Source organism: Streptomyces stoeckheimensis (assembly GCF_045822005.1).
In the GTDB taxonomy this organism is placed as follows: Bacteria; Actinomycetota; Actinomycetes; order Streptomycetales; family Streptomycetaceae; genus Streptomyces; species Streptomyces stoeckheimensis.
On the sequence record NZ_CP169550.1, the window covers coordinates 733834 to 964519 of the forward strand.

The following is a 230686-nucleotide window of genomic DNA, read 5'->3' on the forward strand; positions in this document are numbered from 1 at the left end:
TGGGGCCGATGCTGGTCCCGGACGAACCGGACCTCGCCACCCAGGCCGTCGACGTACGGGACCTCGCCGGCTGGCTGCTCGACTGCGCGGCGAACGGAACCACCGGCACCTACGACGCGGTCGGCCCGGTGGTTCCGTTCGCGCAGTGGATCGAACTGTCCCGCGCAGCCGGGGGACACACCGGTCCGATGGTCCCCGCCGGCTCCGAATGGCTGCTCGCCCAGGGCGTGGCCGAGTACATGGGCCCCGATTCGCTGCCGATGTGGGTCGTGGAGAAGGGCTGGGAGGGCTGGGCGGCGCGGAGCGGGGCGGCGGCGCGCGCGGCGGGCCTGCGCCACCGCCCCCGGGCCGAGCTGCTGGCCGACACCCTGCGCTGGGAGCGCGCACGGGGCCTGGACCGGACCAGGCGTGCGGGCCTCGGCCCCGGACGCGAACGCGAACTGCTCGACGCGCTCGCGGCCGAGGCCGAGGCCGGCTGAGACCGGGAGCCCGGCGCCCGGCGCCCGTTCGGGCTACCGCGCGCGTTGCGCCTGGTAGCCCGCGGAGGCGATCGCCGCGATGACGGCGGCCGGGTCGACGGGCCGGTCCGTATCGACGACGGTGCGGCCCGTGCGCAGGCTCGTCGCGCTGGCGACCACTCCCGCCAGCTCCTCCACCTCGTCGTCGATCAGCAGTCCGCAGCTGTTGCAGTGCATGCCGGTCACGGTGAACTCCATGCGCTCCTTCACGAGGTGCCCTCCCGGCTCTCGAAGGTGATCCGGCCGCCGTACATGCCCATGCCGCAGCTGTACTCGAGCGTCCCCGGCTGCCGGGCGCCCAGGTCGATGCCGGTGGTCCCGGTCGTGGGGAGGACCTTCTGGATGCCGAGGTCGGGGATGACGAAGGCGCGGACGCAGCCGCCCGTCCCCTGCGTGGCGACGACCAGGGTGGTGGGGACACCGGCCGTCGCCGTGACGGCGGCCGGGGCGTAGGCGTTCGTACGGGCCCGGATGGTCACGGTCTGCGTGCCGTCCGGGTCGAGCACCACCGTGTCGGCCGCCACCTCGACGGCGACCGCCGCGGGGGCTCCGGTGGGCCACCAGCCGCCGAGCCGCAGCCCGCTGCCGAGGGTCCACACCGCGACGAGCAGCACGACGACGGCGGTCGCCAGGGTCAGCCGCCCCTGCCACAGCCGGGCGGCGGAGCGCAGGAAGAAGCCGAGGGCGGCGAAGAGCGGGCCGGTCCCGAGGACGAAGCCGGCCATGACGGCCGCGCCCGCGAGCGGGGCGCTGGAGGTGACGGCGAGGAGCTCGACGCTCAGGGTCACCCCGCAGGGGATCAGCACGGTCAGGAAGCCGAGTGCGGCCGGGGTGGTGACGGCCGTGGACCGGGCAGACCTGCGGACCCGCCGGCCCCAGGAGACGGGCGTGCGCGGCACGAAGCGGCGTACCCCGCGCACTCCGAACATGTCGAGTGCGAGGACCATCAGCACGCCCGCGCACAGCATCAGCACGGCGCGGGTGCGCGGACCGGGCTGGACCGCGGCTCCGATCAGGCCGAGGGCGGCGCCGAGGAGGGTGTGGGAGAGGAGCTTGGCGCCGAGGAAGGCGCCGACGGGGGCGAAGAGGCCGCTGCGCTCCCACCTCTCCCGGGACCACTCGGTGGACCGGCGGCCGACGGCCCCGGCGAGCAGGCCTCCCTGGACGGCGGCGCAGGACGCGCCGCCGGCGAACAGACCGGTGGAGAGACACCGGTGACGAACAACGCGGTGGATGAAGCCATGGGGAACGGACTCCCTGTACGTACGTCGCAGTGGATCAGGACACGGCGAAGCACCCCGGCCGTCCGGCGCGCGGACGGGTACGGGTGCGGGGCCGGTCAGGTCCGGCTGACGCAGAGGGAGTCGAGGCCTGCGGCCATGCCCTTGGGCGTGACCGCGCCAAGGACCGGCGGATCCGTGCGCGTGTCCGGTCCCGCGCCCATGGCCATCCCGGCCATCGCCGGAGCCCCTGCCGTCGCAGGCGGCCCGGGCATCCCGGCCGGTGCCGGCATCGCCGGCATCGCGAATGCGGGATGCGTGAACAGCCCGCCGCAGGCGAGGAGCAGCACCGCCACGATGCCCGCGACGGCGGCGCGAGCGCGGTGGGGGGCGCGGAGGGGCTGCATGGGCGCGATGCTACGACAGCCGCCCGGCGCGCTCAGCGGCCGGGGCGGTGCCGTGGCGTCGGCCCGGACCCGTCGCCCCGGCCGCTCCACCGTTACCGTGTGGCCATGGAGACCCGCACCACCGCACGAACGAAGCCCGCAGGCGGCCATGGCCACCGCTCCTGAGGGCCCGGCCGTGGACGCGCCCCGCCGCGGCGCCTGGCTCCGTGCCGGCATCAGCCGGGACGGCGGCCCGCTCCGGGAAACCGAGCACGTCGTGTGGCTCCAGACCGGCAGCCTGTACGCGGACAGCCGCGGGTTCGCCGGAGCCACCTCGTACGACGGCCGGCAGATCACCTTCCACCACCACGTCGGCACCCCCGGCCACGACGTCGGAGTCCTGCGCCCCGACGGCGAGTCCCTGATCGAGACGGGCACCAACCTCGACGGCAGCACCTTCCTGGAGGTGTGGTCCCCGCTGCCCCACGCCCAGGGCCCCACCGGCTGCTGGCTCGCCGCGGGCAGCCAGACCGTGCGGGTGGGCAGCCACGTGGTGCACGTGGACGCCGCCGGGCACGGCGCGCACCACGTCCTGCCGCACGGCGATGCCGCGCCGACGCCGCCGGATCAGACGGGCTGACCCGCCCCGGTCTCCGCGGCCCCGGCGGTACGGGCCTGCCCGCGGCCGAGCAGTTCCGCCAGGCCGCGCCGGGTGGCGGCCATGACCACCCGGTCCTCGGGCCGCAGGACGTAGCCGGGGCGCAGGTCCCACACCAGGGCGGGCCGCCTGGCCGTGTCGTAGCCCGGTTCCGTGGCGAGGCCCGGGCGGCGGTCCGCCGGGGCGGCGGTGTCCAGGGCGACGACCCGCCAGGCGCCGGGCCGGAACGATTCCGCGATGGTGCGGCCCTCCAACTGGGGATGGCCGGCCACCTCCAGCACCGCGAACACCAGCACCCTGCGCTCCACCGGGATCGCGCCGAGCACCTGGCGGCCCATCATCGCCCCGGCGAACGCGGGCGCGGCCAGGTGGGAGACGCTGCGGCTCCGGGTCAGGGCCGCCGGGTGGGCCTCGCGCAGGGTCCGGTAGACGGCGGTGGCGAACTCGTTGTCGTACAGCCGCATCACCACCCGTACGTCGGGTTTCACCGAGCGGGCGTAGAGCGCGGCCTCCAGGTTGGTGGTGTCCGAGCTGGTCACCGCCAGCAGCGCGGCGGCGCGGTGGATCCGGGCGGCCTCCAGGACCCCTTCGTCGGTGACGTCGCCGAGCACGACGGGCACGTGCAGGCGGCGCGCGAGGGCGATCCCGCGGGCCCCGGGATCGGACTCCACGCACACCACGGGGATCCCCAGCTCCCGCAGCCGCGCGAGCACCCGGGCGCCGACCTTGCCGAGGCCGAGCAGCACGACGTGACCGGAGAGCCCGCGCGGCGGCCTGCGCAGGGCCGTGGCGGTACGGAAGGCGCCCAGCGCTTCGAGCGCGGCCGCGACCAGGACGGGCAGCAGGAGCAGCCCGACGAACCCGGCCAGGATCTGCAGGAGTTGCCGCTCGGTGGGCTGGTCCAGCGCGGGGTCGTTGATCGCGAAGACGTCGAGCAGGGTCAGGTAGACGGCGTGCAGCGGGGCGTCGCCCGTGACCAGCGAGGAGGCCACGGCCAGGGCGCCCACGGCGGCCGTGATCCCGGCCAGCGACCAGCGGAGCCTGCGGGAGAACAGCGAACCCACGGGCAGGGAGACCTGGTTGATCCGTCGCCCTTCCGGTGCGGCCGTGGCGTGGGAGACCGCTTCCAGTGCGACGATCCCGCGCCCGGTCGCGGCCGCCACGGACCGGGCGTCCGGGAGGAGTTGCGGGCCGCGGTCCCCGCCGAGCTCCGATCCGTCGGCGCCGGCCGGGTCCACGGCGGTGGCGGAGAGCAGGGCCAGCGTGCACAGGCCCGGGTCGGCCACCTCGCCGGGGCCGGGAGGCGTGCGCTCCACCGCGCGCAGGAGCAGCCCGTCGGCCTGGATCACCTTGCTGGTGCCGGCGACGGCGGAGGCGACGAGTGCGGGGGCGGCCGTATCGGCGTCGGAGAGCACGGTCGTGGCGGAGTCGAGCCCCCGCCGGTCGAGCCCGGGTTCCGCGACGAGCGCCGCCTGGTCGAGCAACTCCTCGAGGTGCTGGCCGAGTTTGCGGTTGTAGAGGCGGATGACGAGCCGCAGCCTGGGGTTCAGCCGCCGGGCCATCAGGGCGGCCCGTACGTTCGTCTCGTCGTCCTCGTACACGAGCGCCAGCGCCGCCGCCCCGGCCACCCCGGCGGCGGAGAGGGCCTCTTCGTCGGGGGCGGGAGCCTCCAGCACCCGCAGTTCGGGTACGGGCGCCTCCCCCGAGTCGGCCCGGTCCGCTGCGGCCGTACGGATCCGCGCGGCCGGAAACCGCCCCAGCAGCGCGCGCCCGGCCCCGGCCCCGACCCGGGCGCGGGTCCGGCCCTGTCCGACGCCCGCCCCGGGGCGCACCTCTCGGGCGGCCGGCACGACCAGCGTCACCCGTTCCTCGTACACGTCGCGGAGCTCCGCGGCCAGCCGGTGGGCGAGCCCGTCGTCCCCGCACACAACCATCAGGTCGGCGGATTCGGGCTGTTGGGGATGCGTGGAAGGAGAGGACACCTCCCCAGCATGCCGTGCGTCAGTGGATGACGGTGAAGCTGCGCCAGGGCAGGGCTTCGGGGGCCGTGACGTTCGAGAGGGTCGTGGCCACGTAGGTGCCGTCGCCCCGGTCGAGCTTGCGGCAGTCTTCCGTCTGGTACAGGACGACGTCCACGAGGGTGTTGTTCTCCACGTGGGTCGCCCCCTTCGGCAGGGCGATCTTGTGGCAGCCCTTGACCGAGGTGTTGCTGTAGCTCACCTCGACCGGCGAGTCGTGCCCGCGGAACTCGAGCATTCCGACGGTGCTCCGGCCCAGGCCCGAGCAGGCGGTGGCCGTCAGCAGCAGCGCTGCCGTTCCCGCGATGATGCTGATACGCCTGCTGTGGGACATGGCGCGGTCCTCGTCTGTGCGGTGGTGGCGGTCCTACGCACAGACTGCCCCGGCACGGCGCGCGCGGCCCCCGCTGCTCCGCCGTCCGGGTGAACGCGGCCCCGCGGCCCCGGCGCGTGCCGGGGCCGCGGACGCCGGGATCAGACGAGGTCGAACCGGTCCAGGTTCATCACCTTGTCCCAGGCGGCGACGAAGTCCTTGACGAACTTCTCCTTCGCGTCGTCGCTCGCGTAGACCTCCGCGAGGGCCCGCAGCTCGGAGTTCGAGCCGAAGACGAGGTCGGCCCGGCTGCCGGTCCACCGGACCTTGCCCGAGTCGTCGCGGCCCTCGAAGGCGTGGGCGTCCTCGGAGGTCGCCTTCCACGTCGTGCCCAGGTCGAGCAGGTTGACGAAGAAGTCGTTGGTCAGGGTGCCCGGGCGGTCGGTGAGGACACCGGCCGTCGACTGCTGGTGGTTCGCCCCGAGCACGCGCAGGCCGCCGACGAGGACGGTCATCTCGGGGGCGCTGAGGGTGAGCAGGTTGGCCTTGTCGAGCAGCAGGTACTCGGCCGGGAGCCGGTTGCCCTTGCCCACGTAGTTGCGGAACCCGTCGGAGGAGGGCTCCAGCGCGGAGAAGGACTCGATGTCCGTCTGCTCCTCCGTGGCGTCCACGCGGCCCGGCGTGAACGGAACCTCGACCCGGACACCGCCGTCCGCGGCGGCCTTCTCCACGGCCGCGGAGCCCGCGAGCACGACGAGGTCGGCCAGCGAGACCTGCTTGCCCCCGGAGTTGAAGGAGCTCTGGATGCCCTCGAGCGTGCGGAGCACCTGCGCGAGGTCGTCCGGGTTGTTGACCTCCCAGTTGCGCTGCGGCTCCAGGCGGATGCGGCCGCCGTTGGCGCCGCCGCGCTTGTCGCTGCCGCGGAAGGACGAGGCGGCTGCCCAGGCGGCCGAGACCAGCTGGGAGACGGTGAGGCCCGAGCCGAGGATCTGCTCCTTGAGGGAGGCGATGTCCGCGGCGCCTACCGGCTCGCCGGAACGCGCCGGGAGCGGGTCCTGCCACAGCAGGGCCTCGGACGGGACCTCGGGGCCGAGGTAGCGGACGACCGGGCCCATGTCACGGTGCGTCAGCTTGTACCAGGCGCGGGCGAAGGCGTCCGCGAACTGGTCCGGGTTCTCGTAGAAGCGCCGGGAGATCGGCTCGTAGACCGGGTCGAAGCGCAGCGACAGGTCGGTGGTGAGCATGGTCGGGAGGTGCTTCTTCGACGCGTCGTACGCGTCGGGGATGATCGCCTCGGCGTTCTTCGCCACCCACTGGTTCGCGCCGGCCGGGCTCTGGGTGAGCTCGTACTCGTACTCGAAGAGGTTCCTGAAGAACTCGTTGCCCCACCGGGTCGGGGTGCTGGTCCAGGTGACCTCGAGACCGCTGGTGATCGCGTCGGCGCCCTTCCCGCTGCGGTAGGTGCTGGCCCAGCCGAAGCCCTGGGCCTCGAGCGGGGCGGCCTCGGGATCGTCGCCGACGTTCTCCGCCGGGCCCGCGCCGTGGGTCTTGCCGAAGGTGTGGCCGCCCGCGATGAGGGCGACGGTCTCCTCGTCGTTCATCGCCATCCGGTGGAAGGTCTCGCGGATGTCGCGGGCGGCGGCGATCGGGTCCGGGTTGCCGTTGGGGCCCTCGGGGTTGACGTAGATGAGGCCCATCTGGACCGCGCCGAGGGGGTTCTCCAGCTCGCGGTCGCCGGTGTAGCGCTCGTCGTCGAGCCAGGTGGTCTCGGGACCCCAGTACACGTCCTCGTCGGCCTCCCAGACGTCCGGGCGGCCGCCGCCGAAGCCGAAGGTCTCGAAGCCCATCGACTCCAGGGCGACATTGCCCGTGAGGATCATGAGGTCGGCCCAGGAGAGGCTCTGGCCGTACTTCTTCTTGACCGGCCACAGCAGGCGGCGGGCCTTGTCGAGGTTGCCGTTGTCCGGCCAGCTGTTGAGGGGGGCGAACCGCTGCTGGCCGGCTCCGGCGCCGCCGCGGCCGTCGCTGATGCGGTAGGTGCCCGCGCTGTGCCAGGCCATGCGGATCATGAGCGGGCCGTAGTGGCCGAAGTCGGCGGGCCACCACTCCTGCGAGCTGGTCAGCACCTCCGCGATGTCCCGCTTGACCGCCGGGAGGTCGAGCGCGTTGAACGCGGCGGCGTAGTCGAATTCCTCGCCGAGGGGGTTGGCCACGGCGGGGTTCTTGGCGAGGATCTTCAGGTTGAGCCGATCCGGCCACCACTGGCGGTTTCCGCCGCCCTGGGTCGGGTGCGCGGCCCGCTCGTGCGCGACCGGGCAGCCACCGCCGCCCTCCGCCTTCGCGTCGGTGACGATTGCATCATGGTTCTCAGACATGGGAATCCTTCCGGACCGGACCGGGGGTCGCGGTGATCAGGAACTGCATGCGATGGAACATTTTTGGGGCGGGGACCCGGCAGCGGGTCCCGGTTTCACGGTCGTCCTGACGCCGGGGCGGTCACCGTCGCGGACGGTGTACCGTCCGGTCTCGCGCTGCTCCGGACCGTTCCTGTCCCTTGGCTATCAACACGACCGATCCTACGATGGACTCAATCCAAGTCAAGAACGACACCAAGCCCGCATCGAGTCGGATCCCGGACCGTAGGCGGTGCGTTTCCGGGGCATCCCGCCGACCCGCCCCGCCGAACGCGCCCCCTCCGAATGTGAAAGTGGTGAGCCGGTATGAGTGACCTGCTGGAGCGGCTGCGCGAGCGCGGCTGGCGGATGACCTCCCAGCGGCGCGTGGTCGCGGAGGTGCTCGACGGTGACCACGTGCACCTCACGGCCGACGAGGTGCACGCCCGCGCGGTGGCGCGGTTGCCCGAGATCTCCCGCGCCACCGTCTACAACGCCCTGGGCGAGCTGGTCTCCCTCGGCGAGGTCATGGAGGTCACCACCGACGGCCGGGCCAAACGGTACGACCCCAACGCGCACCATCCGCACCAGCACCTGGTGTGCTCCGGCTGCGGCCTGATCCGCGACGTGCACCCCACCGGGGACCCGCTGGCCGGCCTCCCGGCCGACGAGCGCTTCGGTTTCACGGTGTCCGGGGTCGAGGTCACCTACCGGGGGCTCTGCGCTTCCTGCGCATGAGGGACGGGCCGGGCCCGCCGCGCGCAGCGGCGGGCCCGGCCCGAATACGCCCGTACGGGTTTCCGCGCACGGTGTACGAGGTGGACGCGCCGACCTGCCCGGACTCCGGCCCCGCCAGACGCCGGCCCCGCCGGACGCCGGCCCGCCGGAGGTCAGCCCAGCCGGACGTCGGAGTCGGGCTGGGCGACCTTGAACAGCGCGCGGGCGATCACCGCGGCGTCCTCGTCGGTGAGGTGTGCGGAAAAGTGCTTCTGGATGCTGCGCATGTAGACCGGGGCGGTCGCCCGATGGGCCTCGGCCCCCGCCGGGGTGATGACGGCCCAGGAGGCCCGCTTGTCGTGGGGGTCGGGCAGCTTGTCCACGAGGCCGGCGCGCACCATCTCGTCGATCAGGCGGCTGACCCGGGTACGGCTGAGGACCACCCGGTTGGCCACTTCCTGCATGCGTAGCCCGTGCTTCCCGGCCGCCTTGAGTTCGAGCAGTACGTCGTACCACGTCAAAGGGATCCGGCCGTCGCGCTGCACATCGTTCTCGATGGCGCGCACGGCGGTGTTGTGCGCGAGGAGCATCGCCCGCCACGCCTCAAGTCGATCATCCTGTCCGGTCACACCGTGATCCTACTCCTATTGCGTGCGCCCGCACATACTTGTTAAGGTGCGTGCGTACGCACTTATTGCTCCTTGATTTTCGGAGGCTGGCTACATGGCGGTTCAGAACCTCTCCCGCGACGAGGTCAAGCAGAAGCTCGACAGTGGCAAGGCCGCGGTCGTCGAGGCCCTGCCCGAGCAGTACTACAAGGAGGCGCACCTGCCGGGCGCGCTCCTCCTCCCCGTCGACGACGTCGACGCGCTGGCCCCCGGCCTGCTGCCCGACAAGGACGCCGAGGTCATCGTCTACTGCACCGGTACGACCTGCTCCAACTCGGGGATCGCGGCCGAGCGGCTCGCGGAGCTCGGCTACTCGAAGGTCTTCACGTACAAGGACGGCAAGGAGGACTGGATCGGGGGCGGCCTCCCGACCGAGTCCGGCGTCTGAGCGCAGCGTCCACACACGAGCAGGAGGAACGGACGATGACCAGTAGCGCGACATCCCCGACCCGCACCGTCGACGGGGTCGAACTCCCCGCCGTGGGCGACTGGAAGGTCGACCCGGGGCACGCCGAGGTCGGCTTCCTCGGCCGGCACTTCATGCTCACGAAGGTGCGCGGCCGGTTCACCGGCGTCGACGCCACCGTCTACATCGGCGAGCGGCCCGAGGACAGCAAGGTCACCGCGGTGATCGACATGGCCAGCGTCAACAGCGGGGACACCGCCCGGGACGACCACCTGAGGTCCGCCGAGTTCTTCGACGTGGCCGAGCACCCCCAGGCGACGTTCACCTCGACGTCGGTCAGCTGGAACGGTACGAGCGGCACGCTCGCCGGCGATCTCACGATCAAGGGCTTCACCCGGCGCGTCGAGCTCGACGTCGACTACCTGGGCCACGCCAAGGACCCGTGGGGCAACGACCGTACGGTCTTCTCGGCGCGCGGCAAGATCAACCGTGAGGACTGGGGTCTGACCTGGAACATGGCCCTGGAAACCGGCGGGTTCCTGGTCTCCAAGGAGATCGAGCTCTCGCTGGAGATCGAGGCGGTACGGGAGGTCTGACGCCCTGCGCGTCGCCCTGCCGGTCCCGGTACGGCCTCGGCCGTGCCGGGACCACCCCTGCCCGCGTCCGGACCGCGTCGCCGACGGCGCGTCGGTCAGGCCTCCAGGACCCGCCGCACCATCTCGCCCAGCGCTCCGCGGATCCTGCCTGAGGTGAATTCACTGTTGCGCAGGGCCTGTTGGAGGTCCGCATCGACCATGGCGAGCAGCAGGTGCGAGGTGCCCTGGGCGTCCAGCTCCGGCCTCGCCTCGGCCAGCAGGATGGCCAGGTGGCGCTGCCACAGGCAGTAGGAGCCGATCTGGTACCGAACGCCGGGCGCGGTGGTCTCGGAAAGCCGGACCAGCTCCAGGTTCGCGTCGAGCAGGTCCAGATACGTATCGAAGAAGGCGGTGATCCGCGTGCTCGCGTCGGCTCCGGGCCCCAGGGGCGGCGGTCCGAACAGCATCCTGCTCTGGAGCTCGCTCTCCTGGGCGTCGAGCAGGGCCACGGCGAGCCCCGACTTGCTTCCGAACCGGCGGAACAGCGTTCCCTTGCCGACGCCCGCGCGTGACGCGATGGCATCGAGGGACACGTTCTCGACCCCGTGCTCCCCGAAGAGCTCGGCGGCGACCACCAGGATGCGGTCGCGATTGCGCGCCGCGTCCGCCCGTTCGCGGACCGGCTTTCGGATGAGTTCGGTCACTTCAGGCGATCCGCTGGTCATGCTGTGTCTTCGTCCGTGACGTCGTAGGTACGTCGGTTGTCGCGAGTGTACCCATCTCGGACATCACGCGCGTCTGGTGGGCCACGACCACACCTAACCCCCAACTGCCGCTCATCGCCGTTTGTTTGCTTGCCGCTGTGAACACGATGTGTCAGGGTCGTTGCCGAAACGGACCGCAGTCCGGTTACCGGGGACCACCATGACACAGCTCAAGGGCCGCCGCACTGCATTCCCTTCAGGAGCCTGCCGCCAACGGGAGAGTTCAGTCCGCCCGATCGGCAGCTGATCCCACCCACCGCGAACACGGCGCGACCCGAGCGCGCACCACTCCCCTGGCACGCCCGCCCTCGACCGGAGGAAGCATGACCACGCACATCAGCCCGGACAGCCCGGACAACCAGCTCCTGGACCTGACCCAGCACGAGATCCAGGCGCTGCGCACCAGGTTCAACCTCGCCGACGCCCACACCCACCAGCAGCAGTCGGACAGCCAGCGCGAGATCGTCGCCCGGCTGCCCGAGCTCTGGTACGAGGCGGAGCGCGGGCTGCAGGCGACGGCCGAGGAGCGCTTCATCGAGGCCTTCTTCACCCTGCACCGCCAGGACACCGCCCTGGCCAAGAAGAAGACCCTGCTCTCCTACGCCGCCTCGATCTCGACGATGGTCGCCGGCATGTACCTCAAGCAGCAGCGCAAGTCGGTCACGCTGGTCGAGCCCTGTTTCGACAACCTCTACGACGTCCTGAACAACATGGGCGTACCGATGTACCCGATCGAGGAGTCGGCCCTCCACGATCCGGACCGGATCTACTCCGAGCTCAAGCGCCTGGTCCGCACCGACGCCCTGTTCCTCGTCGACCCGAACAACCCCACCGGCTTCACCCTGCTCCAGCACGGCCGCAAGGGCTTCGAAGAGGTGGTCCGCTTCTGCAAGGACCACAACAAGCTGCTGGTCATCGACTTCTGCTTCGCCTCGTTCACGCTCTACGACGAGAAGCTCGCCCGCTTCGACATCTACGAGCTCCTCGAAAGCTCCGGCATCTCGTACCTGGCCATCGAGGACACGGGCAAGACCTGGCCCGTCCAGGACGCCAAGGCGGCCATGATCACGGCCAGCGACGACATTCGCGAGGACGTCTACAACCTGCACACCAGCGTGCTGCTCAACGTCTCGCCCTTCGTGCTCAACATGCTGACCCAGTACGTCCAGGACTCCACCCGCGACCAGCTCTCCTCCGTCCGCGAGGTCCTCACGCAGAACCGCGAGGCGATACGCAAGGCGATCGACGGCACGATCCTGGAGTACCAGGAGCCCGTCGCCGGAGTGAGCGTCGCCTGGGCGCGCATCAACCACCCGGACCTGACCGCGACCGAACTGCAGCGCCTCCTGGCCGAGGCCGAGGTGTACGTCCTGCCCGGCCGGTTCTTCTACTGGAGCCAGCCCGACCGCGGCGAGGCCTTCGTCCGCTTCGCCCTCGCGCGCGACCCGCAGGTGTTCTCCGACGCCATGGCCCGGATGCGCGAGGTGCTCGACCGCCATGCCGTCTGACACGCACGTCCGTGACGAGTACGCCGACGCCGCGCTCTTCCTCGGCATGAACAGCGAGGACGAGGACGTGCGGCGTGCCTGCAAGGCCTTCTTCGTGGACCGGCTCGACGGCAGCATCGTCATGAGCCTGGAACAGGTGGGCCGCTGCGACGACATCATCTGGGGCTTCTCCCGCGAACTCCAGGACGCCTACTACCCGTTCATGGACAACCTGCACACCGTCATGGACATCCGGCGGCTCGGCTACGAGGAGGCCGACGTCCTGCGCGCCACCGACGCGGAGCTGCCCCGGTCCCTTCCGGTGCACGAGCGGCTGCTCCTGGGCATGGTCCGGGGCCGCGAGGGGCTGCTGCACACGGCCAGCCCGCGCCTCGCGGCCACGACCGGGTTCGCGCTGCGCGCCGTGGCCGGCGCCGACGGGCCGGAAGCCCTCTTCCCCGAGCCGCTGGAAAGCCTCTACCAGCAGTCCCTGGCCCTGCGCGTGCCGGCCGAAGCCCTGTGACGGAGGACCGATGATCACCGGAACGACCACCGCGCTCGTCACCCCGGTCGACGCGGCGGGAGAGATCGACGAGAAGAGCATGGCCCGCCTGGTCGCGTCCGTACGGCCTTACGCGGACGCCCTGTTGCCCGCGCTGAGCACCGGCGAGGGGGGCTCCCTGTCGGACCGGCAGTGGCGGGAGACGCTGACCGCCGCCGTCCGGTACGCCGACGGCTTACCGGTCCTCGCCGGGATCCTGCGGCCCACCACGGCCGCGGCCCTCGCCCTCGCCCGCAGCGCGGGCGGACTCGGCGCCGCCGCGGTCGTGGTCACCACCCCGTACGGGGCGGACGTGACGCAGGAGGAGATGTACCGCCACTTCGAGGCCGTGGCCGGAGCCGGGCTGCCCGTGATCGTCTACCACGAGTCGGCCGTCTCCGGGAACCGACTCGAACTCGGCACCCTGCTGCGCGTCTGCGCGCTGCCGGGCGTGGCCGGGGTCAAGGACTCCGCCGGGGACCCCGAGTTCACCCGGGCACTGCTCGCCGCCGGCCCGGGCGTGCCCGTGGTCCAGGGGCTCGAACACCTCCTGTTGGATTCCGGACCCGTCGACGGCTGGGTCGTCGCACTGGGCAACGTCGAACCGGAGCTCTGCCGCGCCCTGTTGACCGACCGCGGCGAGGAGCGGACGGCGCAACTGCACGCCGCCTACGCCCGGTACGGCCTGGACCGGGACGACTGGTACCGCTCGCTGAAGACCGAACTGCTGCGGCGCGCCGTGATCGAGACCGACCGGGAGGTCCCGTGCTCAACGTGACACCGAAGCCCACCGACAGCTCCCACAAGCGGCTGTTCCTCCTCAACCGCTCCCTCCACAACTCCACCGACCTCGCCCTGATCGAGGATCTGGAGGCGGCCTGGATCGAGCCCCTGGTCGAGGACCTCGCCGACCGCACGCCGCCGCTCGTCGGCCGCGCGGAGTGGAAGGAGCGCCTCGACGCACTGCTGGCCCTCGAACGCGAGGGCAGCGCGGCCGGAAGCTTCCTCGCCGAGAAGGCCACCCGGGAGCAGTTCGCCCACGTCGTCCGGGAGTTCGCCCTCGACGGACTGACGGAGGCGCAGAACTTCTTCCCGGCGATACCCCGGCTCCCCCTCCGCGCGCAGATGGCCGTGATGCGGGTGCTCATCGACGAGTTCGGCTGCGGCAACCTCCAGCAGACCCACTCCAAGCTCTACCTCGACCTGCTCGCCGAACTGGGGCTCCCCCAGGAGCTGGAGAGCTTCCTCGACACCACCTCCGACGAGACGTACGCCTTCCTCAACGTCTTCTACTGGCTCACCCAGCGCGCCGCGGACGTCGAGTACTTCCTCGGCGCCCTGGCCTACCTGGAGGCGAGCATCCCCGACGCCTTCACCGTGCAGGCCCGCGCCTGCGCCCGGCTCGGGATCGTGCAGGGCCGGTACTACACCGAGCACCTGCACATCGACACCTTCCACATGCGGGAGATGCAGACCGCGATCAAGGAGTACGAGGCGGCGCGCGGGCTCGACGCGACGAAGCTCTGGGTCGGGGCGCAGCTGCTGTCCGGGCTGATCGGGGGCGCCTTCGACGCCGCCGTCGCACGTGCGCGGGAGCTGGCATGAGCGACGCCGTACTGGAAGAGCTGCCGGGCGACCGGGTGCGGGTCCGCGTCGCGGGCCGGGAGTTCGTGATCGACTCCGCCTGTACGCACCGGCTCGGCCGGCTCGTGCACGGACAGGTCAATCCGCGCACCCTGCGCATCACCTGCCCGCTGCACGGCACCGGCTTCGACCTCGCCACCGGATGCCCGGTGTCCGGCGCGGCGGCGGAGCCGCTGACGGTGCACCATGCGGGCGTGCTCGGGCAGCTGTACGCGCCGCAGGACGTCTGGCTGCCGGCCTCCGAGCGGCTCCTCGAATGGGACGACGGCTTCCACGACCTCATGCTGGGCGACCGGCTGCGCATGGCCGCGTACAAGGCGGCCGTCACCGAGGCCGTGCGGCCCGGCGCCACCGTCCTCGACCTGGGCACCGGTACCGGCATCCTGGCCCAGTGGGCGCTGGAGGCGGGAGCGGCCCGGGTCTACGGCATCGACCTCAACGAGAAGATCCTGCAGACCGCGACGCGGCGGCTCACCGAGGCTGGGTTCGGGGAACGTTTCCATCCGCTGCGCGGGTTCTCCTTCGACATCGAGCTGCCCGAGCGGGTGGACCTGATCATCTCCGAGATCATGGGCAACCTCGCCGACAACGAGAACTGCGTCGCGATCCTCGACGACGCCCGCAGCCGTTTCCTGCGGCCGGGCGGCGCGATGCTCCCGGTGGCCGTGGAGAGCTATCTCGTACCGGTCACCGCGGAGGCGGCGCACGGCGCGGTGCGCGACGGCTCGCCGCAGGACGCCGGGAGCCGGGCGGAGTTCGCGGAGCTGCTGAAGGGGCGCGGGGCCCGGGACGCCTTCGACCTCTACTACGACGCGATCATCCCGGTCGGCGGCCAGCTCTCGGCACCGCGGCTCGTACGCCGGTACGCCTTCGAGGGGACGCACGGCGCGCAGGAGACCTCGTACGAGGTTCCGCTCGTGTACACGGTCCAGCGCGCGGGGCTGTTCACCGGCTTCAAGGGCTACTTCGTGGCCACCCTCTCGGACACCGTGGCCCTGGACATCTCCGGCGACGAGGTCGCGGCGGACGATCCGCAGGCCCGTACGACCTCGGACAGCTGGAAGCACGCCTACCTGCCGGTCCGGGACGCCGTGCCGGTGCGGCCGGGCGACCGGATCGCGCTCACCTTCTCCAGGCGGCACCCGGCGGACACCGGATCCGGACCCTTCGGACAGGTCTACGGCTGGGAGGGCTCGGTCGTCTCCGGGGACGTCACCGTGGCCCGCTTCTCGCACAGCACCCGGCCCGAACAGGAAGGCTGAACCCTGTGACCACGACGACCGCGACGGCCACCACCGGAACGACGAGCAGCGGGGTCGCGGACCCGCGGCTGCCCGCGACCCCCGACACGATCAGCGTCTACACCGATCTGAACTGCTCCTTCGCCCACGTGGCCGTCCACCGGCTGCACGAGACCCGGCGCAAGCTGGGTCTGGAGGGCCGGATCTGGTTCGACTTCCGGGCCTTCCCCCTGGAGCTGTTCAACCGGGAGGTCAACGCCCGGCCCGGCGTCGACTCCGAGATCTCGGTGCTCGGCGCGCTCGAACCGGAGGCGGGCTGGCGGCTGTGGCAGGGGCCCGACTGGACCTACCCGGTCACCACCCTGCCGGCGCTCGAAGCGGTGCACGCGGCCAAGTCCCAGTCGCTGGAGGCCAGTGAGCGGCTCGACCGCGCGCTGCGCCACGCCTTCTGGGCGGAGGGCCGCTGCATCTCGATGCGCCACGTCATCCTGGAGGTGGCCGCCGCGACGGGCGCCGTCGAGGTGGACGAGCTCGCGAACGCCCTGGACACGGGCTCGGCGCGGGCCGCCGTGACGGCCCAGTACGAGTCGGCGCGCGAGGGACGGGTCAACTGCAGCCCCCACGTGTTCCTCCACGACGGCACCGACATGGCCAACCCCGGCATCGAGGCGCACTGGGTGAACGGCGACTTCGGCCAGGGCTTCCCGGTGATCGACCGGGACAGCCCCGAGGTCTACGAGGAACTCCTCACGCACGCCGCCCGGCTGCTCTGAGCCTCGCCCCGTGTCCGGGCCCGTCCGTACGACGGGCCCGGACGCGGGCGTTCGTCAGATGCGGTCAGATGCGGTCGGCCGCGATCAGGACGTACTGGAAGGAGCCGTCCTTGTAGGACTCGATGAACGCCTCCTCGATGCCGGTGACCAGCGAGGACGTGGCCCGCAGCTCCCAGTAGGGCAGGGTCGCGGGAGTCAGGTCGATGACGGCCTGCGGTACGAGGCGGTTGTCCGCCATGGCCTTCAGGTACTCCCGGCGGGAGTGGATGTTGCACTCGAAGTGCGCGTTGATCTGGGAGACCCACTTCGAGGGCTGGCCGTACCGCGGGTTCCAGCAGCCGGTGATGGTCACGTACCGGCCGCCGACCTTCAGGACGCGGGAGTGCTCGGCGAAGAGGTCGTCCAGGTCGACGTACATGCTCGACTCGTTGTTCCAGGAGGCCGTGGCCCGCCCGGTCTCGAAGGGCGTGCCGAGCATGTTGCAGACGCGGGCCCGGACGTGGTCGTCGATGCCGAGCTCGCGGGCGCGCTGGTTGGCGAAGTCGGCCTGCTTGGCGGACAGCGTGACGCCCTCGACCTTGCATCCGAAGCGCTGGTGGGCCATGACCATCGAGCCGCCGCGGCCGCAGCCGGCGTCCACGAGCGTGTCCTCGCGGCCGACGGGGCCGAGGTGGTCCAGGAGGAGTTCGGCCTGCGCCGACTCCAGCCGGTGCAGCTCGGCGACCAGCTTCTTCTCGTAGGCGCTGTCGTCGGTGTCGCCGAGGGCGGAGTGGTCGACGTCTCCGATGCCGTAGTGGTGGTGGTAGAGGCCGTCCACGTCGCCGAGGCGCAGGTTCACCGGCCTGGCCTCGTTGTTCCAGTAGCGGGCGATGTCCCCCTGGTAGGGAGTGGCCGGCCCGGGAATGATCACCGGGGCCGGGGTGGTGCCGTTGGAGCCGGTGGTGCCGGTGGTGAGATCAGTGCTGGTCACTAATAGATCCGTCCTTACCAGAAGTCGGGCAGGCTGTAGCGATAGGTATTGGTCTGGTGCCAGTAGTGGTTGCCGTCGACCCAGACGGCGACTCCCCGCAGGAAGCGCAGCACGCTCGGGACGGGGCAGGCCGCGGCCAGGGCGGCGGCCTCCGCTTCGAAGGCGTGCATGAGGTCGTTGTGGACCTCGACCGCCTTCAGGTAGCCCTCCTTGTCGGAGGTCCCCTCCCGGTCTGCGATCACCACGGGAAGGTTCATGTGCCGTACGGGGGCGGCGAGTTCCTTGGTGTAGGAGTACAGGTCGTTGACGATCGTGGTGGCGTTGCCGGCGAGCGCGATGACCCGTTGCATGGCTGTCTGGGCGTGCAGATCGGCCGGGAGCTCGTACCCGCCGACGGTGTCGGTGATGGTGGGGCAGGGACGGAAGTTGTTGAACTGCCGCATGGCCAGGTACTCCCACACCTCAGGGACGTACTCCGTCTGGCTCCAGGCCGCCTCGGCGAGGTACCCCAGGTGCAGCCGGGCCATGTCGTGCCGGTAGCGGTCCGTCTGCGAGGGGCTGGCCTGCCGGACGAAGTACTCCATGGCGGAGCTGTAGGCGCGCCGGGGCGCGTCCGACCGGAGCGACTCCGCCCACTGCGGTTCGTACTCCTTCGTCGTGTGGAGGGGGTCGATGGCGGTGTGCGCCAGCAGCAGGCGGCCGCCGAGGCCGATGGGCGAGCCGCCGTGGTCCTCGCAGTAGCAGTCGTCGACCGCGTTCTCGGCGACCATCAGCCGGGTGGCGACCATCAGGTGCTCGATGGTGGGAGCGTCCGGGTGGCAGGCCACCATGTAGCGCCCGACGTGGAAGCCGTCGAACTGGTTCTCCCAGGCGTCGGGGAACAGGTCGACCTCGTCCACCGCCCAGGCCTTGATCCGCCGACTGACCTCCTCCACCCGCACCGGGTCGGGCTCCGGCACGGGGTGGTGATAGAGGCCCGGGATCGGGTTTCCGGCCGCGGGAGCCCCGGGCTCCGCAGCCGCCACGGGTACGGGGGGCCCTTCCCCCCGGCGGGCCGGGTGCAGGCCCTCCGTGCCCAGGCCGCTGGGTCCGCCCAGGAGCCGTAGCAGGGCGGGGCTGGGGGCGGGCGGAGCAGGCGGAGCGGGCGGAGCCGCTGATGCCGACCGGGCGGACGGGCCCGGCAGGCCGGCCGGGCCGGGCAGTGCGCGCCCGCTCGGCACGGCGGGGCGGACGGGCACGGCGGGCCCCTGTACCGCGGGACCGGCCGGTACTGAGGGCCGGCCGGGTACGGCGGGCCCGCTGGGCAGGCCGCCGGTCGCACGGGCCTGGGCGCTGCCGAGGACGTGGGCCCCGAACTGGGCAGCGGCGCCGGGCAGGCTCGACTGCAGAGGGGAAGGCCCGGGCTCGGGCATCCGTGACTCCTTGGTGAGGTGAGTGGTCTGTCCCGGATCCCGGGCGCGCTCGGCCGGCCCGGGAGGGTCCGGGCTGTCGACGTACGGGGCCTCCGGCCGGTCAGTCGCTCCGGCGGGCGATCTGGACGTTCTCCAGGACGCCGAGGGCGTCGGGCACCAGGATCGCGGCGGAGTAGTAGGTGGTGACCAGGTAGGAGATGATCGACTTCTCGTCGATGCCCATGAAGCGGACCGACAGGCCCGGCTCGTACTCCTCCGGCAGGCCGGTCTGGCGCAGTCCGATGACGCCCTGATTGTCCTCGCCGGTGCGCATGGCGAGGATCGAGCTGGTGTTCTCCTTGGTGATGGGGATCTTGTTGCACGGCAGGATCGGGACCCCGCGCCAGGCCGGGACCTGCTGGCCGCCCACGTCGACGTGGTCCGGGTAGAGCCCGCGGGCGTTCATCTCGCGGCCGATCGCAGCGATCGTGCGGGGGTGGGCGAGGAAGAGCTTGGTGCCGCGGCGGCGGCAGAGCAGCTCGTCCATGTCGTCCGGGGTGGGCGGGCCGGAGTGGGTCTGGATCCGCTGCTTGAAGGCGGCGTTGTGGAGCAGGCCGAACTCCCGGTTGTTCACCAGCTCGTGTTCCTGGCGTTCGCGCAACGCCTCGATGGTGAGGCGGAGTTGCTCTTCGGTCTGGTTCATCGGGCCGTTGTAGAGGTCGGCGACCCTCGTGTGGACCCGCAGGACGGTCTGGGCGATGGAGAGTTCGTACTCGCGCGGCTTCGATTCGTAGTCCACGAAGGTGCCGGGCAGTTCGGCCTCGCCGGTGTGGCCGGCCGACATCGCGATCTCGGCCTCGCCGTGCTTGTTCTGCCGCTGCAGGGGCAGCGAGCTGAACCGCTGGATGTGCTCCTGGAGGTGCGGCGCCGAGTTCAGGATGCCTGCGAAGTCGGCGCGGGAGAGCGTGAGGAGGGTGCCGGGGGTTTCGGCGGTGGCGGTGTAGTCCCACCGGGCGTCGGCGTCCAGCAGGGCGTTCTCGCCGAACCGGTCGCCGTCGGCGAGCACCGCGACGGAGATCTCGTCGCCGTACTTGCCCGCGGCTGTCTGGCTGATCCGGCCGTGGGCGATCAAGTGGATCTGCTCGGCGGGAGCGCCCCGCTCGACCAGCACCTCACCGGCACGGAAATCGCGCTGGACGCAGCGGCCGGCGATCGCCGCCAGCACCTCTTCGTCGTCGAAGCCGCGCAGCAGGGCCAGTTCGCCGAGTTCGCGCGGGATCACCTGGACGCGGGCACCGTCCTGGACGAACTCGATGCTCCCGTCGCCGACGGTGTAGCTCAGCCGGCGGTTCACCCGGTAGGCGCCGCCCTTGGTCTCCACCCACGGCAGCATCCTCAGCAGCCAGCGGGAGGTGATCTCCTGCATCTGCGGGGCGGACTTGGTCGTGGTGGCAAGGTTGCGGGCGGCCGACGTGCCCAGGCTGGACTGCTTGGGCGGATCCAGCTGTGCTTCCGGGCTGGTGTCAACAGTCATCGGTCGAGCTCTCCTTCATCAGCGGGGAAAGGAAGGCGAACGTCTGGGCGTCCGTCCAGATCCCGGGGAACCGTAACGGCGGAGATCCCCGGCCGACCGTGAAAAAACGTTGGCGTTGCTTCGTTCTGGTGATCCTGTCCCGCCCGGGGTTTGATCGACGGATCAACGATTTCCAGCCGGGCCCCGTACGGCCCCGGTGCGCGCGCCGCACCGTTGCGCCGGAGGTCTCGGCGGCGCGAACGTGCCGGTCTGGCACTGTGAAGGAAGCCCCCGCCCGGCGATCGTGGTGTTCGCCGGGCGGGGGCTCCGTAGTGAAGGTGCCTGCCGAGCCCGTCGGGCCGGCCGAGGCGGTCAGACGTACATGTCCTTCTCGTCGTACGAGGGCCCGTAGTAGCGCTCCAGCGCCTCCAGGGACTCGTGCGTGCGCTCCAGGCTCTTGGAGATCCTCGCCCGGGAAGGGGCGGCTTCCGGGTTCCAGGTCTCCGGCTTCCACAGGGCGGAGCGCACGAAGGACCTGGAGCAGTGGAAGTAGACCTGCTCGACCTCGACGAGGAGGGCGAGGGCGGGCCGGTGCCCCTTGACGGTCAGGTCGTCGAAGAAGGGCGCGTCGCGAAGCAGCCGGGCCCGGCCGTTGATGCGCAGGGAGTCCCCGCGGCCCGGGATCAGGAAGAGCAGACCGACGTGGGGGTTGGTGAGGACGTTGCGGAAGCCGTCCGCACGGCGGTTTCCGGGACGGTCCGGGATCACGAGGGTGGTGTCGTCCAGGACCTTCGCGAAGCCGGGCGGGTCGCCCTTGGGCGAGACGTCGCAGGTGCCGTCTGCGGCGGAGGTGGAGATCAGGCAGAGCGGGGAGCGTGCGAGCCACTGCACGTGGTGCTCGTGGAGGGTCCGGCGCTCCTTGCCCAGGGCCACCGCGTTCGGCTCGCCGAGGAGCTCGCGCAGCTCCGCCTCGGTGGTGATCTCCTCGAATGCCCCTGTGTCCACGGTCACTTCCCGCCCCCGCATGCTCGTCCGTGGCCGCCTGTCGCCGCCCTGCCCGCGACTATGCCACTGGTTGTGCGTACGAAGGAGCACCCCGCGCGAGCGGCCGCCTTCATGGAAACGTCCCAAATGGTGCTTGACCGATCAACCTTCGGCACGTAACTTCGACCGCACCAACTCGAGAGCCACTGGAAGGGAGGCGAAGCCGGATGTCCACCATCTCCGTATCGCTTCGCCTCGCACACCAGACCGCCTGGGCTCCGGGTCGCGTAGCACACGGCTGCTGAACAGCCACCCTTCCGGCGTGCCCGATCGCGGCCCCGGAACTTTTCCCTCACTCTGTCACCACTTACGGCGCCTCCTTGCGTGCCGATTCGCCGCGCTCCGGGACATCGAGCTGCGGCCACCGAACGAGAAAGCTCCTGCCATGGCGACTAGGACAGTCCGATCGACCGCGCCCCGAAACGAGAACGCACCGTGGTAGCGGCGCGGATCACGGTCAACGGGAAAGAAACACCGATCGCCCCGGCCGCAGCCCACACCACGGTGCTGGACTTCCTGCGCGACCGCGGCCTCACCGGCACCAAGGAGGGCTGCGCCGAAGGCGAATGCGGCGCCTGTTCGGTGCTCGTGGCCCGGCCGGGCGTGCACAAGCCCACCGACTGGGTGGCGGTCAACGCCTGCCTGGTTCCGGCCCTGGCGCTCGACGGTCAGGAGGTCATCACCTCCGAAGGCCTCGCCACCGTCGACGAAGCCGGCGCAGCCACCGCGCTGCACCCCGTACAGGAGGAGATGGCCGTCCGCGGCGGCTCCCAATGCGGTTACTGCACACCGGGGTTCATCTGCAGCATGGCCTCCGAGTACTACCGGCCCGACCGCTGCGCACACGAGGACCCGGCCGCCGGACAGGCCGCCGAACCGGCCGCGGATTCCGCCGAAGGCACCGACTCCGAGCACGGCCCGAACGGTTTCGATCTGCACGCGCTGAGCGGAAACCTGTGCCGCTGCACCGGATACCGCCCCATCCGCGATGCCGCGTTCGCCGTCGGCTCGCCCACCGAGGACGACGTATTGGCGCAGCGTCGCGAGCAGTCGCCGCCCGAGGCCGCCGCCACCGAATACACCCGGGACGACAGCGCGTTCATCCGGCCCGGCACCCTCGCGGAGACGCTGCGGCTGCTGAGCGAGCGGCCCGAGGCGGTGGTCGTCGCCGGCAGTACCGACTGGGGTGTGGAGGTGAACATCCGCTCCCGTCGTGCGAGTTGTGTCGTCGCGGTCGACCGGCTGCCCGAACTGCGGGAGCTGCGCGTCGAGTCCGATCACATCGAGATCGGAGCGGCTCAGACGCTCACCGAGATCGAACGCCGTCTCGACGGCAGCGTCCCGCTCCTGGCCGAGCTGTTCCCGCAGTTCGCGTCCCGGCTCATCCGCAACAGTGCGACCCTCGGCGGCAACCTGGGTACCGGCTCCCCCATCGGTGACAGCCCGCCGGTGCTGCTCGCCCTGGAGGCCTCGCTGCTGCTGGCGGGCGCCGACGGCGAGCGCGAGGTCCCCCTGGCCGACTACTTCACCGGCTACCGGCAGAGCGTGCGCCGTCCCGGCGAGCTGATCCGCGCGGTCCGCGTCCCGCTGCCGCTGTCGCCCGTCACGGCCTTCCACAAGATCGCCAAGCGACGCTTCGACGACATCTCCAGCGTGGCGGTCGCCTTCGCGCTCGACATCCAGGACGGGACCGTCCGCAAGGCGCGCATCGGCCTGGGCGGCGTGGCCGCCACCCCGATCCGCGCCCTCTCCACCGAGGCGGCCCTGGAGGGCAGGTCGTGGACGGCCGAGACCGTCGAGGCCGCGGCCCGGGTCCTGCGGGCCGAGGGCACCCCGATGGACGACCACCGCGCCAGCGCCCTCTACCGCTCCGCGATGCTCGGCCAGAGCCTGAACAAGCTGTACGCGCAAACCACCGAGGCGGTGTCGTCATGAGTCAGTTGTCCGAGCGTCCCGAAAAGCCCGTCGTCGGTCTGTCGATGCCGCACGAGAGTGCGAACCTGCACGTCACCGGTGCGGCGCTCTACACCGACGACCTGGTCCACCGCACCAAGGACGTCCTGCACGCCTACCCGGTCCAGGTCATGAAGGCCCACGGCAGGATCACGGCGCTGCGCACCGAGCCTGCGCTCGCCGTGCCCGGGGTGGTCCGCGTACTGACGGGGGCCGACGTGCCCGGCGTCAACGACGCGGGGATGAAGCACGACGAGCCGCTGTTCCCCGACACGGTCATGTTCCACGGCCACGCGGTGGCCTGGGTCCTGGGCGAGACCGTGGAAGCGGCCCGGCTCGGTGCGGCGGCCGTCGAGGTGGAGCTCGACGAACAGCCCTCCGTGATCACCTTGCGGGAGGCGATCGAGACCGAGAGCTTCCACGGCGCCCGGCCCATGATGGTGACCGGTGACGTCGACGCCGGCTTCGAGGACTCCGCGCACGTGTTCACCGGGGAGTTCCAGTTCTCCGACCAGGAGCACTTCTATCTCGAAACGCACGCGGCGCTCGCCCTCCTGGACGAGAACGGGCAGATGTTCGTCCAGAGCAGCACCCAGCACCCCTCGGAGACGCAGGAGATCGTCGCCCACGTACTCGGCCTGCACAGCCACGAGGTGACCGTGCAGTGCCTGCGGATGGGCGGCGGCTTCGGCGGCAAGGAGATGCAGCCGCACGGGTTCGCGGCCGTCGCCGCGCTCGGCGCCAAGCTCACCGGCCGGCCGGTCCGGGTACGGCTCAACCGGACCCAGGACCTGACCATGTCCGGCAAGCGCCACGGGTTCCACGCCACGTGGAAGATCGGCTTCGACGCCGAGGGCCGCATCCAGGCCCTGGACGCCACCCTGACCGCCGACGGCGGCTGGAGCCTGGACCTGTCCGAGCCCGTGGTGGCCCGCGCGCTGTGCCACATCGACAACACCTACTGGATCCCCAACGCGCGCATCGCCGGCCGCATCGCCAAGACCAACAAGGTCTCCAACACGGCCTTCCGCGGCTTCGGCGGACCCCAGGGCATGCTGGTGATCGAGGACATCATGGGCCGGTGCGCGCCCCTGCTCGGCCTGGATCCGATGGAGCTGCGCGAGCGCAACTTCTACCGGCAGGGCCAGTCGACGCCGTACGGGCAGCCCGTCCCCCACCCCGAGCGGATCTCCGCGATCTGGCAGCAGGTCCGGGAGGACGCCGCCCTCGCCGAGCGGGGGCGCGAGATCGCGGCCTTCAACGCCGCGCACCCGCACACCAAGCGGGCGCTCGCGATGACCGGGATCAAGTTCGGCATCTCCTTCAACCTCACCGCCTTCAACCAGGCCGGTGCGCTGGTGCTGGTCTACAAGGACGGCTCCGTCCTGATCAACCACGGCGGCACCGAGATGGGGCAGGGCCTGCACACCAAGATGCTGCAGGTGGCCGCGACCACGCTGGGCATCCCGCTGCACAAGGTGCGCCTCGCCCCGACGCGCACCGACAAGGTGCCCAACACCTCGGCGACCGCCGCGAGTGCGGGGGCGGACCTCAACGGCGCGGCGGTGAAGAACGCCTGCGAACAGATCCGTGAGCGGCTGCTCCAGGTGGCCGGCACGCAGCTGGGTACGAACGCCTCGGACGTGCGCATCGTCGAGGGCGTCGCGCGCGCCCTGGGCGTCGACAAGGAGCTGGCCTGGGACGACCTGGTGCGCACCGCGTACTTCCAGCGGGTCCAGCTCTCCGCGGCCGGTTTCTACCGGACCGAGGGGCTGCACTGGGACGCGAAGGCGTTCCACGGCTCGCCGTTCAAGTACTTCTCCTACGGGGCCGCCGCGACCGAGGTGGAAGTGGACGGCTTCACCGGCGCGTACCGGATCCGGCGGGTGGACATCGTCCACGATGTCGGCGACAGCCTCTCCCCGATGATCGACATCGGCCAGGTCGAGGGCGGTTTCGTCCAGGGCGCGGGCTGGCTGACACTGGAGGACATGCGCTGGGACTCCGGGGACGGCCCGAACCGCGGCCGCCTGCTGACCCAGGCCGCGAGCACCTACAAGCTGCCGAGCTTCTCGGAGATGCCCGAGGAGTTCAACGTCAGGCTGATGGAGAACGCCACCGAGGAGGGCGCCGTCTACGGGTCCAAGGCGGTCGGTGAGCCCCCGCTGATGCTGGCCTTCTCGGTGCGCGAGGCCTTGCGCCAGGCGGCCGCGGAGTTCGGGCCCGCCGGGATCAGCGTGGAGCTGGCCTCGCCGGCCACGCCGGAGGCGGTGTACTGGGCGATCGAGGGAGCCCGCCGGGGTGGTGCGCTGCGCGACGGGCGGGCGTCCGAAGGCAGCGGGGTCCTCGCCGGTGCCCATGCCGGTACCGACACCGATGCCGATGCAAGCGCTTTGAGCAATGTCTGACATGAGCTGGGTCGCCGCGGTCGCGCGGTTGCGGGCACGCCGGGAAGCCGGCGTGCTCGTGACCGTGGCGACCGTGCGCGGCCACGCGCCGCGCCGCGCCGGTGCCAAACTCGTCGTGGGACGGACCGAGACCTGGGGGTCGATCGGCGGGGGCAACATCGAGGCCGTCGCCATCGACCGGGCGCGCGAGCTGTGCGGCGCGGCCGATCCGGAGCCGGAGCTGATGGAGTTCGCGCTGAACGACAAGGTCACCAGCCGGCACGGCGTGCAGTGCTGCGGCGGAGCCGTCAGCGTGCTCCTCGAACCGCTGCCGGTGGTCCAGGCGGTGGCCGTCTTCGGCGTCGGGCACGTCGGGCTTGAACTGGCGCGCATCCTGGCCCGCCAGGACCTCGACCTGCACCTCGTCGACAGCCGCCCCGACATGCTGACGGACGAGCGGCTCGGTGTGCTCTCGGACGCGGTGGCGCAGGTCCACGTGCACCACACCCCGCTGCTGCCGGAGACGGTGCTCGGGGAGCTGCCGACCGGCACCCACGTCCTGATCATGACGCACGATCACGCCGAGGACGCCGCGCTGTGCGACGCCGCCCTGCGCACCCCCGGTCTCGGCTCGATCGGTCTGATCGGCTCGTCCGCGAAGTGGGCGCGGTTCCGGCAGCGCCTGGCCACCGAGGGCGGTCACGACGCCGGCACCATCGACCGGATCACGACCCCGATCGGATTGACCGAGATCACGGGCAAGGAGCCCGCCACGATCGCGGTGAGCGTCGCGGCGGACCTGCTCCGCACCTTCGAACAGGACCGCCAGTGGGCGGTTCCGGTCCCGGATACGGATCCGGTCCCGGTCCCGGTTACGGATCCGGTCCCGAACACCGTCGCCGAAGTGGCGTACCCCACGGCCGCCGGCAGCGCGTGAATCCTCAGCGGTCCACGCGCCGCCGGGCGGCCGGGCGGCCTTGTGCGCTCAGTTCGCTGCGGCCCGCGCCGGTCGCCTGAGCAGGTAGCCGGCCGCGCCCAGGACGAGCACCGCCATGCAGGCGATGAACACCAGTCCCGCGCCCTCCAGCCCGAGGGGGCCCTCCAGTACGCCCACTCCGATCACGGGCAGCGAGATGCCCGTGTACGCCACCAGGAACAGGGTGGAGATCACGGCTGCGCGCTGGTCCGCGGGAGACGCTCCGGCCACGGCGGACAGTGCCCCGCGGAAGGCGAGCCCCTGACCGACTCCGCTGACGAGGGCGCTCAGCACCACCAGCGCCAGAAGGTCCCACCACAGTGCGCCGGCGAGCAGCGCCAGCCCGGCGAGGAGCACGCCGCACCCCAGCGGCAGCGAGCGCTCCACCCCGATGCGGCCGACGGCCAGCTGCCCGGCGGTGGAGGCGAAGAAGGCCAGTGCGACCACCAGCCCGCTCACGGCCCGGTTGTGCACGCCCAGGGACTCCGCGAGGAACGCCGGGCTGACGGAGGTGAACACCCCGAAGAGGGCGAAGCCCACGAACGCGGCGATCGCGGCCGGCCCGAACACCGCCCGCACCTGCGGGGGCAGGGCGGGCTTCTGCGGTCGTACGGTGCTCAGCGGCCGCCGCTCGCGCACCGTCTCCGGGAGTCGCAGCAGGACCACGGCCGCGGCCGCCACGAGCGCGAGGTGCACCACGAAGGGCAGGTACAGCGGCCAGGAGGCGTACTGCGCCAGGATTCCGGCGAGCAGCGGACCGCAGCCCAGTCCGCCCATGTTGGCGGCCGTCGCGACGAACGTGGCCCGCGAGGCGCCGCCGGGCGGTGCCAGCTCCATCACGTACGCCGTGGCGGCCCCGGTGAAGAGGCCGGCGGACAGACCGGACAGCAGCCGTCCCGCGTACAGCCAGGGCATCCCGTCGGCGCACAGGAAGCACACGGCGCTCGCCGCGGCGAAGCCCAGCCCCGCCAGCAGCACCGGCCGACGGCCCACGGAGTCCGAGGCATTGCCCGCGAGCAGCAGTACGCCGATCACCCCGAAGGCGTACACGGCGTACACCACGGTCACCATCAGCGCGGAGAAGCCGAACTTCTCCTGGTAGAGCCCGTAGAGGGGGGTGGGCAGCGTGGTGCCGGCCATGCAGACGACGAACACCGCGCCGCTCAGCAGGCACCGGCGCCACCCTTGTCGATCAAGGTCCATGGGGCCGACCGTATCCCGTGGGGAGCTCGGGGCTCGCGTCAGTACACCAGTTTGTAGGTCACGTCCTTGGGGACGGGGTCCGGTGCGGTGTCGGTGTAGAGGAGCCGGATCGTGGTGAACCGCCGGAGGTCGGGGTGCTCCGGCCAGGCCTGCGGATGGCTCAGGGTCACGGTGACCGGGTAGGCGCGGAAGCGGCCGGCCGCGCAGTACGGGCGGCAGTCGTTCACCATGTCGGTGCCGGTGGCCGTGGCGCTGCCCGGCCCCCAGCTGTGCCAGCGGAGACCGACGAGCCGGTTGTTCCCGTCGCCGCAGGCGAGGATGTACTCCGCGGGGCGCGTCTGCGCCTGCGAGAAGCAGTCGACGAGCACGACCGGATCCTGTGGGTCCGGTGTGCGGGCCGACGACGCGGCGGCGCCGATGTGTGCGGAGGAGGAGGCGGCGGAGGCCGGGAGCACGGCGGCCGTCAGCGCCGCCACCGTGCACAGCAAGCTCGCCGTCCGCACTCTGCGCCGGGATGCGCGTGCGGGGCGGCCACCTGCGGAAACGTTCACGGAAGACCTTCCTTGCGACTCTGCGCAGCCGGCACCACCGGCGTCTTCCCAGCTTCCCCCATGGGAGTGAGGCCCGCACCCGCGGGAACCGCGCGGGTGCGGGCGGGTCACGGGTGCGGGCGCCGGGTCACTTGCGCAGCAGGGCGCAGACGAAGTCTTCCTGGACCTCCCGTACCTGTTCGAGCAGGTCGGGGTTGCTGGTCAGGGATGTCTGCGCGGTGATCGTGAAGGTCAGCGAGCGGCGGCCGTCCGCCGTGGCCGCGGCGAGCTGCGTGTAGCCGGCCGTGTTCCCGGTGTGGCCGTACACCGTTCCGCAGCGCGTGGTGTAACGGAAGATCGCCAGGCCCGCCTCGGAGCGGCCGGGGCCGGGGGGCTGGGACAGGGCGCCGGGGATGAACCTGAACTGCTGGCGCCGGGTGCGTTCGGAGACGAGGGCGCCGCCCGCGTAGCCCCGGATGAAGGCGGTCAGGTCCTTCGGCGTCGACACGATGCCGCCGGACGCCCAGGCCCCGGAGGCACCCACGGCCTCGCTGACGTCGATGGGCCCCTCCTGCGGATCGACCTGGTAGCCGTGGAGGAAGGGGGTGGGCAGCCGGTATCCCTGGGGCAGGCTCGTGGCCCGCAGGCCCAGGGGCTCGTAGACGAACTCGCGCAGCAGCGTCTCGTACCGGCGTCCGGTGGCGGCCTCGGCCATGAGGGCGACGGCGATGTTGTCGGAGTTGGAGTACTCGTAGCGGCTGCCCGGGGGGAAGGCGAGGTCCTCGTCGGCGACGAAATCCAGCAGGCGGCGGGAGTCGAAGCGGTGACGGGGGTCCTCGGAGATGATGTCGCGGAACCCCTCGGAGGCCGAGTAGTCCGGCAATCCACTGGTGTGGTTCAGTAGTTGGCGGAGCGTCACTTCATGCCACGCCTCCGGCTGCCCGGGCAGCACCTTCCCGATCGTGTCGTCGAGGTGCAGCCGGCCGCGGTCGACGAGCCCGAGTGCCACCGCTCCGCTGAAGGCCTTGGCCACGCTGGCGATCCGCATGTGGTCCGTCGCCCGCGGCGGCCGGCCGCTCTCCACGTCGGCCACGCCGGCCCGGTAGACCTCCGTGCGCACGCCGTCGCGCAGGACGGCAATGACCCCGGGGGGCCCGTCGGGCCGCTCCACCAGCTCCCGCAGTTCCTGGTGGAGGGCGGCCCCGGGGGGCGGGTTCCGGTCCGCTCCGGCCTGTGCGGGCTGTACGGAGACGGCGAGCAGGGCGCCGCACGCGGCGGTGGCGGCGGCCAGGCGCAGCGACGGACGGATGCGACCGGAGTGGCCGTGCGGGCGTCGGGACACGGAGGTACCTCCCGGGGAAGACGGACGCGGTGGCCCACGATGGCAGGGCCCGCTCCGGCTCCGGCGGCGACGCGGCCGCACGCCCGCGCTCCGTGGCCCATCCGGCCCTGACGGGCTCGCACGGCGCCGGGCGCGGCTACCAGACGGGGATGGGCGCGGGCGCCTCGGCGCCGAGGTCCGGTACGTCGCGGAGTTCGACGGTGGCCCCGGGCCGGTGGAGCTCGAGGATCACCAGGGTGTTCCCGCCCGCGCGCCAGAGGGGACCCGGTGCGTACAGGGTCTTCTGCGGGCCGCGCTCCCAGAACCTGCCCAGGGCGAAGCCGTTCAGCCAGACCATGCCCTTGGTCCACCCGGGGAGGGCGATGAACGCGTCGGCCGGGGCGTCCAGTTCGACGGTGACCCGGTGGAAGGACGGGCCGTCCGGGAGCGCACCGGGGCCGAACTCGAGTCCCGACAGGTCGTCGAGGGGCAGCGGCCTGATCTCCCAGCCGAACTGGTACTGGTTGTCCAGCCTGACCCCGTCGCGGATGCCCTTGCGATCTGCCAGCAGGGGGCCGTAGTTGATGCGCCCCTGGTTCTCCACGAGGATGTCGAGTTCCGCTCCCCCGTCGGGTACGGCGACGGTCAGCGCCGCGAGTGGCTCGTCCCGTTCCAGCAGCCCGATCTCCCGTCCGTCCAGGAAGACCTGGGCGCGGTCGGCCAGCCCGTCGATGCGCAGCGCCGCCTCGGGCAGGGGTCCCCGCAGCCGGGTCCGGTAGTGGATCAGGCCCAGGGACTGGCCCGCTTCCTCCATGGTCAGCGGCTCGACGTGGTGCACGGGCTTGGAGAGTGCGTCCAGGGAGTCGGCCAGCGAGGCGTGTTCGTCCACGGAGAGCGAGCGGGGAACCACGCGCGGGGGCAGAGCGGGCGGTTCGTGGGTGACGGGGCCGGCGTGACGGCCGATGACCTCGCGGAAGAGGTGGAACTTCCGGGTGAGTTCGCCGGCCTCGCCGACGGGGGCGTCGTAGTCGTAGCTCGTCACGTCGGGCTGGTAGGTGGTGCCGTCGTGGTTGGCGCCGTTCCACCAGCCGAAGTTGGTGCCGCCGTGTCCCATGTAGATGTTCACCGAGGCGCCCGCGGCGAGCAGGCTGTCCAGGGTGGCGGCGGCGTCCTGCGGGTCGCGCGTGTGGTGCGGCTCGCCCCAGTGGTCGAACCAGCCGTGCCAGTACTCCACACAGACCAGCGGGCCTTCCGGCTGGTACGTGCGCAGGGTCGCGAGCGAGCTCTCGGGGCGCGAGCCGAAGGTTCCGGTGGTCAGGACGCCGGGGATGCGGCCGCCGAGCTGGAACCCGTGGTCGGCCCCGTCGGTGGTGAACAGCAGGCAGTCCAGGCCCCGTCGGACCAGGCCGTCGCGGAGGTGTTCCAGGTAGCCGGTGTCGTTGCCGAAGCTGCCGTACTCGTTCTCGACGCCCACCGCCACCACCGGCCCGCCCCGGCTGCCGAGCAGGGGGACCAGTACGGGGGCCAGGACGTCGAACCACGCGTCGACCGCGGCCAGGTAGGCGGGGTCGCGGCGGCGGATCCGGATCGTGCGGTCGGCCAGCAGCCAGCCGGGCAGTCCGCCGAAGTCCCATTCGGCGCAGATGTAGGGGCCGGGCCGGACGATGACGTCGAGTCCCAGGTCGCCGGCGGTCCGGACGAAGGCCGCCACGTCGTTCGGCCCGTCGAAGGTGAACGTGCCGGGTCTGGGCTCGTGGACGTTCCAGGCCACGTAGGTCTCGACGGTGTTCACGCCCATCGCGCGCAGGCGCAGCAGGCGGTCGGCCCAGAGGTCGGGATGCACCCGGAAGTAGTGGATGGCCGCGGAAACGATCCGGTGCGGGCGGCCGTTCCGCAGGAAGCCGGTCTCGTCCGTGGTCAGCGTCGTGATCGGCGTCGCGACGGGCGATTGGGGTGGCTGCACGTGTGCGCTCTCTTTCGGTGCTCCGGGTGCTGCTCGACTCGTCGACCGACAGGGCTCCGGCAGGAGGAAACCCCGCATAGAAAGCGCTTTCTACGGCCGCAGATCACGCTAGGCCGAACCAGCCCGGGGGGTCAAGGGAGATCGCACATGCAGGAGCCCCGGGAGCGGTGGGGCTCACTCATCGAGGAAGAAGGCGGTCTTGCGGACCGTGAGGGAGCGGGTCATCGTGCGCAGGTCGTCGTCGGAGACCGTGGGGCCGCCACCGGTGAGGACCACGATGACGCCCTGGCGTCGCGCGATGTACCGGACGGAGTCGTACGTGCGCGAGCGCCAGGTGTCGGGGGCCACCTGTTCGCAGGGGCCCGGGTCGCCCTGCGTGCTCGCCGACTTCACCTCGCACGCGCCCGGGGGCGCGAAGCCGGGCAGCTGCGGTCCGACGGTCACCCGGATGCCGCGCGCCTCGCGGTCGGCGGCGCTCGTGGGAACCGAGGACGGCAGGATCAGGTAGCCGAAGGTGCCGCCGTACGTGTCGGCCTCCGCGAAGTACACGCGGTAGCCGTCCAGGTCGGGGGCCAGCAACGGGACTCGGGAGGCGGCAAGTCGCTGCTCCCGGTACTCCGACATCTGCCGATCGCCGAGCACGCCCGTCAACGGCCACAGCAGGACGAGGACCCCCGCGAGCACCCCCCAGCGCCTGAGGGAGCCGACGCCGGGAAGCGCGACGGCGGCCGCGGCCGCGTACGCCGCGGCCAGCAGGAGCGGAGCGGTGAACAGGAACCACGGGCCCGAGGCGCCCGCCCGCGCCGACAGGACGGCTGCGAGTACCCCCAGCACCCCGCCCACTCCGGCCACCCGCCAGGCAGGACGGACGCCGACCACCCGCAACACCGCCCACCCGAGCAGGGTCACGACGACGGGTACGGCCGCCATCACCGTGAGGAAGAACCCCACGCACCCCCAGCCCTCGCTCTGGCAGAAGTCATCGATCTCCCAGGGCAGTAGGGCCACCAGGATGCACAGGCCACCCAGCAACGCGCCCACGCCGGCGGGCCGGATCAACGGCCGGAGAGCTTCGCTGCCACTGGTACGGCCCACCCCGCCGCCCTGTTCCTGCACCGTCACGTCCATGGCCGCCGCCCCCTCGGTGAACGTCCATCCGGGTCACCCATCGTGGTGGCGCTGCCCTGCTCACACCATGAGTACGGATACTCATTCGCCGCCTACGGCTGGGCTCCCAGCGGTCTCCAGGCCGCCTATCATCGCCGTTGCCGCGACGGGCAGTTCGGCGGTCCCGCCTCCCAGGACCCGGCCCGGCGTGACGGTGAGCAGGGCCCCGGGCATTCGGATCCGGGAAGGAGGCGACCCCGTTCTCGCGCACGCACTTCGCATACGCGAGCGTGCTCGTCTTGTCGCCGGCGGCCGGCTTCGAGGCTCCCGGAGCAGCGGAGTCGCCGTCGTCACCGCCCGCTCCGCCGCACCCGCCCGCGAACAGCAAGACGGCCGTCACCCCGGCCGCGGAGGCCACCAGTGACCGGGGCCGCCGCCTCGGTCGACGCGGGCTCGTGCTGTGCGGGCGACCGTGGCCAGAGGCGCCGTGCATGTCGATCTCCGTCCCTCGTGGAGGTTCCTGTCGGCTTCGCCGGCGACGGGCGCGGACGAAGCCGGGACTCTTGGTCCCACGCCAGGGATCAGGGGGTTTCGGGGAGGTATCGCCAACGCCGGGCCCGCGGCCCGGTCGGCGGACCGAGGGCGTCCGCTCCTCCGCCGGGACATGCCTTCCGTGGCAGTCGCAACGCTCCGCACGACGACCGACCTCTGCGCAGCGGCCGATCCGCCGCCAGGCTCTTGGAGGTTGATGAACTGTCAGGGATGAGCACACCTGCGGACTTTGGGTGGACGTCGGTGGAGCTCGGCCCGTACATGGTGGTTGATTCCGGGCCATGGACGGCTCTTGACGGTACATGGGCGTTGTGCGAATCTCTCGACAGGTCTGGACCAATTGTCTTCGTCGGGTGGGGGCCCGAGCTGCGAGACACCTCCGGCGATCCTCGGATCTCCGGCGGTCCCGACCACTCACGGCCATCGGCCGGCCCCCGGGGGAGGGCCGGACGTCACCACGGTGGCCGGTGCCGTCACCGAACCCGTTCGCCGCAGCCTGCCGTTGACCTCTGAAGCCCTGACGTGCGGTACTCCGCGCCCCATGCCGCGTCCGTACGTCGATGTGCGCTGCCCTTCCACCCTGCTCCGACGTCCTAAGTGAGCCGCGATGTCCGAAATACTTCCCCCGCCCGACACCAGACCGGCCTCGCCGGCCCAGCAGGGCGTCTGGCTGACCGATCGGCTGGGACTGGCCCGCGAGGCGTTCCACATGCCGGTGCGGATCTCCTTCGACCGGATCGACGCGGAGGCGCTGGCCCGCGCGGTGACCGCCGTGACCAGGCGCCACCCGGCACTTGGCGCCCGGCTGGTGGAGCGAGACGGCCGGGTCTGGCAGGAAGCCGCGGTGCAGCGGCCCGAGCTGGTGCAGCTCGCAGCGCCCGCGGACGAGGCCGACTTGGAGAAGCGGCTGGAGGAGGACGCCGCTCGCCCGTTCTCCCTGGAGACCGGCCCGCTCAGCCGCTTCACCCTGCACCGGCGCGCCGACGGCAGCGCCGAGTTGCTGGTCACCGCCCACCACGCGGTCTTCGACGGCAACTCCAAGGACGTCCTGACCCGGGACCTCGCGGCCGCGTACGGCTCGGCGCTCCTGCCCGCGCCCACCGCGCGGACCACACCGACCGCACCGACCACACCGGGAGTCTCGACGGCGGATCCGGGCGCCGTACGGAGGGCTGCCGAGTGGTACGGGCCGCGTTGGGCCGCCGCCACCGACCCGGTACTGCCCGGCACACCGCGCACACCGACCGCGGCCGGGGCTGGCGAGGCGGTCGAGTGGCGCCTCGACGGCGCCGAGGCCCGGGAGTTGGCCACTGCGGCCGCCCTCGCCGGCACCACCGTCTTCGAGTTCCTGCTCGCGGCCCTGCACGGGCTGCTGCGCCGCTACGGCGGCGAAGCGGTGCCGGTGTCCGTCCCGCTCTCCACCCGGACAAACGAACTCGCAGATGAAATAGGGTTGTTCGTCAACGAACTGCCCGTCCACGCGCCCGCGGCCGGTGCATCGGACACCTTCGCCGCCTTCGCCTCCGCCGTGCGGGCCGAGCTGCGGGCCGGCTACCCGTACCGCGGTGTGCCCTTCGGCAGTGCCGTCGCCGGACTGGGCCCCCGCGTCGGGCTGGCCCCGGTCTCGCTCGGCTACCGCCGGCGCGGCCCGGACCCGGACTTCGCGGGCACCGGCGCCCGGATCGCCTGGGCGGTGCACAACCGCACCGCCCGCAACACCCTCCACCTCCAGGTCGTCGAAGCCCCCGCCGGCCACGGCCCCTCGAGCGGCGGCATCGACTTCAGCCTCCAGTACGACCCGGCCGTGCTCGCCCCGGACACCGCCCGCCGGATCGCCGGCCACTACGGCACCCTGCTCGCCGGGGCGGTCGCCGCGCCCGAGGCCCGACTGCTGGACCTGCCGCTGCTGGACGCCGCCGAGCTCCGCGCCGTCACCATCGCGCCGAACGCCACCGACCGGCCCTATCCGGCCGACCGGACCGTGCTCGACCTGGTCCGCGCCCAGGCCGCCGCCACTCCCGAGGCGATCGCGGTCAGCACGGCCGGCCGCCATCTCGATTTCCGCGAACTGGTCCTCCGTACAGAGCAGTTGGCCGCAGTACTGCGCGCTGCCGGTGTCCGGCACGGCGACCTGGTCGCCCTCCACCTGGACCGCACCGCGGACCTGCCCGCCGCGCTGCTCGCCGTCCTCGCCACCGGCGCGGCGTACCTGCCGCTGGACCCCGGGTATCCGGCCGAGCGCCTCGCCCTCGTGCTGCGCGACTCCGGCGCCGTTCTGGTGCTCGCCGACCGCGAGCCTTCGCCCGAGGTCGCCGCAGCCGCCCCCGCGGTCCTACGGATCCCCGCGCCGTCGGCGCAAGACCCGGCCGAGGCCACCACGGCCACCGCCTCCGTCACGGACGCCGACGCCGGCTCCAACACCGACCCCGGTCCGGACGACGTGGCGTACGTCCTCTACACCTCCGGCTCCACGGGCCGTCCCAAGGGTGTTTCCGTCGGCCACCGGGCGCTGGTCAACCTGCTCACCTCCTTCGCCGACCGGCTCGGCTCCGGCCCGCAGCACGGCTGGCTCGGCTTGACCTCGCTTTCGTTCGACATCTCCGCGCTGGAGCTCTACCTGCCGCTCATCACCGGCGGCCGTCTGGTCCTGGCCCCGGACGGCCTCGCCGTCGACGGCCCCGGCCTGCTCGCGCTGATCGCCGCCGAGGGCGTCACCCACGTCCAGGCCACCCCCTCCGGATGGCGGGTGATGCTCACGGCCGGGAGCGGCGCCGACGCGCTCACCGCCGTCACGGGCCTGGCCGGCGGCGAGGCACTGCCGCTGCCGCTCGCCCGCGAACTGCGCGCGCGCACCGCCCGGCTGTTCAACGTGTACGGGCCCACCGAGACCACCATCTGGTCCACCTGCGCCGAACTCCCCGCCGAGCCGGAGCAGGTCAGGATCGGCCGCCCGATCTCCAACACCCGGACCTACGTGGTCGACGAGCAGCTGAACCCCACCCCGCTCGGCATCCCCGGCGAGCTGCTGATCGGCGGGGACGGCGTCGCCCACGGCTACCTCGGCCGACCCGAACTCACCGCCGAGCGCTTCGTGCAGAGCCCGTTCGGCCCGCCCGGCGCCCGGCTCTACCGCACCGGGGACCGCGCCGTGTGGACGCCCGACGGCGAACTCGATTTCCTCGGCCGGATCGACGACCAGGTCAAGATCCGCGGCCACCGCATCGAACTCGGCGAGATCGAGTCCGCCCTGCTGGAGCACCCCGCCCTCGCCCAGGCCGCCGTTGCCGTCCACACCGAGGAGGACGGGGAGCCCTTCCTCGCCGGCTACCTGGTCCCGGCCGCCGGCGCCCCGTCGCCCGCCCCCGCCGACCTGCGCGACCACCTGATGCGCACGCTGCCGGCCGCGATGGCACCGCAGCGCTGGCTCACCGTGGAGCGCCTGCCGCTCACCCCGAACGGCAAGTTGGACCGGCGGGCCCTGCCGGTACCGCCCCGCGAGACTCCGACGCCACGGGCCGACGCCGCGGGCGACGCCGCAGACACCGCCGACACCGCCGACACCGCCGGCGCAGGTGACGAAGGCGACGCGACGACCGGAACGGTCCGCCGGATCTGGGCCGAGGTGCTGAACCTGCCCGATGTCGGCCCCGAGGACGACCTGTTCGACCTCGGCGGGCATTCGCTGACGGTGATCCAGATCGCCGCCCGGATCCGTGACGCGCTCGGCGTGGAGCTGGACTTCGACGTCTTCTTCGACGTCCCGACCCCGGCCGGCATCGCCGCCGCCGTTCGCGCACGCCAGTAGCCCGTCCCTTTCGGACCGTGCCGGGCCGCCCCGCCCGGTACGCCCGGTACGCCGGGCAGGGGCTGCTCGGCCCTGCCCGGCCCCCTCTCGACACCGCCCGGCCGTGCCCGGCCCGACCTCACCGCGCCCCCGCCACGTCCTTCCGTACCTCCGCGCCCCAGTCCTTCCGTACCTCCGTGCCCCCGTCCGTCCGTACCTCCGCACGCTCCGATTCACCCGCCGCACGCCCGAACAGGATCTCGATGACGGATACTCAGGACCTGCCCACCGACTGGTCCGCAGCCAAGCGCGCCCTTCTCAGCCAGCGGCTGCGCGGCGCCTCGGCCCCCGCCCGGGTGGTGAACCCCCGCCCGGCGGACACCGCACCGCCGCTGTCCAGCGGCCAGGAACGCCTCTGGTTCATGGACCAGCTCGCTCCCGGCTCCACGGCCTACACGCTGGCACCGGCCCGCCGGCTCCGGGGCCCGTTCGACCGCGCCGCCCTCGACGCCGCGCTGACCGACCTCGTGGCCCGGCACGAGAGCCTGCGGATGACCTTCCGCACCACCGAGGCCGGTACCGCAGAGGTCCGGGTAGCCGAGCCCGCGCCGTTCGCCGCCCAGCACCTGGACGCGAGTGCGGACCCCGACCCGCAGGCGCGCGCCGCCGCCGAGCTCGGCGCACTGATCGCCGTCCCCTTCGACCTCCAGGCCGGCCCGCTGCTGCGCGCCCTGGTGGTCCGGATCTCCGAGGACGACCACGTCCTCGCCCTCGTGATGCACCACATCATCTGCGACGGGTGGTCGATCGACCTCCTCAACCGCGAGCTCGACCTCCGCTACGCCCACCACGCCCACGGCGCTCCGGGCGAACTGCCGCCGCTGTCAGTCCAGTTCGGGGACTACGCGGCCTGGCAGCGGGATCGTCTCGAGAACGGGCCGCTCGCCGCCTCGCGCGAACACTGGCGCACGGAACTCGACGGCGTCCCGGCCCTGGAGCTGCCCTCCGACCGCCCCCGCCCGCCGGTGTTCACCTTCGAAGGAGCCGCGACCGAGTTCCGCTGGAGCGCCGAACTCTCCCGCAGGGTCGGCGAGGTGGCGCAGGCCTACGGCGCCTCCACGTACATGGTGCTGATGGCCGCGTTCCAGGCCTTGCTGAGCCGGCACACCGGCCAGCGGGACTTCGCCGTCGGCTCCGCCGTCGCCGGCCGCCTCCACAGTGAACTCGAAGGCGTCGTGGGCGCGTTCGTCAACATGCTGCCGATCCGCGCCCGGCTCGGCGGCGACCTCGACTTCGGCCGGCTGATCAGCCGGGTCCGCGAGACCACGCTCGACGCGTACGCGCACCAGGAGGTGCCGTTCGAGCAGATGGTCAACGATCTCGCGGTGGAACGCGACGTCAGCCGCGCCGCCGTCTTCCAGACCACCTTCGCCTTCCAGAACTACGGCGACCACGCCGCCGCCCCCAGCGCGGGCCTGGACTCCGAGGGTTTCGGCTACGAAGCCACCACCACCCACGCCGACCTCGCCCTCTACATGCGCGAGGAGCCGGACGGCGGCCTCTACGGTCTGCTCACCTACCGCACCGACCTCTTCGACGCCGCCACCGTCGAGCGGCTCGCCGAACGGTTCGAGCTGCTGACCGCGGCCGGGTGCGCCGACCCCGCGCTGCCGGTCGACCGGCTCCCGCTGCTGAGCGCGGCCGAGCGGACGGCCGTACTGCGGACCTGGGCCGCCGGTCCCGCGCTGCCGGACGGCGGTCCCACCACGCTCACCCGGGCGCTGGCCGAGGCCGCGGCCCGGACGCCCGAAGCACCGGCCCTGGTCCTCGAGGACCGCACCCTGACCTACGGCGACCTCGACCGGCGCGCCCGTGCGATGGCCCGGCGCCTACGGGCGCTGGGCGTGGGTGCCGACGACCGGGTGGCCGTCTGCCTGGAGCAGTCCGCCGGGCTCGCGGTCGCCCTGGTCGCCGTGCTCAAGGCCGGCGGCGGCTACCTGCCGCTCGACCCCGAACAGCCGCCCGCCCGGCTCGCCCACCTGGTCGCCGACGCCGGAGCCAAGGTCCTGATCACCGACACCGTGCTGCGACCGCGGTTCGGCGACCACCCGGCGATCGACCTGCTGACCGGCGAAGGCAACGACGACGAACACGACCACGACGCCGCGGCCGAAGGGGACGGGGCGCCGCTGGAGGAGGTCTCCGGCGCCGACCACCTCGCGTACGTGATCTACACCTCGGGCTCCACCGGCACGCCCAAGGGCGTCGCGGTGCAGCACCGCCAGATCCTCAACTACCTTGCGGGCGCGGGCGAACGGCTGCGGATCGAGCCCGGGGCCTCCTTCGGGCTGCTCCAGTCGCTCTCCTTCGACTTCAGCATGACCATGCTCTACCTGGCGCTCACGAGTGGCGGCCGGGTCCATCTGCTGCCGCGCCGGATCGCGGGCGTGGAACTGGCCGCGGAGATCGAGCGGGCCGGCATCGACTACCTGAAGATGACGCCGTCCCACCTGGCCGCGCTGACCGCCGACGCGCCGCTGGAGCGGCTGCTGCCGCGCCGTGCGCTGGTCCTCGGCGGCGAGGCCAGCAGCTGGTCCTGGGCGGCGGGCATCGCCGCACTGGGCCGGTGCGCGGTGTTCAACCACTACGGGCCGACCGAGGCGACCGTGGGGATCACCGTCCACGAAGTCACCGCCGACGGCCTGAACGCACCGGGGAGTACCCCGATCGGCAGCCCGCTGGCCGGCGGGCGCTGCTACGTGCTGGACGAGGCCCGCAACCCCGTTCCGCCGGGCGTCACCGGTGAGTTGTACCTGGGCGGGGACCGGCTGGCCCGGGGCTACCTCGGGCGCCCGGACCTGACCGCCGAGCGGTTCCTGCCCGATCCGTACGCCGCCCCGACCGGCGTGGACCCGTACGCCGGCCCGGGGACCGGCGGCCCGCGGATGTACCGCACCGGCGACCTGGCGCGCTGGCGCACCGACGGGACCCTGGAGTACCTCGGCCGCAGCGACGACCAGATCAAGGTCCGCGGCTACCGGGTCGAGCCCGGCGAGATCGAGGCCGCGCTGACGGCCCTGCCCGGCATCACCCAGGCGGTGGTCCTGGCCCGCGGCGAGGGCGTCAAGCAGAACCTCGTCGCCTACCTGGAACGCCCCGCCGGCGGCGAACCGCCGTCCGCCGCCGAGCTGCGCGCCGCCTTGGGCGAGCTCCTGCCGGACTACATGGTTCCGGCCCGCTACGTGGTGCTGGAGCGGCTGCCCCTGCTCGCCCACGGCAAGGTCGACCGGAAGGCGCTGCCCGCGCCCGCGGACGGCCCGGCCACCGGTGCCCACGTCGACCCCGAGGCCGGGACCGAGCAGGTGATAGCCGCCATGTGGGCGGACCTGCTGGACCTCCCCCGAGTCGGCGCACTGGACGACTTCTTCGAGCTCGGGGGCCACTCGCTGCTCGCCACCCAGGTGGTCGCGCGGATGCGCCGGGCCTTCCCCGACCTGGCCACCCCGGTCGGCGTGATGGACCTCTTCAAGCACCCGACGGTCCGTCGGCTCGCCGAACTGGTGGCGACTCCCGAGGGCGACCGCGGCCCGCGCCGGCTGCTGCACCTGCTCACCCCCGAGCGCCGGAAGACGGCCGCCAGTGTGGTCTGCGCCCCCTACGGCGGCGGCAGCGCGCTGATCTACAAGCCGCTCGCCGACGCCATGCCGGCGGACTGGGCCCTGCACTCCATCGCCGTCCCCGGGCACGAGCTGGGCGAGGAGGCGATGGACGTCGACGAGGTCGCCCGGCTCTGCGCCGAGGAGATCGTCGCCAACGTCGCCGGACCTCTGGTGCTCTACGGGCACTGCGGGGTCGGCGTCCGGCTGACCGTGGAGATCGCCCGCCGGGTGGAGGCGGCCGGCCGGGAGATCGACGCCGTGCACCTCGGAGGCATCTTCCCGTTCGCCCGCCCGAAGGGCCGCGGCGCCGCGCTCGCCGAGCGCTTCGCCGAGCTGGCCGCCCGGCTGCGCAGCGACCAGGGCATGATCAACGCCCTGGCCGCGGCGGGCCTGGACGTGGACGAGGTCGACGAGGAGCAGCTGCGGCTGATCGTGCACAACCGCCGGGTCGGTACCAAGGGCGCCGAGCGCTACTTCGGCGACCTGTACGAGAGCGAGGGCGGCACCATCGCGGCGCCGGTCATCGCCGTCTGCGGGGACCGGGATCCCGCGACCGAGTTCTACGAGGAGCGGTTCCGCGAGTGGCACCGGATCGCCGGGACCACCGCCGTGGTGGTCCTGGACGAGGCCGGTCACTTCTACCTCAAGTACCGCGCCGAGGAGTTGGCCGGCATCCTGACCGGGGTGCACCGCTCGATCGCCGCCGGCGAGGAGGCGCGCCACGAACGCACCGCCGACGCCACCTGGTGGCTGGCCGGCCTGTCCCGCGACGTCGCCGGGGCGGAGCCGGACACCGTGCGGGAACGCGTACGGGAGCCCGAGGGCACCCCCGGCCGGGACCCCGAGCGGAACCCCGCGCCGGGATCCGGGCAGCCGAAGGAACCGAAGGAGCCTGAGCGGTCAGGGACGCCGGGGAGGTCCCGGAAGGGCCGCGGGCAGCGACCCGTCCGCCCGACCATGGGCCGCTTCCTGGCCATCGCCACCGGCCAGCAGCTCTCGATGATCGGCTCGGCGCTCACCGAGTTCGCCCTGCCGATCTGGATCTACCTGCAGACCGGCTCGCTGTTCCAACTCGGCCTGCTCGCCGCCTTCGGCCTGGTGCCCGGCATCGTCGTCGCCCCGCTGGCCGGCGCCATCGTCGACCGCGGAGACCGCCGCCGGGTGATGCTGGGCGGCGACATCGCGGCCGGTCTGACCCAGGGGGCCCTGCTGGCGCTGTACCTCAGCGGCTCGCTGGAGATCTGGCACTGCTACGTGATGATCTCCGTGCTGTCCGCCGCGCTCGCCTTCCAGCGCGTCGCCTGGGGATCGGCCGTGCCGCAGCTGGTGCCCAAGCGCTTCCTCGGCCGTGCCAACGGTGTGGTCCAGATGGCCCTCGGCCTCGCCCAGTTCCTCGTACCGCTGATCGCGGTCGGCATCCTGCACGTGATCGGCCTCGGCGGCATCCTGGTCTTCGACGTCGTCAGCTATCTGATCGCCACCGGCGTCACCCTGGCGGTGCGCTTCCCCGACGTGATGGCCGCCACCCGCCGCGAGAGCGTCGGCGCCGAGATCCGGGCGGGCTTCCAACGCGCCCTCGGGAGCCGCCATTTCAGGGCCATGCTGTTCTGGTTCGCGGCGCTGAACATCTTCCTGTCCCCGCTCTTCCTGCTCATCACCCCGCTGGTGCTCTCCTTCTCCTCGACCGCCGCTGCCGGCTGGGTCTCCACCGCGGCCGGTCTGGGCGCCGTACTCGGCGGCCTCACCCTGCTGGTCTGGGGAGGGCCGCGCCGGATGCGCCTGCGCGGCGTCCTGTTCGCCACCCTCGGCCTCGCCGCCGCCTGTGTCGTCACCGGCCTGCGGCCCTCGGTGACCGTGGTCGCCGTCGGCGCGTTCGGCATGACCTACGGACTGGCGCTGCTCAACGGCATCTACGCGACGGTCATCCAGACCAAGGTGCCGATGCGCTTCCACGGCCGGGTGATCGCGGTGAACACCCTGGTCGCCTGGTCCACCCTGCCGATCGGCTTCGCCCTGGTCGCCCCGGCCGGCCCCGAACTGCTCCAGCCCCTGATGGACGAGGGCGGCGCGCTGGCCTCCAGCGTCGGCGCCCTGATCGGCACCGGCGACGGGCGCGGCATCGGCCTGCTCTACCTGGTGTTCGGCCTCGCCATGGCCGCACTGGTCCTCATCAGCCTCTGCATTCCCGTCCTGGCGCGCTTCGACCGGGACGTCCCGGATGCCGAGTCCGACGACCTGATCGGCCTCGAGACCCTGCAGGCCCGCGCGAAAGGCGAGTTGAACAGATGACCTCCCCGACCCCGATCTCCCGCCATCCGCTGACCGACGAGCAGCGGCGCCTCTGGTTCCTCCAGCAACTGAACCCGCAGGACGCCGGGTTCAACATGTACCTGAACCGGCGCTGGAGCGGACCCGTCGACCCGCGGGCGCTGGGCGCTGCGCTCACCCGGCTCACGGCGCGGCACCAGGTGCTGCGCACCCGGTTCGCCCTGGACGGTGAACAGCCCGTCCAGCTCGTGGAACCCGTACGGGACGTCGCCCTCACCCTGGTCCCGATCCCGGAGGCGGCGGAGGAGGCCTTCACCGCGGCCTGCGCCCCCTTCGTCAACGCCCCCTTCGACCTGGGCGAACGGCCGCCGCTGCGGGCCGTCCTGGTCAGCGCCGGCGAGCACGAGCACGCCCTGGGCGTGGTGGTCCACCACATCGTCTCCGACGGCTGGTCGTTCACCGTGCTGTGGCGCGAACTCCTCGCGCTGTACCGCGAGGAGATCGGCGAGGGTCCGGCCGATCTGCCCGAACTCGGGCTCCAGTACCGGGACTTCGCGCTCGCCGAACGGACCAGGCTGGACGGCGGCGCGGCCGAGGAGGCGGTCCGGCACTGGAGCGGACGCCTGGCCGGTGTCAGCGCCCTGCGGATGCCGCTGGACCGCCCCAGGCCCGCCGAGCCCACCCACCGGGCCGGCTTCGCCGACCTCGCCCTCGGCCCCGGCCTCGTCGCCGGAATCGACGCCCTGGCCCGCGAGCAGCGCTGCACCCCGTTCATGGTGCTGCTCGCCGCCTACCAGTGCGTGCTGGCCCGCTGGAGCGGCACCTACGACTTCGCCGTCGGCACCCCGCTGGCCGGCCGCAACGAGACCGCCCACGAGGCCCTGCTCGGCTACTTCTCCCGCACCGGGGTGATCCGCGCGGACCTCACCGGCGATCCCGATTTCCGCACCGTGCTGCGCCGGGTGCGCTCCGCCACGATGGCGGCGCTGAGCCATCAGGACATCCCGGTCGAGCGGGTCGCCGCCGAACTGGGTCTGCCCGTGCTGCCCGGCGTAGGACCGCTCTACCAGGCTGTGTTCGTCCACCAGAGCCAGTACGAATTGGCCGGCGCCGACGAGCGGGCCCCGCTGCCCGCGGGCGTCCGGACGGAGAGCATGGACTCCGGTTTCGACCGGGCCAAGACCGATCTGCTGTTGGACAGTTGGCGCACCCCGGGCGGCGGGATGACGCTCTCCTTCTGCTTCGACCGGGAACTCTTCGAGCGCAGCACGGTCGAGGCCCTGGCGCGCCGGGTCCGCGACCTGCTCGCCCGAGCCGTCGAGGACGTCGAGGTCCCGCTGCACGGCGACTGGCTGCTGACCGGAGAGGAGCGTGCCGCGCTCCTCTCGCTCGGCGCCGGACCTGCCCTCACCGAGGACGCCCGCCCGATCCTGCGCGGCTTCGCCGACCAGGTCGCCGCCCGCCCCGACGCACCTGCTCTCGAGTGCGCGGGCAACACCCTCAGCTACGCCGAACTCGACCGGGCATCCGGTGAGTTGGCGGGCCGTCTGGGCGCGGTGGCCGGCCGCACCGTGGGCGTCCTGATCGAGCCCTCCTTCGCACTGGTCATCGCCCTGACGGCGATCTGGAAGGCCGGCGCCGGTTACCTCCCGCTCGACCCCGCGCACCCGGCCGAGCGCCGCCGGCTGATGCTCGCCGAGGCGGACGCCGCCCTGCTGATCACCGGGGGCGAGCGCCCGGACCTGGGGGTTCCGGTGCTGGTGGTCGCGGTACCGGGGGCTCCGATCCCCGGGGGTCCGATGCCGGGGGTTCCCGTGCCGGAGGTTCCCGTGCCGGGGATTGCCGTGCCGGGGATTCCCGTGCCGCCCGTCGGCGGTCCGGACACCCGAGCCGCGCTGCCCGGGACCGCCCCGGGCGGCCTCGCGTACGTCCTCTACACCTCGGGCTCCACCGGCGTCCCCAAGGGCGTCGCCGTCGAGCACTCCGCGCTGGCCGAGCGCGTCCGGTGGATGGCCGGGCCGGAGGGCTACCGGCTCCGGCCGGGCGACCGGATCGTCCAGTTCGCCTCCATCGGCTTCGACACCCACGCCGAGGAGATCTGGCCCGCCCTCACCGCGGGCGCCTGTGTCGTCCTGCTGCCCGGCGGCGGCCGGATGCTGCCCGACCTGCTGCGCAGCGAGGCAGGGCGGTCCGTCACCGTACTCGACCTGCCCACCGCGTACTGGGAGGAGCTGGTCTCGCTCGGAGACCAGGCCCCGTGGCCGCCGGCACTGCGCCTGGTCGTCCTCGGCGGCTCCGAGGCGCGCGCCGCGACCCTCGCCCGGTGGCGGGAGCGGCACGGTGACACCGTCCGGCTGGTCAACACCTACGGCCCGACCGAGGCCACCGTCATCGTCACCGCGGGCGACCTCGGCGGCGGGCCCGTCGGCCACCCCGCCGGCGGGCCCGCCACCGAGCAGCGCCCGCCGCTCGGCCGTCCGCTGCCGGGGGTGCGGCTCTACCTCCTGGACGAGCGCGGCAGCCTGCTGCCCGCCGGTTCCGAGGGCGAGCTCCACATCGGCGGCAACGGCCTCGCGCGCGGCTACCCGGCCCGGCCCGAGCTGACGGCGGAGGCCTTCCTCCCGGATCCGTTCGCCGGGGCCCCGGACGGCCGGATGTACCGCACCGGCGACCGCGCCCGGTGGCGCGCCGACGGGCAGCTGGAGTTCCTCGGCCGCGCCGACGGCCAGGTGAAGATCCGCGGATACCGGATCGAGCCCGCCGAGATCGAGGCCGCCCTCACCGCCCACCCGGCCGTCGCCCGAGCGGCCGTACTGGTCCGCGACGGCCGCCGGCTGATCGCCTACGCCGTCCTGCAGCCGGCCGCGACACAGCCGTCCGCAGCCTCACCGGCGTCCGCAGCCGTAGCCGCGCGACCGTCCGCGGCCGCCCCGCAGGCGGCCGAACTGCGCGAGCACCTGGCGCTGCGCCTGCCGGCCTTCATGGTGCCGGACGCCGTGGTGCTGCTCGACACGCTCCCGCTCAACGCCAACGGCAAGCTCGACACCGCGGCCCTGCCCGATCCGGACCCGGCGGGCGCCGCCGCCGGGTACTTGGCGCCCCGTACCGATGCCGAGGCCCTGGTGGTCGGCCTCTGGCAGGAGGTGCTCGGCATGGCGAGGATCGGCGTACTGGACGACTTCCTCGCCCTCGGCGGGGACTCGCTCCTGGTCACCCGGGTCGCCGCCCGCATCCGGGCCGGCGTCGGCCTCGACGTGTCGATCCGCGACGTCTTCGAGAGCCCGACCCCGGCGGCCCTGGCAGCGCGGATCGAGGCGCTCCTGATCGCCGAGATCGATGCCCTCAGCGAGGAGGAGGCCGCCGACCGGCTGGACTGACCCCGCCCCGCGCACCCGACCGCCTTCCCACCACCCGCCTCCCCCATCCACCACCGAATCCCACCGGAGACCGCCATCGCCACCACCGCGCAGCCCGCCGCCACGACCGTCCCGGAGCTCCTCGACGCTCGCGCCACCGAACACCCGGACCACGTCGCGCTGCAGGTCGTCGGCGGCGGGGAGATCAGCTACCGCCGCTGGCGCGAGGAAGCTCTGCGCGCTGCCGTCGGGCTGGCCGCCGCCGGGGTCGAACCGCACGACCGGGTGCTGTTGCGGTTCTCCAACGCGCGCTGGGAGCGGTACGCCGTCGGCTTCCTCGCCGTCCAGTACGCGGGCGGGGTGCCCGTACCGGTCCGCGAGGACCTGTCCGAGGCCGATGGCGCCGTCCTGGCCGCGCTGGCCGGGGCCGACACGGTCCTCCGGGACGGGAACGACGGGGACGACGGGGACGACGCGGAGGACTGCGAGAACGGGGAGGGTGAACCGCCCGCCCTCCCCGGACTGGTGGAACTCCCTCTGGACGCCCTGCTGGCCGCCCACCCCGAGCCGCCGGCGGGCCCGCCGTACCGGGTCGGCCCGGCCGACCCGGCGCAGGTGATCGGCACCTCCGGCACCACCGGCGCGCCCAAGGGCGTGCTCGCCGCGCACGCCAACCTGACGGCCGGCCTGGCCACCCACCCCCGCCGCCGCGCCTACGCGCACTCGCGGCACGCCCTGCACGCCTTCCCGATCGGGACCAACGCGGGCCAGGTGATGCTGCTGGGCGCGCTGACCGGCGCGCCCACCACGCTCAGCCTGCCGCGCTTCGACGCGGACCGGTTCGGCATCGCGGTCGAGAAGTTCGGGATCGGCACCGCCTTCCTGGTGCCCTCGATGGCGATCGAACTGGTCAACGCGGGCACCGCCGGGCGGTACGACCTGAGCAGTCTGCGCCTGGTCAACTCCTCCGCCGCCGCACTGCCCGTACCGGTGGCGGCCGCGCTGGCCGCGGCGCTGCCGGGGGCGACTCTGGTCAACACCTACACCTCCGCCGAGGCCTCGCCCGCGCAGATCTCCACCGTGGTCGACACCCGCCGCCCCGGCTCGCTGGGCCGCCCGGCCGACCCCGGTGACCTGCGGATCCTCGACGCGGAGGGGCTGCCGCTGCCCGCCGGGCAGGTCGGCGAGGTGTGGCTGCGCCAGCCCGGACCGCCCCGCGGCTACCTGGGCGCCGCCGGTGAGAGCGACCGGGTGTTCCGGGACGGCTGGGTGCGGATGGGCGATGTCGGGCGCCTCGACCCGGACGGTTACCTGTACTTGGTCGACCGGGAGAGCGACGTCATCAAGAGCGGTGCACTGAAGGTCTCCACGCTGCGGATCGAGGAGGCGCTGTACGAGCATCCCGCGGTCGCCGACGCCGCCGCGCTCGGCCTGCCGCACCCCGTGATGGGCGCCGTCCCGGTGGCGGTCGTCGTGGCCGGGCCCGGCGGCCTGGACCTGGACGATCTCCGGCTGTTCCTGAGCGGCCGGTTGAGCCGCCCCGAACTGCCGGTCCGGATCCTCCTCGCCGACGACCTGCCCAGGAACCCGAGCGGCAAGGTGGTCAAACACCTGCTCCGCCCCCTGTTCGACGCGCCCGCGGAGTCCGCCGGTCCCGCGGTCGCTCCGTCCTCCCCGACGGAGCTGCGGCTGGCCGGACTCTGGCGGCGTCTGCTCGGCCGCCCGGTCACCGACGTGGCCGCCGAGTTCTTCGCGCTCGGCGGCGACTCGTTCCGGGCGGTCCAGCTCGCCACCGGCATCAGCAGCGAGTTCGGGGTCCGGGCGGGCACCGCCGTGGTCTTCGAGCGGCCCTCGCTGCGGTCCCAGGCCGCCTGGGTGGACCACCCCGACCGTCGGCAGAGCGCTGCCGACGCGGCTTCTGCCGGGACGGACACCGTGACGCCCTACCTGGCCGCACTCCGTGCGCAGCCGCACGCCATCGCGCTCACCTCGCAGCAGGAGAACTTCTTCCGCTGGATGGCCGAGGCGCCCGGGCGGGACGCCGGAGCGGTGACGGCGCTGTTCCGGGTGGCCGACCGGCTGGAACCGGAGACCCTCGGCCTGGCGCTCACGGAGGTGGTCCGGCGCCATCCGGCGCTGCGGACCCGGTTCGAGGCGGCGGGCGAGGGAGCGGGCGACGGGGTCGTACGGGCGGTGCTGGACGAGGAGCCCCGGGTGCGGATCACGCTGACCCGCGCCCCGGGGGCCACGGACGCCGAGGTGGACGCCCTGCTGCTGGCCGAGCGCGACCGTCTCACCGACCTGGGCCGCGACCCGATGGCGCGCCTCCTGGTGGTCAGCCGGTCGGAGACCGATCACGTGGTGCTGGTCGCGGTGCACCACATGGTCTCCGACGGCTGGTCGGTCGGCGTGCTGCTGGCCGACCTCGGGGTGTTCTACTCGGCGCTGCGGCGCGGCCGTTCGGCTCCGCCGGCCCGATCGGGCCCGGGGTACCGGGAGTTGGTGGACTGGGCGAACGCGCACTGGCCGGCCTCCCGGGCCCACTTCCAGGCCGCCCTGGCCGGGGCGCCGTCGGCCGTCGAACAGTTCGCCGGCCGCCGGGCGGTGGAAGAAGTACTGACCCAGGCCCACGAGTTCGAAGTGTCGGCGCCGTTGGCCGAAGCCCTGCGGGCCCGGGCGGCCGAACTGGGTGCCACGCCCTTCCTGGCCGTCACGGCGGCCTGGGCCGGACTGCTGGCGAGCCGCAGCGGCCGCCCCGACCTGGTGGTGATGACCCCGGTGCCCGGACGCCCGCGCCCGGACGCCGAGCGGACCGTGGGCTGCTTCGTCCAGTCGCTGCTGCTGCGGGTGGACGCGAGCGGCGGACCCGGCTTCGCCGAGCTGGTGGACCGGTTGCGGACGGTCTACAGCGAGGCACTGGACCACCAGCTGTACCCGTTCGCGGAGTTCAGCCCGTCCGTGCCGTTCGCGGCCTGGCTCCGCTACGAGGCGTGGGCCGCGCCCGCACAGCTGCCCGGCCTGGCCTGCGGGCCCTGGGAACTGCCGCGCGGGAGCACAGTGCCCTGGCCCCTGCCGGGCGGCGACCGGGGCGTCCCCGAGCTGACCGTGCTCGAACAGCCGGACGGCAGCCTGCGCTGCTGGCTGCAGTACAACGCGCGGGCCTTCGACCTCCCCGTGATCACCGAACTGGCCGCGGAGTTCACGGCGGCACTGACCACAGCCTGCGGGTGACTCGGCGGGGCTCCGGGAGCCGAGCTCCGGCCGCCCGGAGCCCCCGTCAGTGATCCGTATGGACTCGGCCGGTCACCGTCAAGGTCCCGTCAGGGGGTGACCACCGGTGCCGGAACGCGGGGATAGCTTCGATGTCGCGCCCCGGACCGCCTCCCCGCACCCGGGGCCTCCACTGCCGCTCGTGGTTCCCCCTTGGAGGGCCCCATGTGTTTGTTCCAGTACGAGGACGACCCTGAGCCTGAAGAACGTGTCCCGGCCGGGCCCCTGTACGTACCGGCCCGGCCGGGATCCGCGCAGGTGGTGGTGCGCCTGTTCCGCACCCCGCTGGGCGCCCGTACCGCCGTCGGCTTCACCACCGCGGAGCGGCTCGTGGCCACCCTGGGCGCCGGGCAGCCCTGGATCCGGCTCTCCGAGACCGCGCTCCGCGCGCTGGCCGAACCGCTCGGAGCCTCCCTGCTGACCGTCGACCCCACCCTCACCGCTCCCCCGGTCACTCCGACGGCGGCCACCGGCCCCGTCACGGCGCGGGACACCGCTCCCGTTCCGCAGACCCCCGACACCACTGCCCGGACCGCCTGAAGGGGATCGCACCATGACCATCTCCGCCCTCCCGGAGATCCTGACCGGCACCGACGACCTGTCCCCGTGGCCCGCCTCCACCACCCTGCTCCCGCACGGCGGCCTGGCCGTCGGCGGGGTGTCGCTGACCGAGATCGCCGAGCGGTTCGACACCCCGGCCTACGTCCTGGACGAAGGCGAGGTGCGCGGACGCTGCCGTACCTACCGGGAGGCCTTCCCCGACGCCGAAGTCCTGTACGCGGCCAAGGCGTTCCTCTCCCGCGCCATGGTGCGCTGGATGCAGGAGGAGGGCCTGGGCCTGGACGTCTGCTCCGCCGGGGAGCTGGAACTCGCCGTCACCGCGGGATTCCCGCCCGAACGCATCGTGCTGCACGGCAATGCCAAGTCGCCCCGGGACATCGCGACCGCGCTACGGCTCGGGGTGGGGCGGATCGTCATCGACAGTCCGTCCGAGATCGCCCGGATCGCGGCCGCCGTCGGCCCCCACGGCCACCAGAAGGTCATGGTGCGGGTCGTCCCGGGCGTCTCGGCCGGCGGCCACGACAAGATCCGCACCGATACGGACGACCAGAAGTTCGGCCTGTCCCTCGCCGACGGGGGTGCGCGGCACGCCATCGCGAAGATCCTGTCCCAGCCGCAGCTCGAACTCACCGGCCTGCACTGCCACATCGGCTCCCAGATCACCGAGGTGAAGCCCTACCTGACGGCCCTGCGCCGCATGGTGGGGCTCATGGCCCACATCCGCGATGCGCACGGGACCGCCCTGCCCGAGCTGGACATGGGCGGCGGCCACGGCATCGCCTACCGGCCCGGCGAACCCGCCCTCGACCTCACCCTGCTCGCCCGGCAGCTCCGTACCGAACTGATCGAGAGCTGCGCCGCCGCCGGGCTGACCGTGCCCCGGCTCGTCATCGAACCCGGCCGGGCCATCGCCGGGCCTGCGGGAGTCGCCCTGTACCGGGTGCTCACCGTCAAGCACACCGGCGAGCGGGTCTTCGTCGCCGTCGACGGCGGCATGAGCGACAACCCCCGGCCCGCCCTGTACGGGGCGCGGTACGCGCCCCGGCTCCTGGGACGCCACTCCACGGCCGAATGCCGTACGGCCACGGTAGTCGGCCGCCACTGCGAGGCGGGCGACATCCTCGCCGCCGACGTCGACCTGCCGGGCGACATCCACCCCGGCGACCTGCTCGCCGTCCCGGTGGCGGGCGCGTACCAGCTCTCCATGGCCTCCGGGTACAACATGGTCGGCCGCCCCCCGGTCATCGCGGTCCACGAAGGCGCGGCCCGGGTCCTCGTCCGGCGCGAGACGCTGGACGACTTCCGCAACCGTGACGTCGGAGAGTAGCCCCGCGTCAGAAGAGTGCCCGGACGGTTTCGGAAGCCGTTTCGCGCAGCCAGGTGTGGGCCCGGTCGTCGTCGTAGCGCTGGTGCCACAGCAGGTACAGGGGAACGTCGGGCAACTGGAGCGGCAGCGGCAGTGTGACCAGGCCGAGTTGGTCCCTGGCTGCGCGGGTGACCGCGTCGGGGAGGCTGACGACCAGGTCGGTGTCGAGGGCGAGTTGAAGGGCGAAGGCGGTGGTGGGTCCGGCGGCGACGACGCGTCGTTCGAGGCCGCGTGCGGTCAGGGCGTCGTCGATCGGGTCGCGCAGGCTTCCGCGCCGCGAGACGGTGAGGTGTTCGGCGGCCGTGTAGCGCTCGAGGCTCAGCGGGCCTTCGGCGAGCGGGTGGCCCGGACGGACGGCCACGACCAGCCGGTCCTTGCCGACGAGGCGGTGGCGGATGTCGGGGAGCGTCGGACGGCTGGAGCTCGATTCGAGGTCGACCTCGCCGCGGCGCAGCTCGGGGGTGTCCGTGCCGGGTTCGGCGGGCAGGCGCAGCCGGACACCGGGGGCTTGGCGGTGGACGGCGGTGATCAGGGCGGTGCCGCACGCGGCGGCCAGGGCGTCGTGCCAGCGCACGGTGAAGACCCGCTCCAGAGCTGCCAGGTCGAGTTCCTGTTGTGCGGAGAGAAGGCGGTGGGCCTGCTGGACGAGGGTGTGGACCTCGGCGCGGATGGCCAGCGCGCGGGTGGTGGGGACCATGCTGCGGCCGGTGCGGACCAGGATCTGGTCGCCGGTGGCCTTGCGGATGCGGCCCAGGGAGCGGCTCATGGCCGGTGCGGTGACGTGGAGGCGGGCTGCGGCGCCGGCGACGCTGCCCTCTTCCAGCAGGGCGTCCAGCGCGGTGAGCAGGTTCAGATCCAGTTGCATGAGAGTAACTCTACGAGTGAAAAGCATGCACTTGTCGTTAATCGACAGGGGCTCTAACTTCGAAGTGCGGGCAGGGAACGAGCCGCCCGCATCCACCGAAACCAGGGAGCCCGCCATGAGCACAGCCATGCCTTTCGCCGCCGACACGACGCTCCTGCCCGAGGTGACCGCCGCGGTGAAGGCCGCCGGCCGCACGCTGCGCGACCGCTCCACCTCGCACGCCCGAGGAGTGAGCCTCGACGAGATCGTCGAGGAGATCCACGCCAACGACGACGCGGTCCTGGACGTGCTGCGGGAGCCGCTGCTGCGGGCCCGGCCGGGATCGCGGTGGGCCGAGGACGAGCTGGCCGGCGGCGCGCTTCCGCCCGGGGAGTGGTGGGTCGTCGACCCCGCCGAGGGCAACATCAACCACGTTCACGGCATGGACGACTGGTCCGTCACCGCCACCCTGGTCCGCGACAACCGGCCGGTACTCACCGTCGTCCACCTGCCGCTGACCGACGACACCTACACCGCCGTCGCCGGCGGCGGGGCCCGGCTGGGCGGCCGACCGCTGCGGGTGTCCGCCAAGACCGACCTGGGCGCCGCACTCATCGGCACCGGCCAGGCCAAGCCCGGCGAGGACGAGCGCACCTTCCGGCGGATCGGCGACTCCGTCACCGCCATGCTCGTCAACGGCCTGGTCGTACGCGTGTCCGTTCCCGCCACGATGCAGCTCATCCACGTCGCCGCCGGACGCATGGACGCGTTCTGGCAGTTCTCCGACGTCCGCTCCGGCCTGGTCGCCGGCGCACTGCTGGTCTCCGAGGCCGGAGGGACCGTCACCGATCTGGCGGGCAATCCCTGGAACGCGGGCAGCCGCGACTTCCTGGCCGCCGCCCCCGGCATCCACGCCGCCGCCCTGAAGGTCCTGTCGCCGCTCGCCTGACCGGACGCCTCCGTTGTTCCCGCCCGACATCGCAAGGAGCATCACCTCATGACCAGCATCGGCATCCTGGGCGCCGGCCGCGTCGGCGCCAACCTCGCCGGCAAGCTCTCCGAGGCCGGACACCATGTCGTCCTCGGCCTTCGGAGCCCGACGGAGCGGCCCGCAGCCGTTGCCGAAGGCACGGGTCCCCGCGTCTCCTTCGCCGACCAGCGCACCACCGCCCGCACGGCGGACATCGTGATCAACGCGACGCCGGGCGACAGCTCCCTCGATCTCCTGACCGGCCTGCGAACCGAACTCGCCGGCAAGATCCTCATCGACGTCTCCAACGCCACCCTCGACGCCGGTGACGGCCTGCCGGGAGACCTCTGCTATCCCGGCAGCAGCCTCGCCGAGCACCTCCAGTCCGCCCTCCCCGACACCCGTGTGGTCAAGACCCTCAACACCATGCTGTTCATGGTCATGACCGCTCCCGAAACCCTGGCAACCCCACCGATCGCCTACGTCTCGGGCAACGACGAGAACGCGAAGAAGACCGTCACCGGCCTGCTCGGCGACCTGGGCTGGCAGCCCGAATGGATCGAGGACCTCGGCGACGTCACCACGGCCCGCGCCACCGAAGCCATGATCCTGGTCGTGCCCCACATCCTGCGCCGGCACGGCTTCGGGCCCTTCGCCGTCTCCCTCGCCCGCTGACCCCCATCACCGCGGTGTGAGTACGGTCAGCTCATGCAGAAAGTGGAGTGGGGGCAGCGGGGACATGTCCTTCTCATAGCGGGTGGTGGCGCCGTGCGCCGGCGCGCTGTCCAGGTGGCTCCGAGTGCCAACCTGGCTGCGCTCGGGGTCGTTCCGGTGTCGCTGCTCCTGAACAGTGATGTCTCCTGCGATACGACGTACCTGGACGGGGCTCGGGATCCGAACCTGGTGGTGACGCGGTTGCGGACGGCTGCGGCTACGCGCGGTCCGCTGCTGGTCTACCTGTCGGGCCGCCTCACCGTCGACCGCCGCGGCCGTCAACTGCACGTGGCTCTGGCCGGTACGACGGCCGGGTCGGTTCGGTATACGGCGCTCCCCTGGGAGTGGCTGGGCAGGGAACTGCGGGACCGTCCGGCCGGGCTGACGACGGTGTTGCTGGACCTGGTCGCGGACAAGGCGGCGTGGCCGCTGCTGAAGGAGTACGGCAGCCTGCCCTCGCCGCCTTCCGCCGAGGTGTACGGGGTCGTCTCGCCGCCGGATTTCGCCGGCAGCGGGACGGCGGTGAGCAGGTACACCAGGTGCTGGATCGCTCAGCTCGCCGCGGGACCGGGCCGTCCGGCCAATCTTCAGGTGCACGCTCTGGCCGTTGGTGCGGCGGCGCTGCCGCCGGGCACGCTCGTCGTGCCGACCGCTCGTGAGCTCGCCGCCCCCGCTTCCCGGAGGCCGGCTGCCGCACTGGGATTCCCCCTCTCCGTTCAGCCTCGTACGCCGGCTGCTCCGCCTGCCGGGGCGCCCGTCACGGACCGCCAGGAGGTGGCCTCTCGGCAGCCGACCGCCGCCGACGAGGTGGTGGTGCGGGATCCGCGGCCGCAGATCCATGCCCTGGCCCTCGCGGGCCGGCACGCGGAGGCCGCGGGTTTCGCCGAGGCCTGGGAGCAGTACGTGGTGCAGCGATCGGGGTACGGGTCACCCGGAGCCATCAGTTGGCTGGAGATCCGCGCCGATCTCGCGCGGATGGCAGGTTCCTTCGAGCTCGCGACGCGGCTGTGGACCAAGGCGGGCCGGATCCGGCTGGGCAGCCAGTCTCCCGACGCACCGGAGGTCCACGCGGCCGCGGCCGGCGCCCTGCACTGCTGGACCCGGCTCAGAGAGCCTGCGGCGGCCCTCGACACGGCTACGGAGCTCATCCGCCTCCTGCGTGACCTGCCGTCCCTCAACCCCCGGAACGTCAAGCTGGCCGAGCAGCGACTGGAGTTCTTGCACGGCCCTCCGAGCAGACGCGGATGACCCCTCCCGAAGCGGCGAGGTGCCGGTGAGGCGTCCGAGCCCGCTCGGGCGTCTTTCCGGTACCCGGGTCCCGGGTACCGGAGACGCCCCCGCTACGCAATCGATACGAAACGAACCGTTGCGTGATCAGTGTGTGGCTTGGAACTGACAGCTGTCAACACGAGACGTAGCGTTGCGCTCGGATAGAGTCGGTCCGTGAGTCCCGCAACCCGCAGCGAAGAGTCCCGGCAGGCCATCATCGAGGCCGCTCTCGGCCTCTGCGTGGAGAGGGGATTCGCCTCGACCACGATCGAGGGCATCGCCGCCCGGGCGGGGGTCGGCAAGACGACCATCTACCGGTGGTGGCCCTCCAAGGCCGCCATCCTCATCGAGGGCGTGGAGAACGCCCGGGACGCCGCCGCCGGCTTTCCCGATACCGGTGACATCCGTGCGGACCTGGCCGCTCAGACCTCGAGCGTCATGCGCCTGTTCAACACGGAGTTCGGCGAGATCTGGCGAGGACTGATCGGGGCCGCCCAATCCGATGAGGCTGCCGCGGAGGGGGTCACCCGCATCCTGCGGGTCTCCATCGACGCGTGCGTAGAGCGTCTCGCCACGGCGCGCGACGCCGGGCAGATCCGCACCGACCTCGACCTCGAGATGGCCGTCGAACTGCTCTACGGGCCGATCTACCACACCTGGCTCCTGCGCACCCGCCCCCTGCCGGAGGCGTACATGGAATCGGTTCTCGCCACGCTACTGCCCGCGCTGGTGCCTGCACCCGACCCGCATTGACCCGCGCAGGCACGTTTCTTCGTGTCGCAGGCTGGGGAAGGCTCGGGAGTCGCGCCGCGCTCGCCGCCCGGGGGATCAACAGGGGTGGGCGGGGGCGGTCGGCGCCGTATCAGTCCGAGAAGACAGGGGAGATCTTCTTGATGCCCGTAGTGGTTTCCGCGATGTTATCCGTGATGGTGGCGCCCTCCGCGCTCTCCGCGCCCTCCGGCGCCGCCGTCTCGATGTACGAACTGCCGCTCCTGGCAGGTCATTCCAGCAGCTCGGCCCAGGCGATGAACGACGCCGGCGACGTCGTGGGGCTCTCGCTGGACGAGAACGAGGAAGGTTACCTCGTACGGTGGGGCGCCGACGGCTCCCTCACCCGCCTGCAGGCCGTCTCCGGAGGTTCGGGCGGCCAGGCGGTCAAGATCGTCGAGGACGGCACCGTGGCCGGCTTCACCGCCACGCCGGACGGCGTGCGCCATGCCGCCCGATGGGAGGCGTCGGGCGCCCTCACCCGGCTCGAGGAGCCGGCGGGCTACGTCGACGGCGAGGCCCAGGACATCAACGACTCCCACGTCGCCGTGGGGCGCCTGTCGACGGCCGCTCGCACGCGCCCGGTGCGCTGGGGCCCGGACGGCCGGGCGACCGTACTGCGCCTGCCCCCGAAGGCGGAGGGAGGTGTCGCCACCGGGATCAACAAGCGGGGGGAGATCGCCGGTTACGCGTTCGTGCCGGGCGAGAAGACCCGCGCCGTGCGCTGGGACACCGCGGGCCGCGTCCACGATCTCGGCTCGCTCGGGGGTTCGTACAGCGAGCCGACCGCGATCAACGACCGCGGCACGGTGATCGGCCGGGCGACCGACGGGTCCGGGGAATGGAAGGCCGTCCGAGCCGCGCGCGGGAAGAAGTTCGAGGCCCTGCCCTCGCAGGGGATCGGGGCGCGGTCCGTGAGCGTCAACAACGCGGATGTCATCGTCGGGAACGTCAAGGACCACGCGGTGCGGTGGGACGGGAACGTCACCACCGCGCTCGCGGTGCTGCCCGGCACCGGCCGGGTCTTCGTGAACGGGATCAACGACGCGGGGACGGGCGTCGGCACCTCCGACGAGCGTGCCGTGACCTGGGACCCGCTGGGGAGGGTCACGGCCCTTCCCCTGCCCGCCGGCATCGACACGACCCAGCCGCTCGCGATCAACGCGAACGGGAGCGTCGCGGGCGACGTGGGCAGTTCGCGGAGCTGGCCGGTCCGCTGGCGCGCCGTCGTCTGGAAGTAGCCGACGCGGCGCCAGCCCTCCCGCACCCGCCCTCCAGGACCCGCCCTCCGGCGCCCACCCGCCCGGTCGGTCGGGACCGCCCGTGCGGCGGTCCCGGCCCGGCTCCGGCGGGCCGTTCTTGACGATCACGTGACCGTATCCGATCTTCCTGACGCATGCGGGACCGATCGGGTTCTCCTTGCCCGAGGCGACGTGGACACCCCACCGACAACACGGCGATCATCACGGACCCGGCGGCCCCCCGGCTGCGGACCCGTCTGACCCGCTTCGACCACGAGGTGCGCGGCATCATCCGAGCCCACGGTGCGAAGCCGGGCTCCTCGACCTTGCTGGACGGAGTCTTCTGGTCCGACGAGCTGAAGCAGACCACCTACGAGCGCTCGCGCGCGTTCGAGGTCAACCGGGTCGACCCGGCGGGGCTGCGCCACATCGCCGACGTCATCCGCAAGCAGTACCACCAGGAGTCGGTGCTGACGTTCCGCTGCCTGCCGCGGGACGCGCCGGACACCGACGCCGTGGAGATCCAGGCCCCGGGCGTGAGTCCGACCCGCCTCCACGACGCCCTCCTCGCCGACCTCCCCCTCGCCAAGAAGCTCACGGCGGAACTGGGCGTCGACTGGGACACCGCGGAAGTCCGCTACGGGGACGAGGAGTTCGTGGGCTGACGATCCACACCCCCCTTCCCCCTTCCTTTCATTCATTGCAAATTCATGAATCGAACCAAAGATTCGAAGGTATCTGGACGAGTTCGATCTACGATCCAGCTATCCCTTCGTTTGGCTCTTCCTCTGCACATGGATCACACAATGATTTCTGTACTGCCGCGTCGACGTACCCTGCTCGCCGCCTCAACCGCCGCCGCCGTCGCCCTCCTCCTCTCCGGATGCGGCGCCGGAGGCTCGGACGAGCACCGCATCCGGGTCGGCGTCTCCGGAGACTCCCCGGAGTGGGACGTCCTCGCCAAGGAGGCCAAGAAGGAGGGCCTCACCGTGGAGACGGTGGTGTTCGACGACTACTCGCTGCCCAACAAGGCCCTCAGCGCGGGCGACATCGAGCTCAACGCCTTCCAGCACCTGGTCTTCCTCGCCCAGTCGAACACCGAGAACAAGACCGACATCGCCCCCATCGCCGCGACCACGGTGGTCCCCCTCGGCCTCTACTCCAGCAAGCACAAGCAGCTCGCGGACCTACCCGACCGGGCCGAGATAGCCCTGCCCAACGACCCCGCCAACCAGGGGCGCGGCCTGCGCGTGCTGGAACAGGCGAAGATCATCGAACTGCGGAAGGACGCGGGGCTGTTCGCCACCCCCGACGACATCACCGCCAACCCCAAACACGTCAAGCTCACTCCGGTCAACGCCCAGCAGACCCCCCGGACCCTCAAGGACACGGACGCCGCGATCATCAACGACGGCGTGGCCGAACTCGCCGGCATCAAGGCCGACACGGCGCTCTTCAAGGACGATCCGGCCGGGCCGCAGTCCGTGCCCTACCTGAACGTCATCGCCGCCCGCGCGGACCGGAAGGACGACCCGGACTACCAGAAGATCGTCAAGCTCTACGCCTCGCAGGCCGTACAGGACGAGGTCCGCCGCACCAGCAACGGCACCGCCCACCACATCGAGCTGCCCGCCGCCGAGCTGCAGGCCGAGGTGGCCCGCATCCAGAAGCAGCTGAAGCGATGACCGCCGCCGTGGAACTGCGCGACGTCGCGAAGGAGTTCCCGGGCGGAGCGCGCGCCGTGGACGGAGTCAGCTTCACCGTCGGAGCGGGCACCGTCTCGACGACCTCGGCCGGTATGCCGCGGGCCCCGTCCTTGCCGTACTGGGTCAGGTACTTGGTCAGGGTCGGCTCGCCCAGGGGCGCGACGTCGACCTGCTTCGACTGGAGTGCGGTGAGGAACTGGGTGCTCGGCAGCGCCACGAGCTGGACGTCGGAATGGGCGATCCCGGCCTTCTTCAGGGCCCGCAGGACGACCACGCCCTGGGCTTGCCCCTGGGAGAAGGCGATCTTCTTGCCCTTGAAGTCCGCTGCGGCCGTGATGGACGAGCCGGGCGCGGTGGCGAACGTGTAGGTGGGCTTGGGGCGTTCCTGCACGGCGACGATCCGGGCCTTCACGCCGATGGCCTCGGCCTGGATCGGCGGAATTCCCGCATTGCTCGCGATGTCGATCGAGCGCGCCCGGAATCCCTGGATGATGTCGGGGCCCGCATTGAGATTGACCCACGAGGAGACCTTGAAGGGAAGGTTCTTGTCGAGTCCGGACGTGGCCAGTTGGATCTGCGAGGTCCGCACGGCCACGGCCAGGGACGTTCCGGCGGGCGGCGGTCCGGTGGGCAGCTCGCCCACTGGTTCGGAATGGGCGGTGTTCGTGGCCTGGGGGGCACATCCGGCGGCAGCCAGAAATGCACTGCCGGCGAGCGTGAGGAATCCTCTGCGCCCCAATCGGGGAGGGGAAGTACGGGAGGGCATGGACGTTCCTGTTCTCATGACGGGGATGCGACGGTCGCCGGGGGGGTTCACCTTGAAGCGGGCCGGGTCGACCGGGCCCACCGCCGGATGCGAGGACAAGGAAATGCTCAAGATTTCCCCAGGATGAATGGTGCCGCGCGCTTCGTTTCCGTGGTGCGGCGTCCGCCGGAAACGGCGGTGCGGAAAAGGGCAGCAGGAACCGGGTCACGGCGAAAACGGGCGCGGCAGGGCATGGACCGGCGAGGAACCGGCCGCCGTCGGGATTGCCGCGGAAGGCGTACGCAAGAAGAGAACGAAGAGGAAGAAAGGCGCAGCGCGTCAGGACGGCAAGGGAAGCGCCGTCGGCTCTCGTGTCAACAACAACAGGAGCGGTGCGCGTACCGTCGGTTCCTCTGCGGGCTGTTCATGAATCCAGTCTCCCTTTCGGGGAACGACCCGGTCAACAATGCAACTTTCTGAATTGAGTCGGTTTCCGGAAGCCGCGATCGGCGAGCGGCGATCGGTCAGGAGACGGCGCCGGGTCAGGAGACGGCGGCCAGTGCCGGCCACGGACCGAGCGGGTCGTCGTGCAGGGCGCCCAGGGCGACGGCCGCACCCGCCGTGGCGAGCACCGAACCGGTGAAGCTGCTCGGTACGACGGACCGGGCGGCGTCGTCGCAGACCAGGGACCGTGCCTCCACCTCCGCCCGCAACTCCTCCATGCACGCGGGCAGTCGGCCCGTACCCGGTTCGACCACGACGAGCACCTCGGGGTCGAACATGTCCAGCAGGACCGCGGCCGCCCGGCCCGTGAGCCTGGCCCGCTGACGGAACAGCTCCACCGCCACGGGATCCCCCTCGACGGCGAGGTCGAGCAGTTCGGCGAACCTCGTGACGGGCAGGCCCCGTTCGACGGCCCGGCGCACCATGGCCGGCTCCGAGACCTCGGACTGGAGGCAGCCGGCCGTGCCGCAGGTGCAGCACGCTCCCGCGGAGGCGGTGCCCACCGGCAGGTGCGCCACGTTGCCCGCGCCGAAGCGCGGTCCCTGGTGCACGGCGCCCGCGGTGACGAACGCCGCGTCCACGACGTTGCCGACGAACAGTACGACGGCGCTGCGCCGGGTACCCACGTCGCCGAAGAGCTGCTCGGCGCGCGCGAGGGCCCGCGAGTGGCTGTCGAGGTACACGGGCACGCCGGTCGCCCCGGCGAGTTCGTCCCGTACGGGAACGCCCCGCAAGCCCAGTTGGGGGTGGTGCACCACGGTTCCGGCTTCGGGATCGACCCAGTGCCCGGTGGCGACGCCGAGGGCCAGCGCCGTCCGCCCGGACCCGTGCGCGGCCAGCAGCCGGGGCAGTCCGGCCGCCACCCGGGCGAGCACCCGCCCGGGTTCGCTGCCCTCGTGGGGCCGGCGCTCCTGCGCGACGATCCGCCCGGTCAGGTCCATCAGGGAGAGCGTCACGTGGGGCACCGCGATGTGCGCCCCGGCGACGAGGAAGCGGCTGGTGTCGATCTCCACCGGGATGAACGGGCGGCCCAGCCCCCGAGGGCCCGCCGTCTCGGGGCCCTCCCTGACCAGCCCCCTGTCCAGCAGCGCCCCGCAGTGCCCGCTGACCGACGCGGGCGAGAGTCCGGTGAGCCGGGCGATGGTGCTGCGGGCGACGGGACCGTGGTCGAGGACGGCGCCCAGCACCGCTCCGGTACCGGACACCCTCCGCAGCGGGTTCGCACCGGCCGGCGGGATGTCGGAACGGCGCAGTGGAGCGAGGCGGTCGGCTGAGGTCTTCGATCTGTCCACGGGGGCCTTCCAGGTCCTGTGCGGTGGCACGCGAAGCCCGGACTTCCGGACCGGCTCGTGACGGGCGGCCGGCTCCGGGCAGGGGCGTGCGCGGGAAGCTCCGCGGAGGGAGCACTGTTCACCAGAACGCGGGGACGCTACGGGAGTTCAGGCTCCGGACCCGCCGTTGGGCGGGACGAAGACGAGGGATCCGCGCGGTCGCCGTACGGTCAGGACCACTGACACGCGGCGGAGCAGACACGCTTCAGGTCGACGTGACCTCGTGTCGTCAGAAGCGCGGATCGGTACATGGCGCGCAACATAGCCGGGGCGGCGCGAGCCGGTCAATCGGCTGCCCGCACCGTGGACGACCCCCCGCCGCGCCCCGTCCGCAACCGCGGGGGCGGGAAACCACGGCGAACACCGGGTGACGAGCCGCCCCGCCGCCCGGCTGCCGGGGCGTCACCCCGGGGCGGCCGACACGACATCGGCACGAGATGTACATGTTCCGCTCGTCGCACGAGGGGCCCCGGGCGCCGCGCTCAGTTGCGGCAGACGCGTTCCACCAGGTCCTGCCAGGCCTCGGCCGTGCGGGCCCTCGCCCGGGTTCCACGGGATCCCGGTCCTCGCGCACCAGGAGTCGGCAGCCGCTTCGCCACGAAGCCGCGTAACCCCGCCCGTCACACGTGTATCAACACCGGCGTTTCGGCCAGCGCCCTCCCGGGCGAGACCCGCACGCCTCAAGGGTGGATGCACCCTGCACGAGCAGCCTTCCGCGCTCCTGTACGGGATCCGCTTCGTCTCAAACACGCGTGTTCGATCCGGTGCCCCCGGTCGTTGACCCCGGCACCATCACGTGAACACAACACACCGCGCAGCAAATCCAGTTGACCTCATCCGGCAGCACAGGCACGTTCTTCGGCAGCCGGGCTCCCCCATCGAGAGGCATCCCCATGACGCCCGCTCGTTCCGAACTCCTCGACCTTGTCCGACAGAAAGCGGGGTGGACCGTATGACCGACCGGCAACAGGCCGACGGAGAGTCGTCCGCGGTGGACGAAGAGTCCCCCGCGGTGTCGGAGTCGGAGCGACTGCTGTTCGGCGGGGAGCTCGCGTACGACGTCGGTTGGGAACGGCACGAAGGCGCCTGGCTGAAGCTCGGCCTCGTGACCATGGCCAAGGCCTTGCCCCGCATGATCAGCACCGGACTGAAGCTCGCGCACCTCGCCGACGCACGCGCCCTGCGCGTGGTGCTCGGCGCCGAGGTCGGGCGGGGCGTCGCCCAGGCGGTCGGGCTGGTCGCGGTCAACGGCGTACTGGGCCACGTGCTGGCCGACGGCACGACCAACCAGCGCCTGGCCCAGGCCGTCCCCTCGCTCGTCCTGGTCGCGGTCACGGCGTTGCTGGCCTCGCTGCTGCGCTCCGCGTCGACGGCGGCCACCGGCGAGCTCGAACCCAAGGTCCAGCGGGTCGCCACGGAGCGGTACCTGGGACTGGTGCACCGGGTGGAGCTCGCGGCGATCGAGGACGACGAGTTCCACCGGCTGCTGGACGCGGCCCGCTACGGGGCCGACTCCGCCCGCCGGATGATCCGGTACTGCACCAACACGTTGAACTCCGGGATCTCCCTGATCGCGGCCGCCGGTGTGCTCACGGTGCTCCACGTCGCGCTCCTGCCCCTGCTGGTCCTGATGACCTTGCCGAGCGCGTGGAGTTCGCTGACGATCTCCAAGCAGCGCTACATCAGCTTCCACACCTTCGTGCAGCACGCGCGGGCCGGGCACCTGCTCGGGCAGTTGCTGACCCAGCGGGAGGCCGCCGCCGAGGTCCGGGTCCACGAGGTCGGGCCCTTCCTCCTCGGTCACTTCCGGCAGATGGCCGAGACCAGCGAGCGCGAGCAGACCCGCCTGGCCCGCAACGCCGCCAGGATCGGGCTGATCGCGGACGGTGCTTCCGGGGCCGCGACCCTCCTCACGTACGGGGCGCTGGGGCTGCTGCTGTGGAGCGGCCGAATGGACCTGGCGGTCGCGGGCACCGCGGTGCTCGCCATCCGAGCCGGCTCCTCCAGCCTCGACGGCCTGGTCCTGCAGATGGCGGACCTGCACCAGGAGTCGCTCTTCGTCGCCGACTACGAGCGGCTGTGCACGGAGGCCGAGGCGCGCGCGATCCCGGAGACCGGGGAGGACCTGCCCGAGCAGGTGCGGGAGATCCGCTTCGAGAAGGTCACGTTCACCTACCCGGGCTCCGGCGGCGAGACCCCGGATCCGACCCTGCGCGAGGTGTCCCTGTCCTTCCCGATGGGCAAGGTCATCGCCTTGGTCGGGGCCAACGGCTCGGGCAAGTCCACCGTCGTCAAACTCCTGGCCGGCCTGCACCTTCCCGACGAGGGCGGCGGCACGATCTGGTGGGACGACGTGGACGCCGCCAAAGCCGACCGAGGACAGATCTTCGCCCGCATCGCCCTCATGTCGCAGTCCTTCTTCCGGTGGCCTTTCACGGTGCGGGTCAACATCGGCATCGGCCGGCCCACCGTGCCCATCGAGGACGCGGCGGTGCAGGACGCGGCGGCCTTCTCCGGCGCCGACAAGTTCATCGCCGCACTCCCCCGGGGCTTCGGAACGCTCCTGGGCCGGGGATACAAGGGCGGGCGCGAGGCGTCCGGCGGGGAATGGCAGCTGACGGGCATCAGCCGCGCCTGGTACAAACGCGCCGGGATCCTGGTGGTCGACGAGCCCACCAGCGCTCTGGACGCGGTCGCCGAGCAGCGGGTCTTCGACCAGATTCGCGCGCTCGCCGCGACCGGCCAGACGATCATCTTCATCACCCACCGACTGCATTCGGTGCGGCAGGCCGACGTCATCCACGTCATGAAGGACGGCCGGCTCGCCGAGTCCGGAACGTTCTCGGAGCTCATGGACGAGGCCACCGGCACGGGGGACTTCAGGGATTCCTACCTGATCCAGGCGGCCGCGTTCGCGGAAACCCTGCCCGCCCAGCGCGCCCCCGCCGCGGGCACCAAGACGGAGGAGCGCGCGTGAACGCCGCGGTGCGCATCGGAACCGGCCGACCCGGGGCGGCGCGGTGAGCGGCGGGGCCGCCCGGCACACGGTGCCGGTCGACGTCCACCTCATCCTGCGCCGCGACACCGGGTACGGCCCCGAGGTCCTGCTGTCCCGCCGCGCCGGACCGGTCTACGCGACGGGGCTGTGGCACCTCCCGTCCGGGCACCTCGACCCCGGCGAGACCATGGTCGAGGGGGTGATCCGGGAAGCCCGTGAGGAGACCGGCGTCCTCATCGACCCGGAGGACGTCACCGCTGCCGTCACCGTCCACCACCGCCCTCCCGTCGGCGCCAACTCCCGGATCGGCGTGTTCTTCGAGGTCCGGCGGTGGTCGGGACGGCCCCGGGTGAGGGAGCCGGACCGGTGCGACGGCATGGGCTGGTACCCCCTTGACGGGCTGCCGGAGCCGATGGTCGCGTACTGCCGGGCGGGCCTGGACGCCTACCGCGCCGGGCTGCCCGCCGCCGTGCACTTCCAGCACCCCGGCGAACCCGTCCGGCACGCCCCGGCCGGCCCCGACCGCACCCGCCTCCTGCCCGGCCCGCCCACCGACGGGGTGGAGTTGCCCCATCGGCTGCAGGTGTTCGCCGAGCAGGCCGTCGGCCGGATCATCGGGACGACGGAGGTCTCCCGGCGCCGGACCCGGAACCGGGTCTGGCGGATCACCGGTCCCGACGGTGGCGTCTGGTACCTCAAACGGCACTGCGAGGCGCGGTTCCACGACCGGGAGGTGGCCGCGTACCGGACCTGGGTGCATGCGCTCGGGCCCGGCGCGCCCCGCCTCGTCGCGGCCGACACCGCAGGACGGGCCGTCGTCATCACCGCCCTGGCGGGACGGTCCCCGCACGGCATGCTCCTCGACACCGCCGTCGAGCGGCGGGTGCAGCACGCGTTGGGCCGCCTCGCCTCCGCCCTGCACCGCAGCACACCGGAGCGGCCTGCCGGCCCCCCGGCGGCATGGGGGAAGGTGAAGCGCCACCTGGAGGAGGCCGGGCCGCACCTGGCCGCCGGGGACGAGGAGCTGGTCCTCGCCTTGGCCCGGACCTACGAGGACCTCCCGCGGCCCGCAGCGGTGCTGACGCACGGGGACCTGCAGTACCGCAACGTCCTCCTCGCCGACGACGGCGAGCTGCGACTGTTCGACTTCGAGCGGTCGGAGTACGGCACCGCCACGCGGGACATGGTCCGCCTGAGCGACACCTGGACCGGGCGGCCCGACCTGCGCGCCGCGTTCCTCGACGGATACGGCAGAGCTCTCACGCCCGCCGAGGATCTCCGCCTGGACTGCGAGACGGCCTTCGACGCGGTTTCAGGCATCGCGTACGGCCAGGCCCACGACGACCCCGAACTCGCCGAACGCGGCCGCCGCACCCTGCTCCGACTCCGGCTCCGGCTCCGAGCCGCCGAGGACACGTAGCCCGCCACGGGCATCTCGTGCACGCCGCAACGAGATGCCTCCTCTCAGGACCGTCAGTCCAGGTGGAACACCTCCGTCAGCGGTGCCATCGCCTGGTCGGCCGGCGTGCCGTCCAGGTGCTGGAAGTAGCGGGACATCTCGGCCTGCCAGCGGGCGTTGACCTCGGTGGCGGACATCGCCTCGCGGGCGCGGACGAAGTCCTCGGTCTCCAGGTAGCCGACGAGCAGGCCGTCCGGGCGCAGGAACAGGGAGTAGTTGGTCCAGCCGGTGGCCCGGAGGGCGTCGAGCATCTCCGGCCACACCCGGGCGTGGCGCTCCCGGTACTCGTCGACGAGTTCGGCCTTCACCTGGAGCAGGAAGCAGATCCGGTGCTTCGTCATGAGACACCGATCCCCGCGAGCTGCATGTAGTACACGCCGAACTGGTCGGCGGTGAGCGTGGTGCCGGTGACCCTCACGTACCGGGCGGTCGTGGCGGCGAAGGCGAAGGATTGGCCGCCCGCTCCGGGGCGCGGGTACGAGCTCTTCGACACCACGGTGGTCCAGTTCGTGCCGTTGGCCGAGACCTGGACGGTGAAGGCCGACGGGAAGCCGCGCCCGGTGTTCGGAGCGTCGTCACGGGGGTACAACGTGACCTGGCCGATCCGTGACGGGCCGCCGAGGTCCACCCGCGCCCACTGCGTGGTGTTCGGGGACCCGGCCCCGGCGCTGCTCCAGCCCGAGGAGTTCCACAGGTGGGTGTGGTGGATCCCGTTGGTGAGGTTGGCGGTCAGCCAGCCCTCGTTGGGGTATTCGACCGAGCTGGAGGTGGTCGCCGTGCGGCCCAGTGCCAGGTCTCCGCCGACGGCCTCGATCTCCGCGAACTGCATGCGGTAGTCGCCGAACTGATCCGTCCTCAGGTTGGTCCCCGTCACCTTCACGTAGCGCGCGATGACCGACGCGAACGGGAAGGTCTGCGCCGTGGCGCCGGGCCTCGCGTACCCGGTCCGGGTGCTGACCGTGGTCCAGTTCGTGCCGTCGGTGGAGGTCTGGATGGTGAAGTCGACCGGGAATCCCTGACCGGCGTTGGCCCCGTCGCTGCGCGGGTAGAGGTCCACCCGGCTCAGCTTCCGGGTCGAGCCCAGGTCCAGCCGCGCCCATTCGGTGTGGTTGGTGGCGGTACTGCCGGAGCTGCTCCACCCCGCCGCGTTCGGCGCCGACGGCCGCTGCCCGTCGACCGCCGAGCGGATGCCCCAGCCGTCGGCCTCGTACGAGCTGGAGGCGGTGACGGCGGCGCTCTCGGCCGGGGCGAGAGAGGTCGGCATGACCCGGGCGTTCCAGAACTTCGCGCTGGCGCCTCCGGTGACCAGACCCACGTCGCCAGCGGTGAACGCCGCGTCGGTGACGGTCAGCACCGGCGCCTGACCCGTCCCGGAGTACACCTTCAGGACGTTCCCGCGCGCCACTACGCGCAGGCGGGTGCGCTGCCCCGACACGTAGCCGGGCACGGACGCCGCGCCGATCCGTGTGCCACTGCGGTAGACGAACACCTGGCCGTTGTCCCGCTGGGCGATCAGGTAGCCGGAGTCCAGGTCCGTTCCGTTGGCCGAACGCACCATCAGACCGGCCCAGTTGGTGCTTCCGCCGGACGAGTTCACTCCCGTGATCTGCAGGTCCACGCCGACCGAGACGTCGGTGTAGCCCCGGCCTCGCAGGTAGGAAACGTACCCCCACGCCGACGCGTCGGACTGCGCGTACTGGGCGCCGCTGGTCGACCAGGCCCCCCGGGTGTGGGTCCAGAAGTGGTCGCCGCCGCTGAAGTCGTCCGTGAACGGCAGCGCCAGGTCGCCGGTCGCCGAGGCCAGTTCGTCGAGGAGCTGCTTGTGCCGGCCCTCGACGTTCCACCCGGAGAGCTCGTACGCCGTCGGGTTGGTGATCAGCGTCTCGGCCAGGGTGCGTGCCGCCTGCGGCTTGACCGCCGCCAGCTGCTGCAGCAGTTCGAAGTCCTGCAGGCCCGCGGTCTGGGCTTCGCTGCGGAGGCTGTCGTAGATGCCGTACGCGGCCTTGTTCGGATAGACCAGCCAGTGGTCGCCGGTCTGGGAGGTGTTGAAGGTGTCGGCGGCCGGGTACGGCTCGCTGAACCCGTCGTGCCAGTAGTTCCAGCCCCAGTGCAGGTAGCCTTCGCCGCCGATCTTCCAGGTCAGCCAGGGGAGGAGCCTGGTCGCGCTGAGGTGGTTGCTGGTGAAGCGGTTCATGTACGAGCCCTGCGGGAGGATGCAGCTGTACAGCCACAGGTCCTTCCCGCTGATCCGGTAGTTCTGGTAGAGCGCGACGTTCGCGTCGTAGTTCGACGAGAGCGGGGTCTGCGTCGACAGGTGTGCGGCGTTCCCGGTGAAGTTGGTGAGCTGCGCCTCGTTGGTCCGCGGGTTCGGGAAGTACTTCTCGTAGAGGGTGTAGAGCCAGTTGGCGGCCGTGGCCTGCTGCGTGGTGGTGGGCTCGTCCAGGGCGCTCATGTAGAACTTGTTCGTCCAGCCCTTGGCGTCCAGGTGCGCCTTCAGCGCCGGGAACAACTGGTTCAGCCAGTCATTGGTGTCCGGGCAGCCGTTGGCCGGTGCGGAGTTGGGCCGGCAGAGCACGTGCTTGACCGCGCCGCTGACGCCGTTGACCGGCACCAGGGTGTCGAGGTTCGGATCGAGGGCGGGCGGCTCCAGCAGGGTCGGGGTGTAGAGGTACTGCATGGCCCCGGCGCTGACGAAGAGGTTGACGAACCGGTCGAAGGTGGACCAGCCGAAGGTGAAGCGGCCCGCGGCGTCGACGGTGGTGTCCGGTATCAGCAGGGCCACCGCGTCGGCGTAGATCACGTTGTTCCGGTGCCGCGCCATGTTCGCCGCGATGTTGGCCTCGACCTTCCACCAGTTGGCGTCGTACATCTTCACGCCGTACGCGTTCGGGATCGACGCCTCGGTGCCCGCGTAGTCCCAGCCCGCCGAGGAGAACCAGTTGTTCATCTTGAACGTGGACTGCGAGGTCGGCGGGATCGTGGCGCTGTACACGGTCACCGACACCGGCACCGTGACGGCGCCCAGGCTGCTGTTCACCGTGGCGCTGCCGATGTAGACGCCCGGCGCCTGACCGGCCGGAACGTAGACCTGGTAGTACGAGGCGTACGTGGTGTTGGCCGCCACCGACCGCGGACTGTTGTCCATCAGCGCGTCGTAGTAGGCGATCCCGCCGTCGGGCGGGTTCTGGACGTTGCCGATCTTCTGGATGTTCGGGTGGTTGTACTCGTAGCGCGTGGTGATGTTCGCGGCGGGAATGGTCGCGCCGCCGGGTCCGGTGAGTGCCCCGGAGGTGACGGACACCCCGGTCTGCGCCGAACCGGACCGCACCAGGATCTGGGCCCCCTCGTAGGCGTTGCGGGCCGCGTACAGCTCGATCCTGGTGGGCGCCCAGCCCGGCGGGGTGGTCGAGGTGAAGGGCCGGTCGGTGGCGTCCAGGATCCACACGGTCGGCGCGCCGGCGGCGCCGGCCGGAGGCGCGGCGAGGCCGGCCAGCAGCACTGCGGACAGTGACAGTGACAGGCTCACCAGGAGGCGCAGGGATCTGCGGCGACGCGTGCGCATGGAAACCCTCCGAACTCTGAGAAATGACTTCGAGAGCCGAACAGGCTTTGTTTCCACACCTGTTCGGGCCGCCGGCAATTGCCTTGCGGCGCGACTTTCGATCGACGCGTGGCCTCGCTGTTCGGAGTCCTGGAGACGGCGTGCGGGCAGCTCACAGCGGTGACAGCGAGTCGGGGATGACACGAAGGGCAGCCGCTGGTCGCGCGATCGCATCGGGAATATGCGCACCCGGCCACCTGACGGCCAGCACGTTTCCCTTCGGTAAAGGGAGTATTTCCAGAATTACGATCGGCAACCATTCGAATTTTAGCGATACTTGACTGACCGTCACGATCGGTAGGGCAGGGAGGGACAGCCTTCCATGCCGTGCACATCAGGTCAGGCGAGCCCCACGCGGGCGGCGGCGGCGTCCCACGCGCGGACGTCTCCCGTCGGCTCGTAGCGCCGCAGGCGCTGGGTGCGGGCGACCAGACGACGCATGGCGCCGCGGTCCTCGACCAGGCCGTGGGTGCGGGCCTGTACGAGGATGTTGCCGATGGCGGTGGCCTCGGCGGGTCCCGCGATGACGGGCAGGCCGGTGGCGTCCGCGGTGAGCCGGCACAGCAGGTCGTTGCGGCTGCCGCCGCCGACGAGGTGCACGGCGCGGATCGTGCGGCCGGTCAGCTGAGCTGCCTGGAAAAGGGTGTGCCGGTGCGCCAGGGCCAGGCTCTCCAGGATGCAGCGGACGACGGCTCCCTGCCCCTCGGGCAGGTGCTGGCCGGTGCGGGCGCAGTACTCGGCGAGGCGGGCCGGCAGGTCGCCGGGGGCGAGGAACTCGGGGGCGCCGGGGTCGACGAGCGCCGCGAACGGGCGGGCGGCCGCGGCACGTTCGAGCAGCTCGGGCAGGTGGTGCCTCTCGCCGCGGGCGCGCCAGGTGCGCCGGCTCTCGCTGAGCAGCCACAGACCCATGACGTTGCGCAGGTAGCGGACGGTGCCGTCGATGCCGAGTTCGTTGGTGAAGTTGGCGGCGCGGGAGGCGTCGGTGAGGACGGGCGCGTCGAGTTCGAGGCCGACGAGCGACCAGGTGCCGCAGGAGATGTAGGCGAAGTCCTCGGTGCCGGCGGGGACGGCGGCGACCGCGGAGGCGGTGTCGTGGGAGGCGACCGCGACCACGGGGGTGTCGGGGCGCAGGCCCGTGGCGGCGGCGACGTGCGGAAGGACGGTGCCGGCGTGGTCGCCGGGGCGGCGCAGTGCGGGCAGGAGGGCCGGGTCCAGGTCGAGCGCGGCGAGGACCGGGGCGGACCAGGCGCCGGTGCGGGCGTCGTACAGGCCCGTGGTGGAGGCGTTGGTGACCTCTGCGCCTACGGTGCCGGCGAGCCAGTGGGTGATCAGGTCGGGCAGCAGGAGCAGGGTGCGGGCGCGGTCGAGGTGCTTCTCGGCGGCGAGCTGGAAGATCGTGTTGAACGGCAGGTGCTGAAGGCCGGTGATCCGGTACAGCTCACGGGCCGGGATGCGGCTCCAGACGGCCTGGACGGCGGCGGCGCCGCGCGGGTCGCGGTAGTGGAACGGGTTGCCGAGGAGCGCGCCGTCGGCGTCGAGGAGCCCGTAGTCGACGGCCCAGCTGTCGATGCCGACGGAGGCGAGGTCCCAGCGCGCGGCGGCCTCGCGGAAGCCGTCCAGGACGCCTTGGTACAGGCCGAGGGCGTTCCAGTGGAGCCCGTCCGGGAGTTGGACGGGAGTGTTGTCGAAGCGGTGGGTCTCGGTGAGGTCGAGGCGGTTTCGGCCGACGCGGCCGACGAGCACCCGTCCGCTGGTGGCGCCGAGGTCCGCCGCGGCGAAGGCGGTCGGGGTGCGGGGCGTCACGGCCGCCTCAGCGCAGGAAGGCCGCGGCGACGCCGGCGTCGACGGGGATGTGGAGGCCGGTGGTGTGGGTGAGGTCGCCGCCGGTGAGGGCGAAGACGGCGGCGGCGACGTGCTCGGGCAGCACCTCGCGCTTGAGGAGGGTGCGCTGGGCGTAGAACGCGCCGAGCTGCTCCTCCGCGATGCCGTAGGTGGCGGCGCGCTGGGCGCCCCAGCCGCCGGCGAAGATGCCCGAGCCGCGGACCACGCCGTCCGGGTTGACGCCGTTGACGCGGATTCCGCGTTCGCCCAACTCGGCTGCGAGTAGCCGGACTTGGTGGGCCTGGTCGGCCTTGGTGGCGGAGTACGCGATGTTGTTGGGGCCGGCGAAGACCGCGTTCTTCGAGGCGATGTAGACGAGGTCGCCGCCCAGGCCCTGCCGGATCATGGTGCGGGCGGCCTCACGGGAGACGAGGAAGGAGCCGCGGGCCATGATGGCGTGCTGCCGGTCCCAGTCGTCGGCGGTGGTCTCCAGCAGCGGCTTGGAGATGGAGATGCCCGCGTTGTTGACCACCAGGTCGACACCGCCGAAGGCGAGGACCGCGGTGCGGAACGCCTCGGCGATCTGTTCCTCGGAGGTGACGTCGACGGTGACGGCCACGGCCCGGTCCGGGCCGCCGAGTTCGTCGGCGACGGCCCGGGCGGTGGCGGTGTTGACGTCGGCGACGACGACGCAGGCGCCCTCGGCGGCCAGGCGGTGCGCGATGGCCTTGCCGATGCCGGAGCCTGCGCCGGTGACCAGGGCGACGCGGGTGTCCAGCGGTTTGGGCGCGGGCTTCCGCCGCAGCTTCGCCTCTTCCAGAGCCCAGTACTCGATGGCGAACTTCTCGCGCTCCTCGATCGGGGCGTAGCCGGAGACCGCCTCCGCGCCGCGCATCACGTTGATCGCGTTGAGGTAGAACTCTCCCGCCACGCGGGCGGTCTGCTTGTCCCTGCCGAAGGAGAACATGCCGACGCCCGGGACCAGGACGATCGCCGGGTCGGCACCGCGCATGGGGGGCGAGTCCGCGGTGGCGTACCGCTCGTAGTAGGCCCGGTAGCCGGCCCGATAGTCGGTGTGCAGCTCCCGCAGGCGGGCGATCGCCTCGTCCAGGGGCGAGGTGGCGGGCAGGTCGAGGACCAGCGGGGCGACCTTGGTGCGCAGGAAGTGGTCGGGGCAGGAGGTGCCGAGGGCGGCCAGGCGGGGATGCTCGGCGCGGGCGAGGAAGTCCAACACGGGCGCGGCGTCGGTGAAGTGGCCGACCTGCGGGAGGTCGGTGGAGGCAAGACCGCGGATGACGGGGGCGAGCGAGGCGGCGCGCCGGCGGCGTTCGGCCTCGGGCAGGGCTTGGTAGCCGTCGAGCTGCGGGCCGAACGGCTCGGCCTTGCCGTGGCGGGCCAGGAAGGCTTCGGCGGTGCGGATGATGTGCAGGGCGTTGGCCTCGCACTCCTCGCTGGTGGCGCCCCAGGCGGTGATGCCGTGGCCACCGAGGACGCAGCCGACGGCCTGCGGATGGGTCCGCTTGACCTCGGCGATGTCCAGCCCGAGTTGGAAGCCGGGACGGCGCCAGGGCACCCACACCACGGCCTCGCCGAAGCAGGCGGCGGTGAGCTTCTCGCCGTCGGCGGCGGTGGCGAGCGCGATGCCGGAGTCGGGGTGCAGGTGGTCGACGTGCGCGGCGTCGACCAGACCGTGCATGGCGGTGTCGATGGACGGAGCCGCGCCGCCCTTGCCGTGCAGGCAGTACTCGAACGCGGCGACCATCTCGTCCTCCTGTTCCGCGCCCGGGTAGGTGTCGGCAAGGGCGCGCAGACGGTCCAGCCGCAGCACGGCCAGGCCCGCCTCGGCGAGGGTGCCGAGGTCGCCGCCGGAGCCCTTCACCCACATCAGGTCGACGGGCTGTCCGGTGACGGGGTCGGTGGCTGCGCCCTTGGCAGAGGTGTTGCCGCCGGCGTAGTTCGTGTTGCGCGGATCCGATCCGAGCCGGTGGGAGCGGGCGAGGAGGGCGGCGACGACGGGGTGCTGGACCATGGCGGGAGCAGCTTCCTTGTCTGGAGGCGGTGGCGCTCTCGTGGGGTGCGCGAGGGGGGTGCGGGCCGGCCCGTGGGTGCGAGGTGGTGGGGGCCGGTTCGCGTGGCGGACGGGTCAAGCCCCCCATCCGGCCTGTGCGCCGCCGGCCCGCTCGGCGACGATCTTCTCGGCCCAGCCGCCGGCCCGGTAGGCCGCGACCGGGTTCGGGTCCAGCCCGGCCTCGGCGCGGACCTCGGCCAGCAGCGGACGGACGTCGGTGGCGTAGGCGTCCATCAGCACCTCGTTGGCGCCGAGTACGTCCCCCGCGTTCTGAGCGGCCGTCAGGGCCGGCCGGTCGACCAACAGGACCTTGGCCGTGGCCTCCTGGACGTTCATCACCGAGCGGATGATCGCAGGGATCTTCGCCTCGATGTTGTGACACTGGTCGAGCATGAACGCGACGCCGGCCTCGGGGGCGAAGCCGCCGTTCCCGGCGACCTCGTGCAGGATCCGGAACAGCTGGAACGGATCGGCGGCGCCGACCATCAGGTCGTCGTCCGCGTAGAAGCGGGAGTTGAAGTCGAAGCCGCCGAGCTTCCCCTCGCGCAGCAGGAAGGCGACGATGAACTCGATGTTGGTGCCGGGGGCGTGGTGGCCGGTGTCGACGACGACCGCGGCCCTGGGCCCGAGCCGCAGGCAGTGCGCGTACGCGGTGCCCCAGTCCGGGACGTCCGTGGCGTAGAACGCGGGCTCGAACAGCTTGTACTCCAGCAGCATCCGCTGGTCGTCGCCGAGCCGCCCGTACACCTCCGACAGGGCGTCGGAGAGGCGTTCCTGGCGGGCTGAAATATCGTCTTGGCCTGGATAGTTGGTGCCGTCGGAGAACCACAGCTTGAGGTCGCGCGAGCCGGTGGCGTCCATGATGTCGACGCATTCCAGCAGGTGGTCGAGAGCCTTGCGGCGCACCCGCGGGTCCGGATGGGTGACGGAGCCGAGCTTGTAGTCCTCGTCCTGGAAGACGTTCGCGTTGATCGCGCCGATCTCCAGCCCGAGCTCGCGGGCGTGGGCGGACAGCGCGCCGTAGTCCTCGACCCGGTCCCAGGGGATGTGCAGCGAGACCTTCGGGGCGACGCCGGTGGCGGCGTGCACCTGGGCCGCGTCGGCGAGCTTCTCGAACGGGTCGCGCGGCACGCCGGGTTGGGCGAAGACCTTGAAGCGGGTTCCCGAGTTCCCGTAGCCCCACGAGGGCGTCTCGATGCGCTGGGCCCGAAGGGCTTCCTTCACGGCGGATCGGTCGGCCACCGGAGCACCTCCCACGATCTGAATCGTTTCAGCCAGACGGTAGGTGGGTCCGGGGGAAGCGTCAAGGCACCGGCAGGGTGCTGTTGGAGTGATGTCGTAACCTGATCTCCGGGTCGGCCGTCGGAGCCGGTGAAACCTTTCAATGGTGGGACATGGGCGGCGCGGCGAGCATCAAGGACGTGGCACGGGCGGCCGGTGTGTCGGTCGGCACCGTCTCCAACGTGATCAACCGGCCGGAGACGGTCGGCGAGGAGACCAGGGCCAGGGTCCGGTCCGCGATCGACCGGCTCGGCTACGTGCGCAGCGAGTCGGCGCGCCAGCTGCGCTCCGGCAGCAGCCGGATCATCGGTCTGCTGGTCCTCGACCTGGGCAACCCGTTCTTCGTCTCCGTGGCGCGCGGGGCCGAACAGGCGGCGCGCACGGCGGGCCTGGGCGTGATGGTCTGCAACAGCGCACAGCGGCTCGCCGACGAGGCGGACTACCTCGCCCTCTTCGCGGAGCACCGGGTGCGCGGGGTGCTGCTGACCCCGGCCGACGCGGAGGGGTCGGGAGCGGCGGCGCTCCGTCGCGGCGGCGTGCCCTTCGTACTGGTGGACCGGCTCGTCCCGGGGCTGGAGGCCTGCTCGGTGTCGGTGGACGACGTCGGGGGCGGCGCCCTGGCGGCCGGTCACCTGCTGGCGAGCGGCCACCGACGGATCGCGTTCGCGGGCGGCCGCCACCGGCTGCAGCAGGTCGCCGACCGCCGCAGCGGCGCGCTGCGGGCGCTGGCCGGCCACGACGCCGTGCTGCTGGACCTGGAGGTGGACGGGCTGGACGTGGCGGCGGGCCGCGACGCCGGCGCCCGCCTGCTGGGGATGCTGCCGAGACCGACCGCGGTGTTCTGCGCGAACGATCTGCTGGCCCTCGGGATGCTGCAGGCCGCGTTCGCCGCGGGCCTGCGGGTACCCGAGGACCTGGCGATCGTCGGCTACGACGACATCGAGTTCGCCGCAGCGGCCGCGGTGCCGCTGACCTCGGTCCGCCAGCCCGCGGAGGCGATGGGGCGGACGGCGGCCGAGATGCTCGCCGAGGAGACCGGCCCGGGCGGCGCGGCCCACCGGCACCGACAGGTCGTGTTCGAGCCGGAGTTGGTGGTGCGGCGTTCGACGCTGGCCGCGCCGCTGCCCGGCTGAGCGCGGCGCTGCTGTACCGGCGCGGGTGCCGTCAGTGCGGCACCTCGACGGCGGGGCCGTGGCGACCGGGCCGGTCTCGTAGCCGAGGACTACGGCCTGGGCGCGTTCGCGCACCGTGCACACCGGCGCAGCTCATCGCCCTCTCCCCCTGGGCTTCAGGCGAGTCGGGGGCAGTTCCGGAGCCGGAATCGAAGCGCCGTCCCCTCCGCACCCTGGAGTGTCTCCTCGAGCGTCACATCCCGCCCACCCTCGGCAGCCGCCGGATGAGCACCTTCGACCACAAGGTCGTCGGCCCCCGAGCGCGCAGTCAGCGCTTCGGATGCGCGGTGGCGTGGTCGCGGAGATGCCCGGATCCTCCGTAGCCCTGAAGCGGCAACTCCAGACGCCGATCGAGGCGAACATGGAGACGATGCTGGGCTTCCACTTCCCGGCCACCGAGTATCCGACCGGCCGGCACCGCGGCCGGATCGACTCCCTCGGCCTCGACGAGAACGGAACGCGTGCGGGCGAGCCGGCAGAGGGTCGGCAGAGGGTCGGCCTGACGAGCGGGGCCGCGACCAGTCCCTACCGGTCGCGGCCCCGCCGCCTTGACGGTTGGCCGCCCTCCGTCAGCAGCCGCCACCGACAGCGCTCGGGGCGCCGATGGTGAGCGTGGCCGGGGTCGCGCAGCAGCCACCGCTCGCCTCTTCGGCAGGTTCCGGCTGGTCGAAGAGGCCGGCTCCGCCGCAGACTCCGGTTTCGGGGAGGGTGAGTTCGACCCGCTCGGCGGCCTCGTGGTCGCCGGCGAGGGCGGCGGCGATGGAGCGGACCTGCTCGTAGCCGGTCATGGCCAGGAAGGTGGGGGCGCGTCCGTAGGACTTCATGCCGGCGAGGTAGACGTCCTTCTCCGGGTGGGCGAGCTCGGCGGCGCCGTGGGGGTAGACGGTGCCGCAGGAGTGCTGGTTGGGGTCGATCAGGGGCGCCAGCTCGACGGGGGCCTGGAGGCGCTCGTCGAGGGCGAGGCGCAGTTCGTCGAGGAAGGTGAGGTCGGGGCGGAAGCCGGTGAGGACGATGACCTCGTCGACCGGGTCCAGGCGGCGGCCGTCCTCTGCGACCAGCACCAGACGCCCGTCGCCGGTCTTCTCGAAGACATCGGTGCGGAACCCGGTCACGGCGTCGGCATATCCGTCGTCGACCGCGGCCTTCGCGGCGAGGCCGAGCGCTCCGCGGGCGGGCAGCTGGTCGGCTGCGCCGCCGCCGAAGGTGGAGCCGCTGATGCCGCGCCGCAGGATCCAGGTCGCGTGCGTCCCGGCGCCGTCCTCCGCCTTGGCGAGGCCGGCGAGGTAGGCCAGAGCCGTGAAGGCGGAAGCGCCGGAGCCGATCACGGCGGTGCGCTTACCCGCGTACCGTGCCCGGACCGCCGGGTCCTTCAGGTCGGGGACGCGGTAGGAGATGCGACCGGCCGCACCCTTCTCGCCGAGCGCGTAGAGGCCGCTGCCGCCGGCCGGACTCGGGGCGGACCAGGTACCCGACGCGTCGATCACGGCCCGGGCGAAGATCCTCTCCTCGCGGCCGTCGGCACCGGTGAGGTGGACGACGAAGGGCTGGCTCTCGCGGTCGGCATCGACGATGCGGTCGCGGCCCGAGCGCGAGACACCGGTGACGGTGGCGCCGTAGCGCACGCGGTCGCCGAGGGCGTCGGCCAGCGGCTGGAGGTAGCGCTCGACCCAGTCGCCGCCCGAGGGGTAGGTGGCACCGTCCGGCTTGATCCAGCCGGTGGGGGCGAGGAGCTTCTCTGCGGCGGGGTCGGTGACCTCGGACCAGGTGGAGAAGAGGCGTACGTGCGACCAGTCGCGCACGGCGGACGCGGCGGCCGGTCCGGCCTCCAGGACCAGCGGCTCGATGTTCCGCTCGATGAGGCGGGCAGCCGCGGCGAGTCCGATCGGGCCGGCGCCGATCACGATGACAGGCAGGGCTTCGGTGGATGCGTTCACGGCGTACTCCCCAGTTACTTCGACGTCTGTCGATGTCTTGACGTCTCCAGAATGGACCCTGGATCGACGTTCGTCAACATAGACATCCGTCGATACTCCACGGATGATGGAGGCATGACTACGAAGGCGTTGCCACTGCTGGAGCCGGAGATCGCGGCGGCGTGCTGCCCACCCCTGACAGAGCGCCCGCTGACGGCCGAGGAGGCCGAGCGGACCGCCGTCATGTTCAAGGCCCTCGGCGACCCGGTGCGCCTGCGGCTCTTCTCCGCCGTCGCCTCCCACGAGAGCGGCGAGGCCTGCGTCTGCGACATCTCCGATGTCGGCGTCTCCCAGCCGACGGTCTCCCACCACCTGAAGAAGCTGAAGGACGCCGGCCTGCTCTCCTCCGAGCGGCGCGGCACCTGGGTCTACTACCGCGTGGAGCCCGCCGTCCTCGCCGCCATGGGCGCCCTACTGGCGCGGGCCGGCGGGGCGTAAGCCTCCGCGTCGCACCTCCGAGCTGGACTCACACAGCCGGAGCCCCGGCGATACCGGTCAGCCGGCCGGCGCCGAAGAGGCGAGGTCGGGGGATGGTCCGTGGAGGCCTGGCCTGAATTGAGATATGTCAACATAGACATCTGTCGAATTTGAAGCGAGCATCGACGCATGTCCCATGAGAAGCCGCAGTCGAGGCCGGACGTCGATGCCTCGGCAGCCTGCTCCCTGTCGCTGACCGAGCGCACGCTGACACCGGAGGAGGCTGAGCGGGTCGCGCTGATGTTCCACGTGCTCGCCAACCCGATACGCCTTCGACTCTTCTCCGCCGCCGCTTCGCACAAGAACGGAGAGGCGTGCGTCTGCGACATCGCCGACGCCTGCGATGCCGGCGTCTCCCTGGCGACCGTCTCCCACCACTTGAAGAAGCTCAAGGAGGTCGGCCTGCTCACCTCCGAGCGGCGCGGCACCTGGGTCTTCTACCGGGCCGAGCCCTCCGTCCTCGACGTGATGGGCCGGATGCTGAGCCGCTCCGCGCAGCCCGGCCCGGCCTGACCCGCATGTCACTTCGGGTTCAGGCCTCCCAGGAGGCCCGTTCATCGCATATCGTCGATTCCCGATGAATGAGACCATGAACATCGATCAGGGGCTGAGCCCCGGCGACGCTCAGATGTACGCCGGGTGGTTCAAGGCCCTCGCAAACCCGATGCGCGTGCGGCTGCTGAACCTGCTGGCAGAGGCGCGGCGCCCCATGACGGTCGGGGAGATCACGGAGCGCATGCCCATCGGCCAGCCGACCGTCTCCGAGCACCTCAAAGTGCTGGCCGAGGTGCGCTTCGTGCTGTCCGAGCGCCAGGGCACTTCCGTCAGGTACGCGGTCAACGCCGCCTGCCTGGAATGCTTTCCGGCCGCGGTATCGGCGATCCTCGGACGGCAGGCGTGAACATCGCCCCCATGACATGGGCCCACGCCGACGAGGTCCTGGAGATCTACCAAGCCGGCATCGACGAGGGCAATGCCACCTTCGAGACCACCGCCCCCGGCTGGGCGGAGTTCGACGCGGCGAAGCTCTCCGAGCACCGCTTCGTCGCGGTCGGCCCTGACGCGCAGGTTCTCGGCTGGGTGGCCGCGTCGAAAGTCTCCGACCGTTGCGCCTATGCGGGTGTGGTCGAGCACTCCGTCTACGTCCACCCCGGCGCCCGGGGCCGCGGAGTCGCCCGAGCCCTGCTGGACGCCCTGATCGCCTCGACCGAGGCGGCGGGCATCTGGACGATCCAGTCCGGGATCTTCCCCGAGAACACCGCGAGTCTGGCCCTGCACCAGCGGGCCGGCTTCCGGGTCATCGGCGCCCGCGAGCGCGTCGGCCGCCACCACGGCACGTGGCGCGACGTCGTCCTGCTGGAGCGCCGCAGCCCGCGGATCAGCTGACCCCAGCCCTCCCCCGCGGGCCAGGTCCGCCTCGGACCCTGCGGCCGGCCAGCGCTGGAGGGAGTCGCTGACCCGGTCGAAGGCGACCCCCATCCGGCGCGGCCCGAAGACCTTCACCGCCCCTCGTGGACCTGCGTGGTTGACCCAGTCGAACGGCACGGTCCCCGCGTCCGGAAGCCGGGCGACCGCCTTGTCGGCGCCGCCTGGAAGCCCACCGGGCGCCACGGGTGGGCCGCGCGAGGTCCACCTCGGAGGCGGCGCCCAGCAGTTCACGAAAAATGCGACGGGTGCGCTCGCAGTCCTCGTACACGGCCTGTCTGCCCATCGGATCACCCTCGATCGCCGCGACCTGCCGGCTCTCATCGGGTTAGGCCATTCGGCCCTGATGTCAGCCTTGAATGGAATCAGGTGTCACTGATGTGAGAACATCAGCGTGGGCTGACTTCAGCGGATGCTGATGTGACGAGTCTCCGCCGGAACCTCTCGCGTGGGCGCCCTCGTCGACCGCGCCCCTCCTCGACGACGCGCCCGACGGCCGCGCACCACCCCTCCGGGCAAAACCGAAAGCGAGTCCCCTCATGACCACGACCGAACCCGGCCCGGCTGTGCAGCCGCCGGGCGCCGAGAACGCCTCCATCGTCGCCAAGCTGTCCACCCTGGATCGCTTCCTGGCCGTGTGGATCCTGCTGGCCATGGGTGTCGGCCTGGGCCTCGGCCGGCTCGTCCCCGGCCTGAACGACGCGCTGGCGAAGGTCGAGGTCGGCGGGATCTCGCTGCCCATCGGGATCGGCCTGCTGGTCATGATGTACCCGGTGCTGGCCAAGGTCCGCTACGACAAGCTCGACGCGGTCACCGGCGACCGGAAGCTGATGGTCTCCTCGCTGGTCATCAACTGGGTCGTCGGTCCGGCGCTGATGTTCGCGCTGGCCTGGATCTTCCTGCCGGACCTGCCCGAGTACCGCACCGGCCTGATCATCGTCGGGCTGGCCCGGTGCATCGCCATGGTCATCATCTGGAACGACCTCGCCTGCGGCGACCGCGAGGCCGCCGCCGTCCTGGTGGCCCTGAACTCCGTCTTCCAGGTCATCGCCTTCGGCGCGCTGGGCTGGTTCTACCTCGGCCTACTGCCCCGATGGCTCGGACTCGGCGACGGCCAGGGCCTGGACGTCCCGGTCTGGCACATCGCGCTCAACGTGATCGTATTCCTGGGCATCCCGCTCCTCGCGGGCTTCCTCACCCGCCGCATCGGCGAGAAGAAGCTCGGCCGCGACGCCTACGAGACGAAGTTCCTGCCGAAGATCGGGCCCTGGGCCCTGTACGGGCTGCTGTTCACGATCGTCATCCTCTTCGCCCTGCAAGGAAAGACGATCACCTCCCAGCCCCTGGACGTCGCCCGCATCGCGCTCCCGCTCCTCGTCTACTTCGCGCTGATGTGGTTCGGCACCTTCGCCCTCGGCAAGGCCATCGGCCTCGCCTACGACCGCACCGCCACCCTCGCCTTCACCGCCGCCGGCAACAACTTCGAGCTGGCCATCGCCGTCGCCATCGCCACCTTCGGCGTCACCAGCGGCCAAGCCCTCTCCGGCGTCGTCGGCCCCCTCATCGAGGTGCCGGTCCTGATCGGGCTGGTCTACGTCTCGCTCGCCTGGCGCAAGAGGTTCACGGCGGGCCGGGTGGCAACGCCGGGAGGGGTGCGCTGATGCACTGCCTCGACTGCCACACCCAAGGCGCCGCGAGCCCGGCCGTCGGCATCTGCCGCGCCTGCGGCGCCGCCGTCTGCGCCAACCACGCACGCGTCATCACGCACGAGACCCACAGACGCCCCTTCCTCGCGCCGCCCGTCGAGACGCCGGCCCGGAGCCTGCGCTGCTTCCCCTGTGCAGGGGCGGACAGCCGCTGACGGGCCTCCACCGGGAGGCTCCGCGACCTCGACGACGAGGGCTACATCAAGGTCGTCTCGCCCTCCACGCGCACGAACATCCCCGGGGTCTTCGCCGCGGGCGACGTCGTCGACCACACCTACCGCCAGGCCGTCACCGCAGCCGGTTCCGGCTGTGCGGCCGCCCTCGACGCCGAGCGGTTCCTCGCCGCGCGCTCGGCGACGTGAGCAGCGCGGAAGCCCTCGAGGTGTAGGCCAATGCCTGGCCGTTCAGGGCCAGTTGGTTTTGGACAGCCAGTGGACCTGCCTGCGCTCCCCTGGAGGCAGGCAGGTCCCTGCCGCTCGCACTTCCTGCCAGCCCTGATCGCTTTCGCCGTTCTCGGAACGCTCGGCAAGGTAGCGCCCACAGGACGTTGGACGTCCTCGGTTACGCACTACGCATCCTCCCTCTGCCGGGCCGCCCTACCGGCCCGGCCATGACCGGCCGGAGTCTTCTGTGACCGCAACCCCTGCCGACACCACCTACTCGACGCCGGGCGGGGCCGTGTTCGCCGCCGCGTTCGCCGACGGCGCGCACGTGCGCGACGTCGACCCCAGTAACCCCGCCCTCGAAGCGTCCGTCGCGAGCGACGCCGAAGGCCGGGTGCACGTACTGACCGTACGCAACGCCACCGACCAGGAGCAGGAGTTGTTCCCCGGGGCACTGCTACCGGACGGCGACGACCCGCTGCTCTTCCTCGGCGGGGCCTCCGCCACCAGCGAGCGTGACGGCCGGCTCGTCGCCCACCTCGCCCCGCACGGCCACGTCCATCTGGGGCGGATCACCGCAGCAGCGCGCTGATCGCCCGTACGGCCTCCCGCGCCGGGCGGCCGACTCCGATGAGGGTCGCCGAGGCGAGGCCCGTCCAGTCGCCGTAGCCGAGAAGGTGGAGGCGGGGCTCACCCTCGGCCTCGGTGCCCCGGGTCGGAATGCGACCGTCGGGGCCGCGCAGCCCGAGGGGGCCCAGGTGGGACAGGGCCGACCGGAAGCCGGTGCACCAGATGATCGCGTCGGCTTCGGCGGTCATGCCGTCGGCCCAGGCGACTCCCGTCGGTGTGACGCGCTGGAACATCGGCGTGGCCTTGAGCAGTCCCGCGTCGCGGGCCGCGCGTACGGGCGGTACGGCCACGATGTCCCCGAGCCCCGACACGCCGCCGGTGTCGGGGAGTCCGGCTTCCAGGGCGCGGCGTCGGGCGGTGGCGGCGTCGAAGAGGACGCGGCCGTCGATGTCGTCCGGGAGGTAGCGGGGTTCGCGCAGGGTGACCCAGGTCAGGTGGGTGTCCTGTACGAGGTCGGCGGCGATCTGGGCCGCCGAGTTGCGGCCACCGACCACGATGACACGCTGCCCCGCGAACTCGCCCGGGCCGCGGTAGTCCACCGTGTGGATCTGCCGTCCGGAGAAGAGCTCGCGGCCGGGCACCGCGGGCATGAAGGGGCGGGACCAACTGCCGGTGGCGCTGATGACCGCCCGGGCCCGCCACTCGCCGGCATCCGAGTCCACGCGGAGGAGTCCGCCGTCGCGGTGCACTCCGGTGACGCGTACGGGCCGGTGCACGGGAAGTTCGTACCGCTGCTCGTAGTCGGTGAGGTACTCCACGACGTGGGAGGCCTCGGGGTAGGTCTCGCCGGGTTGCGGGGGCATGAGGCGCCCGGGCAGGGAGGAGTAGGCCGCCGGAGAGAACAGGCGCAGGGAGTCCCACGCGTGCTGCCAGGCTCCGCCGGGCGCGGGCTCGGCGTCGAGGACGACGAAGCTGAGTCCGGCCCGGCGCAGATGGAACCCGGCGGCCAGACCGGACTGGCCGCCGCCTATGACGACGACGTCGAACTGCGTGCTCATGCTGGAGGGTTCCCCATCTCGTGGCGGTTTCCCCGCGGGTGGGCGGGGTCTTCGGACGGCGCCGCGCAGCCTACTTCGACATGACGGCCGCCAGTGCCCCGCATGCGGCCACGCCGGCCAGCAGGGCGAACAGGTGCGGATATCCGCCGAGCCCGGTGGCGAGCGCCGCGCCGCCGAAGGGGGCGATCGCGCTCGCGCAGGAGGGCAGGACCCCGAGGAGTCCCGAGAGCCTCCCGTAGTGCTCCGTTCCCCACCGGTCGGCGACGGCGGTCGCCTGGACGAGGGTGAGGTTGCCCCGGATCATGCCCGCCGCCACGGACAGGACGACGAGGAGGAGGAACGGCCCCGGGAACACCGCGAAGGAGGCGGTGGCGAGCCCGCTCAGTACGGTCAGTGCGGTGAGGCGGGCCGTCGGCCCGGTCCGGCGTGCCAGCCCGACGTAGAGGAGGCGGCCGAAGGTCTGCCCGGCGCCGCCGAGTCCCAGGATCCAGGCCGCGTCCGTCAGCGAGTAGCCACGACCCACGAGGAGCGGCACGAGGGCCACGATCACCGCGTAGGCGGTGAAGGAGGACAGCGTCAGCGCGACCGCGAGCATCCGGAACCGGCGGCTTCGGGCGATGCCGGACGCGTCGGCGGGAGGCGCCCCGGGCATGGGCGTCGCCGCCGGCCACGGGGCCTTGAGGGCGATCGCATGGGCCGGCACGGTGATGCCCGCGAACACCAGCGCGAGCACCAGGTAGGTCCCCCGCCATGACAGGTGGTCCGCGAGCGCGGCCGTCAGCGGTGCGAAGACCGTGGAGGCGAGGCCGCCCGCCAGGGTCACGGCGGTCAGGGCGCGTACGTGGTCCGGTGCCCACCACCGGGTCAGGGCCGCGAAGGCGGGCGCGTAGAAGGTCGCCGCCATGGCCGTCCCCGCCAGAACCCAGCCGCCGAAGAAGACGACCGGGTTCCCGGCACTCGCGATGACGACCAGGCTGACGCTGCCGAGGACCGATCCGGCCGTCATGAGGGCGCGGGGCCCCCGCCCGTCGATGACGCGCCCCACAACGATGCCGGCCAGCGCGGAGACGATGAGGGCGGCGGAGAACGCTCCGGTGGTCACGCGCGTGGACCAGCCGGTCTCCGCCGCGATCTCCGAGTTCAGCACGGGGAAGGCGTAGTAGAGGATGCCCCAGCTCGTGATCTGTGTGACGCACAGACCCCAGAGAGCCCGGCGCGGTCCGCGTCGCGTGCCTACGAGCGGCGTGGCCGCTACGGGTCCCACGGTCAGTTGCCGACGGGAAGGCCGCCTACCAGCCCCGGCGGGGCGATCTCAAGGGTCACGGGCGTGGGGCCACAGCAACCGCTCCCGGCCTCCTCGACGGGCTCGTCGAAGAGGCCGGAGCCTCCGCACACCCCGGTCTCGGGGAGCGTGAGCTCGACGCGCTCGGCCGCTTCCTGGTCGCCCGCGAGTGCGGCGGCGATGGAGCGCACCTGCTCGTAGCCGGTCATCGCGAGGAAGGTCGGGGCTCGGCCGTAGGACTTCATGCCGACGAGGTAGACGTCCTTCTCGCCGTGCTTCAACTCCTTGGCCCCGTGCGGATAGACCGTGCCGCAGGAGTGGGCGTTCGGGTCGATCAGCGGGGCGAGGCCCACGGGCGCCTGGAGGCGTTCGTCGAGGTCGAGCCGGAGCTCGTCGAGGAAGGAGAGGTCGGGACGCAGACCCGTGAGCGCGATGACCTCGTCCACGGGGTCGGTCCGGGTGCCGTCTTCGGAGACCAGGGTCAGGGTGCCGTCGGCGTTCGCCCGGACCTCGGCGGTACGGAAGCCCGTGACGGCGGTGGCGTGCCCGGCTTCGACGGCCGCCCTGGCGGCGCCGCCGAGGGCTCCGCGGGCGGGGAGCTGGTCGGCGCTGCCGCCCCCGAACGTCGTGGAGCCGACGGCGCGGCGCAGCACCCACAGAGCGTGGGTACCGGAGTCGTTGCCGCTGAGGTCCGCGAGGCCGACGAGGGCCGTGAACGCGGAGGCGCCGCTGCCGATGACGGCCGTACGCCTGCCCGCGTAGCGGCTGCGCGTCGCGGGATCGCGGAAGTCGGGCACCCGGTAGACGATGCGCGAGGCGTTGGCGCGCTCGCCGAGGGCCGGCAGTCCGTTTCCGCCGACGGGTCCGGGACGGGACCAGGTACCAGAAGCGTCGATGACCGCGCGGGCGAGCAGCCGGATCTCGGATCCGTCGCCGGTCACCGCGTGGACGGTGAAGGGTTGTTCGTCCCGGTCGGCGTCGACGACGCGGTCGCGGCCGAGGCGGGAGACGCCGGTGACGGTGGTACCGAGGCGGACACGGCTGCCGAGCGCCACGGCGAGCGGAGCCAGGTACGACTCGGCCCAGTCCCCGCCGGTCGGGTAGCCCGCGCGGTCGGGCGGGGTCCACTCCGTCGCCGCGAGCAGCTTCTCGGCGGCCGGGTCGATGACCTCTCCCCACGTGGAGAACAGCTTCACGTGCGCCCACGCGCGGACTGCGGCGCCGGCCTCGGGCCCGGCTTCGAGAACCAGCGGTTCGAGGCCCCGGTCGACGAGGTGCGCGGCGGCGGCGAGACCCACGGGGCCCGCGCCGATGATGACGACGGGGAGTTCAGCGGCATCGATGACGGCCATCGGAGCTCTGTCCTTCACTAGGGTCGACCCTCTGATTAGACAGACATCTAATCCACCTCCAGCCTGCCCCCCGCTTCGATCGATGTCAACATAGACATACATCGAAATCCCGATCTGGAGCCACCCTCGGAACGCCGAGCCCAACCGGCCGCGACCGGACCATTGCCGAGGTGATTCGATGCATGCCAAAATAGAGGAATGTCGAACCTGAGTACGGTTCCACCGGCTGTCGATCCCAAGCAGGCTGTCGTTCCCTGCTGTTCGCCCCTCGTCTCCGCCGAACTCTCGGCCCTCGACGCGGAGCGCTTGGCCGCCCTGTTCAAGGCGTTGTCCGATCCGATCCGGCTGAGGCTGCTCTCGCGGGTAGCCTCCCACCCCGCCGGCGAAGCGTGCGTGTGCGACATCGCCGACGTCGGCGTCTCCCAGCCCACGGTCTCCCACCATCTGAAGAAGCTGCGCGAGGCGGGCCTGCTCACCTCCCAGCGACGGCGCACGTGGGTGTACTACCGGATCGACCCCAGCGTCCTCGTGGCACTCGGCACGCTCTTGGGTCCGCCCGCACACGCTTAGGGCGTCGTCGACCGCGAACGGCGGGCCTGATCACTTCAGCTTCGGCTGACGCAGCGCACTGTGGTTGCGGACAGGCCGGGGGCTCGGAAGGGGCGGACGTCCAAGGCCTCGGACGTCGTGTACACGTTCAGCTGGAGCGGGGCGGCCACGGACTCGGCCTCTCCCGCCGGCCTCGGTGCGTACGACAACAGCAGGGTGGGGTCGTCGAGTTCCTCGAAGCGGACCACCCGGTCGGCCTGGTGCGATCCGCTGCCGGGCTCGACGAGCTGTCCGGGTACGGGGACGAAGCCGAGCCTCGCCTTGAAGCTGAAGAGGCCCGCCTTGACCACGTGGCCGTAGAGGTTGATGTCGCGGCCCAGGGTGGCCCAGCGCCGGCCGCGGCCCCTCGCCTCGCGCACCGTCTCCGCGTACAGGACGCGGGTGAGGCTGTCGGCGCGCAGGCCCGCCGTCACGGCGGAGAAGCGCGCCCGCATCTCGTCGTGCGCCGGCAGGTCCTGGTTCAGGCAGGCGCCCACCAGGGCCCCGCCCGAGCGGACGGTGACCACGCGGTACGTCTCCGCCTCCGCCAGGATCTGGGGACGCTGCTGGACGGCGACCGCCCAGCCGTTGCGCATGCCGGAGACCTGCCGCTCGTACAGCTCCAAGAACTCGTCGAGCAGCGGGACGCTCAGGGACTCGGCACTCACCCGCAACTCCGCCTCGGCCGCCTTGCGGTAGGCAGCGCGGATGTCGTACCTGTCCTTCCCCGAGAGGGCGGCGAGGTACTTCTCCTCCGAGTCCAGGGCCTCAGCGCGCCACATGACGACTTGCGGTTTGGGGAGGAAGCCGGCCTCCCTCAGGTCGGGCCAGGACTCGACGGGCGGGTCCTGCACCCTGACCATGTCCACCGCGTCCTCGAACTGCCGCCACCGGCCGTTCAGGGCCTGCTCGATGTCGACGAGCGCCATCGGCAGGCCCATGGAGCTCACGATCACGAGGCCGCCGCCGACTTGAACCCGCGCAGGCGCAGGCTGTTGGTCAGGACGAAGATGCTGGACAGCGCCATCGCCGCGCCCGCGATCATCGGGTTCAGGACGCCGGAGGCGGCCAGGGGGATGCCGGCGAGGTTGTAGATGAACGCCCAGAACAGGTTGCCCTTGATCGTCGCAAGGGTGCGCCGTGAGAGGCGGACCGCGTCGGCCGCGTCGCGCAGGTCCCCGCGAACGAGGGTGATGTCGCTCGCCTCGATGGCGGCGTCCGTCCCGCCCCCGATGGCTATGCCGAGGTCGGCCTGGGCGAGCGCCGCGGCGTCGTTGATGCCGTCGCCGACCATGGCTACGTTGCGGCCGGCGGCCTGCAGGCGGCGGACCACGGCGGCCTTGTCCTGGGGCAGGACCTCGGCCTCCACCTCGGTGATGCCCATCTCGTCCGCGATGCGGCGAGCCGCGCCCTTGCTGTCGCCGGTGAGGAGGATGGGGTTCAGCCCCAGGCTCCGCATCTCGTCGATGGCGCGGCGGCTGGTGGGCTTGGCCTCGTCGGCGACGAGGAGCAATCCGCGGAGTTCTCCGTCCCAGCCGACGCCGACCGGCGTGTGACCGCTGCCTTCGATCTCGGTGAGGCGGCGGCGGAGGTCTTCGGGCACGGTCATCCGTTCGCCGACCCAGCCGGGGCGGCCGACCATGATCTCGCGGTCGGCGATGGTGCCCACGACTCCGAATCCGGCGCTGGCCTTGAAGTCCGTCGTCGGCGGGAGGTCCGCGGTCACCTCTCGGGCAGCCGTCGTGACGGCGGTGGCGATGGGGTGCTCGGAGGAGTGTTCCAGTGCTCCGGCGAGAGTCAGCAGCTCCTCGCGGCTCGTGCCCTCGGCACACACCGTTTCGACGAGCCTCATCTTGCCCGTGGTGACCGTGCCGGTCTTGTCGAGCAGCACGGTGTCGATGCGTCGGGTGGATTCGAGGATCTGCGGTCCGCGGATCACGATGCCCAGTTGCGCGCCGCGGCCCGTGCCGACGAGCAGCGCGGTGGGGGTGGCGAGGCCGAGGGAACACGGGCAGGCGACGACGAGGACGGCCACCGCCGCGGTGAGCGCGATCACCGCGTCTCCGCCGTTGCCGACCCAGAACCCGCCGACGCCCACGGCCACGGCGATGACCACGGGTACGAAGACACCGGCGATCCGGTCGGCCAGTCGCTGGACGGGGGCCTTGCCGGCCTGGGCCTCGGAGACCAGCTTGCTGATGTGGGCGAGCTGCGTGTCGGCGCCCACCCGTTCGGCGCGGACGGTCAGACGACCGCTGAGGTTGACCGTGGCACCGACGACGGCGTCGCCCGCGGAGACCTCCACGGGAACGCTCTCCCCCGTCAGCATCGACGCGTCGACGGCGGACGCGCCGTCCACGACGACCCCGTCGGTGGCGATCTTCTCCCCCGGGCGTACCACGAACTGGTCGCCGACGCGGAGCTCGCCGATGGGGATGCCGACTTCCTGGCCCGCGCGCAGGGCGGTGACCTCCTTGGCGCCCAGTTCGAGCAGTGCGCGTACGGCGCTGCCCGCCCGGCGCTTGGCCCGGTGTTCCGCATAGCGGCCGGCGAGGACGAAGAGGGTCAGGGAGGTGGCGACTTCGAGGTAGATGTGGTGCAGGCCCTGGCCGGGGGTCGGGGTCATCAGGAACGGCATCTGCATGCCGGTCACACCGGCGTAGCCGAAGAAGAGGGCGTACACCGACCAGCCGAAGGAGGCGAGGACACCGATGGAGACGAGCGTGTCCATGGTCCCGGCGGCCTGGCGGAAGTTCTTCCAGGCGACCGCGTGGAAGGGCCAGGCGCCCCAGATCGCCACAGGGGCGGCCAGGGCGAACGACAGCCACTGCCAGTTGTCGAACTGCAGCGGCGTGATCATGGCCATGGCGACGACCGGAACGGTGAGTGCGAGGCACACCAGGAGGCGTTCCCGCATGGTGGCCAGTTCGCGGTCGGCCGCCTCTTCGGCGGTCTCACCGGCTCCGCCTTCGGCCTGGGCCTCCTGGGGCGACGGGGGCAGGGCCGCGCTGTAACCCAGCTTCTCGACGGTGTCGAGGAGCTCCTGCAGCGTGTGGCGGTCGTCGTAGCTGACGTGGGCGCGTTCGAGGGCGAAGTTGACCTCGGCGGTCACCCCGTCGAGCCGGTTGAGCTTCTTCTCGATCCGGGCTGAGCAGGCACCGCAGGTCATGCCACCGATGTCGAGCGTGACTACGGCTGGTGCCGTCGTGGCAGTGCCGGCCATGACTGCACTCTCCTTTGGAATAGGTGGGCGGAGCGGACGGGGCTACAGGGGCTGGAGCGCGCTGCCGAGGAGGAAGGAGGCCCCGAAGCAGACCGCGAGCCCGACGGCGAAGAGAGCAAGCTTGAGGGGCGGGTTCACGCGGCGGTTCCGACGAACTTGTAGCCGGCGCGCTCGACGGCCGCCTGGACGGCATCCGATCCGAACTCGCCGGTGGAGCTGACCGTGACCCGGCCGGCCTTGTGGTCGACGGTCACCTCGGTGCCCTCGCCGAGGTCCGTCACGATGGCCGTACGGATGCGCTTGGCGCAGCCGCCGCAGGTCATGCCGTGGACCTCGAAGGCGGTGGCGTTGCTGCTCATGGGAGTTCTCCGATCGTTGATGGTCTTCAGGTGGGTACCGATGCGGTGCAGTGCCTGGGAGATGTCCTCGGCGCCGACCGCGTACGAGAGGCGGACCAGGTCCGGGGCCCCGAAGTCGCGGCCGGGCATGACCGCCACCCCGGCGTGCTCCAGCAGGTCCTTGGCGACGGTGCCGGCATCGTCGTCGGGGCGCCGGTAGAGGCCCCGTACGTCGACCAGGGCGAAGAAGCCGCCCTGCGGTTCCGCGGCCAGACGAAGGGGTGGCAGGGCTGCCAGGCCGTCCCTCATGAGGGTCCTGCGGGTGTTCAGTTCAGCCGCTCGGCGGACCAACTCGATGTCGGTGTCACCGGTCAGTGCGGCGAGCGCCGCGTACTGCGAGATCGAGGACGGGGCGGAGCTGGTGTGGCCCTGTACGGCGGTCAGGGCCGCGGCCACCGGCAACGGGGCGGCTGCGAAGCCGATCCGCCACCCCGTCATCGCGTACGTCTTCGAGAAGCCCCCGACGGTGACCGTGCGCTCGGCCATGTCCGGCCCGAGTGAAGCGACGCTCGTGAAGGTGGCGCCCTCGTGGACGAGGTCCCCGTAGATCTCGTCGCTGACGATGACGAGATCGTGCTCTACGGCGACGCGCGCCAGGGCGAGGAGCTCCGGCCTGTCGTACACGACGCCCGTGGGATTCGAGGGATTGTTCAGGAGCAGGACCCGGGTGCTCGGGGTGATGTGCGCCCGGAGCAGCTCGGGGGTGAGCTTGAAGCCGGTGTCGAGGGTGTCCACGACGACCGGCGTGGCCCCGGCGAGCCGGATCATGTGCGGAAAGCTCACCCAGTACGGCGCTTGCAGGATCACCTCGTCGCCGGGGTCGCACAGGACGGTGAAGAGCTGGGCGAGGGCCTGCTTGGCACCGTTGGTGGTGACGATCTGCGCCGCCGTGTAGGAGCATCCCCAGTGGGTCTCCAGCCGCCGGGCGATGGCCTCGCGCAGGGGGCCGATGCCGGCGACCGGGGTGTACCGGGTCAGCCCCTGGGAAATCGCCTGCCGGCCCCCGTCGGACGCCTGGTCCGGTGTGGGGAAGTCGAGTTCGCCGCCGGTGAGGTTGATGACGTCGGCGCCGTCCGCCATCAGGCTCTTGATGTGTGCGTCCAGGGCGGCGGTGCTGGAGGCGGGCAGGGTCCGCGCGCGGATACTGAGCACGGCCCCTACTCCGCCTTCACGTTGAACACCGTCGTGGATGCCTGTCCGGACGCCGGGGTGACGACGAGACTGATCTGCCAGTCGCCGGGCATGCCCAGGACGAGCTTGGACTCGTACCCGTCGCCCTTCGCGCTCGCGGACTGCTTGCCGCCCTTCATCTTCATGTTGGGCATCTCCGAGTTGACCTCGACCTTCGCCCCCTCGACGGCCTTGCCCGCCGCGTCCTTGACGGTGACGGAGGCTTTGCCCGCCGAGCCGCCGCCCTTGGCCGGGCAGGGGCTGACCGTCAAAGTGACCTCGATACCGGCGTCGGTCTTGGTGCTGCGGCAGCTCGCATCGAGGTCGTGCGGGCCGGTGGCGGCCGGGGCAGCGGGCTTCGACGGGCCGCAGCCGCTCACGAGTACGGCGGCCAGGGCTGCACCGGTCACGGCTGCAAGGCGCACCACTCCCTTGTGGGTGCGGGGTCCAGCTCGTCGCGCCGCCTTCTCGTGCCACGCGGCAGGCTGGGTGGTGGCCGTGCGCCAGGTCATCGGTTCTCCTTCGGAGGACGGGTGGTGGGGGTCAGCCGCAGCAGGACTTCTTCGCCGGCTGCGCCGCGGCGGGTGCCTCGGTCTTCGCCGCCGTCTCGGTCTTCGCGGCCGCATCTGCCGCCGCGGCCTCGGGCTTGGGGCCGCAGCAAGAGGACTTCTTCGGGGCCTCGGCCGCGTCGGCCGCGGGCTTCGGGCCGCAGCAGGACGACGCCTTCGGCGCGTGGACGTGCACGGCCGGTGCGGCCTTCTCCGCCTGCTCGGCCTTGTCGGCGGCCGGCTTGGGGCCGCAGCAGGAGGATGCCTTCGGGGCCTCGACGGGCGCGGCCGCCGTCTGCTGGGCGGCGTCCCAGAACATGCTTCCGAGGTTCGTGTCAGACATGGTTGACGTCCTTTCCAGTGGTGTTCTTGTGGGTGCGGCCCTCCTGGGCCTGGCACAGTTCGGTGAGTCGGCCGCCGGCGGTGAGCAGCTCGACGGGGCGTCCGGATTCGACGATGCGTCCGTCTTCCAGGACGAAGACCTGGTCGAGGTCCTCGACGAGGGTCAGCCAGTGGGCGACGACGATCGCCGTGCGGCCTTCGAGGAGTCGGCGGATCGCGGCGAAGACGATGCGCTGCCGGTCGGGGTCGACGCTGGAGATGGCCTCGTCCAGGACGATGACGCGCGGGTCCGCGAGCATGGCCCGGGCGAGGGCGATGATCTGCCGCTCGCCCACCGACAGGCGCGAGCCGCGTTCGCCGACCCGGGTCTGGAAACCGTTGCGCAGGTCGGAGATGACCTCGTACGCCCCTACCGCCCGGGCCGCTTCCACGACCTGTTCCTCGGTGGCCTCGGGCCGGCCGAAGAGGATGTTCTCGGCGACGGTGCCGTCGAAGAGCTGGGCCTCCTGCGTGACCAGGAGCACCTGGGAACGGACGGAGGAGCTGCTCATGTCGGTGAGGTCGTGTCCGTCGATGCGGACGGTGCCGCTCGTCGGTGTGTAGAGCCGGACCAGCAGCTGCATCAGGGTGCTCTTGCCGGCGCCGCTCGTGCCCACGATCCCGATGTGCTGGCCGGGCTCGGCGCGCAGGGTGATCCCGTGGAGGACCTCGGGTCCGTCGGCGCCGTAGGCGAAGGTGACGTCCTCGATGGCGACGGCTCCCTCGACGGGCGGCAGGGTGCCGGAGCCGCCCTGCTCCTCCTCCAGGTCGAGCACGTCGAGGATGCGGGCCGCGGAGGCGGCCATGTCGGACGACTGGCCGATCATGCCGGCGAGGTCCCGTACGGGGTTGAGCATGCGCTTGACGAAGAGCGCGAAGGCCGCGAGGGTACCGGCGGCCAGGGCCGTGCCCGAGGCCATGCCCATGGACGCCATCATGGTGTCGGTGCCCAGGAGCATCCACGTCATCGGCATCATGCCGGAGGCCATGTCGAAGAAGAATCCGGAACCCAGCTGGTGTCCGTTGATGATCTGCAGGCCGCCGAAGAAGATCAGCAGGGCCAGGGCGAGGAACACGCTGAAGCCCAGGTGGGACGTGAGCCAAAGTCGCTTGCGGGAGAGCCGGTTGTGGACCGTGCTGTACTCCTCGGAGCGCCCGCGCAGATCGGCGAGGACCGCCTCTTCCTGGCCGAAGGAGCGGATGTCCTCCAGGCCGTCGATCCGCTGGTTCATGTAGCCGACCATCTGGTCCCAGCCCTCGCGCTGTGCGTGGGTGTCGGGTCGCAGACGCACGGTCCACTTGACCGAGATCCACGTCATCAGGGGGATGATGACGAGGGTCGGCAGGGCCACTGCGGGGCTGAGGGCCAGCAGGAAGACGGCGAAGGCGATGAACCAGATGACGCTGTTGGTCACTTCCATCAGGGTCTTCGTCAGGAAGCCCCTGAACCGGTTCGCCTCGAAGAGGACCCTGGTGACCCACTCGCCGCTGGCCTGGGACACGTGCCGCGAGAGCTGCACGTTGTGCAGGCGGGCCACGAGGTCGTTGCGGATCGTCACCGTCAGGCGCTCGTTGACCCGGATCATCGCCGAGTTGTAGGTGATGCGGATGACGTTCTCGACGACCGTCAGCAGGACGAGGTTGAGTGCCGTCGACCGGACGGCTTCCATGTCGCCGATGACGATGTGCCCGATGCCGGCCATCACCGTGTACATGACCGCGATGGTGGCGATGGTGTTCACGACGGCCATCGCCGTGGCGACACTGAGCCAGAACCAGTGGGGCTTCAGGTAGGGAAGGAATCGCCGGACGGCTCGCAGGAGCGTCCGCCACGTCTCCTTGCCGTCCAGGACTTCCGCGGTCGCGGTGGTGGTCATGATTCCTTTCCTCCCTCGAGGGTGGTCGCGCCGGCGAGCGTGGCCGTGACGTCCACCGATGACTCCCGGGAGGCGAGGCTGACGGTGCGGTCGACGTAGCTGCTGACCGCGGCCTGCTGCGAGGCGATGATCAGGGTGCGGCCCCGGCGGACCCTGAGGACGGTCTCCAGGAGCTCGGCCTCGGTCTCGGCGTCCAGGTTCGCCGTGGGGTTGTCGAGCAGCAGGATCTCGGGGTCCACGAGCAGGACGCGCGCGAGGCCGATGCGCTGGCGCTCCCCCGCCGAGAGGTCGAGGGTGCTCGCTCCGAAGCGGCGGTCGAGCGGTATGTGGGAGAGTCCGGCGGCCTCGACGGCGTCGGCCGTCTCCGCGCGGGTGGCCTCGGGGCGGGCGAAGCGGACGTTGTCCTCAAGGGTTCCCTCGAAGATCCACTGTCGCTGCGGCAGGCAGACGATGCGCCGGCGCAGGGCGCTCGGTGCGTACGAGCGGGCGTCTGCGCCGTCGTAGGTGACGGTGCCGGAGTCCGGGTCGCGCAGGCGGGCCAGTACGTGCAGGAGGGTGGACTTGCCGCTGCCGGTGGGACCGGTCAGGGCGACGGTCTCGCCCGCCTTCACGTGGAAGTCGACCTTGTCCAGGATCCGTCGGCCGGCGATGTCCACGTCGATGCCGGTGGCGTGGAGCGCGCCCAGCGTCGGGACCTCCTCGCTGCCCTCACGGGTGCTGAGGACGGAGGGGGCATCGATGATGCGCAGGAGACGCTGTGCGGTCACCACGCTGCGGAACGCCCCGTTGGTGTGCATGGCGAGCATGTGGATGCTCATCTGGAACATCATGACCAGCGCGACGACGGCGACGAGGTCACCCACGGTGCTGGTGCCGGCAAGGACCGCGTTGCCTCCGGCCCACAGCGCGATCGGGGTCGGAAGACCGCCGATGACGTTGAGGGCGGCTTCCCAGCGGCTGTACGTGCGCTTCATCTGGCCGTCGCGGGCCGAGTGCGCCTCGTTGACCTTGTTCAGGCGGTCCGACGCGTCCGTCTCACGGCCGTACGACTTGACCACGTTGATGTTGGCCAGGGACTCGCCGACGCCTGCGAGGAGCTTGGTGAACTGACCCTTGAGTTCGATGAAGGCCCGCTGCAGGCGCAGCTGGACCGTGAAGTTCCCGATGGCTACGAAGACCAGGGGGATGAGGGCCAGCAGGGTCGTCCGGGCGTCGATGATCAGCGCCGTGATCAGCATGGCGAGCGTGACCAGCACCTGGTTGAGCAGTTCCAGCAGACCGCCGTTGGTCAGTCCGCGGACGGCGACGGCGTCGGAGATGAGCCGGGTGAGAGCCCGGCCGCCGGAGGCTTCCGCCACGTCCGCGGGGCCCAGGTGCACGAGCTTGCGGAAGAGGTCTTCCCGCAGGTCGTTGACTGCCTTGCTGGCTACCGAGAACCGCATGCGCTTGCCGAAGTGCAGCAGAGCCGTGGTGACCACACCGGCGGCGAGTACGCCCAGCGACGTGGTGAGCAGGCTGCTGGACTCGCCGCCCAGGACTCCGATGTCGATGGCGGACCGCATCAGGAGCGGCACGGCTATGTTGCCGAGGAGGCCGAGGAACATGACCACCGTGGCGGTGATGATCTCGCGGCGGTAGCGCAGCGGGTAGCCATAGATGAAGCGCAGGGCACGAAGCGATTCGTTCAACGTCGACCCCCCTCTGGAGTCTCGTGGGTTGATGGTGGGAGCGGGCCGCACTCCGACGGAGCGCGGCCCGCCGTGTGCCCCTGAGGGGCTACTCGGAGGGCTAGTCGCAGCAAGCGCAGGCGCAGCCGCACTCCTGGCCGTCCTCGGCGACGTCCTCGACACCGCTGCTCTCGCAGCAGCCGGATCCGATCATGTCCTCAGCCATGGGTTCCTCCTCTCCGTACTTGTTGATTCGATACTTTCAAAAGTATCGAATCACGAGATCTGGTTGACCGTCAACAGGTGTTACACAAGGGCCTGTTGTCAGCAGCAGCTGGTGTGCGCGCGGTCCACGGAGGCGGCCGCCGCGGTGTCGTCGACGAGCCGGACCGCGAGCTGTTCCATGACGCGGGCGTAGTCGCGCTCCAGCTGCTCCGGGCTCTCACCGGCCAGCACGATCCGCCCGAACGCGCCGCCCCGCGGGTGCTCCACGGGCAGCACGGCGTCACCGGGAGCCACGTCGAACTCCACGAACGGCGGCGACGCGGACTCCAGGCCGGTCAGCGACCCGACGGCCTTGGCGTTGTAGTCGATGCGTCCGCCCGTCTCGAAGACGATGCTCCGGTAGAGCCCGAACTCCGCTTTGGCGGAGCCCGGTTCGGCGAAGCGGCCGAGAGCGGCCTCGGTGGCGATGAGGCTGGGCTCGTACCCGGTGGTGGACCGGATCATCTCGACGGCCTGTCCGCCGGGAACCCTGGGGTTGATCTCGCCGGCGCGCCAGCCGTCGGACGTGAGGGTGAACTGGAGGGCCGCGACCCAGTCGTCCAGCCCCGCAGCCGTCAGCACCCGGTCCGCGAGCTCGTCGAGCTCCGCCCGTCGCGCCTCGTCGAGCCGGCTGGGGAAGTACCCGCCGACCTTGACGAAGGTGGGCGGCGGACCCACCTCCCCCTCGACGACCCAGACCACCTGGGTCCGCCCCCCGATCCGGGCGGCGAACACGCCGAACTCGGGTCCGGTCACGTACTCCTCGATCAGGGCCGAGTCGCGGCCGGCGGCGAGGATGTCCCCCACCGCGCCCTCCACCTCACCTCGGGTCTCGCAGTACTTGAGGCCCGCCGCACTCGAAGCGTCGCGCGGTTTCACGACGACGGGCAGCCCGAGCTCCTGCGCGGCCTCGCCGCCCTCAAGGATCCCGCCGACCACCCGGTTACGGGGGACCGGGACGCCGGCGGCTTCGAGGAGCCGGTGGGTCTCGGCCTTGTCGATACAGGCACGGGCGGCCTGCTCGGTGATCCCGTGCTCGAGCCCCAGCTCGGCGCGCAGACGGCCCGCGAGGGGTACGAGGCGTTCGACTCCGGTGACGACGGCGTCGATGGGCTGCTCGGCGTGCGCGCCGGCGACCAGGGCCACCACCTGGTCCCAGTCGCCGAAGTCGACCTCCAGCGGGTAGTCGGCGAGCATGACCTGCTCGATGGTCATGCTCTCTTCGGCGAACACGACGTCGTAGTCGGTCTGTTCCTGCAACTGCTGCACTGTGCGCTGTCCGCTGAGGACGAGGACGCGAGGGGGCACGGGAACCATCACCTACTGGTTGTCTGGCTCGACCCGGGGGCCGAGCGATGTGAGGATGGCGCGGTATCTGCTCTCCAGCTCCGCGGGGTCGTCGCCGTACACCACGATGCGGCCGTAGCTGCCGCCTTCCGGGTCGTCGACGCTCCGGACGCTGTCGCCGGGGTCGACGTCGAGAGTGACGGCGGGGGAGTCGATGCCGTCGAGGTCGTACCAGGCGCGGCCGGGCCGGTCGAAGGTCACGCACCGGTACAGCACGCGCGTCGCGCTGGGGGCGCTCCGCGTGACGGGGCGCCCGAGTGCGATCTCCGCGGCGGCGCGGGTCAGGTCGATGCCCCTGACGCGCTCGGTGGCGGCCCACAGCTGGCCGCCGGGCGGGCGGGCGGCGACGTTGATCAGGACGGGGCCGTCGCCGGTGAGCCGTACCTGGGTGTGGGAGACGCTGTGGTCGAAACCGAGCACCGCCAGGGCCTCGGTGACGAAGGCCGCCAGCTGGTCCTCACCCTCCGGGGAGAGCCCGCTGGGGAAGTCGTAGCCGGTCTCCGCCTGGCGAGGACCCGGCCCGACGTGCTGGGCCAGGATGCTGACCACTTCGGTCTTCCCGTGGCTGGTGACGCTCTGCACCGCGTACTCGGGGCCCTCGACGGCCCGTTCGACGATGACGGCGAGGGGACCGAGTACGTCGACGGCGTGGGCCACCTCCTGGAGGGTGCGGCACAGCATGCTGCCTCGGCCTCCGGATCCGGTGGCCTTCTTGACGACGACGGGCAGCCCGAGCCGCTGGGCCGCCGGGAGGGCGTCCGCCGGATCGGCGGCCGGGAGGTAATCGGGTACGCGCACTCCCCCGCTCTCCAGCGCCATCCGCATGCGGATCTTGTCGTGGCAGGTGAGGGCGGCCTGAAAGTCGAGGCCCCGGACGCCGAGCCGGGCGGCGAGGTAGCTGGCCAGCGGAAGGTGCGCGTCGTAGACGCTGAACACCGCCTCGAGCGGGCGGGCGGCGTGCAGCCAGCGCAGCGCCGCCTCCGCCGCCTGCCAGTCGCCGAGGTCGGTGTCCAGGGGAACGTCGACCTGGCAGGCGAGGTCCAGCGGAGTGGGGTCGCCGAGCAGGACCGACCGTACGCCGAGCTCATTGAGGACGTCGACGACCCGTCGCCCGGAGACGCACGCCACGCTGGGGCGCGTATCGGTGTCCATCAGCAGCACCTCTTGCTCAGGTCGAGTTGCTCGTCCGGTCCCTGGCACCGCTGTTCGAGCCGGAGGCACGCCTCGTGCAGTGCGGCCCGATCACCCCGGTCCGAGGCGTTCAGCGCGAGGTAGAGGGGTACCGGGTGGGCGCCGAGCTTGCGCTTCTCCGCCGCGTTGGAGCGTCCCAGATCGATCGACGCGATGTCCGCCGCGACCGCCCCCTCGACCAGGCGGGCCGCCATGGCCCGGTAGGGCACGAACGAGGGCAGACTCTGCGTATCGAGCCCGGCCAGCCACATCGACAGCTTCTCCCCGAACTGCCAGCCCGCGAAGACCCCCACGGCCCTCTGGTCCGCGTCGAAGGCCGTGAGGCTGTGCTCGAAGGGCGCCAGCCTGGCCGCCATCGCCTTCAGGAACGCCTCGGGGAGCACATCGGTGGGCGTACCCCGATCCGTCAAGAGGGAGTGGACCAGACGGACGACCGTGTCCGCGTCCGCCGGGTCTTCCACGACGGTGAAACCGCGTCCGGAAGCCCGTCGTTCCTTGGCGAACTTCCGGCGCCGACGGCCATCGGTGAAGTTCCAGTAGTCGGCCGCCGAGGGGACGTCCGTGGCGCAGCGGTACGAGGTCGTGATGTGCGCCGTGGCGTAGCCGTGCCGCATCAGCAGCCCGACCGGCTCACCCGCCGCGGCGTTGGCCACGCCCCAGGTCCGTGCACCGCTGTCGCGGGCGGTCGTCCCCAAGGAGTTCAGGAGGGAGCCGATCGCGTCCTCATGACCGGGGACCGCCAGGGGTCCGCCGTCGAGCGCGGCCAGGCTGTGGGCCAGGAGGACCGGGCCGTCCAACGGAAGGTGCGCCAGTTCCTTGAGGTAGGAGAGCCGGGGGCACGAGTGCACCAGGAAGGCCGGACACACGCCGACCAGCCCGCTGTCGTCGTACGCCAGGAGGTGGCGGGGCTCGAAGCTGCCGGGCGGCGCGTCCTCGAACGCCGCGAGCCACTGCCACGTGTGGAAGACGCTCCCGCCGGCGAGGGCCACGACGCGGTTCCAGTCGTCGGCATCGGCCTCGTGGATCGTGGAGAGGACGTCGATCCTGTGCCGCCCGGACACTCCGGGGGCGGACTGGGTCAGGGTCATCGGGGCCACCTCAGCAGCACGACTTGAACTCGCGGCTGTCCGCCGCCGCCGGGCCGAGACCGTCCGTGAAGACGACCTGGAGGCTCAGACCGTCCTGGACTTCGCGCTCCGCCCGGTCGAGCTCCTCGGCCGTCTCGCCGTAGACGACGATGCGTCCGTAGACGCCGCCGTTCGGGTGCTCCTTGGGATGCACGCTCTCTCCGGCCGCCACCTCCACCTCGACGATGGGTGCCGTCGGTCCCGTCCGTCCCGGAGCGGGCGTGTAGTCGTCGTACATGACGGTGCCGGCCGTGTCGAAGACGATGCTCGTGTAGCGGGCGAAGGGGACGGTGGGCCCGGCCACGGCCTGGGGCAGACCCAGGACCTGGCGCGTGACGGCCTCCGTCATGTCGACCCCGCTGACGGCGGTGGTCATCTCCACGAGGCGGCCGCCGGGGCGGCGCGCGTTGACCTCGATGACGCGGAAGCCCTCGGGACCGCGGCGTACCTGAGTGTGGGTGATCCAGTCCCTCAGACCGATGGCGGCGAGGGTCTCCTGCATCAGCCGCGCCAGCTCGTCGTGGTCGGCGTCCGTCACACCGCTGGGGTGGTCGTATCCCAGCTCCACGAAGACCGGCGGCGGTGTCATGCGCTGCCGGAAGACGCTCAGCACCGTTGTCTTGGTCCCGTGCGTGATCGTCTGGACGGCGTACTCGTCGCCGTCGACGTACTCCTCGACCAGGACTCCCGGCAGCGCACCGGGAGGTGAGCCGAGCAGCGCGGTGACGGCCTCGCGCACTGCCGTCTCGTCCGGGCAGCACCGGACGCCGAACGCACCCGCTCCGTCACGGGGCTTGATGACCACGGGGTACCCCAGAGCGACGGCCGCGGCGGCCGCCTCGTCCGCGGTGTCGACCCGTGCGAAGCGGGGTACGGGCACACCCGCCTCGCTCAGTACGGTACGGGTACGCCACTTGTCGCGGCAGTTCGCGACGGCGCTCTCGTCCAGGCCCGGGGCGCCCGCGACGAGCCGGCCGTTCAGGTGCGCCATGAGCGGCAGGCGCGGCTCGGTGTGGGTCAGCACGGCGGCGACGGGCTCGTCACCGAGCTCACCGCGTACCGCCTCGGCCACCGCGTCCCAGTCGTCGAGGTCGACGTCGAGGTGGGCGTCGGCCCAGGACATGCAGTGCCAGGGTACTTGCTCGTCCACGAGGAGCACACGATGCCCGAGGCTCCGTACGACGCCGAGTTCCCGTTCGCTGCGGCCGCCGAGCACGACGACGAAACCGGCGTCCGTCTTGGATGGGTCAGTCACTGCCGCGATCCTTCGAGATGAGGTCGGATGGGAGCAAGGCAACGGCTAGCAGCAGGTGTTGGCCTTCTTCGCGGCCGCGGCGACCGCCTGGACGGCCGGGCGCTGCAGGGAGTCGAGCTTCATGGCCTCGACGATGCCCGCGATCTGCCCGATCTCCTCGTTCTTCAGCCCCAGCTTCTTGGCTGCGGCCAGGAAGGAGCGCACCGTCTCCTCCCGGTCCTGCATGAGCGCGGCGCACAGGGCGACCGCCGCACGGGTCTTGGGGTCGAGGGCGTCGTGGTCGAAGACGGCGCCGAAGAACTCCTGGTAGCCCTTGGAGAAGGTGGCGTGCAGCTCCCCGACGGCGGGGGCGAGCTGGACCAGCTGGGTGGAGACGGACTGCGGGGCCGCGGCCATGGCGAAACTCCTCAAGAAGGAAGGGGGGTTGGCGAAGGGGGAAAGGCGGATCAGTTCTGGGTCGCGAGGTGGTGTACGGCCGCCAGCACCAGGCGGCCGGCCTTGCGGAGCGCCTCCGGTTCGATCCGGTCCGGGGCGTCCAGGGGTGAGTGGTAGTGCGCGGCGCCGAAGCCGAGGCCCGCGGCGGGGAAGCCCGCCGAGGCGTACCGTCGGTTGTCCGACGAGACGTTCCCCGCGTACAGCGGGATGCCCAGGCGCCGTCCCGCACTGTCGAGCGCGGCGATGATGCCCGTCGGGCTCGGGTCGGCCGGGCCCAGTTCGACGGCGACCTTCCCGTTGAACTTTCCGGCCATGTCGACGTTCAGGACCTCGGGCACGATGCCCTGCTCCTTCAGACCGCGTGCGTGATGGCCCGAGCCGACGGTGCCGATCTCCTCGGCGTCGACCAGCGCGAAGACGATGGGCCGGGCGAACGGCGGCGCCGAGCTCAGCACTCGGGCCACCTCGCACAGCACCGCCGTGCCGCTGGCGTTGTCTCCGGCACAGGGGAAGTGCAGCCCCGGGTCGGCCCCCACGCCGTCGTAGTGCGCGGTGAGCAGGATGGGGCGGGCGTCCGGATCGGTTCCGGGCAGGGTGGCGATGATGTTGGTCCCCGTGGCGGCCTCGCGCACCAGCGGTACGTGAGCGGTGACCGTACTCCCGATGGTGGCGGCCAGCAGGTCGGGGCGGAGCGCGATCACGGGCAGTTCTACGGGGGGCGGGCCCTGGACGCGCTTGGTGAGGTACCCGGAGGCATCGGCGTTCTGCGCGGTCAGGATGCCGATGGCGCCGCGCGCCAGCAGCGCCTCGGCCAGTGCGGCGAACGCGTCGCCCTGCGGAACCTTGAGCAGGACGGCCCACTGCCCCGCTTCGGCGGTTTCGGATGCCGTGCCCGTGAGCGCCCGCGGCATGGGGCCCGAGCGGGGGTTCTCGGCGAACTCCGCGCGATGGACCAGCTCACGGGCCAGTTCCGGGCCGTCGACGGTGCAGGACGGCTGCGCCGCGAGGCGCATCACCTCGCGAATGGCGAAGCTTTCGAGAACGGGCGACAAGCCCAGTGAAACCAGGGTCGATTCGAGGAACTCGGTGGCCAGTGCGTGCCCGGCACTACCCGGTGCGCGACCGGCCATGTCCGGGACGCACAGGGCCTGGAGTGTGTTCAGGGCGCGGTCCGCGTCGAAGGCTTCCAGCAGCTCCGTCGCCGTGTCGGGCTCCTGGCCCTGTGCCGTGTCGGTCATGGTGAAGGTGTCTTCCTCAGCTCTCGCCGGCGGGCTCGCCGCAGCAGCCGCCGCCCTGGCCGCCCTGGCCGCCCTGGACCGATCCGGTCTCGTCCGCGGGCTCGCCGCAACAACCGCCCTGGGAGGCGCCGGCGGTGGCCGTCGGGTCGGCGATGAAACCGCCGACGGTCTCCTGCTCGTTCGTGGTCATGGCTGTTGGTCCTTTCCACGCTTCTGATTCGAACTCTCTTTACTTACACAAGTATCGAATCAGAGTGATCGCCGTGTCAATGGCCGCGACACGGATCGACCGGCCGCCACCGCCTCCAACTCGCTTCTCTCACAGGAGGGTTACTGTTTCCCCGACTCGGCCCGGTCGGCAACGGCACCGAGAAACGCCCTGATCAGCGGGTGCAGTTCATCGGCCGTGGACGACAACTCGGGCTGGAACAGACTGCCGATGAAGAACGGGTGGTCGGGCAGCTCGATCGCCCGCGGCGCCTTCTCGGCGTCCCAGCCGCTGATGCGGAGGTCGCTGTCGAGGATGGTCTGCTCGTAGTCCGGGTTGAGTCCGTACTTGCAGTGATAGGTCTCCACCGTCGACTCGCGGCCGGGGTACACGGCGGCGAGTCGGCTGCCGGTGGCCAGTTCCAGCGGAGCGGTCTCCCCCACGAGCGAGCAACAGAGCGGCACGATCAGCGGTGTCGACGCGTCCGCGTCGTACTGGACGTCCTCCGCGTCCTCGATACCGAGGACGTTGCGGGTGTACTCGATGAGCGCGTGCTGGAATCCGCCGCAGGTTCCCAGGTAGGGGATGCCGAGCGTACGTGCCGTACGGATTGCCAGCAGCACGTTGGCCTGGCTCTCGTAGGGCGAGCCGGGCACGACCCAGATGCCGTCGTAATCGGCGATCGCCTCGGTCACCTCGGCGCTGGGGAGCCAGTCGACCTCCACGCCGAAGTGCGGTGCGACTTCGGCGAGTTTGGCGTGGGCGGGCACGCGGTCGCTGCGGTCGCCGACGAGAGCCAGTCTCGGGCGGGATGTCATCGGGAGATCTCCTGTCCTCGGACGTTCATCGGATGGCACCTGACTCGCGCGTGGTTCCCCGCCGTCACCACAGCGGCCGCCCGGTCATGCGCGGTGCGGGGTCGATCCCCAGAAGGGACAGCACGCTCGGCGCGATGTCGGCGAGGGTGGCGGGCCCGGCGGGCCGGCGTACCTCCTGGCCGTCGGCGGGTACGAGCACCGCGGGCACGGGATGGGTGGTGTGCCCTCCGTACGGCCGCGGGGTGCCTCCGTCTGCGGCGATGAGCATCTTCTCCGCGTTGCCGTGGTCTCCGACCAGCAGCACCCAACGCCCCGCGGCCCGCGCGGCGCGGCAGATCGACTCGACCGCACGGTCGGTGTGCTCGGTGGCCTGTCGCGTCGCCTCGTAGTGACCGGTGTGGCCGACGACGTCGATGTTGGCGAGGTTGGCGACCACGAGGGGTACGTCGTCCCGCCGGGCGGCCGCGTTGACCGCCTCGGCGACCTTGTCGATGTTCATCTCGGGCCGGACCTTGTAGTCGGGGGCCGCTTCACCACTGATCTTCACGTGCTCCTCCACCGGGACCGGACTGGGATCCCGGCCGTTGAGGTAGTACGTGACGTGTTCGAACTTCTCGGCCTCCGCGATGCGCACCGAGCGCACGCCGTGCGCGGCCAGCCGGGCGGCGAGCCCGCCGCCCGCGTCGGACCGGTGGACCAGCGGCGGGATGGACGCCCGGGTGTCGTACTGGGCGAGGCTCAGGAAGGTCACACCGCGCGGAGCGAGGTGCTCGTGCAGATGGTCGGCCAGCTGCTGGATCCGGTCACTGCGGAAGTTCGTGAACAGGACGGCGTCGCCCTCTTCCACCACTCCGACGGGGCGGCCGGCGGCATCGGTGACGACGCTGGGCGGCATCCATTCGTCACCGCGCTGGTTCAGCTCCAGGGCCTCCTGGACCTCGGTGACAGCCTCCCCCTTGCCGTACATCACGGCGAGGGCTGCCTGCTCGGTCAGCCGTAGGTCACCGCTCTTGTCGAGCGCGTACCCGCGGCCGACGACCGTCGCCACACCCCCGAGACCGGCCTCCGCCGCGTAGGACTCGACCAGGCCCAGGAAGGCGGCAGCCGTGCCGTTCGCCACGTCGCGGCCGTCCGTGACGGCGTGGATGTGTACTGCGGGCACCGAGAACCGCGCCGCGACCCGCAGCAGCTCCTGGAGGTGGTGCACGTCGGCGTGGATCATCCCGTCGGAACAGAGCCCGATGAGGTGCAGCGATCTGCCGGTGGCCGCGAGACGGGCCAGGACCGGGGTCAGGGCCTCGTTGGAGCCGAGCCGCCCGGAGGAGATCTCCTCCTGGACGAGCACGCTGTCGTACGGAACCGGGCGGCCGGCGCCGATGACCATGTGTCCGATCTCCGAGTTGCCGACCGTGCCGGGCAGCAGCCCTACGGCCGTGCCGGAGGCGTCCGCGAGAACCGTCGGGCAGGTTTCCAGCAGGTGGTCGAGCCACGGGGTCGCGGCGGCCGCGATCGCGTTGGCCTCGCCCGGCTCCGCGTGGCCCCAGCCGTCGAGCACCAACAGAACGCCCGGCGTACCCGCGATCACAGGGTGCTCGCGGTGCCGTCGTGCAGCGAGTCGAGCACCCTCCAGAAGGTCGGGAAGGATTTCGCGACGCAGCCCGGATCCGTGATGACGACGTCGGGGGTGCGCAGGCCCGCGATGGCGAAGCACATGGCGATGCGGTGGTCGTCGTACGTGTCGATCACGGCGCCGTGCGGCGTGCCGCCGGTGATGGTCATCGCGTCGGCGTGCTCCTCGACGGTGATGCCCATCTTGCGCAGTTCGGCCGTGACCGCGGCGATGCGGTCGCACTCCTTGATCCGGAGGCTGGCGATGTTGCTGATGTGCGTGGTGCCCTGCGCGAAGGCGGCGACGACGGCGAGGGTCGGGACGACGTCGGGCATCGCCTCCATGTCGATGTCGATGCCACGCAGTTCGCCGCCCGTCAGGGTGATGGAGTCGTCCCCCACCTCGGCCGTACAGCCCATGCGGGTCAGGGCCGCCACCAGGCCCACATCGCCCTGCTTCGAACCCTTGCCGATACCGGGGATGGTGACCGTGCCGCCGAGGACGGCGGCCGCGGCGAGGAAGTAGGACATGCCCGAGGCGTCGGGTTCCACGGTGACCGTGCCCCCGCGCAGCTTCTGGCCGGCGGCCACGGTGAAGCGGGTGTACCCCTCGCGCTCCACCACGACCCCCATCTCCGCGAGGGCGGCGATGGTCATCTCGACGTACGGCTTGGAGACCAGGTCGTCGATGACGTGGACCTCGGTGTCCTCCTCGGCCCGCGTGGCGTTGATCAGCAGGCTCGAGGTGAACTGCGAGCTCACCGCGCCGCTGATCCGCGTCGAGCCGCCGCGGAAGCTCGGACCCGTGACCTTGATGGGCGGGCTGCCGTTGCCCCGTACGGCCTCCGCCGTCACGCCCAGGGCGGGCAGGGCTTCGAGGAGCGAGCCCATCGGGCGCTCCTGCATGCGCTTGGTTCCGGTCAGAACCGTCGTGCCGTCGGCGTGTCCCGCCATGGCGATGAGCAGTCGGATCGGAGTGCCGGCCGCGCCGACGTAGACCTCTTCCTCCGGGGCCCGCATGGTGCGTCCGGTCGGAGTGACGGTGATCCGCTCGGCGGCCGGGTCGATCTCCACCTCCACGTGCCCGAACTGCCTCAGCGCCTCTCCGAGGTACTGGGTGTCATCGCACACCAGGGCACCTTCGAGGGTGGTCGGCTCCCCGGACAGGGCGGCGAGCGCGAGGTAGCGGTTGGAGTAGCTCTTGGAACCGAGGAGCTTGACCCGCTTGTCGAAGGTCTGCAGCGGTCGGATCGTGACGCTTTCGGCCTTCAGCCGCGGATCGATCTCGAACGAGCTCAATGCCTTCTCCCCATGATCGTGGCGTCTCGGCGCCGGTGTTGACGCCGCTGAGCCTGCGGGGCGATCAGGGGGGCGGGGAAGCTCCCCCGCTGGGCAGCTAGCTGCCGTGCAACATGCTGCCTCACGTGATCGAAGTCGGCCGAATCTGAACCAGAACTAGCCTGCCACCGTGCTAACTTGAAGAAATTCAATTCAGCAACACACCCTGGGGGCGCTGATGTTGCAGTCGCTGGGATTGGACGAGTTGGCGCACGAGATCTACCGCTTCACACTCAGCCGGCAGGGCTGCCGGCTGGAGTCCCTGCTGAGCGGAATCCGTGCCCCCGAGGACGCGGTGCGCCGGAGCGTCGACCGACTGGTCGAACTGTCCCTGCTCCGCTCCGTGGCGGGAACACTGGTCCCGTCCCGCCCTCCGCTCGCACTCCGGACGCTGCTCCAGCGGGAGCAGTCCGAAATCCTGCGCCGTCAGCAGGAGTTCGCGTACATCAAGGCCGCCATGGACCGTCTCTCCGACGAGTACGAGGAGGCGCGGGCACCCGGTTCTCCCGAGGGCTGGGAACGACTGACGTCACCCGCCGAGATCCACACGCGCATGGAGCTCCTCGCCGCGAAGACCGCCGGCGAGTGTGTGTACCTCCTGCCCTCGGACATGACCGGCCCCGAGTCGCTGGAAGCCCGGCGCCTCCTCGACCAGGACATGCTCGATCGCGGTGTCTCCGTGTGGAACATCTACCGCGAGAGCGTCTACAACCACCGGGCCGACCTCTCGTACGCGAGGTGGCTGTCCCAGAGCGGCGGCAAGGTGGGAACCCTCCCGACCGTCCCGCTCTGGTTCGTCGTCTACGACCGCACCACCGCCCTCATATCCGTCGACCCGGAGGATCCGGGAGCGGGAGCGGTCCAGGTGACAGGAGCCGGATATCTCGCCGGTCTCGTCGCGCTCTTCGAGCGGCTCTGCGAGAGCATGACCCCGCTGGACGCTCCCGACCAGTCGGAACTGGACGAACCCAGCGCCCTGGAGAGGGAAATCCTGCGCCTCATGGGGCAGGGCCTCACCGACGAAGCGGTGTGCAAGAAGCTTGGGTTGGGACTGCGTACGGTACGGCGCATGATCGCCGAGCTGATGGAGCGGCTGGGCGCCCGGAGCCGCTTCGAAGCCGGGGCCAAGGCGGTGGAGTTCGGCTGGTATCGCCCGTGCTCGTGCAATGACGAACGGCCGCAGCGTGCGAAGGAGCCGCAGACGGCCCTGCTCTCACCCGAGCTGACCCCGTCCCCCGCCGTCGCCGCACTCGCCTGACGCCGTAGCAGCGCTGCCGACAGGTACTGCCCGGCCCAGGGCGACACTTACAGCACGGGCGGACCGGGTACGGCCAGGATTCCGGAGAGGCTGGCGAGGCTGTCGCGGCGAAGGCTGTAGTAGACCCAGGTCCCACGGCGGTCCGAGGTCACGAGACCGGCTTCGCGGAGGATCTTGAGGTGGTAGGAGATCGTCGGGGCCGACAGCTCGAACGGGCTGGTCAGGTCACAGACACAGACCTCGCCGTCGCCCGGTGTCGACGCGATCATCGACAGGAGGCGCAGGCGGATCGGGTCGCCGAGGGCCTTGAACATCTTGGCCACGTCCGTGGCGCGCTCGGCATCCAGGGGTGCGGCCACGACGGGTGCGCAGCAGGACGAAGAATCGATCACCTCAAGCTGTGACATCTTGCTAGTTTGACATTTGTCTAATCTTTCCGCAACCGGCCTGAGGCAGGCTGATTTACACCCTTGCGGAGTCGGACGGGAAGTGCCCCGCCCCCGCGCGCGGGGTGTGTCGCGCGGGGGCGGGGCGGGGCGTCCGGCGGGGACTCGCACAGAGGAGGATCGCCGGACGCGAAGGTGGATCAGGCCTTGGAGACCCTGCAGGCGAAGCACTTGTACGCCTGCTGCCCCGAGAGGTTGTCGTAATAGCGGTCGTCCGTAAGGGTGTTGGCCGCCTCGTACCGCTCTCCGCCCAGTTGTTGGGCCAGCCGCTGGGCCGGACCGAACGTGTTGGGGAGGAACACGGTGTCCTGCCGGATGCCCGGCCAGTACAGGGCGGTCGCGGCAACCTTCCCCCGGGGACTCTCCACGACGACGTCGTCGCGGTCGGCGATTCCCAGCCGTCGTGCGGTGTCGGGGTGGATCTGCAGGAGCCGGATGCCGTTGAGCTGCGCGCCGCTGGGGGTCCAGTGCGTGACCGAGGCGAAGTGCACGACGCTGGGCCGGCCGCTCATACCCATGAGCGGGTAGTCGCGGTGCACGGCCCCGTTCCCCTTGACCCCGAGCTTCACAGGGTGGGTGAGGGCCTGCGGGTTGACCGGGCTGACGACGAAGCGGTCCTCGTAGGCGATCGTGGGGTGGGCGCCGGTCACCTCGGGGTGGGTGTAGAAGCTGGGGAGCGCGTGATGGCCGGCGACGGCGAGCTGCTTGTCGAGCTCCCCCGTGTAGATCTCGATCTTTCCGCTCGGGGTCAGGAACCGACGGCCCTTCGCCGCACCCAGCGACTCGGCGGCCTCGTACCAGGAGGGATGGTCCTGGTAGAGCGCGCTGACGCCGGGGTGCTCGGAGGTGGGGCACGGCCAGCGCAGGGGTTCGGTGCGCTTCTGCATGCGCTGCCTGGTCATGCCTCCCATCCCCGGTGTGTGCTTCACGAACTCCGCCCACAGCGTGGGGTAGTCCTTCCACGCCACGGGGAAGGCGTCGGTCCAGTACGAGGGCGCGTTGCGGCGGTCGCGGCGGCCCAGGGCGTGGGCGAGGTCGATCCAGATCTCCCAGTCCGGCTTCGAGTCACCGCAGCGGGCTACGGCGGCCTCCTGCCAGCGGATGGCCCTGTCGTCGCGCCGCATGTAGACGCCTTCGTACTCCAGGGGCGAACTGACAGGGAGGATCACGTCCGCGTAGTAGGCGGCCTCCTCCATGAACAGGCCCGTGTAGACGTAGAAGTCGAGTTGCCTGAAGGCCTCCTTGACCCGCTCGGTATTGGCCGAGGAGATCAGGGGGTTGCCCTGGGTGATGATCGCCTTCAGTCGGTACGGCTTCCCGGTGAGGATCGACTCGGCGAAATAGTCGGGACCGACCGGCAGCGCATGGGTCACCTTCGGCGTGCGGACCGACAGTTCGGGCAGGTGCAGGTCGCCCGGCCAGGTGTTGTGCATGAAATTGCAGCCCGCGCCTAGCTTGCCGATGTTGCCGGTGACGGCCGCGAGGAAGGTCATGACCCGGTAGGTGTCGAAGGCGCCCAGCTGGTGCGAGATGCCGGCGTTGCAGAAGATGGCGGCCGACTCGGCGCCCGCGTAGTCCCGCGCGATGCGACGGATGCTTTCGGCCGGCACTCCGGTGACCGAGGCCGCCCACTCGGGCGTGTAGCCCGAGGCGGCCACATGGGCCTTGAGTTCCGGGAAGCCGAGGACCCACCGCTCGACGAACTCCGCGTCGTACAGCTTCTCGTCGAGGATGTGATGGAGCATCCCCAGGACCAGGGCGAGGTCGGTGTGCGGCTTGGGGGCGATCCACTCGTCGGCGAGGGCGCCGGTCGGGGTCTCCCGGGGATCGACGACGACGAGCTTCGCCTTCGTGCGGGCCCGGCCGCGCAGCAGGTAGTCGAAGGTGACGGGATGCGTCTCCGCCTGGTTGGTCCCGAGGAAGAGGAAATAGCCGGCCGAGCCCAGGTCGTCCTTGCCGGTGGCTCCGTCCGTCCCGTAGCCGTTGGTGAAGTTCCCCATGCCGAAGGTGGTCTTGAGCGCGTTGCCGCCCGCGTCGTTGCACACCGGCCCGACGTCCGTGTTGTTCGGGCTGCCGAGCAGGGCGAAGAGCCGGCCGACGAGCGAACCGGTACCGCGCGGCAGACGTCCGTTGGTCCGGTTGGCGACGGCCGCGGCCTCGCCGCCGTCGCGGAGCGCGAGGAGCCGCCGGGCGATCACGTCGAGGGCCTCGTCCCAGGTGGCCTCGCGGAACGCCGACTCCTTGGAACCTTTGCGGCCGCCCGTACGGATCAGCGGTTTCTTGAGCCGCAGCGGATTGTGCACGAGCTCGGCCATCATGGGCGCCTTGACGCAGATGTTCCCCTGCTGAACGGGATCACCGGCGGCACCCTGCACGCTGATGACGCGCTCGGCGCGCACCCCTACGGACAGCGCGCAGTTCGAATTGCAGAACTGGCAGGCACTGGTGACCGTCCGGTCGGGCTGCATGGCTGCCGAGCCCTCGGTGTAGTTCAACAAGCCACCTTCGCCGCTGGTGTTGAGGTTTGCGCTCGCGGCGGATCCATCGGCCGCCGCGACCGACGGGATGTTCACGGCCAGGGCCGCACCGGTCAGCACGGCGCCCTGGACCACGTTCCGCCTGGAGACCGGCTTGCTGCTGTGTGACACGTCCAACTCCCCCTGTTGTGTATGAGGCGCCGCGAGCCTAGGGGGACCAGGATCCCGTGTCTAGATATTCATCTAATCAAGGCGCTACAGTGAGGCCCGCCGGGAGCCGCCTCAACTGGCCCGTTTCGTATGCCCATTGATCGTTCGATCCCCGGCTTCCGACCTGTTTCGGTCACACACTCTCCCGCGCACCCCGAGAGGGGGTGAAGATGAGTTCCCCTACGCGCTCACGGTCCGGTCACGGGTCCTGGCCGGTACGCGCCTTCGTGTTCGCCTCCGTCGCGGTGCTGCTGTCCGCGTTCGGCCACAGCCTGATGACGGGGACGTCGCCCGCGGCCTGCACCCTGCTCTCAGGGGCCGCAGCGGCATCCCTCTTCTTCGCTCCCCTTGCCCGGAGACGGCTGCCCGTCCCGATGAGCGCCGGAAGCCTCTGCGCCCTCCAGATCGGACTGCACGTCTTCTTCGCGGGCGCCGGGGCTTCGAGCCCGATGCCCCACGGCATGACGGCCGAAGCACACACGGGCATGGCGGCCGGCCCCACCTGGGTGTCCCTCGTGCCGACGGTTCCGATGGCATGCGGTCACATCGTGGCGTCGGCGAGCATCGCGTGGGTACTCCACGGCGGGGACACCGCGGCCGAGCGGATCCTCGGACTCGCGCACCTGCACGTGGCCCGGGGCATTGCCCACGTCGTGCACGCGCTCCGGATCCACCTCCGGGCCGAGCGGTGCTCGCCTCCTGACACCACCAGGCTCGTCCGGTGCTCAACACATCGGCCCGACCCTGCGGCTACGGGACTGGCATCGCTCCTGGTGTACGACGTGATCCGACGAGGCCCTCCCCCAGGGGTGCCCGTACTCGTCTGACGCCGCTTCGGCGCGTCCATCGAGCCGGGAACTCTCACGCCACCCCTATCTCGTCCCCCTTCTCGCCCCGGCCCCACCCGGCCCGGCACGGGGACACGTCCCACTGGAGTCTTCGCCATGCGTTCCTTCTCCCGCCTCGGCGTCATCGCCGCCACGGCAGTCGCCGGCCTCGCCTTCCTGACGACGCCCGCCCTCGCCCATGTGTCCGTACAAGCCGAAGGCGCCGCCGCCAAGGGCGGCTACGCCACCGTGAACGTCAAGGTCCCCAACGAGCGTGCCGACGCCTCCACGGTCTCGGTCGAGGTGTCCTTCCCCACCGAGCACCCCCTGGCTTCGGTCATGCCCCAGCCGGTCGCGGGGTGGGACATCGTGGTCACCAAGGCCAAGCTGGACAAGCCCCTGACCGTCCACGGGAAGAGCATCACCGAAGTCGTCAGCAAGGTGACGTGGACCGCCACGGGCAAGGGGATCGAGCCCGGCTACTTCCAGAAGTTCCCACTGTCGCTGGGGCAGTTGCCGCAGGACGCGGATGAACTGGTCCTCAAGGCGCTGCAGACCTACAGCAGCACGGAGGTCGTGCGGTGGATCGAGCCCCCGGTCGCCGGGCAGGAGGCACCCGAGCACCCGGCCCCCGTGCTGAAGCTCTCCGCCGCGGCCGACGACCACCACGGGGCGGCGTCCGCCACGCCGGCGCCCTCCGGTGAGCCCGCCAAGGGCAGCGAGCCCTCCAAGGCCGGCGGGCACAAGACCGAGGACACCGCCGCTTCCTCCCACCAGAGCGACGGCACCGCCCGCTGGCTCGGTGGGGTGGGGATTGCCGTCGGTGTGGCGGGTCTCGGCGTGGCCGTCCTCGTCGGCCGCCGACGCGGCAACGCCTGATCCGGGGGCTGGCATTCGATGGCGGTGACCGCTTCCCGTGTCCGTGTGTGGATCGTTGCCCTGGTGGCGTGTCTGGCCGGCCTCGGGCTGTCGATCGCGGGCGCGAGTCCGGCCGAGGCACACGCCGTGCTCACGAGCAGCACTCCAGCGCGGGGAGCGGTGATCGCCGAGCCGCCCTCCCGGGTGCAGCTCGTCTTCTCGGAAGGGATCACCCTGACCTCCGACTCCCTCCGGGTCCTCGACCCGCAGGGACGAAGGGTCGACGACGCGCGCCCCCGGGCGGAAGACGGCAACGCCTACGCCGTGGGGCTGCGCGCCGAGCTACCGAACGGGACGTACACCGTGGCCTACCAGGGGGTGTCCGCGGACAGCCATCCCATCGCGGGGGCCTTCACCTTCTCCGTGGGCGCGCCGTCGGCAACTTCCGTGTCCGCGGATGCGGGTACGCGGAACCCGGACGCGGGGGTCGTCGGCCGGGCCTACGCAGCGGGACGGTTCGGCGCGTACGGAGGCGTGATCCTCCTCTTCGGCGCTTCCTGCTTCCTCCTGTGGTGCTGGCCCGAAGGGCAGGCCCACTCCCACCTGCGTCGCGCCCTGGCCGTCGGCTGGGGGATGGCGTTCTGCTCCACACTCGCCCTGCTGGCCCTCCGGGGCGCCTACACCGGCACCGGCAGGGTCGAGGACGTGGCCGACTTGTCGCGACTGGTCCAGGTGCTGCGCACCAAGACGGGCGTCCTGCTGGGCGTGCGCGCGGTCCTTCTGATCGCGTGTGCCGTCCTGTGGGTACGCAGGGCCACGTCATCGGCGGTCGGCAGTCGCCCGTCGGGCTGGCTGCTCGGGTGGAGCGCCCTCGCGGCCGCCAGCCTCGCGGGTACCTGGGCCGGGGCGGAACACGCCTCGGCCGGCCTGCAGCGCCTCGTGGCCGTACCGGTCGACACGGTGCACCTGCTGGCCGCGGGAACGTGGGTCGGCGGGCTGTTCGTCCTGACGGTGGCACTGCTGCGCCGGACGGAGGTTCCGGCCGACGCCCTGGCCAGGTTCTCGCGGGTCGCCTTCGTCAGCGTCTGCGCGCTCGTCGTGACCGGGCTCTACCAGGCCTGGCGACAGGTGGGCTCGCCCTCCGCCCTGCTGGAGACTCGGTTCGGCCTCCTGCTCCTGGCCAAGCTGGGTGCGGTCGCGGTCCTGCTGTGCCTGGGGTACGTCTCGCACCGCTGGACCAGGCGGTTCACCCGGACCGCTCCCGGAAGCCCCGGCCCTCCCCTCCCACGGCTTCGCCGGTCGGTGGCGTCCGAGGCCGTACTCGGCCTGTGTGTGATCGCACTGACCGCCGCCCTGACATCGACGGAGCCCGCGCGTTCGGAAGCGTCCGCCGCGGCTGCGATGTCACGCGTAGCAGGCCCCGTCTCCGTCGAGGTCGCCTTCGATACGGGAGGACCCAAGGGCTCGGGGTCGGCTCTCGTCATCATCGATCCCGGCCTGCCCGGAGCCAACGGAGTCCATGTCACCCTGACGGATCCGGCCGACATGCCCCTGGACGTCCCCGCGGTGGAGGCTTCGCTGACCTCCCCGTCCCACGGGATCGGACCGCTGCCGATTCCGCTGCGCAGGGTGTCGGAGGGTCATTGGACGGTCCCCGACTTCCAGGTGCCGATGCCCGGCGACTGGGAACTGGCCCTGACCGTACGGACGTCCGATATCGACCAGACCACAGTGCGTCGTCCCGTCAGGCTGCGATGACGGAAGAGCGGGTGGCCCGGTGAAGCACTGGCTGCACCGGGCCCTCCCGTGCCATGATCAGCGCATGGTTACATCAGTTGACAGTGACGTCTTACGCGTACTGTCCGACCCCCTGCGCCTCAGGATCGTGACCTTGCTGGCGAGCGAGGCTCTCTGTACGACTCACCTGGTCGAAGAGACGGGTGCACGGCAGACCAACCTCTCGAACCATCTGAAGGTCCTGCGCGAGGCCGGCCTCGTCGAAACCGAGCCGTGCGGTCGGTGGACGTACTACCGCCTCAAGCCCAGCGGCCTGGCTGCCCTGGCAGCCGAACTGGGCCGACTGGCCAAGAGCGCCCAGGAAACTGCCGACAGCGGCCGCAAGCGCCCTTGCTGAGACCACGGGTCCGGCCGGGCTTCGCACTGCAACTCCGGGTCCGGACACACCGATGGGCAGCCGACACCCCGCACACCTGCTACCCACCGGGGCGGACCCCTGAGCCGTCTCTTCCGGATCTTGCCGGGCCCGCGACACCTGGACCGCACACCCGGGCGCGTTGTCGGGGCCGGCAGACCGCAGGCCTGTCCCGCTGCCTGGCCCACTTCACCTCCGCCGAGCTCACCGCGTACCTGGGATCGCTGTCACCCGGCGACAACGTCGAGCACCAGGGCGTCACGTTCTCCATGGGGTTGGCCCGGGTGTTGTTCGACGCCCTCTGGGACCCAGCCATCGAACGGCCCCGCTTCGGCCGGGCCACGTTCGACTACGCGACCTTCGCCTCCGAAGCCCGCTTCGAAGGCGCGGTGTTCGCGGCCGAGGCAGGCTTCAAGGGCACGGTGTTCGGCGACGACGCCTGGTTCGACAACGCGACGGAATCGACGGCCATCCTGCGACTGCGATACGGCGACGTGGATCTGTCGGACGCCGTCATCACCCAGCCGATCGCGGTCACCGCCCACACGGCGCCTTTCCCCAGCTCGGGGACACCGTCTTCGCCCGGGCGCCGGCGGGGACCGACCTGCGCAGGGTGATCCCGCTGCGCAGGACCCAGCGGCTCGCCCTGGCCGAGGAGCACCACTGGCGGGCCCTTCCCCTCCACCGGCGCAGACTGCGCGCCGGATGGGTGCCTGACGCGCCCGGCACCGCACCCGCAGCCCACGTGCCGGGTCCGGCCGCACTGGCCGCGCTCTACCGGCAGCTCCGCAAGGGCTTCGAAGACGGCAAGGACGAGCCCGGTGCCGCCGACTTCTACTACGCGGAGATGGAGATGCGCCGCCTGGAGCGCCGCTCCTCCCGCAACCGTGCCGAACGGGGCCTGCACCACGTACGTCAACCCCTCCGGACCGATCCTGAAGCGGCTGTCGGCCAAGCGGTTCGAGAAGAGCCCGCGCGTGGTGGTCGACTCGGTGGTCTTCCGCTCCTCCGGGCAGAACCTGACCACCGTCGGCACCTACGTCGAGATGACCTCCCGGCTCACCGAGCCCGTCCTCCTCGGCTTCACCGCCCTCGCGGTCCGCGGCCGCGTCAAACGCTGTCCGCGCCCGGGACAGCCCCCGAGCGGGCCCTTCGAACCACTCAGGTCGCCACGGCGACCGCCCGCTCCACCGCGACCGGCGGCTCCAGCATGACCTTCCGGTCGCAGAGCCTGTCCACCTGCGCCGGATCGTGGGAGACGATCAGAACCGTCCGTCGGCCGCGCAGAGCGGCCACGGACTCCTCCACGGTGTCCCTGCTCCGTTCGTCCAGCGCACTCGTGGGTTCGTCGAGCAGGAGGGCCGCCGGTTCCAGCGCGAGCGCCCGGGCCAGGCACAGCCGCTGACGTTGACCGGCGGACAGGGTCTGCGCCGGCGAGTCGAGCCGGTCGCACACCTCCTTCCACAACCCGGCTTCGTTGAGCGCCTGTTCGGCCCTCGCGTGCAGGTCCTCCCGCGAGGCCCGCAGCACGTGCCGGACGCCGAAGAGGGCGTTGTCGAGGATGCTGCCCCCGAAGACAACCGGGGTCTGCGGCACCAGTACGACCTTGGCCCGCAGGTCCGCGTCGCCCTTGCCGGCGGCGATCGGCCGTCCCAGCACTTCCAGTTCCCCGTCCCGCGTGAGGCCGGCGGGAAGCAGGTCCACCAAGACGCGCAGGACGGTCGACTTGCCCGCGCCCGAAGGGCCGCAGAGTCCCGTGGTCGACCCGTGTTCCAGCCCGAAGGAAACCGGTCCGACGAGGGGCTTCTCCCGGTCGCGTACGCGGAGTTCCCGCACGGTGATTACGTGGTCCATCGCTCTCCTTCGAAGCGGTTGCGCAGCGCGACGGCCGCGCCCAGGAGTACCGCGGTGATGAGCACCAGGACCATAGCGCTTCCCCACGCTTGCGCAACCGCCTGGGGATCGCCCGAGTCCTGGGACAGGGTGAAGATGTGGGTGGGCAGGGACTGCACGGGGGAGGCGACGATGCCGCTGGGCAGCGCCGGAGCACCGAAGAACACCGTGGCCGTGAAGATCAGCGGCGCCGTCTCCCCCGCGGCACGGGCCAGACCGAGCAGCAGGCCGGTGATGGTCGCGGGCCAGGTGTACGGCACGACGACAGAGCGGATGTACTGGGCGCGGGTGAGCCCGAGCGACAGCGCGCTCTCCGTCATCTCCGCGGGCATGCTCCTGACGCGGCCCGCAGTGGTCAGCGCGACCACCGGCACCACGACCGGTACGAGGACGAACGCCCCGGCCAGCCAGGACCTCCCCCAACCCATCGCGCTACAGATGATCACGAACCCCGCCAGGCCCAGCAGAATCGTCGGCGTGCCTCCCACGACGACGGTGAGCGTCTGCAGCACCCGCGCCGTACGCGTCGACCCGTGGACACCGAGCAGGACCCCGGCGCCGAACCCCAGGGGCAGCGAGATCAGTCCGGTGGTGACGACCAGCAGGAGCGTGCCGGTGATCTGCCCGCTCACACCGCCGCCCGCCGCGCCCTGAGCCGCAGAGAACCAGAACACCGGGTTGAAGGCGTCGCTCCCCCGCGCCACCAGGATGCCGAGCATGCCGATCAGCAGCACGCCCGGGAGCAGCAGGGCGATCACCCTCATGGTGCCGACGGCCCGGTCGAGTTCACCCCGCAGCCTGGCGGCTTGGCGGTGCCCTCGCCGCTTGCGCGCGGTCTCCGAACCGGCCCTCTCCCGCGTCCCCCAGACCGTCGTCACCGCCACCAGCCCGAGGAGCACGAGCCCCAGACCACAGATCGAGGCGAAGTACGGGCCTGACGTGCCGGCGAGGACCGGCTCCGGGCCCGCCAGCTTCGTGGTGAGGGTCTGACCCGGGTGGACCAGCGAGTTGAAGACGCCCTTGAGGGACTCCGGCAGGCGCCCGTCCGCCCTTCCCACCACCATGAACACGGCGATGGACTCCCCCAGTGCGCGGGCGAGGCCGAGCAGCACCCCCGCCCGCATCCCCGAACGGGCGAGCGGCAGTACGGCGGAGCGCACCACCTCGCGCCGTGTGAGCCCGAGAGAGAACGCCGCCTCGCGGTACCGGTCCGGGACCGCCGAGAGGGCGTCCACGCTCACGGCCACGATGGTCGGGGTGATCATGACTGCGAGCACGACCCCGGCCGCGAGGAGACTGTCCCCGCCCGGCACGTCCGCCATCGAGGCGATGACCGGACGCACCACGAGGATGCCGATGAGCCCGTACACGATGGACGGAACGGCCGCGAGCAGCTCCACGCTCATGCGGAGCGGCCGCGCGAGACGAGGTGGCAGGTACTCGGACAGCGCGATGGCGGCCGCCCAGCCGACGGGCACGGCGAGCGCCAGGGCGATCAGGCAGACGACGGCCGACCCGTAGATCATGGCCAGTCCGCCGAAGACCGAATCGCCGGGGTTCCAGGCCGACTCCGTCAGAAGGGCCGGCCAGTCGACCTCGCCGCCGAGGACGCCCGCGCCGAGGTACCCGATCAGTACCAGCAGCAGGCCCGCCATGAAGAAGGCTCCGGTGAACACCCAGGCCCAGACCCACCTGGACCGGTGCGGACGCGGCAACGCCTCGGGCTCGGGTGCGGCCGGCGGCCGATCGAGCGTCTTGACGGCCATGGGGCTACTTCCCGATTTGCTTGAGCGTCAGGTAGCCGTGCTTCGGCAGGAGTTCCTGGCCCTTGTCGGATATCAGGTAGTCGATGAACGTCTTCGCGTTGCCCTTGGGTTGGCCGTTGGTGATGAGGAACAGGGGCCTGCTCATCGGGTACTTGCCGGAGGCGATGTTCTCCGTAGTCGCGGGGATGCCGTCGAGGGACACGGCGACGAGCTTGTCGCTCCCCTCGATGAAGCCGGTCGACAGCGGCCCGACCGCTCCCGGCGTCGATTCGAGCTTGGTGCGGGTCTCCAGGTTGCCGCCCACGATGGCGAAATGGTCGGAGTTGGGCGCCGGAGGGGCCTTCTCGCCGTGGTAGAGGTACTTGTCGAGCACCTCCCGCGTGCCGCGGCCCGGCTCCTTGTCGTAGATGAAGACCTCCAGGTTCGGACCGCCCACCTGGTTCCAGTTGGTGATCTTCCCTTCGAACAGACCCTTGACCTGGTCCACCGTCAGGTTCTTCACCCCGGCGTCGGCGACCTGCTTGCTGATGATCACGCCCACCGCGTCCGAGCCGATCTGCGTCGTGACGAAGTCGGCCTTCGGGTTGTCGGAGCGGTCCTTGTCCGCGATGGGCTTCGAGCTGAGCGCGATGTCGATCTGCCCCGCCCCGAGCTGCGAGATGCCGCCGGCCGAGCCGCCCTGCGTGGCCACGGTGATGTTCAGCCCCTGCCCCTTGAGAGCCTCCGCGGCGTCCGCGGCGACGGGAGCTACCGTGGTGGAACCGCTGGCCTGCAAGGCCTTCCCCGAACCGCCCCCGGCCGAAGCGTCCGCATCGGCGCAGGCCGTGGCGAGGGAGGCGAGCAGAGCCATTCCGGCGGCGGCGTAGACGAGGCGACGAGGCCCGGCCACAGCCCTCACGGGCCGGACCTCACCCTCCATCAGGTTCTTCGATCGCAGAGATGGTGCGGCAGTGCGGGACATGCGGGATCCCTTCCCCCGGCGGTTGCCTCTGATTTGAGCGGAGTCTAAGCAGCCAGCATGCGGGCTGGAAACCCTTCATCAACTCTCGTTCGTTCAAACCCCGTTCACATTTCCCCTACTTTCCATACATCTCCTGTTTCCTTGATCGACCTTTTAGATTCAGCGAGTTGGGACACAGCTCCGGTGCGTCGAGGGCCGGGGCGACAGGACACCCCCGACCCCTCTTGCGGGGACCGGCTCATCTCACGTACGTACTCATGTCAAGGACAGGCCGAGGGGGCGGCCTCACGATGGCCATACCCCAAACCCGGTCACGGTTCAGCGGACGTTCGCCGCCACGCGTTCCATCGAGTTCGACCCCCGAGTCCTCCTGCTGCTCGCGGAGGCCTACCTTCGACCGGCGGCCGAGGGGCACAGGGGTCGGCCGTGCGGGCTGTTGTACGAGGCGAAGTCCGCGACGTAGAACGCGAAGCCGGCCGAGGCGGCCAGGCGCAGTGGCCCTGGAGCTGCTCCACGGCGTCGCTGACCACGTCCCGCGCCGAGCTAGGAGCGAGTTCCTGCAGGTTGTCCAGAACCTGTTTCGTCGCCGACTCCCCGGCGAGGCCCAGCAGTGACACCAGCACCAGCAGGGCAGGGAAGAGCGCCAGGACCCCGTAATAGGTGAGTGCTGCGGCCCGGTCGGCGAGTTCGCTTGTCGTCCTCACCTGGGCCTGACTTCGATGTGCGTGCCATGTCACCCGCCTGTCCAGCGCCGCCCCACTCATGTCAGCAAGGACACGCCGAGAACCGGGTTTCCACGGATGAGGAGTGCACAGACGGCTCCCCAGGGCCGGCGCGGCCGTGGCTTCGGGACACCCGGGACTTCCCGCGCCTACGAGGTTGCGGACCACAAACTGACATGGCCTCACGTCTGAGCTGCGGTAGCGCGGGTATACGAGGACAACAATTACGCCTCCTTTCGACTTGAGTTGGAGGGCTTGCGTACGCCCCCATTGCACGAGGAGATGCCTTGATGACCACCACCCGAGTCCTGGCCACCCCCTGCCGGTCGGTGCGCGCAGCCGCCCCTATAGCCGTCGGTCTCCCGAATTCGGCGCTCGACGCGATGCTGGACGCCGCCTACGAGACGCACCGCCGTTTCCGGCACGGCGCATTCTCCGAGCCTTGCCCGACCTGCCACGTCTCCGCGGGCGAGCTCTGCCTGGCGCGACGCAGTGTGCACGCTGCCCGCCGGCTGGCGCACCGCGCCCGAGAAGCACAGAGCGAGCTGGACTTCCCTCCTTCCGCAGCACGGTGACCCTCTCAGCGTCCCGCACTCAGGCGTGCGGGGCCTGCGGCTGAGCGGTTGCCGTCCGTGACTCTCCCGCTGCCCGGTCGGCCGAGGCCGAGGCCGAGGCCGAGGCCGAGGCCGAGGCCGAGAAGAATCTGGTGGACGGGATCGTGCTGTCCAAGGAAGACCACGAGACGGTCGAGAAGCTGTTCAAGCTGTTCAAGCTGTTCGAGCACGCCGCCGACGACACGCGTACGTGGAGCAGCGGAAGATCGAGGAAAGCATCTTCCATCCGGTCGCCAAAGAGGCTGCAGCAGCAGGGCGGGGACGACAGCTTGTCGCTGTCGTCCCCGCCCAGGGCTGCTTGGTGCCCGCGCGTGTCAGAGGCGGTGCGGGCCGTCGTAGTAGCCGCCGACCTGGCGGTGGTAGTCCGCATCACCGAGGTGCTTGTCCTTGTCGAACTCGGGAGCATTCTTGATCTGCTCCTTCGTCCGGTCGACATAGACCTTCTCGTCGTTCGCGTCGATCCGGCTGATCGTGCCCGCGGGCAGCAGGACTTCCTTGCCGAAGATCCACGGACCGGTGTCGACCACGATGTACGAGGATCCGACTTCATCCGAGTGCTTGTCGACCTTGCCGATAGAGCCGTCGCTCGCCTCGACCTTGTACCCCGTCAGATCCGACCCACCCAGACGGCCGGCGGTCTCGCGGTAACCCCAAAAATTCTCAGTCATGCGAAAAGCAACTCCTCCGGTTAATGGGGACGAAAGGAAGGAGAATCCCTTACCGCACCCCTTCCCCTACTGCATTGACAGCGGAACTCGCGTTCCGGCCTACCCCCCGCTTGCCCGGCTTTCCGTCTCATACACCTCTGCGGTGACCATCCCCCAATATCCGATTCCATCCGGTACCAGCGATACCACCGGTCGCTGTCAAGCGGCTGGAGCGACGAGCGACTGACCACGGCAGAGGCCGAAAAGGGGACGCCCGGGATCGGCCACATCAAAGTCAGATACACGGGTAGCCGGGGACCATGGACACCACTGGAACCACCCCGCTGCGTGCCGTCGCCCTCGCCTGCACCCTTTCTCCCTCTCCCGCCCCGTCCAGCTCACAGCTGCTGGCCGAGCAGACCATGGCCGCCCTCGCCGATCACGGAGTCACGGGCAAGACCATCCGGATCGCCGACCACGACGTGAAGCCCGGCGTGAAGACCGACATGGGTGACGGAGACGCCTGGCCGGAGATCCGCGACACGATCCTGGGCTGCGACATCCTGATCCTGTCCACGCCGATCTGGCTGGGCCATGCCTCGAGCATCGCCCAGCGCGTGCTGGAACGCCTTGACGCGGAGATCTCCGAGACGGACGACGAAGGCCGCATGCTCACCTACGGCAAAGCCGCCGCGGTCTGCGTGGTCGGCAACGAGGACGGCGCCCACAAGGTCAGTGCCGACCTCTTCCAGGGTCTGAACGACGTCGGGTTCTCCCTCGCCCCCAACTCGGTCACCTACTGGGTCGGCGAAGCCATGCAGGGCACCGACTACCAAGACCTCGACAAGACCCCCGAAAAGACCGCCGCCACGACGGCCACCCTCGCCGCCAACACCGCCCACCTCGCACGCTGCCTCAAGGCAGCTGCTTACCCGGCGAGTTGATCCACCGCGCACCACCGGGATCGGAGGAACCGCGTGTCGTCACGCCCAGAACCCCGCGCATCCGATCCTGTTACCCGCTACCCCTGCCCTCCCGTTTCGGCGACCAGCAGCAGAACCATCCCGGATCGACCGAGGAGATCCTCGCCCCCGATCACGGCGAGGACTCCTATCGGGGCGGCCCACCGATACCGGGGCGTCCTGGCCGGCCGGTGAGCGGCCGGCCGGCACTTCGGGGTCAGGCGAGGTCGAACCGGTCGAGGTTCATCACCTTGTCCCACGCCGCCACGAAGTCACGCACGAGCTTCTCTCCCGCGTCCTTCGCGGCGTAGACCTCCGCGATGGCCCGGAGCTGGGAGTGCGAACCGAAGACGAGGTCGACGGCTGTGGCCGTCCACTTGACTTCGCCCGTCGCGACGTCCCGGCCTTCGAAGACGTTCTCGGCAGAGGCCGAGGCCTTCCACTCGGTACCCATGTCGAGCAGGTTGACGAAGAAGTCGTTGGTCAGCGTCTCCGGCCGGTCGGTGAAGACCCCGTGCGGGGACCCACCGAAGCCGGTGTTCAGGGCCCGCATGCCACCGGTCAGCACCGTCATCTCGGGTGCGGTCAGGGTCAACAGGCTGGCACGGTCCAGCAGGAGGGTCTCCGGCGAGAGCTTCTCTCCGGACCGGAGGTAGTTGCGGAACCCGTCCGCCCTGGGTTCGAGCACGGCGAAGGACTCGACATCGGTCTGCTCCTGCGCAGCGTCCGTGCGCCCCGGTGCGAACGGGACCGCAATGGCGTGCCCGGCGTTCTTCGCGGCCCGTTCGACGGCCGCGCACCCGCCCAGCACGATCAGGTCGGCGAGCGAGACCTTCGCCCCGCCTGCGGCCTGGGAAGCATTGAAGTCCTGCTGGATCCGCTCGAGGGCCTGGAGCACCTCGGCCACCTCGGGCAGGTCGTTGACCTCCCAGTCCTTCTGTGGCGCTAGCCGGATCCGTGCCCCGTTGGCCCCGCCGCGCATGTCGGTGCCGCGGAAGCTCGCCGCCGACGCCCAGGCGGTGGTGACGAGTTGGGGGACGGAGAGCCCCGTCGCGAGGATCCGGACCTTGAGGTCGGCGATCTCCGCGTCCCCGATCAGTGCGTGATCGACCGCGGGAACGGGGTCCTGCCACAGCTGCGGCGCGGGGACCCACGGCCCGAGGTAGCGCGAGAGGGGCCCCATGTCGCGGTGCAGCAGCTTGTACCAGGCCTTGGCGAACGCGTCCGCGAGCCTGTCCGGGTTCTCGTGGAAGCCTTTCGAGATCGGCCCGTAGACCGGATCCAACTTCATCGACAGGTCCGTCGTCAGCATCATGGGCGCGTGCCGCTTCGACGAATCGTGGGCGTCGGGCACGGTGCCTTGGGCCGCCGGGTCCGTCGGGGTCCACTGCTGCGCGCCGGCGGGGCTGGTCGTCAGCTCCCAGTCGTACCGGAACAGGTTGTCCAGGTATCCGTTGTCCCACTTCGTCGGCTCGGAGGTCCACGCGCCCTCGAGCCCGCTGGTGAGCGAGTCGACGCCCGACCCGCTGCCGTACGAATTCCTCCACCCGAGGGCCTGCTGCTCGATGGGGCAGCCCTCGGGCTCCGGACCGATGTACTCGGGGCCGACCGCGCCGTGGCACTTGCCGAAGGTGTGGCCGCCGATGATCAGCGCGGCCGTCTCCTCGTCGTTCATCGCCATGCGCGCGAAGGTCTCGCGAATGTCCCGGGCGGCGGCGAGCGGATCCGGATTGCCGTTGGGGCCCTCGGGATTGACGTAGATCAGTCCCATCTGCACCGCGCCGAAGGGGCCGGCGAGTTCCCTCTCGCCGCTGTAGCGCTCATCTCCGAGCCAGGTGTCCTCCGGTCCCCAGAAGATCTCCTCGGGCTCCCAGATGTCCTCCCGACCGAACCCGAACCCGAACGTCTTCAACCCCATGGATTCGATGGCGCAGTTGCCGGCAAATACCAGCAGGTCGGCCCAGGAGATCTGCCGGCCGTACTTCTGCTTCACCGGCCAGAGCAAACGGCGGGCCTTGTCGAGGCTCGCGTTGTCCGGCCAGCTGTTGAGGGGCGCGAAGCGCTGCGCGCCGGAGCCACCGCCGCCGCGGCCGTCGGCGATGCGGTACGTGCCCGCGGCGTGCCAGCTCATCCGGATGAAGAGCGGCCCGTAGTGGCCGTAGTCGGCGGGCCACCACTCCTGCGAGGCGGTCATCACCTCGAAGACGTCCTGCTTCAGCGCGTCGACGTCCAAGGACGCGAACTCTGCCGAGTAGTCGAAGTCCTCACCCATCGGATTGGACGCGGGCGAATGCTGGTGGAGAACCTGAAGGTCCAGCTGATTCGGCCACCAGTCCCGGTTCGTCCTGGGGCGAGTCGGCGCGGGGGTCGGGGAGGGGATTACCGGGTTCTCGCTTTCGCTGCCGGACACGTCAGCCCTTCTTCCTGTCTTGGTGTTTTCCTCTGCCGGCCGCGCTGCCTGCTCTTGACGCTGTCCGCTTTGCGAGTCGAACACGGCGACCCACACCGCCGACGAGAACATATCCTCACGGACGAGGTCGATAATCGAGCGCGTATCGGCGTCCGTATGGTCGCGCACCGCAGACCGCACCGCTACGAGAACACGCAGGACACCACTACGTAACAAGTACTCGAAATCCAAGGGTGACATCTTCCGATCATCACGATCTCCCCCGCTGATATGAGAATCGGAAGTGGAATTGACGACCGTCCCGACACGCATTGGAGAGGCGAACCGCAATGAGCGATCTGCTGGAACGGCTGAGAGGGCGCGGCTGGCGCATGACCTCCCAGCGGCGCGTCGTCGCCGAAGCCCTCGACGGCGAGCATGTACACCTCACGGCCGACGAGGTGCACGCCCGCGCGGCACAGCGGCTGCCCGAGATCGCCCGGGCCACCGTCTACAACACCCTGGCCGAACTGGTCTCGCTCGGCGAGGTGGTGGAGGTCTCCGCCCACGGTCGCGCGAGGCGCTACGACCCCAACGCACACCATCCGCACCATCACTTGGTGTGCTCCGGCTGCGGCATCATGCGCGACGTCCACCCGACCGGCGATCCCTTGGCCGGACTTCCGGCGGAGGAGCGGTTCGGCTTCACCGTGTCCGAGGCCGAAGTCACCTTCCGCGGTCTGTGCCCCGCATGCACTCCCGGTCAGCCACGAGCAGCGGGTGCGGCTGACCGCCGAGCTCTGAGCCTGGGGCCTTCGGAACCTGCCGACCACCCGTAGACCAGGGTGACCGTACGACGCTGCCCGGCGGGAGGGCTACATGACCAGCAGCGGGGGCTCAGGTCCACCAGCGTCAGCCCGACCGGACGTCCAGGGGAAAGGCTTCAGGCAGGTACCCAGGAGAACGGGCTGTCACCGAGGCAGGCCAGGAGATCAGCCGGGTCACGGTAGACGGCAACCGCACCGGCCTCCTCGAGGTCGGCACCGGGAATTCCACCGCACAGCAGGCCGACGGCGGCCACCCCAGCCCGGCAGGCCGCCTTCATGTCCCAGACGGAGTCACCGACGTACACCGCACGCCCGGACGGCACCTCCGCCAGTTCGAGGGCCTGCCGCACAGGGTCCGGCGCGGGCTTGCCCTGCTCGACGTCATCGGATGTCGCGGTGTCGGTAATGGCGTCCTCCGCACCGATGGCCTGCCGCAGAGCCTTGAGTTCCCGGTCCGTCGCCGAGGTGACGAGCAGGACCTTCCACCCTGCCTTCGACAGGGCGCCGAGCAGCTCCGCGGCCGATTCGAAGGCGGGGAGCCGGTCGAAGTACGTGGCGTACAGGGTGTCGTGGCCGGCGCTCAGCCGGGCGTCGCCGGAGTGGTCCCGGTCCTCGCCCAGGAGATGGTCGAGGAGGTCTTCACCGGGCAGGCCGATCGCCCGGTGGACGGCGTGCATGGGCACGTGGTGCCCGGCCTGGCGCAGAGCTTCCCACCAGGAGGTGATGTGGAGGTGGTTGGTGTCGGTCAGGGTGCCGTCGACATCGAAGAGAGCGGCGCGGTCCATGACGATCGCATCCTCACAGGTTCAGACGCGGCCGGTGCCTCATTCGCCCGTGTCAGAGTTCGGCGCGCGTGGCGGACTGGGCGGCCCGTACGGCGACGTTGGCCGCGTCCTGTACGAGCGGCGCCGCCGGACCTCCGCCGCCGGTCAGGGTCCAGCCGCACAGGGCCGCCCAGGCCAGCGCGGCCGAGGCCGCCTTGGCACGCTCGGTGCGGTGGGGCAGGAACGTGCCGAAGAGCAGCGCGTCCCCCGCATCGACGGCGACCCGGCACAGTACGGCCGTGCGCAGCGCGCTGCCTGCGGGGACCGCGACCATGGCCGCGCCGATGACGGCGTCGCGGACGCCGAGGGCGCGGATCAGCAGTGCGGAGGAGCCCTGTTCTGCCAGGCCGCAGGGGCGGGCCAGCACCTTGGGTCGGCAGGCGACCGCCACGCCGTACCCGAGGGTGGCCACGCCCATCACCCGTGCCGCTGTGGTGCGCATCCTCGATCACTCCGCTTCATTGGTTCCGGTTCATCGGGTCCGGCCGGCTGACGGCTTCGCGCCATGCGGGCGATCCTGCTCCTCGCGGCCGATGCCCGGGCGCTGCCGCTTGGCCTCGTGTCCGCCCGCATCCGCTTCGCCGTCGCCTCCGTCGCCCCCGTCGCCCCCGTCGGGACGCCGGACGACGCCTTCGTCGGCCTGCCGGCGGGCCTCGCGGTCACCGCTCTCCCCCTCGGCCTCGGACGGGGTGGTGCGCGGGTGACGCCGGGAATTCTCGTGGGCCGTCACCTCGTCCTCCTTGGGTGGTGCCGTCTTTCGGCGACTACCCCGTACTTTCGCCCTCAGACGCTTCAAGCACCCCGCGGCCGGTCCGGGGTACGTCGGCTGCGGCGCCCCGGTGGGTGGCCGCAGCATCCGCGACGTCGAGGAACCCTTGGCCCAGCTCGGGCCGGCGGCCGCACAACTCGTGGAGCGGGCCCGCGCGGAAGGTGTGAACCCGGTCGGGGAGAACGGGCTGCTCAAGGGGCTGGTGAAGCTGGTCCTGGAAGGCGCCCTCGAGAGCGAGATGGCCGACCACCTCGGCTACGAGAAGGGCGACGGGGCCGGCACCTTCAGCCCGCCGATCGTGCCCAAGCACCAGCGGCGCGTGGAAGGCTTCGACGAGGCGATCCTGTCCCTCTACGCCAAGGGCCTGACCACCGGCGAGATCCAGGCCCACCTCGCGGAGATCTACGACGTCGGCGTCTCCCGCGAGACGATCTCCAAGGCCACCGACAAGGTCAGCGCCGAGCTGGACGCCTGGCGCCAGAGGCCGCTGGACCGCGTCCACGCCGTCGTCATGATCGACACCACCGTCCTGAAGATCCGCGGCGGCGGGTCGCCAACCGGCCCGTCTACATCGCGGTCGGGATCAATCTCGAAGGCGAACGCGACATCCTCGGGATGTGCGTCGGCACGAGTGGTAAGGGCGCCAAGACCTGGATGGCCCGGCTCGCGGAACTGAAGAATCGCGGGGTCCAGGATGTCCTGATCGCCTGCTGCGACGGACTGAAGGGCCTGCCCGACTCCATCGCCGCGACCGCGGACGCGGCCGAGGCCAGGTTCGCCGAGTTCGAGGCCGAGCGGGGCGCCCGCTCCCCGGCCCTGGTCGCCACAAGAAGCGGAGGGTTCTCACTGGTCCCTACGGGAGTCGACCGCTGGCGCCGCCCTCGACCATGTTGCTGCCTCAGCCCTACCGGGGTGGTTCACCGATGGTCCAGCCCGGGCGGAATGCAACCGCATCGTCGACCTGCTCGGCGCCCATCGCACGCCGAGCCGCCACACGGACATCCCGAAGGCCGCCTAAAGTTCGTCCGGTAGACGGTCTGGCGGATCGGAGAAGGCTGGGATCCGGCCAAGGTCCATCAAGTAGTCCCGATGTGGGAGTGCTGTGCCGCTGGGGTTGAGCGGTGTCACCAGGTTCGTCGTGACATCGTGGCGCCATGACCATCGCAGTTCGCCCGGCCTCCGTCTTCGCGGATGTCCGTACCCTGGTCGGTCCGAAGTCGCCCGGGGCCAACGTCTGCTGGTGCCTGAGCTACCGGATCCCGTCCAAGCTCAACAACGAGCTCCGCGGACCGGCCCGCGGTGAGTACGTCGCCGAACTGTGCCGTAACGATCCCCCTCCGGGAGTGCTCGCCTACGACGGCGACGAGCCGGTCGGCTGGGCCGCCGTGGCACCGCGCTCGGACACCTCCTTCGCGAGCAGCCGGAAGATCCCGTACGTCGACGACCTGCCGGTCTGGTCACTGTGGTGCATCCGCGTCCGCCCCGGCCATCGCAAGCGGGGCATCTCGCACGCCCTCATCGCCGGCGCCGTCGAATTCGCCCGATCCCACGGCGCACCGGCGATCGAGGCATACCCCCTCGACAACGGGGACGCCAAGGTCGACCTGACCATGGCGTACGCCGGGATCCGGAAGAACTTCGAACGCGCCGGCTTCACCCACGCCGCCGACACCACCTCGGTGCTGGCCGGTCACCCCCGGGTCTTGATGCGGCTCGACCTGCGCTGACAACCGGCGCGGAAGAGGCCTGCGCCGAGCCGATCGCTCGGCGCACGTGGCCACCCAAGAGCGAGGGGGCCGGGCAGGATCAGGTATCGGCCGATGGCCTCGCCGGTTTCATAGAGGGGCACCCTCGCCGCTACCTCGTGCAGCGTCGATCCCTCAGAGGTCTTCTCCAGTGCGAAGTCGAACAGGCCCACCGAGTCGAGGCCGTGCACTGCGCGCCGGCGGCTATCCCAGGCCGGAGACCTTGAAGACGGTGCGGGATGCCTCGCGGTCGATAGTGCGTGAGAGCCGGCGGAGGGCCTGTTGGCCGTCGCGCATGGTGCCGTGGCTCAGACTGGTGCGGATGTCCCGGTCCAGGAGGTGCCACAGGGGTGGGTTGGCAGCGAAGACGCGGGGGTCGACCTCGGCCCGGTTGCCGTCGGTGTCTTCGAGGAGCAACCGCTGAGCGATCCCGTCGTGCCAGTTCACCGAGGCGAGCCTGTCGGTGTGGACGTGGTGGCGGCGGACCAGTCCCCGGGTGGTCAGCAGACCGGGGACTGCTGAAACCTTGGCGGGCCACAGGACCGCGAAGAGTACGAGACCGAGACCGGTCCACAGCAGGGCCCTCGTGCCACTGATTGATCCTGCCGCCGTATCTACGCCCACAAGCAGGAGCGGAAATCCGAGCGCGATCCCGGCCGCCGCCCTGGCGTCGGCGGCCCATTCGCCGTTCCAGGCGCCCGGCGGAGGCTTCACGAGGCCAGCTCCCTCGTGTCCAGAGGCAGGTGCCACAGGTTGCGGCGGTGCACGGCGTCCAGCTCGGCTTCCAGTGGGGACGGCGGGACGATCAGCACCGGGCAGGCGGCGTGCGCCAGGCAGTAGCGGGCCACCGAGGGCCGGACGAGTCGGCGCAGCGGGGAACGTGATCCGCTGCCCACCACGAGGAGGTCGTCGCCGGCGCGGGCGGTGTCCACGAGGGCGGCACCAGGAGTCGCCCGTACGGTCAGGCCCGCGAGGGTCACACCGGGCCCCTTCTTGCCGAAGGCCTCGTCCAGGACCTCGCGCAGCCGCTCGACGGCGGCGGCACGGCAGGCGGCCAGTGACGAAACGTTGCAGGCGCTGCGGCTTCCCAGTTCGCCGCCGGGAGCCTGCCAGGCCATGACCGTCCACAGTTCCGCATCGTGCACCCGGGCTTCGGCGGCGCCCCGGTGCAGCACGGCCCGATTGCCCAGGGTTCCACTTACGCCGACCACGACTCTTCGCACAGCGTCTTCCCTCGTTTCTCCGTCCGAGGGAGTACATGAGAAGCCCACAGCGCGGGGTTCGCGGTGGTTTCTGATGCCCTTCCTACGCGGGATCCGGAAACCATGACGGGTTTCTGACGGCGCCCGGCGGCGCCCGTCAGTGATCCGTATGGACTCGGCCGGTCGCCGTCAAGGTCCTGTCAGGGGGTGACCACAGGTGGACGCATGCGGGGATAGCTTCGGTGTCGCGCCCCGGACCGCCTCCCCGCATCCGGGGCCTCCACTGCCGCTCGTGGTTCCCCCTTGGAGGGCCCCATGTGTTTGTTCCAGTACGAGGACGACCCTGAGCCTGAAGAACGTGTCCCGGCCGGGCCCCTGTACGTACCGGCCCGGCCGGGATCCGCGCAGGTGGTGGTGCGCCTGTTCCGCACCCCGCTGGGCGCCCGTACCGCCGTCGGCTTCACCACCGCGGAGCGGCTCGTGGCCACCCTGGGCGCCGGGCAGCCCTGGATCCGGCTCTCCGAGACCGCGCTCCGCGCGCTGGCCGAACCGCTCGGAGCCTCCCTGCTGACCGTCGATCCCACCCTCACCGCTCCCCCGGTCACTCCGACGGCGGCCACCGGCCCCGTCACGGCGCGGGACACCGCTCCCGTTCCGCAGACCCCCGACACCACTGCCCGGACCGCCTGAAGGGGATCGCACCATGACCATCTCCGCCCTCCCGGAGATCCTGACCGGCGCCGACGACCTGTCCCCGTGGCCCGCCTCCACCACCCTGCTCCCGCACGGCGGCCTGGCCGTCGGCGGGGTGTCGCTGACCGAGATCGCCGAGCGGTTCGACACCCCGGCCTACGTCCTGGACGAGGGCGAGGTGCGCGGACGCTGCCGTACCTACCGGGAGGCCTTCCCCGACGCCGAAGTCCTGTACGCGGCCAAGGCGTTCCTCTCCCGCGCCATGGTGCGCTGGATGCAGGAGGAGGGCCTGGGCCTGGACGTCTGCTCCGCCGGGGAGCTGGAACTCGCCGTGACCGCGGGATTCCCGCCCGAACGCATCGTGCTGCACGGCAATGCCAAGTCGCCCCGGGACATCGCGACCGCGCTACGGCTCGGGGTGGGGCGGATCGTCATCGACAGTCCGTCCGAGATCGCCCGGATCGCGGCCGCCGTCGGCCCCCACGGCCACCAGAGCGTCATGGTGCGTGTGGTGCCGGGCGTCTCGGCCGGCGGCCACGACAAGATCCGCACCGATACGGACGACCAGAAGTTCGGCCTGTCCCTCGCCGACGGGGGTGCGCGGCACGCCATCGCGAAGATCCTGTCCCAGCCGCAGCTCGAACTCACCGGCCTGCACTGCCACATCGGCTCCCAGATCACCGAGGTGAAGCCCTACCTGACGGCCCTGCGCCGCATGGTGGGGCTCATGGCCCACATCCGCGATGCGCACGGGACCGCCCTGCCCGAGCTGGACATGGGCGGCGGCCACGGCATCGCCTACCGGCCCGGCGAACCCGCCCTCGACCTCACCCTGCTCGCCCGGCAGCTCCGTACCGAACTGATCGAGAGCTGCGCCGCCGCCGGGCTGACCGTGCCCCGGCTCGTCATCGAACCCGGCCGGGCCATCGCCGGGCCTGCGGGAGTCGCCCTGTACCGGGTGCTCACCGTCAAGCACACCGGCGAGCGGGTCTTCGTCGCCGTCGACGGCGGCATGAGCGACAACCCCCGGCCCGCCCTGTACGGGGCGCGGTACGCGCCCCGGCTCCTGGGACGCCACTCCACGGCCGAATGCCGTACGGCCACGGTAGTCGGCCGCCACTGCGAGGCGGGCGACATCCTCGCCGCCGACGTCGACCTGCCGGGCGACATCCACCCCGGCGACCTGCTCGCCGTCCCGGTGGCGGGCGCGTACCAGCTCTCCATGGCCTCCGGGTACAACATGGTCGGCCGCCCCCCGGTCATCGCGGTCCACGAGGGCGCGGCCCGGGTGCTGGTGCGGCGCGAGACGCTGGACGACTTCCGCAGCCGTGACATCGGTCGCTAACGTCTCGTCACGCACCGGGGTCCTGCGTCGTACGCGTCGAGTCAGATGTCCAGGTGTGCACGAATGAGCGTGTCGAGTCGCTGCCAGGCCAGTGACGAGGCGTTGACCGTGCCCTGGATGAGCGCGGGGATCTCGGAGGCCGTATCCAACTCGGGCAGTTCGTCGGGGCCGTAGCGTCCCCGATGCGCTTCGGCGATCCGGCGGGCGAGGTCATCGATGCGGGGATCGTCGGCGTCGAGGTCATATGCGTGGTCGTACTCGAGGAAGAGCTGCCGTAGCGCGGGGTCGGCCAGGATCTCGGCTTGCTCGTGGAACAGGGTGTTCGCGCGGTCTGGGTGGGTGGCGAACACGAGGATCCACAGGTCGCGTTGCAGGTTCACCCATCGCGGCGTGAATCCCCAGCGGGCCAGCTGCTCCAGGTGGGCGCCGACCTCGGTGGGCAGCGGCGCCAGCTGCCCGGCGGCGAGCTGGCGCAGGCGTCCTTGCGTTGCCTGCAGGCCGTGGATGCGGGCGGTGAGTTCGGCGTCGATCTCGCGCAGCGCCGCTCGAAACTCCTCGTCGGTTGCCGATCTCAGGTCCCGGATACGGGCCAGGGGGACGCCGGCTTCGGCGAGCGTCCGGATCTTGATCAGGTCGATGACGTCGTTCGCACCGTAGCGGCGGTAACCGGACGCGTCACGGTCGGGCTCGGGGAGCAGGCCCTTGTCGTGATAGACGCGGATGGTCTTGATCGACACTCCCACGTAGCCGGCCAGCTGCCCGATGGTGATCACACTGCCATCCTCCCACTTGACCCTGCCCCTGGGGCAGGGTTGCAGCATGGAGTCATGACGAACACGAACAAGAACCCGAACACGAACATCGATCGGGAGACCCTGCGCGAGCTTGCCGATGCGGGCAACGAGACCGCTTTGGACCGACTGGCCGACCTCGCCGACGCAGCCGGTGACCTCGGAGAGCTGAGCGAGCTGCTGGACGAGGGTTCCATGCACGCCGGGCTCCTCCTCACCCGGCATGCGGTCGCGACGGGCGACCTTCGCGAGCTGCAACGCATCTCCGACGCCGGCTACGACGAGGCCGGGAATGAGCTGGACCGGCTGCTGAAGGCACCGACCGACCGCCATCGGGATTGAGGATCCGACCGGTCACCGCAACGGCGCTCCAAGCCGCGGTCATCGGGGGCGGCCCGCGCCTGCCTCTGTCGAAACCGCCACGCCCACGAACGACGCCTATGCGCCGCCGCCGACCGGGCGAACCTTGCCTGACGCGGCTCTGGCTAGGGCCGGTAGAAGAGCTCGACCGCCATCGCGACGATGACCGCCCAGACGCCGATGCCGAGCAGCCACAGGACGTCGAGGACGGCGCCGGTGGCGATGACGGTCAAGCCAGCCGCTCCGAGGGCGAGTACGGTCCGGCGAATGCCGCGGTCTGGAAGCCAGTCGATGGTCACACCAGTGAGAATCCCGCTGGATCCTCCTCCAGTCGAGGACCCAGCGGGATTCCTGTCGGATTCCTGACGTCAGCCGGCGTGGACGTGGGGGCGGCGGGCCCGGTCGGGTTCGGCCTCGCGGATGACCTCGCGGGTGACGGGGGCGACTTCGCCCTGGCCGAAGAGGAAGAAGCGCAGGAAGTTGGCCATCGGGTTGCCCTCGGTCCACTCGAAGTAGATGTGGGGGCGCTGGCCGGTCTCGTCGCGGACGTGGAGCAGGAAGGCCGCCAGGGCGTTGGGGATGCTGGAGCTCTCCAGGGTCAGGACGCGGTAGCGGCCGTGGAGCACTTCGCCGCGGACCCGCATCCCGGATTCGAACTCGGAAGCGTCCAGGACGGTGACTTCGACGAACATGACGTCGTCGCCGGTCGGGATGTCATTGTCCGCGCGGATCTGTTCCTTCTTCTGGCGGTACTCGTCGAGGTCCCGGTTGTCGGGCTCGTTGGCGATGAAGCGGATCGTGCGGTTGGACGTGTCGCGGATGAAGCGCTGCGCCATGTCGTCCAGTTCCACGTCCGTGACGCGGAGCTCGAAGACGCGCGCGAGGCGGGAGAGGAGGGAGAGGGCCATGATGCCGGCGATGAAGCAGGCACCGATCTTCACGCCGTCGGGGCGCTCCACGACGTTCACGGCCGTGGTGTAGATGAAAACGGCGGAGATGACGCCGAAGGCGATGGTCCAGCCGCGCTCGCCGGCCCGGCGGGCGGCGATGGTCACGGCGACGGCCGCCGAGGTGATCAGGACCAGGACGCCGGTTGCGTAGGCGCCGCCCTGCGCGTCGACGTCGGCGTTGAAGATCCAGGTCACCAGGAACGCGACCAGCGTGAAGACGATGACCATGGGGCGCAGGGCGCGGGCCCAGTGCGGGGCCATGCCGTAGCGGGGCAGGTAGCGCGGCATCAGGTTCAGCAGGCCGGCCATCGCCGAAGAGCCCGCAAACCACAGGATCATGATCGTGGAGATGTCGTAGACCGTGCCGAAAGCGGAGCCCAGATACTCGTGCGCCAGGTAGGCCAGGGCGCGTCCGTTGGCCTCGCCGCCCGGCTTGAACTGGTCGGCCGGGATCAGGAGCGTGGTGATGAAGCTGGAGCAGATCAGGAAGACGCTCATGATGATGGCCGCGGTCGTCAGCAGCTTCTTCGCGCCACGGATCCGGCCTGCAGGCTTCGCCTCGGTGTCCTCGGGGTCGCCCTTGACGTGCGGCATGACCGCCACACCGGTCTCGAACCCGGAGAGGCCGAGCGCGAGCTTCGGGAACACGATGAGGGCGATGGCGATCATCATGAACGGGTTGCCGTGCTCGGTGGTCAGCGCGGTCGTCCAGTCGGTGACGACGTGCGGTTCCGACATCACGTTCCAGAGCCCGACGGCCACGACCACCACGTTCAGGCCGAGGTAGGTGGCCACCAGGACCACGGCGACGCCGATGGCCTCGCTGAACCCCTTGAGGAAGACCGCTCCGAGCAGCGCGATCATGATCAGGGTGATCAGTACTTCGTGACCGTGGAGCGTGCTGGTGAGGTGCGGGTTCTCCACCAGGTGCGCGGTGGCGTCGGCCGCGGAGAGGGTGATGGTGATGAGGAAGTCGGTCGCCGCGAACCCGAGCAGGGTCAGGACGAACAGCTTCCCCTTCCAGAACGACAGCAGCTTCTCCAGCATGGCGATCGAGCCCTCGCCGTGCGGGCTCTCCTCCGCGACTCGCCGGTAGACGGGCAGCGCGCCGAAAAGGGTGAGCAGGACCAGCACGATGGTCGCCAGGGGCGACAGCAGTCCGGCCGCCAGCGCCGCGATGCCGGGCTGGTAGCCGAGGGTGGAGAAGTAGTCGAGACCCGTCAGGCACATGACCCGCCACCACGGACGGCCGTGCGGCTGGGCCGCCGCCTCCTTGGCGGCGGGCGAACTGTTCTCGGCGGTCAAGCCTTCCAGCATCCACGCCCGCAGGCGCGACGTGCGGGCAGGGGTGGCCATCGTGGTGGGCTCCTGTCGTACGGCAAAGAGTCAGCCATCGACGTCGACGGCTGAGCAAGCGTACGCAGCCTGATCACTTATGCCCGCACTTGAGCCAATCCTGACGCGTCCTTAACGCACACCCTCCCGGTGGAGTAGTGGACGTACTCCCGTTGCAGCCGGAACCCCGCCTGCCAGGCCAGCAGCCGGCCGGTCCGGTTGTGCCGGAAGCAGGACCAGCTCGGCATCCGGCCGCGAGCCGCGGTGTCCTCGCACAGGGCGTTCACGCAGGCCAGCACCAGATGCTGGCTGCGGCGGCCGGGGTCGGTGTGGACGGCAACGTCCTCGTAGCGGCTCCCCAGGCCGTACGTACACGCCACCGCGAGCAGGCGTCCGTGTTGGAAGGCACCCCAGGCTGCCCCCGATCCCGTGGGGCCGGCCCCATGTCGCGTGTGCCCAGGACGCCTCGGGCGGGAGCCCGGCCAGTACCGGGGCATCGTCGGCGGTCAGCCTCCGTACGTCCACACCGCGAATCCGTCACCCCGGCAGCGAGGGCGCCTCCTGGACGTAGACCATCCACTCCCGGAGCTCGACCTGGGAGAAGGCCGCGCGTATCACCGGTGCGAAGTGTTCCGGAACCTCGAAGCAGCTCGCCGCGAGGGAGGTGAAGGTGCTCGGGAGCTCGTGCGGGTCGCCCCGCAGGACGGCTCGGTCGCCGTACGAGACGTCGACGACCCGGGGTGCGACGGGCCGGTCGGCCCACCAGCGCCCGATGCCGATGGTCAGGACGTGCTCGGCCAGGGCGGCGACTCCTGGCGCACCGGCCGGAACCCATCGGGCGAGGGTGGAGAGTCCGGAAGGACCGAGCTCTAGCACGTGTGTGCCTCCTCGCAGAGCGGAAGACGGAGGGCGGGGCGGCCCGGACGGAGGCCGCCCCCGCGAGGGAGCCGGCGAGGTGTGGATCGACGCCGGCCGGCCTGGAAGGCCGTGGTCAGGGGGTGGTGAGGAACCTGCGGGCGGCCGGTGGTCGCCACGGCCGCCCGCAGGGTCTCCAACGGCGCCGGAGCACCGGGAAGTCAGCGCGGCACGCGCTCGGCGACGTCGGCGTGACCCCGGCACGGCTCCGCCATGCCGGCGGCCGTTCGTCGTGGCGCTGACCCAGGTCCATGTCGTCCATCCAACTGCCGTGCCGGGCAGCATTCAAGGGTTCATACGGGCAATTGACACCAACCCGACGAAATCCGCCCGAGGCGGTGGCCACGCCGACTGCGTCGTCCCGCCTTCGCCGCCGTCGGCAAGACAGGACGTGCAGGGCAGCACGTAGCCCGGCCCTCGGAACCACGCGAACCGTCCGGCCCCGGTATCCCCCGCCCGGGAGCCGGACGGCTCATGTGGTGTGCGACGGCTGACCGGCACGCGGTCGCATCGGCCCGTACCCCCACGGTGGGACCATGCGCTTCGTCGGCGGTGTTCAGGTCACCGCCCTCAAGCCGCGTGCCGCCGGTCCGTCAACCGGCTCCGTCGCACCATCAGTCTGTGCAAGGCCGAGGGCCGCGACAACACTTCCTGACGCGTTCCTTCCGCATGGCCGTCGATCTTTGACGCGGCCCTGACGACGTGCGGACATGGCCGTGATCCCGTCACCCGGCCCACGTCAGAAGGCCGTCAAGGACCCGTTCAGGATCTTGTCCGCCGGGCCCGGATCCGCTGGGATGAAGGCATGAACAGCGGTCCGCGCTACGACGATCGGCCACCGAATCCGGTGCAGCCGACGGCGCACGCTGTCCGCCCGGCCTTCTGACACCGGCCGCGCGTCATCCACGTACCTGCCGCCGGCCTGGCGCAAACAGCCGGGCCGGGCTCCGTACGCATCACATCACCGCATGAGCCGAGCCCACACCCGCCACGTGCCGGGTCGCCGGGCTCGTCAGCCATGCCCGCTTCCAGCATCCAGGAATCCGACATGCCTTCAACCCTGTCCGGACGTACCGTCCTCGTCACCGGAGCGACCTCCGGCATCGGCTACGAGACCGCCCGTCAGCTCGCCGAACGCGGCGCCGTCGTCCTCCTCCACGGCCGCACCGCCGAGGAGGCCCAGGCCGCCGCCGACCGGCTCATCGCCACCGCCGGAATCGACGGCGCCCTCGTGCGCCCGCTCGCCGCCGACTTCGCCCGCCTGGAGGAGGTCGAGGACCTGGCCCACGCCGTCGTACGCGAACACCCGCGCCTCGACGTCCTGGTCAACAACGCGGCCATCGCCGCGCCCGAGCGCCACACCCTCACCGCCGACGGCAACGAGATCGCCTTCCAGGTCAACTTCCTCGCCCACTACCTCCTGACGGACCTCCTCGGAGCCGCCCTCACCACCGACCGCGGCGGCCGGGTCGTCAACGTCTCCTCCTCGCTCCACCGCACCGCCGCCATCCAGTGGAACGACCCGCAGCGCATCCGCCGCTACTCGCGCCTCGCCACCTACGCGCAGTCGCAGCTGGCACTGACCGTCTTCGCCGCCGACCCGCGCGTCACCGCCGTCTCCATCCACCCCGGGATCTGCGAGACCGGCCTGCTCTCCCTGTACGGGAACGAGGGCGACTCCGCCTCCCAGGGCGCGGCGCACGTCGTACGGCTCTGCGATCCGGCCACCGAGATCGTCAACGGCGCCTACTACGACCGCGACGAGCGCGTCGCCCCGGCGGCGGCCGCCACCGACGACCGCACGATCAAGCGCCTCAACAAACTCGCCGACCTCCTCGTCGGCCACACGGCCTGAAGGGATCACCGGACATGTCCAAGCGCGCCCGCAAGAAGAGGTCCCGCCGCAGGAAGGGCTCCAACCACGGCAGCAAACCCTGCTGCTGACCGGCAACCAACTCCACGGGGCGGCCCTGCGACCGGGGCCGCCCCGTATCCGTGTCCCGAGGAAGAATCATGATCAACCCGGCTCCCGGCCCTCGCCGGCTGGTTTCCCACAGACACCCCCGGCCCGTCCGCTCTCACCGAGCACGCCCTGACCACCGATACCGGCCGCGGGCGAGCGGACCGCGTCATCCAGCCGCGCGCCATCGCCGCCGAATGCGGGGACCATGTACTCCTGTGCGGAGACCCGCAGGCACTGACGGCGAGAGACCTCGCGCGGTTCACCGACCGCCAGATCGAGGCAACCGGCCGGATCCTCCCGCTGATCAGGACGGCCTTCGACCACGTCTCGCCCCGGCAACGCATGGTGCACGTCAGACGCTCCGCCGCATCGGCCGCTCGGCCGCCGCGGGGCGTGACCGTACGCGGCTGGATGCGCGGGACATCCACGCGCTCGCCGCGCTTCCGCCGGCGATGAGCCGGATCCACCACACCTGGGCGGACCGGAATCCCTCTCGCGTTCTCGGCAGCGCCTACGAGGACATCGCCTGCGTCACCATCCCCGACCCGCGCCTGCAATACCTGGCGCTCGACTGCACACCTTCCTGCCCGCGTGAAGGCTCTACCCGGTGGTCCACTCAATCCTCGACACCGAACTGCACGTCATCCCCGACGCCGGCCACCCCGTGGTCGAAGAGCACCTCGGTCTGGTGGCGAGGGACACCGGGCACGCAGATCTCCCTACAGTCAGGAACGGCGCGGAGTTCCCGTGCCACCTCGGCCTGCCCTGGCCTGAGGCGGCACGGGGCGACGGGTGCTACTGCCCGGCCGTCCCGGGGGCCCCGCTGAGGGATTCCTGGTAGACGTCCGCATAGGTGCGTGAGTCCTTGACCAGGTCGTCGCAGAACGCGGCGACGTCGTCGCCGACGAGTTGCAGGACCCCCTTGCCCGCGGCGACGCCCTCCTCGAAGAAGTCGACGATCCCGGGGAGCAGGGGTCCGTCGGGCAGGTCGACCGGCCCGACCTTGAACAGGTACTTCTGCATCTCCCTGTAGACGATCTGGTAGTCCGGCGGGAGCTCCTTGACCCGGGCGGTGTGCGCCCGCCACTGCTTCTTGCCTTCGATGATGTCCTGGATGCCCACGTCAGCCTCCCAGCCGGCTCAGCTTCTTCGCGACGTTCCTGTTCAACTGCTCGCGCCACCGGTCGCGGTAGGTGCGAGCCCCTTCTCCACCGGCCAGCACCGTGCAGAAGCCCCGGATGTCGTCGCCGAGCACCTCGTGGACGCTCTGCCCGTCCGCCGAGGTTGCTTCGAGCAGGCCCAGGGCGGAGTCGAGGATCGGCATCAGGTTGCGGCCGGTGAAGTCACCGTGGGCAAAGAGGTGGCAGGGCCTCGGCCCGGGCCTCGAACGCCTTCCATTCCCTGGTGATGGCGTACCCGTAGGTCTCCTCGCGGTCGATGATCTCGAGCACGCACCCTTCGAGCGTGCCCTCAGCATCTCCGTCAGGTCGTCCATCGCGGGCGCCGGGGAATCGACGGGCCTTGAGGCGGCGCCGCCCTGTCGTCTTCGCTGCCCTCACGCGTCGAAGCGGTACCCCATGCCGGGAGCGGTGATCAGGTGGCGCGGGTGCGACGGGTCCGCTTCCAGCTTCCGCCTGAGGTGGGCCATGTACACCCGCAGGTAGTTGGTCTGCGTTCCGTACGAGGTACCCCACACCTCCTGGAGCAGACGGCGCTGGCTGACGAGCCGGCCGCGGTTGCGGATCAGGACCTCCAGCAGGTGCCATTCCGTCGGCGTCAGTCTGATGCTCTGCCCCCGGCGCCTGGCCTTCTTCGCCAGCAGGTCGACGGTGAACTCCTCGGTCTCCACGACCGCTTCATCCGCGCCGACCGAGCCAACCGAGCCGTGTGCCAGTGTGCGGCGGGCGACGGATCCCAGCCGGGCCAGCAGCTCGTCCATGCTGAAGGGTTTGGTGATGTAGTCGTCGGCGCCCGCATCCAAGGCCTGGATCTTCTCCTCGGAGCCGTGGCGGGCAGAGACCACCAGGACGGGCACCTTCGACCACACGCGCAGCCGCTTGATCACGTCAATGCCGTCCATGTCGGGCAGCCCGAGATCGAGCAGCACCACGTCCGGGCGACGGGACGCCACGGCGTCCAGGGCCGTGCCCCCGTCCTGCGCGCACTCCACGTCGTACTTGCGAGCCTTCAGATTGATGACCAGCAACCGTGCGAGCTGCGGCTCGTCATCCACCACCAGCACCCGGGTCATCGGCGTGCCGCCTTCCTGTCGTACCTCATGAACGGTCACGTCGAGGAAACAGCGGATTCCCGGCCGTCCCGGCACTCCTTGACAACGTCCATACGGCGCGTGGCGCGACCTTGACGACCCCCATACGGCACGTCCGGCCTGCCTCCGGCTGCGGCACACTGGCCGGCGATAGGGCTCTGCCGAAGGCAGGCCGCCGTGTTTCGACGGCGTACGGCAGACGGGGAACCGTCCGCCCGGCGAAGCGATCGGGAAGGTCCGGAAGTCGGGCGACGGCTTCGTGTGGATCGGGCTCCACGAGCCCGGACCGCAGGAGCACCGTTCCTTCCGGCGCAACGGCTGACCCGGGTTCGCCGGTCAGGCGTTGGCGTAAAGACTCACGCCGCCTCCGCCCGGCTGCCGAACCCCGGACGGCGGGCGGGGCCGGTCGCGTAGTGGACGTACTCGCGGGTCAGGCGGAACCCGGCCGACCAGGCCAGGAGTCGGCTGGGTCGGTTGTCGCGGGAGCAGGTCCAGCTCGGTGTGCGGCCGCGTGCGGCGATGTCCCCGCAGAGGGCGGTGACACAGGCGAGGGCGAGGTGCTGACGACGGTGGCCGGGGTCGGCCAGGGCCGCCACGTCCTCGTGCCGGCTGCCGAGGAAGTAGGTGCAAGCCAGCGAGAGGGCGCGGCCGCGGTGGAAGGCACCCCAGCCGAGGCCAGAGGACGCGAGCTGCTCGGCGCCGCCCCAGGTCTTGTGGATCCAGGCCGCCTCCGGTCCGAGAGCGGCGAGGGCCGGCGCGTCCTTCGGGGTCAGGCGGCGCACCGTGATGCCGTGCGCCGGGCGGGCCGGCATGGCGGGCGCCTGGTGTACGTAGACCAGGCGCTCCCACGGATCGACGCGCTGGAAGCCGTTGCCGAGGACGGGCAGGAAGCGGGCCGGGGCTTCGACGTAGCTGCCCGCGAAACGCGCGAGGGCACCGGGAGCGAGTGCGCCCGGGTCCCCGCGCAGCAGGACGTGGTCCCCGCTGGAGACCGCGATCACCCTCGGGTCCACGGCACGGTCCGCCCACCAGCGGCCGCTCCCGGTGGTCATGACGTGCTCGGGGAGAGCCGCGACACCGGGAGCCCCGCCGGGAAACCAGCGGGCCAGAGCGGGCAGACGGGAGGGAAGGAGTTCGATCACGACGGACGCCGCCTAGGTCGAAGAGGGAAGCGGGGCGGGGGCGACCCGGGGCAGTGGGCCGCCCCCGCGGGGAACCGGCGCCGGTGAGCGTCGGCGCCGGCCGGCCTTACGGCCGGGATGGGAGTTGCGCGCTCGGAGGTGGGCGCTTGGACTGTGCGCGGACCCCGTCAGACGGAGTGGCCGACGAGCTGGTCGGCGAGCCTGTTCAGCCGCTTGACCGTGCGTTCCTCGGTCGCGCCGGCGGCGGGCTCCATCCGCTCGCTGCGGTCGTAATAGGCGCCGTTGACGATCTCGACGGCCGGATCGCAGAGCCGCACCACGTGGGCGGCGCCCTCGGCGGGGGTCGCGCCCTCGTGTCCGTACAGAGGCATCAGCGCGGTGTCGCAGACGCCCGGGTTGACGGACACGGCGGTGACACGGGGGTCGGCGGCGAACACGGTGAGCGCGAGCCGTGACTGGGCGTACGCCGCGAGCCGCGAGTACCGACGCGTGCGGTTCGGGTCGTTCCACATGATCGACGCGGTGCGGTGCATGGAGGAGGAGACGTTCACGACGCGCCCGCCCGGGTCGGTGGTGAGCACCGGCTCCAGCAGGTGCGTCAGCAGGTAGTGGGCGAGGAAGTTGACCTGGAAGGCGAGCTCGTTGCCGTCGGGGGTGACCGTGTGCCGTTCGGGGGCGGCGACAGCGGCATTGTTGACCAGGACGTCGAGGTACTGGTGCCCGGTGACGACCCGGTTGGCGAGCCGCTCGACCTCGTCGAGCCGCGTGAAGTCCGCCGCGCACGGACGCAGGAGTTCCGCGTCGATGTCGGCGGTGGCGAGGAGTCGCTTCACGGCAGCCCGGGCCTCGTCCGGGGTGCGGCCGTGGAGAAGGACGGTGGCGCCGCACTCGGCGAGCAGGCGGGCGGTCTCATAGCCGATGCCGGAAGTGGCACCGGTGACCATGACGGCCCGGCCGGACAGGAACGAAGGCATGAGTGGTCCAGGGGACGGGCACGGCGGCGGGCGGCCGAGGAGGCCGTGGCGCAGTCGTGCGGTGGAGTGTGATCCCGTATCCGTATTGCGTACGGGGGTGCGCGCACATGCGGGTGCGCGGCTGGCCGCCTGCGCGGCCGAGGCGCTTGCCGCCAGAATCAACAGGCGCTGTGACGGCAGAGGCGAACAGGGCGCTTGCCCGGCGGCGCCGGATGCGGCGGCCGGTCGTCGTGGCGCTGACCGATGTTCACGCCATCCATCCAACTGCCTTGGGAGTCAAGGCTCAAGCTCCCTGATGACCCCCTGATGCCGTCTTGGCGGACTTCAGCCGAGCCCGGGGATCGTGGACACCAGCAGGTCGATGAGCTTGATGCCGACGAAGGGCAGGACCAGGCCGCCGAGGCCGTAGACGGCGAGGTTGCGGCGCAGCAAGTCGTGGGCGGAGGCCGGGCGGTAGCGGACGCCGCGCAGGGCCAGCGGGATGAGGGCGACGATGATCAGGGCGTTGAAGATGATCGCGGAGGTGATCGCGGACGTCGGGCTGCTCAGACCCATGATGTTGAGGGCTTCGAGTCCCGGGTAGGCCGCGGTGAACATGGCCGGGATGATCGCGAAGTACTTCGCGACGTCGTTCGTGATCGAGAAGGTGGTCAGGGCCCCCCGGGTGATGAGGAGTTGTTTGCCGATCTCGACGATCTCGATGAGCTTGGTCGGGTTGGAGTCCAGGTCCACCATGTTCCCGGCCTCCTTGGCGGCCGAGGTGCCGGTGTTCATCGCGACGCCGACGTCCGCCTGCGCGAGGGCCGGGGCGTCGTTCGTACCGTCACCCGTCATCGCGACGAGCTTTCCGCCGGCCTGCTCCCGCTTGATGAGCGCGAGCTTGTCCTCGGGGGTCGCCTCGGCGAGGTACTCGTCGACCCCGGCTTCCTGCGCGATGGCCTTGGCGGTCAGCGGGTTGTCGCCGGTCACCATGACCGTACGGATCCCCATGGCGCGCAGCTCCGCGAAGCGCTCCCGGATCCCCTCCTTGACCACGTCCTTGAGGTGGATGATCCCGAGGACCCGGGGTCCGTCCCAGTCGTGGACGGCCACCAGGAGCGGTGTTCCGCCGGAGGCCGAGACCCCGTTGGACCAGTCCAGGGCCTCCGTCGGTACGGTCCCGCCGCGCAAGGTCACCCATGCGGCCACCTGGGCCGCCGCGCCCTTGCGGATGGCGCAGCCGGCTCCGTTCTCCCAGCTCAGGTTGATTCCGCTCATGCGCGTACGGGCGCTGAACGCTTGGAAGCGCGGGCTGCTCAGGTCTTCCTCGGCAACCGCCTTCAGCCCGTACTGCTGGGCCAGGGCGACCACGGACCGGCCCTCCGGAGTCTCGTCGGACAGTGAGGCCAGCTGGGCGGCGTCCGCGAGCTTGATGTGGTCGATGCCCGGCAGCGGGATGAAGGAGGCGGCCTCGCGGTTCCCGAGGGTGATGGTGCCGGTCTTGTCGAGGAGGAGGGTGTCGACGTCGCCGGCGGCCTCGACCGCGCGCCCGCTCATCGCGACGACGTTGCGCTGGACGAGGCGGTCCATGCCCGCGATGCCGATCGCGGAGAGCAGCGCGCCGATGGTGGTGGGGATGAGCGTGACGAGGAGGGCCACGAGGACGGTGGTGGTCTGGGCGGCGCCCGCGTAGGCGGCCATCGGCTGGAGCGAGACGACGACCAGGATGAAGACGACCGTGAGGGCGGCCAGCAGGATGTTGAGCGCGACCTCGTTCGGTGTCTTCTGCCGGGTGGCGCCCTCGACCAGGGCGATCATGCGGTCGATGAAGCTGTGTCCCGGGCGCGAGGTGACGCGCACGACGATCGAGTCGGAGAGCACGGTGGTGCCGCCCGTGACGCTCGAACGGTCGCCGCCGGACTCCCGGATCACCGCCGCCGATTCGCCGGTGACGGCGGATTCGTCGACGGCCGCGGCGCCGTCGATGACGTCGCCGTCGGCCGGGATCAGCTCCCCCGCCTCCACCAGCACGACGTCCAGGGGCTGCAGCTCGCTCGGGGCAACGGCCTCGGTCTCGGCCTGGCGCAGGTTCATGCCGTAGGTCCAGTGCCGCAGCCGCAGCGCGACGGTGTCCGTACGCGCCTTGCGCAGCGACTCGGCCTGGGCCCGGCCGCGGCCCTCGGCGACGGCCTCGGCGAAGTTGGCGAAGATCACCGTCAACCAGAGCCAGACACTGATCACCCAGGTGAAGACGGACGGGTGGATGAGCGCCGACAGCGTGGTCAGTACGGATCCGACGGCCACCACGAACAGCACAGGTTTGCCGACCAGTTCACGGGGGTGGAGCTTGCGTACGGCCTCGCGGAAGGAGGCCGCCGGCCGTATCGACTCCGGCAGCAGCGGTCCGGCCGGGCGTCTTCTGGGCGGCCGGTTGACCGGCGCCTGCGACGGGGACGGGACGGGAGGTACCTGCCGGGTGGCGGCGGGAGGCATGGAGAGACCTTCTGGTGGGTTCGGCTCAGCCGGAGAGAGGTGTGCACCGCCGGGGATCCGTCCCTTGTGGGACCCCCTCCGGCTCGTCGCGTGACGTGGGATCCCCGGCGGTGGAACGGGCAGAAAACTACTGCCCGTTCCACCGGAATTCGGCGCGTGGGCCGGGGAATTGGCACCGTCTTGACGGCGGCGCACGAGACGCGTCAAGCCGCCGTCAAGGGCACGTCAGCGTGCGCCGTCGGTGATCCGGAAGCGCAGGCGGCAGATGACGGCGTCGGTGTCGCGGCGTACGGCGTGGGCGACGACGGAGCCTCGCTGGTTCTGGAGCATCCGCTGCCACAGGTGGGCGGGTTCGGTCTCCGGGATGAGCACGGTGACCTGGGCGCCGGGGTGGGCCTGCGCGAGCTTTCGTACGTACTCCGACACCGGGCGGCCGAGCGAGCGGGTGTCCGAGGCGACCTCGACGAGCTCGACTCCCGGGTTCCACAACTCCCAGTCCCTGCGCAGCGCTTCGGTCGTCCGCCGGTCCTCGGGAGCGGGGTGGGTGACGGTGACGGCGAGGACTTCGTCGCCGAGGGAGCGGGCGGCGGTGAGGGCCTGGCAGGTCAGCTTCGAGAGCCCGGAGACGGGAACCACGACGAGCGACCGGGCCCGGTGCGGCGGCTGCGGGACGCGGCCGAGTTCGAGGCGTTCCCCGATCTCCGCGTAGGCGCGGTGGACGCATCCGAAGCCGAGGACGATCAGCGGCAGGGCGAGCACGATCATCCAAGCGCCCTCGGTGAACTTGGTGCCGGTGACCACGACCGCCGAGACACCGGTCAGCAGGGCGCCGAGGCCGTTGAGCGCGGCCTTGGTCTGCCAGCCCTTCGGGCGTTCGGCGTTCCAGTGCCGGACCATGCCCACCTGGCAGATGGTGAAGCCGACGAAGACGCCGATGGCGAAGAGCGGGACGAGGGTGTTGGTGTCACCGCCCGAGAAGACGAGCAGGACCGCCGAGACGAGCGCCAGCCAGACCACACCGTGGCGGTGCACCTGCCGGTCGGCCTTGAGAGCGAAGAAGTGCGGCAGATGGTTGTCGCGCGCCAACAGGCTCATGAGCACCGGCAACCCGCCGAAGGACGTGTTGGCCGCCAGGGCGAGCAGCACCATGGTGGCGAACTGGACCACGTAGAAGGCCGCGTTGTGCCCGAACGAAGCGTCCGCGAGCTGGGCGAGGACGGTGACACCCTCCACCGGCTGGAGGTGGAAGCGGCCGATGAGGACCGACAGGCCGATCAGCATGATGCCGAGCAGGGCGCCGAGGGCGACCTCGGTGCGCTGCGCCCGGCGGGCGGCCGGGGCGCGGAAGGACGGCACCGCGTTGGCGACCGCCTCGACACCGGTCAGGGCGGAGCAGCCGGCGGCAAAGGCCTTCAGCAGCAGCAGCGCACCCACGGTCGTGGCCCCCTCCCCGAGCGCGGAGGCATGCCCCGCGGCGGAGGCGGTGCTGGCCGGGCCGTCACGGAAGAGCCCGACGACGATCATGGCGAGGACCGAGCCGACGAAGAGGGCCGTGGGGACGAGGAAGGCCTTGGCCGAGTCGACGACCCCGCGCAGGTTCACGGCGGTGACCAGGACCAGGACGGCGAGGCAGATCCAGACGCGCTCGCCGTGGAGACCCGGGAAGGCCGAGGTCAGGGCAGCCACGCCGGCGGTGACGGACACCGCGACGTTCAGGACGTAGTCGAGGATCAGCGAGGCCGCGGCGACCAGGCTCGTAGGCCGGCCCAGGTGCTTCTTCGCCACGGCGTACGAGCCGCCGCCGTCCGGGAACGCGGCGATCACCTGCCGGTACGAGGCCACCAGTACGGCGAGGAGCGCGGCGATCGCCAGAGTGACGGGGAGGGTGAAGCCGAGCCCGTACGCGCCGGCCGCGGCCAGCACGAGCACGATCGACTCGGGCCCGTACGCGACGGACGCCATCGCGTCGAGCGACAGCGCGGCCAGGCCCTGGAGGGCGGTCAGCTTGTGCCGGTCCCCCGCCCCAACCGCGCCCGTATCAGGGGGCTCCTCCTGGCCCGGCCCCTGAGCAGCCGCGGTCGGTTTCCCTGTGTGTATGGCCATGTCGCCGTTCCCTCCGAATGAGCAAAGTGAGGACAGCGTCGGAGGCGCACCGGGCGGCCGCCAGCATCCTTGGCGCCTTCCATACGCCGGACCGGCCACTCTTCACGTGATTCATACGCACGGGTGGCGGAAGCGTATGAGGTCCGTCAAGAGGCACTGTCACGCGTTGCCGCGGCGCTGCGGAGGGGCAGGCTTGGTCTGGGCGACACCAGCCCGACCAGAACACATGAGGAGACCTCGATGGACGCGGAGAACGTGGTCGGCCTGGTCATCGCCCTTGCGCTGCTCGGCTATCTCGTGTTCGCCCTGATCAAGCCCGACACGTTCTGAACGGTGGCCTGATCCAAGATCGGCTCGTCCGGACGGGAGGCCTCACATGTCCGGGTACTGGTTCCGTCTCCGCGACCCCGTCGCCCTGGCAGCGGGTCTCGTGGCCCCCTTCCTGGTGGCACTCGCGCTCGTGCCCTTCCGTACGGATCTCTCATCGACGAACGCCGCGCTGATCCTGGTCGTCGCCGTCGTCGCGGTCGCCTCCACGGGCACCAGGGCAGCCGGGGCGCTGGCCGCGCTCTCGGCGGCCGCCTGGTTCGACTTCTTCCTCACCGAGCCCTATCAACGGTTCGCCATCACCGACGGCAACGACGTCGAGACGGCGATCCTGCTGCTGATCGTCGGCCTGATCGTCTCGCAGCTGGCAGTACGTGCCCGCCGCCTCCAGGCGGTCGTCGTCACCGATACCGCACACATGTCGAGCCTCCGGGGGACCGCCCGGCTGGCCGAGGACGGCGGCTCGCCCGACGCGGTGGTCGAGTACGTACGCCGCGAGCTCGTAGGCCTGCTGGGTCTGCGCGGCTGCCGCTTCGAGTACGGGACCCTGATGGGGAACCTGCCCCGGGTCGAACACGGCGGCGGCCTGTGGCTGCGTCACGGGAACCGGATCACGGAGTACGCGGACTGGCCCGAGGGCGAGACCGAGCTCCGTGCCGTCGGTGGCGGCCACTACTACGGACGCTTCCTCCTCGAACCGCACCCGGGCCGCCCCCTGCCCTCCGAGGAAGCCCGCCTCGTAGCCGTCGCGCTGGCCGCTCAGGCCGGTGCCGCCCTGGACTCGGCCGGCCTGCCCCACCAGGGATGACCGCCCATAGGCGGCATGGCGCGTAAGGACGGCGTTAAGGGTTCCCCTGCCGCCGTAAGGACCCCGTCAAGGCGTCTTAACACCCGGGTGAAGACACGGTTGTCTCGTCGTCATCGGCCATCTGGCCGATTCATTTCTTCCCTTCTTCACTCAGGAGCTCACGATGGCCGACCTGGCCTTCGTCGTCACCACGGTCGCGGTGTTCGCGCTGGTGGCTCTCATCGCCCGGGGGGTGACCAAGCTGTGACCGTCGAAAACGTTGTCGGCCTCGTCGTAGCCGTCTCCCTGCTCGGCTACCTCATCCTCGCCCTCGTGTACCCGGAGAGGTTCTGAGCACTGATATGAGCCCCGTAACCGCTGGTGTGCTCCAGCTGCTCGCGCTGATCGGCGCGCTCGCGCTGGCCTACCGTCCCCTCGGCGACCACATGGCCCGGGTCTACTCCTCCGAGAAGCACTACAAGCCGGAGAAGTGGATCTACAAGGCGGTCGGCGCCAACCTGGCGGCCGAGATGCGCTGGCCCGCGTACCTGCGCGCCGTCCTCGCCTTCTCGGCCGTGAGCGTCCTGTTCCTCTACGCCCTCCAGCGGGCCCAGGGCATCCTGCCCGGCTCGCTCGGATTCTCCGCGATCGACCCGGACCAGGCCTTCAACACCGCTGCCTCCTTCGTCGCGAACACCAACTGGCAGTCGTACTACGGCGAACAGGCCATGGGCCACGTCGTGCAGACCGGCGGCCTCGCGGTACAGAACTTCGTCTCGGCGGCGGTCGGCATGGCCGTCGCGGTCGCCCTCGTACGGGGCTTCGCACGCTCCCGCACCGGTGAACTCGGCAACTTCTGGGCCGACCTGGTGCGCGGTGTCGTCCGTATCCTGCTGCCGATCTCCGTGATCGGCGCCCTCGTCCTGGTCGCCTGCGGCGCGATCCAGAACTTCGCCGGCGTCCATGAGGTCGGCCAGTTCTTGGGCGGCACACAGCAGTGGAACGGCGGGGCGGTGGCCTCGCAGGAGGTCATCAAGGAGCTCGGCACCAACGGCGGCGGCTACTTCAACGCCAACTCGGCTCACCCCTTCGAGAACCCGACGCCGTTCTCGAACCTCTTCGAGATCTTCCTGATCCTGGTCATCCCCTTCGCGATGACGCGGACCTTCGGGCGCATGGTCGGAAACCTGCGTCAGGGTTACGCGATCCTCGCGACCATGGGCATCATCTGGGTCGGTTTCACCGCGCTGATGATGTGGACCGAGTTCGCCCACCACGGACCGGCCTTCGACGTGGCCGGCGGGGCGATGGAGGGCAAGGAGACCCGGTACGGCATCGGCGCCTCCGCCATCTTCTCGGTGGCGACCACCCTCACCTCGACAGGTGCCGTCAACTCCTTCCACTCCTCCTACACCGGCCTCGGCGGCGGGATCCAGCTGCTGGGCATGCAGCTCGGCGAGATCGCGCCCGGCGGCGTCGGATCCGGCCTCTACGGCATGCTGATCATGGCGATCATCGCGGTGTTCATCGCCGGCCTGATGGTCGGCCGCACCCCCGAGTACCTCGGCAAGAAGATCGGCACCCGCCAGATCAAGTTCGCCGCCTGCTACATCCTCATCACCCCGGCCCTGGTGCTCGGCTTCACCGCGGCGGCCATGGCGCTGCCCACCCCGGGCAACTCGATGACGAACTCCGGGGCGCACGGCTTCTCCGAAATCCTCTACGCCTACACCTCGGGCGCGAACAACAACGGCTCCGCCTTCGCCGGCCTGAACGCCGACACCCAGTGGTTCAACAGCACCATCGGCATCGCGATGCTGCTGGGCCGCTTCCTGCCGATGGTCTTCGTCCTGGCCCTGGCCGGCTCACTGGCCGAGCAGAAGCCCGTCCCCGAGACGGCAGGCACGCTCCGCACCGACAAGCCGCTCTACGCGGGCCTCCTCGTCGGCACGATCCTCATCATCACCGGTCTGACCTACTTCCCGGCCCTGGCGCTGGGTCCGCTCGCCGAAGGGCTCGCATCATGAGCACCGCCACTCCGACCCGTGCTCCGCACGACGACCTGCCCACCGGCCACAAGCCGCCCGCCGGCCGCGTCGGTGGGGGCCTGTTCGACCCGAAGCAGCTGCTGAAGTCCTTCCCGGACGCCGTCCGCAAGCTCGACCCGCGCAGCATGATCAAGTCCCCGGTCATGTTCGTGGTCCTGATCGGGTCGGTCGTCACCACCGTCCTCGCGATCAAGGACCCGACCGACTGGTTCGGCTGGGCGATCACCGCCTGGCTGTGGCTGACCACGATCTTCGCCAACCTCGCCGAAGCCGTCGCCGAGGGCCGCGGCAAGGCCCAGGCCGACACCCTGCGCAAGGCCAAGACCGACACCGTCGCCCGCCGCCTGAACGGCGCCGTCGAGGAACAGGTCCCGGGCACGGAGCTCCGTATCGGCGACCTCGTCGTGTGCGAAGCCGGGGACGTCATCCCCGGCGACGGCGACGTCGTCGAAGGCGTCGCCTCGGTCGACGAATCCGCCATCACCGGCGAATCCGCCCCCGTCATCCGCGAGTCGGGCGGCGACCGCTCCGCCGTGACGGGCGGCACCAAGGTCCTCTCCGACCGGATCGTCATCAAGATCACGACCAAGCCCGGCGAAACCTTCATCGATCGCATGATCGCGCTCGTCGAAGGTGCGGCGAGGCAGAAGACGCCCAACGAGATCGCGCTCAACATTTTGCTCGCCTCGCTGACCATCGTCTTCCTGCTCGCCGTCGTCACCCTCCAGCCGTTCGCGATCTACGCCGGCGCCAAGCAGTCCATGATCGTGCTCACTGCGCTCCTGGTCTGTCTGATCCCGACCACCATCGGTGCGCTCCTGTCGGCCATCGGCATCGCAGGCATGGACCGCCTGGTCCAGCGCAACGTCCTCGCCATGTCCGGCCGCGCCGTAGAGGCCGCCGGCGACGTCTCGACCCTGCTGCTCGACAAGACGGGCACCATCACCCTCGGCAACCGCCAGGCCTCCGAGTTCGTCCCGGTCAAGGGCACGACGGAAGCCGAGGTGGCGGACGCCGCCCAGCTCTCCTCCCTCGCGGACGAGACCCCCGAGGGCCGCTCCATCGTGGTCCTCGCGAAGGAGAAGTACGGCCTGCGCGAACGCCACCAGGGCGAACTGGTGGGCGCCGAATGGATCCCCTTCACCGCGCAGACCCGTATGTCGGGTGTGGACGCCGACGGCAAGAAGACCCGCAAGGGGGCGGCCGGTTCGGTCATCACCTGGGTCAAGGAGCGGGGCGGCCGGGTTTCCGAGGACGCCGATCTCCTCGCCAACCGCATCTCCGAGGCCGGCGGCACGCCGCTGCTGGTCGCGGTCGAGGACGACAAGGGCGCACGTGTCCTGGGTGTCATCCACCTCAAGGACGTGGTCAAGGAGGGCATGCGCGAACGCTTCGACGAGCTGCGCCGCATGGGCATCAAGACCATCATGATCACGGGTGACAACCCGCTGACCGCGAAGGCCATCGCGGAGGAAGCCGGGGTCGACGACTTCCTCGCGGAAGCCACCCCCGAGGACAAGATGGCCCTCATCAAGCGGGAGCAGGCCGGCGGAAAGCTCGTCGCCATGACCGGCGACGGTACGAACGACGCCCCGGCCCTCGCCCAGGCGGACGTCGGCGTCGCGATGAACACCGGCACCTCGGCCGCCAAGGAGGCCGGGAACATGGTGGACCTCGACTCCAACCCCACCAAACTCATCGAAATCGTCGAGATCGGCAAGCAGTTGCTGATCACCCGCGGCGCACTGACCACCTTCTCCATCGCCAACGACGTCGCCAAGTACTTCGCGATCATCCCGGCCATGTTCGCGGCGGTCTACCCGGGCCTGGACAAGCTCAACATCATGGGCCTGGCATCCCCAGAGTCGGCGATCCTCTCCGCCGTCATCTTCAACGCGTTGATCATCATCGCGCTCGTGCCGCTCGCCCTCAAGGGCGTCCAGTACAAGCCGACCAGCGCAGACAAGATGCTCCGCCGCAACATCGGGATCTACGGACTCGGCGGTCTCATCGCCCCGTTCATCGGCATCAAGCTCATCGACCTGCTCATCACCCTCATCCCCGGAATCGGCTGACCCCAATGAACAACTCTGTAGGAAACACAGTGCGGTTGATCGGGGCGGGCCTGCGGGCCCTGCTGGTCCTCACGATCGTCTGCGGGGTCATCTACCCGCTCGCCGTCACCGGGATCGCCCAGGCCGTCTTCAACGACAAGGCCAACGGCTCCGAGATCAAGGACAAGGACGGCAAGGTCGTCGGCTCCTCCCTCATCGGGCAGAGCTACAACCTGCCGAAGAAGGACCCGAACGACGCCGAGGAAGCGGTCGAGCCGGACCTCAAGTGGTTCCAGCCGCGCCCCTCCAACGGCCTCGGCTCCAACAGCGTCAACACCCAGTACTCGCTGATCCTTTCCGGCGCCACCAACCGCTCCGCCGACAACGGCGCGGCCAACGGCAAGTGCACCGACCAGGCCGAAGAGGGCACCCTCTGCGCCCAGGTCATCGCCGCCAAGGAAGCCGTCATCGCGGACAACACGACCGCGTCCTACGCCGTCAAGCCCGAGGACGTCCCGGCCGACGCCGTCACCTCCTCCGGCTCCGGCCTCGACCCCGACATCTCCCCCGAGTACGCGAAGCTCCAGGTCCACCGGGTCGCCGAGCAGAACGGGCTCGACGTCAAGCAGGTCGAGAAGCTCGTCGCCGACCACACCACCGGCCGCACCCTCGGCTTCATGGGCGAACCCCGCGTCAACGTCCTCCAACTCAACACCGCCCTCAGGGCACTGACCAAGAGCTGACGTTCCGCATGGCAAGTGTGCGGAGCCGGCGGGACGCGGAGACCCCCAGCCATCGCGGGGAGTGCCCCGACCTCCCGCCGGCTCCGACCCGTAACCACTGGAAGAGGAAGGCCCCACACCGATGATCAAGGTGCTGGTGGTGGAAGACGATGCCCAGCTCGTCCGCGCGCTCAGGATCAACCTGGAGGCCCGGAAGTTCGAGGTTCAGACGGCTTCCGACGGAAACACCGCCCTGAGACTGGCAGCTGCCCGCAAGCCGGACGTCATCCTGCTGGACCTCGGTCTGCCGGACATGGACGGCATCGACGTGATCAAGGACGTACGGGAGGGCAGCGGCGTCCCGATTCTCGTGCTCTCCGCCCGGCACACCTCCGAGGAGAAGATCCGCGCCCTGGACGCGGGGGCCGACGACTACGTCACCAAGCCGTTCAGCATGGACGAACTCCTCGCCCGCCTGCGGGCCGCCGTACGCCGCCCAGAGGTCGCCACGCCTGAGCACGAGATCGCCGTGGTCACGACCGATGACTTCACCGTCGACCTCGTCGCGAAGAAGGTGATCCGAAACGATCGCAGCGTGCGGCTGACACCGACCGAGTGGCACCTCCTGGAGATCCTCATCACCCACCCGGGCCGCCTGATCAGCCAGCGCAAGCTGTTGCTCGACGTCTGGGGACCGACGTACTCCGAGCACACCAACTACCTGCGGGTCTACATGGCCCAGCTGCGCCGCAAACTGGAAGCGGACCCCTCGCACCCGAGGTACCTGATCACCGAGCCCGGCATGGGCTACCGCTTCGAGGAATGACGTAACCACCATGGGACGCGGCAAGTTTCGTATCTACCTGGGCTCGGCCCCCGGCGTCGGCAAGACGTACGCGATGCTCTCGGAGGGCCACCGCCGGGTGGAGCGCGGCACCGACGTGGTCGTCGCCTTCGTGGAGCACCACCACCGCCCGCGCACCGAGGTGATGCTGCACGGGCTGGACCAGATCCCACGGCGCGAGCTGGAGTACCGGGGATCCTCCTTCACCGAGATGGACGTGGACGCCATCCTCGCGCGGCGCCCTGCCGTCGCGCTTGTCGACGAACTCGCCCACACCAACGTCCCCGGCTCCCGTAACACCAAGCGCTGGCAGGACGTGGAGGAACTCCTCCGGGCCGGCATCGACGTCGTCTCCACCGTCAACATCCAGCACCTCGAATCGCTGGGCGACGTCGTCGAGACGATCACCGGCGTGCGGCAACGGGAGACCGTCCCCGACGAGGTCGTACGGCGCGCCGACCAGATCGAGCTGGTCGACATGTCCCCGCAGGCCCTGCGCCGCCGCATGGCCCACGGCAACATCTACAAGGCCGACAAGGTCGACGCGGCCCTCTCCAACTACTTCCGCCCCGGGAACCTCACCGCCCTGCGCGAGCTCGCCCTGCTCTGGGTCGCCGACCGCGTGGACGAGTACCTCCAGGAGTACCGCGGCGAGCACAACATCCGCTCCACCTGGCAGGCCCGCGAACGCATTGTCGTCGGCCTCACCGGCGGACCGGAAGGCCGTACGCTCATCCGCCGCGCCGCCCGCCTCGCCGAGAAGGGGTCCGGCGGCGAGGTCCTCGCCGTCTACATCGCCCGCAGCGACGGGCTGACGGCGGCCTCCCCCAAGGAACTCGCCGTCCAGCGCACCCTGGTCGAGGACCTCGGCGGCACCTTCCACCACGTCATCGGCGACAACGTCCCCGACGCGCTCCTGGAGTTCGCCCGCGGGTGCAACGCCACACAGATCGTTCTCGGCGTGAGTCGCAGACGATCCTGGCAGTCCGTCTTCAGCCCTGGCGTGAGCGCCACCGTCGCCCGGGAATCAGGGCCCGACCTCGACGTCCACATCGTCACCCACGACGAAGCCGCCAAGGGCCGCGGACTGCCCGTCGCACGCGGCGCGCGGCTCGGCAGACTCCGAGTCGTCTGGGGCTGGCTGACCGGTGTCGTCGGCCCCGCCCTGCTCACCGTCCTGCTGAGCCAGGTCGTTCCCGAGCTCGGGCTCGCCAACGACATGCTGCTCTTCCTCACCTTCACGGTGGCGGCGGCGCTCCTCGGCGGGCTGCTCCCCGCGCTCGCCTCGGCGGCCTTCGGCTCCCTGCTGCTCAACTACTACTTCACCCCGCCGCTGCACGAGTTCACCGTCTCCGACCCCAAGAACATCGTCGCCATCGCGATCTTCGTCGGCGTGGCCGTGTCCGTGGCCTCCGTTGTCGACCTGGCCGCCCGCCGCACCCACCAGGCCGCCCGGCTGCGTGCCGAGTCCGAGATCCTCTCCTTCCTCGCCGGCAGCATCCTGCGCGGTGAGACGGCCCTCGACGCACTGCTGGAGCGGGTCCGCGAGACCTTCGCCATGGAATCCGTGGCGCTGCTGGAGCGCGGTACGGATGTCGAACCGTGGGCTTGTGCGGGCAGCACCGGGCGGAATCCGGTCGCCCGTCCCGAGGACGCCGACGTCGACATGCCCATCGGCGAGAACATGGCCCTGGCCCTGACCGGCCGGGTCCTGCCGGCCGAGGACCGGCGCGTCCTCGGGGCATTCGCCGCCCAGGCAGCCGTCGTACTCGATCGCCAGCGCCTGGTCGACGAGGCCGAGGAAGCCCGCCGCCTGATCGAGGGCAACCAGATCCGCACCGCCCTCCTCGCCGCGGTCAGCCACGATCTGCGCACCCCGCTCGCCGGAATCAAGGTGGCCGTCACCTCCCTGCGCGCCGACGACGTGGAATGGTCCGAGGAGGACCGCGCCGACCTCCTGGAGGGAATCGAGGACGGCGCCGACCGCCTCGACCACCTGATCGGCAACCTCCTCGACATGTCCCGCCTCCAGACCGGAACCGTCGTCCCGCTCATCCGGGAGACCGACCTCGACGAGGTCGTCCCGATGGCACTGGCCGGGGTCCCCGACGACAGTGTGGCCCTCGACATCCCCGAGACGCTGCCCATGGTCGCCGTGGACCGGGGCCTGCTGGAACGGGCCGTCGCGAACATCGTCGAGAACGCCGTCAAGTACAACCCCACCGGTGAAACCGTCCTGGTGTCAGCCAGTGCTCTGGGCGCTCGCATCGAGGTCCGTGTCGTGGACTGCGGGCCCGGGGTCCCCGACGAGGCGAAGAACCGGATATTCGAACCGTTCCAGCGGTACGGAGACACCCCCGCGGGCGCCGGGGTCGGGCTCGGCCTGGCGGTCGCCCGGGGCTTCCTCGAAGCCATGGACGGCACCCTGACCGCCGAGGACACCCCCGGCGGCGGACTCACCATGGTGATCACCCTGCCCCTCAAAAGCGGGGCAGCGCGGGCGCTCCCCGACCTCCCGGACGAAGCCACGACCTGAACTGCCGCCTCCCGGCCGGCGGCGCCGACGCGTTGAGGACCTCCTCAACGCGTCGGCGGTCACACGTCCCAGGTGACCGGGAGGCTCTTCACCCCGTGGATGTCCGCGGTCTCCGGGCGCACGGCAACGTCTTCGGCCGGTACGGCCAGGCGCAGCGTGGGGAATCGGCCCAGCAGCGCGGAGAACGCGACCCGCATCTCGACACGGGCCAGCTGCGCGCCCAGGCACAGGTGGATGCCGTGGCCGAAGGCCAGGTGCCCGCCGGAGTCCCTGCGGAGGTCGAGCTCGTGGGGGTCCGCGTAGCGCTCGGGGTCGCGGTTGGCGGTGTTGTAGGACAGGACGACCGTCGTGCCGGCCTCGATGGTCTGGCCGCCCACCTCGACGTCCTCCAGTGCCGTCCTCATGAACGACTTGGCGACGCTCAGGTACCGCAGGAGCTCCTCCACCGCCTGGTCCACGAGTGCCGGATCGGCGTGCAGGGCTGCCAGTTGCTCCGGGTCCTGCAGCAGTGCGAAGGCACCGAGGGCCAGCATGTTCGCGGTGGTGTCGAATCCGGCGGCCAGCAGGATCAGGCTGATCCCCTGCAGCTCCTCATCGGTCAGGTCACTGTCGGTGAGTTCGCTGAGCACGTCGTCGGTGGGGTTCGCGCGCTTCGCGGCCACCAGCTTCGCGAGGTAGTCCTGGGTCGCGGTGTAGGCCGCCAGCAGCTCCTCGTCGCCGGTCTCCCCGTTCATGAACTTGTCGATCTGTTCCTGGAACGAGGCCCGGTCCTCGTACGGCACTCCCAGCAGCTCACAGATGATGATGGTGGGGATGGGCTTGGCGAAGGCGGTCACCAGGTCCGCCGACGGCCCGGTCGCCTCCATGGCGTCCAGGCAGTCATTGGTGATCTGCTCGATGCGCTCGGTGAGCAGCCGCATCCGCCGCGCGGTGAATTTGCCCACCAGAGGTTTGCGGTAGCGCCCGTGCTGTGGTTCGTCCATGAGGAGGAACTCCCCGGGCGGCGCCGGAGGGATCTCGAAGTCGACCACGTTCAGCAGCTCCTTGCGCGAGCTGAACCGCGGGTCGGCCAGGACCGACCTGACCAGGTCGTATCCGGTGATCATCCAGCCGGGTTTCCCGCCGGGGTGGGTGTAGCGGCTGATCGGACCGTGCCCGCGGGCTTCGATCAGTTCTGCCGGCGGGTCGAAGGGACAACCGGGCTGGCGCTCCGTCGGCAGCGTCGTGACAGTGTGGAGAGATTCATCCATGACCATTCCTCAGCTCGCGATAGTGCGCGTTTGATGTTTCCCGAAAGCTACGTCGCCTTCGGGGTCACTGCAATCCCTTGAAAGGCATAACTGCAGCTGGATGGCGTCGAATTGATGCAACCACGCTGACCTCGAATGCAATGCACCGTTGCACTACCGGCGGCGAAAGCGATACTGGCGACATGCCTGGAGGACGGTTGACGCAGCAGGAACGCCAGCGCATCGCGGCTGGACTCTCCGACGGGCTCTCCTATGCCGAGATCGCCAGGCGGCTCGACCGGTCGACCTCGACGATCAGCCGGGAGGTCGCACGCAACGCCGGCGCCGGCGGCTACCAGCCCCAGCAGGTGCACCGCGCGACGGTCCAGCGGGCGCAGCGCGGCACACCCGTACCACCGCGCGCAGCCGGAACACCCGCCGGAGTGCCGGAGAGCGCGATGGCAGAGGAGATCATCGAGCTGGCGGTCAGGGCAGGAATGCCGAGGATGACGGCGCGCGTGCACGTCGACCTGTTGCTGTCCGAGGACGGCAGGCGCACCGCAACCGAGCTGACGCACAGGCTGAAGGTCAGCCCAGCCTCCATCTCCGTGGCCGTGAACTTCCTGGTCCAGCAGGGGTACGTCCGGCGCGAGCGCGATCCGCAGCGGCGTCGCGACATCTACGTGGTCGACGACGAAGCCTGGTACCACGCGATCGTGATCAGCTCGCGGCAGACGCGCGCGTCGGCGAAGGCCGCGATGGCGGCGGCCGAGACGCTCGGGCTGGACACGCCCGTGGGGCAGCGGCTGGCCAAGGTGGGTACGTTCCTGGATCGGGTCGTCGAGGACATGAGGGAGTCGGCCGACCGCTGGCGCGCCCTCCTGACGTAGATGGGGCGGCCGCACACCTAGACGGGAACCGGAAGAGCAGCCGGCAGCGACAGGGTCATCGTCAGGCCGCCTCCCGGGGTGTCCTCGGCGGTGAGCGTGCCACCCATCGCCTCGGCGAGACCTCGGGAGAGCGCGAGGCCGAGCCCGACGCCCGTGGTGTTGTCGGTGTCACCGAGGCGTTGGAAGGGCACGAAGGCGTTCTTGCGGTCCGCCTCGGGGATTCCGGGCCCACGGTCGACGACCCGGATCTCGACGCGGTCGTCGAACGCGCTCGCCGTCAGCAGCACATGGCGCCCGGGCGGGGTGTGCCGGGCGGCGTTGCTCAACAGGTTGGCGACCACGCGCTCCAGAAGCGGTGGATCGGCCAGCACGGACGGGACATGCTCGAGGTTCTGGGCATCGACGGTTGGCGCGTCGGTGGGCAAGCCGTCCAGTGCTGCCGGCAGTACCTCCAGCAGGTGGGTGGCCCGCAGGTCCAGCTTCAAGGCCCCGGCCTGGAGTCGGCTCATGTCCAGGAGGTTCTCGACGAGCCGGTTGAGCCGGGCCATCGACTCGTCGGCGGTGGCGAGGAGTTCGTCCCGGTCCTCCACGCTGAACTCCACGTCGCGGGCGCGCAGTGACTCGATGGCCGCCCAGCCTGCGGCAAGGGGGGTGCGCAGGTCGTGGCTGACCGCCGCGAGGAGGGCGGTACGCATCCGGTCGGCGGCCTTGACGGGTTCGATCTCGGCGGCCGCCTCGGCGAGCCGGGCCCGCTCGACCGCGACGTTGACGTGCGCGGCGAAGGCCGCCAGGACTCTCCGGTCGGAGGCGGGCAGCGGACGTCCCCGTAGGACGAGACGCGCATCCCCTCCCACCGGGACCTGAACGACGGAGGCGTCGCCCTCGACCGGGCGATCGGCGAGTTCCACCGAGTCCATGCCGAAGGTCTCTCTCGTCCGTTCCAGGAGTGCCGGAACGGCCTGGTCTCCCCGCACGATGGAGCCGGCCAGCGAGGACAGCGTTTCCGCCTCCGCTGTCGCCCGGGCGGCCCGGCGCGACAGCCTCATCGACCGGTCGACGGCTGCTGCGACGGTCCCCGCGACCACGGCGAACACCATCAGAGCGAGGATGTTGTTGGGCTCGGCGATCGTGAACTCGCCGACCGGCGGGATGAACCAGTAGTTCAGCAGGAGTGACGCGGTCAGGGACGCCACCAGCGCCGACACCACTCCGCCCACGCACGCCACCCCGACCACCGCCAGCAGGAACAGCAGGGCCTCACTGGTGAGGTTGAGGCTGCCCCGGCTCTGGTCGAGCAGGAAGGTGAGGGCGAGCGGGAGCACAAGACCCAGGACCGGTCCGGCGATCAGCCGGGACGTCGGCAGCGTCCGCCGCCTCGACGGCAACAGCCTTCCACCGCCCGCCCGTTCGTGGGTGACCGTGTGCACGTCGATATCCTCGGAGAGGCCGACGATCGTCTCACCCGTGCCCCGCCCGGTCAGGAAGCGCTCGACGCGACCGCGCCGGCTCGTGCCGAGGACCAGCTGCGTGGCGTTCTCGGTCTGGGCGAACTCGGTGAGCGCCGTGGGCACGTCGTCGCCGACGAGGGAGTGGTAGCTGCCGCCGAGGCTTTCGACGAGCGCCCGCTGGCGTACCAGTGCGGAGGCCGATGCCCCTACGGCGAGGCCGTCACTGCGCGCTATGTGCACGGCGAGGAGGTCTCCGCCCGCCGATCGGGCGGCGATCCTGGCCGCCCGACGGATGAGCGTGTCGCCCTCGGGTCCGCCGGTGATCGCGACGACCACCCGTTCCCGGGTCTCCCACACTCCCCCTATCCCGTGGTCGGCCCGGTACTTCTGCAGCGCCTCGTCCACCCGCCCCGCGACCCACAACAGGGCGAGTTCCCGCAGCGCGGTGAGGTTTCCGATCCGGAAGTAGTTGGACAGTGCCGCGTCCACCCTCTCCGGCGTGTAGATGTTCCCGTGCGCCAGGCGCCGTCGCAGCGCCTCGGGCGGCAGGTCCACCAGCTCGATCTCGTCGGCCCGGCGTACCACCGCGTCCGGCACGGTCTCGTGCTGCGACACCTTGGTGATCTTCTCGACGACGTCGTTGAGGGATTCCAAGTGCTGGACGTTGACGGCGGTCACCACGTCGATTCCGGCCGCCAGGAGCACCTCCACCTCCTGCCAGCGCTTGGCAGGACTCCCGCCGGGGACGACGGAGTGGGCGAGCTCGTCGACGAGCGCCACCTCGGGCCGCCGCTCCAGGACCGCATGCAGGTCCATCTCCTCGAACCGGCTGCCCCGGTAGGTGCGTTCCGCGCGCGGAACGATCTCCAGACCGGCCAGCTTCTCCTCGGTCAGGCGGCGTCCGTGGCACTCGACGAAGGCGACGACCACATCCGTCCCTCGGTCCGCCCGGCGCCGGCCCTCATCGAGCATCCGGTAGGTCTTGCCCACACCGGGGGCCGCTCCGAGAAAGACCTTCAGTCTTCCGGGCCTGGCAACCGCCTCCACCACGACACGCGCCTCCTCACGTCAAAGAACACGCCCCGATCCGCGCAGAGGGCTTCCCCGACCGGCAGAGGCACACAAGTGCTGCTGACGATCATCATCAGGTGAGAATCGGCCGGATCACGGCCTGGCGGGAACACCTTGACGCTGCCCTGACACGCTCCATGCGGATATGGCGAAGTCGGTGCGCCGGGAAGTCCGGTCGCCGCGACGACGACAGGCAGACGGCTGCCGAACGCACCCGGCCCAGGGATCCTCCCGGCGTCGAGGACGGCGTCGCACTCGCCGAGCTCCTCGCGACGATCCGGCTGCGGCGTGACGCTCCGTACAACACGTTGCGCCAGGCATCGACGGGCTCCGCTCTGCACCCCGGAGCGAATGCCTGAGCACTCGAACACCTGACGAACCGACACCGAAGTCAGCATTGGGTCACACCTGGGAATCACCGGAGGGGTGCAGGCGGCGTCCGCGAGCCGCCTGCACCCCTCCGGCGGAACGATCCGGCGAGGGCCCTGGAGGGCACTCTTAGACGAGCTTGGCCGGCCCGGAAACCTGCAGGTCAGCGCACCCGTCCCCGCGCTTTCAGGGGCACCGGCGGGAGTTGCGGCGCGGGGATCGGGGGGCCGTCGTAGCCCTTCACTTCGCCGTAGCGGGTGCCTTCCATCCAGTCCTTGCGCGCCTGCACGATCTCGTCGTTGGAGCGCCCGATCCAGTTCCAGAACAAAGCGCGGCACAACAACGTTTTCGCAGGTCAATTGGGCCTCGGATAGCTGAAGGTCAGCAAACCGTCAGCATCGGTATCCGAGGAGTCCCAGGCTTATGGCAGCCAAGACACTCGCCCGCGGAATGGGCACCTTTTACAAGGACTGTGAGCACCCCGCATCCCGCTGGGCGAAGTGCCCGCACTTCTACAAGGTCCGCTACAGAGGCCCCGGCGGGAATCAGGTCGAAGAGTCGGGCTTCCTGGACCAAGACAAGGCCATCGCACGACTGACCAGTGTCTACAACGCGAAGAAGGCCGCCCCGGCGAACCAGGCGAAGAGCGAGCGCATCGAGAAGTACGGTCAGATGCGGTTCCGCGAGTACACCACCGAGTGGAAGGCTGGCCAGCGTCACCTTGCCGCGGCGTCGCTCAGCCACCTCAACTCGCTCCTCCAGCACCACATCTTCCCCGCCCTCGCGACCCGTCGGATGAGCACGTTCGACCACAAAGTGGTGGACGGCTTCATCCGGACCATGGAGCGCAACGGCGTTGGCCTGGCCGCACAGTCCAATGCGTACGACAAGCTGAAGTCGATACTCCTCGACGCGCATCGCCTGGGCCTCTTCGACGACAACCCCCTCCTGGGCGTCAAGCCGCCTCAGTACGACCCCAAGCGTGCCGTCATCCCCTCCCCTGCGCAGCTCCAGGCCCTGCGCGGCGCCGGGGACGATGTGTTCCGACTCGTAGTGGAACTCATGAGCGGCTGCGGCCTACGCAACGGCGAGGCTGCTGCGGTCAACGTCAACAACATCGTGGCCGACGACGTCTACCGCGTCACCGAGCAGGTCAACCAAACAACCAAGAAGTACGACCGCCTCAAGCACCGCAAGCTCGGCGAGTACCGCGACGTCCCGCTTCCCCAGCGGACCAAGAACGCCATCGAGTGGTACGCCGAAAAACACGGCACCACCGACGGCTACCTACTGCGCCATCCGCAGGACTCCGGCCGTCCCTTCCAGCCGTACCTCCTCCAGAACCAGTGGCAGCGGCTCAAGAGACGAGGCGAACTCGACATACCCGAAGGCATGGTCATCTACAGCCTCCGTCACTTCTTCGCCTCGAACTGCCTCAGGCACAACATCCCCATCACCGACGTCGCCGAGTGGATGGGACACAACAACATCGACATCACCTTCAAGATCTACCGACACCTCATGCCCGGCTCGATCGGCACAGCCGCCAAACTCCTCGACTCCGGCCTGGCCGCGTGACGCGCACATCCACCGTCGAGCTCTCTCGAAGCAGCCTGCGGAACGAGCCAGGGGAAGAACGCCTCCCGCCAACCGCTGGGCGCACTGTCCAGCCCTGGCCGCGGCAGTCCGACGGCCGACCCTTCGTACATAGCCGATGATCCCCGGTCAGCCAAACCGGGGATTCTCCACACCATGGACTTCACGACGTCCTAGCCAACGGAGGGGCACCATGCCGGCGCAGTTCATGACCGCGAAGGAACTTGCAGAACATCTCAACATGTCGCTGGTCTGGGTCTACCGAGAGGCCTCGAGATCGGGTCTGACGCCCTACAAGTTCGGCACGGGCCGCAACGCCAAGATCCAATTCAATGTGTCCGAGGTTCAGACATGGATCGGGCAGCAGAAGCTGCCCAGTGCCGCGTAACCCAACTGCAGCTGGAAGCACGCCCTCGGAACGAAGGAAATTCACACGGTGACAACGAGGAACCTGGCTCGCGGGATGGGAACGTTCTTCAAGTCATGCGATCACCCACAGGCCAGGTGGTCGAAGTGTCCACACGACTACAAGATTCGATTCCGAGGCCCATCGGGGCGCCAAATTCAGGAATCTGGATTCGGAACTCAAGAGAAGGCCATCGGGAGACTTACCGAGGTCTACGACACCAAGAGAAAGAAACCTCACAGCCAGGCGAAAGCCGAGCGCATCGAAAAATACGGACGCATGTCGTTCAGCGAGTACGCCGCCCAGTGGCGAACCGGGCAGCGCCATCTGGCCGAGTCTTCAGCCAAGCAGCTCGACTCCTTGCTGGCAAACCACCTTCTGCCAGCCCTCAGAAGCAGGCGCATGAACAGCTTCGACCACAAGGTGGTCGAGGACTTCGTACGAAATATGGAGACCGCCGGCGTCGGCGTGGCCACACAATCGAACGCCTTCGATAAGCTTGCTTCCATCCTGCTTGATGCACATCGCCTGGGCATTTTCGACGAGAGCCCTCTACGTGGCGTCAAGCCTCCCCAGTACAAGCCGAGCCGTAGCGTCATCCCGACTCCGAGCCAGCTTGCAGCGATACGATCCGGCGGTGACGACTCCTTCCAACTGCTCGTCGGTCTGATGAGTGGCTGCGGGATGCGCAACGGCGAAGCCGCCGCGGTCAACATCCGCAACATCGTGGCCGACGATGTCTACCGGGTAACCGAGCAGGTCAACCAGACCACCAAGACGTACGGCCCGCTCAAACACCGAAATCCTGGCGAGTACCGCGACGTCCCGCTACCTGCGAGCGTCAAGGACGCCATCGAGTTGTACGCCAACAGGTACGGCACTATCGACGGCTACCTCCTCCGGCACCCCAAGGACGCCACCCGACCGTTCCCGCCATATCTCCTGCAAAACCAATGGCAGCGGCTCAAGAAGGGGCAGGAACTCACCATCCCTGAAGGCGTGGTCATATACAGCCTCCGCCACTTCTTCGCCTCAAACTGCCTCATGCACAACATCCCCATCACCGACGTCGCCGAATGGATGGGACACAAAAGCATCGACATCACCTTCAAGATCTACCGACACCTCATGCCCGGGACGGTCGGGCAGGCAGCCAGGGTCCTGGACCTGGGTCTGGCCGCCTGAACTCAACACCTCGCGCAGCCGATCGTCTTGCCCTGCCTCGGGCCAATCGAGACCGGACACAGCAATAGGTCCTGCGAGCGACTCCGCCCGGCCACCTCGTGCACCATGACTGATCCCCAAAAATCGGCTGAGGAGCGGGCGTCGTACGACTGGGCGGGGCGGGCGATCACGCGGCACCGGTCGGAGATCCGGGCTGCGTACGGGTTCCGGGAGTCCAGCGAGGATGACCAGGCGTTGCTGGCAGAGTGGCTGAGGACGATGAGAGAGGGGGCCCACGTCAAGCGCAGCCTGGCCAACCTCGCCGTCACGGCTCTCGACCGGCTAGAAACTCTGGTGCGAATCGCCTCAAGCGCCTTCAGTGCCGGCCCGACACCCTCGACGGCTTCATAGCAGGAACGGGCCTCGCCCTCGACGCCCCGACGTCACCCTGACAAGCCGAAGTCAGTATCGGCTTCCCGCCTCGGTGGGCTGGTCGTCTCGACCACCGCCCGCCCTCGAAGACGACCGCAACCCGGCTCCGAGCCACGGGACCAGCCAGCACGGTACAGCCCACACCGTGGGACGCCGCGCAGACGCGTCCACACCTGGTGTTATCTTCCTCCCAGTCCGGGTGGGGACGCCCCTGTTGGCATTCCCGCTACCAAGCCCTCCTATGGTTGGGAAGCGTGATCTCAGGCAAGGTCCGCCGCGGCCATCACACGGGAGTGTTGCTGCGGGCAACGCTCCTCGCGGTGGTGCTTGCCCTCTTCGCGATGCACGTCCTGGCCTCACATCAGCCAGACCACAGCGGGCACGCCGCCGCGTTCCCGCTCATCGACGCAGGGGACAAGGCTCAGCACGCTCACTCGGACGTCGCCCCCGGGGACGCCACCAAAACACCGGCCAGCCCGGACGGCGAACCCCCCTGTGACCACGGCGGAATCGGAGAGAGCTGCCTGGCGCTGCTGTACATCGTCGCTGCCCTGTTCACGTTCGTCCTCAGGCACGGGGGCTCCAACGGCGTCCTCCGTCGATGGGCAGCACGCGCCCATCCCTGGATCAGCCGCACCGGCGACCCACCATGCCTGCACCGACTTTCGATCCTGCGCTGCTGAGAGCCGCACCAGCGTGACGCCGCACCACTGGCGCCGGCGCGGCTTCTGCCTGCTCTCACCCACCAAGATCCGAAAGGCCCTACCCGAGTGACCACCGTTCTCGAGCCCGAGCGCCACCAGACTCCCGCCACGAAACATCGCCGCCCCGCCTTCGACAAGAAGTCACTCCCGGCTCGCTACAGCGGCCAGATGCTCTACTTCTTGGGCGCCGCCCTCATCGCCGGCGCCGTCGTCCACTACCCGATCAATCCGCCGCTGTACGCGATCATCTGCGTCGTCGGCGCCTTCGTGTTCCTCCTCGGCACCATCGTCAACGAGTTCGTGCTGGCCGACGAGCGTCCGGTGCTGAGCCAGGCGGTCTCGCTGGTCGCGTTCTCCCTGCTTCTGTCCTTCGGTGTCGGCATGGTCGGCGGCGGCATCCAGCACTTCGAGCAGTTCCCCGAGCGCAGCGCCTGGATGACCCCCCTCGGCCTGCTCATGTCGTACGTCGCGTTCGTCGCCAAGGACTCCAAGGGCCGCTGGCGGCACCTCGTCACCCCGTTCGCGGCCGGCGTCGTCGCCCTCGCGGTCCTCGCCTGGCTGGGCATGACCGCCCTCGCCGGCACCATCAGCTCCGATGGCCAGAGCCACGACCACGGCTCCACGACCCAGACCCCCGCAGAGCCGGACCAGGCTCCTGCTGAGCAGGGCCCCCCGGCCGAGGCACCCGCCAAGCCGGCAAAGGATGGCCACACGTCCCATAGCCACTGACCCCGGCCCGGCACCTCGTAGCCGTTCTGCTTGCACTTGCCGTCAGCGGGCTCGGGATGCGGCGTGCTCGCGGGCGCGCAGCTCGGCGAGGCGCTCCTCCAGCCGGTTCTCCTCGCTGGTGATCTTCCCAAGCTCGCCGCGGCGGTGATGTTGATCAGGTCCGCCGGCCGTTTCTTCGCCGCGCCTCCTTGCGGATCGCCCGCTCGGCGATCCGCCGGGCTCCGCCTGGTCGTACGCCACGCCGACCCGCCTGCGGACCAGGCCCCGGTGGTGCTTGTCCGGCACCGTGCCCGTAGTACCGCCAGGACTTCTCCCGCCCCACCACCGGGGGCTGATCCCCGGTGGTGGGATGGGGCGGGTCGCGGACGGCATTCCGCTCAGGATGCACGTGGCCCGCGTGGTGTGCGCAGACGCTTCCGTGTGGTGTGCGGAGTGGCCCATTTCTCTCGCCTCTTCCTGCCCCGTCCAGAGCGAGCCCACCTGGCCCGATACCTCACGCCATATACCCCTTTGGGGATATATGGCCAGGAGTCTTCTTCAGTTGACCGGGACGGCTCGGCAGCCGGCCCGTTCCACGGCCGCGAGCAACTCGTCCGTGTGCGCGGCACCTGGGTGATCGAGCTGGACCACGGTGCCCATGACACGGAGCGCCGGTGTTCTTTTCCCCTTGAAAGGAAAAAGAACACCAGCCCTCGCGTACCCGCCGGTCCGGGTGCCGACGGACAACGGGCCGGGCAGCGGCACCACCGTCGCCTTCTCTCGGGGAAGTTCCGTGTAGCCCACACTGATCCCTAAGTTGTGGTCCCCACCGAGCCCCCGGGCTTTCACAGCGAACAGCAGCTCCTCACCCGACGCGGGCCACAGCAGGGAGCAGATCGCCGGCTGCGGGGAGCGGGGCTCAAGGGCGAGCACTGGCCCTTACGATCGCCGTTACGCGCGCCAAAGGTAGAGATGCGGGGGCTCATGAGGGATCCGATCGAAATCGACGCTCCGGACGACACGGGTTCTCAGACACTGGGCCGGTACGAGTACCAGACCCATGTAGCCGTCAGGTCTCTGCTCGAAATGCTGAGCGGGGGACCAGTCCTGCATGTGACCTGCGAGCACATCGAGGACATCGTGGTGGCCCGGGCCGATGGCGAAGGCACCGTGTGGGACTTCCTCCAGGTGAAGTCCCGTGACGGCGCAACGCCTTGGACCCTCGGCGGCGTGCTTCGCGCGGAGCCCTTGAAGAGCCTCTGGCGCAGCCACCAAGACATACGTGAGACGGTCGACCGATACCGCCTGACCATCGGCCTTGAGGGCGTTCTCAGTAGAACGGATCCTCACATCCTGGCCCTGGCACGCGGCGAAGGGGGCAAAGAACCGAAGCGCCTCGCGCGCGTTGCGAAGCATCTCCAGGCCGACAGCGGGGCGGTATCCGCCTTCCTCAGGAAGGTCCGCATCCAGTGTCTTCCCACTCGCGAGGTCATCGCGCTGGGCAACATGGAGGCACTGGGCGAGATAGCCGGCCCCGACGTAACCCGCGGGGCGCTCAGAGCCCTGTACAGAGACCTTCTGGACCTGGCCCGGACGGCAGCACTGGGTGAGCTTGGTCCCCGGCTGCCTCGGCTCCTCGGGCTCGAAGAACCTGGCATGCTGAATCCGCGCAAGAGAATCGACGAGACTCATCTCGCCCCCTTCCACCGCAGCATGGCCTCCCCCGACCTCCAGGCGCTCGTCCGTGCCAGCCAGGAACGAATGGTCCATCGCTGGGTCGCCTCAGGCATGCCACCACGGATCGCTAAGAAGTTCGCCGACGATGCTTCGGTCGGTACGCCGACTGGCAACCTCGCCTCACTCCCGGGGCATGGAACAGTGGTCCTGGAAGGAGACTTCGGATCCGGCAAGTCCCTGTTGGCCGAACGCATGCACCTCGCGGATATCGACACGGCCTTGGCGGACAGGGCGGCGCCCATCCCCGTCTACCTCCGCGCCAAGGACGTCCAGGGCGATCTGAGCGCAGCAGCGGAAACCGCAGCGCGCCGTATCGGAGACGTCCACGCCCGGGGGGCCCGCATCGTCCTGGACGGTCTCGATGAATCCGGCCCCGCCCGCAGCGAGGATCTGCTCCTTCAGGCCCGCGCACTCACCGCCGTGGCCCCTGGCTGGCGCGTACTGGCCACCGCCCGTCCCGGCCTCCCTCTCTTCGACGACGAGCGCCACACCTGCCCTCTGCTGGATGATGACCAGGTCACAGCACTCATCGAGCGCGCCGGTGGGAAGACCCGAGTGCTCAGGACTGCGTCAGAAGACGTGCGCGACGCGATCCGCAGGCCGCTGTTCGCCCTCATCGCGGCCGGTCTGAGTCAGAACGACGAAGAGATCCCGACTCAGCCGACTGGATTCTTGGACGCCCTCGTCGCCCATGCGATCCGCGGGGCCGATCAGCCTAACTCCGAAGTCCGACAGCTGCTGGCCCGGCTGGCCGTCGGGACCATCTCCGGGGGTGGACTCGTAGCCGCTGCGGATGTGGGAGGGGACACCGTCCAGGTGCTGCTCGACACCCGGCTCGTCGTCCGGGAAGGGCGCTGCCTCACTTTTGCGCTGCCTGTTCTTGAACAGTATTTCGCCGGACAAGCCGTTCTGTGCGGCGCCGTCCCCGAGGCATTGCTCAGGGACCCCGAGTCGCTGGGAAGGCTGCGCCACGGGCTTGCGCTGGCTGTCTCATCGAGCGGCTGGGAGCAAGCCACAGCCCTGATGTCACCCTTGATCGCCTCTTTCCCGGGAGCGGCCGCTTGGGCACTGCAGGAGGCCGTCCCCACCAGCACCGCCGAAGCTCCGTCGCCGCGTGCAGACGACTCGACCGTCACACAGCGCCTGAATCAGGCATGGGACTCCTGGATGGAGGCACTGGCCCCAGCCTCCGGTCACCTCTTTACCTTCTCGCCGGACCAAAGCCTGGACCTGACCGTCGACGCCCGGCTCGACGGCCGCACCCTCAGCGCAATGCTCCTCAAGCGGCGCGACGACGGATCAGTCCCGGCACTCGACATCCCGTTCGCCCTGCGCTACGCCGAACCACGCTCGAGCTCACGTCGGCCACTGGGTTGGTTCCACGGCCCGGTTGCCACCGACTACGGCGCCTGGCCATGGCGCTGGCCCCTGAGTCCCATCTCGAACGCGCTTGGCCGGGTGTGCACCCATCACTCCCTCGCGGTCACTGGCTGCCACCCGTACGACGCCGAGCGGATCTGGGCCATCGGGAAGCAACTCCTCAACCGCTCCGAGCGCGACCAGGCGCCCCTGCCCGTCGAGCTGGTCCTTCGCGAACTGCGGGGGCGACTCGCCCAGAGCGGTCCGTCAGCCCACCACATATTCACGAGTCGACTGCGCAGTCATTCGGAAGAGCTCTCCCGCCTCGGTTCCGAGCTGGAACTGGGCGCATGGTCAGGGGCGGACGGCCACATTCACCGGCCCTACCCCACGCCGGACCAGGAGCGGGAAGAGCGGGGATGGCGCTCGTACAGCCCCAGCCGCTTCCACTTGCTCACCACTCAAGTCCTCACCGCAATGCTGGAGATCCACTCAGCACTGGTGCATCAATGGCTCCCCCGACTGGCGCCGACTCTGAACTTGGCCGGCTTGTCCCCCGCCGGCATCGACGGAACCCTGCTCGTCTCCCGCGCCTCCGACCAAGACCCCGAGCTTCACGTCAGGCTCGTACGTCGGGACCAGGCTGACCCTGTACGTCTCCGGCTGGAAACAGCGGCCGACTTCGACACCTACGTGCCGGAATTCCCCACCGGTGCCACAGCGCCGATTCCCATGGACCGCGGCAGTTGGAACCGCTCACCGACCGCGGTGGTCCGTTCCGAGCCAAAGGTTCTCAAGGACACACCAGCCACCGACTACGCCTTCGCGCAGCTACACCGCGATCTGGCCCGTCTCCATCTTGCGAAGCCACCCATCTGGCACGACGAATTGTGAGGCCGGAAGTTTCCAGCGGCAAGGCGGGCGCACCGACGGACGCTGGCGCCCGCATCGCCACGGTTCGACACCGACCGGCTCAGAGGATGGACCAAGGGAGCTCGGCATCGCCCTGGCGCATCCCCTCGATTCGGCGTTGCACCTCCTCCAGCGTCCAGGGCGCATGGCGCACCTTCCGGGCGTTGGTCGTCACCATGCGCAGCTCGCGGATTCGGGCCAGGGTGTCGTACCCGCGCAGGCTTCTGACGTCCGATCCGTAGGCTTCCGCGAACCGGGTGTAGTGGTCCACCCCGTAGCCGAATCGGCGGCAATGCACTTCGACTGTCACACAGTCCCATTCGGGATGCCCAATTGCGATCGTGTCCCAATCACAGAGCACGGCATCACCACCCGCATGCAGGGCGTTGCGATGTTGTGGGTCGCCCTGAATCAGTCCCATGGGTCGCCCGAAAGTAACGTCCTTCAGTTCCTTTTCCAGGATGTCAGCCTGCTCCGAGAGGAATACGAGGTCCTCCGGAGGCAGCGTGGCGATCGAAGTCAGGGACCGGCGGATAGCGGTGACGTTGTCGTGCTGCGGAAGCCCAAGGTCGGGGACAGGAAGCGTGTGCAACGCCGCCAGGGGCCGCGCGAGCTGCACAGCGGCTACCGGCTCGGCCGGCTGGGGCAGGTAAGTCCAGAAGGTGACTGCGGCCCCGTCCACGACGAGGGGCTGCTCCACGGCTACGGGGTGAAGCGGCGCGGTGGGGAACCCCTTTTCCATGAGCCAGCGGACGAACCGCACCGTCCGTTCGACCTCCTGGTGTGGAGTGCCGCGACGGGCGATCTTCACAACCACCGGCTCGTGCCGCAAGCGGACCACTGCATTGGTGTGCCCGCGGAGGAGGTCAGCATCCCGGCAGTCCAGCCCGGCTGCCGCACCGGCCCCCTCCAGGAGGTACTGCAACTCGCTCTCGCTGTATCCGCCGGCAATCCGGTCCGAAGCTGTCATGCCCACAGGCTGTCTGATTTTCGGCCCGCCTGTCACATCGTCCCGGTCGGCAGTTCCAAGAGTTCACGTAGCTCCCTGGCGGCGCGGGTGCGCGCGTTCGCTCCGGGGAGTACCTCGATCACCCGGCGGGCCCTGGCTCCTACGATCGGGGTCCTGTGGGGTTCTGGCAGCGTCAGGTAGGTCGCGGAGGCCAGCTCGCACGCTTCCGTCGCGCTGCGATCGTGTGCCAGGCAGATGGCGCGCTCCAGGTGGAGCAGCGCTGGGTCGATGCCCGTGCGGGTTGGGTACAGGGCCAGGGCTTGTTCCTGGAACCGCCGGGCCCGGGAGCTCTCCCCCAGCGCGGTGTACGTGCCGCTGAGGTAGAGCATGAGGCGGCGGGCCGGGAACCCGAAAGCGTCGTCCTCTGGAGAAGGGGGAAGCCGGTCGAACAGGTCCTGGGCTTCCTGTGCTCGTGCTCTGGCCGCGGCAACGTTGCCTTGATGGGCGAGTGCCCGAGCCTCGGCTGCCGTTGCGAAGGCGGCGGTGGGCGACGGTCGGCGGTGCATGGTCAGGAGGCGGGCCTCGCGGGCCCACGCCACCGCGGCGTCGAGAGGCCCGTAGTAGAAGGGCAGCATCGCGGCCTGGGCCTTCACGCGAGCGCGGAGATCCACGTTCCCCGATTCCTCGGCAGCGTTTCGCGCTGTTTCGTACCAGCCCCGCGAGCGGCGAATGTCACCCAGTTTCATCAGTGAGTCGGCGATGAGGGTGGATAGGACTGCCGTCATCTCGGTCAGCCGTACGTGCACCGAGGTCGTCTGGCGCTCCTGCGAATAGCTTTCGACCTCGCCGAGTTCCAGGAGCAACTGGGCCAGCATCTCGGCCGGCGGCGTGTATAGGTACTCGCCCCTCATTAAGAGGAGTCGCTCCTCCAGCAGGTCCAGCTGGCCCGGCGACGTGCTGCCACGGGCCAGTGTCCGGTCGGTCGCCCGCCGAGCGCCGTCAAGGTGCTCACCGAGCGAATCGGGGGCTGCCCGCAATGACGGAAAGCCGTCGGAAGTACCGGGCCGTACCACGATCGCGGACGAGGGCTCGGCTACGGTGACATCGAGCTCGCCCAGGCCCAGTTCGAGCGGCGTCGCCTCGTAGTACCTGCACAGCAGTTCCAGCGTCGGCAGCCTCGGCGCGCGAGTCCCGGTTTCCCACCAACCTAGTTGGTTTCGTTCGACCTTCGGGGCCGAAGGCGCGCTCCCGGCCAGCAGCCTCATGCCCGCTGCGGCCTCGTCGAGCGTCTGGCCACGCGCAAGCCGGTGCGCCCGTAGCGGACTTACTCCGCAATGGTCGGCGATCGCCCTCGCGGCTTCCTTCGCCGTACCGCCCGCGGCCACGATTTCGGCGCGGATCCGCTTCGCACAGGATGGCTTGTGGGGCTGGGTCGGAGCGGTCATCGGATCTCCTCTTGCTGGGCAAGCATCCGGGATCGCTGCCCATCACCCTGGCGAGTATCCAACGAAGGCGTTGAAAGTGATGCGCGTTTCGTGAACTGACGCCACGAGTCCGTTGTTTGCTACGCCCGCGTTGCTTGGGCCTGCCTCTCCCAGCCGTCAGTCTGTCCTCCGCCCGCCGGAAGCTCGGGCCTTCGGCACCACAGGCGTGCGCACCCCAGGAGGAAGCGGTGGAAGGACAGCAGAGGCACAGCCCTGACCGTTCGAACGCGGAGCCGGTCCTTGAACTCGGGAGGGTGCCCATCCAGTCCGAGGAGATTCTCGTCGAGAACTTCCGCCGGTTCGACACCGGGGCCGTGACGCATCGCCGCGTGCTCGACGGCTTGCAACGGGGACTGTGAGGTGGCCGGGGTGGACTTCGCTGTCGAAGCCTCCGGGCGCCGCCGGAGCCTGGTTCTGGACTCGGACGATCGGGCGCCGGCCATTGCCCGCGCCTTCACCCACAAGACCCTGTCCGGGTGGGGCCTCGAGGACCTGCTGGACCGCAGCCTGCTCATCGTCAGCGAGCTCACGACGAACGCCGAGCGGCACGGCCGGACCCCTGGCAACGTCCCTGAGCCGGAATGCGAGCGCATCACCGTGACCCTCGCCGCACGGGAAGGGGTGGTGGGAATCGAGGTCGAGGACAACTCCCCCTCCCCTCCGGTCCTCAAGCCGAGCAGTCCGGACGCGATCGGCGGACGAGGTCTGCTCCTCGTGCAAGCCGAGGCCGACTACTGGATGGCCAGACCCCACGAGGACGGGTCCGGCAAACGAGTTCTGGCGATCGTCAAGCGCCCCACGGTCGACATCACGGACGGCACGACCTCCGCCATTCAGTGACTTTCACGGCCGGCCATTGGCCCGGCCCCTTTCCCAGAGAGAGCCGCACATGCTGCTGCACCCGTACGAGCCGCCCGAGCCGGAGACTCCACCACGGCGCGCGCTCATCTTCGACCTGGATGGTGTCCTGGTCGACACACTGCCCGTCATGCGGCTGGCGTGGCAGGTGGTCCAGGACTTCCATGGCATTGCCACGCCCTTCGAGGACTACGCGGCGCACCTGGGTCGTCCGTTCGCCGACATCATGGGCCTGCTGGGCATCGCCGAAGTCGAGGCGGTGCACTCGACGTACTCCTCGGCTTCGGTGGCAGCGGCTCCGGCTGCGTCGGTATTCGACGGCGTCCAGGATGCGCTGCGTGCCTTCGCCGTCGCGGACTGGCTGCTTGCGGTCGTCACCTCCAAGCCCTTGGAGCGGGCTGCTCCTCTTGTTGGCCGACTTGGTTGTACGTTCGCGGCGATACACACTCCGTCCAGCCGCGGTCGGGGGAAGCCGTCCCCCGACCATCTGCTGCTCACGCTGGTGGACCTCGGAGTCGACCCGGCCGACGCGATCTTCATCGGGGACATGCCGGCTGATCGCGAGGCTGCACAGCGGGCGGGCCTGCGGTTCGTTCACGCTGCCTGGGGGTACGGCGGGCCCGGCACCGCGGCCGATGAGGTCGCCCAGAGCCCGGCCGGTCTCCTGTCCCTCCTCAAAGACGGCTCTCAACCCATGACCGCAACCATCGGAAGCCCGCGGTGAGGGCGCCCATGCGCAGCAGGCTGGTGCTGGCCCGGGCAGCCGGCGGAGGGCAGGCGGCGTGGTCGCTCATCGGCGAGGCCGCGGTGAGGCACGCGAGCAGTGCGTCGATCACTACGCAGCAGTTGGAGACACTTCCCGTCGATCGGCGTGAGACGGAAACGTACGTGGAGTCGGTGATGGCCGCGCTGGAGGAGTTCAGTGCCCACGCCGCCCGGACGGCCGCCGGCGCCTCATGGCTGCACGTCCAGCACGTGCCTGTCCGCCGCCTGGTGACCCAGCTGGTGCGCAAGCTCCTCGCGCTGGCCTCGTGGGAGCCGTTCGCACAGTCACCCGGCCCTCTGGCTCCGGCGCCGTACGAGGGTTTGGTCAGTGTCCGTCCGACCAGCTCGCGTGAGTATCGCGCTTACACCGTCACCTGGTCCGGTGTCGCCTACGCGTTGGGCGCCCCGACGCCGCACAGTCCACCGTTCTCCGCCGGCCTCCGTCGGATCACCGCTGAGCTGATCTCGGAGGAGCAGGCCCCGGAGCCGCCGGCTGCCGTCCTGCCCAAAGCATCGGTGGTGGCCCTCTCCTGGTCCTCCCGGCATTGGCAGACGCTGCTACCGGTGCTGCGGGAGCTGGCCGCCGAGGGCAGGAAGTCCGTTCTGGTGGATCTGGCTTCGGATCCGGCCGAGCGCTGCCCGTCGACCGGAGCGGAGGCGGTACTCCTCCACTCCGGTCCAGCCGGGATGCTCGCGCAGACCGGCAGCGTCCCCAGCCTTGGTCTCGGCGCCGAAGGCGATGCCGGGAGCGGAGACGCGGGTGAGACCGTCACCGTGGCGGTAGGACCGCACCGGGTGCGGCTCGACCGGCTTGCGCGACTGGCTGCTGCCGTCATGGAGTCGAGCAACGGATGCACACAGCCGTCGTGGCGGGCCTCCGTTCACGCGGAGCTGTGGCTGAACGACCTGCTCGGCCAAGTCGGCCCGCACACGGTTCTGGTCAGCAACGACACCAGCCCGCTCGGGGTGCTCGCCGTCCACTCCGCCGAGGCGCGCGGGATCAACACGGTGCAGGTCCAGCACGGTGCTTGGACCTCCGAATCGGTGACCTGGCCGGCGCTGCACAGTCGGCACATCGTGGTCATGGGCGAACGGGACGTGGCCCCGGCACGCGCGTGGGCGCGTCACCCGAAGGCCGAGATCCACGTGCTGGGCCAGCCCCGGTTCGACACCTTGATCGGCGTCGACCTCAAGGCGCAACGCCGGTACCTGGAGAAGCTGCTCGCCCGAACCAAGGAGCCGCCCGGCCAGATCATGGTGTGGGCCTGCCAGCCGCTCTCGCCCGAACAGCTCGAAGCCCAAGCGGACCTTCTCGTCACCGGCATGGCGCAGGCCACCGACCAGTGGGGATTGGTCATCGCCCCCCACCCCGCCCAGGGCCCCGAAGCCTTCGCCGCCATCCTGCGAAGGAATCCGCAGGTGGCCGTGGCCGATGGAGCGGTCGGCGCGCGGGGCTGTTTGGCCGCCGCTGACGCCTTGGTCAGCGTCTACTCGACCTGTGGGATCGAGGCCCTGCTGGTCGACGTACCGGTACTGGAGCTCAAGCTGCCCGGCCAGCGGACCCTGGGTCTGGCCGAACACGGCCTCGCCCGCCCCTGTTCGGCGGCGGCCGAGGTCACCCAGGCGCTGGACCAGCTCCGCACCACCCATCTCGCGGTGACCCGCGACTCCGTCGATGCCGTGTGCCGCTGGCGCGGCAACAGCGCGCTCGATGTGGCCCAGCTCATCGTCGCCCGAGGCCGGCGAGCGCTCTCCGATAGCGACCCGCGCCATGCCACCGCGATCCCGCAGGGCAAAGAGGAGGAAGTAGTCCGATGACGGAACTGACGGCCGACAGCGTGGCCGAGATCTTCACCGGGGCCGTGGCCCTGGCGAGGACAGGCCAGCGCGTAAGTCCCCGCGGGATGGCCACCCGCGAGGTGCTCGACGTCAACTTCACGCTGACCCGGCCCCGTGCCCGGCTCTTCTACGCGCCTCCGGCCCGGATCATCAACCCTGCCTTCGCTGTGGCCGAGATGGTGTGGCATCTGTCCGGCTCCGACGCCCCGTGGGTCTTCGACTACAACGGACGGCTGCGGCAGTACGCGGATGACGGCGTCCTGCGGGGCGCCTACGGGCCGCGAATGCGCAACTGGGGCGGAGCCGTCGACCAGCTCCGCCGGGTCGTGGAGATCCTCCGGGAAGACCCGAGCTCGCGGCGGGCGGTGATCCAGCTCTACGATCCGGCGCAGGACGCCGCCGGTCACAGCGACGTGCCCTGCACGCTCGGCTTCCGCTTCCACCTGCGCGCCGGCCGCCTGGACATGTCCACCACGATGCGAGGCCAGGACGTGTGGGTCGGCCTGCCGTACGACCTCGTCTTCACGACCACCCTGCACGAGCTGGTAGCCGGCTGGCTGGGGGCCGAACTCGGCACGTATCACCACCACATCGACTCCCTGCACATCTACGAGCGCGACCTCGACCAGGCCGCCGGCCTCACCAGTGTGGCCAGCTACGAGATGGAAGCGCTGACCACGCCGTGGGAAGGGTTCGACAAGCTCCTCCGCCAGGTCGAAGACCGCGACGCGACCGGACACCCCGGATGGGACGCCGTGACGGAGACGATGCGCAGCTACCAGCTGTGGAAGGCCGGCGACCGGGAACAGGCCCGCCGGAGCGCCCAGGACATCGAGGGCCCGCTCGGCCACCTGCTCTCCTGCTGGTACCGCGAGCTGGAGCGGCGGAGTGCCGGCGCCGCCCGCCCGGGAAGAGGAGCGGCCTGATGGGAGCGAACACGCGCTCGCCTGCGGTCGTCCTCGGCCTGTGCTCCTTCACCCACGACTCCGCCGCCGCCCTCCTGGCCGACGGAGAGCTGGTCGGGTTCGTCGAAGAGGAGCGCCTCTCGCAGCGCAAGCACACGAAGGACTACCCGCGCCAGGCCATCGACTGGCTCCTGAGCGAAGCCGGGCTGACCGCGCACGACGTGGACACCGTCGCGTACAACTTCCAGCCTCTGCGGTATCTGGCCGAAGTTCCAGCCGCCGCGCGGCTGGCCCTCGCCACCGGCACCCGAGACCGTGCCCTGCACCGGGCATCCGGGTTCGCCAAGGTGGCGTACCGGACCCAGAAGCGGCTCCAGGACTTGGGGCGGCGGTTCCCGAATGCACGGGTGCGGCCTGTCCAGCACCACCGCGCCCACCAGCTGGCCGCGTTCGCCTCGTCTGGCTGGAGCGAGTCCGCGGTCCTGGTCGTGGACAGCCTCGGTGAACGGCAGACCACCACCATCGCCAGGGGCCTCGACGCGAATCGGCCCACCACCCGCACGCTGGAGGCGATCAACGATCCGGCCTCGCTCGGCTATGTGTACGGCGCGGTGACCGAGCACCTGGGCTGGCGACGTGGGGACGAGGAAGGCACCGTCATGGCGCTGGCCGCGCTTGGCGACCCCGCCCGCTTCCACAGCCTCTTCGCCCGCGCCGTCCGCACGACGCAGACCGGCTTCTTCGTCGACCCGTCGTACTTCCCGCCCCGGGTCCTGCACGGCGGGTTCGCCCGCATGACCCGGAGGTTCGTGGACGACACCTGCCCTCGCCGACAGCCGGACGAGCCGCTGCAGGACGTCCATCGCGACCTCGCAGCCGCCCTGCAAGCACGCACGGAGGAGGTCATGGTGCACCTCGCCCGCAGGGCACAACTGGTCACCGGATCCCGGCGGCTGTGCCTGGGAGGCGGGGTAGCCACCAACTGCGTCTCCGTGGGACGGATCATCGAGGCGGACGTCTTCGACGAGGTGTTCGTGCCGCCAGCGCCAGGCGATGCCGGAACCGCCATCGGGGCGGCTATTGCCGCGCACTGCGACAGCGGTAACAGCAAGGGCATCGCCGGAGTGACCCGCAGCTGCTACCTCGGTCCTACGTACCCGGATCCGGCACTCGACTTGTCCCCCTGGCCGGGCCTCACGCAAAAGATCCTCGGCACGGAGACTGCGGAGTTCCTGGCGGACCAGCTCGCCCACGGTGTGATCGTCGGCCTGTTCCAGGGCGCGGTGGAGGCCGGGCCGCGCGCCCTGGGCAACCGGTCGATCCTCGCCTCACCTCTGGAGCCCGGCGTCGTCGAGCGGCTGAACGCGACGGTGAAGTTCCGCGAGCCGTTCCGCCCCTTCGCCCCCATGGTCGTGGCCGAGCGCGCCAAAGAGTTCTTCACACTCGGGCAGGAGGCGCCGTTCATGTCCATGGCCTCCCCGGTCACCGAGGCCACACGCCAGCGGATCCCCGCCATCGTTCATGCCAACGGGACAGCCCGGCTACAGACCGTCACCGAGTGGCAGAACCCCTTCATGCACGAGGTGCTGACGGCCTTCGGCCGGATCACCGGCACTCCGGTGTTGATCAACACCTCCCTGAACGTGAAGGGCAAGCCGATCTGCGGCACCCCCGACATGGCGCTCGACTGCCTGGCCAACTCCGGCCTGGACGCTCTGCTCCTGGAGGGGAGGTGGATCACCAAGTGAAGATCGGATACAGCTTCTGGGGCTTCCTCGGCAACGGCATCACCGACACGCCCGACGGGGGCCGTAGCCACCGCCGGCCCCTGGTTGACGAGCTGCTTGCCCGCGGTCACGAGATCGTTTTCCTCCAGGCAGACCGCGACCGTCTCGAAGCCGGGGACGATCTCGCCAACACCTACGGCTTCGACGCCGGCCTGCCGGACATCGACCTGCTGTTCCTGGAGTGGCGCTGGCCGATCTTCGGCCGGAACACGACTCCCTGCGGCACTCCCGGGCACACCTGCGACTTCCACCGCCAAGCCCAGCTGGTGCGCCAGTACGCGCTGAAGCACAAGGTGCCCACGGTGATCTGGGACAAGGACCGTCAGCTGCGCGCCGACAGCATCTGGCGCCGTACGCCGCACGTCGCCGTGTGCGAGGCCGCCCTCGACCCCACCCCCGGCGCGCACCGGCTTCTCTTCCCCGTGGCTGACCGACTCCTCGATCAGGCGGACCCGGCTCTGCTGGCCGCGGCCCCACGCCACGTGGCGCTCGGCTACGTGGGCAACCAGTACGACCGCGACGAGTGGTTCGGCAAGTACTTCGCGCCGGCGGCCGCGTGCTTTGAGCACCGCGTGGGCGGTAAGTGGCCGAACACCACCCGCTGGCCCCACGTGAAGTTCCTGGGCCGGATTCCATTCGAGGAGGTCACCCGCCTCTATGGCGGCACGCTGGCCACACTGCTGCTGGTGCCCCAGCGTTATGCCGAGGCTGGGCAGATGACCCAGCGGATTTTCGAGGCCGTCCTGGCCGGCTGCCTACCGCTGGCTCCGTCCGACATCCAGGGAGCCGACCGCTTCGTGCCGACCGACTTGGTGGTGCGGGCCGGGAACCAGGTGATCCGGAAGATCACGGAGCTCCAGAAGATCGCAGGGACCGATCGGCACGTGCACCTCATCCAGGAATGCCTGGAACGGCTGGAGCTGTTCCGGCTCAGCCGGCAGGTGGACGCGCTGGAGACCGTGATGGCCACGATCACCGGCAGCACCGCAGTGCACCAGGGGGCTGCGTGATGCACAACGCCATCGGGGCTCTCGGGCCCGGATCATCCGATCGTGTTCCGGCGCACGTGCAGCCGGCGCACCAGGACACCCCTAGGGTGGAGAACCATGAAGAAGGTGGCCATCGTCGGCTGCGGCGGCAGCGGCAAATCCCACGTCGCGCGGCAGCTCGGCGCGATCCTCGACGCGCCGGTGACACATCTGGACGCGGTGTTCTACGACGACGCGTGGAACGCTCTGGATCAGGAGAAGTTCACGGCACTCCAGCGGGAGCTGGTGGCAGCGCCCAAGTGGGTGATCGACGGCAACTACAACTCCACGCTCCAGACCCGGTTGGAAGCCTGCGACACCGTGGTGCTGATGGACGTCTCCACCGTCGCGGCGCTGTGGGGCATCTTCTCCCGGCAGATCCGGCACGGCGCCGGGCACAAGGGCGACGGGGTGCACAACCGGATCCACTGGGGCGTGATCAAGTACGTCGCGACCTACCGGCGCGAAATGCGTCCACGGGTCATTGCGAAGATCGACGAGTTCGCCTGCGGTCATGCCGAGGTGGTGCTGCTGACCGGGCGTCGGCACGCCCGCCGCTGGCTGCAGCAGGTGGCCGCGCAGAACTGACCCGAGGCTCTGTTGGGCGGGGGGACGGCCGATGACCGTCAACCCGTTCCTCGACACCTCCCGGCAGGCAGACCTCTACGGGCACCCGAGCCGACTGGCCGGCCGAACCAGCGCGCTCATGCGCGCCAAGACCGCCGGCCGACCGGTACCCGAGACGATCGCCGACCTGGCGGCCGCCCACGGCAAGGGCCCGGCCCGCCGACTGGGCACGGTGGCCGACATCGGATGCGGTCGCGGCACCAGCAGCCGGGTGCTGGCCGAGCGACTGCGGCCGCTACGACTCGTGGGAATCGACGCGTCGGCCGCTCTGCTCGCCGCCGCCCGCGAGCGGGTCGGGAAGATCGCCGGCGTGGACGTGAGCTTCACCCAAGGTGACTTCCACCAACTGCCGATGGGTATCGGCACATGCGACGTGGCCGTGGCGGCGTTCTGCCTCTACCACTCGCCGCAGCCGGAACGCGTCATCGAGGAGCTCACCCGAGCACTGGCCCCACAGGGTCTGGCCGTCCTCGTCACCAAGTCGCTCGACAGCTACAGCGAGATGGACGGCTTGGTGGCCTCCTCCGGCCTCGACCCCTACGCCGGTGAACACGAGAGCCTCTACGCCTCCGCGCACAGCGGAAATCTCGCCGTCCTGGCCAGATCCTGCCTCGACGTGGTCGCGGTGGCTCACGAGGAGCACGTCTTCCGCTTCGGCGGCCACGATCACGTGGCGGAGTACCTGGCGACCAATCCGAAGTACGACCTGGCACCGGGCCTGTACGGCAACCCGGCGGCGCTGGCGGCCTCGCTCCACGAGTTCCTCCCGGATCAGCCCGTGACCACTACGTCCGTGATCACCTACGTGGTCGCCCGGCGCCGGAAGGAGCAGGCATGACCTTGACCCGTTTCACCAAGCCGTACGAGAGCACCGAGGCCGCCGATGCTGCGGCCCGGCATCACCGCTGGCTGGCAGTCCACGCCCCGTCGCTGCGGCAGCCAGAGCTGATCGCCCAGGGGCCGAACAGTCTCGCCTTCCAGTGGATCGACGGTCGGCATGCCCGGCCCGAGGACCTGGTGAGGCTCGCCGCGCTGCTCGGCGATGCCCACGGGGCGGCCTGGTCCACCGACCTGTACCGGGCTGTGCTCGACGAGCCGTACGCGTTCCGAGACGGTACGCCGTTCCCGGACTTCCTCTCCGTCCGGGAGGCCGTGCTGCGCCGGCGTCTGGAGCAGGGCCACCTGCCCGGCCGGCCGGCCCTGCAGATGATGCTCTCCCGGTTGGAGCGGGCTGCCGAGGGCCCCGCCGCCTTCTACAAGGACAGCAACCCGCGGAACTTCCTGCTCACCGATGACGGCACGGTCTTCACGGTCGACACCGACGATCTCGGACTCGCGCCGTTCGGCTACGACCTGGCCAAGCTGATCGCGACGCTGATCATGACGTACGGCCCCGTCAATCCCAGCGCGATCGACGAAGCCCTCGCCGCCTACAACCGGGCCTGCGCCTCGCACGACCCGCTCCTCGGCACGACCAACCGCGAGCGGCTCGACGACTTCCTCGCCCTGCACACCGTGCTGACCGCCCCCTACCTGGGTCGGAACGGCTACCGCTTCGGCCACCTGCTCCTCGTCACCCACCCCGAAGGCACCCCGTGATCACCACCGAATTCGTCCTCCTCCGACACGGCCAGGCCCAGTGCAACGCCGACGGCGTCGTCGGCGGACCGGCGACCTGCACCGGCCTGACCTACCTCGGGTACCAGCAGGTCGAAGGCGCCGCAGCCCAGCTGGCCGCCGAACACCACGCCCGCCCCTTCACGGCGCTGTACGCCGGCCCACGGCTCCGGCTCCGTCAGACCGGCGAGATCCTCTCCCAGGCCCTTCGCCTGGAGATGCGAATAGAACCCGGCCTCGACGGCCCGGTACACGGTGCGGCCGACGGCAGGCCGTGGTTCGACGTGAAGACCGCTGCCGACGGCGGACCGCAGGCCCACCCCGACACGCCCTGGGCGGAGGGCTCCGACACCTGGAACGGCTACCTGCGCCGGGCGACCGCCTTCCTTCAGGAGCTCGCCGAGCGGCACGAGGGTGACCGCGTGCTCTTCGCAGCCCACGGCGAGACCATCATCGCCGCGCACACCCTTTTCCTCGGCCTGCTCCCGGGGAACGGGGCCAGCTTCACGGTCTCACACGCCTCCCTCACCCGCTGGGAGCGCCACCTGAACCGGCTCGACCAGAGGCGGTGGCTGCTCCGCACGCACAACGACACCTCCCACGTGGCCTCCTTACCGGTGCAGGCGGCATCGTGATCACCGCCTTCGAGGATCCGCGGATAGAGCTCGCTCGGCAGACGATTGGAACTGTCCGAGTCGTGCCGGACCCGAGTCTCCCCGGACACCTCCTGCGGCTGGTCGACACCCGCGGCACCGCCTACCTCGCCAAACAGCACGTCCAGCCGGCCAGGTACGTCCAAGAGACCCACGCATATCTCACCTGGAGCAGACACCTCCCCAGGCAGCTGCCCGAGCTGGTCGGACGCCACGACGGCTCGCGCACCCTCCTCCTCACCGCTCTGCCCGGCCACAGCGCAGAAGCAGCCGAGCCCAACACTGCGGTGGAGGAGCAGGCGCACCACGAAGCGGGGCGTGCGCTGGGCCTGCTACACCGGGCCACGTCCGGGCCGACAGCGGGAGGCGGGGCGATCGGCGCCGAACTCGCCGGGCGCCTCGAAGCCTGGGTGGAGCGAGGAGACCGGGCCGACCTGTTCTCCGCCGTAGAGCGCCACCGACTGCTCAGTGTCGCCGGCCAGCTGTCCGGCACCCGCATGGACAGCGCCGTCTGCCATCTCGACTACCAGCCCCGGAACTGGCTCATCGGCGACGAGGGATTCTGGATCTGCGACCTGGAACACATGCGCCGCGACGCGCGGGTCCGCGACTTCGCCCGACTCGAGTTCCGGCGCTGGCAGGCGGCACCACGCCTTCGCGACGCCTTCTTCGCCGGGTACGGCGCCCGTCTCACCGGCACCGACCAACGGCTCCTGGAGAGCTTCGGCGCCATCGAAGCCATCACCGCGCTGGTTCGCGGCCACGAGCAGGGCGACCTTGCCCTCAGCGCGCACGGCCGCACCGTCCTGTCCCGTCTCGTCTGACCCCACACCTCATGGAGACCCCCGTGTCTGAAGCGACCGCCCCTGCACCCGCCGCAGCCCCGAAACTCCGCAGAGTGGTGGTGACCGGCGCCGCCGGCTTCATCGGCTCCCACCTCGCCGCCGCCCTGCTCCGCACGGGCACCACCGTCATCGGCGTCGACCGCCGAGACCCCGCCAAGGACCCCGGCGCGGCAGCGAACCTCTCCGCGCTGGGCGGCCTCCGCGGATACATACACATCCAGGCCGACCTGCTGGGCTGCGCGATCGACCCCTTCCTCATCGAAGCCGACGCCATCTTCCACCTCGCCGGAATCCCCGGCGTCCGGCCCTCCTGGGGTCCGCAGTTCAGCGAGTACGTGCAGTCCAACATCCTCGTCACCCAGCGGATCATGGACGCCGCCACCCGCATGAGGGTGCCCCGCATGGTCGTCGCCTCTTCCTCCAGCGTCTACGGCCCGACCAATGGCGGACCCAGCCTGGAGAGCGACCACCCGCGGCCAGCCTCCCCGTACGCGGTCACCAAGCTCGCCGAGGAGCAGCTCTGCCTCGCGCACGCCGCCCGGGGTGACTGCCCCACCAGCGTCGTCGCCCTCCGGTACTTCACCGTCTACGGCCCCCGCCAGCGGCCGGACATGTTCACCCACCGCGCCCTCACGGCCGCGCTCACCGGGCAGCCCCTCCGCCTCTACGGAGACGGCCACCAGCGCCGGGACTTCACCTACGTGAACGACGCCGTCGCGGCAACCATCGCCGCGGCTGGCGCCCCGGACGACGCTGGCATCCTCAACGTCGGCGGCGGCAGCGGAGCCTCCCTGATCGACGTCATCAACATCGCGCAGAGCCTGACCGGACGCGAGATCCAGGTCCAGCAGGGACACGTCCGTAACGGCGACGTCCTCGTCACCCGTGCCGACCCGCGCCGTATCCATCAGGTACTCGGCTGGCAGCCGGCAGTCGACCTCCATGCCGGGATGCGTGCCCAGATGCAGTCGCTCGCCCAGCCCGCGTATCCCGCGGCTGCCTGAGACCGCCCACCGAACAGGAGCTGCCGTGGACCGGACCGACAGGGCCCGACTCGACACCTACTTCCAGCAGATCACCCAGCGTTTCCCCATGCCGCGCGACATCACCTCCCTGGTCATCACCCATCTCCTCCCCGAGCGGCCGGCGTTCCTGGGTGCCTTATCGGCTGTCACTCGGATCGCGGCCGTCCTTCCGAAGCCGCGCTCCATCGACCAGGCGACCCTCGAAGTGGTCCGGGCCGTTCACCCGGTCCACGAGCTCAGCCGTATGCGGTTCGCCGACCCGGTCACCGCCCTGCACTTCTTGGAGGACGTTGCCGCCGGTCAGCAGGTGGTCCTGCTGGACATCGGCGGCTACTTCGCCGGCAGTCTCCACACCCTGGCCGAGAAGTTTTCGGGCCGTATCCTCGGCGTCGTCGAGGACACCGAGAACGGCCACCAGCGGTACGCCGCTCTCGACCGACTGCCCTGCCCGGTCGTGTCGGTGGCCCGATCGCCGCTGAAGGAACCCGAGGACCACCTCGTCGGCAGGTCGATCGTCTTCTCCACCGAGGCCCTGCTCCGGACTCGCGGCGACATCCTCACCGGCCGACAGGCAACCGTCATCGGCTTCGGCAAGATCGGCCGCTCGATCGCTCAGACGCTCAAGGCCCAGGACTTGCACGTCACCGTCTTCGACAACAGTCCCCTGAAACAAGTCCAAGCCCACTCCCAGGGCTTCCGGACTGCTGATTCGTGCCGGGAAGCAATTCGCGACGCCGGCCTCGTGATCTGCGCGACAGGCAACCTTGCCCTGCGCAAGGCGGACTTCGCCGCCCTGCGAAACGGTGCGTACCTCGCCGCGGCAACCTCGTCCGACGACGAGCTCGAACTCAGCGCGCTGAATGGGCTGTACCGCCGAAGAGGCACCACCAATCACCTCACGCGCTACGAGAGGCACGGACACAGCTTCCATCTCCTCGCTGACGGCGGAGCCGTGAACTTCGTACACCGCGCTGTCGTCGGCACGTTCATCCACCTTGTCCAGGGCGAGCTACTCGCCGCCGCCGCCTCGATCACGAAGGGCGGCATCGAACCCGGGATCCACGAAGTGTCCACCGACGACCGCCAGGACATCGCGAGGATCTGGCTCAAGCACTTCCTGAGGTGATCAACATGGCACTGTCCCGCACCCACATCCGCACCACCGTAGAGGCGTATCTCGCTCACAACCCCGGTGAGCGAGGAGCCCTCGCGCCTCTTTTCAACGCCTTGGACGGCGCCCCCGACCCAACGAGCCGCAGCACCGCTCCGGGGCACATCACGTGCGGCGCCATCGTCATCAACAACCGAAGCGAGGTCCTGCACATCCGCCACAAGGTCACGGCAAAGATGCTCGCGCCCGGCGGACACAACGAAGCCGATGACATCTCCCTCGTTCAGGCAGCCCTGCGCGAACTCACCGAAGAGGCCGGCATCCTGCCCACGGCGGTTTCTCCGCTCCCCGGGTTCGATGGCGTCCCGATCGACATCGACATCCATGACATCGACGCCAACCCCGCGAAGAACGAGCCGGCACACCAGCACTACGACCTGCGCTTCCCCTTCCTCTTGGCCGTCGGCCCCCACGCCGTCACCCTCCAGCAGGACGAGGTCACCGGGTACGAATGGCGTCCGTTCTCCCTCACCAGCAGCCCCTCTCTCCGCGGCAAGCTCACGCTCCTCCCTCCCGACCATCTCCGCCCCTCCATCTGACAGGAGCCACCTGTGGCCGCCACCACAGCCCTCGCGCGAGTCCGAGCGCGTAGGCACATAGCCGTCATCCCCTGCCGATGGGGCGCCTCCCGCTTCCCCGGCAAACCCCTGGCCATGCTCGGCGACAAGCCCATGCTCTGGCACGTCTACCAGCGCTGCCTCGAAGCGAAGCGACTCGACGACGCCCTCGTGGCGACGGACGACCAGCGCATCCAAGCCGCCTGCCAGGGCCTCGGCATCCCGTGCATGATGACCGGCGATCACCCCACGGGGACCGACCGCGTCGCCGAGTGCGCCAACCGCCTCCAGGGCGACGCCTTCATCAACGTCCAGGGCGACGAGCCATTTATCGACCCGGCGGCCATCGACGCCGTCTCCGAAGCCCTGGCCGGACTCGAAGCCGACGTCCTGGCCGTCAACGCCTTCGCCACGCTCGATGGCGCGACGACGGCCGCCGTGCTCGACCACAACACCGTCAAGGTCGTCATCGATCAGCGCGGCAATGCCCTGATGTTCTCGCGCCAGCCAATCCCCTACCCCCGCAGCGGCCGGGCGACGTACCTTCGCCAACTCGGCCTCTACGCGTTCACCAGGGCAGGACTCGCCGCCTTCCGCAGCCTCGGACAAGGGCCCCTTGAACAGGCCGAGGGAGTCGAGATGCTCAGGCTCCTCGAACACGGACACCACGTTCGGATGGTCCCGGTCAGCGATCACGGAATCGCCGTCGACACACCTGAGGACCTGGCACGCGCCGGCGCCTTCCTGGATCTGGGACGGACGGTAACGGCAAGTGGCGACCTGCGATGAGCAGCACTCCCGCACGCCTCCGGACCACCAACTCCAGGCGCAGCACCCGCGGCGCCCGACGAACACCACCGCCGAGGCCAGCTCCCACACCATCTCCACCGGCGCGAGACGGCCCAGGCCGCCCCGGCCCACCAGGTCGAGGCGTCCACTGGGCAGCAGTCGTCGCCCGTCTCCTCGGGCAGGCCGGCTGCAGTCAGGTTCACGCATTCATCTCCGGTAGCAGCACGAGACGACCTGCGGATTTCAGCACACTGAGTGATGTTGGTCATGCTCCGAGGCCAGCTGGGAACCAAGTGAGGTGTCCTTCGTTTGTCAGAGCGGTGGAAGCTGTCGAAACGGCAGGGACAGCCGAGACACACAAACCGCCGCCGTTGAGTACGGCGGCCGATGAACCGGGGGGTCACTGTCATGCGCCTGCCGCGCCTGCGCCCGATCGACATCCAAAGGCCGCTCCTGCCTCGCACCCGCGCGGGGCAGCGGCGGGCCGTGCAGGCGGTGATGTTGCTGTGCGTGCTCGCGCTGCTGCCCGCGACGTGGATGTTCACGGTGGCGGACGGCCGCCTGCGGACGGCGGCCGACGTCCCGCGTACTGATGTGGCCGTAGTCTTCGGCGCCGGCCTTATGTGGAACGGCGAGCCCTCGATGTACCTCGCCAACCGACTCAACGCGGCGGCGGACCTGTACCACAAGGGACGCGTCGAAGTGGTTCTGGTCACCGGCGACAACAGCAGCCATCTCTACGACGAGCCAAGCGCCATGCGCACCTACCTCACCCATAATGGCGTGCCCGACGCCCGTATCGTCAGCGACTACGCCGGCTTCGACACCTGGGACTCCTGCGTGCGCGCCAAGAAGATCTTCGGCGTCGACCGCGCGATCCTCGTAAGTCAGGGCTTCCACATCCGGCGGGCGGTCGCCCTATGCCAGGAAGCGGGCATCGACTCGTACGGCGTAAGTGCGGTCGACCACCAGGACGCGCTCTGGTATTACGGCACGACACGCGAACTATTCGCCGCAGACAAGGCAGCCGTGGACGCCCTGTTCGAGCCGGAACCGCAGTTCCTCGGGCCGAAGGAACCGGGGGTGGCACGGGCGCTAGCCGATGGCCGGTAACACGAAAAGGCCCGGCCCCCGCTCGATGCCGACGGCGGTGTCACAACCACCGAGTACGACCTGCTCAACCGTCCGGTCAAGGTCACGGACAACGCTCCGTCGACCGTGACGTACACCTACGACCACGCGGTCGAGCCGCGCGGTCTCGCCACGAAGACCACCGACTCCGTCGCCGGTTCCTTCGCGGTCACCTACAACGCCGACGGCTCGGTCACCTCCGAGAAGCTGCCCGGCGGCTTCACCCTGACCCAGCGGGAGGACACCTCCGGTGCGGCGGTCGAGCGCAAGTACACGCGCGACAGCGACGGCTCGCTGGTCTACTCGGACACGATCAACCAGTCGATCCACTCGCAGAGCACCACTCACACCGGCTGGTCCGGCCAGTCGTACCAGTACGACAAGACCGGCTGTCTGCTGACGGTGGAGGACACCGCCGACACCGTCTGCACCCGCCGTACGTACGGCTTCGACGCGCGGACCAACCGCACGTCGCTGACCACCGCGACCGGCACCCCGGGTGCGGAATGCCCCGCCAGCGGAGGCACCACCACCACCCACGCGTACGACAGCGCCAGCCGCCTGGTCGACTCCGGCTACGTCTACGACGCCTTCGGCCGGACCACCACGGCGCCCGGCAACGGCACCATCGGCTACTACGCCAACGACCTGGTCCACCAGCAGACGTCGGGCTCCGAGCGCCAGACCTGGCAGCTCGACTCCGCCCTGCGCTTCCGCTCGTTCAAGACCGAGACCGGCAGCGGCTCCACTTGGACCCAGACGGCCTCCAAGGTCAACCACTACGACGGCGACGGCGACAACCCGCGCTGGATCACCGAGGACACCGCCACCGGGACGCTGACCCGCAACGTGGACTCGGCCTCCGGCGACCTGGGCGCGACCACGAGCAAGACTGGTGACGTCGTCCTGCAGGTCACCAACCTGCACAGCGACGTGGCCCTGCAGCTGCCGCTGGACCTCTCCAAGGCGCCCGTCGCCCTGGAGTCGGACGAGTACGGCAAGCCCCGGGCGGGTCAGCCCGAGGCGCGCTACGGCTGGCTGGGCGGCAAGCAGCGGTCCGCGGAGACCCTGACGGGCCTGACCCTGATGGGCGTCCGGCTCTACAACCCCGCCTCCGGCCGCTTCCTGTCCGCCGACCCGGTGTACGGAGGCAATGCCAACGCCTACGACTACTGCTACGGGCAGCCCACGAACTGCTCCGACCTCGACGGCAAGTGGGCCTGGCTCGCGGTGGGCGCAGCGGCCTGGGCCTGCTCCAAGTGGTGCCCGGGCAAGAACACGCGCCGCATCGCCGGCGTGGTGTCGATGGTGTCCGGCGGCGGGTTCCTGCGCAGCATGGCGATCAAGGGCGGTGCACGGCTCCTGGCGAAGCGCTCGGTCAAGAACAGCATCCAGACCAAGCGCGGCTACCGGGTCGACGTCCGCGGCAAGAAGCCCCACTACAACAAGTGGGGTGCCCGGCCCAAGGGCAAGGGTCTTGGCACCCACTGGCGCCGCCTCCGCTACAAGAACAAGCACATGGGCTTCCCCCACGTGCAGTACTACCGGGGCGGCAAGAAGTACAGCAAGTGGGCCTACCGGCCGGGTCTCCGGCACATCTGGGGCGCCTGGCGCTCTCTCCGATGAGCTGATGTGACACTCGGGGGTGCGGGCCGGGCTGCGGCCCGTCCCGCACCTCTGACTTGCTCCGACACGAAAGGTTGCGCCATGTGGGATGGCTGTACACCGGTCCTGGGCGCGGAGCCCGATCCGCCCAGGCGGGAGATCACCGCCTGGCAGATCCCGGGCATCGGGGAGATGGACATCGAGTCCGAGGGGTACCGGATGTCGGTGCTGCCCACCGACGGGACCCTGCGGGTTGAGCTGGCGTTCTCCGGCGCGTATGCGGAATCCGAGACGGCACCCTACCGCCCGCTGGGACCCATGGTCCTGTCGTTGGAAGGCGTGCTCTCTCTCGGCCTCGACACTCCCGGAGCCCCTGCCGACCCGCTGTGGAAGCGAGTGCTCCGGGGAGATCCCCAGGATGAGCTCCTGCGGATGGCCTGGGACGAGAAGGGCGACGTCCTGCACGTGCGGGACGGCGGTACGACCCTCTCCTTCCAGGGCGGCACCTGGCGCTGGCGGCCGGCCGGGTAGCCCGCATCCCGGGCCTGCTCCGGCTCAGGACTTCAGTCGGTCGGCCACCAGCTGCTTGAAGGCGTCCGGGGTGACGGAACCGATGCCCTTGCGGACAGCACGTGTTTCGCGTCCGCCTTGCCGTACGGCCGCACCGCCACCCCGTGCGGAGTCCGGTGACCTGCATACTCAGCCAGCTGCCAGCCATTCTTCCGGGCCACCTGAGCCAGCAGCCCCCGCAGGTAATCCCCGCCACCGCAGATCTGCCCGCCCGAACCGGCCCGCCGCCCGCGCGAACACCGACTCCAACTCAGCGGCCCACGCCACCCCATCCGCCATCCGCGGGCTGGATCGGAGGCGAACTCCTCCAGCTGACCCCTACACGCGGCAAGACACCCCCTAGCGGCAATGCCGCTGACTTAACGGGGCTCGCAAGTCGCTGACCTGCGGCGATGCTCCGATCGGCCTGCCCGGAAAGCCCACAAGGTCAGCGGTATTGGGCCTAGTTTGGCCTTGCATGACAGGTGATGATGAACGTGGTGCACCGCTGGGGCGGCGCCGGATCGTCCGGGCCGCGCTGACGGGAGCGGTGGCAGTGGCCGCAGGGCTGGTGTCCGACACCAGTGCGACCTCCACCGCCGCCCGCGGCGACGGCGCGGAGGTACCGACCCTTTCGCGGCACTGGGGACAGCTCAGAGAACGCGGACGGCGCCCGCGGGCATGTCGTAGCTCAGAGAGCGTTCAACAATGCCCGTGCTGGGGTTCTGCGCACCGACGTACTTGCCGCCGCCGACGTAGACGGCCACGTGATAGGCACCGCTTCCCCTGCTGCCCCAGTACAGAATGTCGCCGGGCTGAAGGCTGCTCAGCGACACCGAGCGGCCGAGCATTGACTGGTCCTGCGATACGCGGGGCAGAGATATGCCGGCCTGGCGGAAGGCAGCCTGGAGGAGACTGGAGCAGTCCCACGAGTTGGGGCCGTTGCTGCCCAGCACGTAAGGCTTGCCGACCTGCGCGCGGGCGAAGTCAATGATGGCGGCGGCGGAGCCGGTGGCCGGGGTGCCGACGCCGCTGGAGCCCTTGACGCTGGCGGAGCCGGAGCCCTCGCCGGAAGCGCTCGTCATGGAGGTGCGGACGGAGCTGCGGTTGGCGCGCTCGGAGGCGGACTTGCGGTCCGCCTCCGTCTTGGCCTTCTTCTCAGCGTCCGCTTTCGCCTGGGCGCCTTCCTTGGCCTTCTTCGCCTCGGCGGCAGCGCCGGTACGGGCGCTCTCCTCCAGGGCGATCAGTTCACCCTGGACGGCGGCGGCGCGGGTGTTCTCGGCGGCCGTGGTGACGGCTGCGGAGACCTCGGCGCCCAGGTCCAGGTTGAGGACCGGCATCTCGAGCGTCGTCTCGGTCACGGGCTCGGCGGTCGGGGACGCGCTCGCGGTGCCGGCCATGGCCAGGGTGCTGAGAACACCACCGGCAATTCCGGCGCGGACCGCGAGCGTGGAAGCGCTGCGGCGGGGCTTCCGGTGGCTTGGGATGTGAGCGGTGTGGGACATGAGTACAACCGCTATCAGGGGTTTGCGGTTCCCTTCAAGAAACGTGGGCTGCGCCACAGTTGCGCACCAAGGAAGCCAAATGAGCCCGGAACGCCTCGCCCTGACGCCACAACGGGCGAAACGGACACGCCTTTACGAGCCTGCGATCAAAGGCTTTCCGAAATAAGTCCGATTGATCCCCGACCTATCACCCCTGCATGCAGATGGCCAAGCCCGCTTTCGGCGACGCAAATACGGAGTGATGCAGGTCACACGTACGTCACCTTAACGTGCGTCGTGACCGAGCCGTGATCTTGCGGCCGGATAAGTGAACGGATGGACGCGTCGGCGGATTACGCGACCCCAACCCGGCCACACCACATCACCAGAGTTTCGGCCCGTCCGCTGCGCTCGTCTCGGGCTGCTCTCCTGCCGATTCTTTTGGCCTGCCCTTCACACGGTCGCGCTGGGTGCCCCGGTGGTGCCTGTCGGCGTGGGGGACGGCCGCCACCACGACCGGGCCGCCCCGCCTGGTGATGGTCACGTACACCGGACCGTACGAGGAAGACAGCGGTTACCGCGATCGCCTCTCCATCGAACCCACCCCCGCACCGCCTCCTCGCCAGCGGCAGGCGGCCGCACCCATGCGATGACAACAGCAGGCTCCCCCGTTTGAACACCCGCGCCCGGTGTTACCCGTAGGGGACAGAACCCAGCCCTGCGAACTCACGGAGGCGCACAATGACCACCGCTGTCAAGGACATGCTCGACACCTACCCCGCCGACCTCGGCGGTGTGGACCGGGAGAAACTGACCCGCTGTATCGAGGAATGCATCGCCTGCGCCCAGGCATGTACCGCCTGTTCGGATTCCTGCCTGTCCGAGGAAATGGTCGCCGAGCTCACCAAGTGCATCCGCACCAACGCCGACTGCGCCGACATCTGCACCGCCACCGCCGCAGTCCTCTCCCGCCACACCGGCTACGACGCCAACATCACCCGGGCCATTCTCAAAGCCTGCGCCACCGTCTGCAAAGCCTGCGGTGACGAGTGTGAACGCCACGCTGGCATGCACGACCACTGCCGCATCTGCGCCGAAGCCTGCCGCCGCTGCGAACAAGCCTGCAACGAGCTGATCGCCTCCCTGGGCTGACCTGGGCCCAGGCCACAGGCACTGGGAACCTCTACGCCATTGGCCCGCTGGCGCCTCCTCCGTCAACGACGATGGGAGGTGTCATGAATGATTCCGGATATCCCCTCATGGGGGCGTGTCAGTCCGACCGCTCGGCTTGCATCCGGGCGATCAGCAGGGCGACGTCGTCGTGATCGCCGGGGTGCCGCAGCTCGCGGAGCAGGAGGTCGCAGGTGTCCTCCAGGTCACGGTAGGGGCCGGCGAGCAGGGACAGGAGGAAATCGAAGCGTTCGTCGAGGGGTTGGTCGCGGGTCTCCACCAGGCCGTCGGTGTAGAGGACCAGCTGATCCCCGGGGCCCAGGTCGAGGCGGGTGGTGTGGAAGGGGACACCACCTACCCCGAGCGGCGCGCCGGTGGGCAGGTCGAGCAGTTCCGGCGGGCGGCGGGAGCGCATGAGGACCGGCGGCAGGTGACCCGCCACCGAGATGCGGCAGCGCTGGTCGTGCGGGTCGTAGACGGCGTAGACGCAGGTGGTGAAGGTGTCGTCCATGCCGGCGGTGGCCTGGTCGAGGTGGTGCAGGACCTGGGCGGGGTCGAAGTCGAGCTGGGCCAGGGTCCGGGTGGCGGTGCGCAGCTGGCCCATGGTCGCGGCGGCATCGATGCCACTGCCCATGACGTCGCCGATGATCAAGGCGGTCTTGTCGCCCGGGAGGGGGATGACGTCGAACCAGTCGCCGCCGATCTCGCTGGTGGCGCCCGCCGGCTCGTAGCGGTGGGCGATGCCGAGCCCGGGCCGATGCGAGGGCCGGTTCGGCAGCAGGTTCCGCTGGAGGGCGAGGGCGGCATGACGCTGGCTCTGGAACCAGCGGGCGTTGTCGATGCACACGGCCGCGCGGGCAGCGAGCTCGCCGGCCAGAGTGACGTCGTCCTCGTCGAACGGCGCCGGATTGCGGGCCCGCATCAGGCCGACGGCGCCGATCACCTCGCCGCGGGCGACCAGCGGCAGCACGAGGTACGAGTGGATGCCGGCCGCGGCGAGAACCGCGGCCGAGTCGTCGTCCCGGGCGATGCGGCGCAGGTCCTCAGCGGTCACCTTCGCCCTCAAGACGGGGCGCCCGGTGTTGACGCAGCGGATGACCAGGCGGTCCGCGGCGTACACGACGAGGTCACCGACGGGGTCCGGGGCCCGTGCGGCCTCGGTGGGGTACGCCGATACCACCGCCAAGGCGCGGAAGCGCGCCGGACCGGTCTGCGCCCCGTCGGTGCGCACGCCCTGCAGGACGCTGTCGAGGACATCCACCGTGACCAGGTCGGCCACCTCGGGCACGCACACCCCGGCCAGCTCCCGGGCCGTCTGTCCCAGGTCGAGGGTGGTGCCGATCAGCGCCGACGCATCGGCGACGAGTGCCAGGCGGCGCCGTGCCCGGGCGGCGTCGGCGGCCGCCCTGTGCTGCGCGGTGACGTCCACCACCGAGGTGGCCAGGCCCAGCACCCGCCCGGCGGGATCCTCCAGCCGGTAGAACGAGACCGACCAGGCATGCTCCTGGCCGGGATCGTCCGGGGCGTCCCCGACCATGAACCGGTCCAGCGCCGGCACCCCCGTGGCGAGGACCTCGCGCATCACCGACTCGATGGCGTCCCCCCTCAGAAACGGCGGCGTCTGCCCCGCGTCGGGTCCGGCACGGTCCTGGGCCGAGCCGCCGTTCATGCCTTCCAGCGCCGGATTGACCAGCATGAACCGCAGATCGGTGTCCATGACCCCGAGCCCGATCGGTGACTGGGAGATCAGCCGCAAGGACAGCGCCAGGTCCCGCTCCACACGCCGCAGCGTCACCTGGTCGGTGGCGATCCCCAGCGCGTAGTGGCCTCCCTGGTCGTCCTGCAGCCGCATGTTGCGGAACTCCACCAGCCGCGTACTGCCGTCCTTGTGCCGGACCGGGAAGCCGCCCGCCCAGCGCCGCCCGCTCTCCATCACGCGGGCGAACAGCCCGATGACGAAATCGAGGTGCTGCTCGTCGACCAGCAGGGGGCCCGCGAACCGCCCCAGCGCCTCGTCGGCGGAATATCCGAACAGTTCCTCGGCCTGCGGGCTCCACAGCGCGATCCGCCCGCTGTCGTCCAGCACCACCGCGGCCAGGCTCAGCACGTCCAGCAGCCCGCCGGGGGCCGCCGGGCCCGCACCCGTCCCGCCGACCTCGACCCGGAACGCATCGGACGCACTCATCCCGGCACCCTTCCGCTCACTCGTACGGCAGCCCGTACCGGCCGGACCCCGGGCTCCGATCTCCTCTCGCCCGCTCCCACCGTCTCATCGTCCCTCCGAACCGGCGGCGGGCGCCTCACGGCTACCAGCCGCCTGTCCGGTACGTCGCAGAGCGTGACGGAAGGCCCCGACGCTCGCGGACTGCGTGGGGCCCAGCGCGGCGCGTTCGGCCCTGTCGTCGCCTTCTCCCGCGCCCGTGCCATCGCGTAGACGCGAACGCCGATGAAGGTAGCTACCTGTGCTCCAAGGGCCAGCTACTTGGCGGTCAGCCTGCCTCAGCAGCCGCCTCGACGTCCTGGATGCCGCGCGGGGGCCTGGCTGGACCCACGGGAGGTAACACGCCTACGACGATGGCGGCAGACCAGGTGTCCGCGCCAGGCTCCAGCGGCCCCACCGGAATGGGGCGGGTTCTACATCTGCTGGCGCAACAACGGTCGGATCGCGGCAGCCGCCTGCGTGGTCCACGGGACCGCATAGTGGCGAGGGTCCGCCAGGACTGGCTGGCGGACCCTTTCACATCGCTCTTCAGAGAGACGCCGGAGCCGAAGGTACGGTCGCGCTCCGGTGCCCTGTCCCGGCAGTCCTGGGCTCCAGTACCCGTTCGGCGAGGTAGCCGAAAACGAGACCGAAGGAAGCCCACAACGTGGCCTGAATGGCGAGCGCCGCAAGACGGAACTCCCACACCACGTTGGCGGAAAAGTCCTTCGGCATCTCGTTGACGGCCGGGAGGAACGCGTAGGCCAGGCCGACGGCCAGGATGAAGAAGGAGCCGGCCGCGATCGTGGCGTTCCAATCGCCCAGACGCGGCGCGAGGCGCTTGCCGAGGATTACCGTGGCTACGGCCAGCAGGACACTGAGCACCATCATGAGGAAGTAGAGGGTGGTGCGCTGCCCGATGGTGTCGGCGTCGCTGACGGCCGGGGGATTTCCGGGGTACTTCAGGAACGGCACGACGTAGACCGCGATCAGGGCGCCGAGCGACAGCAGGACAGCGGTCGCTCGCGCGCTGAAGCGGCCGATCCGGCCGAGGGCGAAGCAGAACGCCAGGGCAGCGATCCCGCCCAGCGCGACGCCGTAGATGAGGATGCCGGTGGCAAGACCGGTAGTGGCCTGCATGGTGCGGCTGACCACTTCGATCCCATGTTCCGTGCTGTGCGCGTCCTCGTATGCGATGCCCGCGTCGATCTGCGGCTCGCCGAGGAAGTAGGCCACGGCCAGCGCGAGTAGCCCGGCGGCCAGGCCGGCGAGCATGCCGCGTACCAGAAGGTTTCTGACGGTTGCGGAGTTCATGTGTTCGCTCGCCTTCGTGTCAGTGGCAGGGGAAGCCGAGCAGGTGACGGCCGTCGTGCACCCATTCGTGCACACCGTCGCCCGAGAACACCGCCGTGGCGCCCTGTTCCGCGCCGACGAAGAACAGCAGGAGGAGCATCAGGGTTCCGAAGAAGGCCGCCCAGGGCAGGACCGCACGGATCGGCAGCGCGGCAGGTGCGACTGGGGCGGAAACGATCGGCGGAGCAACGGACTGCGCCATAGCAGGACCTCCTGTGGGAACACGCGTCCCGGTCGGGTGGAGCTCGAAGTGACGGCGGCGGGTCTGACTTGCCGAACGTGCACCGCCCAGTCCGTGAGCGATGTACAGGCATACAGTGGCGCGACCGTGCCGGATTCCCACCGGCTTCCGCCTGCCGTCGAATGATTCGTCGCGAAGGTACCGCGAAGCATCGACCACGCCAAGGGCGTGCGAGGCAGCAGAGAGAATCGCGCGATTCGGCTTCACGACTCAAATAGCGCCCGCAGATGCGCAGTTGTCGCGAAAAGAGAAGGTGCATGACAAGCGGGTGATGTTGATCTCAGCCGTGGGGTCGACACCGTAAATGCGCGGGCCCGCGCTCCGGCCGGGCTCTTCCGCCGGACCTGCCGGACTGCGACAAGCGCATGCGGAGCACGTCCCTGCCGCCTGCCCACCAGACCGTCGGCATGACGCTGCCACATCGACGGGTTCTCGCCTCTTGCGTGTCGATTCATCCCTTAATCGTCTGTTTGGCGAAACCGGGCAGGCCCGCCACAGCATCAACTAGTCTACTAAATGGATTAGCACGTGGGATTAAGGTTGCCCCATGACCAATCCGCATGCCCCTCGGCTGACCTCAGCGACGGGAGAGATACACCTGCATGGCTCGGTGCAGCGTCCTATTGACAGCACCCTGCAGCGGCAGCTCCCACTCGCCGAGTGTCTCGACGACCTCACCTCCGGTGCCGAGCTTCCAGCGCATCAGCCCGAAGGCGCGCTCCTGCGGATCCAAAGTCGCGGGCACACCGCGCATGTCGTATACCAACGCGCCCAGCGTGTGCGCGTCCCGGATCATCCGCCACTGCAAGGCGTTGCTCGGCCGTACTTCACGACGGTGGTCGGCGGAAGCTCCCGTCTGGTACCAGACGCGCCGTCCCGCCACGATCATGGTGTGGGCGGCGAGCACCTCATCCGCATGCCGTGCGAGATACAGCCTCATACGTCCCGGTTCCTCCGCATTCAGCTCCCTGTACTGCCGCTGGAAGTAGTCCAGCGACCGTCCCAGTCGGAAGCCGTCGCGCCGCTCGGTGACCTGCAGCAGCTCGTAGAAGGTCGCCACGTCGTCGCCCGTGCCGAGGAAGGTCTCGACCCCGGCTTTCGATGCCTTCTTGATGTTGCGGCGCCACTCCTGGTTCAGGCCGGACCACAGGTCGTCGGTGCTACGGCCGGCCAGTGGCACCTCGAAGAGGTAGCGGGGTTGGGCGTCGCCGGCACCGCCCTCCTCTCCGCAGCGTCGCCATCCGGCGGTCCGGAGCCGGTCGCCCACTGCCGCACCCACCGGATCCACGAGATCCGGTACCACGTCCTCGACCCGGCGTCCCGGTCCCACGGCCGTTTTGAGCGTCGACGCATGCCAGCGCCGGTACGGCAGCGGCGGGCCCATGCGTACGGCGAACGCCCCCGCGGAGCGCAAATGGTCCAGCAGCAGCTGGAGCATGTCCGTCAGCCTGGGATCGGCCCAGTCCAGCTGAGGCCCCTCCGGCAGATACGCGAAGTAGCGACGGGTTCCCGGCAGCGGCCGGTACAGCACCTGGGCGGCGCCGTGCTGGCGGCCCGAACCGTCGAACCAGCCGAGCCGCTCCGCCGTCCAGCCTTCCTTGACAGCCGCCCAGGACGGCAGCTGCAGAAAGCTCACCTGGTCCACCGATGTGCGCCCACTGAGGCTACTGAGGTATCCACGGTGCTGCTCGACGGTCGTGCGCGCTATCTCGAAACCGCTGGTGCGTTCAGTCATCTGCGCCTCGGCCACGGCCATGTCGGAGGCCTCCTCAATCCGGTCCACGCCCCTCCGGCGGGAGGGCGGCGGGAAGGGCCCGCTTACCTCTTGCACGCCTGGCCGTCCTGTCGTGTGGCAGGAACTTTCCGGCCGCTTCCTGATGGCGTGCGGAGGGGCGGGGCGTGACGACGCCGGAGCGGACGGAGTCCGCAGACAAGACGCCACCGCAGGCCCGGACCGGTCGGCTCCGCGGTGGCACCGTGATGATGCTCGGGTCGCTCGCGTCGCGGATCACCGGCTTCGTGCGCAGCGCGGTCATCGTCGCCGCGCTGGGAACGGCGCTGCTCGGAGATGCCTACAACGTCGCCAACACCGTGCCGAACATCGTCTACATCCTGCTGATCGGCGGGGCGCTGAACTCGGTGTTCGTGCCGGAGCTGGTTCGTGCCGCGAAGGAGCATGCGGACGCCGGCGTCGCCTACACCGACAGGCTGATCACCCTGTGCCTCGGGGCACTGACCGCGATCACCGCGGCGGCCGTGCTCGCCGCGCCCTGGATCGTCGCCGCGTACACGGACTACACGGGTGCGCAGCGAGAGCTGACCATCACCCTTGCCCGCTACTGCCTGCCTCAGATCCTCTTCTACGGCGTGTTCACGGTGCTCGGCCAGGTGCTCAACGCGCGCGACCGGTTCGGCGCGATGATGTGGACCCCGGTGCTCAACAACGTCGTCGTCATCGCCGTCTTCGGCTTGTACCTGGCCGTGGCGGTCGAGGCGAGATCAGCGGGCGACGTGAGTGACGCCCAGCTGCTCCTGCTCGGCGTCGGCAGCACCGCAGGTATCGCCGTCCAGGCGATTGCCCTGCTGCCCTCCTTGCGCGCAGCCGGATTCCGCTGGCGTCCGAGATTCGACTGGCGTGGGGCGGGCCTCGGCCGGCCACTGCGGGCCGCCGTGTGGACGCTGCTGCTCGTCCTGGCGAACCAGCTGGCGTACTGGGTGGTGACGCGACTGACCACGTCCACCGGAGTGCGGGCCGTTGCCGATGGGGTCATCGAAGGCGTGGGCTACACCGCCTACAGCAGCGCGTACCAGTTGTGGGTGGTGCCACAGGGCATCATCACGGTCTCCCTGGTCACCGCCCTGTTGCCGCGGATGAGCCGGGCCGCCGCCGACGGCGACATGGCCCGGGTGAGCTCGGATCTGTCCCGAGGACTGCGGACGACGGCGGTCGCGATCGTCCCCGCCGCTGCGGTCTTCCTGACGCTCGCGCCCCAGCTGACCGGCGTGGCGTATCAGTACGGACAGGTCAGTGAGGCCGATTCACAGGCGATCGGCTGGGTACTGGTGGCATTCGCTCCGGGCTTGGCGGCATTCTCCGCCCAGTACGTGCTCTCTCGCGGTTTCTACGCACTGGGCGACACCCGGACCCCGTTCCTATTGACGCTGGTCATAGCCGGGACCAACGCGGCCCTCTCGTCCGCCGCATACCTCCTGCTGCCACCACGGTGGGCCGTCGTCGGAATCGCGGGTGCCTATGCGGCTGCCTGTACGGCAGGCCTGTACTGCACGGTGTGTGCATTGAGACGTCGGTTGGGGCACCCCTTCAACGGCGTGCTCGGCACTCATGTGCGCATCGCCGTCGCGTGCCTGCCCGGAGCCATCATGGCCTACGCCGGAGGCCGGTGGCTCACGGAACGGATGGGGCAGGGACTCACAGGCTATGCCGCCGGTCTGCTGCTGGGCACGAGCACCATCGTCGTGTCCGTTCTGGCGCTCGCCCGGCCCCTGCGTCTCACCGAGGTCGATGCACTGGTCGCCCCCGTGACACGGCGCTTGCGCCCGCACGGCCGGCACCGCGACGAGCCGCGGAGCCCTGGTCCATGAACGAACAGCCCGAGCAGAACAGGCAAAAGGACTTCGAGCGCTTCTACGCCGAGAGCGCCCAGCGGCTGGTGGCTGTCGTATACGCGGTGACCGGCGACGTCGGCGAGGCGGAGGATGCGGTCCAGGAGGCGTACGCCCGGGCATGGCCGCGGTGGGAACACCTGGCGGCGCACGGCGATCCCACACCATGGGTACGTACGGTCGCCCTGCGGCTCGCGGTCAGTTCCTGGCGCAGGACCCGCAACCGGCTCCGCGCTCACTTCCGGCACGGGCCGCCACCCGACCTCCCCGGGCTCGCCCCCGACCACGTCGCACTCGTCGCGGCGCTGCGGCGGCTCGGTCCGGAGCAGCGTCGTGCCATCGTGCTGCACCACTTGCTGGATCTCCCGGTGGAGGAGGTCGCCCGGCAGACCGGGTCGACGAGCACGGCGGTACGCTCGCGACTCATGCGGGCCCGCCGCATCCTCAACACCCATCTCGCCGAGACCACATATACGACAGAGCCGCTCCGCAGTGGCCCACCGGCGATCGCGTCGTACAAGCCACGGCAGGAGGCCTACCCGCATGAGTGACGGCTTTCGCCCGCTCCAGCAGGACGAACTGGGCGCCCAGTTGTGCGGATTCGTCGATGGCGCCGAGCCCCTCATCGCACTCAGTACAGGGGTGGACGATGTGCAAGACCGAGTACGGCGCCATCGGACACGCCGCCGAGCCGGGGCAGCCACACTCGCCGGGGCAGCCCTATTCTCCGCTGGCTTGTGGGGACTTCCGCGGTTGGTGAGTGACGCGCCCACCGACCAAGCCGGACAGACTAGGCCCGAACTCGTGTCGGCCGCAGCGATCCTTCCGTCCCCCGCCGCCGGACGTGGACTCCCCCGTACTGATCTGCTGTCGCCGGCCGCCCTGCCTTGGAACAGCACGTACCACTGGCACGCCATCGACGCAGGCGGGGGAACCGCTGCTCCCCCGCCCACCGGAGGGACACACGCCTGCACTCTTCCCTGGTTCGACGGTACCGGCGCAGAAGCGGAGATCACTCGCACATACCAGGGAAGCAACGATGCGAGCGCGCAACACCGCATCGTCGCATTCGCCGACAACAGCGCTGCCCGGCATGTCGCCGGGCAGCTCGCCGAGGCCTTGCGTAAGTGCGGCTGGCACCAGACCCGGGTCACCGGAGGCACTGTCTCCGACTCCGCCTCACCCCTGCTGTACGAGTACGTCCTTTCGACCGGCCCGGGCGCCCCATTGCGTGTGACGCTGGTGCAGTCCGACCATCGGGTGGCCGTCCTCGTACTCGCGACCCGGCAAGTCGCCGATCACGCCCATCCGGACCCGAAGACTGAGCACTGTCTCGAAGAAGCAGTGAAATCCACGCAGCCACATGGGCCTTCCCCGTTCGGGGCGAAGCACTGCTGATGGGGAGGGGAGGGGAGGGCTGTGCACTACGTCTACTATTCAACTTCTTAGTTGAATAGTAGATAAAATCAAATCAGGCCAAGCTACACACGAACCGTTCACGCATTGTCCAAAATCACGTCAACTATTTCGCGGGAGAGCCGCTAAGATCACGGCATGGTTACAGCCCGGTCGCCCTATCGCGTGCCGCCGACCCGCTCGTCGATGGGTCTGCTGCGCCTGCTTGGGCTGGCCGTGCTGCTGCTGGGCCTCTTTTACGCGCACGGCGTGCACATGGAGGGCAGGGCCGAGGGCCACGGAGGCCCCGGCGCGTCCGTCTCCTCCGCAACTCCCTCAGGCGGCAGTACAGCCGCCCGGGTGGACCACACGGAGCACCATGGAGCTGACCACTCCACTCAGGAGTGCACGCCGAGGCTGCCGCGACAGGGAGCCACTGTTGACGCACCTCGCCTGTCTCCGCTGACCGTAGCCCGGTGTGCGTTCGGCACCCCGCCCAGCTTGCCCGCGAGCGGCGACCCGGGGCCGGTCGGCTCTTCACTGACACACTCCAGAACAACGCCCGTGCTCCAGATGTAGACAACGGCAACGACTGGCGACGCCCGTATCACCATATTTGCGCCTCACCGGCGCTATGTTCGGGCTTGTCCAGATTTTGGCGCCCTGACGTCCACGCACAGCGGGTGACGGATGGGCCCAACCATCGCTGTCCACACCGTCGACCTCGTGCCGCTTCCTCTGCCCCCATGGGCCGCTGAAGCGACTGCCGCGCGGAGGAAAAGTGCCACGCCACCCGCTTGTACGACCCAGCCGCCGGGCCGCGCCCTGGCCGGGCCGTCTCCTCGCAGGCATCCTGAGCGCCCTGCTGCTGGCAGCGGTGCACTGCTCTTCCTATCTCGCCAGTGACGACCACGGGCACGTCGCCGCGACGGCATCAGCAAGTGAACTCACGCACCAGCATCCGGTCGACGTGCCGGTGGACGGGCACCAGGAGCACGGTCACAGTTCTGCTTGCGTCTCTCCCGGACTAGCTCCCCAGCCTCAGAGCGGATCCCAGTCTGCGGCAGACGCGGCAACAGTGCTCTCCCTCGCCATCGCCGGTGAGGCGGCGATGGCCGAGCCTCCGGCCGCGCCGCCCGGCACCAGCAGAACGCCGATAGCCCAGAGCGGCCGCTCCACGCTGACATGCATCTGTCGGTGGCGCATCTAGACCACTCGCTATGCAGCCGTACGACCGGCTGCCGCATGCCGATCTCAGGGCCGGGATACCCCCCTGCCCTGCGCCGGCGGCATGCGACCCGAGCGAGTACTTGACGCGCATCACCGAATGAGAGCGAAACAATGCATTCCTCGACCACGGACGCGACACCCCCCACCCACTCCGCCCTGTCCGGGCTCGTGGGTAACACCCCGCTGCTTCGGATCACAGAGCCTGTCGCCCCGTCGGGGCGCGGCTTCTGGGCCAAGCTGGAGGGCTTCAACCCCGGTGGCATCAAGGACCGCCCCGGCCTGCACATGGTCGAACGGGCCCGCGCCCGCGGTGACCTCAAGCCGGGCGCCCGCATCATCGAGTCCACCAGCGGCACCCTCGGCCTGGGCCTGGCCCTGGCCGGCATGGTCTACGGACACCCGGTCACCCTGGTCACCGACCCGGGCCTGGAGGCATCCATGACGCGGCTGCTGTCCGCCTACGGAGCACAGGTCAACGTCGTCTCCGAGCCGCACCCCACCGGCGGTTGGCAGCAGGCCCGCCGTGACCGCGTAGCCCAGCTCATGCAGCAGCACCCGGACTCGTGGTGCCCGGACCAGTACAACAACCCCGACAACACCACCGCATACACGCCGCTGGCTCTCGAACTGGCCACCGAGCTGGGGCACATCGATGTCCTGGTATGCAGCGTGGGCACGGGTGGGCACTCCGCGGGCGTCTCCCGCGTGCTGCGGCAGCTGTACCCCGACCTGACGCTGGTGGGCGTGGACACCATCGGTTCCACCATCTTCGGCCAGCCCGCCCGTCCCCGGCTGATGCGTGGCCTCGGCTCGAGCATCTATCCCCGCAACGTCGCCTACGAGAACTTCTCCGAAGTGCACTGGGTCTCTCCGGCCGAGGCGGTGTGGACCTGCCGCCAACTCGCCTCCTCCCACTACGCCACCGGCGGGTGGAGTGTGGGCGCTGTCGCCCTGGTCGCGGGCTGGTTGTCCCGTGCACTGCCGAAGGACACCCGAATTGCGGCGATCTTCCCCGACGGCCCGCAGCGTTATCTCAGCACCGTCTACGACGACGACTACTGCGCGGCCCACGGTCTGCTCGAGGCACCGCCGGCCCTCGAACCCGAAGTGATCGGGCGCCTGGACGAGAAGGAGGTCACCCGCTGGACTCGTTGCACCACCGTGGTCGACCCGCTCACCCTCGCCGATGAGACGCGGGACACCGAGGTTGAGGCACCTGCCGGCGAGGCCGAGCCGCTCATCGAGGCCGACTCGGAGGACACGGCCTGATGAAGGGCACGATCACACAGTTCCGAACCTACGAGCGCAGCGTCCAGCTCTTGATGGTGAATCAGTTCACCATCAATCTCGGCTTCTACATGCTCATGCCCTATCTGGCCACGCACCTGGCCGGCCCGCTCGGGCTCGCGGGCTGGCTCGTCGGGCTGATCCTCGGCGTGCGCAACTTCAGCCAGCAGGGCATGTTCCTGATCGGCGGAACATTGGCCGACCGTCTCGGCTACAAGCCGTTGATCATCGCGGGGATGGTGCTCCGTGTTGCCGGTTTCGCGACCCTCGGGCTCGTTGACTCCGTACCCGCATTGATCGCCGCCTCCGCTGCTACGGGGCTGGCCGGAGCCCTGTTCAACCCCGCCAGCCGCGCGTATCTGGCCGCGGACGCGGGCGAGCGCCGAGTCGAGGCGTTCGCGCTGTTCAACGTGTTCTACCAGGCCGGCATCCTGCTGGGTCCGCTGGTGGGCATGGTGCTGACAGGCGTCGACTTCCGCGTCACCTGCCTGACAGCGGCCGGAATATTCGCCGTGCTGAGCATCGTGCAGATCCGCGCCCTGCCCGCCCGTCGAGGCAACGACGCGCAGGACCAGAAGGATGGCCGGCGCGAGAGCGTGCTCAGCCAGTGGCGCGGCATCCTGGCCAACCGCCCGTTCCTTCTGTTCTCCGTGGCCATGATCGGCTCTTACGTCATGACCTTCCAGGTGTATCTGGCGCTCCCACTGGAGGTCCGACGTCTCGGTGGTGAAGGACAGTTCGGCACGGCTGCGGTGGCGGTGCTGTTCGCCGTATCGGGGCTGAGCACGGTCCTCTTCCAGACGAAGGTCACCGCCTGGTGCAAAGCCCGCATGGAGCCGGGCCACGCGCTCGCTTGTGGGCTGCTGGCAATGGGCGTGGCCTTCCTGCCCTTGCTGGCTGCCACAGCAGTGCCCGTCCCGGACGGCGGAGTAGGCCTGTGGCTGCTGGCAGCAGTGCCCCCGGCGGTGTCCGCCTTGCTGCTGGCCTTCGGCACGATGATCGCCTATCCGTTCGAGATGGACACGATCGTCCGGCTCTCCGGCGACCGCCTCGTGGCCACGCACTACGGGCTGTACAACACCATCTGCGGTGTGGGCATCGCGCTCGGCAACCTGCTCACCGGCGCGGCGCTGGACGCGGCCCGAAACGCGGGCATGTCCGCGCTCCCGTGGCTGGCGCTCTTCACCCTCGGCCTTGCGTGCACCGCCGCCGTCTACGGCCTGCACCGGACCGGTCGCCTCGCACCAGCCGTGCCTGAGGCGCGGGCCGAGGCCGTACCCGTCTGACCGAACGGCCAAGCACCAGAGGGGCGGGCATCTGCCCTCGCCCGCCCCTCTGGCCTGCCGCGCCCCCGCATCGGGAGTGAACTTTGATATCCACCCCTCTTCGCCAGACCCCCACCGCACTCCAGCTCAGCCCTTTCCGGGCTGTGCGGTACGACTCGGCACACGCCGGAGACCTGTCCAGTGTGATCAGCCCGCCGTACGACGACATGCCGATCACCTATGCGCGGGCACAGCGCGGTCGGCCTCATCACATCGCCCGGCTGTTGTACGCCCACGACGTACCGGCCGCCGCCGGACAATTGGACCGATGGCTGAACCGAGGCGTACTACGCCGGGATCCTCGGCCGGCCCTCTACGTATACCAACAGCGTCTCGGGCACCGGCTCTTGCAGCGTGGACTGATCGGTGAACTGCTGCTGTCAGATGAGAGCGCCGCAGCAATCCTTCCCCACGAGGACGTCCAATCCCATGTCGTCGGGCAACGCGCGGCTCACATGGCCGGACTGCGCGCCCAGCTGGAGCCCCTCCTCCTCACCTACCACTCCACGGATGACGCGGCGACCCGCCTTGCCGAGGAGATCACCAGCCGCCGGCCCACCGCATCCGCGCGGCTGGGAGCGATCACGCACACCCTGTGGAGCTGCACCGATCCCGTCGAGCAATCGGTGCTCAATGCCGGGCTGGCGGGCTGCCAGGCCCTCATCGCCGACGGCCACCACCGCCACGCGGGCTGCCTGCGGCTCGGACAGGAGCGGGGAGGCAGCAGCACCTGGGACCGCAGCCTGGCCCTCCTGGTCGATTCCGCCGCAACCCCCTTGCAGCTGACGGCGATCCACCGCGTCATCCCCGGGCTGGAACCCGACAAGGCCGCTGCGGCGGCCGCAGACGTGGCACGGGTCCGTCCGTTGACCTCCGGTCCACGACTGCCCGGCCCTGATGAGCTGGTGGTCACCGGTAACGGCCGGGCCTGGAGCATCTCGGCCCCTGACCCGCAAGCACTGGCTGAAGCACTGGCAGCACGGCCGCACGAATGGCATCAACTGCCCGCCGCCATCGCGGACCACCTGCTTCTCGATCGCGCCTGGTCGGTGCCCGACCTCCCCGGCGCTGTGCGCCATGTACACGACGCCGACCAGGCGACTGCCGCCGTGACCGCGCCCGGGGGAGGAACCGCTCTCCTGCTCCCCGCTGTCACCGAGGACACGGTGAGGAGACTCGCGGCGAAGGGGGTACTCCTCCCCCGCAAATCAACCTCGTTCGGCCCGAAGCCGGCTGCGGGACTGGCCATGCGAGTCCTCGCGTCCAGGTAGTGCCCGGCTGAAACGCCGCGGCGCGGCCGGCGGAGTGCTCCGCCGACCGCGCCGCGTCAACGACTCAGCTCTCGCCGAGCATCTTCTTCATCTGCTCGATCTCGGCCGTCTGCGCCTTGATCACGTCGTCGGCCAGCTTCTTGGCGGGCTCGTACTTGCCGCCCGCCTTCTCGGTCTTGGCCATTTCGATGGCGCCCTCGTGATGCTTGATCATCATCTCGGCGAACATCTTGTCGAACTCGGCACCCGTCGAGTTCTTCAGCTTGTCCATGTCGGCCATGCTCATCATGCCGGGCATGCCGGAGGACATGTCGTGGCCCTGGCCCGACATGTCAGCGGGGACTTCCTCGCCCCACGAGGTGAGCCATCCGGACATGGTCTTGATCTCCGGGTCCTGGGCGCCCTTGATCTTCGTAGCCAGGTCCTTGGTCTCGGCGGACGAGGCGCGGGTGTCGGCCAGCTCGGCCATTTCCACCGCTTGGCGGTGGTGCTGGATCATCTGCGTGGCGAAGGAGACGTCTGCCGCGTTGTGGTCTCCGGCCGTGGCGGAAGCAGTGGCGGACGGCGAGGCGGTGGGCTGGCCCATCGCTCCCATGTCGTGAGCGCTGTTACCGCCATTTCCGCCACAGGCGGCCAGGACGAGGGCAGCCACTCCGGTGCCGGCGACGAGTGCGGTACGACGGATCATCTTGCGGTGCGCTTTCATGCGGAAACTCCTCGATTTGATCTGTGGAAGGGCATAGCGAATCGCGACGCCGCGCCCGGTACGGGCTCATTCCGGCGGCGCGTGGCCGTCCTATATCCGCAGGAGTTGCAGCTCTGAGAGAGAGGGAGGTGCCCGGCCCCCGTCTGGACCGCCGGCGCGGGCGGTGATCGGTCCCTCTGCAGACAGGGGAAGACCGATGTCTGTGGGAACGAGGGGCGGAAACACGAGGGCCGCCGCCACGGCGCCGGAGGCGCACGTCGGATCGGCATGGTCGGCGGGCTGGTGTTGCCCGGAGCAGTCATGGCCGCACTCATCCGGCTCGGCCATGACAGCTGCCGCGCGCCCGATCTCCGCATTGCGCCCGTGCGTGCTCTCCTGTGCTGCGGCCGGGGCAAACCCCAGGCCGTGCATCCCGAGGAGCCCTATGAGGAGGCCGAGGACGAGCAGCCCGCTGAGCCGCAACACTGGTCGCGGCTTCGCGGGCTTCTCATTGCGTGACATCGGCGCCATCGTAAGCACCAGCACACCCACATGGCATGCCGATCGCGTCCGAACAGGTAGGAGGGCCAGTCCGAGCCCATTCGCGCGGTCTACTATGTAGTTGCGTACAACAATGGCGAAAGGATTCGGCCCATGCGTCGGCTGGGGGAACTTGAGGCGGAGATCATGGACCGCCTCTGGAGATGGAACCGTCCCGCCACGGTGCGTGAGATCGTCGACGACATAAACGAACAGCGGAACATCGCCTACACGACTGTGATGACCGTCACCAACATCCTGTTCCACAAGGGCTGGCTCCTGCGTGGCATGGAGGGGCGGGCCTGGCGGTATACGCCGGTGCGCAGCCGCGAGGCGTACTCGGCGCTTTTGATGGAGGACGCTCTGGGAGCCAGCGAGGACCGGCCGGCCGCGCTGGTCCAGTTCGTCGAGAACATGTCCGCCGACGAGGTGGCAGCTCTGCGCACGGCGCTGCGCAGCGTGGGACGACGGCCGAAGCCATGAACGCCGCGCCCGCTCTGGTCGCCTACACGGCGGCTGTCGGCTTCCTCGCCCCCCGGATCATGCTGCGCAGCGCCTGGCCGCACCGGGCTCCTGCCCTCGCGGTGGCCGCATGGCACGCACTGGCCTTCTCGTTCTCCGTCTCCGTGGCGCTCGCGGCGTACCACCTCGCTACGCCGACCGAGCACCTCCACGCGGGACTCGTAGGCCTGCTGCACGCCTGTGGGCTGGGGGCCGGCTCAGCCGCGCCCGATCCGACCACCGCCGACAAGCTGGCCGTGGCCTTGCCCACCGCGGTGGTGCTGGCCTTGGTCGCGAGCTTTGCCTTCCACATGACCCGCGCAGGGCGTGCGCGAGCCCGGCACCGCGACGTATTGGACAAGGTGGGGACCCACTCTGCCCGCCTGCGTGCCACTGTCCTGGCCCACAAAACGCCGGCCGCATACTGTCTGCCGGGCCGCCGCTCCCGGATCGTCGTCAGCGACGCGGCCGTGCGGCTGCTCTCCGACGAACAGCTCAACGCCGTCCTCGAGCACGAGCGTGCCCACGTCGCGGGCCGCCACCACCTGGTACTCGCCGCGGCAGAGGCCTTCGCCACCGTGTTCCGTTGGGTGCCACTGGCCCGCCACGCCAAGGAGCAGACGGCGATCCTGCTGGAGATGATCGCGGACGACCGAGCACTGCGGAGCCATGAGCACGACGTGCTCGCGACCGCGATGTACGAGATGGCTGCGGGGCGTGCCCCACAGGGCGCGTTCGGCGTGGGCGGGCACACCGCTCTGATCCGCATGCAGCGCATCCTGGGACGGCGCGATGACGCCCACCCGGCGCTCTGGGGTTCCGTGGCAGCCGTGGCAGCCGTGGTGCCCCTACTGCCGCTGTTGGTCGCCTGCCCTCCCGGTCTCTGACAGGAGAGACGACTTCCGTCGTACACCTGGTTGCTTTCCGCTTGCCTCTCGGTCTACGAAGTTACTAAGTTTTTACTCGTTGGCCGAAGGTCAATGCGAAGCCGAATCCGCCCGTGAGCACCACCCCTCCATCACCACGAGGACCCCGTGACCGCACGTCTCCGTTTCCGTACCGTGTTCGCCGCCACGGCCGCCACACTCGCCGCGGTCACACTCGCCGCCTGCGGTGCCGGGTCCAGTGGAGACGAATCAGCCGATGCGTCGGCGCCGCTCGCTCATGTCCACGGCCTCGGCGTCGATCCTGCGGACGGCCGCGTGTACGTCGCCACGCACGACGGTCTGTACAGCGTCGGCGCAGGAACGGACCCGAAGCTCGTCGGGGACCGCAAGGACGACTTCATGGGCTTCACCGTGACAGGCAAGGGCACCTTCATCGCCAGCGGCCACGGCGCGCCGGGAGGTGGACAGCCGGGCAATCTCGGCCTGATCGAAAGCACGGACGCGGGTCGTACGTGGGCGTCCAGGTCGCTCGCCGGCGAAGCCGACTTCCACTCCCTCGACTCCGCCGGGGGCACCGTGTACGGGTACGAGGGCGGCCAAATCCGGGTCACGAGCGATCTCAAGACCTGGGACGACCGGGCCAGCCTCAAAGCCCTCGATCTGGCAGCAGGTCCGGGAGGGGGCGAGCGGCTGCTGGCCACGACCTCCGAGGGCGTGGTGGCCAGCGCCGACGGAGGCCGTACGTTCGGCAAGGCCGCGGGTGCGGTGCAGGCGTTCGTGTCCTGGCCGGAGGAGAAGGCCCTCTTCGGGATCGATCCGGCCGGAAAGCTGAGCCGCAGCGAAGACGGCGGCAAGTCGTGGACCGTGATCACGACCGTGCCCGGCGGAGCGCCCCAAGCGCTCACCGCGCTGGACGCCCGGCATGTCCTCGTCGCGACCCAGGGCGGGGTGTACGAGTCGAGTGACGGCGGCCAGACGTTCACCCCACTCTCGCCGCTCTCCTCCTGACCCGCTTCGAAGCAGCCTGGGCCGTCTGCTTCGAATCAAGCCCGGAACCTCGAGGACGCAGGGCAAGAAGGATCAGCAGGGCGAAGGCGGCGAACGCGGCTCCGGTGCGGGCGTAGTTGAACGCCTCCCAGCGCGACAGGATCTCCGCATGGTCTGCAGGGGCGGAGGTGGCGGCCCACTCCTTGATGCGACCGTTGATCGGGACGTTGCCGAGCCGGGTGATCAGGAAGGACACCAGCGCCAGAAGCCCTGCCCCACTAGCGAGCCACCGTGCGGTGCCCCGGGTCATGACGGCGAGCGCCAAGGCGCTGAGCACCGACAGGCCCATGGCGCCCTGCATGGTGATGCCGTTCATCTTCATCAGCTCGGTATGGAAGGAAAGCCTCATGTCGAGCGGTACGGCGTTGAACGTGGGAACCAGGTTGGCCGCGCCGTAACCGAACGCGCCCGCGAGGGCACCGGTGGACAACAGGGCGATTCCCTGGGTGAGTCGGACGCGCATCCGCGCTACCTCCGCTGCTGTGGTTCTGGTCGGTCGAGTATCCGAGTGAGCTGGTCGGCCCGGCGCAGCAGGCCCTCGGGCGTGAACCAGCCGAACATGAAGACCTCTGTGGAGACCGGCCCGCTCTTGCGCATCCGAGCATGGATCGTGAACCTGGCCGCGATCCGGTCGCCGTCAGCCAGCGCCTCGTGCATCTCGAACCGGAACTCGGTCACATTCCTGCGTACGGGGCGGAGGTGGGCCAGGAGCCGGTCCCAGTCGAGCCGTACGCCGTCGGCGATCTGCACGACGTCCCTGGTGTAGTACCTCGCCATCAGTTCAGCCGGGTCCCCCTCGCCGCTGACGACAGCCTCGGTGAAGGCGGTGAAGAAGTCTGCGACGAACTGCTCGGGTGTCATCGTTTCCAGAGGTTTCACGGCGCTCCGGTCGGGTGGGCAGGGTTACACCCCGCTACGATCGCTTACATAGTTGTAAGATATGTGAGCGAGTTAATTTTGACAAGGATGTAAGAATTGACTGACCCTCAGGCCTCCCAGGGCGGCCCTTCGACCCCGCCGCGTCGCCGCCGGGCCGATGCCGAACGGAGCCGGTCCGCAGTGCTCGACGCCGCGATCCGGCTCCTCGCCGAGCGCCCGGATGCCGGCATGGCGGCCATCGCCGCGGCTGCGGGCGTCACCCGCCAGACCGTCTACGCGCACTTCGGCACGCGCGACGAGCTGCTCGAGGCCGTAGCCGACCGGATCACGGAAGAGGCCATGGCGGCAATGGACGATGCGGAAGTCGACGAAGGACCCGCCCTGGAGGCGTTGCTACGGCTGCAGGACATCAGCTGGCGACTGTTCGAAGGACATCCGGTGCTGCTCCAGCTCGGCGCCGCCCCGGGGAACGCGGAGGCGGACGGCGCGCGGCACGAGCCCGTCATGGCCCGGCTGACGCGGTTGATCGAGAAGGGGCAGGCAGCGGGCGAGTTCGACCCGGAGCCGCCCGCCGCCTGGCTCGTCGCCGCTGTGACCGCCCTGGGACACGCAGCGGGAGACGAGGTCGGGGCGGGCCGGATGACGGTCGGTGAGGCAGCAGCCCACCACCGCACCGCCACGCTCCGCCTTCTGCGTGCGCGCGCTCACGGAGCCCACACCGCCTCCTAGTCCGGGGGAGTCGCCACTCCTCCCTCCACATCCTTCAGCGAACCTTCCTCGCCCTGGCCGTGAAAGGCGCCAAGGTCGAGATCGGCGCCAGGCCCGGGGCCGGGGCGGCCGGTCAGTGTCCGGCGACCGCGTGGGCGGGGCGGTGTACGACGGTCCAGCTGCGGCCGCCGTCCTTCGACTCGTACACGGTGTCGTTCGTATCAGCAGCCAGCAGGTGGGTAGGGCTGGCTGCAGTCAGCACGGAAGGTTTCGCGGCATTCGGCAACTGACCTTGTTCGGTCCAGGTGTTGCCGTCGCCGCTGGCCAGTAGGGCGCCGTCGGTGTCGAGGGCGACCAGTCGGCCGGATTCGGGGCGCTCGACGGCGACCAGGCGGGACGCGCCGGTGACGGGTTGGAAGGTGCGCCCGCCGTCGGTGCTGTGCATCAGACCTTCAGGACCGGCTGCCCACAGGTCGTCGGGGGCGTCAGCGTGGGCTGCGAGGTCATCGGCCGGGAGCTTCGCCCGCCGGTCCCAGGTGCGGCCGCCATCCGTGCTGGCCCACACCTGGAAGGTCCGGCTGTCATAGCCGTAGAGGGTGGCGCCGGCTTGCTGAAGGGAGTGGAAGTCGGCTTCTCCGCCTGCCGAGAGGGTGGTCCAGGTGATGCCCGCGTCGGTGCTGCGGATCAACCCCAGGTACGGGGAAGTCGCTGCTGGGTCGGCCGGTGAGGGGTGGCCACTGGCGAGGAAGGTGCGTGGTCCGGTGACGGTGAAGCCCATCGTGTCCTGGTAGCGGTCTGCGATACGCACGGCGGAGGTGCCGCTGAGGCGGAAGACGCCCAGGTGGCCCGCGGCGTACAGGGAACCATCAGCCGGGTCCACGCCGAGTCCGTGCAGGTGGCCGGTGCCCGGGTCGGGGTCGCCTGCGGCGGGGGCCGGCGTGTTGTCGGCGGTGGAGCACGCGGTCAGCACGGCACTGGCAGCCAGAGCGGCCGCGACGAGGCGCAGGACGGGGACGCAAGTCGTCATGAAGTGAGGTCCAGAAGTTGGTCGGGTAACACCGGAAAGGGCGCCTGGGCGCATACGGCCGATGGGATGCGGGCGGCCGGTTGGCCGCCCGCACCCCATCGACCCGGGCGGCGTCAGCTCTTGCCGAGGAGCTTGTTCATCTGGGCAATCTCGGCGCTCTGCGAGGTGATGATGGCGCCGGCCATGTCCTTGGCGGGCTGGTACTTTCCGTCCGCCTGCTCTGTCTTGGCCATGGCGACGGCGCCTTCGTGGTGCTTGACCATCAGCTGCAGGAATGCCGTGTCAAACGCCTTGCCGGATGCCTTCTTCAGGTTGTCCATCTCCTCGGGCGTCATCATGCCGCCCGTGCCGTGCGCTGAGTGATCCATCGCTCCCTCGGCGGGAACCTGCTCGCGCCAGGCGGTCAGCCAGCCGGACAGGGTCTTGATCTCCGGGTCCTGGGCCTTCTTGATTTCGTCGGCGAGCCTCTTGATCTCGGGCGACTCAGCGCGCGTCGGCGCGAGGTCGGCCATCTCGATGGCCTGCCGGTGATGGGGGATCATCCCCTTCGCGAAGGCGGTGTCCGCGGCATTGTTCTCGCCCTGTTGTGCGGGGCCAGACCCTGTGGCGGTCGCCGTGGCACCAGCGTCATGGCCGTTGTGTGCGGAGCCGTTGTCGTTGTTGCCGCCACAGGCGGCGAGGACGAGGGCTGCGGTCGCGGCCGCAGCCACTGCGGTGGTGCGGCGAATCAGGGCGCGCTTGGCAGTCATGGTCGTGCTTCTCCTGCACTCAGGGCACGCCCAAGAGAGCGTGCAAGAAAGGGCGCTGCTCAGGGGCAGGCCACCACGCCCCTACGGGGCCGGGGCCATGCCGGGGCTGCCCTAGATGCGCAGGAGTTGCAGTTCGCTCAGTGACGGTGGCGCGCGTTCACAGGCTGTCGTGCCGGGAACCCCGTGACGGACGGGTGCCGCGGCATGGACCGCACCGGCCGCGAGGGCAGGTGCCGGGATCAGCGGAGCGCCGCTGGTTCCCGTGGCCGCGCAGGTGGCGTCTGCATGCTCGGCATGTCCACCGCCTGGTGCGGGGTCGCTGGCATGGAGGCATCCGCCATGGGCCTCAGAGGCGGCCAGCGGGCCGCCATGGGCAGCCCGCGCGTGCTCCGAAGCGGTGGCGTGGTGCGATGCCGAGGCAGGGGCGGCCATGGGGACCGCGTCCGGGCCCAGGCCGTGCATGGCCATGAGTCCGGTGAGGACGGCCAGGACGAGAAGCAGGCGAGAGCGCAGCCCGAAGGCGTCGCCCGCTTGCTTCGTCTGCTTGGCCACAGCGGACATCGTAAGCGGCCCCTTCGGCAGCCGTGAGGCCGGGCCGAGTTTCTTCGACCCCCTTGAAGGAAATACCGGAGGGGGGTATAACGTTCCCGCCATCGAGATACCCCCCGGGGGTATAAGACTTCGCTTTGGGGAGCGGTCATGCCAACCGTCAATCCACGCCGCTGGTGGGCACTCGCCGTGCTCGCCGCCGCACAGTTCATGGTCATCATGGACACGTCGATCATCGGCGTCGCCCTGCCAGAGATGCAGCGCGACCTGGGGTTCTCCCAGGGAGATCTGCAGTGGGTGTTCAACGCCTACGTCATCGCCTTCGGCGGACTGCTCCTGCTCGGCGGCCGCCTCTCCGACCTCCTCGGCGCCCGAAAGGTCTTTGTGACTGGCTGGGGCATCCTGATCGCGGGCTCCGTCGTCGCCGCGGCCGCCCAGAGCGCGTGGGTGGAGGTCGCCGGCCGCGCGGTACAGGGCGTGGGCGGCGCGCTGATCGCACCCGCCTCGATGACCCTGCTGATGATGCTCTTCGGTCACAGCCCGAAGGAGCTGGGCAAGGCCCTGGCCCTGTACGGCGCCGCGGCTCCGGCCGGCGGCACGGCGGGTGTCTTCCTCGGCGGGGTGTTCACCGAATGGGCCAGCTGGCCGTGGGTGTTCATCATCTACGTGCCCATCGGCATCGCCACCCTGCTCGCCACCGGGCTGCTGCCGGCCGTCGCCGCCCGCCGCGGCGGTGGCGTGGACGTCCTGGGAGCGGCGGCAGTTACCGCGGGCCTCGCGCTCACCGTCTTCACCGTCGTCCGCGCCCCCGAGACCGGCTGGGGAACAGCGCAGACGGTCCTTCAGTTGATCGCAGGGGCCGCCCTGCTGGTCGCGTTCCTCCTCATCCAGCGGTCCGCGAAGTCGCCCCTGATGCCGCTCGCCATCTGGCGCACCCCCGGCCTCGGCGTCTCCAACCTGGCGATGGCACTGCTCGGCGCCGCCTGGATCCCCATGTGGTACTTCCTCAACCTCTACCTCCAGCAGGTCCTGGGCTACGGCGCCTTCGCCTCCGGTGCAGCCCTGCTGCCGATGACCGGCCTGCTGATGCTCTTCATGACCACCGCCAGCGCCCGCCTGCTCGGCCGCTTCGGCCCCAAGCCGCTGATCACGGGCGGCCTGCTGGTCCTGGCCGCCGGCCTGGTGTGGCTGTCGGCCGCTAGCCCGACGGGATCCTTCGTGGTGGACGTCCTGCCCGCCTCACTGGTGGCAGCCCTCGGCATGGCGCTCGCCTACATCCCCACCCTGATGGCGGCCATGTCCGCCGCCCCGCAGGAACAGGCCGGCCTCGCCTCCGGCATCGTCAACACCACCTACCAGGTCGGCTCCGCCCTCGGCCTGGCCGCGCTCACGGCACTGGCCACCTCCCAGGGTGCGGGAGCCCTCGGGAACTTGCCCGCCCTCACCGACGGGTTCAGCGCAGCCTTCCTCGCCGCCGCCGGCATCGCCGTCACCGGCGCACTGGCCACCCTCGCCCTCATGCGGGGCAAGCCGCATCCGGCCGACACCCCGGCGGCATCCGTACCGACCCAGGGCGAGACCGAGTCCCGCCAAAAGGCCGCCAACTGACCGCGGTCAGGGCGTCGCCGTCACTTCACGCACAGCCTGCGAACCGAACAGGGCGGGTCCCGCCGGGTCTATCCGGCGGGACCCGCCCTGTTCGGTTCAGGCGCCAGAGCGTGTGGCGGCGGGATCGTTGCCGTCGGCGCGGATGAGGGGAACACCTTGCCGGGCCTGGCGCGCTCCACGCGGGCCAGACGATGACGCCAGCAGCGGGCAACTTGACGAAAAGCCCCAAAGCCCGAGCGGGACCACGTCCGCCCCCTGATGATCAAGCAGTGCGACGCGATGGCGGAGACGAGGAGCGCGAGAGGCAGTGAACTTCAGGAACATGTGCCAGCACTGCCAGCCCCCGGGCTCATTTTCCGCAGGAGGTCTCACGCCAATCGCCTCGACATATACCCCCTGGGGGTATATTGTCCACAGTGAGGGCCGCGGGGAAGCCGGTCACACAGTGGACGCCGATGGGGGATGAAGGCCATGGATCACAGCACACATCACGACGCCGCTCACGACCACTCCGCACACCAGGCCCACACCGGCGCGCACGACCACGCCGCACATCACGCTCACGAGGGTCATGGCGGGCACTCCATGGGAACAGTGACCTGGGGAGCTGCCGCCAAGGCGACGCTGCACTGCCTGACCGGATGTGCCATCGGCGAGATCCTCGGCATGGTCATCGGCACTGCTCTGATGTGGAGCAACGTGGCGACCATGGTCCTGGCGATCACGCTCGCGTTCGTCTTCGGCTACTCCTTCACCCTGTTGGCGGTGCGCAAGGCCGGGCTGGACTTCAAGACCGCCCTGAAGGTCGCACTCGCCGCCGACACCGTCTCCATCGCGGTGATGGAACTCGTCGACAACGGCATCATCGCCCTGACTCCCGGCGCCATGGACGCCCATCTGTCCGACGCACTGTTCTGGACCGCGCTCCTGGGCGGCTTCGCCGTCGCCTTCCTGATCACCACCCCCGTGAACAAGTGGATGATCGGCCGCGGCAAGGGCCACGCTGTCGTCCACGCGTACCACTGACGCCCTCGCCGCCAGCAGGATCCTGAGGCCGCTCCTCGATCGTCGAGGAGCGGCCTCCACCACGTCTTGACGACGCAACTGTGTACCCCAAGGGCACACAGTTGCGCCGTCCTCCACCAGGCCACCGCCTTGCGCGGGCGCGCGACGGGACAAGAAAACCGGGCCCCGGTGTCAGCGCCACTTCCGGGTTGGCTATCATCACGGCGTGGTCACGAAACCGACGGTCGCAGCCCTGCCGGCCACCCGCTCCCGGGTGCCGCAGCTGTCCCGTCTGCTGTGGCTCGGAGCGCTGCTCCTCGGGCTGCTGTACACCCACGGCATGGACAGCGGAAGTGCCGCCGCGCATCTCTCCTCAGGCGTCGTCGCCGCTGCCCCCACCAGCGCTACGGGCTGGCCGACCACCGACGAATGCCACGACGGCAGCCACGAGTCTCCGCACACCATTGAGGTCTGCGCGGCTGGTCAGCCGACCGGCGGCTTCAATGTGTCCGCGCCGGCCGTGTCGCCTCTCGGAGTAACTCTCCCGAATCACCAGGCAGCGGGCTCTCTCGCAGGCTCCGCCATGGCCGTGCAGCCCGGCGGCCCGAGTGGCGCGCCAGCGATCCTGCGCGTTTAGCCCGCTCACAGCCTCCCCCCACCTTCGCCCCTTCCCCGCCACGTCCGGTCGGCCTGCCAAGGCCCCCTGAGACGTTCGCTCGCTGCACGCTCCAGCGGCAGCTCCGTCGGCGGATTCCCTTCCTTCTCGTACCGGCTCGCACCTACGCGCCCCCGTCCGGGCTCGCGGGTCACTTGCCCATGCCTCAGATCATGAAAGGCCTCGTCTTGTCGCTCCTCACCGACCAGCCGACTCCGCGCCTCGCGCCTCAGCCCGCGTCCGGAGGCCGTGCCGCCGCAAGGCAGCGGGCCCGGTCGCATCGCGCCCGCCGCACTCCTCCCCTGGCCGGCCGCTACATCGGGTACGTGCTGTACTTCGTCGGCGCCGGTCTCATCAGCGGGGCTGTCGTCCACCACCCGCTGGACCCGGCCAGATACACGGTCGTGGGCGTCATCGGTGTCTTCGTCTTCTTGCTCGCCACATTGGTCAACGAATTCCTGCTCGCCAGCGACCGGCCCGCCCTGCCACGGGCGCTCATGGTGATCGGCGCCTCGCTCCTGCTGTCGTTCGGCATCGGCATGCTCAGCGGCGGCCTGCAGCACTTCGACGACTTCCCTGCCCGAGGTGCCGCACTCGTCCCACTGGGCATAGTGGTTTCCTTCGTGGCCTTCGTGCTCAAGGACGCGGACGCCTCCTGGCGTCGGATCTTCGGCCCCATGGGGCTTGCCGTATTGCTCATCGCGGCAGGTGCCTACTTCGGCCTGAACGTGATTGCCGACGGGATGGCCGCCGAGACGTCCGGAGGCGGCCACAGCCACGGCGGAGGCGCCGAAGAGCCTGACGAGCACGGCACAGAAAACGAATCCCCCGCATCCCCCGGAGGATCTACGGCCCCGAAGGATCCCGCTGCCCCGAGTCAGGGTGGGACAGCCGAGGCGGACGACGGTCACGCTCACTGACCGACCGAGGGGGCGCCAGCCCCCGAAGCGACCGCGGCGTTCACCTGTCCGGCCACTCCTGGAGACCGGGAACCAGGTCGCGCCGGCAGTCGTCTACTAAGACACTTAGCTTATTAGGAATGGAGACAAGACGTCATGCAGCAGAGTCCGCCAAGGGGCCGTAGGGGCGTACGATCGCTCGCGCTCACCGCGGCCGTCGGCCTTGCCCTGGCCGGGTGCAGCGCGGCCGGACAGAACAAGAGCGGCTCCAGCACAACTGCCGTCGAGGACGCCAAGAACAGTGGCCCTTCCGCGATAGTCGTGGACACCGGCTCCGGCGAAACCCCGGTGCCCGTGTCGCAGAAGATCACCGTCAAGGCCGAAGGGGGCTCCCTGACGTCCGTGGAGGTGAGCTCACCCGGCCACGGCACGGTCGCGGGCAGCTTGTCCCCGGACAAGTCCATTTGGACTTCCTCGAGCCCCCTCGCCCCCGGCGCCGAGTACACAGTGACAGCACAGGGCGCGGGTAACGGCGGGGCCAAGCTGACCAAGACCGCTTCCTTCACCACGCAAGCGGCTGCGAACACTTTCGTCGGCACGTACAACGTCGACAAGGGCTCGACCGTGGGCGTCGCGATGCCCGTCTCGATCACCTTCAACAAGCCCATTCAGGACAAGGCGGCCGTCGAGCGCAAGCTGGCGGTCACCGCGTCGCCGGCTGTCGACGGATCGTGGAGCTGGATGAAGGACCGCGACGGGAAGGATCGTGTCGACTACCGGCCGAAGGAGTACTGGAAGCCCGGAACCGACGTCACCCTGCGCATGGACCTTGCCGGAGTCGACGCCGGCGGCGGCTTGTACGGCACGCAGCAGCGTGAGGTGAACTTCCGCATCGGCGACGCGGTGACCAGCACGGTCGATGTCGAGAAGAAGACCATGACCGTCGCCAAGAACGGCAAGGTGCTCAGGACGCTGAACGTCTCCACCGGCAAGAAGGACTTCGAGACCTGGAACGGCACCATGGTCGTCCTGAGCAAGGTCCCGTCCATCCGGATGAACTCCGCCACGGTCGGCATCTTCGGGCCCGAGGCGTACGACATGGAGGACGTGAAGTGGGACGTTCAGCTCACTCCGTCGGGCACGTACGCGCACGCGGCCCCGTGGAACGAGGGCAAGTTCGGCCGCGTCAACGCCAGCCACGGCTGCATCGGCATGAGCACCGAGGACGCCAAGTGGTTCTTCGACCAGGTCAATCCCGGTGACCCTGTGACGGTGGTGAACTCGGTGGACACGGTGGCCGTCAACAACGGCTACGGCGACTGGAACGTCGACTGGGCCACCTGGCAGAAGGGCAGCGCTCTCTCGTAGCGCATCCGTCGGCAGCCGACCTCAAAGGCGGACACGCCGCCTCCATCGCCCTGTACGGCCTGGCGGCGGCGATCCTCTTGGCCGTTGCCCGCTCCGGTCGAGCAGCATGCGGCCCCGACCTGCGCCATCGTCAGCCACTCCCCCGCTCCACGTCGCCCCGGTGACATTCGACACCATTGCTACTAAACAACTTCGTAATTTACTATCTGGTCAGCCGTCGGCCGGAAATGATGAGCAGGCTCCCCCGTCCAGCTCAACCGGTCGGCGGCTCCCCTCGAAGGAGCCACACATGGGCAGCTGGCCCGCCCGTAGATGGGCCGTCGCGGCTGCGGTCGCCGTGCTCGCCGCCCTTGTCATCGGAGTCCCCACCGGTGTGGTGGCTTCGCCGTTCTACACGCGCATGACGCCGGTGCTGTGGTGGAACTATCCGGTGTGGCTGGTCAGCTCCCTCCTCGAGGGTCTGCTCGTCGCCACGTACGTCCGCGCCGGCGAGCAGTCATCCATCGAGGCGGAGACGAAGGAGCGTCCGGCGACGGCCCGCGCCCTGGGCGCCGGCCTGCTGTCGGCGTTCGCGGTCGGCTGCCCCATCTGCAACAAGCTGGTTGTCCTTGCCGTCGGAGTGACCGGTGCGCTCTCGTACTGGGCGCCGCTTCAGCCGCTGCTCGCCGTGGCCTCGGTCGGCCTCCTACTCTTCGCGCTGATCCGCCGACTTCGTACGGCCGCCAGCTGCCCCTTTCCTTCGTGAGCAGCAGCGAGCGCCATGCACGACCGCCTCGCATGACCCTGAGCACCTGGGCAGCGGCGGCGCTCGGCGGCCTCCTCCTCTACGCCTCGTTCCCGCCCGTCGGCCTGTGGTTCCTCGCACCGCTCGGGCCGGCGCTACTGATCGTCGCGATCCGGGGCAGGTCCTGCCGGTCGGCATTCGCGGTCGGCGCAGTCTTCGGAACGGCCTTCTTCGGTCCGCTGATCGTCTGGCTCTCCAATCTCGGCGTGCTGCCGTGGCTCGCGCTGACCGCGGTCCAGACCTTGCTCGTGGCCCTCGCCGCGATGCTCCTGCCTCGGCTGCTCTCTCTGCGGGGGTGGCCGTTGTTCGCCGCTGCTTGGTGGGTCGCGGTCGAGGCGCTTCGGGGGCGTGCCCCACTCGGCGGTTTCCCGTGGGGCAGGCTCGCCTTCGGCCAGGCGGATGCGCCGTGGGGCGAGTGGGCCTCGGTCGGTGGCGCCGCCGCGCTCTCCTTCGTCACGGCGCTGCTGGGATCGCTGCTGGTGTACGGCGTGACGTCCTGGCGGGGCGGTCACCGACGGTCGAGTGCGGTCGCGTCGTGCGGTGTGGTCGCACTGGTGGTCGCACCGCTGCTGATCCCTGCCGCGAAGCCGTCGGGGCGGAGCGCGGTGGTGGCCGTCGTGCAGGGCAATGTCGAACGCGAGCGCTCGCTGGCCGAGCAAGCGCGTGTCCGAGGGGTGGCACAGAACCATGCCCGGCAGACCCAGGAGCTGGCCGACGCCGTCCGCCGAGGTGAGGTTCCCAGTCCCGACGTGGTGCTGTGGCCCGAGAACTCCCTGGACAGCGATCCCCAGCGAGACCTGGAGCTGGGCGCCCTGGTGGCGGATTCCGTGCGGCAGCTGGACCGTCCGCTGCTGATCGGCGCCATCCTGGACGGGCCGGGCGGCCAGTCGTACAACGCGGGACAGCTGTGGCTGCCTGAGCAGGGACCGGTCGCTTCGTACGCCAAACGCCAGCTCGTCCCGTTCGGCGAGTACATCCCGGCACGGTCGCTGCTCGGCGGGTTCGGCGCGCTGCAGCTCATCCCCCGGGACTTCGCCGCCGGGTCCTCGCAGGCGCCTTTGATCGCGGGCCCGGTGCGGCTCGGCGATGTGATCTGCTACGAGATCGCCTACGACGGGCGGGTCCGCGACACCGTCCTGGCGGGAGCCAACCTTCTGGTCGTCCAGACCAACAACGCCACGTACGAGCGCGGCGTGCAGGCCGGCCAATCCGAGCAGCAGCTCGCCATGGCCCGGATCCGTGCGATCGAATACGGACGTTCGGTCGCGCTGGCATCCACGAGCGGTGTCAGCGCCCTCGTCACACCGGACGGGAGGGTCAGCGACCGGCTGGGCACCTGGCGCGGTGGTTACCTGGTCGAGAGGCTTCCGCTCGCCGAGGGGAACACCTTGGCCACACGGCTCGGCGCGTGGCCGGAGCTTCTGCTGGGCGCACCGGCCCTCGCGGGCCTCGCGACCCTGCTGCGGCTACGGCGAAGGGCGCGGGCGAATCCGCCGGCGGCGGACCTCAAGCGTGACCAACGTCTTACTAATCTACTTAGCTGAATCTCGTATAGTGCAGAAATGGACCTCGCCTTTTTGCCCAGCCCGTCGACCGGCGTCGTCAACCTGGGACCCATTCCACTGAGGGCTTACGCCTTCTGCATCATCCTCGGCATTTTCGTCGCCCTATGGCTCAGCAGCCGACGCTGGGCGGCGCGGGGCGGGTACAAGGAGACGATCGGCGACATCGCCATGTGGGCCGTGCCCTTCGGCCTGGTCGGCGGACGGCTCTACCACGTAATCACCAGCCCGGAGGCGTACTTCGGCGCGGGCGGCGATCCGATCCGCGCGCTCTACATCTGGGAGGGCGGTCTGGGCATCTGGGGGGCGATCGCGCTGGGTGGCGTCGGTGCGTGGATCGGCTGCCGACGGCAGGGCGTGTCATTCCTTGCCTTCGCGGACACCGTCGCGCCCGGAGTCGCGCTGGCCCAGGCGATCGGCCGGTGGGGCAACTGGTTCAACCAAGAGCTTTACGGCAGGCCCACCACACTCCCCTGGGGCCTGGAGATCGACCCGGACAAGCGGCCGTCCGAGACCATCGATCTGGCGACGTACCACCCCACTTTCCTCTACGAATCGCTGTGGAACGTGGGCGTGGCGGTACTGCTGATCTGGGCGAGCCGCAGGTGGGCCCTTGGACACGGCAGGACCTTCGCCCTCTATGCGGCGGCGTACAGCGTCGGGCGCTTCTGGATCGAGTACCTGCGGATCGATGAAGCCCACAGCTTCCTCGGGTTCCGGCTGAACAACTGGACGTCGGTCGTGGTCTTGGTGGGTGCCGTCGCGTATCTCGTGATCTCGGCGCGTCGACACCCGGGGGTGGAGGACGTGTCGGAGGACGGGGCCGAGACCGAGCCCCCACAGAAGCAAGCGGTCGGAAGGTGACCTGGCGACCGGGAGCCTCACCGTAACGGCAGAGGGAATTGTCCCGGTCTCCATGGTGTTGCGCGCTCCGTCCGAGGGAGTCGGCTGAGATGCTGCGTCCCGGTGGTCGTGCTGAGACCCGACCGCCGGGAAGGGGCTCGCATGCAAACCTCCGACTGGCAGCCGGTCTTCCTCCTGCTTGTGCTGGTCCTTGCCGCGATCGCCCTGCTCCACGCTGCCGCCATCGCGGCGCGCGCCGTCCGTGAACCCCTGTTCACCGGCCCGTTCAGCGGAGGGCTCGAGCCGCGGGAGCACCCGCTCTCGCGATTCCACGTGCGCTGGTATCCCGTGACGATGGTCTTTCTCGCCTTCGACATGGAAATGCTCTTCATGTATCCGTGGACGAAGGTCGTCTCCGCGGTTGGCACCAGTGCGGTCATCGAGATGTTCCTCTTCCTCGGAGTGCTCCTCGCCGGTGTGGGTTACGCCTGGCGTGAGGGGGCGTTCCGGTGGAGTTGAAAGGCCGGCTCCTCCGGGCGGCCACGGCTCGGCCGGGTGTCCTGTTGGCGGTGCGTCCGGGGGCCACTCGGGAGCGGTTGTTCGTCGAGGCGGAGTTGGTGCGCCGGGGCTGGCCCTGTGCCGCAGGGCCTGCCTCCGCGAATCTACTCGTCTGTGTAGGCGAGCCCACGGCCGCAGAGGATGACTGGGTCGAGCGACTGTGGCTCGGAATTCCGGCGCCCAAGGCTCGCGTGACCGCCTCGGCGGTGGACCGGGCCGTCGAGGCCCTCGATCGGGGGGTCGCCGACCTGTTCAACGGAGTGCACCAGCACCGCCTCGGCCATCACGAGGAGACCGACGGCAGCGACCGCCACCGCGGACATCATGACCATCAGGAAAGCCCGGATCCCGCCCCGGAATCCGGCCGGCATGCACACGACGACCACGACTCGCACGGCAGTGAGCACGCCAACGGCAGCTCCGCGGGAGCACATCAGCATGGCGGGCACGACGGACACGCGTCACACGAAGGCCACAACGGTCACGCCGCGCACGGTATGCACGGCGACCACGACATGGGGGCTGTCGCCGGGCTGCCCATGGCGGCACGGGCGGATGACCGCGACGGCCTTCGGCTCGACCGGCTGCATGTACCTCTCGGGCCGGTGCTGGCCGACTGGCCGGCAGGGCTCGTCCTGCGGCTGGAGCTCCAAGGCGATGTCGTGCAGCAAGCCGCCGTCGAACGGATCGCCGCCCCCACCACTTCCCGTCCGCCCTTCTGGAACGAGCCCTGGCTGCGCGCATCCGCCGGCGAGCGCGTAGCCCGCGGCGATGCGGCGCGGCGGCTGTGTGCGGCTCATCTGGACAGCCTCGGCCGGTTCCTCGCCGTGGCCGGCTGGGACGACGCGGCAGCCCAAGCGCGGCACGTGCGCGATCGGGCGCTGGCCGGTGTGGCAGCCACCGAACTCGCTTCGTCCGTAGTCCCCTTGATCCGCCGCATCCGGCGTTCGCGAACGTTGCGGTGGCTGACGTCAGGGCTCGGCGTACTGCCCAGCGAGCATGCACACCACCTCGGCGTGACAGGTCCTGCGCTGGTGGCCGACGGGGACGTGCACTGCAGGATGCTCGTCTGGCTCGACGAGATCGAGCGCAGCGCGGGCGACTGCGATGCCCCCGGCACGCTCGGCGCAGCCGACGTGACCGGTCCTCGGGGAAGAACCGACGGTGCGAACCTCCCGTCGCAGGGGCTGCTGGATGTGCTCCCGGGCCTGTTGGAGGGTGCTGAGTTCGCCTGTGCGCGGCTCATCGTCGCGAGCCTCGATCCCGACCTCGATGAGTTCACCTGGGCGACTCCGCACGCGCAGGGGCCGGCCGATGACTGATCCTGCTCCGCCGTGGGCCGTGCTCGCCCTGCCGGCGGTCCTGGCCGGTGCGGCCTGGGCTGTCGCCTCCTTCGACGCCGTGCTCGGGGCGGGAACTCGGGCGGCAGGGCCGGGCCGCGAAGCGCTACGACTGCTCGTACAGCAGCCCCGCCGCACGCGTGCGGCCGATGTTCCGCTGACTCGGTTTGGGAGCACGCTGCTTCCGGTGGCGGCCGTCCTGGCCGCGGTCGTCCTACCGCTCGGTTTCCGGTCGGTGAGCGATCTACCGGAGGGGATCGTCTGGTTCAACGCGATGGAGGCGCTTGCCTGGGCGGCGGTATGGCTGACCGGATGGGGCCCCAACTCGACGCTTTCGCTGATCGGCGGCTATCGGTTTCTGGCTCAGGGGCTGGCGTACGAGCTGCCGCACATGCTGGCGATCACCACCGCTGCGCTGGGCGCTGAGTCTCTGCGGGTAGGCGATGTGGTGGACGCCCAGGCCGGGTTGTGGTTCGCGGTGTGGATGCCGGCGGCGTTCGGGATCTACCTGCTGAGCGCGCTCGCGATGTCCTTCTGGGGCCCGTTCGACCAGCCGGCCGGACGCGATGTGGCAGGAGGAGCGGCGGCCGAGCTGTCGGGCGTGGACCGGATTGTGTTTCTGAGCGGGCGCTGGCTGTTGTTCGTGGTGGCGGCCGCGTTCAGCGTGCCGCTCTTCCTGGGCGGCGGTCACGGCCCGCTGCTGCCCGGCTGGGCCTGGACGCTGGTGAAGACGGCCGTTGTGCTGGCCTTCCTGGTGTGGGCTCGGCGGAGAGTTCCGACCGTACGGATGGAGCGCTATGTGGAGCTGGCGTGGGTCGTGCTGACGCCGCTGGCGGTGGCCCAGGCCCTGGTGGTGGCCGTGGTCGTGCTGAACCGATGACAGGACGGAGGTGCCCCGCACCATGAATGACGTGGCTTTCGGACTGCTGGCCGCCCTGGCGGTGGTCAGCGGTGTCATGGTCTTCCGGTTCGATTCCATGGCGCGCGCGACGTTCTCGCTGCTGACCTCGCTGCTGTGCGTGGGTGGGGAGATGCTTCTGCTCGGCCTCGACTACCTGGGCATCGTCACCGTGCTGATGATGACCATCGAGATGGCCATCATGGCCGTCTTCATGGTGATGTTCATGATGAATCCGGCCGGGCTCATGCCGATGACGATGATGCACAACAAGAAGGGCGCGGCCGTCATCTGCGGTATCGCGTTTGTTCTGCTGGCTGCCGGAGTCCTGCTGGCACCCTGGCCCGCCAGGCAGGGCAAGGCCCCGGCTGACCCGACCATGGACCTCGGGATGTCCCTGATGGGGCCCCAGATGCTCACGATGATGGTCCTGGGCATGGCCTTGTTCGCCACCATCGTCGCCACAGTGGTACTGGCCACCCGGCGCGGGCGCTACGACCGCTTCGGCGACGATCTGCGGGCGCCGCAGGCCTCCGATCCGGTACGGGGCGGCGTCGGCCGGTGAACCTCGAACTGTTCCTTCTCCTCGCCTCCGCGTTGTTCTGCGTCGGCCTGTTCGGCGCGCTGACGCAGCAGTCGATCGTGATGCTGATGATGGGCCTGGAACTGATGCTCGGCGGAGTGATCCTCGCGGCCGCTTCCGCCTGGCGTTACATCGCTCCGGCCGCGGCCGAGGGGCAGGTGCTCGTGGTCGTCGCCATCACGGCGATGGCCCTGGAGATGGCGACGGGGTTCGCCGTGGTCACCGCCCTCTTCCGGTCCCGTGAGATCGACATGACGGACATGGCGGCGGAGCTGAAGGAGTGAGCGTTCTGCTGTGGGCGCTCATCGCCCTGCCGTTGGCCGCGGGTGCGCTGCTCGCACTGACCGGACGGGCCGCGGACCGGACTGCGCCAGGCGTAGCGGTCGGCGTCGGCGTTGCCGCCCTCGGCCTGGCGGTGGCAACGGCGCTGCGGCAACCGGCCGTCGAGGCGCCCCTGCTTGAACAGCTTCCGGTACGACTGGCGGTGGACGGGCTGTCCGGGGTGTTGGTGGTCACCGTCACCGCGGTCACGCTGGCTGTTCTGCTCTACAGCGCGGCCGAGTTCGGGGCCGACGAGGCGCGCGCCCGTTTCTTCGGGCTGATGCTCCTTTTCGCCGGGAGCATGCTGGTCACCGTCACCGCCGTCACCCTTCCGGTTCTGCTCATGGGCTGGGAGGTGATGGGGGCGACCTCCTGGGCACTGATCGGCTACTGGTGGCGGGAGCCGGAGCGTACCGCTGCCGCCAATACCGCGTTCCTGACCACGCGCACCGCCGACATCGGCCTCTATCTGGCCGCGGGTGCGGCCTTCGCGAGCGGCCAGGGCGGCGCTCTCACCCTCGACGGCCTCGCTCGGGTCGGTGACCCCTGGCTGTCCCTCATCACCGCGGGCGTCATCGCTGCGGCCTTCGGCAAATCCGCTCAACTCCCCTTCAGCTTCTGGCTTTCGCGGGCGATGCAGGGACCCAGCCCGGTCTCCGCGCTGCTGCACTCCGCAGCCATGGTCGTGGCCGGCGCGTACCTGCTGCTGCGGACCGGGACACTGTTGGATGTCTCGGGATGGGGCAGCGATGTCGTGGCCTGGACAGGGGCGGCCACGGCCATCGGCCTCGGTCTCGTCGCGGTGGCCCAGATCGATCTCAAGCAGTTGCTCGCCGCGTCCACCTGCGCCCAGATCGGCTTCATGGTGCTCGCTGCCGGAGTCGGTGCCACCGCCGGAGGAACGCTGCAACTCGTCGCGCACGCCGCCGCGAAGAGCCTGCTGTTCCTCGTGGCGGGTGTCTGGCTTGCGGCATGGGGAACCCAACGGCTCCCCTCGCTGCGCGGAGCCGCTCGCTATCACCGGGCGGTGGGAGTGATCTGCACGGTGGGCGCCGTATCGCTGGCCGGGTTGCCTCCCCTGTCCTTGTGGGCCGCGAAGGACGTGCTGCTCGCCGCCGCCCTTGCCCGTGATCCGTGGCTGTATGCCGCCGGGCTGGCCGCTGCCGTGCTGTCCGCCGTCTACAGCACCAAGCTCCTGTGGTACGTATGGCATCCGACCTCACGCCGCGATGACGTTCGTCCGGTTCCCAGCGGCGTGGTGCCGCCGCTGGCCGTGCTCGCCGTCGCCTGCGTTGCCCTGACACCCCTGGCCTTCCCTCCCGTGATCGACGCGATCGGACGCGTCCTCGGCGCCCCGGCTCGACCAGCACCGCACGCCTGGGAGCTGGCGGTTTCCGGCGCTCTTGCCCTAGCAGCGGCCGGGGCCGCCTGGGCCTGGGGGTCCCGCCGACTTCCGCTGCCGCCCCGGGTTAAGGCAGCATGCCGGGACTGGCTGGGCTTGGAGCGTGCCGCCCACGCCCTTGTCGTGTCGCCCGTCATGTGGACCGCCCGTACCGCGGCCACCTTCGACGACCGGATTCTCGACCGAGGTGTCAGCGCTACGGCCAAAGGCGCCCTCCACTTCGCACGCTGGACTGACAGCACCGTGGAACGGGCCGTCGACAGAAGCGTCAGCGATACCGCCAAGGGCGGCCTGCACCTCGCTCGCTGGACGAACAGCGTCCTGGAGCGGGCGGTCGACGGCGGCGTCGGCGCTGTCGCGGACGCGGCTCGGGCACTCGGCCGCTGGGCCCGACGACCGCAGACCGGTCAGCTGCACCAGTACCTCGCCCAGGCCGTCACCGGCTTTACCGTCCTCGCCATCGTGCTCGTCCTCGTGAGGTGACCGCTTGCTCACCGTCCTCGTCTTCGCGCCGACCGCTGCCGCGCTGCTGCTCCTCGGTCTACCGGCCCGCACCCCGCAGACGGTGTTCCGTACCCTCTGGGTGGCCGCGACCGCGGCGGAACTCGCCCTGGTCATCGCCCTGTGGATCGGCTACCGCTCGGGCGGCGGCATGCAGTACGAGGTACGCACACGGTGGATTCCCAACGCCGGTGTGGGCTACCACGTAGGCGTCGACGGACTGTCCTTGCCGCTGCTCGCGATGACCTGCGTGCTCTTCCTCGCGTGCGCCCTCTACTCACTGCGGGAGACCCGCCGGATCCGCGAGTTCGCCGCGCTCTTCCTCTTCCTGCAGACCACCTGTCTCGGGCTCTTCGTCGCCCTCGACCTGATCCTGTTCTTCGTCTTCTTCGACCTGTCCATCGTGGCGATGTACTTCGTCATCGTGGGATGGGGCCACCGGGACGCGGCCCGCGCGGCGCTGAAGTTCTTCCTCTACACCTTCATCGGCTCACTCGCTCTGCTACTCGGCTTCATCGGCCTGTACCTGGCCGCCTCCCCGCACACCTTCGACATGGTCGAGCTGACGAAGCAGAACCCGCTCGCGGGCCGGTCCCTATACGGCGGCCTGGTCCTCCTCGCCATCGTCGTCGGGCTGGCCGTGAAAACCCCGACGGTGCCCTTCCACACCTGGCTGCCGCCCGCGCACACCGAGGCGCCCGCCGCCGGCTCCGCGATCCTCGCCGGAGTCCTCCTGAAGATGGGCACGTACGGGTTCCTGCGCATCGCCATGCCCATGCTCCCGGACGCGTGGCGGCGTTACGCCCTGGTGCTCGTCGTCATCGGGGTCGTCTCGGTCCTCCACGGAGCACTGGTCGCCCTCGCCCAGACGGACTTCAAGCGCATGGTCGCGTACACCTCCGTCAACCACATGGGGTACATCAT

At 70.3% G+C, this 230686-nt stretch carries 193 protein-coding genes, 11 pseudogenes and 1 riboswitch (2 of these 205 running past the window's edge); of the genes and pseudogenes, 114 read left to right on the plus strand and 90 right to left on the minus strand.

Features of this window, described 5'->3' with window-relative positions:
* Window positions 1–479: the 3' portion of an NAD-dependent epimerase/dehydratase family protein gene (locus tag ACE1OC_RS03350; RefSeq protein WP_407835717.1), read on the plus strand. 526 nt of this gene lie to the left of the window's left edge; the window shows 479 of its 1005 coding nt (coding positions 527–1005); its start codon lies off the left edge, out of view; the stop codon is at window positions 477–479.
* A 33-nt stretch (window positions 480–512) separates the two neighbouring features.
* Here ACE1OC_RS03350 and ACE1OC_RS03355 read toward each other — a convergent pair whose 3' ends face one another.
* The 3 genes from ACE1OC_RS03355 to ACE1OC_RS03365 are packed head-to-tail and all read right to left on the minus strand — an operon-like array spanning window position 513 to window position 2145.
* The gene (locus ACE1OC_RS03355) at window positions 513–728 is read right to left on the minus strand and encodes a cation transporter (RefSeq protein WP_407835718.1); all 216 of its coding nucleotides are present in this window, start codon (window positions 726–728) and stop codon (window positions 513–515) included.
* Window positions 725–1876, minus strand: a complete 1152-nt coding sequence (locus ACE1OC_RS03360) for a sulfite exporter TauE/SafE family protein (protein WP_407841471.1) — start codon at window positions 1874–1876, stop codon at window positions 725–727. Before ACE1OC_RS03360 ends, ACE1OC_RS03355 begins: the two co-directional genes overlap by 4 nt.
* Window positions 1858–2145: a hypothetical protein gene (locus tag ACE1OC_RS03365; RefSeq protein WP_407835719.1), complete on the minus strand. Its 288-nt coding sequence runs from the start codon at window positions 2143–2145 to the stop codon at window positions 1858–1860. The genes ACE1OC_RS03360 and ACE1OC_RS03365 overlap by 19 nt, the downstream gene beginning before the upstream one ends.
* Window positions 2146–2293: 148 nt before the next feature.
* On the opposite strand from ACE1OC_RS03365, the gene ACE1OC_RS03370 reads away from it, so the two are divergent.
* A complete protein-coding gene (locus ACE1OC_RS03370) occupies window positions 2294–2764 on the plus strand; it encodes a hypothetical protein (RefSeq protein WP_407835720.1) in 471 nt (156 codons plus the stop codon).
* Here the strand turns inward: ACE1OC_RS03370 and ACE1OC_RS03375 are convergent.
* The 3 genes from ACE1OC_RS03375 to katG (ACE1OC_RS03385) all read right to left on the minus strand — a co-directional run bounded on the left by ACE1OC_RS03375 (window position 2752) and on the right by katG (ACE1OC_RS03385) (window position 7488).
* Window positions 2752–4716 (minus strand): potassium channel family protein, encoded by a 1965-nt coding sequence (locus ACE1OC_RS03375; RefSeq protein ID WP_407841472.1) that lies wholly within the window; start codon window positions 4714–4716, stop codon window positions 2752–2754. The two genes, ACE1OC_RS03370 and ACE1OC_RS03375, sit on opposite strands and share 13 nt — an antisense overlap.
* Before the next feature lie 67 nt (window positions 4717–4783).
* On the minus strand, window positions 4784–5134 hold the full coding sequence (locus ACE1OC_RS03380; RefSeq protein ID WP_250738273.1) for a hypothetical protein: 351 nt from the start codon (window positions 5132–5134) through the stop codon (window positions 4784–4786).
* A 140-nt stretch (window positions 5135–5274) separates the two neighbouring features.
* A complete protein-coding gene (gene katG / locus ACE1OC_RS03385) occupies window positions 5275–7488 on the minus strand; it encodes a catalase/peroxidase HPI (protein ID WP_407835721.1) in 2214 nt (737 codons plus the stop codon).
* 345 nt (window positions 7489–7833) lie between these two features.
* Between katG (ACE1OC_RS03385) and ACE1OC_RS03390 the strand changes: the two genes are divergently transcribed.
* On the plus strand, window positions 7834–8244 hold the full coding sequence (locus ACE1OC_RS03390; RefSeq protein WP_407835722.1) for a Fur family transcriptional regulator: 411 nt from the start codon (window positions 7834–7836) through the stop codon (window positions 8242–8244).
* A 152-nt stretch (window positions 8245–8396) separates the two neighbouring features.
* Here ACE1OC_RS03390 and ACE1OC_RS03395 read toward each other — a convergent pair whose 3' ends face one another.
* On the minus strand, window positions 8397–8852 hold the full coding sequence (locus tag ACE1OC_RS03395; protein ID WP_407835723.1) for a MarR family winged helix-turn-helix transcriptional regulator: 456 nt from the start codon (window positions 8850–8852) through the stop codon (window positions 8397–8399).
* 94 nt (window positions 8853–8946) lie between these two features.
* On the opposite strand from ACE1OC_RS03395, the gene ACE1OC_RS03400 reads away from it, so the two are divergent.
* Both ACE1OC_RS03400 and ACE1OC_RS03405 read left to right on the plus strand, forming a co-directional pair.
* On the plus strand, window positions 8947–9279 hold the full coding sequence (locus tag ACE1OC_RS03400) for a rhodanese-like domain-containing protein (protein ID WP_389695464.1): 333 nt from the start codon (window positions 8947–8949) through the stop codon (window positions 9277–9279).
* A gap of 35 nt (window positions 9280–9314) precedes the next feature.
* The gene (locus ACE1OC_RS03405; protein WP_250738298.1) at window positions 9315–9893 is read left to right on the plus strand and encodes a YceI family protein; all 579 of its coding nucleotides are present in this window, start codon (window positions 9315–9317) and stop codon (window positions 9891–9893) included.
* A 95-nt stretch (window positions 9894–9988) separates the two neighbouring features.
* Here ACE1OC_RS03405 and ACE1OC_RS03410 read toward each other — a convergent pair whose 3' ends face one another.
* Complete coding sequence (locus tag ACE1OC_RS03410; RefSeq protein ID WP_407835724.1) at window positions 9989–10576, minus strand: TetR/AcrR family transcriptional regulator; 588 nt, start codon at window positions 10574–10576, stop codon at window positions 9989–9991.
* Window positions 10577–10959: 383 nt separating this feature from the next.
* Here ACE1OC_RS03410 and ACE1OC_RS03415 point away from each other — a divergent pair, with 383 nt between their 5' ends.
* Genes ACE1OC_RS03415 through ACE1OC_RS03440 form a run of 6 tightly spaced genes read left to right on the plus strand, consistent with a single transcriptional unit; the run spans window position 10960 to window position 16322 of the window.
* A complete protein-coding gene (locus ACE1OC_RS03415) occupies window positions 10960–12144 on the plus strand; it encodes a pyridoxal phosphate-dependent aminotransferase (protein ID WP_407835725.1) in 1185 nt (394 codons plus the stop codon).
* Window positions 12134–12646, plus strand: a complete 513-nt coding sequence (locus tag ACE1OC_RS03420; RefSeq protein ID WP_407835726.1) for a DUF6190 family protein — start codon at window positions 12134–12136, stop codon at window positions 12644–12646. The genes ACE1OC_RS03415 and ACE1OC_RS03420 overlap by 11 nt, the downstream gene beginning before the upstream one ends.
* A gap of 10 nt (window positions 12647–12656) precedes the next feature.
* Window positions 12657–13442 carry a dihydrodipicolinate synthase family protein gene (locus ACE1OC_RS03425; RefSeq protein ID WP_407835727.1) on the plus strand — a complete coding sequence of 262 codons (786 nt, stop codon included), beginning with the start codon at window positions 12657–12659 and terminating at the stop codon, window positions 13440–13442.
* Window positions 13430–14269, plus strand: coding sequence for an iron-containing redox enzyme family protein (locus ACE1OC_RS03430; RefSeq protein ID WP_407835728.1), 840 nt, complete (start codon window positions 13430–13432; stop codon window positions 14267–14269). The genes ACE1OC_RS03425 and ACE1OC_RS03430 overlap by 13 nt, the downstream gene beginning before the upstream one ends.
* The gene (locus ACE1OC_RS03435) at window positions 14266–15570 is read left to right on the plus strand and encodes a methyltransferase domain-containing protein (protein ID WP_407835729.1); all 1305 of its coding nucleotides are present in this window, start codon (window positions 14266–14268) and stop codon (window positions 15568–15570) included. Before ACE1OC_RS03430 ends, ACE1OC_RS03435 begins: the two co-directional genes overlap by 4 nt.
* Before the next feature lie 5 nt (window positions 15571–15575).
* Window positions 15576–16322: a DsbA family oxidoreductase gene (locus tag ACE1OC_RS03440; protein WP_407835730.1), complete on the plus strand. Its 747-nt coding sequence runs from the start codon at window positions 15576–15578 to the stop codon at window positions 16320–16322.
* Between the two features lie 64 nt (window positions 16323–16386).
* Here ACE1OC_RS03440 and ACE1OC_RS03445 read toward each other — a convergent pair whose 3' ends face one another.
* From ACE1OC_RS03445 to ACE1OC_RS03460, 4 genes are all read right to left on the minus strand, one after another.
* Window positions 16387–17292: a geranyl diphosphate 2-C-methyltransferase gene (locus tag ACE1OC_RS03445; RefSeq protein WP_407835731.1), complete on the minus strand. Its 906-nt coding sequence runs from the start codon at window positions 17290–17292 to the stop codon at window positions 16387–16389.
* A gap of 14 nt (window positions 17293–17306) precedes the next feature.
* Window positions 17307–18704 (minus strand): family 2 encapsulin nanocompartment cargo protein terpene cyclase, encoded by a 1398-nt coding sequence (locus ACE1OC_RS03450; protein WP_407835732.1) that lies wholly within the window; start codon window positions 18702–18704, stop codon window positions 17307–17309.
* Window positions 18705–18804: 100 nt separating this feature from the next.
* A complete protein-coding gene (locus ACE1OC_RS03455; RefSeq protein WP_407835733.1) occupies window positions 18805–20217 on the minus strand; it encodes a family 2B encapsulin nanocompartment shell protein in 1413 nt (470 codons plus the stop codon).
* Window positions 20218–20568: 351 nt separating this feature from the next.
* Window positions 20569–21222 carry a pyridoxamine 5'-phosphate oxidase family protein gene (locus ACE1OC_RS03460; RefSeq protein WP_407835734.1) on the minus strand — a complete coding sequence of 218 codons (654 nt, stop codon included), beginning with the start codon at window positions 21220–21222 and terminating at the stop codon, window positions 20569–20571.
* A 453-nt stretch (window positions 21223–21675) separates the two neighbouring features.
* Here ACE1OC_RS03460 and ACE1OC_RS03465 point away from each other — a divergent pair, with 453 nt between their 5' ends.
* From ACE1OC_RS03465 to xdhC, 3 genes are read left to right on the plus strand one after another with little or no spacing between them, the layout of a single operon-like run.
* Window positions 21676–23175, plus strand: a complete 1500-nt coding sequence (locus tag ACE1OC_RS03465) for a xanthine dehydrogenase small subunit (protein ID WP_407835735.1) — start codon at window positions 21676–21678, stop codon at window positions 23173–23175.
* A complete protein-coding gene (gene xdhB, locus ACE1OC_RS03470; protein ID WP_407835736.1) occupies window positions 23172–25601 on the plus strand; it encodes a xanthine dehydrogenase molybdopterin binding subunit in 2430 nt (809 codons plus the stop codon). Before ACE1OC_RS03465 ends, xdhB begins: the two co-directional genes overlap by 4 nt.
* A gap of 1 nt (window position 25602) precedes the next feature.
* Complete coding sequence (gene xdhC, locus ACE1OC_RS03475; RefSeq protein ID WP_407835737.1) at window positions 25603–26517, plus strand: xanthine dehydrogenase accessory protein XdhC; 915 nt, start codon at window positions 25603–25605, stop codon at window positions 26515–26517.
* 48 nt (window positions 26518–26565) lie between these two features.
* Here xdhC and ACE1OC_RS03480 read toward each other — a convergent pair whose 3' ends face one another.
* The 5 genes from ACE1OC_RS03480 to ACE1OC_RS03500 all read right to left on the minus strand — a co-directional run bounded on the left by ACE1OC_RS03480 (window position 26566) and on the right by ACE1OC_RS03500 (window position 32701).
* On the minus strand, window positions 26566–27759 hold the full coding sequence (locus tag ACE1OC_RS03480) for an MFS transporter (RefSeq protein WP_407835738.1): 1194 nt from the start codon (window positions 27757–27759) through the stop codon (window positions 26566–26568).
* A 38-nt stretch (window positions 27760–27797) separates the two neighbouring features.
* A complete protein-coding gene (locus ACE1OC_RS03485; protein ID WP_407835739.1) occupies window positions 27798–28310 on the minus strand; it encodes a hypothetical protein in 513 nt (170 codons plus the stop codon).
* A gap of 127 nt (window positions 28311–28437) precedes the next feature.
* Complete coding sequence (locus ACE1OC_RS03490; protein WP_407835740.1) at window positions 28438–29631, minus strand: serine hydrolase domain-containing protein; 1194 nt, start codon at window positions 29629–29631, stop codon at window positions 28438–28440.
* A gap of 136 nt (window positions 29632–29767) precedes the next feature.
* Complete coding sequence (locus ACE1OC_RS03495) at window positions 29768–31573, minus strand: glycoside hydrolase family 35 protein (protein ID WP_407835741.1); 1806 nt, start codon at window positions 31571–31573, stop codon at window positions 29768–29770.
* A 174-nt stretch (window positions 31574–31747) separates the two neighbouring features.
* The gene (locus ACE1OC_RS03500) at window positions 31748–32701 is read right to left on the minus strand and encodes a hypothetical protein (protein WP_407835742.1); all 954 of its coding nucleotides are present in this window, start codon (window positions 32699–32701) and stop codon (window positions 31748–31750) included.
* A 1138-nt stretch (window positions 32702–33839) separates the two neighbouring features.
* Here ACE1OC_RS03500 and ACE1OC_RS03505 point away from each other — a divergent pair.
* From ACE1OC_RS03505 to lysA (ACE1OC_RS03530), 6 genes are all read left to right on the plus strand, one after another.
* On the plus strand, window positions 33840–37037 hold the full coding sequence (locus ACE1OC_RS03505) for a non-ribosomal peptide synthetase (protein ID WP_407835743.1): 3198 nt from the start codon (window positions 33840–33842) through the stop codon (window positions 37035–37037).
* Between the two features lie 242 nt (window positions 37038–37279).
* Window positions 37280–42964 (plus strand): amino acid adenylation domain-containing protein, encoded by a 5685-nt coding sequence (locus ACE1OC_RS03510; RefSeq protein WP_407835744.1) that lies wholly within the window; start codon window positions 37280–37282, stop codon window positions 42962–42964.
* Window positions 42961–46320, plus strand: coding sequence for an amino acid adenylation domain-containing protein (locus ACE1OC_RS03515; RefSeq protein WP_407835745.1), 3360 nt, complete (start codon window positions 42961–42963; stop codon window positions 46318–46320). Before ACE1OC_RS03510 ends, ACE1OC_RS03515 begins: the two co-directional genes overlap by 4 nt.
* Before the next feature lie 75 nt (window positions 46321–46395).
* Window positions 46396–49530, plus strand: a complete 3135-nt coding sequence (locus ACE1OC_RS03520) for a class I adenylate-forming enzyme family protein (RefSeq protein WP_407841473.1) — start codon at window positions 46396–46398, stop codon at window positions 49528–49530.
* Between the two features lie 204 nt (window positions 49531–49734).
* Window positions 49735–50109 (plus strand): SAV_915 family protein, encoded by a 375-nt coding sequence (locus tag ACE1OC_RS03525; protein WP_407835746.1) that lies wholly within the window; start codon window positions 49735–49737, stop codon window positions 50107–50109.
* Between the two features lie 13 nt (window positions 50110–50122).
* Window positions 50123–51457, plus strand: a complete 1335-nt coding sequence (gene lysA / locus ACE1OC_RS03530; RefSeq protein WP_407835747.1) for a diaminopimelate decarboxylase — start codon at window positions 50123–50125, stop codon at window positions 51455–51457.
* A 7-nt stretch (window positions 51458–51464) separates the two neighbouring features.
* Here lysA (ACE1OC_RS03530) and ACE1OC_RS03535 read toward each other — a convergent pair whose 3' ends face one another.
* Entirely contained in the window at window positions 51465–52361 is an 897-nt protein-coding gene (locus ACE1OC_RS03535; protein WP_407835748.1) for a LysR family transcriptional regulator, read from the minus strand.
* Window positions 52362–52476: 115 nt separating this feature from the next.
* Here ACE1OC_RS03535 and ACE1OC_RS03540 point away from each other — a divergent pair, with 115 nt between their 5' ends.
* The 7 genes from ACE1OC_RS03540 to ACE1OC_RS03570 all read left to right on the plus strand — a co-directional run bounded on the left by ACE1OC_RS03540 (window position 52477) and on the right by ACE1OC_RS03570 (window position 58987).
* Window positions 52477–53289, plus strand: coding sequence for an inositol monophosphatase family protein (locus tag ACE1OC_RS03540; protein ID WP_407835749.1), 813 nt, complete (start codon window positions 52477–52479; stop codon window positions 53287–53289).
* A 48-nt stretch (window positions 53290–53337) separates the two neighbouring features.
* A complete protein-coding gene (locus tag ACE1OC_RS03545; protein ID WP_407835750.1) occupies window positions 53338–53985 on the plus strand; it encodes an NADPH-dependent F420 reductase in 648 nt (215 codons plus the stop codon).
* Between the two features lie 93 nt (window positions 53986–54078).
* A complete protein-coding gene (locus tag ACE1OC_RS03550) occupies window positions 54079–55272 on the plus strand; it encodes a hypothetical protein (protein ID WP_407835751.1) in 1194 nt (397 codons plus the stop codon).
* A gap of 195 nt (window positions 55273–55467) precedes the next feature.
* Window positions 55468–56046, plus strand: a complete 579-nt coding sequence (locus ACE1OC_RS03555) for a TetR/AcrR family transcriptional regulator (RefSeq protein WP_407835752.1) — start codon at window positions 55468–55470, stop codon at window positions 56044–56046.
* A 161-nt stretch (window positions 56047–56207) separates the two neighbouring features.
* On the plus strand, window positions 56208–57302 hold the full coding sequence (locus tag ACE1OC_RS03560) for a hypothetical protein (RefSeq protein WP_407835753.1): 1095 nt from the start codon (window positions 56208–56210) through the stop codon (window positions 57300–57302).
* Window positions 57303–57457: 155 nt separating this feature from the next.
* The gene (locus ACE1OC_RS03565; RefSeq protein WP_407835754.1) at window positions 57458–57967 is read left to right on the plus strand and encodes a hypothetical protein; all 510 of its coding nucleotides are present in this window, start codon (window positions 57458–57460) and stop codon (window positions 57965–57967) included.
* 141 nt (window positions 57968–58108) lie between these two features.
* A complete protein-coding gene (locus ACE1OC_RS03570) occupies window positions 58109–58987 on the plus strand; it encodes a MetQ/NlpA family ABC transporter substrate-binding protein (RefSeq protein ID WP_407835755.1) in 879 nt (292 codons plus the stop codon).
* A gap of 199 nt (window positions 58988–59186) precedes the next feature.
* Here ACE1OC_RS03570 and ACE1OC_RS03575 read toward each other — a convergent pair.
* Together ACE1OC_RS03575 and ACE1OC_RS03580 are read right to left on the minus strand one after the other, a co-directional pair.
* Window positions 59187–59792: pseudogene (locus tag ACE1OC_RS03575) on the minus strand (ABC transporter substrate-binding protein); the annotation flags it as partial.
* Between the two features lie 503 nt (window positions 59793–60295).
* Window positions 60296–61549, minus strand: coding sequence for an ROK family transcriptional regulator (locus tag ACE1OC_RS03580; protein WP_407835756.1), 1254 nt, complete (start codon window positions 61547–61549; stop codon window positions 60296–60298).
* A gap of 991 nt (window positions 61550–62540) precedes the next feature.
* Between ACE1OC_RS03580 and ACE1OC_RS03585 the strand changes: the two genes are divergently transcribed.
* Together ACE1OC_RS03585 and ACE1OC_RS03590 are read left to right on the plus strand one after the other, a co-directional pair.
* Window positions 62541–64565, plus strand: a complete 2025-nt coding sequence (locus tag ACE1OC_RS03585) for an ATP-binding cassette domain-containing protein (RefSeq protein ID WP_407835757.1) — start codon at window positions 62541–62543, stop codon at window positions 64563–64565.
* A gap of 43 nt (window positions 64566–64608) precedes the next feature.
* Window positions 64609–66006, plus strand: a complete 1398-nt coding sequence (locus ACE1OC_RS03590; RefSeq protein ID WP_407835758.1) for an NUDIX domain-containing protein — start codon at window positions 64609–64611, stop codon at window positions 66004–66006.
* A 53-nt stretch (window positions 66007–66059) separates the two neighbouring features.
* On the opposite strand, the gene ACE1OC_RS03595 is transcribed toward ACE1OC_RS03590, so the two are convergent.
* The 5 genes from ACE1OC_RS03595 to rhaI all read right to left on the minus strand — a co-directional run bounded on the left by ACE1OC_RS03595 (window position 66060) and on the right by rhaI (window position 74777).
* On the minus strand, window positions 66060–66386 hold the full coding sequence (locus ACE1OC_RS03595; protein WP_407835759.1) for an L-rhamnose mutarotase: 327 nt from the start codon (window positions 66384–66386) through the stop codon (window positions 66060–66062).
* Window positions 66383–69607 (minus strand): discoidin domain-containing protein, encoded by a 3225-nt coding sequence (locus ACE1OC_RS03600; RefSeq protein WP_407835760.1) that lies wholly within the window; start codon window positions 69605–69607, stop codon window positions 66383–66385. Before ACE1OC_RS03600 ends, ACE1OC_RS03595 begins: the two co-directional genes overlap by 4 nt.
* 378 nt (window positions 69608–69985) lie before the next feature.
* Entirely contained in the window at window positions 69986–71449 is a 1464-nt protein-coding gene (locus ACE1OC_RS03605; protein WP_407835761.1) for a rhamnulokinase, read from the minus strand.
* A 7-nt stretch (window positions 71450–71456) separates the two neighbouring features.
* On the minus strand, window positions 71457–73496 hold the full coding sequence (locus tag ACE1OC_RS03610) for a bifunctional aldolase/short-chain dehydrogenase (protein WP_407835762.1): 2040 nt from the start codon (window positions 73494–73496) through the stop codon (window positions 71457–71459).
* Between the two features lie 114 nt (window positions 73497–73610).
* A complete protein-coding gene (gene rhaI, locus ACE1OC_RS03615; protein WP_407835763.1) occupies window positions 73611–74777 on the minus strand; it encodes an L-rhamnose isomerase in 1167 nt (388 codons plus the stop codon).
* A gap of 152 nt (window positions 74778–74929) precedes the next feature.
* Between rhaI and ACE1OC_RS03620 the strand changes: the two genes are divergently transcribed.
* Both ACE1OC_RS03620 and ACE1OC_RS03625 read left to right on the plus strand, forming a co-directional pair.
* Window positions 74930–75949 carry a LacI family DNA-binding transcriptional regulator gene (locus ACE1OC_RS03620; RefSeq protein WP_407835764.1) on the plus strand — a complete coding sequence of 340 codons (1020 nt, stop codon included), beginning with the start codon at window positions 74930–74932 and terminating at the stop codon, window positions 75947–75949.
* A 319-nt stretch (window positions 75950–76268) separates the two neighbouring features.
* Window positions 76269–76448: pseudogene (locus ACE1OC_RS03625) on the plus strand (transporter); the annotation flags it as partial.
* Between the two features lie 109 nt (window positions 76449–76557).
* Here the strand turns inward: ACE1OC_RS03625 and ACE1OC_RS03630 are convergent.
* Window positions 76558–77922: an NAD(P)-binding domain-containing protein gene (locus tag ACE1OC_RS03630; protein WP_407835765.1), complete on the minus strand. Its 1365-nt coding sequence runs from the start codon at window positions 77920–77922 to the stop codon at window positions 76558–76560.
* Window positions 77923–78036: 114 nt separating this feature from the next.
* Between ACE1OC_RS03630 and ACE1OC_RS03635 the strand changes: the two genes are divergently transcribed.
* From ACE1OC_RS03635 to ACE1OC_RS03670, 8 genes and pseudogenes are all read left to right on the plus strand, one after another.
* A complete protein-coding gene (locus tag ACE1OC_RS03635; protein ID WP_407835766.1) occupies window positions 78037–78399 on the plus strand; it encodes an ArsR/SmtB family transcription factor in 363 nt (120 codons plus the stop codon).
* Between the two features lie 168 nt (window positions 78400–78567).
* Window positions 78568–78951: an ArsR/SmtB family transcription factor gene (locus ACE1OC_RS03640; RefSeq protein ID WP_407835767.1), complete on the plus strand. Its 384-nt coding sequence runs from the start codon at window positions 78568–78570 to the stop codon at window positions 78949–78951.
* 76 nt (window positions 78952–79027) lie between these two features.
* Window positions 79028–79339 (plus strand): ArsR/SmtB family transcription factor, encoded by a 312-nt coding sequence (locus tag ACE1OC_RS03645; RefSeq protein WP_407835768.1) that lies wholly within the window; start codon window positions 79028–79030, stop codon window positions 79337–79339.
* 11 nt (window positions 79340–79350) lie between these two features.
* Window positions 79351–79824, plus strand: coding sequence for a GNAT family N-acetyltransferase (locus ACE1OC_RS03650; protein ID WP_407835769.1), 474 nt, complete (start codon window positions 79351–79353; stop codon window positions 79822–79824).
* 578 nt (window positions 79825–80402) lie between these two features.
* On the plus strand, window positions 80403–81524 hold the full coding sequence (gene arsB / locus ACE1OC_RS03655; protein ID WP_407835770.1) for an ACR3 family arsenite efflux transporter: 1122 nt from the start codon (window positions 80403–80405) through the stop codon (window positions 81522–81524).
* The gene (locus ACE1OC_RS03660; protein WP_407835771.1) at window positions 81524–81724 is read left to right on the plus strand and encodes a DUF2180 family protein; all 201 of its coding nucleotides are present in this window, start codon (window positions 81524–81526) and stop codon (window positions 81722–81724) included. The genes arsB and ACE1OC_RS03660 overlap by 1 nt, the downstream gene beginning before the upstream one ends.
* A gap of 24 nt (window positions 81725–81748) precedes the next feature.
* A pseudogene (locus ACE1OC_RS03665) lies at window positions 81749–81931 on the plus strand (NAD(P)/FAD-dependent oxidoreductase); the annotation flags it as partial.
* A gap of 268 nt (window positions 81932–82199) precedes the next feature.
* Entirely contained in the window at window positions 82200–82544 is a 345-nt protein-coding gene (locus ACE1OC_RS03670) for a hypothetical protein (RefSeq protein WP_407835772.1), read from the plus strand.
* Here ACE1OC_RS03670 and ACE1OC_RS03675 read toward each other — a convergent pair.
* The 3 genes from ACE1OC_RS03675 to ACE1OC_RS03685 all read right to left on the minus strand — a co-directional run bounded on the left by ACE1OC_RS03675 (window position 82525) and on the right by ACE1OC_RS03685 (window position 86214).
* Window positions 82525–83580 carry an ArsO family NAD(P)H-dependent flavin-containing monooxygenase gene (locus ACE1OC_RS03675; RefSeq protein ID WP_407835773.1) on the minus strand — a complete coding sequence of 352 codons (1056 nt, stop codon included), beginning with the start codon at window positions 83578–83580 and terminating at the stop codon, window positions 82525–82527. The genes ACE1OC_RS03670 and ACE1OC_RS03675 overlap by 20 nt on opposite strands.
* Window positions 83581–83650: 70 nt before the next feature.
* Complete coding sequence (locus tag ACE1OC_RS03680) at window positions 83651–84844, minus strand: MFS transporter (RefSeq protein ID WP_407835774.1); 1194 nt, start codon at window positions 84842–84844, stop codon at window positions 83651–83653.
* A 2-nt stretch (window positions 84845–84846) separates the two neighbouring features.
* The gene (locus tag ACE1OC_RS03685; RefSeq protein ID WP_407835775.1) at window positions 84847–86214 is read right to left on the minus strand and encodes an FAD-dependent oxidoreductase; all 1368 of its coding nucleotides are present in this window, start codon (window positions 86212–86214) and stop codon (window positions 84847–84849) included.
* A 198-nt stretch (window positions 86215–86412) separates the two neighbouring features.
* On the opposite strand from ACE1OC_RS03685, the gene ACE1OC_RS03690 reads away from it, so the two are divergent.
* Window positions 86413–86784 (plus strand): ArsR/SmtB family transcription factor, encoded by a 372-nt coding sequence (locus ACE1OC_RS03690; protein WP_407835776.1) that lies wholly within the window; start codon window positions 86413–86415, stop codon window positions 86782–86784.
* 35 nt (window positions 86785–86819) lie between these two features.
* Here the strand turns inward: ACE1OC_RS03690 and ACE1OC_RS03695 are convergent, their stop codons facing one another.
* The 17 genes from ACE1OC_RS03695 to aroA all read right to left on the minus strand — a co-directional run bounded on the left by ACE1OC_RS03695 (window position 86820) and on the right by aroA (window position 106856).
* Window positions 86820–87743, minus strand: coding sequence for a GNAT family N-acetyltransferase (locus tag ACE1OC_RS03695; protein ID WP_407835777.1), 924 nt, complete (start codon window positions 87741–87743; stop codon window positions 86820–86822).
* Window positions 87744–87754: 11 nt separating this feature from the next.
* Window positions 87755–90025: a heavy metal translocating P-type ATPase gene (locus ACE1OC_RS03700; protein WP_407835778.1), complete on the minus strand. Its 2271-nt coding sequence runs from the start codon at window positions 90023–90025 to the stop codon at window positions 87755–87757.
* A 134-nt stretch (window positions 90026–90159) separates the two neighbouring features.
* Window positions 90160–91575, minus strand: a complete 1416-nt coding sequence (locus ACE1OC_RS03705; protein WP_407835779.1) for an aminotransferase class I/II-fold pyridoxal phosphate-dependent enzyme — start codon at window positions 91573–91575, stop codon at window positions 90160–90162.
* Window positions 91576–91580: 5 nt separating this feature from the next.
* On the minus strand, window positions 91581–92105 hold the full coding sequence (locus ACE1OC_RS03710; protein ID WP_407835780.1) for a FixH family protein: 525 nt from the start codon (window positions 92103–92105) through the stop codon (window positions 91581–91583).
* Window positions 92106–92136: 31 nt separating this feature from the next.
* On the minus strand, window positions 92137–92484 hold the full coding sequence (locus tag ACE1OC_RS03715) for a hypothetical protein (RefSeq protein ID WP_407835781.1): 348 nt from the start codon (window positions 92482–92484) through the stop codon (window positions 92137–92139).
* Window positions 92477–94399, minus strand: a complete 1923-nt coding sequence (locus ACE1OC_RS03720) for an ABC transporter ATP-binding protein (RefSeq protein WP_274547027.1) — start codon at window positions 94397–94399, stop codon at window positions 92477–92479. The genes ACE1OC_RS03715 and ACE1OC_RS03720 overlap by 8 nt, the downstream gene beginning before the upstream one ends.
* Complete coding sequence (locus ACE1OC_RS03725) at window positions 94396–96087, minus strand: ABC transporter ATP-binding protein (protein ID WP_407835782.1); 1692 nt, start codon at window positions 96085–96087, stop codon at window positions 94396–94398. Before ACE1OC_RS03725 ends, ACE1OC_RS03720 begins: the two co-directional genes overlap by 4 nt.
* A 303-nt stretch (window positions 96088–96390) precedes the next feature.
* Window positions 96391–97638 (minus strand): ATP-grasp domain-containing protein, encoded by a 1248-nt coding sequence (locus ACE1OC_RS03730; RefSeq protein WP_407835783.1) that lies wholly within the window; start codon window positions 97636–97638, stop codon window positions 96391–96393.
* 12 nt (window positions 97639–97650) lie between these two features.
* Complete coding sequence (locus tag ACE1OC_RS03735) at window positions 97651–98829, minus strand: ATP-grasp domain-containing protein (protein ID WP_407835784.1); 1179 nt, start codon at window positions 98827–98829, stop codon at window positions 97651–97653.
* A complete protein-coding gene (locus ACE1OC_RS03740) occupies window positions 98829–99956 on the minus strand; it encodes a GNAT family N-acetyltransferase (RefSeq protein WP_407835785.1) in 1128 nt (375 codons plus the stop codon). Before ACE1OC_RS03740 ends, ACE1OC_RS03735 begins: the two co-directional genes overlap by 1 nt.
* Window positions 99957–99966: 10 nt before the next feature.
* Window positions 99967–101250 (minus strand): ATP-grasp domain-containing protein, encoded by a 1284-nt coding sequence (locus tag ACE1OC_RS03745; RefSeq protein ID WP_407835786.1) that lies wholly within the window; start codon window positions 101248–101250, stop codon window positions 99967–99969.
* A 45-nt stretch (window positions 101251–101295) separates the two neighbouring features.
* A complete protein-coding gene (locus tag ACE1OC_RS03750; RefSeq protein ID WP_407835787.1) occupies window positions 101296–101646 on the minus strand; it encodes a carboxymuconolactone decarboxylase family protein in 351 nt (116 codons plus the stop codon).
* A gap of 50 nt (window positions 101647–101696) precedes the next feature.
* Window positions 101697–102923: a M28 family metallopeptidase gene (locus ACE1OC_RS03755; RefSeq protein WP_407835788.1), complete on the minus strand. Its 1227-nt coding sequence runs from the start codon at window positions 102921–102923 to the stop codon at window positions 101697–101699.
* Between the two features lie 16 nt (window positions 102924–102939).
* Window positions 102940–103113 (minus strand): hypothetical protein, encoded by a 174-nt coding sequence (locus ACE1OC_RS03760; RefSeq protein WP_407835789.1) that lies wholly within the window; start codon window positions 103111–103113, stop codon window positions 102940–102942.
* 140 nt (window positions 103114–103253) lie between these two features.
* Window positions 103254–103949 (minus strand): glutamine amidotransferase-related protein, encoded by a 696-nt coding sequence (locus ACE1OC_RS03765; RefSeq protein ID WP_407835790.1) that lies wholly within the window; start codon window positions 103947–103949, stop codon window positions 103254–103256.
* A gap of 64 nt (window positions 103950–104013) precedes the next feature.
* Entirely contained in the window at window positions 104014–105534 is a 1521-nt protein-coding gene (gene gpmI / locus ACE1OC_RS03770; protein WP_407835791.1) for a 2,3-bisphosphoglycerate-independent phosphoglycerate mutase, read from the minus strand.
* Entirely contained in the window at window positions 105531–106856 is a 1326-nt protein-coding gene (aroA, locus tag ACE1OC_RS03775) for a 3-phosphoshikimate 1-carboxyvinyltransferase (RefSeq protein WP_407835792.1), read from the minus strand. The genes gpmI and aroA overlap by 4 nt, the downstream gene beginning before the upstream one ends.
* 217 nt (window positions 106857–107073) lie before the next feature.
* On the opposite strand from aroA, the gene ACE1OC_RS03780 reads away from it, so the two are divergent.
* The gene (locus tag ACE1OC_RS03780; RefSeq protein WP_407835793.1) at window positions 107074–108153 is read left to right on the plus strand and encodes a helix-turn-helix transcriptional regulator; all 1080 of its coding nucleotides are present in this window, start codon (window positions 107074–107076) and stop codon (window positions 108151–108153) included.
* 47 nt (window positions 108154–108200) lie between these two features.
* Here the strand turns inward: ACE1OC_RS03780 and ACE1OC_RS03785 are convergent, their stop codons facing one another.
* The gene (locus tag ACE1OC_RS03785) at window positions 108201–108560 is read right to left on the minus strand and encodes an ArsR/SmtB family transcription factor (RefSeq protein WP_407835794.1); all 360 of its coding nucleotides are present in this window, start codon (window positions 108558–108560) and stop codon (window positions 108201–108203) included.
* A gap of 179 nt (window positions 108561–108739) precedes the next feature.
* On the minus strand, window positions 108740–111247 hold the full coding sequence (locus ACE1OC_RS03790; protein WP_407835795.1) for a molybdopterin-containing oxidoreductase family protein: 2508 nt from the start codon (window positions 111245–111247) through the stop codon (window positions 108740–108742).
* A 209-nt stretch (window positions 111248–111456) separates the two neighbouring features.
* On the opposite strand from ACE1OC_RS03790, the gene ACE1OC_RS03795 reads away from it, so the two are divergent.
* The 5 genes from ACE1OC_RS03795 (at window position 111457) to ACE1OC_RS03815 (ending at window position 115740) form a co-directional block, all read left to right on the plus strand.
* Complete coding sequence (locus tag ACE1OC_RS03795) at window positions 111457–112113, plus strand: hypothetical protein (RefSeq protein ID WP_407835796.1); 657 nt, start codon at window positions 111457–111459, stop codon at window positions 112111–112113.
* Between the two features lie 117 nt (window positions 112114–112230).
* The gene (locus ACE1OC_RS03800; protein ID WP_407835797.1) at window positions 112231–112992 is read left to right on the plus strand and encodes a YcnI family protein; all 762 of its coding nucleotides are present in this window, start codon (window positions 112231–112233) and stop codon (window positions 112990–112992) included.
* Window positions 112993–113037: 45 nt separating this feature from the next.
* Complete coding sequence (locus tag ACE1OC_RS03805) at window positions 113038–114729, plus strand: copper resistance protein CopC (RefSeq protein WP_407835798.1); 1692 nt, start codon at window positions 113038–113040, stop codon at window positions 114727–114729.
* A 64-nt stretch (window positions 114730–114793) separates the two neighbouring features.
* On the plus strand, window positions 114794–115105 hold the full coding sequence (locus ACE1OC_RS03810) for an ArsR/SmtB family transcription factor (protein WP_407835799.1): 312 nt from the start codon (window positions 114794–114796) through the stop codon (window positions 115103–115105).
* A 287-nt stretch (window positions 115106–115392) separates the two neighbouring features.
* On the plus strand, window positions 115393–115740 hold the full coding sequence (locus ACE1OC_RS03815) for a pentapeptide repeat-containing protein (protein WP_407835800.1): 348 nt from the start codon (window positions 115393–115395) through the stop codon (window positions 115738–115740).
* Window positions 115741–116284: 544 nt separating this feature from the next.
* Here ACE1OC_RS03815 and ACE1OC_RS03820 read toward each other — a convergent pair.
* The 4 genes and pseudogenes from ACE1OC_RS03820 to ACE1OC_RS03835 form a co-directional block, all read right to left on the minus strand.
* Window positions 116285–116977 carry an ATP-binding cassette domain-containing protein gene (locus ACE1OC_RS03820; protein WP_407835801.1) on the minus strand — a complete coding sequence of 231 codons (693 nt, stop codon included), beginning with the start codon at window positions 116975–116977 and terminating at the stop codon, window positions 116285–116287.
* Window positions 116965–118782, minus strand: coding sequence for a phosphate ABC transporter permease subunit PstC (gene pstC, locus ACE1OC_RS03825; protein ID WP_407835802.1), 1818 nt, complete (start codon window positions 118780–118782; stop codon window positions 116965–116967). The genes ACE1OC_RS03820 and pstC overlap by 13 nt, the downstream gene beginning before the upstream one ends.
* A 4-nt stretch (window positions 118783–118786) precedes the next feature.
* Window positions 118787–119671 carry a phosphate ABC transporter substrate-binding protein gene (locus tag ACE1OC_RS03830; protein WP_407835803.1) on the minus strand — a complete coding sequence of 295 codons (885 nt, stop codon included), beginning with the start codon at window positions 119669–119671 and terminating at the stop codon, window positions 118787–118789.
* 569 nt (window positions 119672–120240) lie between these two features.
* Window positions 120241–120507, minus strand: a pseudogene (locus tag ACE1OC_RS03835) (YhjD/YihY/BrkB family envelope integrity protein); the annotation flags it as partial.
* Between the two features lie 248 nt (window positions 120508–120755).
* On the opposite strand from ACE1OC_RS03835, the gene ACE1OC_RS03840 reads away from it, so the two are divergent.
* The gene (locus ACE1OC_RS03840; RefSeq protein WP_407835804.1) at window positions 120756–121040 is read left to right on the plus strand and encodes a hypothetical protein; all 285 of its coding nucleotides are present in this window, start codon (window positions 120756–120758) and stop codon (window positions 121038–121040) included.
* 5 nt (window positions 121041–121045) lie between these two features.
* On the opposite strand, the gene ACE1OC_RS03845 is transcribed toward ACE1OC_RS03840, so the two are convergent.
* Window positions 121046–121249, minus strand: coding sequence for a hypothetical protein (locus ACE1OC_RS03845; protein WP_407835805.1), 204 nt, complete (start codon window positions 121247–121249; stop codon window positions 121046–121048).
* Between the two features lie 144 nt (window positions 121250–121393).
* Window positions 121394–121747: a PRC-barrel domain-containing protein gene (locus tag ACE1OC_RS03850; protein ID WP_407835806.1), complete on the minus strand. Its 354-nt coding sequence runs from the start codon at window positions 121745–121747 to the stop codon at window positions 121394–121396.
* Window positions 121748–122046: 299 nt separating this feature from the next.
* On the opposite strand from ACE1OC_RS03850, the gene ACE1OC_RS03855 reads away from it, so the two are divergent.
* Window positions 122047–122670: a flavodoxin family protein gene (locus tag ACE1OC_RS03855; protein WP_407835807.1), complete on the plus strand. Its 624-nt coding sequence runs from the start codon at window positions 122047–122049 to the stop codon at window positions 122668–122670.
* 235 nt (window positions 122671–122905) lie between these two features.
* Here ACE1OC_RS03855 and katG (ACE1OC_RS03860) read toward each other — a convergent pair whose 3' ends face one another.
* The gene (gene katG / locus ACE1OC_RS03860) at window positions 122906–125098 is read right to left on the minus strand and encodes a catalase/peroxidase HPI (protein ID WP_407835808.1); all 2193 of its coding nucleotides are present in this window, start codon (window positions 125096–125098) and stop codon (window positions 122906–122908) included.
* A gap of 329 nt (window positions 125099–125427) precedes the next feature.
* On the opposite strand from katG (ACE1OC_RS03860), the pseudogene ACE1OC_RS03865 reads away from it, so the two are divergent.
* A pseudogene (locus tag ACE1OC_RS03865) lies at window positions 125428–125832 on the plus strand (Fur family transcriptional regulator); the annotation flags it as partial.
* A gap of 188 nt (window positions 125833–126020) precedes the next feature.
* Here ACE1OC_RS03865 and ACE1OC_RS03870 read toward each other — a convergent pair.
* Genes ACE1OC_RS03870 through ACE1OC_RS03880 form a run of 3 tightly spaced genes read right to left on the minus strand, consistent with a single transcriptional unit; the run spans window position 126021 to window position 127458 of the window.
* A complete protein-coding gene (locus ACE1OC_RS03870; RefSeq protein ID WP_407835809.1) occupies window positions 126021–126689 on the minus strand; it encodes an HAD family hydrolase in 669 nt (222 codons plus the stop codon).
* Between the two features lie 52 nt (window positions 126690–126741).
* A complete protein-coding gene (locus ACE1OC_RS03875; RefSeq protein ID WP_407835810.1) occupies window positions 126742–127170 on the minus strand; it encodes a hypothetical protein in 429 nt (142 codons plus the stop codon).
* Window positions 127171–127200: 30 nt separating this feature from the next.
* Window positions 127201–127458, minus strand: a complete 258-nt coding sequence (locus ACE1OC_RS03880; protein ID WP_407835811.1) for a hypothetical protein — start codon at window positions 127456–127458, stop codon at window positions 127201–127203.
* Between the two features lie 145 nt (window positions 127459–127603).
* On the opposite strand from ACE1OC_RS03880, the pseudogene ACE1OC_RS03885 reads away from it, so the two are divergent.
* Window positions 127604–128325 (plus strand): annotated as a pseudogene (locus ACE1OC_RS03885) (IS256 family transposase); the annotation flags it as partial.
* 326 nt (window positions 128326–128651) lie between these two features.
* The gene (locus ACE1OC_RS03890; RefSeq protein WP_407835812.1) at window positions 128652–129224 is read left to right on the plus strand and encodes a GNAT family N-acetyltransferase; all 573 of its coding nucleotides are present in this window, start codon (window positions 128652–128654) and stop codon (window positions 129222–129224) included.
* Between the two features lie 222 nt (window positions 129225–129446).
* Here ACE1OC_RS03890 and ACE1OC_RS03895 read toward each other — a convergent pair whose 3' ends face one another.
* Window positions 129447–129956 carry a hypothetical protein gene (locus ACE1OC_RS03895; RefSeq protein ID WP_407835813.1) on the minus strand — a complete coding sequence of 170 codons (510 nt, stop codon included), beginning with the start codon at window positions 129954–129956 and terminating at the stop codon, window positions 129447–129449.
* Window positions 129953–130465, minus strand: coding sequence for a universal stress protein (locus ACE1OC_RS03900; protein ID WP_407835814.1), 513 nt, complete (start codon window positions 130463–130465; stop codon window positions 129953–129955). The genes ACE1OC_RS03895 and ACE1OC_RS03900 overlap by 4 nt, the downstream gene beginning before the upstream one ends.
* A gap of 294 nt (window positions 130466–130759) precedes the next feature.
* On the opposite strand from ACE1OC_RS03900, the gene ACE1OC_RS03905 reads away from it, so the two are divergent.
* Window positions 130760–131134 (plus strand): SAV_915 family protein, encoded by a 375-nt coding sequence (locus ACE1OC_RS03905; RefSeq protein WP_407835746.1) that lies wholly within the window; start codon window positions 130760–130762, stop codon window positions 131132–131134.
* Between the two features lie 13 nt (window positions 131135–131147).
* Window positions 131148–132482 carry a diaminopimelate decarboxylase gene (lysA, locus tag ACE1OC_RS03910; protein ID WP_407835815.1) on the plus strand — a complete coding sequence of 445 codons (1335 nt, stop codon included), beginning with the start codon at window positions 131148–131150 and terminating at the stop codon, window positions 132480–132482.
* Between the two features lie 41 nt (window positions 132483–132523).
* On the opposite strand, the gene ACE1OC_RS03915 is transcribed toward lysA (ACE1OC_RS03910), so the two are convergent.
* Window positions 132524–133255 carry a MerR family transcriptional regulator gene (locus ACE1OC_RS03915; protein ID WP_407835816.1) on the minus strand — a complete coding sequence of 244 codons (732 nt, stop codon included), beginning with the start codon at window positions 133253–133255 and terminating at the stop codon, window positions 132524–132526.
* 54 nt (window positions 133256–133309) lie between these two features.
* Here ACE1OC_RS03915 and ACE1OC_RS03920 point away from each other — a divergent pair, with 54 nt between their 5' ends.
* Complete coding sequence (locus tag ACE1OC_RS03920) at window positions 133310–133615, plus strand: hypothetical protein (RefSeq protein WP_407835817.1); 306 nt, start codon at window positions 133310–133312, stop codon at window positions 133613–133615.
* A gap of 386 nt (window positions 133616–134001) precedes the next feature.
* Here the strand turns inward: ACE1OC_RS03920 and ACE1OC_RS03925 are convergent, their stop codons facing one another.
* The 3 genes from ACE1OC_RS03925 to ACE1OC_RS03935 form a co-directional block, all read right to left on the minus strand.
* A complete protein-coding gene (locus ACE1OC_RS03925) occupies window positions 134002–135939 on the minus strand; it encodes an APC family permease (protein ID WP_407835818.1) in 1938 nt (645 codons plus the stop codon).
* A 77-nt stretch (window positions 135940–136016) separates the two neighbouring features.
* Window positions 136017–136298, minus strand: a complete 282-nt coding sequence (locus ACE1OC_RS03930; protein ID WP_407835819.1) for a GNAT family N-acetyltransferase — start codon at window positions 136296–136298, stop codon at window positions 136017–136019.
* A 157-nt stretch (window positions 136299–136455) separates the two neighbouring features.
* Complete coding sequence (locus ACE1OC_RS03935; protein ID WP_407835820.1) at window positions 136456–136794, minus strand: hypothetical protein; 339 nt, start codon at window positions 136792–136794, stop codon at window positions 136456–136458.
* A gap of 1087 nt (window positions 136795–137881) precedes the next feature.
* Here ACE1OC_RS03935 and ACE1OC_RS03940 point away from each other — a divergent pair.
* Window positions 137882–138688: an SDR family NAD(P)-dependent oxidoreductase gene (locus ACE1OC_RS03940; protein ID WP_407835821.1), complete on the plus strand. Its 807-nt coding sequence runs from the start codon at window positions 137882–137884 to the stop codon at window positions 138686–138688.
* A gap of 903 nt (window positions 138689–139591) precedes the next feature.
* On the opposite strand, the gene ACE1OC_RS03945 is transcribed toward ACE1OC_RS03940, so the two are convergent.
* The 7 genes and pseudogenes from ACE1OC_RS03945 to ACE1OC_RS03975 form a co-directional block, all read right to left on the minus strand.
* Window positions 139592–139918, minus strand: coding sequence for a DUF1048 domain-containing protein (locus tag ACE1OC_RS03945; protein ID WP_407835822.1), 327 nt, complete (start codon window positions 139916–139918; stop codon window positions 139592–139594).
* A 4-nt stretch (window positions 139919–139922) separates the two neighbouring features.
* Window positions 139923–140291, minus strand: a pseudogene (locus ACE1OC_RS03950) (hypothetical protein); the annotation flags it as partial.
* Window positions 140292–140351: 60 nt separating this feature from the next.
* The gene (locus tag ACE1OC_RS03955) at window positions 140352–141047 is read right to left on the minus strand and encodes a response regulator (RefSeq protein ID WP_407841474.1); all 696 of its coding nucleotides are present in this window, start codon (window positions 141045–141047) and stop codon (window positions 140352–140354) included.
* 374 nt (window positions 141048–141421) lie between these two features.
* A complete protein-coding gene (locus ACE1OC_RS03960) occupies window positions 141422–142207 on the minus strand; it encodes a GNAT family N-acetyltransferase (protein ID WP_407835823.1) in 786 nt (261 codons plus the stop codon).
* Between the two features lie 167 nt (window positions 142208–142374).
* Window positions 142375–143181, minus strand: a complete 807-nt coding sequence (locus ACE1OC_RS03965) for an SDR family NAD(P)-dependent oxidoreductase (protein WP_407835824.1) — start codon at window positions 143179–143181, stop codon at window positions 142375–142377.
* Between the two features lie 324 nt (window positions 143182–143505).
* Window positions 143506–145653, minus strand: a complete 2148-nt coding sequence (kdpB, locus tag ACE1OC_RS03970; RefSeq protein WP_407835825.1) for a potassium-transporting ATPase subunit KdpB — start codon at window positions 145651–145653, stop codon at window positions 143506–143508.
* Between the two features lie 225 nt (window positions 145654–145878).
* A complete protein-coding gene (locus ACE1OC_RS03975; protein WP_407835826.1) occupies window positions 145879–147756 on the minus strand; it encodes an APC family permease in 1878 nt (625 codons plus the stop codon).
* Between the two features lie 240 nt (window positions 147757–147996).
* Between ACE1OC_RS03975 and kdpF (ACE1OC_RS03980) the strand changes: the two genes are divergently transcribed.
* The 8 genes from kdpF (ACE1OC_RS03980) (at window position 147997) to ACE1OC_RS04015 (ending at window position 157074) form a co-directional block, all read left to right on the plus strand.
* The gene (kdpF, locus tag ACE1OC_RS03980; protein ID WP_407835827.1) at window positions 147997–148086 is read left to right on the plus strand and encodes a K(+)-transporting ATPase subunit F; all 90 of its coding nucleotides are present in this window, start codon (window positions 147997–147999) and stop codon (window positions 148084–148086) included.
* 46 nt (window positions 148087–148132) lie between these two features.
* Entirely contained in the window at window positions 148133–148891 is a 759-nt protein-coding gene (locus ACE1OC_RS03985) for a DUF4118 domain-containing protein (RefSeq protein WP_407835828.1), read from the plus strand.
* A gap of 243 nt (window positions 148892–149134) precedes the next feature.
* The gene (kdpF, locus tag ACE1OC_RS03990) at window positions 149135–149224 is read left to right on the plus strand and encodes a K(+)-transporting ATPase subunit F (protein WP_267724323.1); all 90 of its coding nucleotides are present in this window, start codon (window positions 149135–149137) and stop codon (window positions 149222–149224) included.
* A gap of 8 nt (window positions 149225–149232) precedes the next feature.
* Window positions 149233–150897, plus strand: a complete 1665-nt coding sequence (kdpA, locus tag ACE1OC_RS03995) for a potassium-transporting ATPase subunit KdpA (protein ID WP_407835829.1) — start codon at window positions 149233–149235, stop codon at window positions 150895–150897.
* Window positions 150894–152993 carry a potassium-transporting ATPase subunit KdpB gene (gene kdpB / locus ACE1OC_RS04000; RefSeq protein WP_407835830.1) on the plus strand — a complete coding sequence of 700 codons (2100 nt, stop codon included), beginning with the start codon at window positions 150894–150896 and terminating at the stop codon, window positions 152991–152993. Before kdpA ends, kdpB (ACE1OC_RS04000) begins: the two co-directional genes overlap by 4 nt.
* 5 nt (window positions 152994–152998) lie before the next feature.
* Window positions 152999–153715 (plus strand): potassium-transporting ATPase subunit C, encoded by a 717-nt coding sequence (locus ACE1OC_RS04005; protein WP_407835831.1) that lies wholly within the window; start codon window positions 152999–153001, stop codon window positions 153713–153715.
* A gap of 121 nt (window positions 153716–153836) precedes the next feature.
* On the plus strand, window positions 153837–154520 hold the full coding sequence (locus ACE1OC_RS04010) for a response regulator (RefSeq protein WP_407835832.1): 684 nt from the start codon (window positions 153837–153839) through the stop codon (window positions 154518–154520).
* A 10-nt stretch (window positions 154521–154530) separates the two neighbouring features.
* Window positions 154531–157074, plus strand: a complete 2544-nt coding sequence (locus ACE1OC_RS04015) for an ATP-binding protein (protein ID WP_407835833.1) — start codon at window positions 154531–154533, stop codon at window positions 157072–157074.
* A 59-nt stretch (window positions 157075–157133) separates the two neighbouring features.
* Here the strand turns inward: ACE1OC_RS04015 and ACE1OC_RS04020 are convergent, their stop codons facing one another.
* Window positions 157134–158324, minus strand: coding sequence for a cytochrome P450 (locus ACE1OC_RS04020; RefSeq protein ID WP_407835834.1), 1191 nt, complete (start codon window positions 158322–158324; stop codon window positions 157134–157136).
* A gap of 182 nt (window positions 158325–158506) precedes the next feature.
* Between ACE1OC_RS04020 and ACE1OC_RS04025 the strand changes: the two genes are divergently transcribed.
* Window positions 158507–159193 carry a GbsR/MarR family transcriptional regulator gene (locus tag ACE1OC_RS04025; RefSeq protein ID WP_407835835.1) on the plus strand — a complete coding sequence of 229 codons (687 nt, stop codon included), beginning with the start codon at window positions 158507–158509 and terminating at the stop codon, window positions 159191–159193.
* A gap of 17 nt (window positions 159194–159210) precedes the next feature.
* Here ACE1OC_RS04025 and ACE1OC_RS04030 read toward each other — a convergent pair whose 3' ends face one another.
* On the minus strand, window positions 159211–161688 hold the full coding sequence (locus tag ACE1OC_RS04030; protein WP_407841475.1) for a sensor histidine kinase: 2478 nt from the start codon (window positions 161686–161688) through the stop codon (window positions 159211–159213).
* A 556-nt stretch (window positions 161689–162244) separates the two neighbouring features.
* Window positions 162245–162409: pseudogene (locus tag ACE1OC_RS04035) on the minus strand (pirin); the annotation flags it as partial.
* Between the two features lie 95 nt (window positions 162410–162504).
* On the opposite strand from ACE1OC_RS04035, the gene ACE1OC_RS04040 reads away from it, so the two are divergent.
* From ACE1OC_RS04040 to ACE1OC_RS04065, 6 genes and pseudogenes are all read left to right on the plus strand, one after another.
* Window positions 162505–163659, plus strand: a complete 1155-nt coding sequence (locus ACE1OC_RS04040) for a tyrosine-type recombinase/integrase (protein ID WP_266448520.1) — start codon at window positions 162505–162507, stop codon at window positions 163657–163659.
* Window positions 163660–163870: 211 nt separating this feature from the next.
* Window positions 163871–164065 carry a helix-turn-helix domain-containing protein gene (locus ACE1OC_RS04045; protein WP_266448518.1) on the plus strand — a complete coding sequence of 65 codons (195 nt, stop codon included), beginning with the start codon at window positions 163871–163873 and terminating at the stop codon, window positions 164063–164065.
* A 48-nt stretch (window positions 164066–164113) separates the two neighbouring features.
* Window positions 164114–165268 carry a tyrosine-type recombinase/integrase gene (locus tag ACE1OC_RS04050; RefSeq protein WP_407835836.1) on the plus strand — a complete coding sequence of 385 codons (1155 nt, stop codon included), beginning with the start codon at window positions 164114–164116 and terminating at the stop codon, window positions 165266–165268.
* A gap of 270 nt (window positions 165269–165538) precedes the next feature.
* Window positions 165539–165699, plus strand: a pseudogene (locus ACE1OC_RS04055) (IS630 family transposase); the annotation flags it as partial.
* A 234-nt stretch (window positions 165700–165933) separates the two neighbouring features.
* Entirely contained in the window at window positions 165934–166362 is a 429-nt protein-coding gene (locus ACE1OC_RS04060; RefSeq protein ID WP_266494620.1) for a DUF6153 family protein, read from the plus strand.
* Window positions 166363–166449: 87 nt separating this feature from the next.
* Window positions 166450–167112: a hypothetical protein gene (locus ACE1OC_RS04065; protein WP_266494617.1), complete on the plus strand. Its 663-nt coding sequence runs from the start codon at window positions 166450–166452 to the stop codon at window positions 167110–167112.
* Window positions 167113–167154: 42 nt separating this feature from the next.
* Here ACE1OC_RS04065 and ACE1OC_RS04070 read toward each other — a convergent pair whose 3' ends face one another.
* The gene (locus ACE1OC_RS04070) at window positions 167155–167397 is read right to left on the minus strand and encodes a hypothetical protein (RefSeq protein WP_266448504.1); all 243 of its coding nucleotides are present in this window, start codon (window positions 167395–167397) and stop codon (window positions 167155–167157) included.
* A 678-nt stretch (window positions 167398–168075) separates the two neighbouring features.
* Between ACE1OC_RS04070 and ACE1OC_RS04075 the strand changes: the two genes are divergently transcribed.
* On the plus strand, window positions 168076–171081 hold the full coding sequence (locus tag ACE1OC_RS04075; RefSeq protein ID WP_407835837.1) for a dsDNA nuclease domain-containing protein: 3006 nt from the start codon (window positions 168076–168078) through the stop codon (window positions 171079–171081).
* Between the two features lie 79 nt (window positions 171082–171160).
* Here the strand turns inward: ACE1OC_RS04075 and ACE1OC_RS04080 are convergent, their stop codons facing one another.
* Together ACE1OC_RS04080 and ACE1OC_RS04085 are read right to left on the minus strand one after the other, a co-directional pair.
* Window positions 171161–172069: a phosphotransferase family protein gene (locus ACE1OC_RS04080; RefSeq protein WP_407835838.1), complete on the minus strand. Its 909-nt coding sequence runs from the start codon at window positions 172067–172069 to the stop codon at window positions 171161–171163.
* Between the two features lie 32 nt (window positions 172070–172101).
* Window positions 172102–173493: a helix-turn-helix domain-containing protein gene (locus ACE1OC_RS04085; protein WP_407835839.1), complete on the minus strand. Its 1392-nt coding sequence runs from the start codon at window positions 173491–173493 to the stop codon at window positions 172102–172104.
* Between the two features lie 408 nt (window positions 173494–173901).
* Here ACE1OC_RS04085 and ACE1OC_RS04090 point away from each other — a divergent pair, with 408 nt between their 5' ends.
* From ACE1OC_RS04090 to ACE1OC_RS04175, 18 genes and pseudogenes are all read left to right on the plus strand, one after another.
* Window positions 173902–174372 carry an ATP-binding protein gene (locus tag ACE1OC_RS04090; protein WP_407835840.1) on the plus strand — a complete coding sequence of 157 codons (471 nt, stop codon included), beginning with the start codon at window positions 173902–173904 and terminating at the stop codon, window positions 174370–174372.
* A 49-nt stretch (window positions 174373–174421) separates the two neighbouring features.
* Window positions 174422–175114 (plus strand): HAD family hydrolase, encoded by a 693-nt coding sequence (locus ACE1OC_RS04095; protein ID WP_407835841.1) that lies wholly within the window; start codon window positions 174422–174424, stop codon window positions 175112–175114.
* A gap of 8 nt (window positions 175115–175122) precedes the next feature.
* Entirely contained in the window at window positions 175123–176973 is a 1851-nt protein-coding gene (locus tag ACE1OC_RS04100) for a hypothetical protein (protein ID WP_407835842.1), read from the plus strand.
* Window positions 176970–177920: a thymidylate synthase gene (locus ACE1OC_RS04105; RefSeq protein ID WP_266448482.1), complete on the plus strand. Its 951-nt coding sequence runs from the start codon at window positions 176970–176972 to the stop codon at window positions 177918–177920. Before ACE1OC_RS04100 ends, ACE1OC_RS04105 begins: the two co-directional genes overlap by 4 nt.
* Window positions 177920–179647 carry a carbamoyltransferase gene (locus tag ACE1OC_RS04110; protein ID WP_407835843.1) on the plus strand — a complete coding sequence of 576 codons (1728 nt, stop codon included), beginning with the start codon at window positions 177920–177922 and terminating at the stop codon, window positions 179645–179647. The genes ACE1OC_RS04105 and ACE1OC_RS04110 overlap by 1 nt, the downstream gene beginning before the upstream one ends.
* Window positions 179644–180696, plus strand: a complete 1053-nt coding sequence (locus ACE1OC_RS04115) for a glycosyltransferase family protein (protein WP_407835844.1) — start codon at window positions 179644–179646, stop codon at window positions 180694–180696. The genes ACE1OC_RS04110 and ACE1OC_RS04115 overlap by 4 nt, the downstream gene beginning before the upstream one ends.
* A gap of 96 nt (window positions 180697–180792) precedes the next feature.
* Window positions 180793–181302 carry a topology modulation protein gene (locus tag ACE1OC_RS04120; protein WP_407835845.1) on the plus strand — a complete coding sequence of 170 codons (510 nt, stop codon included), beginning with the start codon at window positions 180793–180795 and terminating at the stop codon, window positions 181300–181302.
* Between the two features lie 31 nt (window positions 181303–181333).
* Window positions 181334–182179, plus strand: a complete 846-nt coding sequence (locus ACE1OC_RS04125) for a class I SAM-dependent methyltransferase (RefSeq protein WP_407835846.1) — start codon at window positions 181334–181336, stop codon at window positions 182177–182179.
* Window positions 182176–182940 carry a phosphotransferase family protein gene (locus ACE1OC_RS04130; RefSeq protein ID WP_407835847.1) on the plus strand — a complete coding sequence of 255 codons (765 nt, stop codon included), beginning with the start codon at window positions 182176–182178 and terminating at the stop codon, window positions 182938–182940. The genes ACE1OC_RS04125 and ACE1OC_RS04130 overlap by 4 nt, the downstream gene beginning before the upstream one ends.
* A complete protein-coding gene (locus ACE1OC_RS04135; protein ID WP_407835848.1) occupies window positions 182937–183593 on the plus strand; it encodes a histidine phosphatase family protein in 657 nt (218 codons plus the stop codon). Before ACE1OC_RS04130 ends, ACE1OC_RS04135 begins: the two co-directional genes overlap by 4 nt.
* A 62-nt stretch (window positions 183594–183655) precedes the next feature.
* Window positions 183656–184435, plus strand: coding sequence for an aminoglycoside phosphotransferase family protein (locus ACE1OC_RS04140; RefSeq protein WP_407835849.1), 780 nt, complete (start codon window positions 183656–183658; stop codon window positions 184433–184435).
* Window positions 184436–184458: 23 nt separating this feature from the next.
* On the plus strand, window positions 184459–185460 hold the full coding sequence (locus ACE1OC_RS04145; protein WP_407835850.1) for an NAD-dependent epimerase/dehydratase family protein: 1002 nt from the start codon (window positions 184459–184461) through the stop codon (window positions 185458–185460).
* A 25-nt stretch (window positions 185461–185485) separates the two neighbouring features.
* Window positions 185486–186607 carry an adenosylhomocysteinase gene (locus tag ACE1OC_RS04150; RefSeq protein WP_407835851.1) on the plus strand — a complete coding sequence of 374 codons (1122 nt, stop codon included), beginning with the start codon at window positions 185486–185488 and terminating at the stop codon, window positions 186605–186607.
* A gap of 5 nt (window positions 186608–186612) precedes the next feature.
* Window positions 186613–187191, plus strand: a complete 579-nt coding sequence (locus ACE1OC_RS04155) for an NUDIX domain-containing protein (protein ID WP_407835852.1) — start codon at window positions 186613–186615, stop codon at window positions 187189–187191.
* A 12-nt stretch (window positions 187192–187203) separates the two neighbouring features.
* Window positions 187204–187998, plus strand: coding sequence for a 3-deoxy-manno-octulosonate cytidylyltransferase (locus ACE1OC_RS04160; protein WP_407835853.1), 795 nt, complete (start codon window positions 187204–187206; stop codon window positions 187996–187998).
* Window positions 187999–188406: 408 nt separating this feature from the next.
* A complete protein-coding gene (locus ACE1OC_RS04165; protein ID WP_407835854.1) occupies window positions 188407–189111 on the plus strand; it encodes a SanA/YdcF family protein in 705 nt (234 codons plus the stop codon).
* Window positions 189112–189135: 24 nt separating this feature from the next.
* Window positions 189136–190755: pseudogene (locus tag ACE1OC_RS04170) on the plus strand (RHS repeat-associated core domain-containing protein); the annotation flags it as partial.
* Between the two features lie 81 nt (window positions 190756–190836).
* A complete protein-coding gene (locus tag ACE1OC_RS04175; RefSeq protein WP_407835855.1) occupies window positions 190837–191265 on the plus strand; it encodes a hypothetical protein in 429 nt (142 codons plus the stop codon).
* 137 nt (window positions 191266–191402) lie between these two features.
* On the opposite strand, the pseudogene ACE1OC_RS04180 reads toward ACE1OC_RS04175, so the two are convergent.
* Together ACE1OC_RS04180 and ACE1OC_RS04185 are read right to left on the minus strand one after the other, a co-directional pair.
* A pseudogene (locus tag ACE1OC_RS04180) lies at window positions 191403–191583 on the minus strand (IS701 family transposase); the annotation flags it as partial.
* A gap of 353 nt (window positions 191584–191936) precedes the next feature.
* Window positions 191937–192788 carry a C40 family peptidase gene (locus ACE1OC_RS04185; RefSeq protein WP_266448450.1) on the minus strand — a complete coding sequence of 284 codons (852 nt, stop codon included), beginning with the start codon at window positions 192786–192788 and terminating at the stop codon, window positions 191937–191939.
* A gap of 720 nt (window positions 192789–193508) precedes the next feature.
* Between ACE1OC_RS04185 and ACE1OC_RS04190 the strand changes: the two genes are divergently transcribed.
* Complete coding sequence (locus ACE1OC_RS04190; protein WP_266448447.1) at window positions 193509–193919, plus strand: four-helix bundle copper-binding protein; 411 nt, start codon at window positions 193509–193511, stop codon at window positions 193917–193919.
* A gap of 118 nt (window positions 193920–194037) precedes the next feature.
* Here ACE1OC_RS04190 and ACE1OC_RS04195 read toward each other — a convergent pair whose 3' ends face one another.
* The 4 genes from ACE1OC_RS04195 to ACE1OC_RS04210 all read right to left on the minus strand — a co-directional run bounded on the left by ACE1OC_RS04195 (window position 194038) and on the right by ACE1OC_RS04210 (window position 199487).
* Complete coding sequence (locus tag ACE1OC_RS04195) at window positions 194038–196122, minus strand: SpoIIE family protein phosphatase (RefSeq protein WP_407835856.1); 2085 nt, start codon at window positions 196120–196122, stop codon at window positions 194038–194040.
* Window positions 196123–196686: 564 nt separating this feature from the next.
* Entirely contained in the window at window positions 196687–197451 is a 765-nt protein-coding gene (locus tag ACE1OC_RS04200; RefSeq protein ID WP_407835857.1) for a CbtA family protein, read from the minus strand.
* A gap of 19 nt (window positions 197452–197470) precedes the next feature.
* Entirely contained in the window at window positions 197471–197692 is a 222-nt protein-coding gene (locus tag ACE1OC_RS04205) for a CbtB domain-containing protein (RefSeq protein ID WP_407835858.1), read from the minus strand.
* Between the two features lie 38 nt (window positions 197693–197730).
* Window positions 197731–197892, minus strand: a riboswitch (cobalamin riboswitch).
* Between the two features lie 416 nt (window positions 197893–198308).
* Entirely contained in the window at window positions 198309–199487 is a 1179-nt protein-coding gene (locus tag ACE1OC_RS04210) for a lipid II:glycine glycyltransferase FemX (RefSeq protein WP_407835859.1), read from the minus strand.
* A 143-nt stretch (window positions 199488–199630) separates the two neighbouring features.
* Here ACE1OC_RS04210 and murJ point away from each other — a divergent pair, with 143 nt between their 5' ends.
* From murJ to ACE1OC_RS04235, 5 genes are all read left to right on the plus strand, one after another.
* Window positions 199631–201334, plus strand: coding sequence for a murein biosynthesis integral membrane protein MurJ (gene murJ, locus ACE1OC_RS04215; RefSeq protein WP_407835860.1), 1704 nt, complete (start codon window positions 199631–199633; stop codon window positions 201332–201334).
* The gene (locus ACE1OC_RS04220; protein WP_407835861.1) at window positions 201331–201906 is read left to right on the plus strand and encodes a SigE family RNA polymerase sigma factor; all 576 of its coding nucleotides are present in this window, start codon (window positions 201331–201333) and stop codon (window positions 201904–201906) included. Before murJ ends, ACE1OC_RS04220 begins: the two co-directional genes overlap by 4 nt.
* A gap of 2185 nt (window positions 201907–204091) precedes the next feature.
* Window positions 204092–205249, plus strand: a complete 1158-nt coding sequence (locus ACE1OC_RS04225) for a PLP-dependent cysteine synthase family protein (protein ID WP_266494581.1) — start codon at window positions 204092–204094, stop codon at window positions 205247–205249.
* Window positions 205249–206553, plus strand: coding sequence for an MDR family MFS transporter (locus ACE1OC_RS04230; RefSeq protein ID WP_266494579.1), 1305 nt, complete (start codon window positions 205249–205251; stop codon window positions 206551–206553). The genes ACE1OC_RS04225 and ACE1OC_RS04230 overlap by 1 nt, the downstream gene beginning before the upstream one ends.
* 83 nt (window positions 206554–206636) lie before the next feature.
* Window positions 206637–207863, plus strand: coding sequence for a DUF1015 domain-containing protein (locus ACE1OC_RS04235; RefSeq protein WP_266448421.1), 1227 nt, complete (start codon window positions 206637–206639; stop codon window positions 207861–207863).
* A 64-nt stretch (window positions 207864–207927) separates the two neighbouring features.
* Here the strand turns inward: ACE1OC_RS04235 and ACE1OC_RS04240 are convergent, their stop codons facing one another.
* Complete coding sequence (locus ACE1OC_RS04240) at window positions 207928–208569, minus strand: DUF305 domain-containing protein (protein ID WP_266448419.1); 642 nt, start codon at window positions 208567–208569, stop codon at window positions 207928–207930.
* 90 nt (window positions 208570–208659) lie between these two features.
* Entirely contained in the window at window positions 208660–209079 is a 420-nt protein-coding gene (locus ACE1OC_RS04245) for a DUF6153 family protein (RefSeq protein WP_407841476.1), read from the minus strand.
* Between the two features lie 123 nt (window positions 209080–209202).
* On the opposite strand from ACE1OC_RS04245, the gene ACE1OC_RS04250 reads away from it, so the two are divergent.
* The 3 genes from ACE1OC_RS04250 to ACE1OC_RS04260 all read left to right on the plus strand — a co-directional run bounded on the left by ACE1OC_RS04250 (window position 209203) and on the right by ACE1OC_RS04260 (window position 211484).
* Window positions 209203–209571, plus strand: a complete 369-nt coding sequence (locus ACE1OC_RS04250) for a BlaI/MecI/CopY family transcriptional regulator (RefSeq protein WP_266448416.1) — start codon at window positions 209203–209205, stop codon at window positions 209569–209571.
* The gene (locus ACE1OC_RS04255) at window positions 209568–210476 is read left to right on the plus strand and encodes a M56 family metallopeptidase (RefSeq protein ID WP_266448414.1); all 909 of its coding nucleotides are present in this window, start codon (window positions 209568–209570) and stop codon (window positions 210474–210476) included. The genes ACE1OC_RS04250 and ACE1OC_RS04255 overlap by 4 nt, the downstream gene beginning before the upstream one ends.
* Window positions 210477–210623: 147 nt before the next feature.
* Window positions 210624–211484 carry a F510_1955 family glycosylhydrolase gene (locus ACE1OC_RS04260; protein ID WP_407835862.1) on the plus strand — a complete coding sequence of 287 codons (861 nt, stop codon included), beginning with the start codon at window positions 210624–210626 and terminating at the stop codon, window positions 211482–211484.
* Here ACE1OC_RS04260 and ACE1OC_RS04265 read toward each other — a convergent pair.
* Window positions 211456–211986 carry an anthrone oxygenase family protein gene (locus ACE1OC_RS04265; protein ID WP_407835863.1) on the minus strand — a complete coding sequence of 177 codons (531 nt, stop codon included), beginning with the start codon at window positions 211984–211986 and terminating at the stop codon, window positions 211456–211458. The genes ACE1OC_RS04260 and ACE1OC_RS04265 overlap by 29 nt on opposite strands.
* Before the next feature lie 5 nt (window positions 211987–211991).
* The gene (locus ACE1OC_RS04270) at window positions 211992–212402 is read right to left on the minus strand and encodes a nuclear transport factor 2 family protein (protein WP_266448406.1); all 411 of its coding nucleotides are present in this window, start codon (window positions 212400–212402) and stop codon (window positions 211992–211994) included.
* A 96-nt stretch (window positions 212403–212498) separates the two neighbouring features.
* Here ACE1OC_RS04270 and ACE1OC_RS04275 point away from each other — a divergent pair, with 96 nt between their 5' ends.
* Entirely contained in the window at window positions 212499–213131 is a 633-nt protein-coding gene (locus tag ACE1OC_RS04275) for a TetR/AcrR family transcriptional regulator (RefSeq protein ID WP_407835864.1), read from the plus strand.
* 112 nt (window positions 213132–213243) lie between these two features.
* Here the strand turns inward: ACE1OC_RS04275 and ACE1OC_RS04280 are convergent, their stop codons facing one another.
* The 3 genes from ACE1OC_RS04280 to ACE1OC_RS04290 all read right to left on the minus strand — a co-directional run bounded on the left by ACE1OC_RS04280 (window position 213244) and on the right by ACE1OC_RS04290 (window position 215438).
* Window positions 213244–214137, minus strand: coding sequence for a F510_1955 family glycosylhydrolase (locus tag ACE1OC_RS04280; RefSeq protein WP_407835865.1), 894 nt, complete (start codon window positions 214135–214137; stop codon window positions 213244–213246).
* A 113-nt stretch (window positions 214138–214250) separates the two neighbouring features.
* Entirely contained in the window at window positions 214251–214886 is a 636-nt protein-coding gene (locus ACE1OC_RS04285; RefSeq protein WP_407835866.1) for a DUF305 domain-containing protein, read from the minus strand.
* Window positions 214887–214997: 111 nt separating this feature from the next.
* Window positions 214998–215438 carry a DUF6153 family protein gene (locus ACE1OC_RS04290; protein WP_407835867.1) on the minus strand — a complete coding sequence of 147 codons (441 nt, stop codon included), beginning with the start codon at window positions 215436–215438 and terminating at the stop codon, window positions 214998–215000.
* A 147-nt stretch (window positions 215439–215585) separates the two neighbouring features.
* On the opposite strand from ACE1OC_RS04290, the gene ACE1OC_RS04295 reads away from it, so the two are divergent.
* From ACE1OC_RS04295 to ACE1OC_RS04365, 15 genes are all read left to right on the plus strand, one after another.
* Window positions 215586–217043: an MFS transporter gene (locus tag ACE1OC_RS04295; RefSeq protein WP_407835868.1), complete on the plus strand. Its 1458-nt coding sequence runs from the start codon at window positions 215586–215588 to the stop codon at window positions 217041–217043.
* Window positions 217044–217514: 471 nt separating this feature from the next.
* Complete coding sequence (locus ACE1OC_RS04300) at window positions 217515–218069, plus strand: DUF4396 domain-containing protein (RefSeq protein ID WP_407835869.1); 555 nt, start codon at window positions 217515–217517, stop codon at window positions 218067–218069.
* 205 nt (window positions 218070–218274) lie between these two features.
* Window positions 218275–218685 carry a hypothetical protein gene (locus ACE1OC_RS04305; protein WP_407835870.1) on the plus strand — a complete coding sequence of 137 codons (411 nt, stop codon included), beginning with the start codon at window positions 218275–218277 and terminating at the stop codon, window positions 218683–218685.
* A gap of 344 nt (window positions 218686–219029) precedes the next feature.
* Window positions 219030–219623 (plus strand): hypothetical protein, encoded by a 594-nt coding sequence (locus ACE1OC_RS04310; RefSeq protein WP_407835871.1) that lies wholly within the window; start codon window positions 219030–219032, stop codon window positions 219621–219623.
* Window positions 219624–219758: 135 nt separating this feature from the next.
* Window positions 219759–220970: a L,D-transpeptidase gene (locus ACE1OC_RS04315; RefSeq protein WP_407835872.1), complete on the plus strand. Its 1212-nt coding sequence runs from the start codon at window positions 219759–219761 to the stop codon at window positions 220968–220970.
* A gap of 289 nt (window positions 220971–221259) precedes the next feature.
* The gene (locus ACE1OC_RS04320; RefSeq protein WP_407835873.1) at window positions 221260–221715 is read left to right on the plus strand and encodes a hypothetical protein; all 456 of its coding nucleotides are present in this window, start codon (window positions 221260–221262) and stop codon (window positions 221713–221715) included.
* A 32-nt stretch (window positions 221716–221747) separates the two neighbouring features.
* A complete protein-coding gene (gene lnt / locus ACE1OC_RS04325) occupies window positions 221748–223298 on the plus strand; it encodes an apolipoprotein N-acyltransferase (protein ID WP_407835874.1) in 1551 nt (516 codons plus the stop codon).
* Between the two features lie 18 nt (window positions 223299–223316).
* Window positions 223317–224180: a prolipoprotein diacylglyceryl transferase gene (gene lgt / locus ACE1OC_RS04330; protein WP_266448375.1), complete on the plus strand. Its 864-nt coding sequence runs from the start codon at window positions 223317–223319 to the stop codon at window positions 224178–224180.
* A gap of 141 nt (window positions 224181–224321) precedes the next feature.
* Window positions 224322–224678, plus strand: coding sequence for an NADH-quinone oxidoreductase subunit A (locus ACE1OC_RS04335; protein WP_266448372.1), 357 nt, complete (start codon window positions 224322–224324; stop codon window positions 224676–224678).
* 230 nt (window positions 224679–224908) lie between these two features.
* The gene (locus ACE1OC_RS04340) at window positions 224909–226039 is read left to right on the plus strand and encodes a hypothetical protein (RefSeq protein ID WP_407835875.1); all 1131 of its coding nucleotides are present in this window, start codon (window positions 224909–224911) and stop codon (window positions 226037–226039) included.
* Complete coding sequence (locus ACE1OC_RS04345) at window positions 226032–226937, plus strand: NADH-quinone oxidoreductase subunit H (RefSeq protein WP_407835876.1); 906 nt, start codon at window positions 226032–226034, stop codon at window positions 226935–226937. Before ACE1OC_RS04340 ends, ACE1OC_RS04345 begins: the two co-directional genes overlap by 8 nt.
* A 22-nt stretch (window positions 226938–226959) precedes the next feature.
* Entirely contained in the window at window positions 226960–227520 is a 561-nt protein-coding gene (locus ACE1OC_RS04350; RefSeq protein WP_407835877.1) for an NADH-quinone oxidoreductase subunit J, read from the plus strand.
* Window positions 227517–227822: an NADH-quinone oxidoreductase subunit NuoK gene (locus ACE1OC_RS04355; protein ID WP_266448361.1), complete on the plus strand. Its 306-nt coding sequence runs from the start codon at window positions 227517–227519 to the stop codon at window positions 227820–227822. The genes ACE1OC_RS04350 and ACE1OC_RS04355 overlap by 4 nt, the downstream gene beginning before the upstream one ends.
* A complete protein-coding gene (locus tag ACE1OC_RS04360) occupies window positions 227819–229744 on the plus strand; it encodes an NADH-quinone oxidoreductase subunit L (protein ID WP_407835878.1) in 1926 nt (641 codons plus the stop codon). Before ACE1OC_RS04355 ends, ACE1OC_RS04360 begins: the two co-directional genes overlap by 4 nt.
* Before the next feature lie 4 nt (window positions 229745–229748).
* Window positions 229749–230686: the 5' portion of a complex I subunit 4 family protein gene (locus ACE1OC_RS04365; protein WP_407835879.1), read on the plus strand. 568 nt of this gene lie beyond the right edge of the window; the window shows 938 of its 1506 coding nt (coding positions 1–938); its start codon is at window positions 229749–229751; the stop codon falls past the right edge of the window.

Bases quoted from the DNA above. Each gene is read 5' to 3' on its own strand.
- kdpA (WP_407835829.1), top strand. From the start codon at position 149,233: ATGAGCCCCGTAACCGCTGGTGTGCTCCAGCTGCTCGCGCTGATCGGC.
- ACE1OC_RS03955 (WP_407841474.1), bottom strand. From the start codon at position 141,047: ATGACCCGGGTGCTGGTGGTGGATGACGAGCCGCAGCTCGCACGGTTG.
- ACE1OC_RS03840 (WP_407835804.1), top strand. From the start codon at position 120,756: ATGACCACCACCCGAGTCCTGGCCACCCCCTGCCGGTCGGTGCGCGCA.
- ACE1OC_RS04040 (WP_266448520.1), top strand. From the start codon at position 162,505: ATGGCAGCCAAGACACTCGCCCGCGGAATGGGCACCTTTTACAAGGAC.
- ACE1OC_RS03735 (WP_407835784.1), bottom strand. From the start codon at position 98,829: ATGGACACCGATACGCGCCCCAGCGTGGCGTGCGTCTCCGGGCGACGG.
- ACE1OC_RS03450 (WP_407835732.1), bottom strand. From the start codon at position 18,704: ATGCCCGAGCCCGGGCCTTCCCCTCTGCAGTCGAGCCTGCCCGGCGCC.
- ACE1OC_RS03460 (WP_407835734.1), bottom strand. From the start codon at position 21,222: ATGCGGGGGCGGGAAGTGACCGTGGACACAGGGGCATTCGAGGAGATC.
- ACE1OC_RS03480 (WP_407835738.1), bottom strand. From the start codon at position 27,759: ATGGACCTTGATCGACAAGGGTGGCGCCGGTGCCTGCTGAGCGGCGCG.
- ACE1OC_RS03815 (WP_407835800.1), top strand. From the start codon at position 115,393: ATGGGGTTGGCCCGGGTGTTGTTCGACGCCCTCTGGGACCCAGCCATC.
- ACE1OC_RS04155 (WP_407835852.1), top strand. From the start codon at position 186,613: ATGGCACTGTCCCGCACCCACATCCGCACCACCGTAGAGGCGTATCTC.
- ACE1OC_RS03365 (WP_407835719.1), bottom strand. From the start codon at position 2,145: ATGCAGCCCCTCCGCGCCCCCCACCGCGCTCGCGCCGCCGTCGCGGGC.
- ACE1OC_RS04105 (WP_266448482.1), top strand. From the start codon at position 176,970: ATGACGGAACTGACGGCCGACAGCGTGGCCGAGATCTTCACCGGGGCC.
- ACE1OC_RS03635 (WP_407835766.1), top strand. From the start codon at position 78,037: ATGACTACGAAGGCGTTGCCACTGCTGGAGCCGGAGATCGCGGCGGCG.
- xdhB (WP_407835736.1), top strand. From the start codon at position 23,172: ATGAGTCAGTTGTCCGAGCGTCCCGAAAAGCCCGTCGTCGGTCTGTCG.
- ACE1OC_RS04320 (WP_407835873.1), top strand. From the start codon at position 221,260: ATGGGCAGCTGGCCCGCCCGTAGATGGGCCGTCGCGGCTGCGGTCGCC.
- ACE1OC_RS04025 (WP_407835835.1), top strand. From the start codon at position 158,507: ATGCCTGGAGGACGGTTGACGCAGCAGGAACGCCAGCGCATCGCGGCT.
- ACE1OC_RS04205 (WP_407835858.1), bottom strand. From the start codon at position 197,692: ATGGCGCAGTCCGTTGCTCCGCCGATCGTTTCCGCCCCAGTCGCACCT.
- ACE1OC_RS03565 (WP_407835754.1), top strand. From the start codon at position 57,458: ATGCGGGACCGATCGGGTTCTCCTTGCCCGAGGCGACGTGGACACCCC.
- ACE1OC_RS03640 (WP_407835767.1), top strand. From the start codon at position 78,568: ATGTCCCATGAGAAGCCGCAGTCGAGGCCGGACGTCGATGCCTCGGCA.
- ACE1OC_RS03650 (WP_407835769.1), top strand. From the start codon at position 79,351: ATGACATGGGCCCACGCCGACGAGGTCCTGGAGATCTACCAAGCCGGC.
- ACE1OC_RS03620 (WP_407835764.1), top strand. From the start codon at position 74,930: ATGGGCGGCGCGGCGAGCATCAAGGACGTGGCACGGGCGGCCGGTGTG.
- ACE1OC_RS04190 (WP_266448447.1), top strand. From the start codon at position 193,509: ATGACCACCGCTGTCAAGGACATGCTCGACACCTACCCCGCCGACCTC.
- ACE1OC_RS03525 (WP_407835746.1), top strand. From the start codon at position 49,735: ATGTGTTTGTTCCAGTACGAGGACGACCCTGAGCCTGAAGAACGTGTC.
- ACE1OC_RS03595 (WP_407835759.1), bottom strand. From the start codon at position 66,386: ATGACGAAGCACCGGATCTGCTTCCTGCTCCAGGTGAAGGCCGAACTC.
- ACE1OC_RS04300 (WP_407835869.1), top strand. From the start codon at position 217,515: ATGGATCACAGCACACATCACGACGCCGCTCACGACCACTCCGCACAC.
- ACE1OC_RS03685 (WP_407835775.1), bottom strand. From the start codon at position 86,214: ATGGCCGTCATCGATGCCGCTGAACTCCCCGTCGTCATCATCGGCGCG.
- ACE1OC_RS04185 (WP_266448450.1), bottom strand. From the start codon at position 192,788: ATGTCCCACACCGCTCACATCCCAAGCCACCGGAAGCCCCGCCGCAGC.
- pstC (WP_407835802.1), bottom strand. From the start codon at position 118,782: ATGGCCGTCAAGACGCTCGATCGGCCGCCGGCCGCACCCGAGCCCGAG.
- lgt (WP_266448375.1), top strand. From the start codon at position 223,317: ATGGACCTCGCCTTTTTGCCCAGCCCGTCGACCGGCGTCGTCAACCTG.
- ACE1OC_RS04095 (WP_407835841.1), top strand. From the start codon at position 174,422: ATGCTGCTGCACCCGTACGAGCCGCCCGAGCCGGAGACTCCACCACGG.
- arsB (WP_407835770.1), top strand. From the start codon at position 80,403: ATGACCACGACCGAACCCGGCCCGGCTGTGCAGCCGCCGGGCGCCGAG.
- ACE1OC_RS03695 (WP_407835777.1), bottom strand. From the start codon at position 87,743: ATGGGCCTGCCGATGGCGCTCGTCGACATCGAGCAGGCCCTGAACGGC.
- ACE1OC_RS03820 (WP_407835801.1), bottom strand. From the start codon at position 116,977: ATGGACCACGTAATCACCGTGCGGGAACTCCGCGTACGCGACCGGGAG.
- ACE1OC_RS03545 (WP_407835750.1), top strand. From the start codon at position 53,338: ATGACCAGCATCGGCATCCTGGGCGCCGGCCGCGTCGGCGCCAACCTC.
- ACE1OC_RS03710 (WP_407835780.1), bottom strand. From the start codon at position 92,105: ATGACCTGGCGCACGGCCACCACCCAGCCTGCCGCGTGGCACGAGAAG.
- ACE1OC_RS04200 (WP_407835857.1), bottom strand. From the start codon at position 197,451: ATGAACTCCGCAACCGTCAGAAACCTTCTGGTACGCGGCATGCTCGCC.
- ACE1OC_RS04005 (WP_407835831.1), top strand. From the start codon at position 152,999: ATGAACAACTCTGTAGGAAACACAGTGCGGTTGATCGGGGCGGGCCTG.
- ACE1OC_RS03795 (WP_407835796.1), top strand. From the start codon at position 111,457: ATGAGTTCCCCTACGCGCTCACGGTCCGGTCACGGGTCCTGGCCGGTA.
- ACE1OC_RS03610 (WP_407835762.1), bottom strand. From the start codon at position 73,496: ATGGTCCAGCACCCCGTCGTCGCCGCCCTCCTCGCCCGCTCCCACCGG.
- ACE1OC_RS03780 (WP_407835793.1), top strand. From the start codon at position 107,074: ATGTTGCAGTCGCTGGGATTGGACGAGTTGGCGCACGAGATCTACCGC.
- ACE1OC_RS04255 (WP_266448414.1), top strand. From the start codon at position 209,568: ATGAACGCCGCGCCCGCTCTGGTCGCCTACACGGCGGCTGTCGGCTTC.
- ACE1OC_RS03700 (WP_407835778.1), bottom strand. From the start codon at position 90,025: ATGGCCGGCACTGCCACGACGGCACCAGCCGTAGTCACGCTCGACATC.
- ACE1OC_RS03890 (WP_407835812.1), top strand. From the start codon at position 128,652: ATGACCATCGCAGTTCGCCCGGCCTCCGTCTTCGCGGATGTCCGTACC.
- ACE1OC_RS03375 (WP_407841472.1), bottom strand. From the start codon at position 4,716: ATGGTTGTGTGCGGGGACGACGGGCTCGCCCACCGGCTGGCCGCGGAG.
- ACE1OC_RS03750 (WP_407835787.1), bottom strand. From the start codon at position 101,646: ATGGCCGCGGCCCCGCAGTCCGTCTCCACCCAGCTGGTCCAGCTCGCC.
- ACE1OC_RS03405 (WP_250738298.1), top strand. From the start codon at position 9,315: ATGACCAGTAGCGCGACATCCCCGACCCGCACCGTCGACGGGGTCGAA.
- ACE1OC_RS03560 (WP_407835753.1), top strand. From the start codon at position 56,208: ATGTTATCCGTGATGGTGGCGCCCTCCGCGCTCTCCGCGCCCTCCGGC.
- ACE1OC_RS03425 (WP_407835727.1), top strand. From the start codon at position 12,657: ATGATCACCGGAACGACCACCGCGCTCGTCACCCCGGTCGACGCGGCG.
- ACE1OC_RS04195 (WP_407835856.1), bottom strand. From the start codon at position 196,122: ATGAGTGCGTCCGATGCGTTCCGGGTCGAGGTCGGCGGGACGGGTGCG.
- ACE1OC_RS03660 (WP_407835771.1), top strand. From the start codon at position 81,524: ATGCACTGCCTCGACTGCCACACCCAAGGCGCCGCGAGCCCGGCCGTC.
- ACE1OC_RS03370 (WP_407835720.1), top strand. From the start codon at position 2,294: ATGGCCACCGCTCCTGAGGGCCCGGCCGTGGACGCGCCCCGCCGCGGC.
- ACE1OC_RS04245 (WP_407841476.1), bottom strand. From the start codon at position 209,079: ATGGCGCCGATGTCACGCAATGAGAAGCCCGCGAAGCCGCGACCAGTG.
- lysA (WP_407835815.1), top strand. From the start codon at position 131,148: ATGACCATCTCCGCCCTCCCGGAGATCCTGACCGGCGCCGACGACCTG.
- ACE1OC_RS04225 (WP_266494581.1), top strand. From the start codon at position 204,092: ATGCATTCCTCGACCACGGACGCGACACCCCCCACCCACTCCGCCCTG.
- ACE1OC_RS04015 (WP_407835833.1), top strand. From the start codon at position 154,531: ATGGGACGCGGCAAGTTTCGTATCTACCTGGGCTCGGCCCCCGGCGTC.
- ACE1OC_RS04045 (WP_266448518.1), top strand. From the start codon at position 163,871: ATGCCGGCGCAGTTCATGACCGCGAAGGAACTTGCAGAACATCTCAAC.
- ACE1OC_RS03940 (WP_407835821.1), top strand. From the start codon at position 137,882: ATGCCTTCAACCCTGTCCGGACGTACCGTCCTCGTCACCGGAGCGACC.
- ACE1OC_RS03645 (WP_407835768.1), top strand. From the start codon at position 79,028: ATGAACATCGATCAGGGGCTGAGCCCCGGCGACGCTCAGATGTACGCC.
- ACE1OC_RS03870 (WP_407835809.1), bottom strand. From the start codon at position 126,689: ATGGACCGCGCCGCTCTCTTCGATGTCGACGGCACCCTGACCGACACC.
- ACE1OC_RS03380 (WP_250738273.1), bottom strand. From the start codon at position 5,134: ATGTCCCACAGCAGGCGTATCAGCATCATCGCGGGAACGGCAGCGCTG.
- ACE1OC_RS03855 (WP_407835807.1), top strand. From the start codon at position 122,047: ATGGACACCACTGGAACCACCCCGCTGCGTGCCGTCGCCCTCGCCTGC.
- ACE1OC_RS04110 (WP_407835843.1), top strand. From the start codon at position 177,920: ATGGGAGCGAACACGCGCTCGCCTGCGGTCGTCCTCGGCCTGTGCTCC.
- ACE1OC_RS03985 (WP_407835828.1), top strand. From the start codon at position 148,133: ATGTCCGGGTACTGGTTCCGTCTCCGCGACCCCGTCGCCCTGGCAGCG.
- ACE1OC_RS04315 (WP_407835872.1), top strand. From the start codon at position 219,759: ATGCAGCAGAGTCCGCCAAGGGGCCGTAGGGGCGTACGATCGCTCGCG.
- ACE1OC_RS03875 (WP_407835810.1), bottom strand. From the start codon at position 127,170: ATGCGCACCACAGCGGCACGGGTGATGGGCGTGGCCACCCTCGGGTAC.
- ACE1OC_RS03905 (WP_407835746.1), top strand. From the start codon at position 130,760: ATGTGTTTGTTCCAGTACGAGGACGACCCTGAGCCTGAAGAACGTGTC.
- ACE1OC_RS04240 (WP_266448419.1), bottom strand. From the start codon at position 208,569: ATGAAAGCGCACCGCAAGATGATCCGTCGTACCGCACTCGTCGCCGGC.
- ACE1OC_RS03765 (WP_407835790.1), bottom strand. From the start codon at position 103,949: ATGACATCCCGCCCGAGACTGGCTCTCGTCGGCGACCGCAGCGACCGC.
- ACE1OC_RS03390 (WP_407835722.1), top strand. From the start codon at position 7,834: ATGAGTGACCTGCTGGAGCGGCTGCGCGAGCGCGGCTGGCGGATGACC.
- ACE1OC_RS03600 (WP_407835760.1), bottom strand. From the start codon at position 69,607: ATGCGCACGCGTCGCCGCAGATCCCTGCGCCTCCTGGTGAGCCTGTCA.
- ACE1OC_RS03720 (WP_274547027.1), bottom strand. From the start codon at position 94,399: ATGACCACCACCGCGACCGCGGAAGTCCTGGACGGCAAGGAGACGTGG.
- ACE1OC_RS04175 (WP_407835855.1), top strand. From the start codon at position 190,837: ATGTGGGATGGCTGTACACCGGTCCTGGGCGCGGAGCCCGATCCGCCC.
- lysA (WP_407835747.1), top strand. From the start codon at position 50,123: ATGACCATCTCCGCCCTCCCGGAGATCCTGACCGGCACCGACGACCTG.
- ACE1OC_RS04010 (WP_407835832.1), top strand. From the start codon at position 153,837: ATGATCAAGGTGCTGGTGGTGGAAGACGATGCCCAGCTCGTCCGCGCG.
- ACE1OC_RS03715 (WP_407835781.1), bottom strand. From the start codon at position 92,484: ATGTCTGACACGAACCTCGGAAGCATGTTCTGGGACGCCGCCCAGCAG.
- ACE1OC_RS03455 (WP_407835733.1), bottom strand. From the start codon at position 20,217: ATGACTGTTGACACCAGCCCGGAAGCACAGCTGGATCCGCCCAAGCAG.
- ACE1OC_RS04230 (WP_266494579.1), top strand. From the start codon at position 205,249: ATGAAGGGCACGATCACACAGTTCCGAACCTACGAGCGCAGCGTCCAG.
- ACE1OC_RS03540 (WP_407835749.1), top strand. From the start codon at position 52,477: ATGAGCACAGCCATGCCTTTCGCCGCCGACACGACGCTCCTGCCCGAG.
- ACE1OC_RS04130 (WP_407835847.1), top strand. From the start codon at position 182,176: ATGACCTTGACCCGTTTCACCAAGCCGTACGAGAGCACCGAGGCCGCC.
- ACE1OC_RS03810 (WP_407835799.1), top strand. From the start codon at position 114,794: ATGGTTACATCAGTTGACAGTGACGTCTTACGCGTACTGTCCGACCCC.
- katG (WP_407835721.1), bottom strand. From the start codon at position 7,488: ATGTCTGAGAACCATGATGCAATCGTCACCGACGCGAAGGCGGAGGGC.
- lnt (WP_407835874.1), top strand. From the start codon at position 221,748: ATGACCCTGAGCACCTGGGCAGCGGCGGCGCTCGGCGGCCTCCTCCTC.
- ACE1OC_RS03920 (WP_407835817.1), top strand. From the start codon at position 133,310: ATGACGAACACGAACAAGAACCCGAACACGAACATCGATCGGGAGACC.
- ACE1OC_RS04250 (WP_266448416.1), top strand. From the start codon at position 209,203: ATGCGTCGGCTGGGGGAACTTGAGGCGGAGATCATGGACCGCCTCTGG.
- ACE1OC_RS04125 (WP_407835846.1), top strand. From the start codon at position 181,334: ATGACCGTCAACCCGTTCCTCGACACCTCCCGGCAGGCAGACCTCTAC.
- ACE1OC_RS04075 (WP_407835837.1), top strand. From the start codon at position 168,076: ATGAGGGATCCGATCGAAATCGACGCTCCGGACGACACGGGTTCTCAG.
- ACE1OC_RS04285 (WP_407835866.1), bottom strand. From the start codon at position 214,886: ATGACTGCCAAGCGCGCCCTGATTCGCCGCACCACCGCAGTGGCTGCG.
- ACE1OC_RS03755 (WP_407835788.1), bottom strand. From the start codon at position 102,923: ATGACCGACACGGCACAGGGCCAGGAGCCCGACACGGCGACGGAGCTG.
- ACE1OC_RS03435 (WP_407835729.1), top strand. From the start codon at position 14,266: ATGAGCGACGCCGTACTGGAAGAGCTGCCGGGCGACCGGGTGCGGGTC.
- ACE1OC_RS04350 (WP_407835877.1), top strand. From the start codon at position 226,960: ATGAATGACGTGGCTTTCGGACTGCTGGCCGCCCTGGCGGTGGTCAGC.
- ACE1OC_RS03975 (WP_407835826.1), bottom strand. From the start codon at position 147,756: ATGGCCATACACACAGGGAAACCGACCGCGGCTGCTCAGGGGCCGGGC.
- ACE1OC_RS03510 (WP_407835744.1), top strand. From the start codon at position 37,280: ATGACGGATACTCAGGACCTGCCCACCGACTGGTCCGCAGCCAAGCGC.
- ACE1OC_RS04100 (WP_407835842.1), top strand. From the start codon at position 175,123: ATGCGCAGCAGGCTGGTGCTGGCCCGGGCAGCCGGCGGAGGGCAGGCG.
- ACE1OC_RS04335 (WP_266448372.1), top strand. From the start codon at position 224,322: ATGCAAACCTCCGACTGGCAGCCGGTCTTCCTCCTGCTTGTGCTGGTC.
- ACE1OC_RS03925 (WP_407835818.1), bottom strand. From the start codon at position 135,939: ATGGCCACCCCTGCCCGCACGTCGCGCCTGCGGGCGTGGATGCTGGAA.
- ACE1OC_RS04120 (WP_407835845.1), top strand. From the start codon at position 180,793: ATGAAGAAGGTGGCCATCGTCGGCTGCGGCGGCAGCGGCAAATCCCAC.
- ACE1OC_RS03760 (WP_407835789.1), bottom strand. From the start codon at position 103,113: ATGACCACGAACGAGCAGGAGACCGTCGGCGGTTTCATCGCCGACCCG.
- ACE1OC_RS04265 (WP_407835863.1), bottom strand. From the start codon at position 211,986: ATGCGCGTCCGACTCACCCAGGGAATCGCCCTGTTGTCCACCGGTGCC.
- ACE1OC_RS04020 (WP_407835834.1), bottom strand. From the start codon at position 158,324: ATGGATGAATCTCTCCACACTGTCACGACGCTGCCGACGGAGCGCCAG.
- ACE1OC_RS03675 (WP_407835773.1), bottom strand. From the start codon at position 83,580: ATGAGCACGCAGTTCGACGTCGTCGTCATAGGCGGCGGCCAGTCCGGT.
- ACE1OC_RS03570 (WP_407835755.1), top strand. From the start codon at position 58,109: ATGATTTCTGTACTGCCGCGTCGACGTACCCTGCTCGCCGCCTCAACC.
- ACE1OC_RS03740 (WP_407835785.1), bottom strand. From the start codon at position 99,956: ATGACCCTGACCCAGTCCGCCCCCGGAGTGTCCGGGCGGCACAGGATC.
- kdpB (WP_407835825.1), bottom strand. From the start codon at position 145,653: ATGCCTCCCGCCGCCACCCGGCAGGTACCTCCCGTCCCGTCCCCGTCG.
- ACE1OC_RS03400 (WP_389695464.1), top strand. From the start codon at position 8,947: ATGGCGGTTCAGAACCTCTCCCGCGACGAGGTCAAGCAGAAGCTCGAC.
- ACE1OC_RS03535 (WP_407835748.1), bottom strand. From the start codon at position 52,361: ATGCAACTGGATCTGAACCTGCTCACCGCGCTGGACGCCCTGCTGGAA.
- ACE1OC_RS03965 (WP_407835824.1), bottom strand. From the start codon at position 143,181: ATGCCTTCGTTCCTGTCCGGCCGGGCCGTCATGGTCACCGGTGCCACT.
- ACE1OC_RS04220 (WP_407835861.1), top strand. From the start codon at position 201,331: ATGAACGAACAGCCCGAGCAGAACAGGCAAAAGGACTTCGAGCGCTTC.
- ACE1OC_RS03420 (WP_407835726.1), top strand. From the start codon at position 12,134: ATGCCGTCTGACACGCACGTCCGTGACGAGTACGCCGACGCCGCGCTC.
- ACE1OC_RS03690 (WP_407835776.1), top strand. From the start codon at position 86,413: ATGTCGAACCTGAGTACGGTTCCACCGGCTGTCGATCCCAAGCAGGCT.
- ACE1OC_RS03785 (WP_407835794.1), bottom strand. From the start codon at position 108,560: ATGTCACAGCTTGAGGTGATCGATTCTTCGTCCTGCTGCGCACCCGTC.
- ACE1OC_RS03800 (WP_407835797.1), top strand. From the start codon at position 112,231: ATGCGTTCCTTCTCCCGCCTCGGCGTCATCGCCGCCACGGCAGTCGCC.
- ACE1OC_RS03850 (WP_407835806.1), bottom strand. From the start codon at position 121,747: ATGACTGAGAATTTTTGGGGTTACCGCGAGACCGCCGGCCGTCTGGGT.
- ACE1OC_RS04280 (WP_407835865.1), bottom strand. From the start codon at position 214,137: ATGACGACTTGCGTCCCCGTCCTGCGCCTCGTCGCGGCCGCTCTGGCT.
- ACE1OC_RS03515 (WP_407835745.1), top strand. From the start codon at position 42,961: ATGACCTCCCCGACCCCGATCTCCCGCCATCCGCTGACCGACGAGCAG.
- ACE1OC_RS03415 (WP_407835725.1), top strand. From the start codon at position 10,960: ATGACCACGCACATCAGCCCGGACAGCCCGGACAACCAGCTCCTGGAC.
- ACE1OC_RS03585 (WP_407835757.1), top strand. From the start codon at position 62,541: ATGACCGACCGGCAACAGGCCGACGGAGAGTCGTCCGCGGTGGACGAA.
- ACE1OC_RS04085 (WP_407835839.1), bottom strand. From the start codon at position 173,493: ATGACCGCTCCGACCCAGCCCCACAAGCCATCCTGTGCGAAGCGGATC.
- kdpB (WP_407835830.1), top strand. From the start codon at position 150,894: ATGAGCACCGCCACTCCGACCCGTGCTCCGCACGACGACCTGCCCACC.
- xdhC (WP_407835737.1), top strand. From the start codon at position 25,603: ATGAGCTGGGTCGCCGCGGTCGCGCGGTTGCGGGCACGCCGGGAAGCC.
- kdpF (WP_407835827.1), top strand. From the start codon at position 147,997: ATGGACGCGGAGAACGTGGTCGGCCTGGTCATCGCCCTTGCGCTGCTC.
- ACE1OC_RS04080 (WP_407835838.1), bottom strand. From the start codon at position 172,069: ATGACAGCTTCGGACCGGATTGCCGGCGGATACAGCGAGAGCGAGTTG.
- ACE1OC_RS03500 (WP_407835742.1), bottom strand. From the start codon at position 32,701: ATGGACGTGACGGTGCAGGAACAGGGCGGCGGGGTGGGCCGTACCAGT.
- ACE1OC_RS04345 (WP_407835876.1), top strand. From the start codon at position 226,032: ATGACTGATCCTGCTCCGCCGTGGGCCGTGCTCGCCCTGCCGGCGGTC.
- ACE1OC_RS04210 (WP_407835859.1), bottom strand. From the start codon at position 199,487: ATGGCCGTGGCCGAGGCGCAGATGACTGAACGCACCAGCGGTTTCGAG.
- ACE1OC_RS03505 (WP_407835743.1), top strand. From the start codon at position 33,840: ATGTCCGAAATACTTCCCCCGCCCGACACCAGACCGGCCTCGCCGGCC.
- ACE1OC_RS04295 (WP_407835868.1), top strand. From the start codon at position 215,586: ATGCCAACCGTCAATCCACGCCGCTGGTGGGCACTCGCCGTGCTCGCC.
- ACE1OC_RS04165 (WP_407835854.1), top strand. From the start codon at position 188,407: ATGCGCCTGCCGCGCCTGCGCCCGATCGACATCCAAAGGCCGCTCCTG.